Origin of the sequence: Enterobacter cloacae complex sp. IR5402, from assembly GCF_049238125.1 — a bacterium.
GTDB classification, from domain to species: Bacteria; Pseudomonadota; Gammaproteobacteria; order Enterobacterales; family Enterobacteriaceae; genus Enterobacter; species Enterobacter hormaechei_C.
Genome location: NZ_JBMKHO010000006.1, coordinates 1 through 230686 on the forward strand (window position 1 = coordinate 1; position 230686 = coordinate 230686).

At 55.7% G+C, this 230686-nt stretch carries 212 protein-coding genes, 4 tRNA genes, 2 rRNA genes, 1 other RNA gene, 1 pseudogene and 1 riboswitch (1 of these 221 cut by a window edge); of the genes and pseudogenes, 106 read left to right on the forward strand and 114 right to left on the reverse strand.

From position 1 onward, the window contains the following. The 3 genes from rrf (ACOTXL_RS11935) to rrf (ACOTXL_RS11945) form a co-directional block, all read left to right on the forward strand. Positions 1-87 (forward strand): 5S ribosomal RNA (gene rrf, locus ACOTXL_RS11935); the annotation flags it as partial. 14 nt (positions 88-101) lie between these two features. Further along, positions 102-177: transfer RNA gene (locus tag ACOTXL_RS11940), tRNA-Thr, on the forward strand. Between the two features lie 43 nt (positions 178-220). After that, positions 221-336 (forward strand): 5S ribosomal RNA (gene rrf / locus ACOTXL_RS11945). A 340-nt stretch (positions 337-676) separates the two neighbouring features. Here rrf (ACOTXL_RS11945) and ACOTXL_RS11950 read toward each other — a convergent pair. The 3 genes from ACOTXL_RS11950 to ACOTXL_RS11960 all read right to left on the reverse strand — a co-directional run bounded on the left by ACOTXL_RS11950 (position 677) and on the right by ACOTXL_RS11960 (position 5411). After that, positions 677-898 (reverse strand): lipoprotein, encoded by a 222-nt coding sequence (locus tag ACOTXL_RS11950; protein ID WP_003860364.1) that lies wholly within the window; start codon positions 896-898, stop codon positions 677-679. Between the two features lie 248 nt (positions 899-1146). Continuing rightward, positions 1147-4260 (reverse strand): efflux RND transporter permease subunit, encoded by a 3114-nt coding sequence (locus tag ACOTXL_RS11955; protein WP_045350316.1) that lies wholly within the window; start codon positions 4258-4260, stop codon positions 1147-1149. Between the two features lie 11 nt (positions 4261-4271). Continuing rightward, entirely contained in the window at positions 4272-5411 is a 1140-nt protein-coding gene (locus tag ACOTXL_RS11960; protein WP_032660585.1) for an efflux RND transporter periplasmic adaptor subunit, read from the reverse strand. A gap of 398 nt (positions 5412-5809) precedes the next feature. On the opposite strand from ACOTXL_RS11960, the pseudogene envR reads away from it, so the two are divergent. Continuing rightward, positions 5810-6458, forward strand: a pseudogene (gene envR / locus ACOTXL_RS11965) (acrEF/envCD operon transcriptional regulator). Here the strand turns inward: envR and ACOTXL_RS11970 are convergent. The 14 genes from ACOTXL_RS11970 to ACOTXL_RS12035 all read right to left on the reverse strand — a co-directional run bounded on the left by ACOTXL_RS11970 (position 6453) and on the right by ACOTXL_RS12035 (position 19385). Beyond that, positions 6453-8537, reverse strand: a complete 2085-nt coding sequence (locus tag ACOTXL_RS11970; protein ID WP_045337062.1) for a putative bifunctional diguanylate cyclase/phosphodiesterase — start codon at positions 8535-8537, stop codon at positions 6453-6455. The pseudogene envR and the gene ACOTXL_RS11970 overlap by 6 nt on opposite strands. Positions 8538-8677: 140 nt before the next feature. Beyond that, positions 8678-8842 carry a DUF2556 family protein gene (locus tag ACOTXL_RS11975; RefSeq protein ID WP_003860373.1) on the reverse strand — a complete coding sequence of 55 codons (165 nt, stop codon included), beginning with the start codon at positions 8840-8842 and terminating at the stop codon, positions 8678-8680. A gap of 178 nt (positions 8843-9020) precedes the next feature. Continuing rightward, complete coding sequence (gene fis / locus ACOTXL_RS11980; protein WP_000462905.1) at positions 9021-9317, reverse strand: DNA-binding transcriptional regulator Fis; 297 nt, start codon at positions 9315-9317, stop codon at positions 9021-9023. Positions 9318-9340: 23 nt separating this feature from the next. Further along, positions 9341-10306, reverse strand: coding sequence for a tRNA dihydrouridine synthase DusB (gene dusB / locus ACOTXL_RS11985; RefSeq protein ID WP_022651936.1), 966 nt, complete (start codon positions 10304-10306; stop codon positions 9341-9343). 329 nt (positions 10307-10635) lie between these two features. Then, positions 10636-11376 (reverse strand): carbonic anhydrase, encoded by a 741-nt coding sequence (locus ACOTXL_RS11990; RefSeq protein ID WP_045350318.1) that lies wholly within the window; start codon positions 11374-11376, stop codon positions 10636-10638. Positions 11377-11513: 137 nt separating this feature from the next. Beyond that, the gene (gene prmA / locus ACOTXL_RS11995) at positions 11514-12395 is read right to left on the reverse strand and encodes a 50S ribosomal protein L11 methyltransferase (protein WP_003860381.1); all 882 of its coding nucleotides are present in this window, start codon (positions 12393-12395) and stop codon (positions 11514-11516) included. Between the two features lie 11 nt (positions 12396-12406). Further along, entirely contained in the window at positions 12407-13858 is a 1452-nt protein-coding gene (gene panF / locus ACOTXL_RS12000) for a sodium/pantothenate symporter (RefSeq protein ID WP_023323805.1), read from the reverse strand. Then, complete coding sequence (locus ACOTXL_RS12005) at positions 13848-14090, reverse strand: YhdT family protein (RefSeq protein ID WP_022651933.1); 243 nt, start codon at positions 14088-14090, stop codon at positions 13848-13850. Before ACOTXL_RS12005 ends, panF begins: the two co-directional genes overlap by 11 nt. Before the next feature lie 108 nt (positions 14091-14198). Continuing rightward, positions 14199-15548 (reverse strand): acetyl-CoA carboxylase biotin carboxylase subunit, encoded by a 1350-nt coding sequence (gene accC / locus ACOTXL_RS12010; protein ID WP_003860388.1) that lies wholly within the window; start codon positions 15546-15548, stop codon positions 14199-14201. 10 nt (positions 15549-15558) lie between these two features. Next, the gene (gene accB, locus ACOTXL_RS12015; protein WP_003860389.1) at positions 15559-16023 is read right to left on the reverse strand and encodes an acetyl-CoA carboxylase biotin carboxyl carrier protein; all 465 of its coding nucleotides are present in this window, start codon (positions 16021-16023) and stop codon (positions 15559-15561) included. A gap of 21 nt (positions 16024-16044) precedes the next feature. Further along, the gene (aroQ, locus tag ACOTXL_RS12020; RefSeq protein ID WP_003860391.1) at positions 16045-16497 is read right to left on the reverse strand and encodes a type II 3-dehydroquinate dehydratase; all 453 of its coding nucleotides are present in this window, start codon (positions 16495-16497) and stop codon (positions 16045-16047) included. Positions 16498-16731: 234 nt separating this feature from the next. After that, complete coding sequence (msrQ, locus tag ACOTXL_RS12025) at positions 16732-17331, reverse strand: protein-methionine-sulfoxide reductase heme-binding subunit MsrQ (protein WP_003860393.1); 600 nt, start codon at positions 17329-17331, stop codon at positions 16732-16734. Further along, positions 17332-18333: a protein-methionine-sulfoxide reductase catalytic subunit MsrP gene (gene msrP / locus ACOTXL_RS12030; RefSeq protein ID WP_003860395.1), complete on the reverse strand. Its 1002-nt coding sequence runs from the start codon at positions 18331-18333 to the stop codon at positions 17332-17334. 77 nt (positions 18334-18410) lie between these two features. After that, a complete protein-coding gene (locus tag ACOTXL_RS12035) occupies positions 18411-19385 on the reverse strand; it encodes an MDR family oxidoreductase (protein WP_003860398.1) in 975 nt (324 codons plus the stop codon). A gap of 182 nt (positions 19386-19567) precedes the next feature. Between ACOTXL_RS12035 and csrD the strand changes: the two genes are divergently transcribed. The 8 genes from csrD (at position 19568) to tldD (ending at position 31841) form a co-directional block, all read left to right on the forward strand. Further along, positions 19568-21508: an RNase E specificity factor CsrD gene (gene csrD, locus ACOTXL_RS12040; RefSeq protein WP_003860399.1), complete on the forward strand. Its 1941-nt coding sequence runs from the start codon at positions 19568-19570 to the stop codon at positions 21506-21508. 282 nt (positions 21509-21790) lie between these two features. After that, on the forward strand, positions 21791-22834 hold the full coding sequence (gene mreB, locus ACOTXL_RS12045) for a rod shape-determining protein MreB (protein WP_000913396.1): 1044 nt from the start codon (positions 21791-21793) through the stop codon (positions 22832-22834). Between the two features lie 62 nt (positions 22835-22896). Beyond that, positions 22897-23913: a rod shape-determining protein MreC gene (mreC, locus tag ACOTXL_RS12050; protein ID WP_003860400.1), complete on the forward strand. Its 1017-nt coding sequence runs from the start codon at positions 22897-22899 to the stop codon at positions 23911-23913. Beyond that, a complete protein-coding gene (mreD, locus tag ACOTXL_RS12055) occupies positions 23913-24401 on the forward strand; it encodes a rod shape-determining protein MreD (RefSeq protein WP_003860402.1) in 489 nt (162 codons plus the stop codon). The genes mreC and mreD overlap by 1 nt, the downstream gene beginning before the upstream one ends. A 9-nt stretch (positions 24402-24410) precedes the next feature. Next, the gene (locus tag ACOTXL_RS12060) at positions 24411-25004 is read left to right on the forward strand and encodes a Maf family protein (protein ID WP_032608002.1); all 594 of its coding nucleotides are present in this window, start codon (positions 24411-24413) and stop codon (positions 25002-25004) included. Beyond that, the gene (rng, locus tag ACOTXL_RS12065; protein WP_003860405.1) at positions 24994-26463 is read left to right on the forward strand and encodes a ribonuclease G; all 1470 of its coding nucleotides are present in this window, start codon (positions 24994-24996) and stop codon (positions 26461-26463) included. The genes ACOTXL_RS12060 and rng overlap by 11 nt, the downstream gene beginning before the upstream one ends. A 42-nt stretch (positions 26464-26505) precedes the next feature. Beyond that, positions 26506-30312, forward strand: a complete 3807-nt coding sequence (gene yhdP / locus ACOTXL_RS12070) for an AsmA2 domain-containing protein YhdP (protein WP_086531985.1) — start codon at positions 26506-26508, stop codon at positions 30310-30312. A gap of 83 nt (positions 30313-30395) precedes the next feature. Then, positions 30396-31841, forward strand: coding sequence for a metalloprotease TldD (gene tldD / locus ACOTXL_RS12075; protein WP_003860414.1), 1446 nt, complete (start codon positions 30396-30398; stop codon positions 31839-31841). 49 nt (positions 31842-31890) lie between these two features. Here the strand turns inward: tldD and aaeR are convergent, their stop codons facing one another. Continuing rightward, entirely contained in the window at positions 31891-32817 is a 927-nt protein-coding gene (gene aaeR / locus ACOTXL_RS12080) for an HTH-type transcriptional activator AaeR (protein ID WP_003860415.1), read from the reverse strand. A 179-nt stretch (positions 32818-32996) separates the two neighbouring features. Between aaeR and aaeX the strand changes: the two genes are divergently transcribed. The 5 genes from aaeX (at position 32997) to ACOTXL_RS12105 (ending at position 37972) form a co-directional block, all read left to right on the forward strand. Continuing rightward, on the forward strand, positions 32997-33200 hold the full coding sequence (aaeX, locus tag ACOTXL_RS12085; RefSeq protein ID WP_003860416.1) for a p-hydroxybenzoic acid efflux pump operon protein AaeX: 204 nt from the start codon (positions 32997-32999) through the stop codon (positions 33198-33200). Positions 33201-33207: 7 nt separating this feature from the next. Continuing rightward, complete coding sequence (gene aaeA, locus ACOTXL_RS12090) at positions 33208-34140, forward strand: p-hydroxybenzoic acid efflux pump subunit AaeA (RefSeq protein ID WP_003860417.1); 933 nt, start codon at positions 33208-33210, stop codon at positions 34138-34140. Positions 34141-34145: 5 nt separating this feature from the next. Further along, positions 34146-36113: a p-hydroxybenzoic acid efflux pump subunit AaeB gene (gene aaeB, locus ACOTXL_RS12095; protein WP_045346571.1), complete on the forward strand. Its 1968-nt coding sequence runs from the start codon at positions 34146-34148 to the stop codon at positions 36111-36113. An 86-nt stretch (positions 36114-36199) separates the two neighbouring features. Further along, positions 36200-37654 (forward strand): NAD-dependent succinate-semialdehyde dehydrogenase, encoded by a 1455-nt coding sequence (locus ACOTXL_RS12100; protein WP_045332468.1) that lies wholly within the window; start codon positions 36200-36202, stop codon positions 37652-37654. 45 nt (positions 37655-37699) lie between these two features. Beyond that, positions 37700-37972, forward strand: a complete 273-nt coding sequence (locus tag ACOTXL_RS12105) for a barstar family protein (protein ID WP_003860424.1) — start codon at positions 37700-37702, stop codon at positions 37970-37972. 59 nt (positions 37973-38031) lie between these two features. Here ACOTXL_RS12105 and yhcN read toward each other — a convergent pair whose 3' ends face one another. Together yhcN and argR are read right to left on the reverse strand one after the other, a co-directional pair. After that, complete coding sequence (gene yhcN, locus ACOTXL_RS12110) at positions 38032-38295, reverse strand: peroxide/acid stress response protein YhcN (RefSeq protein WP_003860426.1); 264 nt, start codon at positions 38293-38295, stop codon at positions 38032-38034. 378 nt (positions 38296-38673) lie between these two features. Continuing rightward, on the reverse strand, positions 38674-39144 hold the full coding sequence (argR, locus tag ACOTXL_RS12115; RefSeq protein ID WP_003860428.1) for a transcriptional regulator ArgR: 471 nt from the start codon (positions 39142-39144) through the stop codon (positions 38674-38676). 397 nt (positions 39145-39541) lie between these two features. Here argR and mdh point away from each other — a divergent pair, with 397 nt between their 5' ends. Beyond that, entirely contained in the window at positions 39542-40480 is a 939-nt protein-coding gene (gene mdh / locus ACOTXL_RS12120) for a malate dehydrogenase (protein ID WP_003860429.1), read from the forward strand. A 51-nt stretch (positions 40481-40531) separates the two neighbouring features. Here mdh and degS read toward each other — a convergent pair whose 3' ends face one another. From degS to zapG, 3 genes are all read right to left on the reverse strand, one after another. After that, positions 40532-41599, reverse strand: a complete 1068-nt coding sequence (gene degS / locus ACOTXL_RS12125) for an outer membrane-stress sensor serine endopeptidase DegS (protein ID WP_003860430.1) — start codon at positions 41597-41599, stop codon at positions 40532-40534. A gap of 92 nt (positions 41600-41691) precedes the next feature. Further along, positions 41692-43059 (reverse strand): serine endoprotease DegQ, encoded by a 1368-nt coding sequence (gene degQ, locus ACOTXL_RS12130; protein ID WP_003860431.1) that lies wholly within the window; start codon positions 43057-43059, stop codon positions 41692-41694. 170 nt (positions 43060-43229) lie between these two features. Beyond that, positions 43230-43628 (reverse strand): Z-ring associated protein ZapG, encoded by a 399-nt coding sequence (zapG, locus tag ACOTXL_RS12135; protein WP_003860432.1) that lies wholly within the window; start codon positions 43626-43628, stop codon positions 43230-43232. Between the two features lie 189 nt (positions 43629-43817). Here zapG and zapE point away from each other — a divergent pair, with 189 nt between their 5' ends. The 11 genes from zapE to ACOTXL_RS12190 all read left to right on the forward strand — a co-directional run bounded on the left by zapE (position 43818) and on the right by ACOTXL_RS12190 (position 54099). Next, entirely contained in the window at positions 43818-44942 is a 1125-nt protein-coding gene (gene zapE / locus ACOTXL_RS12140; RefSeq protein WP_023314916.1) for a cell division protein ZapE, read from the forward strand. Positions 44943-45234: 292 nt separating this feature from the next. Further along, positions 45235-45663, forward strand: coding sequence for a 50S ribosomal protein L13 (gene rplM, locus ACOTXL_RS12145; RefSeq protein ID WP_003860434.1), 429 nt, complete (start codon positions 45235-45237; stop codon positions 45661-45663). A gap of 15 nt (positions 45664-45678) precedes the next feature. Next, on the forward strand, positions 45679-46071 hold the full coding sequence (gene rpsI / locus ACOTXL_RS12150; RefSeq protein ID WP_003860436.1) for a 30S ribosomal protein S9: 393 nt from the start codon (positions 45679-45681) through the stop codon (positions 46069-46071). 307 nt (positions 46072-46378) lie between these two features. Next, positions 46379-47017, forward strand: coding sequence for a stringent starvation protein SspA (sspA, locus tag ACOTXL_RS12155; protein ID WP_003860438.1), 639 nt, complete (start codon positions 46379-46381; stop codon positions 47015-47017). 5 nt (positions 47018-47022) lie between these two features. Next, a complete protein-coding gene (gene sspB / locus ACOTXL_RS12160) occupies positions 47023-47520 on the forward strand; it encodes a ClpXP protease specificity-enhancing factor (protein WP_003860440.1) in 498 nt (165 codons plus the stop codon). A gap of 369 nt (positions 47521-47889) precedes the next feature. After that, positions 47890-48567: a DUF1120 domain-containing protein gene (locus ACOTXL_RS12165; RefSeq protein WP_023323800.1), complete on the forward strand. Its 678-nt coding sequence runs from the start codon at positions 47890-47892 to the stop codon at positions 48565-48567. 128 nt (positions 48568-48695) lie between these two features. Then, positions 48696-49400, forward strand: a complete 705-nt coding sequence (locus tag ACOTXL_RS12170) for a fimbria/pilus chaperone family protein (RefSeq protein ID WP_023323799.1) — start codon at positions 48696-48698, stop codon at positions 49398-49400. 14 nt (positions 49401-49414) lie between these two features. Beyond that, positions 49415-51832, forward strand: coding sequence for a fimbrial biogenesis outer membrane usher protein (locus tag ACOTXL_RS12175; protein ID WP_023323798.1), 2418 nt, complete (start codon positions 49415-49417; stop codon positions 51830-51832). After that, positions 51829-52395: an outer membrane protein gene (locus ACOTXL_RS12180; RefSeq protein ID WP_023323797.1), complete on the forward strand. Its 567-nt coding sequence runs from the start codon at positions 51829-51831 to the stop codon at positions 52393-52395. Before ACOTXL_RS12175 ends, ACOTXL_RS12180 begins: the two co-directional genes overlap by 4 nt. 168 nt (positions 52396-52563) lie before the next feature. Continuing rightward, positions 52564-53229 carry a DUF1120 domain-containing protein gene (locus tag ACOTXL_RS12185; protein WP_023323796.1) on the forward strand — a complete coding sequence of 222 codons (666 nt, stop codon included), beginning with the start codon at positions 52564-52566 and terminating at the stop codon, positions 53227-53229. A 198-nt stretch (positions 53230-53427) separates the two neighbouring features. Further along, complete coding sequence (locus ACOTXL_RS12190; protein ID WP_045350321.1) at positions 53428-54099, forward strand: DUF1120 domain-containing protein; 672 nt, start codon at positions 53428-53430, stop codon at positions 54097-54099. Between the two features lie 56 nt (positions 54100-54155). On the opposite strand, the gene gltD is transcribed toward ACOTXL_RS12190, so the two are convergent. Together gltD and gltB are read right to left on the reverse strand one after the other, a co-directional pair. Next, positions 54156-55574, reverse strand: a complete 1419-nt coding sequence (gene gltD / locus ACOTXL_RS12195; protein ID WP_017382721.1) for a glutamate synthase subunit GltD — start codon at positions 55572-55574, stop codon at positions 54156-54158. Positions 55575-55583: 9 nt separating this feature from the next. Continuing rightward, complete coding sequence (gene gltB / locus ACOTXL_RS12200; protein WP_003860454.1) at positions 55584-60044, reverse strand: glutamate synthase large subunit; 4461 nt, start codon at positions 60042-60044, stop codon at positions 55584-55586. Between the two features lie 687 nt (positions 60045-60731). Here gltB and ACOTXL_RS12205 point away from each other — a divergent pair. Continuing rightward, positions 60732-61673 (forward strand): TIGR01212 family radical SAM protein, encoded by a 942-nt coding sequence (locus tag ACOTXL_RS12205; RefSeq protein WP_096904993.1) that lies wholly within the window; start codon positions 60732-60734, stop codon positions 61671-61673. Here the strand turns inward: ACOTXL_RS12205 and ACOTXL_RS12210 are convergent. Next, positions 61653-63155, reverse strand: coding sequence for a helicase HerA-like C-terminal domain-containing protein (locus ACOTXL_RS12210; protein WP_022651918.1), 1503 nt, complete (start codon positions 63153-63155; stop codon positions 61653-61655). The genes ACOTXL_RS12205 and ACOTXL_RS12210 overlap by 21 nt on opposite strands. 137 nt (positions 63156-63292) lie before the next feature. Between ACOTXL_RS12210 and ACOTXL_RS12215 the strand changes: the two genes are divergently transcribed. Then, positions 63293-64939: a dihydroxyacetone kinase subunit DhaK gene (locus ACOTXL_RS12215; RefSeq protein WP_022651917.1), complete on the forward strand. Its 1647-nt coding sequence runs from the start codon at positions 63293-63295 to the stop codon at positions 64937-64939. Between the two features lie 147 nt (positions 64940-65086). Here the strand turns inward: ACOTXL_RS12215 and ahr are convergent, their stop codons facing one another. The 5 genes from ahr to pepA form a co-directional block, all read right to left on the reverse strand. Beyond that, the gene (ahr, locus tag ACOTXL_RS12220) at positions 65087-66106 is read right to left on the reverse strand and encodes an NADPH-dependent aldehyde reductase Ahr (protein ID WP_003861889.1); all 1020 of its coding nucleotides are present in this window, start codon (positions 66104-66106) and stop codon (positions 65087-65089) included. An 83-nt stretch (positions 66107-66189) separates the two neighbouring features. Further along, a complete protein-coding gene (locus ACOTXL_RS12225; RefSeq protein ID WP_003861887.1) occupies positions 66190-66693 on the reverse strand; it encodes a GNAT family N-acetyltransferase in 504 nt (167 codons plus the stop codon). A gap of 123 nt (positions 66694-66816) precedes the next feature. Further along, on the reverse strand, positions 66817-69672 hold the full coding sequence (locus ACOTXL_RS12230; protein ID WP_003861885.1) for a valine--tRNA ligase: 2856 nt from the start codon (positions 69670-69672) through the stop codon (positions 66817-66819). Next, the gene (gene holC / locus ACOTXL_RS12235) at positions 69672-70115 is read right to left on the reverse strand and encodes a DNA polymerase III subunit chi (RefSeq protein WP_003861884.1); all 444 of its coding nucleotides are present in this window, start codon (positions 70113-70115) and stop codon (positions 69672-69674) included. The genes ACOTXL_RS12230 and holC overlap by 1 nt, the downstream gene beginning before the upstream one ends. 68 nt (positions 70116-70183) lie before the next feature. Beyond that, positions 70184-71695, reverse strand: a complete 1512-nt coding sequence (gene pepA, locus ACOTXL_RS12240; RefSeq protein ID WP_003861882.1) for a leucyl aminopeptidase — start codon at positions 71693-71695, stop codon at positions 70184-70186. A gap of 265 nt (positions 71696-71960) precedes the next feature. Here pepA and lptF point away from each other — a divergent pair, with 265 nt between their 5' ends. The 5 genes from lptF to mtgA all read left to right on the forward strand — a co-directional run bounded on the left by lptF (position 71961) and on the right by mtgA (position 78222). Beyond that, on the forward strand, positions 71961-73061 hold the full coding sequence (gene lptF, locus ACOTXL_RS12245) for an LPS export ABC transporter permease LptF (RefSeq protein WP_003861881.1): 1101 nt from the start codon (positions 71961-71963) through the stop codon (positions 73059-73061). Continuing rightward, positions 73061-74143, forward strand: a complete 1083-nt coding sequence (lptG, locus tag ACOTXL_RS12250; protein WP_001147540.1) for an LPS export ABC transporter permease LptG — start codon at positions 73061-73063, stop codon at positions 74141-74143. Before lptF ends, lptG begins: the two co-directional genes overlap by 1 nt. A gap of 137 nt (positions 74144-74280) precedes the next feature. Next, a complete protein-coding gene (gene arcB / locus ACOTXL_RS12255; protein ID WP_000809803.1) occupies positions 74281-76614 on the forward strand; it encodes an aerobic respiration two-component sensor histidine kinase ArcB in 2334 nt (777 codons plus the stop codon). Positions 76615-76846: 232 nt separating this feature from the next. Continuing rightward, positions 76847-77500 (forward strand): isoprenoid biosynthesis glyoxalase ElbB, encoded by a 654-nt coding sequence (gene elbB / locus ACOTXL_RS12260; RefSeq protein ID WP_023314910.1) that lies wholly within the window; start codon positions 76847-76849, stop codon positions 77498-77500. Continuing rightward, positions 77497-78222, forward strand: a complete 726-nt coding sequence (mtgA, locus tag ACOTXL_RS12265) for a monofunctional biosynthetic peptidoglycan transglycosylase (RefSeq protein WP_023298721.1) — start codon at positions 77497-77499, stop codon at positions 78220-78222. Before elbB ends, mtgA begins: the two co-directional genes overlap by 4 nt. Positions 78223-78261: 39 nt before the next feature. Here mtgA and npr read toward each other — a convergent pair whose 3' ends face one another. The 11 genes from npr to ACOTXL_RS12320 all read right to left on the reverse strand — a co-directional run bounded on the left by npr (position 78262) and on the right by ACOTXL_RS12320 (position 86181). Then, on the reverse strand, positions 78262-78534 hold the full coding sequence (gene npr, locus ACOTXL_RS12270; protein WP_003861872.1) for a PTS phosphocarrier protein NPr: 273 nt from the start codon (positions 78532-78534) through the stop codon (positions 78262-78264). Continuing rightward, the gene (gene rapZ, locus ACOTXL_RS12275; RefSeq protein ID WP_003861870.1) at positions 78531-79385 is read right to left on the reverse strand and encodes an RNase adapter RapZ; all 855 of its coding nucleotides are present in this window, start codon (positions 79383-79385) and stop codon (positions 78531-78533) included. The genes npr and rapZ overlap by 4 nt, the downstream gene beginning before the upstream one ends. 45 nt (positions 79386-79430) lie before the next feature. Then, on the reverse strand, positions 79431-79922 hold the full coding sequence (gene ptsN / locus ACOTXL_RS12280) for a PTS IIA-like nitrogen regulatory protein PtsN (RefSeq protein ID WP_003861869.1): 492 nt from the start codon (positions 79920-79922) through the stop codon (positions 79431-79433). 82 nt (positions 79923-80004) lie between these two features. After that, positions 80005-80292, reverse strand: coding sequence for a ribosome hibernation promoting factor (gene hpf, locus ACOTXL_RS12285; protein ID WP_003861866.1), 288 nt, complete (start codon positions 80290-80292; stop codon positions 80005-80007). A 22-nt stretch (positions 80293-80314) separates the two neighbouring features. Next, positions 80315-81748, reverse strand: a complete 1434-nt coding sequence (gene rpoN, locus ACOTXL_RS12290; protein WP_003861864.1) for an RNA polymerase factor sigma-54 — start codon at positions 81746-81748, stop codon at positions 80315-80317. Between the two features lie 47 nt (positions 81749-81795). Next, positions 81796-82521 (reverse strand): LPS export ABC transporter ATP-binding protein, encoded by a 726-nt coding sequence (gene lptB, locus ACOTXL_RS12295; RefSeq protein WP_003861862.1) that lies wholly within the window; start codon positions 82519-82521, stop codon positions 81796-81798. Positions 82522-82527: 6 nt separating this feature from the next. Then, positions 82528-83082, reverse strand: coding sequence for a lipopolysaccharide ABC transporter substrate-binding protein LptA (gene lptA / locus ACOTXL_RS12300; RefSeq protein WP_003861860.1), 555 nt, complete (start codon positions 83080-83082; stop codon positions 82528-82530). Next, positions 83051-83626, reverse strand: a complete 576-nt coding sequence (gene lptC, locus ACOTXL_RS12305) for an LPS export ABC transporter periplasmic protein LptC (protein ID WP_003861858.1) — start codon at positions 83624-83626, stop codon at positions 83051-83053. Before lptC ends, lptA begins: the two co-directional genes overlap by 32 nt. Further along, positions 83623-84189, reverse strand: coding sequence for a 3-deoxy-manno-octulosonate-8-phosphatase KdsC (kdsC, locus tag ACOTXL_RS12310; protein ID WP_003861856.1), 567 nt, complete (start codon positions 84187-84189; stop codon positions 83623-83625). Before kdsC ends, lptC begins: the two co-directional genes overlap by 4 nt. Before the next feature lie 14 nt (positions 84190-84203). Beyond that, positions 84204-85190: an arabinose-5-phosphate isomerase KdsD gene (kdsD, locus tag ACOTXL_RS12315; RefSeq protein WP_003861853.1), complete on the reverse strand. Its 987-nt coding sequence runs from the start codon at positions 85188-85190 to the stop codon at positions 84204-84206. 13 nt (positions 85191-85203) lie between these two features. Then, a complete protein-coding gene (locus ACOTXL_RS12320; RefSeq protein ID WP_003861852.1) occupies positions 85204-86181 on the reverse strand; it encodes a calcium/sodium antiporter in 978 nt (325 codons plus the stop codon). A 227-nt stretch (positions 86182-86408) separates the two neighbouring features. Here ACOTXL_RS12320 and mlaF point away from each other — a divergent pair, with 227 nt between their 5' ends. From mlaF to murA, 7 genes are all read left to right on the forward strand, one after another. Beyond that, on the forward strand, positions 86409-87221 hold the full coding sequence (gene mlaF / locus ACOTXL_RS12325; protein WP_003861850.1) for a phospholipid ABC transporter ATP-binding protein MlaF: 813 nt from the start codon (positions 86409-86411) through the stop codon (positions 87219-87221). A gap of 7 nt (positions 87222-87228) precedes the next feature. Further along, complete coding sequence (gene mlaE, locus ACOTXL_RS12330) at positions 87229-88011, forward strand: lipid asymmetry maintenance ABC transporter permease subunit MlaE (RefSeq protein ID WP_003861848.1); 783 nt, start codon at positions 87229-87231, stop codon at positions 88009-88011. A 4-nt stretch (positions 88012-88015) separates the two neighbouring features. Beyond that, a complete protein-coding gene (gene mlaD, locus ACOTXL_RS12335) occupies positions 88016-88564 on the forward strand; it encodes an outer membrane lipid asymmetry maintenance protein MlaD (RefSeq protein WP_003861847.1) in 549 nt (182 codons plus the stop codon). 18 nt (positions 88565-88582) lie between these two features. Next, complete coding sequence (gene mlaC / locus ACOTXL_RS12340; protein WP_003861845.1) at positions 88583-89218, forward strand: phospholipid-binding protein MlaC; 636 nt, start codon at positions 88583-88585, stop codon at positions 89216-89218. Further along, positions 89218-89511: a lipid asymmetry maintenance protein MlaB gene (mlaB, locus tag ACOTXL_RS12345; protein ID WP_003861843.1), complete on the forward strand. Its 294-nt coding sequence runs from the start codon at positions 89218-89220 to the stop codon at positions 89509-89511. The genes mlaC and mlaB overlap by 1 nt, the downstream gene beginning before the upstream one ends. 126 nt (positions 89512-89637) lie before the next feature. Further along, entirely contained in the window at positions 89638-89892 is a 255-nt protein-coding gene (gene ibaG, locus ACOTXL_RS12350; protein WP_003861840.1) for a BolA family iron metabolism protein IbaG, read from the forward strand. Positions 89893-89942: 50 nt separating this feature from the next. Continuing rightward, the gene (murA, locus tag ACOTXL_RS12355) at positions 89943-91202 is read left to right on the forward strand and encodes a UDP-N-acetylglucosamine 1-carboxyvinyltransferase (RefSeq protein ID WP_006812128.1); all 1260 of its coding nucleotides are present in this window, start codon (positions 89943-89945) and stop codon (positions 91200-91202) included. A gap of 63 nt (positions 91203-91265) precedes the next feature. On the opposite strand, the gene sfsB is transcribed toward murA, so the two are convergent. Then, on the reverse strand, positions 91266-91553 hold the full coding sequence (gene sfsB, locus ACOTXL_RS12360; RefSeq protein ID WP_017382732.1) for a DNA-binding transcriptional regulator SfsB: 288 nt from the start codon (positions 91551-91553) through the stop codon (positions 91266-91268). A 228-nt stretch (positions 91554-91781) separates the two neighbouring features. Then, complete coding sequence (ispB, locus tag ACOTXL_RS12365; RefSeq protein ID WP_045350323.1) at positions 91782-92753, reverse strand: octaprenyl diphosphate synthase; 972 nt, start codon at positions 92751-92753, stop codon at positions 91782-91784. Positions 92754-93010: 257 nt separating this feature from the next. On the opposite strand from ispB, the gene rplU reads away from it, so the two are divergent. The 4 genes from rplU (at position 93011) to cgtA (ending at position 95851) form a co-directional block, all read left to right on the forward strand. Continuing rightward, a complete protein-coding gene (gene rplU / locus ACOTXL_RS12370; protein WP_003025032.1) occupies positions 93011-93322 on the forward strand; it encodes a 50S ribosomal protein L21 in 312 nt (103 codons plus the stop codon). A 19-nt stretch (positions 93323-93341) separates the two neighbouring features. Next, entirely contained in the window at positions 93342-93599 is a 258-nt protein-coding gene (gene rpmA, locus ACOTXL_RS12375; RefSeq protein ID WP_003861831.1) for a 50S ribosomal protein L27, read from the forward strand. Positions 93600-93694: 95 nt separating this feature from the next. Further along, positions 93695-94660, forward strand: coding sequence for a DMT family transporter (locus tag ACOTXL_RS12380; RefSeq protein WP_003861826.1), 966 nt, complete (start codon positions 93695-93697; stop codon positions 94658-94660). Positions 94661-94675: 15 nt separating this feature from the next. Beyond that, a complete protein-coding gene (cgtA, locus tag ACOTXL_RS12385; RefSeq protein ID WP_003861823.1) occupies positions 94676-95851 on the forward strand; it encodes an Obg family GTPase CgtA in 1176 nt (391 codons plus the stop codon). Between the two features lie 33 nt (positions 95852-95884). Here cgtA and pmrB read toward each other — a convergent pair whose 3' ends face one another. The 3 genes from pmrB to dacB are packed head-to-tail and all read right to left on the reverse strand — an operon-like array spanning position 95885 to position 99023. Further along, on the reverse strand, positions 95885-96928 hold the full coding sequence (gene pmrB, locus ACOTXL_RS12390; protein WP_003861821.1) for a two-component system sensor histidine kinase PmrB: 1044 nt from the start codon (positions 96926-96928) through the stop codon (positions 95885-95887). Then, a complete protein-coding gene (pmrA, locus tag ACOTXL_RS12395; protein ID WP_003861819.1) occupies positions 96925-97587 on the reverse strand; it encodes a two-component system response regulator PmrA in 663 nt (220 codons plus the stop codon). Before pmrA ends, pmrB begins: the two co-directional genes overlap by 4 nt. A 2-nt stretch (positions 97588-97589) precedes the next feature. Next, positions 97590-99023: a serine-type D-Ala-D-Ala carboxypeptidase gene (gene dacB / locus ACOTXL_RS12400; protein ID WP_003861817.1), complete on the reverse strand. Its 1434-nt coding sequence runs from the start codon at positions 99021-99023 to the stop codon at positions 97590-97592. Between the two features lie 228 nt (positions 99024-99251). Here dacB and greA point away from each other — a divergent pair, with 228 nt between their 5' ends. Next, positions 99252-99728 (forward strand): transcription elongation factor GreA, encoded by a 477-nt coding sequence (greA, locus tag ACOTXL_RS12405; RefSeq protein ID WP_003861815.1) that lies wholly within the window; start codon positions 99252-99254, stop codon positions 99726-99728. Between the two features lie 151 nt (positions 99729-99879). Here the strand turns inward: greA and yhbY are convergent, their stop codons facing one another. Beyond that, positions 99880-100173, reverse strand: coding sequence for a ribosome assembly RNA-binding protein YhbY (gene yhbY / locus ACOTXL_RS12410; RefSeq protein WP_003861814.1), 294 nt, complete (start codon positions 100171-100173; stop codon positions 99880-99882). Positions 100174-100300: 127 nt separating this feature from the next. Here yhbY and rlmE point away from each other — a divergent pair, with 127 nt between their 5' ends. The 6 genes from rlmE (at position 100301) to ACOTXL_RS12440 (ending at position 105892) form a co-directional block, all read left to right on the forward strand. Continuing rightward, complete coding sequence (gene rlmE / locus ACOTXL_RS12415; protein ID WP_003861812.1) at positions 100301-100927, forward strand: 23S rRNA (uridine(2552)-2'-O)-methyltransferase RlmE; 627 nt, start codon at positions 100301-100303, stop codon at positions 100925-100927. A gap of 102 nt (positions 100928-101029) precedes the next feature. After that, positions 101030-102964, forward strand: coding sequence for an ATP-dependent zinc metalloprotease FtsH (gene ftsH, locus ACOTXL_RS12420; protein WP_003861810.1), 1935 nt, complete (start codon positions 101030-101032; stop codon positions 102962-102964). Between the two features lie 98 nt (positions 102965-103062). Continuing rightward, positions 103063-103911 (forward strand): dihydropteroate synthase, encoded by an 849-nt coding sequence (folP, locus tag ACOTXL_RS12425; protein WP_003861807.1) that lies wholly within the window; start codon positions 103063-103065, stop codon positions 103909-103911. Then, on the forward strand, positions 103904-105241 hold the full coding sequence (glmM, locus tag ACOTXL_RS12430; protein WP_003861804.1) for a phosphoglucosamine mutase: 1338 nt from the start codon (positions 103904-103906) through the stop codon (positions 105239-105241). The genes folP and glmM overlap by 8 nt, the downstream gene beginning before the upstream one ends. 222 nt (positions 105242-105463) lie before the next feature. Next, positions 105464-105796 carry a preprotein translocase subunit SecG gene (secG, locus tag ACOTXL_RS12435; RefSeq protein ID WP_003861803.1) on the forward strand — a complete coding sequence of 111 codons (333 nt, stop codon included), beginning with the start codon at positions 105464-105466 and terminating at the stop codon, positions 105794-105796. 9 nt (positions 105797-105805) lie between these two features. Continuing rightward, positions 105806-105892: transfer RNA gene (locus ACOTXL_RS12440), tRNA-Leu, on the forward strand. A gap of 188 nt (positions 105893-106080) precedes the next feature. On the opposite strand, the gene argG is transcribed toward ACOTXL_RS12440, so the two are convergent. After that, positions 106081-107427: an argininosuccinate synthase gene (gene argG, locus ACOTXL_RS12445; protein ID WP_045350324.1), complete on the reverse strand. Its 1347-nt coding sequence runs from the start codon at positions 107425-107427 to the stop codon at positions 106081-106083. Positions 107428-107713: 286 nt separating this feature from the next. Between argG and ACOTXL_RS12450 the strand changes: the two genes are divergently transcribed. The 12 genes from ACOTXL_RS12450 (at position 107714) to mtr (ending at position 121417) form a co-directional block, all read left to right on the forward strand. Continuing rightward, positions 107714-107790, forward strand: a tRNA-Met gene (locus ACOTXL_RS12450). 207 nt (positions 107791-107997) lie between these two features. Further along, positions 107998-108450, forward strand: coding sequence for a ribosome maturation factor RimP (gene rimP / locus ACOTXL_RS12455; protein WP_014833432.1), 453 nt, complete (start codon positions 107998-108000; stop codon positions 108448-108450). 28 nt (positions 108451-108478) lie between these two features. Beyond that, a complete protein-coding gene (nusA, locus tag ACOTXL_RS12460; RefSeq protein WP_045626187.1) occupies positions 108479-109981 on the forward strand; it encodes a transcription termination factor NusA in 1503 nt (500 codons plus the stop codon). A gap of 24 nt (positions 109982-110005) precedes the next feature. Beyond that, positions 110006-112693: a translation initiation factor IF-2 gene (infB, locus tag ACOTXL_RS12465; RefSeq protein ID WP_003861796.1), complete on the forward strand. Its 2688-nt coding sequence runs from the start codon at positions 110006-110008 to the stop codon at positions 112691-112693. A 106-nt stretch (positions 112694-112799) separates the two neighbouring features. Then, positions 112800-113204: a 30S ribosome-binding factor RbfA gene (gene rbfA, locus ACOTXL_RS12470; protein ID WP_003861793.1), complete on the forward strand. Its 405-nt coding sequence runs from the start codon at positions 112800-112802 to the stop codon at positions 113202-113204. Beyond that, positions 113204-114154 carry a tRNA pseudouridine(55) synthase TruB gene (gene truB, locus ACOTXL_RS12475; RefSeq protein WP_003861791.1) on the forward strand — a complete coding sequence of 317 codons (951 nt, stop codon included), beginning with the start codon at positions 113204-113206 and terminating at the stop codon, positions 114152-114154. Before rbfA ends, truB begins: the two co-directional genes overlap by 1 nt. 154 nt (positions 114155-114308) lie before the next feature. Next, a complete protein-coding gene (gene rpsO / locus ACOTXL_RS12480; protein WP_003861789.1) occupies positions 114309-114578 on the forward strand; it encodes a 30S ribosomal protein S15 in 270 nt (89 codons plus the stop codon). A 242-nt stretch (positions 114579-114820) separates the two neighbouring features. Next, positions 114821-116959 (forward strand): polyribonucleotide nucleotidyltransferase, encoded by a 2139-nt coding sequence (gene pnp, locus ACOTXL_RS12485; protein WP_003861786.1) that lies wholly within the window; start codon positions 114821-114823, stop codon positions 116957-116959. A 110-nt stretch (positions 116960-117069) separates the two neighbouring features. Next, positions 117070-117954, forward strand: a complete 885-nt coding sequence (gene nlpI, locus ACOTXL_RS12490) for a lipoprotein NlpI (protein WP_003861782.1) — start codon at positions 117070-117072, stop codon at positions 117952-117954. Between the two features lie 107 nt (positions 117955-118061). Next, complete coding sequence (gene yrbN / locus ACOTXL_RS12495; RefSeq protein WP_097397692.1) at positions 118062-118142, forward strand: protein YrbN; 81 nt, start codon at positions 118062-118064, stop codon at positions 118140-118142. After that, positions 118135-120030 (forward strand): DEAD/DEAH family ATP-dependent RNA helicase, encoded by a 1896-nt coding sequence (locus ACOTXL_RS12500; protein ID WP_003861780.1) that lies wholly within the window; start codon positions 118135-118137, stop codon positions 120028-120030. Before yrbN ends, ACOTXL_RS12500 begins: the two co-directional genes overlap by 8 nt. 142 nt (positions 120031-120172) lie before the next feature. Further along, complete coding sequence (mtr, locus tag ACOTXL_RS12505) at positions 120173-121417, forward strand: tryptophan permease (RefSeq protein ID WP_045347164.1); 1245 nt, start codon at positions 120173-120175, stop codon at positions 121415-121417. A gap of 100 nt (positions 121418-121517) precedes the next feature. Here mtr and ACOTXL_RS12510 read toward each other — a convergent pair whose 3' ends face one another. The 3 genes from ACOTXL_RS12510 to ubiU all read right to left on the reverse strand — a co-directional run bounded on the left by ACOTXL_RS12510 (position 121518) and on the right by ubiU (position 124485). Beyond that, positions 121518-122525, reverse strand: a complete 1008-nt coding sequence (locus ACOTXL_RS12510; RefSeq protein WP_006812112.1) for a luciferase-like monooxygenase — start codon at positions 122523-122525, stop codon at positions 121518-121520. A gap of 78 nt (positions 122526-122603) precedes the next feature. Beyond that, positions 122604-123482, reverse strand: a complete 879-nt coding sequence (locus tag ACOTXL_RS12515; RefSeq protein ID WP_003861775.1) for a U32 family peptidase — start codon at positions 123480-123482, stop codon at positions 122604-122606. A 7-nt stretch (positions 123483-123489) separates the two neighbouring features. Continuing rightward, positions 123490-124485 (reverse strand): ubiquinone anaerobic biosynthesis protein UbiU, encoded by a 996-nt coding sequence (gene ubiU / locus ACOTXL_RS12520; protein ID WP_003861773.1) that lies wholly within the window; start codon positions 124483-124485, stop codon positions 123490-123492. A gap of 221 nt (positions 124486-124706) precedes the next feature. On the opposite strand from ubiU, the gene ubiT reads away from it, so the two are divergent. Both ubiT and ACOTXL_RS12530 read left to right on the forward strand, forming a co-directional pair. Next, positions 124707-125231, forward strand: coding sequence for a ubiquinone anaerobic biosynthesis accessory factor UbiT (ubiT, locus tag ACOTXL_RS12525; RefSeq protein ID WP_045343283.1), 525 nt, complete (start codon positions 124707-124709; stop codon positions 125229-125231). After that, complete coding sequence (locus tag ACOTXL_RS12530; protein WP_003861769.1) at positions 125225-125728, forward strand: GNAT family N-acetyltransferase; 504 nt, start codon at positions 125225-125227, stop codon at positions 125726-125728. The genes ubiT and ACOTXL_RS12530 overlap by 7 nt, the downstream gene beginning before the upstream one ends. On the opposite strand, the gene ACOTXL_RS12535 is transcribed toward ACOTXL_RS12530, so the two are convergent. Beyond that, on the reverse strand, positions 125715-126044 hold the full coding sequence (locus ACOTXL_RS12535; RefSeq protein ID WP_003861768.1) for a GIY-YIG nuclease family protein: 330 nt from the start codon (positions 126042-126044) through the stop codon (positions 125715-125717). The two genes, ACOTXL_RS12530 and ACOTXL_RS12535, sit on opposite strands and share 14 nt — an antisense overlap. Positions 126045-126058: 14 nt before the next feature. Between ACOTXL_RS12535 and ACOTXL_RS12540 the strand changes: the two genes are divergently transcribed. Beyond that, complete coding sequence (locus tag ACOTXL_RS12540; protein ID WP_003861766.1) at positions 126059-126493, forward strand: YhbP family protein; 435 nt, start codon at positions 126059-126061, stop codon at positions 126491-126493. Here ACOTXL_RS12540 and ACOTXL_RS12545 read toward each other — a convergent pair. Further along, complete coding sequence (locus tag ACOTXL_RS12545) at positions 126473-126991, reverse strand: type 1 glutamine amidotransferase domain-containing protein (RefSeq protein WP_015571965.1); 519 nt, start codon at positions 126989-126991, stop codon at positions 126473-126475. The genes ACOTXL_RS12540 and ACOTXL_RS12545 overlap by 21 nt on opposite strands. A 128-nt stretch (positions 126992-127119) precedes the next feature. Between ACOTXL_RS12545 and ACOTXL_RS12550 the strand changes: the two genes are divergently transcribed. Then, positions 127120-127764: an NAD(P)H-binding protein gene (locus ACOTXL_RS12550; RefSeq protein ID WP_023304489.1), complete on the forward strand. Its 645-nt coding sequence runs from the start codon at positions 127120-127122 to the stop codon at positions 127762-127764. 40 nt (positions 127765-127804) lie between these two features. After that, the gene (locus ACOTXL_RS12555; RefSeq protein ID WP_003861758.1) at positions 127805-128842 is read left to right on the forward strand and encodes a permease; all 1038 of its coding nucleotides are present in this window, start codon (positions 127805-127807) and stop codon (positions 128840-128842) included. A 50-nt stretch (positions 128843-128892) separates the two neighbouring features. On the opposite strand, the gene dolP is transcribed toward ACOTXL_RS12555, so the two are convergent. The 4 genes from dolP to ACOTXL_RS12575 are packed head-to-tail and all read right to left on the reverse strand — an operon-like array spanning position 128893 to position 132581. After that, on the reverse strand, positions 128893-129468 hold the full coding sequence (gene dolP, locus ACOTXL_RS12560) for a division/outer membrane stress-associated lipid-binding lipoprotein (RefSeq protein ID WP_003861756.1): 576 nt from the start codon (positions 129466-129468) through the stop codon (positions 128893-128895). Between the two features lie 9 nt (positions 129469-129477). Continuing rightward, positions 129478-130068 carry a DnaA initiator-associating protein DiaA gene (gene diaA, locus ACOTXL_RS12565; protein ID WP_003861754.1) on the reverse strand — a complete coding sequence of 197 codons (591 nt, stop codon included), beginning with the start codon at positions 130066-130068 and terminating at the stop codon, positions 129478-129480. 21 nt (positions 130069-130089) lie between these two features. Beyond that, positions 130090-130485, reverse strand: coding sequence for a YraN family protein (locus ACOTXL_RS12570; RefSeq protein ID WP_003861751.1), 396 nt, complete (start codon positions 130483-130485; stop codon positions 130090-130092). Further along, entirely contained in the window at positions 130443-132581 is a 2139-nt protein-coding gene (locus ACOTXL_RS12575) for a penicillin-binding protein activator (RefSeq protein WP_045350325.1), read from the reverse strand. Before ACOTXL_RS12575 ends, ACOTXL_RS12570 begins: the two co-directional genes overlap by 43 nt. Positions 132582-132642: 61 nt before the next feature. Between ACOTXL_RS12575 and rsmI the strand changes: the two genes are divergently transcribed. Continuing rightward, positions 132643-133506: a 16S rRNA (cytidine(1402)-2'-O)-methyltransferase gene (rsmI, locus tag ACOTXL_RS12580; RefSeq protein WP_000809144.1), complete on the forward strand. Its 864-nt coding sequence runs from the start codon at positions 132643-132645 to the stop codon at positions 133504-133506. A gap of 67 nt (positions 133507-133573) precedes the next feature. On the opposite strand, the gene ACOTXL_RS12585 is transcribed toward rsmI, so the two are convergent. The 11 genes from ACOTXL_RS12585 to kbaZ all read right to left on the reverse strand — a co-directional run bounded on the left by ACOTXL_RS12585 (position 133574) and on the right by kbaZ (position 145668). Then, on the reverse strand, positions 133574-135463 hold the full coding sequence (locus tag ACOTXL_RS12585) for an enterotoxin (protein WP_023314898.1): 1890 nt from the start codon (positions 135461-135463) through the stop codon (positions 133574-133576). A gap of 16 nt (positions 135464-135479) precedes the next feature. After that, a complete protein-coding gene (locus ACOTXL_RS12590; protein WP_045350326.1) occupies positions 135480-136652 on the reverse strand; it encodes a MalY/PatB family protein in 1173 nt (390 codons plus the stop codon). Between the two features lie 12 nt (positions 136653-136664). Further along, positions 136665-138236: a maltose/glucose-specific PTS transporter subunit IIBC gene (gene malX / locus ACOTXL_RS12595; RefSeq protein ID WP_045350327.1), complete on the reverse strand. Its 1572-nt coding sequence runs from the start codon at positions 138234-138236 to the stop codon at positions 136665-136667. Positions 138237-138353: 117 nt separating this feature from the next. Next, entirely contained in the window at positions 138354-139226 is an 873-nt protein-coding gene (gene kbaY, locus ACOTXL_RS12600; RefSeq protein ID WP_003861740.1) for a tagatose-bisphosphate aldolase subunit KbaY, read from the reverse strand. 12 nt (positions 139227-139238) lie between these two features. Beyond that, positions 139239-140381 carry an SIS domain-containing protein gene (locus ACOTXL_RS12605; RefSeq protein WP_003861737.1) on the reverse strand — a complete coding sequence of 381 codons (1143 nt, stop codon included), beginning with the start codon at positions 140379-140381 and terminating at the stop codon, positions 139239-139241. A gap of 246 nt (positions 140382-140627) precedes the next feature. Continuing rightward, positions 140628-141761, reverse strand: a complete 1134-nt coding sequence (gene nagA, locus ACOTXL_RS12610; protein WP_045350328.1) for an N-acetylglucosamine-6-phosphate deacetylase — start codon at positions 141759-141761, stop codon at positions 140628-140630. Beyond that, entirely contained in the window at positions 141758-142192 is a 435-nt protein-coding gene (agaF, locus tag ACOTXL_RS12615) for a PTS galactosamine/N-acetylgalactosamine transporter subunit IIA (RefSeq protein WP_003861734.1), read from the reverse strand. Before agaF ends, nagA begins: the two co-directional genes overlap by 4 nt. 17 nt (positions 142193-142209) lie before the next feature. After that, a complete protein-coding gene (gene agaE / locus ACOTXL_RS12620; RefSeq protein ID WP_045350329.1) occupies positions 142210-143088 on the reverse strand; it encodes a PTS N-acetylgalactosamine transporter subunit IID in 879 nt (292 codons plus the stop codon). Next, on the reverse strand, positions 143078-143857 hold the full coding sequence (gene agaW / locus ACOTXL_RS12625; RefSeq protein WP_003861730.1) for a PTS N-acetylgalactosamine transporter subunit IIC: 780 nt from the start codon (positions 143855-143857) through the stop codon (positions 143078-143080). The genes agaE and agaW overlap by 11 nt, the downstream gene beginning before the upstream one ends. Positions 143858-143867: 10 nt before the next feature. Next, the gene (agaV, locus tag ACOTXL_RS12630; protein ID WP_003861728.1) at positions 143868-144341 is read right to left on the reverse strand and encodes a PTS N-acetylgalactosamine transporter subunit IIB; all 474 of its coding nucleotides are present in this window, start codon (positions 144339-144341) and stop codon (positions 143868-143870) included. A gap of 19 nt (positions 144342-144360) precedes the next feature. Then, positions 144361-145668 carry a tagatose-bisphosphate aldolase subunit KbaZ gene (gene kbaZ / locus ACOTXL_RS12635; protein WP_045350330.1) on the reverse strand — a complete coding sequence of 436 codons (1308 nt, stop codon included), beginning with the start codon at positions 145666-145668 and terminating at the stop codon, positions 144361-144363. Between the two features lie 239 nt (positions 145669-145907). On the opposite strand from kbaZ, the gene ACOTXL_RS12640 reads away from it, so the two are divergent. Beyond that, positions 145908-146711 carry a DeoR family transcriptional regulator gene (locus ACOTXL_RS12640; RefSeq protein WP_032607968.1) on the forward strand — a complete coding sequence of 268 codons (804 nt, stop codon included), beginning with the start codon at positions 145908-145910 and terminating at the stop codon, positions 146709-146711. 541 nt (positions 146712-147252) lie between these two features. Here ACOTXL_RS12640 and garD read toward each other — a convergent pair. Then, complete coding sequence (garD, locus tag ACOTXL_RS12645) at positions 147253-148824, reverse strand: galactarate dehydratase (RefSeq protein WP_023314892.1); 1572 nt, start codon at positions 148822-148824, stop codon at positions 147253-147255. Between the two features lie 367 nt (positions 148825-149191). Between garD and garL the strand changes: the two genes are divergently transcribed. The 11 genes from garL (at position 149192) to ACOTXL_RS12700 (ending at position 162986) form a co-directional block, all read left to right on the forward strand. Next, positions 149192-149962 (forward strand): 2-dehydro-3-deoxyglucarate aldolase, encoded by a 771-nt coding sequence (gene garL, locus ACOTXL_RS12650; RefSeq protein ID WP_003862676.1) that lies wholly within the window; start codon positions 149192-149194, stop codon positions 149960-149962. A gap of 21 nt (positions 149963-149983) precedes the next feature. Next, complete coding sequence (garR, locus tag ACOTXL_RS12655) at positions 149984-150874, forward strand: 2-hydroxy-3-oxopropionate reductase (RefSeq protein WP_032660438.1); 891 nt, start codon at positions 149984-149986, stop codon at positions 150872-150874. A 56-nt stretch (positions 150875-150930) separates the two neighbouring features. After that, on the forward strand, positions 150931-152076 hold the full coding sequence (gene garK / locus ACOTXL_RS12660) for a glycerate 2-kinase (protein ID WP_003862672.1): 1146 nt from the start codon (positions 150931-150933) through the stop codon (positions 152074-152076). Between the two features lie 32 nt (positions 152077-152108). Continuing rightward, an RNA gene (gene rnpB / locus ACOTXL_RS12665) (RNase P RNA component class A) lies at positions 152109-152485 on the forward strand. A 672-nt stretch (positions 152486-153157) separates the two neighbouring features. Then, complete coding sequence (tdcA, locus tag ACOTXL_RS12670; RefSeq protein ID WP_045350490.1) at positions 153158-154078, forward strand: transcriptional regulator TdcA; 921 nt, start codon at positions 153158-153160, stop codon at positions 154076-154078. 96 nt (positions 154079-154174) lie between these two features. Then, on the forward strand, positions 154175-155164 hold the full coding sequence (gene tdcB, locus ACOTXL_RS12675; RefSeq protein ID WP_022651901.1) for a bifunctional threonine ammonia-lyase/L-serine ammonia-lyase TdcB: 990 nt from the start codon (positions 154175-154177) through the stop codon (positions 155162-155164). Positions 155165-155174: 10 nt separating this feature from the next. After that, a complete protein-coding gene (gene tdcC, locus ACOTXL_RS12680; protein ID WP_003862666.1) occupies positions 155175-156506 on the forward strand; it encodes a threonine/serine transporter TdcC in 1332 nt (443 codons plus the stop codon). 30 nt (positions 156507-156536) lie between these two features. After that, the gene (gene tdcD / locus ACOTXL_RS12685; protein ID WP_022651900.1) at positions 156537-157745 is read left to right on the forward strand and encodes a propionate kinase; all 1209 of its coding nucleotides are present in this window, start codon (positions 156537-156539) and stop codon (positions 157743-157745) included. Positions 157746-157760: 15 nt separating this feature from the next. Continuing rightward, positions 157761-160055 carry a formate C-acetyltransferase gene (pflB, locus tag ACOTXL_RS12690; protein WP_045350489.1) on the forward strand — a complete coding sequence of 765 codons (2295 nt, stop codon included), beginning with the start codon at positions 157761-157763 and terminating at the stop codon, positions 160053-160055. A 274-nt stretch (positions 160056-160329) separates the two neighbouring features. Continuing rightward, entirely contained in the window at positions 160330-161661 is a 1332-nt protein-coding gene (locus ACOTXL_RS12695; RefSeq protein ID WP_022649483.1) for an amino acid permease, read from the forward strand. Between the two features lie 20 nt (positions 161662-161681). After that, positions 161682-162986 carry a serine dehydratase subunit alpha family protein gene (locus ACOTXL_RS12700; protein WP_022651889.1) on the forward strand — a complete coding sequence of 435 codons (1305 nt, stop codon included), beginning with the start codon at positions 161682-161684 and terminating at the stop codon, positions 162984-162986. A 79-nt stretch (positions 162987-163065) separates the two neighbouring features. Here the strand turns inward: ACOTXL_RS12700 and ACOTXL_RS12705 are convergent, their stop codons facing one another. Beyond that, the gene (locus ACOTXL_RS12705; protein WP_045350488.1) at positions 163066-163767 is read right to left on the reverse strand and encodes a pirin family protein; all 702 of its coding nucleotides are present in this window, start codon (positions 163765-163767) and stop codon (positions 163066-163068) included. Positions 163768-163871: 104 nt separating this feature from the next. Here ACOTXL_RS12705 and yhaJ point away from each other — a divergent pair, with 104 nt between their 5' ends. Continuing rightward, positions 163872-164774, forward strand: a complete 903-nt coding sequence (yhaJ, locus tag ACOTXL_RS12710; RefSeq protein WP_003862655.1) for a DNA-binding transcriptional regulator YhaJ — start codon at positions 163872-163874, stop codon at positions 164772-164774. Between the two features lie 38 nt (positions 164775-164812). On the opposite strand, the gene ACOTXL_RS12715 is transcribed toward yhaJ, so the two are convergent. From ACOTXL_RS12715 to ACOTXL_RS12765, 11 genes are all read right to left on the reverse strand, one after another. Further along, a complete protein-coding gene (locus ACOTXL_RS12715; protein WP_000384149.1) occupies positions 164813-165178 on the reverse strand; it encodes a DUF805 domain-containing protein in 366 nt (121 codons plus the stop codon). 106 nt (positions 165179-165284) lie between these two features. Beyond that, a complete protein-coding gene (locus ACOTXL_RS12720) occupies positions 165285-166271 on the reverse strand; it encodes a glutathione S-transferase family protein (protein ID WP_003862653.1) in 987 nt (328 codons plus the stop codon). Between the two features lie 72 nt (positions 166272-166343). Continuing rightward, complete coding sequence (locus ACOTXL_RS12725; protein ID WP_003862651.1) at positions 166344-166736, reverse strand: DoxX family protein; 393 nt, start codon at positions 166734-166736, stop codon at positions 166344-166346. A 253-nt stretch (positions 166737-166989) separates the two neighbouring features. Then, positions 166990-167286 carry a YqjK-like family protein gene (locus ACOTXL_RS12730; protein WP_003862649.1) on the reverse strand — a complete coding sequence of 99 codons (297 nt, stop codon included), beginning with the start codon at positions 167284-167286 and terminating at the stop codon, positions 166990-166992. Next, positions 167283-167681, reverse strand: a complete 399-nt coding sequence (locus ACOTXL_RS12735) for a phage holin family protein (protein WP_045350487.1) — start codon at positions 167679-167681, stop codon at positions 167283-167285. Before ACOTXL_RS12735 ends, ACOTXL_RS12730 begins: the two co-directional genes overlap by 4 nt. 2 nt (positions 167682-167683) lie before the next feature. Further along, positions 167684-167989, reverse strand: a complete 306-nt coding sequence (locus tag ACOTXL_RS12740; RefSeq protein WP_003862645.1) for a DUF883 family protein — start codon at positions 167987-167989, stop codon at positions 167684-167686. Between the two features lie 29 nt (positions 167990-168018). Beyond that, positions 168019-168387, reverse strand: coding sequence for a DUF1090 domain-containing protein (locus tag ACOTXL_RS12745; RefSeq protein ID WP_003862642.1), 369 nt, complete (start codon positions 168385-168387; stop codon positions 168019-168021). A gap of 143 nt (positions 168388-168530) precedes the next feature. Continuing rightward, on the reverse strand, positions 168531-168914 hold the full coding sequence (gene mzrA / locus ACOTXL_RS12750) for an EnvZ/OmpR regulon moderator MzrA (RefSeq protein WP_045350486.1): 384 nt from the start codon (positions 168912-168914) through the stop codon (positions 168531-168533). 2 nt (positions 168915-168916) lie between these two features. Further along, complete coding sequence (yqjA, locus tag ACOTXL_RS12755) at positions 168917-169579, reverse strand: DedA family general envelope maintenance protein YqjA (protein WP_003862638.1); 663 nt, start codon at positions 169577-169579, stop codon at positions 168917-168919. A 342-nt stretch (positions 169580-169921) separates the two neighbouring features. Further along, complete coding sequence (gene exuR / locus ACOTXL_RS12760; RefSeq protein WP_003862635.1) at positions 169922-170698, reverse strand: transcriptional regulator ExuR; 777 nt, start codon at positions 170696-170698, stop codon at positions 169922-169924. A gap of 197 nt (positions 170699-170895) precedes the next feature. Next, positions 170896-172194 carry an MFS transporter gene (locus ACOTXL_RS12765; protein WP_003862634.1) on the reverse strand — a complete coding sequence of 433 codons (1299 nt, stop codon included), beginning with the start codon at positions 172192-172194 and terminating at the stop codon, positions 170896-170898. 475 nt (positions 172195-172669) lie between these two features. On the opposite strand from ACOTXL_RS12765, the gene uxaC reads away from it, so the two are divergent. Next, positions 172670-174082: a glucuronate isomerase gene (gene uxaC, locus ACOTXL_RS12770; RefSeq protein WP_023323772.1), complete on the forward strand. Its 1413-nt coding sequence runs from the start codon at positions 172670-172672 to the stop codon at positions 174080-174082. Positions 174083-174099: 17 nt separating this feature from the next. Further along, entirely contained in the window at positions 174100-175587 is a 1488-nt protein-coding gene (locus tag ACOTXL_RS12775; RefSeq protein WP_045332923.1) for a UxaA family hydrolase, read from the forward strand. Positions 175588-175725: 138 nt separating this feature from the next. Here the strand turns inward: ACOTXL_RS12775 and sstT are convergent, their stop codons facing one another. The 4 genes from sstT to ACOTXL_RS12795 form a co-directional block, all read right to left on the reverse strand. Next, a complete protein-coding gene (sstT, locus tag ACOTXL_RS12780) occupies positions 175726-176967 on the reverse strand; it encodes a serine/threonine transporter SstT (RefSeq protein WP_003862628.1) in 1242 nt (413 codons plus the stop codon). 274 nt (positions 176968-177241) lie between these two features. Continuing rightward, a complete protein-coding gene (locus ACOTXL_RS12785; protein ID WP_003862625.1) occupies positions 177242-178207 on the reverse strand; it encodes a TerC family protein in 966 nt (321 codons plus the stop codon). Between the two features lie 251 nt (positions 178208-178458). Then, positions 178459-179457 carry a Gfo/Idh/MocA family protein gene (locus ACOTXL_RS12790; RefSeq protein ID WP_003862623.1) on the reverse strand — a complete coding sequence of 333 codons (999 nt, stop codon included), beginning with the start codon at positions 179455-179457 and terminating at the stop codon, positions 178459-178461. Positions 179458-179527: 70 nt separating this feature from the next. Continuing rightward, the gene (locus ACOTXL_RS12795; protein WP_003862622.1) at positions 179528-180031 is read right to left on the reverse strand and encodes a YgjP-like metallopeptidase domain-containing protein; all 504 of its coding nucleotides are present in this window, start codon (positions 180029-180031) and stop codon (positions 179528-179530) included. Positions 180032-180114: 83 nt separating this feature from the next. Here ACOTXL_RS12795 and rlmG point away from each other — a divergent pair, with 83 nt between their 5' ends. Next, on the forward strand, positions 180115-181251 hold the full coding sequence (gene rlmG / locus ACOTXL_RS12800) for a 23S rRNA (guanine(1835)-N(2))-methyltransferase RlmG (RefSeq protein ID WP_003862620.1): 1137 nt from the start codon (positions 180115-180117) through the stop codon (positions 181249-181251). Here rlmG and ACOTXL_RS12805 read toward each other — a convergent pair. The 3 genes from ACOTXL_RS12805 to lsrR form a co-directional block, all read right to left on the reverse strand. Beyond that, positions 181248-183269, reverse strand: a complete 2022-nt coding sequence (locus ACOTXL_RS12805; protein WP_045350485.1) for an NADPH-dependent 2,4-dienoyl-CoA reductase — start codon at positions 183267-183269, stop codon at positions 181248-181250. The two genes, rlmG and ACOTXL_RS12805, sit on opposite strands and share 4 nt — an antisense overlap. Before the next feature lie 166 nt (positions 183270-183435). Continuing rightward, positions 183436-185031: an autoinducer-2 kinase gene (lsrK, locus tag ACOTXL_RS12810; RefSeq protein WP_045350484.1), complete on the reverse strand. Its 1596-nt coding sequence runs from the start codon at positions 185029-185031 to the stop codon at positions 183436-183438. Between the two features lie 32 nt (positions 185032-185063). Then, a complete protein-coding gene (gene lsrR, locus ACOTXL_RS12815; protein WP_023295481.1) occupies positions 185064-186035 on the reverse strand; it encodes a transcriptional regulator LsrR in 972 nt (323 codons plus the stop codon). A 215-nt stretch (positions 186036-186250) separates the two neighbouring features. Between lsrR and lsrA the strand changes: the two genes are divergently transcribed. The 6 genes from lsrA to lsrG are packed head-to-tail and all read left to right on the forward strand — an operon-like array spanning position 186251 to position 191936. Beyond that, complete coding sequence (gene lsrA, locus ACOTXL_RS12820; protein WP_045350482.1) at positions 186251-187738, forward strand: autoinducer 2 ABC transporter ATP-binding protein LsrA; 1488 nt, start codon at positions 186251-186253, stop codon at positions 187736-187738. Then, the gene (lsrC, locus tag ACOTXL_RS12825) at positions 187735-188766 is read left to right on the forward strand and encodes an autoinducer 2 ABC transporter permease LsrC (RefSeq protein ID WP_045335764.1); all 1032 of its coding nucleotides are present in this window, start codon (positions 187735-187737) and stop codon (positions 188764-188766) included. The genes lsrA and lsrC overlap by 4 nt, the downstream gene beginning before the upstream one ends. Continuing rightward, on the forward strand, positions 188767-189744 hold the full coding sequence (gene lsrD / locus ACOTXL_RS12830) for an autoinducer 2 ABC transporter permease LsrD (RefSeq protein WP_045350481.1): 978 nt from the start codon (positions 188767-188769) through the stop codon (positions 189742-189744). A gap of 1 nt (position 189745) precedes the next feature. Further along, positions 189746-190747, forward strand: coding sequence for an autoinducer 2 ABC transporter substrate-binding protein LsrB (lsrB, locus tag ACOTXL_RS12835; RefSeq protein WP_045335760.1), 1002 nt, complete (start codon positions 189746-189748; stop codon positions 190745-190747). Between the two features lie 11 nt (positions 190748-190758). Then, positions 190759-191646, forward strand: coding sequence for a 3-hydroxy-5-phosphonooxypentane-2,4-dione thiolase (lsrF, locus tag ACOTXL_RS12840; RefSeq protein ID WP_045350480.1), 888 nt, complete (start codon positions 190759-190761; stop codon positions 191644-191646). Beyond that, on the forward strand, positions 191643-191936 hold the full coding sequence (gene lsrG, locus ACOTXL_RS12845) for a (4S)-4-hydroxy-5-phosphonooxypentane-2,3-dione isomerase (RefSeq protein WP_003862606.1): 294 nt from the start codon (positions 191643-191645) through the stop codon (positions 191934-191936). Before lsrF ends, lsrG begins: the two co-directional genes overlap by 4 nt. Before the next feature lie 94 nt (positions 191937-192030). Here lsrG and ACOTXL_RS12850 read toward each other — a convergent pair whose 3' ends face one another. Beyond that, positions 192031-192720 carry a B3/4 domain-containing protein gene (locus ACOTXL_RS12850; protein WP_045350479.1) on the reverse strand — a complete coding sequence of 230 codons (690 nt, stop codon included), beginning with the start codon at positions 192718-192720 and terminating at the stop codon, positions 192031-192033. Between the two features lie 42 nt (positions 192721-192762). On the opposite strand from ACOTXL_RS12850, the gene ACOTXL_RS12855 reads away from it, so the two are divergent. Beyond that, positions 192763-193365: a helix-turn-helix domain-containing protein gene (locus ACOTXL_RS12855; RefSeq protein WP_023314879.1), complete on the forward strand. Its 603-nt coding sequence runs from the start codon at positions 192763-192765 to the stop codon at positions 193363-193365. Between the two features lie 85 nt (positions 193366-193450). Here the strand turns inward: ACOTXL_RS12855 and ygjG are convergent, their stop codons facing one another. Next, a complete protein-coding gene (gene ygjG, locus ACOTXL_RS12860; RefSeq protein ID WP_022651884.1) occupies positions 193451-194830 on the reverse strand; it encodes a putrescine aminotransferase in 1380 nt (459 codons plus the stop codon). 422 nt (positions 194831-195252) lie between these two features. Here ygjG and ACOTXL_RS12865 point away from each other — a divergent pair, with 422 nt between their 5' ends. Then, complete coding sequence (locus ACOTXL_RS12865) at positions 195253-196773, forward strand: methyl-accepting chemotaxis protein (protein ID WP_045350478.1); 1521 nt, start codon at positions 195253-195255, stop codon at positions 196771-196773. A gap of 239 nt (positions 196774-197012) precedes the next feature. Further along, entirely contained in the window at positions 197013-198572 is a 1560-nt protein-coding gene (locus tag ACOTXL_RS12870) for a methyl-accepting chemotaxis protein (protein WP_022651882.1), read from the forward strand. Here the strand turns inward: ACOTXL_RS12870 and ACOTXL_RS12875 are convergent. Then, on the reverse strand, positions 198569-199063 hold the full coding sequence (locus ACOTXL_RS12875; protein WP_003862595.1) for a PadR family transcriptional regulator: 495 nt from the start codon (positions 199061-199063) through the stop codon (positions 198569-198571). The genes ACOTXL_RS12870 and ACOTXL_RS12875 overlap by 4 nt on opposite strands. A 145-nt stretch (positions 199064-199208) precedes the next feature. Here ACOTXL_RS12875 and ACOTXL_RS12880 point away from each other — a divergent pair, with 145 nt between their 5' ends. Beyond that, positions 199209-199973, forward strand: a complete 765-nt coding sequence (locus ACOTXL_RS12880; RefSeq protein WP_023323763.1) for a siderophore-interacting protein — start codon at positions 199209-199211, stop codon at positions 199971-199973. Here the strand turns inward: ACOTXL_RS12880 and ACOTXL_RS12885 are convergent, their stop codons facing one another. Both ACOTXL_RS12885 and ACOTXL_RS12890 read right to left on the reverse strand, forming a co-directional pair. Next, positions 199974-201143, reverse strand: a complete 1170-nt coding sequence (locus ACOTXL_RS12885; RefSeq protein ID WP_003862593.1) for a DNA repair ATPase — start codon at positions 201141-201143, stop codon at positions 199974-199976. A gap of 218 nt (positions 201144-201361) precedes the next feature. Beyond that, positions 201362-201437: transfer RNA gene (locus ACOTXL_RS12890), tRNA-Ile, on the reverse strand. 124 nt (positions 201438-201561) lie between these two features. On the opposite strand from ACOTXL_RS12890, the gene mug reads away from it, so the two are divergent. After that, the gene (gene mug / locus ACOTXL_RS12895) at positions 201562-202068 is read left to right on the forward strand and encodes a G/U mismatch-specific DNA glycosylase (protein WP_003862577.1); all 507 of its coding nucleotides are present in this window, start codon (positions 201562-201564) and stop codon (positions 202066-202068) included. Between the two features lie 101 nt (positions 202069-202169). On the opposite strand, the gene rpoD is transcribed toward mug, so the two are convergent. The 3 genes from rpoD to rpsU all read right to left on the reverse strand — a co-directional run bounded on the left by rpoD (position 202170) and on the right by rpsU (position 206243). Then, a complete protein-coding gene (gene rpoD / locus ACOTXL_RS12900) occupies positions 202170-204014 on the reverse strand; it encodes an RNA polymerase sigma factor RpoD (RefSeq protein ID WP_006812010.1) in 1845 nt (614 codons plus the stop codon). Between the two features lie 152 nt (positions 204015-204166). Continuing rightward, positions 204167-205912 (reverse strand): DNA primase, encoded by a 1746-nt coding sequence (dnaG, locus tag ACOTXL_RS12905; RefSeq protein WP_045350477.1) that lies wholly within the window; start codon positions 205910-205912, stop codon positions 204167-204169. A gap of 115 nt (positions 205913-206027) precedes the next feature. Next, positions 206028-206243 (reverse strand): 30S ribosomal protein S21, encoded by a 216-nt coding sequence (gene rpsU, locus ACOTXL_RS12910; protein ID WP_001144069.1) that lies wholly within the window; start codon positions 206241-206243, stop codon positions 206028-206030. 236 nt (positions 206244-206479) lie between these two features. On the opposite strand from rpsU, the gene tsaD reads away from it, so the two are divergent. After that, positions 206480-207493, forward strand: a complete 1014-nt coding sequence (tsaD, locus tag ACOTXL_RS12915; RefSeq protein WP_410031828.1) for a tRNA (adenosine(37)-N6)-threonylcarbamoyltransferase complex transferase subunit TsaD — start codon at positions 206480-206482, stop codon at positions 207491-207493. Positions 207494-207580: 87 nt separating this feature from the next. On the opposite strand, the gene ureG is transcribed toward tsaD, so the two are convergent. The 10 genes from ureG to plsY form a co-directional block, all read right to left on the reverse strand. Further along, a complete protein-coding gene (gene ureG / locus ACOTXL_RS12920) occupies positions 207581-208198 on the reverse strand; it encodes an urease accessory protein UreG (protein WP_022651876.1) in 618 nt (205 codons plus the stop codon). Between the two features lie 9 nt (positions 208199-208207). Further along, positions 208208-208882 (reverse strand): urease accessory protein UreF, encoded by a 675-nt coding sequence (locus ACOTXL_RS12925; protein WP_023314875.1) that lies wholly within the window; start codon positions 208880-208882, stop codon positions 208208-208210. Continuing rightward, positions 208882-209421 (reverse strand): HupE/UreJ family protein, encoded by a 540-nt coding sequence (locus ACOTXL_RS12930; protein ID WP_045350476.1) that lies wholly within the window; start codon positions 209419-209421, stop codon positions 208882-208884. Before ACOTXL_RS12930 ends, ACOTXL_RS12925 begins: the two co-directional genes overlap by 1 nt. A 9-nt stretch (positions 209422-209430) precedes the next feature. Beyond that, complete coding sequence (ureE, locus tag ACOTXL_RS12935; protein ID WP_003862559.1) at positions 209431-209895, reverse strand: urease accessory protein UreE; 465 nt, start codon at positions 209893-209895, stop codon at positions 209431-209433. A gap of 9 nt (positions 209896-209904) precedes the next feature. After that, entirely contained in the window at positions 209905-211608 is a 1704-nt protein-coding gene (ureC, locus tag ACOTXL_RS12940; protein ID WP_045350475.1) for an urease subunit alpha, read from the reverse strand. After that, on the reverse strand, positions 211601-211915 hold the full coding sequence (locus ACOTXL_RS12945; protein ID WP_003862557.1) for an urease subunit beta: 315 nt from the start codon (positions 211913-211915) through the stop codon (positions 211601-211603). Before ACOTXL_RS12945 ends, ureC begins: the two co-directional genes overlap by 8 nt. 10 nt (positions 211916-211925) lie before the next feature. Continuing rightward, positions 211926-212228, reverse strand: a complete 303-nt coding sequence (locus tag ACOTXL_RS12950; protein ID WP_003862556.1) for an urease subunit gamma — start codon at positions 212226-212228, stop codon at positions 211926-211928. Between the two features lie 11 nt (positions 212229-212239). Beyond that, positions 212240-213067, reverse strand: a complete 828-nt coding sequence (locus ACOTXL_RS12955) for an urease accessory protein UreD (protein ID WP_045343349.1) — start codon at positions 213065-213067, stop codon at positions 212240-212242. A 156-nt stretch (positions 213068-213223) separates the two neighbouring features. Next, positions 213224-214690 (reverse strand): MFS transporter, encoded by a 1467-nt coding sequence (locus ACOTXL_RS12960; protein ID WP_045350474.1) that lies wholly within the window; start codon positions 214688-214690, stop codon positions 213224-213226. A 92-nt stretch (positions 214691-214782) separates the two neighbouring features. Next, positions 214783-215397 (reverse strand): glycerol-3-phosphate 1-O-acyltransferase PlsY, encoded by a 615-nt coding sequence (gene plsY / locus ACOTXL_RS12965; RefSeq protein ID WP_003862548.1) that lies wholly within the window; start codon positions 215395-215397, stop codon positions 214783-214785. Positions 215398-215504: 107 nt separating this feature from the next. On the opposite strand from plsY, the gene folB reads away from it, so the two are divergent. Both folB and bacA read left to right on the forward strand, forming a co-directional pair. Beyond that, complete coding sequence (folB, locus tag ACOTXL_RS12970; RefSeq protein ID WP_003862547.1) at positions 215505-215873, forward strand: bifunctional dihydroneopterin aldolase/7,8-dihydroneopterin epimerase; 369 nt, start codon at positions 215505-215507, stop codon at positions 215871-215873. A 105-nt stretch (positions 215874-215978) separates the two neighbouring features. After that, complete coding sequence (gene bacA, locus ACOTXL_RS12975; RefSeq protein WP_003862545.1) at positions 215979-216800, forward strand: undecaprenyl-diphosphate phosphatase; 822 nt, start codon at positions 215979-215981, stop codon at positions 216798-216800. A 13-nt stretch (positions 216801-216813) separates the two neighbouring features. Here the strand turns inward: bacA and ACOTXL_RS12980 are convergent, their stop codons facing one another. Continuing rightward, positions 216814-218055 (reverse strand): multifunctional CCA addition/repair protein, encoded by a 1242-nt coding sequence (locus tag ACOTXL_RS12980; RefSeq protein ID WP_003862543.1) that lies wholly within the window; start codon positions 218053-218055, stop codon positions 216814-216816. Positions 218056-218115: 60 nt separating this feature from the next. Then, on the reverse strand, positions 218116-218736 hold the full coding sequence (locus tag ACOTXL_RS12985; protein ID WP_001303390.1) for a TIGR04211 family SH3 domain-containing protein: 621 nt from the start codon (positions 218734-218736) through the stop codon (positions 218116-218118). A 237-nt stretch (positions 218737-218973) separates the two neighbouring features. Here ACOTXL_RS12985 and ACOTXL_RS12990 point away from each other — a divergent pair, with 237 nt between their 5' ends. The 3 genes from ACOTXL_RS12990 to hldE are packed head-to-tail and all read left to right on the forward strand — an operon-like array spanning position 218974 to position 224623. Beyond that, entirely contained in the window at positions 218974-220275 is a 1302-nt protein-coding gene (locus ACOTXL_RS12990; protein WP_045345585.1) for an inorganic triphosphatase, read from the forward strand. A 21-nt stretch (positions 220276-220296) separates the two neighbouring features. Then, positions 220297-223152: a bifunctional [glutamate--ammonia ligase]-adenylyl-L-tyrosine phosphorylase/[glutamate--ammonia-ligase] adenylyltransferase gene (gene glnE / locus ACOTXL_RS12995; protein WP_003862541.1), complete on the forward strand. Its 2856-nt coding sequence runs from the start codon at positions 220297-220299 to the stop codon at positions 223150-223152. A 40-nt stretch (positions 223153-223192) separates the two neighbouring features. Then, positions 223193-224623 carry a bifunctional D-glycero-beta-D-manno-heptose-7-phosphate kinase/D-glycero-beta-D-manno-heptose 1-phosphate adenylyltransferase HldE gene (gene hldE / locus ACOTXL_RS13000; RefSeq protein ID WP_045335739.1) on the forward strand — a complete coding sequence of 477 codons (1431 nt, stop codon included), beginning with the start codon at positions 223193-223195 and terminating at the stop codon, positions 224621-224623. Positions 224624-224700: 77 nt separating this feature from the next. Here the strand turns inward: hldE and ubiK are convergent, their stop codons facing one another. Continuing rightward, positions 224701-224997 (reverse strand): ubiquinone biosynthesis accessory factor UbiK, encoded by a 297-nt coding sequence (gene ubiK, locus ACOTXL_RS13005; RefSeq protein ID WP_003862539.1) that lies wholly within the window; start codon positions 224995-224997, stop codon positions 224701-224703. Positions 224998-225117: 120 nt separating this feature from the next. Then, positions 225118-225268: riboswitch (FMN riboswitch) on the forward strand. Between the two features lie 105 nt (positions 225269-225373). On the opposite strand from ubiK, the gene ribB reads away from it, so the two are divergent. Next, on the forward strand, positions 225374-226027 hold the full coding sequence (gene ribB, locus ACOTXL_RS13010) for a 3,4-dihydroxy-2-butanone-4-phosphate synthase (RefSeq protein WP_045335738.1): 654 nt from the start codon (positions 225374-225376) through the stop codon (positions 226025-226027). A 44-nt stretch (positions 226028-226071) separates the two neighbouring features. On the opposite strand, the gene ACOTXL_RS13015 is transcribed toward ribB, so the two are convergent. From ACOTXL_RS13015 to ACOTXL_RS13030, 4 genes are all read right to left on the reverse strand, one after another. Further along, positions 226072-227133 carry a fimbrial protein gene (locus ACOTXL_RS13015; RefSeq protein WP_045335737.1) on the reverse strand — a complete coding sequence of 354 codons (1062 nt, stop codon included), beginning with the start codon at positions 227131-227133 and terminating at the stop codon, positions 226072-226074. Continuing rightward, on the reverse strand, positions 227117-227878 hold the full coding sequence (locus tag ACOTXL_RS13020) for a fimbrial biogenesis chaperone (RefSeq protein ID WP_022651871.1): 762 nt from the start codon (positions 227876-227878) through the stop codon (positions 227117-227119). Before ACOTXL_RS13020 ends, ACOTXL_RS13015 begins: the two co-directional genes overlap by 17 nt. A gap of 9 nt (positions 227879-227887) precedes the next feature. Then, positions 227888-230332 carry a fimbria/pilus outer membrane usher protein gene (locus ACOTXL_RS13025; protein WP_045335736.1) on the reverse strand — a complete coding sequence of 815 codons (2445 nt, stop codon included), beginning with the start codon at positions 230330-230332 and terminating at the stop codon, positions 227888-227890. Positions 230333-230408: 76 nt separating this feature from the next. Next, positions 230409-230686 carry the end of a fimbrial protein gene (locus ACOTXL_RS13030; protein ID WP_003862529.1) on the reverse strand. The gene runs 283 nt beyond the window's last position, so the window shows 278 of its 561 coding nt (coding positions 284-561); its start codon lies beyond the right edge, outside the window; its stop codon occupies positions 230409-230411.

Sequence of the window (230686 nt, forward strand, 5' to 3'; positions counted from 1 at the left end):
TGACCCCATGCCGAACTCAGAAGTGAAACGCCGTAGCGCCGATGGTAGTGTGGGGTCTCCCCATGTGAGAGTAGGGAACTGCCAGGCATCAAATTTAGCGTGCTGATATGGCTCAGTTGGTAGAGCGCACCCTTGGTAAGGGTGAGGTCCCCAGTTCGACTCTGGGTATCAGCACCACTTTATACTTAGGTTAAAGTTCGGCAAGAAGTAAAAGAATTTGTCTGGCGGCTTTAGCGCGGTGGTCCCACCTGACCCCATGCCGAACTCAGAAGTGAAACGCCGTAGCGCCGATGGTAGTGTGGGGTCTCCCCATGTGAGAGTAGGGAACTGCCAGACATCAAACAAGTAGAAAGGCCATCCGAAAGGATGGCCTTTTTGCGTTATATCTCTAGCTAAACCAATTCCCTCATTCGATGTTCTCACTGGTGCCGTTAATACCCTACGGACGTAGCGCTTTACCGTACTGAAACTGTAGTTGTGAAATGCATTCTGCTGGCTCGCAGTAGTGTTAAATGAATTAAATGTTATGCCAAATGCTGTACAGGTAAGGGATATAGCGAGGAGTAAGGTAGCGTATTGAATTTAATTAATATCTGATGTTATTTGCGATGGGGAATATACGTTTCTTATATCAGGCAAAAATAAAAGCGCGGCCATCGCCGCGCTTTTAGAAGCCTTATTTAGTGAGGGCGACAATACCGAGTGTCAGGCCAGCGATTGCCGCGGCGCCACCAGCAATCGCACCTGCTGTTTCCCAGTTATCCTGGGTAGTGCCCTTCATACAGGTATTGGTGTGAACCAGTCGCCCCTGATCGTCGTATACCGGTACACATGGAGAATCGTGCGCGCAACCAGCAAGCAGCGCAGCGAGAAGTGCAACGGAAAGGAATCTTTTCATGATGTTACCTCAATATGATCGCCTATTCGCTAAAGAGCCGATGTGGCAATTAACGAATCGATGATTATTTTACCACCGCACTAATACCATGCAGCACGTGGAATAATCTCAATTTGTGTGGATTGTAAAAATTATGAAGAAAAAAGCGCGGGCAGTAATTATTAATGGAGGAAATGTGAAGAGGGGATGTATTTTTACATTTTTTTCAGGAAATAAAAAAGGCACCAGAGGTGCCTTTATGATTTTCATTAATCCTTGTGCTTTGTAAATCGTCTCCGGACAACCACAAAGAAAACAGGAACAAAGAATATGGCCAACAGTGTGGCTGAGAGCATCCCGCCCATCACGCCCGTCCCGACCGCATTTTGTGCACCACTACCTGCACCGCTGCTGATGACCAGAGGCATAACACCAAGGATGAATGCCAGGGAAGTCATCAGGATAGGACGCAGACGCATACGCGAGGCTTCAAGCGTGGCTTCGATAATCCCTTTGCCTTCTTTATCCATGAGATCTTTGGCGAACTCAACGATCAGTATGGCGTTCTTGGCTGATAAACCAATTGTTGTAAGCAGACCAACCTGGAAGTAAACGTCATTGTTCAGCCCTCGCATTGATGCAGCCAGAAGCGCACCGATCACCCCCAGAGGCACAACCAGCATGACCGAGAATGGAATTGACCAGCTTTCATAGAGAGCCGCCAGACACAGGAACACCACAATAAGTGAAATGGCGTACAGCGCCGGAGCCTGATTCCCGGAAAGTCGTTCCTGATAAGACATCCCCGTCCAGTCATAGCCGATGCCGGACGGCAGTTTTGACGCAAGGTTTTCCATCAGCGCCATTGCCTCACCGGTACTTTTGCCTGGTGCAGACTCACCGAGGATCTCCATTGATGGCATCCCATTGTAACGTTCCAGACGCGGTGAACCGTACACCCAGTGAGAGCTGCTAAAGGCAGAGAAAGGCACCATTTCGCCGTTAGCGCTACGCACATACAGGCCGTTAATGTCTCCGGGTAGCATACGGAAGCGAGCATCAGCCTGGACATAAACTTTTTTCACCCGTCCGTGATCGATAAAGTCGTTCACATAGGTGCCACCCAGGGCTGTTGAAATAGTCTGATTGACGTCAGACACGCTCACACCCAGCGCCTGTGCCTTCTCCTGATCGACGTCCAGCTTGAACTGTGGCGTATCTTCCAGTCCGTTAGGACGCACGCGGACCAGTAAGTCAGGATGTTCTCTCACCATGCCCAGCAGCTGGTTACGCGCCTGCGTTAACTGCGTATGTCCCAGGTTTGCCTGGTCTATCAGTTCAAAGTCAAAGCCTGTTGCGGTACCCAGTTCAATAATGGCAGGCAGGTTAAACGGAAATACAAGGCCGTCTTTGATCTGGCTGAACGCTTTCGTCGCGCGGCTGACAATCGCCTCAACGCCGTTTTCCTTGCCCGGACGCTCTTCCCATGGCTTCAGGCTGACGAAAGCGATACCGGAGTTCTGACCCTGTCCGCTAAAACTAAACCCGTTTACGGTAAAGACCGATTCAACGTTCGCTTTCTCTTTTGTCAGGTAATAATCCTGAACCTGATCGAGTACCTGCTGGGTACGCATCTGCGTCGCCCCTGCCGGCAACTGAACCATCGTCATAAACACACCCTGATCCTCTTCCGGCAGGAAGGAGGAAGGCAGGCGCAGGAACAGAACTGCCATGCCGCCGACGATGATGACGTAAACCAGCAGATAGCGGCCGGTCTTACGTAAAATGCCGCTCACGCTGTTGCTGTAGTGCTCCACACTCTTATCAAAGAACGCGTTAAACCAGCCGAAGAAACCACCTTTCTTTTCATGATGTTCGCTGGAAACCGGTTTGAGCAGCGTTGCACAAAGAGCAGGCGTTAATATCAACGCCACCAGTACCGACAAGGCCATCGCGGAGACAATGGTCAGCGAGAACTGGCGATAGATAGCCCCGGTTGAACCACCAAAGAATGCCATCGGAATAAATACCGCCGAAAGCACCATGGCAATGCCCACCAGAGCGCCCTGGATTTGCTCCATTGACTTCTGCGTCGCCTCTTTTGGCGGCAGCTTGTCCTCAACCATGACGCGTTCTACGTTCTCGACTACCACGATGGCGTCATCGACGAGAAGACCTATCGCCAATACCATCCCGAACATCGTCAGGGTGTTAATGGAGAACCCGAACGCAGCCAGTACCGCAAAGGTGCCCAGTAACACCACGGGAACGGCGATAGTGGGAATAAGCGTTGCCCGCAGGTTTTGCAGGAACAGGTACATCACCAGGAACACGAGAACAATCGCTTCAAACAGCGTCTTCACCACTTCATGGATGGAGATCTTCACGAAAGGTGTGGTGTCGTACGGATACACGACTTTCAGACCCTGAGGGAAGAAGGGCTGCAACTGCGCCAGTTTACTCTTGATGGCGGCAGCGGTATCCAGCGCGTTTGCGCCAGTCGCCAGCTTGATCCCCAGCCCCGTTGCTGCCTGGCCATTGATTTTGGTGACCATGTTGTAGTTTTCGCCACCCAGCTCAATGCGTGCCACACCTTTCAGGTGGACCATTGAACCGTCCTGGTTCACCTTCAGCGTCACACGACCAAACTCCTCCGGCGATTTCAAGCGTGTTTGAGCAATAATTGAGGCGTTCAGTTGCTGCCCTGGTACGGACGGCGTTCCTCCCAACTGGCCCGCAGCAATCTGGTCGTTCTGTGTTTTCAGCTGGTTAATGATATCCAGCGGCGTGAGCTGATATTTGTTCATCGCGTTGCTGTCCAGCCAGATGCGCATTGCATACTGGGCACCGAACAGTTGCACGTCACCGACGCCGGAAGTACGGCTGATCGCATCTTTTACGTTAGAAGCGACATAGTCGGAGATATCATCCTGCGTGAGATTTTTATTGTCCGACACAAAGCCTGCAACCAGCAGGAAGCTGCTGCTGGATTTCTCCACGCCAATCCCCTGCTGCTGCACTTCTTGCGGCAGCAGCGGCATGGCGAGCTGGAGTTTGTTCTGAACCTGCACCTGCGCGATATCAGGATCCGTACCCGACTCGAACGTCAGCGTAATGGTGACGTTACCGGCGGAATCACTGGTGGACGACATGTACATCAAATTATCGATACCGTTCATGTTCTGTTCGATAACCTGAGTTACGGTGTCCTGTACCGTCTGGGCATCAGCGCCAGGGTAGGTTGCTGTCACCGCCACCGCTGGCGGCGCAATGGTCGGATATTGCGCCACCGGCAGTTTTAAAATGGCCAGCCCGCCTGCAATCATCAGAATGATGGCGAGTACCCAGGCGAAAACAGGCCGTTGAATAAAGAAATTAGCCATGTCGTTATTCCTTAACTGGCTGGAGTCGCGGCGGTATCAGGAATAGCCACGACGGTAACGCCAGGGCGAACTTTTTGCAGGCCGCTGATAATGACGCGGTCGCCGTTTTTCAGGCCTTCCGTGATCAGCCAGCGATCGCCAATCGCCTGCGGTGCAACGACAGTGCGCGATTCCACCTGGTTTTTATCGTTTACCACAAGCACAGTGGCATCCCCGCGCGGTGTACGGGTTACCCCCTGCTGGGGAACAAGAATGGCATCAGGTTGTGTACCTTCGTCAATGCGTGCACGGACAAACATACCCGGTAACAGCATATGCTGAGGGTTAGGGAAGAGGGCGCGAAGGGTGATTGAGCCGGTACTTTCATCTACCGTGACATCAGAGAACTGGAGCGTTCCTTTCAGTGGATAAGGCTGGCCATTTTCCATCAGCAACTCGACGCTGCTGGTGTCTCCCTTTTGCAGGCTCGTCTGCTGCTTCAGACGCATAAAATCGCTGCTGGATTGCGTCACATCGACATAAATGGGATCGAGCTGCTGAACCGTCGCCAGTGCAGTCGACTGACCATTAGTAACCAACGCCCCTTCGGTGACGCTGGATTTACCTATACGCCCGTTGATTGGGGATGTGACTTTGGTATAAGCCAGGTTGATCCGCGCGCTTTCAACGCCAGCCTTCGCGGCAACGACGCTCGCATCCGCCTGCTGGGCGGTTGCCACCGCCTGATCGTACTCCTGCTTGCTCACATATTGCGTACCGACCAGCGGAACGTAACGTTTCACCGTCAGATGAGCGATATTGGCCGCCGCCTGTGCTTTTACCAGTTCACCTTTCGCATTGTCGTAGGCTGCCTGATACGTGGCCGGATCGATCTGATAAAGGGATTCACCCGCTTTGACGTCGCTGCCTTCGGTAAAATTACGGTGCAGAATGATACCACTTACCTGGGGACGAACCTCCGCAACACGATACGCGTCAGTTCTGCCAGGCAATTCTGTCTTTACGGCCAGTGGCGCGCTTTTAACAATATGAACACTGACCTGAGGAGCTTGCGCATGCTGCTGTGGGTTTTCTTGCCCATCGCACCCGGTAAGCAGCGCGGCACAGACAATGAAACCGGATAAGGGTAAGCATCTGAAGTGATTCGTCATTACTGTTCCTTAAACTACCCCTGAACCGATATTTGTCATGAATCGGTGAAAGGGTGTGAGGCAAAAAAAGAAATGTAGCTTCGTATAATAATGAGGGTATTTAATGTTTTTTAATTTATAAGTGCTGATGGAGCTTTTAAAAAGTAAAAATCGGAATCTGACCCAGTGCATTCGACACTCTATTTCTGTCAGGATAATCAACGAAATGCTTTTTGGTGAAAGCTATACATATGTTTTATGTATTTAATATATTCAATTTATTCACGAGGTTTATAAATTAAACGAATTGACTTTTTTTGTGCAAAACTAACAAGGATTTTGGTTAATACTTTGTCTGACACGACCACGGCAATATCCTTTGATAACGTATCAATCTTGTAAGTAACGAGTAGCAGGTAATGGCGCGCAAAAAGAAAGAAGAGGCTCAAAAGACCCGCCAGCAGCTGATTGAAGCCGCTATCAGGCTATTCGCGACGCGTGGCGTGGCCAGCACCACGCTTACCGACATTGCCGATGCAGCTCAACTCACTCGCGGGGCGGTTTACTGGCATTTCTCGAGTAAAGCGGAAATATTTAACGCAATATGGGAACAGCAATTGCCGCTGCGTGAAATCATTCGTGACAGGCTAATGCTTTCCGAAAATGACGACCCATTTGTTAATGCTTCGTGAACAATTTATTGTTGCGCTGCAATATATTGCGAGCGAACCCCGACAGTATGCGCTTTTACAAATTCTGTATCATAAGTGTGAATTTCATGACGATGTGATTTCAGAATGTGAAATACGCAAGCGGATCGGTTTAAACGATGATTATCTTCGCAAGACGCTTAAGCGATGCATTGCTCATAACATTATCTCTTCGCAAACTAATATTGAACTGGCGCTGATTGTTTTCCATGCCTTTTTTAGCGGAGTCATTAAAAACTGGTTAATGGATAACACCAGTTTTAATCTGTACAAACAAGCGCCGGCGCTGGTGGATAATATTCTGGCGACACTAAATATCACCCGAGTGGCGCCAGTGGTTTACGATACAGCCTTATGACTGCGCCCGGGGTGGCGACATCTCCCCGTGCTGGCACTGTTCCATAATAGCTTGCGCGGTAATTGGTTTGCCCAGCAGATAACCCTGTAGCGTATTGCATCCCAGTTCTGTCAGGAAGGTCTGCTGCGCTGCGGTTTCGACCCCTTCCGCCACGACCTTCAGATTCAGCGTTTTTGCCAGGGCGACAATCGCCGAGACAATTGTCGCATCTTCGCTCTCTCCACTTAACTCTTTCACAAAAGCGCGATCGATTTTCAACTCGCAGGCGGGAAGCCGCTTAAGATAGAGAAGGCTTGAGTAACCTGTACCAAAATCGTCTATTGAGGCTTTTACTCCCGCATCCGTCAGCGCTGTCAGGACGCGTACGCTTTCGTCCGGATTGCTCATTGCCGTGGTTTCAGTCACCTCCAGAATCAACATGCCGGGCGGCACGCTATGGCGCGTCAGACAATCGAGAACCGTTTTAACCAGCGACGGCTGTTCGAACTGCAACGTAGAAAGATTCACCGCCATTGACCAGTCCGTGTGGCCCTGAAGATGCCATTCACGCAGCTGGCGGCAGGCCTCGTCGATTACCCAGTTTCCAATCGGAATAATCAGCCCTGTTTTCTCTGCCAGCGGTAGAAACAGGTCGGGGGAGAGTAATCCCTGTTTGGGATGCTGCCAGCGTAACAGCGCTTCGAACCCGATGACCGGCCCGGCAGGGGCGTGGAATTTAGGTTGATAAAGCAGGCGTAACTCATCACGGTCGATGGCCTGCCACAGATCATTCATCAGCTGTAGATGCGTCTGCGCCAGCGTATTCATTGACGGCTGGAAGAAGTGATAGCCGTTGCGACCCATATGTTTCGTGTGGTACATCGCAGCATCAGCGTTAAACATTAGTTCACGATCGGTTTTGCCATCGTGTGGATAGAGCGCAATGCCAATGCTCAGGGTGACCATCAGTTCGTAAGGATCGAGATGGAACGGGCTATCAATGACGCGCACCAGTGAATTTGCCAGTGAGGCAGCATCATCCGGGGTGGCGGTTTCGGCCAGCAGCACGAATTCATCCCCACCGATACGCGCCAGCGTGTACTGACCTTTCAACTGCAACAGCAAACGCTGAGTCACCGCTACCAGAAGCTTGTCACCGACATCATGACCATAGGCATCGTTGACGGTTTTAAAGCCGTCAAGATCCATAAACATCAGCGCGAAAGGGCTTCCTTCGCGATCGGCCTTGCTAATGGCCTGATCGAGGCGATCCTCAAGCAGAATACGATTGGGTAATCGCGTCAGCGTATCATGCAACGCCAGCTGTGCGAGTTCACGATTAGCTTCTGCCAGTGATGAGGCCAGCAGCGAGGTACGAGCCTGAAGGCGGGCATCGAACATCGACACCAGCAGCGTAATCCCCAGAATAGCGAGCGCGACCACGCTAACCAATATCGCCAGCCAGCTCCCGTTAATGCCATGATGGTGGACCATCGTCGACATCGGAAATTGTGCTGCTTCCATGCCAGCGTAATGCATGCCAGCGATAGCGATGCCCATGGTGATCGCCGCCCCCAGCCGCATCAACGCCATTCGTGCGGCTTCCTGACGTAAACGGAACGTCAGCCAAAGAGCGGCCAGTGAAGCGGCAAGGGCTATGACCACAGAGATAGCCACCCACGTTTTATCCCAGACAATACCCGGTGTGACCTCCAGGGCAGCCATACCGGTGTAGTGCATGGCAACAATGCCCGTTCCCATCACGACGGCGCCAGGCAGCAGCCGGCGCAAACGTAGCTGCTCGCCGCTAACGAGCCACAGGGCAAACATTGACGAGCTAATGGCGATAACCATCGAAAGCAAGGTCAGGGCCGCGTTGTAACTCATGCTCATGGAAAGATCCATCGCCAGCATACCGATGAAATGCATCGCCCACACGCCAATCCCCATCGAAACACCGCCACCTGCCAGCCAGACGCGTGCAGCGACGCCCTGGCTTCCGGCAACGCGCGCAGCCATATTCAGTGCGGTATAGGCGGCAAGAATGGCAACAACAAAGGAGATGACTACGAGGATTTGGTTGTATTGGCTAACCAGCATGGTCTGTTCACTCGTGTGAGACGTTAAGCAAGAGCGGTTGGAAAGGGGACAGACATTATCATCGTCAGGAAATGACGAAAAGTGATTTAAGCCCCTGTTTTTATTGGGTGTTAACAGGGTTTTATACAGGATGGAAGCGGTTAGTCCAGCTCTGAGCAGTTGACCAGTTTAAGCGGGTTCACGGAATTCATATTGCGACATTTATCGGTTTCAGTGCTCATCAGTTCAATCCACTGCATCAGCAGCGCATCGAAAATGAAAACAGAGACAGCAAAAACGACCAGCCACCAGTATTTACGAATCATGTGTCATTCCGCGAAAAGAGAGCCTGTAAGTTGGTGGAAATATACACGAAAAGCGGGCGTTGAAAAGTGGGGAAAGGGAAGGTTTACAAAGCGTTGACGGTTGCCCGCCCGAACGATAAAAAAGGCGCTTCCCCATGCCGAAGAGCGCCTTTTTAAACAAGCAGTTAGCTAATCGAAATTAGTTCATGCCGTATTTTTTCAGTTTCTTACGCAGGGTACCACGGTTGATGCCCATCATCAGGGCAGCGCGGGTTTGATTACCACGGGTGTATTGCATCACCATGTCCAACAGTGGCTGTTCAACTTCAGCCAGTACCAGCTCATACAGGTCATTAACATCCTGACCGTTCAGTTGAGCAAAATAGTTCTTCAGTGCCTGTTTAACCGAGTCACGCAGGGGCTTTTGAGTCACCTGATCCTGAGAGTTAACGGTAGAAACGGTCAGTACGTCAGAATTTACGCGTTGTTCGAACATAGTTCTGTCAGCTCTTTATTTCATTACGCAAGATTTTCGAAGTATGCCTCCAACGCCTCCAGCTGTTCGCTGGCATCCTCAATGGCGTTGAATGTGCGCCGAAACTGGTCATTTGGAGCGTGCTCCTGGAGATACCAGGAGACGTGTTTACGCGCAATTCGGTACCCTTTTGCCTGGCCGTAGTGGTCATGCAATTCCCGAACATGCGAACAAAGCAAGCGCTTGACCTCTGCCAGAGGCAGCGGGGCAAGCAGCTCCCCAGTGTCCAGATAATGCTGGATTTCCCGAAAGATCCAGGGTCTTCCCTGAGCGGCACGTCCTATCATCAGAGCATCAGCTCCCGTATAGTCGAGCACAGCTCTGGCTTTAAGCGGGTCAGTAATGTCGCCATTCGCGATAACCGGAATGGAAACTTTCTGCTTAACTGCCCGAATGCTGTCGTATTCAGCTTCACCGTTGAACAAACAGGCGCGAGTGCGTCCATGAATGGTCAGGGCCTGAATGCCACAGTCTTCGGCCAGTTGGGCAATCTCTACGCAGTTACGGTGTTCCGGCGACCAACCCGTGCGAATCTTCAACGTAACAGGAACGTCCACTGCGCTGACAACCGCCGTCAGGATTGACTTCACCTGGTCGGGGTATTGCAGAAGGGCTGAACCTGCAAGCTTGCGATTCACCTTTTTGGCCGGGCAACCCATATTGATATCAATAATCTGGGCGCCACTTTCCACGTTAATACGCGCGGCATCTGCCATTTCTTCAGGCACGCTTCCGGCAATTTGCACGGTGCGGATACCTGGTTCATCCACGTGCACCATCCGAAGGCGGGACTTGTCGCTTTCCCAAACCTGCGGGTTAGACGACATCATCTCGGAAACGGTTAATCCTGCTCCCATCTCGTAGCACAGCGTCCTGAACGGCCGGTCGGTAATACCTGCCATTGGGGCTGCGATCAGGCGATTTCTGAGCTGGTGGTGTCCGATGCGCATGAGTTAAGAAATGACCATACTGTGACTGCAAGGCGGCGTATATTACGCATTTTTTGCACGAGATGAAAGGCCAAACTTTGAACAATCCTCTGTTGTAGATCAAGGAATCGCCAGTCATTCTTTTGGGATAAGATTATTCGCTATTTAAATCATTGTGTTATGAATAAATGAACATTTTGTGGGCGCTTACAATTTCCCGTAACTTCTCATCATTTCTGAATAAATGGATCAATTGTTCGGGATAATCTGCTGCTATAAGCAGCAGATTATGGCGCTTCTTTGCGATCTGCGTCGCATTTCAGCACAGGATATCAACGTAAAAAATCGACTTATTCAACAACCAGACGGCCATGAAGCGGCTGAACCGGGCGGCTGTTTTCGTGGTGCAGAGTGTGAGTAAATTTTTGCAGCTGTTCAGCAGAGACGGTCAGCGGATGCTTGAGGACCAGCCACGTTACCCCTTCTGAACACGGTGGGGTGGTCAGAGAGCCGCTAAAACGCCAGTAAGTTTTATCCGCGGGCAGTAATTTATTCATATGAAGGGTTGGCTTAATCGTGACGTTCTGGTCAACCTGTCCCGGCATCACGCCCCAGAGTTTATCCAGTTCAGTGTTTGCAGCGCCCTGATCGAACATAACGGCAACGACCGTCAGTTCGCCGTCAGCGTTTTTATGGACCAGATGCATTTCCATTGCGTATTTTTTACCGTGCACCGTGTTTTCGGATGGTGCATGGAAATGGAACTGCTGTAACGTCCAGCGCTGTTTATCAAGCGTGATGCTGTCGCGTGTATCGGCATTTTCACTCGCCTGGATAGTATGGCCGTTATTTGTCAGAATGACCGGGCCGTCGATATAGTGCGTTTCCAGCGGAGAGATGTGGGCTTTGACCGTGTTATCTATGTTGACCGGCGACTGATACATTCCGCTTTTACACGTCTTGTACGCCTCGTCCAGTTCGCCCCAGTGTTCCGGTGCGCCTTCTCCTTGATAGCTCCAGTGTGATGCGTAAGCCGTAGCCGAAATCATGCTCAGCGCCAGCAGCGCTGCCTTGCCTGAAATGTGTTTCATCATATTCTTCCTGTGAATTTTATTATCCAAATCAATAATTAACATTGCGATTTGTGGGGTTATTTTATCGAAGAAAGGAAGAAGGCGGGAGAAAAAACCGAAGGAAAAAGGCGTGGTCAGACGACCACGCCAAACGCTTATTTTTTATGACCGGTGATGCGACACCACTCTTCTTTCTCGACCACCGGGTCGAGCGCAAAGAGATCGGCGTAGGCTTCACAGACGCTGTCTGCCTGGCTGGCAAGGATACCGGACAGGCCCAGCAGACCGCCTTCAACCGGCAGCACGCTGATTAACGGCGCCAGCTCGCGTAATGGGCCAGCCAGGATATTCGCGACCACCACATCGGCTTTCATCGCCTCTGGCTGTGCATCGGGCAGATACAGTTCAAGGCGATCGGAAACGCCATTACGCTCGGCGTTATCACGGCTGGCCTGAATCGCCTGCGGATCGATGTCGATCCCGATGGCTTTTGCCGCGCCCAGTTTCAGTGCTGCGATAGCAAGGATCCCGGATCCGCAACCGAAGTCGATCACGGTTTTGCCTTCCAGATCCAGGCCATCCAGCCATTGCAGGCACAGGGAGGTTGTCGGGTGGGTACCGGTGCCGAACGCCAGACCCGGATCCAGCATCACGTTGACGGCGTTTTCATCGGGCACTTCACGCCAGCTTGGGCAGATCCACAGACGCTGACCAAACTGCATCGGATGGAAGTTGTCCATCCACTCGCGTTCCCAGTCTTTGTCTTCCAGCTGTTCAATTTTATGCGCGAAACCCGCGCCAAGCAGCGGATGGTTTTCCAGAATCGCCACGACCTCTTTCATATCGGTTTCTGCATCGAACAGGCCGATAACGTCCGTATCACCCCACAGGCGCGTTTCGCCTGGCAGCGGCTCAAAGACCGGCGTGTCATGCGTGTCCTGGAAGGTGATAGAGACCGAACCGGCCTCCATCAGCGCATCACTCAGTTCTTCGGCGTTCGCGCCGGTTGTGTTCAGTTTTAATTGGATCCACGGCATGGCAAAACTCTTTATTTGTCAGTAGAAATCAGGGCAGTTTGTGGCACCGGTCGACCAAAACGGTTTCCCACCACAAACGCCAGTAAACTTAACAGTAACGAAGGCACGATCGGATGGAAGCCCAGATACTGAATTTTAAACGTGGCGAGAACGGCATACAGGACGCCCCCGACAATCATGCCGCTTAATGCACCCGCGGCATTCGCGCGTTCCCAGTACAGCCCCAGCACCAGCGGCCACAGGAAAACGGCCTCCAGCCCGCCAAAGGCGAGCAGGTTTAGCCAGATGATCATCTCCGGTGGACGCCACGCGGCCAGCAACAGTAACGCCCCCAGCACCAGGGTAATCACCGCCGACATACGCTTGAGGCGTCGCTCATTTTCGACCTGTTCAGGGCGCAAATTCAGATAGAGATCTTTAATGATCGTAGCGGAACTTTGCAGCAACTGAGCGTTGATGGTCGACATAATGGCCGCCATGGGTGCGGCGAGGAAAATCCCGGCGGCAAACGGCGGAAGCACTTTCACCATCAGGGTCGGAATGACCAGATCCGGTACGGTAAGGTCAGGGATCACCGCGCGGCCCAGCGCGCCCGCCAGGTGCATACCAAACATCAGGATCGCCACCACAATTGTCCCGATAATGATCCCGCGGTGCACCGCTTTGCTGTCTTTATATGAGATGCAGCGCACGGCAGTATGCGGCAGGCCAATCACGCCAAAGCACACCAGCACCCAGAACGAGGTCATAAAGGTTGGAGAGAGGATGTCATCCGCCCCCTGCGGCGAGACCAGTTTCGGATCGATCGCTTCCAGGGTTTCAACCGCATGGCTCAGGCCCCCTGCGGCATGCACGATACCCACCAGCAGAACGAGAGTGCCAATGAGCATCACCATCCCCTGCATCGTGTCGTTGAGTACGCTGGCGCGGAACCCGCCAAACGCGGTATACAGCGCGATACTCACACCGAAAATGACCAGGCCCGTCTCATAGGGGATACCGGCTGCCGTCTCCAGCAGACGTGCGCCGCCGATAAACTGCACCGTCATTGCGCCAATAAACGCCACCAGCAGACTCAGGCTTGCCAGCCATACCAGCAAGCGACTCTGATAGCGAGCAAACAGCATATCGTTCAGCGTTACGGCATTGTAGCGACGGGCCAGAATGGCAAACTTTTTACCCAATATGCCCAGAGAGAGCCAAATGGCAGGCAGCTGGATCATGGCCAGCAGTACCCAGCCCAGCCCGTACTTATAAGCGGCGCCCGGGCCACCGATAAACGAGCTGGCGCTGATGTAAGTAGCGGTCAGCGTCATGGCCAGCACGACGCCACCCATTGAGCGGCTCCCGAGGAAATACTCGTTCAGAAAGGTGCCGGTCGAACGTTTACGCATCGCATAAACCGACAGGCCAAACACCAGGAACAGGTAAGCGATAAGGGGCAGAATGACTTCAAGCTGCATCATCGTCCTCCAGTGAAATATCGCGATAGATGAATTTCACCATCGCCCAGCACAGCAGGATAAACATCAGCGGCAGCAGCAGGCAGGCCATTTCAAACCAGTGCGGGAGGCCGGTAATGCCAATCGCCGAATCAGGTAAGTAAGCAGTTACTAACCATGCGGCGAGATAGAGAAGGGTCAGCCACAGCGCCCAGCGCGCTTCTTTATGGGCCTGAACAAAACGTTTGTCCATTTTTTGTCCCTTGTGGATGAAGAAAGCGGGGATTGTACATGATGGGGCTTAGCGATCCCCAGAAATAAAAAAGGCCGGATAATCCGGCCTTTTAGCAACACTGATCTCTTACTTCTCGTTCAGACCGAGTTTTTTCTCCAGGTAGTGGATGTTAGTCCCACCATTCTGGAAGTGCTCGTCGCTCATAATGCGCATCTGGAGATCAACGTTGGTTTTGATCCCGTCGATGATCAGCTCCTGAAGGGCGTTCTTCATGCGGGCAATGGCCACGTCACGGTTTTCGCCGTAGCAGATCAGCTTACCGATCATTGAGTCATAGTACGGCGGTACGGTGTAACCGGCGTAGATATGGGACTCCCAGCGCACACCAAAGCCACCCGGCGCGTGGAAACGCGTGATTTTACCCGGGCTTGGCAGGAAGGTGTTCGGGTCTTCGGCGTTGATACGGCACTCTACCGCATGGCCTTTAACCACAACTTCTTCCTGTTTGATGGAAAGCGGCTGACCGGCTGCGATACGCAGCTGTTCTTTGATCAGGTCAACGCCGGTGATCATTTCGGTAACCGGGTGTTCAACCTGAATACGGGTGTTCATCTCAATGAAGTAGAACTCGCCGTTTTCGAACAGGAACTCAAAGGTACCCGCCCCGCGATAGCCGATATCGACACACGCTTTGGCGCAACGCTCACCGATGTAGCGACGCAGTTCCGGCGTAATGCCCGGCGCTGGCGCTTCTTCGACGACTTTCTGGTGACGACGCTGCATGGAGCAGTCACGTTCTGCCAGATAGATCGCGTTACCCTGACCGTCAGCCAGCACCTGAATTTCGATGTGGCGTGGGTTTTCCAGGTATTTTTCCATGTACACCATGTCATTGCTGAAAGCGGCTTTCGCTTCTGCTTTGGTCATGGAGATGGACTGTGCCAGTTCAGCATCGCTGCGCACAACGCGCATACCGCGACCGCCGCCGCCGCCGGACGCTTTGATGATCACCGGATAGCCAATGCGTTTAGCATGGGCGCGGTTAGCATCCATATCGTCGGTCAGCGGGCCGTCAGAGCCCGGTACGGTTGGCACGCCAGCTTTTTTCATCGCGGTGATGGCAGACACTTTGTCACCCATCAGGCGAATGGTGTCAGCTTTCGGGCCAATGAAGATAAAGCCAGAGCGTTCAACCTGCTCAGCAAAGTTGGCGTTCTCAGAGAGGAAACCATAACCCGGGTGAATCGCGACCGCGCCAGTGATTTCGGCGGCGCTGATGATCGCCGGGATGTTCAGATAGCTTTTTACGGACGGAGCCGGACCGATACAGACCGTCTCATCCGCCAGCAATACGTGTTTTAAATCGCGATCCGCGCTTGAATGCACGGCCACGGTCTTGATGCCCAGTTCTTTACAGGCACGAAGAATACGCAGTGCAATCTCGCCACGGTTGGCGATAACAATTTTATCCAGCATGTTCGCCTCGTTACTCGATGACGACCAGCGGCTCGTCAAATTCTACCGGCTGACCACTTTCGACCAGGATCGCTTTCACAGTACCTGATTTGTCTGCTTCGATCTGGTTCATCATTTTCATGGCTTCAACGATGCACAGGGTATCGCCTACGTTGACTTTCTGACCCACTTCGATGAACGCCTTCGCGTCCGGGCTCGGGGTGCGGTAGAAAGTACCAACCATTGGGGAACGTACGATGTGACCACTGATTTCTGTTGCAGCCGCAGGTGCCGCTTCTGCTGCCGCTGGCGCAACGGCTGCGGAGAGCGCAGGCTGCTGCACTGGCGCAGCATAAGCTTGCTGCATTACCGGGAAGCTAGCGGCTGGGGCTGCACGGCTGATGCGTACAGACTCTTCGCCTTCAGAAATTTCCAGTTCGGAGATGCCTGATTCTTCAACCAGCTCGATCAGTTTTTTAATCTTACGAATATCCATGAGTGGGTTCCGTACTCTTGTTTAGTGTGATTGTGACAAGCGTTTTACCGCTGTCTGTAAAGCGTATGAATAGCCGTCTGCACCCAGCCCACAAATCACGCCAGCGGCGATATCTGACAGGTAGGAGTGGTGGCGGAACGGCTCTCGGGCGTGCACGTTACTCAGGTGGATCTCGATAAACGGGATACTCACCGCGAGCAGTGCGTCGCGTATAGCAACACTGGTGTGCGTAAACGCGGCCGGATTGATCAGGATATAGTCCACAGTGTCTTTAGCCTGATGAATACGGTCGATGATTGCGTACTCCGCGTTAGACTGAAAATGGTCCAAATCCACATTCAGCGACGCTGCTTCCGTACTCAGACGGTTAACAATTTCGCTCAATGTTAGCGTGCCGTACTTCTCTGGCTCACGGGTGCCGAGCATGTTCAGGTTCGGTCCGTTTAAAACTAAAATTTGGAATTTATCAGCCATTATGCCGCTATCTCCTGCGATTTTCGGGTAAAAAACAACATATACCCTCAAAGCGCAATTGTCACCCTTTCAGAGGCCTAAAACCCCTGTCCGGAAAACCGAAGTCGCACATTATAACGATTTCGTAGCATTTGGCAGCTAAATACTGGTCTTATCAGGGAAGATTATCAACCGCTATCCGAAAAAGATTCGCGGTTGATAAATAATCTGCGGGAAAACGCACAGTTTCGTGAACTATCGCAACCACTGGCGGAACTTCTTGTAACGCCACGCTAAAAGGGCCAGGGCCAGCAGGGCGTAGATGACCGGCTGAGGGGATAAAATCTTCACCGACCACAGGTAATGAATAGGGGCGAGGATCGCGACAAGATAGACGAAGTTATGCAGTAGTTGCCAGCGTCGACCCAGTTTTCGCTGCGCATACTGCGTGGATGTCAGCGTCAGCGCCAGTAAAACCAGCCAGCTTACGATACCCAGCGTCAGATAGGGACGCGTCACCAGTTCGCTGCCAAGGAGTGCCAGGTTGTTAATGCCCAGTTCCAGCAGGGCGTAGCTGGTGAGATGCAGCGTTGCCCAGGCGAAACACCATAGCCCTAAAAGCCGACGGGTGCGTATCAATAATGGCTGTTTAGCGTAGCGCGCCAGCGGTGAGACGAGCAAGGTCGCCAGCAAAAATTTCAGAGCCATCCGACCCGTAAAATGCTGAATATCTTTCGCCGGATCGGCACTGAACTGTCCCTGGCTGGCTGCCCAGAAGAGCCAGATAAAGGGGAGCAATCCGGCTAAATGCAGGAGTACCTTCAGCCAGGTTATCTGCTTTGCCGTTAAACGCACTTAGAAGTTCTCCCGTAAGTTCAGACCACGGTAGAGGGATGCCACCTCGTCCGCATAGCCGTTAAACAGCAGCGTTGGCTGGCGTTTAACATCCAGCGCGCCGCCGGAACCGATAAAACGTTCTGTTGCCTGCGACCAGCGCGGATGGTCAACGTGCGGGTTAACGTTGGCAAAAAAACCATACTCGTCAGGCGCTGCCAGGTTCCAGGTGGTGGGGGGGCGTTCACGGGTGAGCTTAATGCTGACGATCGATTTGATGCCCTTGAAACCATATTTCCACGGTACGGTCAGGCGAATGGGCGCCCCGTTTTGCGGCGGCAGCGCTTTGCCATAAACCCCGACGGTGAGCAGCGTAAGCGGATGCATGGCTTCGTCGAGACGTAAACCTTCAACGTAGGGATACTCCAGCCCGCCGCCGATAAACCGATCCTTCTGGCCTGGCATCTCGTCCGGGGCATAGCGCGTCTGGAAAGAAACATACTTCGCGTTGCTGGTGGGCTCAACCAGCGCCAGCAGTTTATGCAAAGGGAAACCTACCCACGGCACCACCATCGACCAGGCTTCCACACAGCGCATACGGTAAATGCGTTCTTCAAGGGGGAAGCGGGTGGTGAGGTCATGATGATCCAGCGTCAGCGGTTTTGCCACCTCGCCATCTATCTTCAGCGTCCAGGGATCGGTTTTCATGCTCCCGGCGTTGGCGGCAGGATCGGCCTTATCAAGACCAAACTCATAGAAGTTGTTATAGCCGGTGACTTTATCTTCCGGCGTCAGCGTCAGTTTATTCTGCCACTGTGCCGGTTTGGTGAAGTCAAGCGGTGCGCCGGAGGGGGCTTTCGGGCGATCGTTGCCCTTAAACCAGTCGAGTAGATCGGCATGGGCCGCAGGGGTGAGCGTCAGGGCAGTGGCGCTGATGCCAAGCATTTTCAGGATCTGGCGGCGCTGTAGCATAAAGACAGATTCAGACGTTACGTCGGCTTCCGTCAGTTTTCGGGTTTTCATGGCATCCTCCGTCAGGCGTTTTTCTAAGCATGACGGAGGAGGAGGGTTAGCGCGAATATGTCACGAAAATTTGAAGATTAGGCGATTTTAACCAGCGCACGACCGTGGAACTGGTTGTCCATGATTTTATTGGCGAACTCTGGCGCCTGGCTCAGGGTAATCTCAGTGGCGCTCTGCTCATAGAATGAGGCTGGCAGATCCTGCACCAGACGTTCCCAGGCCTCAGCCCGCCGCTCGGCTGGGCTCATGACCGAATCGACACCCTGAAGACGCACGTTACGCAGAATAAATGGCATCACCGTCGTCGGCAGGGCAAAACCACCCGCCAGACCACAGGCTGCCACGCAGCCGCCGTAATTCATTTGCGCCAGCACCTTCGCCAGCACGTTGTCGCCGACGGTATCTACTGCGCCAGCCCAGACCTGTTTTTCCAGCGGACGGGTCTCGGCGAATTCGTCGCGGCTCAGAATACGGCTTGCGCCCAGCTGACGTAGATAATCATGCGTACTTTCGCGGCCAGAGACGGCGGCGACCTGATACCCCAGCTTGTGCAGCAGCGTGACGGCCGTGCTGCCCACGCCGCCGCTGGCGCCGGTGACGACAATTTCGCCCGAGTCAGGACGAATCCCGGCCTCTTCCAGCGCCATCACGCACAGCATGGCGGTGAAGCCTGCCGTGCCGATGATCATCGCCTTACGACCGTCCAGGCCTTTCGGCATCGGGACCAGCCAGTCACCTTTGACGCGCGCCTGTGCTGCCAGTCCGCCCCAGTGGTTTTCACCTACGCCCCAGCCGGTGAGCAGCACCTGCTGTCCGGCGTGAAAACGCGGATCTTCACTGGTATGCACGCGGCCTGCAAAGTCGATTCCTGGCACCATCGGGAAATTTCGGATGATTTTACCTTTTCCCGTAATCGCCAGTGCATCCTTATAGTTCAGGCTGGACCAGTCGATATCTACGGTCACGTCGCCCTCCGGCAGGCGGTTCTCCTCAATGGCTTGCACCGAGGCAACGGTTTTGCCGTCCTGCTGTTCTAAGATCAAAGCCTGCATACAGGGTCCTCACTAGGTTTGATGATGGGAAAATATGTCCTGATGACTATACTCGCTCAATGAAACGCAGTGCCGATTTAACGCAATAAATTGCCAGATACACCAGGTTTGGTAGTATGTCGCATTTAAAATGCAAGTTAGTGCTCACTTGCCCCCCTTCAACCCACGGAGTAATCTCAAGGATGCGATTAACGACGAAGTTCTCAGCTTTTATTACCTTGCTGACGGGGCTGACCATATTTGTCACGCTAATCGGCTGCTCGCTGAGCTTTTACAATGCCATCCAGGATAAGCTGGTTAACCGGGTTGAATCGGTTGCATCGGTTATCGACACTCGCCTGATAACGTCCTCCTTCCCGGCGCTTTCGCGTGAGCTGGATGAGTTAATGGTGCCTGTGGATATAGTGCAGATCGACATTAAACAGGGGAAGCAGACCGTTTTCAGCCATACCCGCCAGGGCAGCTATCGTCCTGCCGGCACGGTAGATCAGTATCGGGACGTCACGGTTAATTCACTTAAACATCCGGGTATGACAATTCATCTGATGTACCAGGATCCGATGAGCAACTATTTACGCTCGCTTATGACCACCGCGCCCTTAACCATCGCCGTTGCCTTTATCGTACTGCTGATTTTCCTCGCCGTTCGCTGGCAGCGTCGTCAACTTTCCGGCCAGGAACTGCTGGAAACACGCTCCGTGCGGATACTGAATGGCGAGCGGGGTCCGCAGGTGCGGGGATCGGTTTATGAATGGCCATCACGCACCAGTAGCGCCCTGGACGTGCTGCTCTCCGAAATCCAGTTTGCCAGCGATCAGCGTAGCCGTATGGACACGTTGATTCGCTCTTACGCCGCGCAGGATAACAAAACGGGCCTCAACAACCGTCTCTTCTTTGATAATCAGCTGGCTACGCTTCTTGATGACCCCGAAAAGGTGGGTACGCATGGCGTGGTAATGATGATTCGCCTGCCCGACTTTGATCTGCTCCGTGATACCTGGGGTCAGCGCGTGGCGGAAGAGAACCTCTTTACGCTGATTAACCTGCTGTCCACCTTTATTATGCGCTACCCCGGCGCGTTACTGGCACGCTACCACCGCAGCGACTTTGCCGTCTTGCTGCCGCATCGCACCTTAAAGGAATCCGAGAGTATCGCCAGTCAGCTGCTGAAAGCCGTCGATGCGCTGCCCCAGAGCAAAATGCTCGACAGAGACGACATGGTGCATATAGGCATCTGTGCCTGGCGCGGCGGTCAGTCGACGGAGCAGGTGATGGAACATGCGGAAGCGGCAACGCGTAACGCCGTATTGCAGGGGGCGAACGGCTGGGCGGTCTATGATGATACGCTGCCGGAGAAAGGGCGCGGCAACGTGCGCTGGCGAACCCTGATTGAACAGATGCTGAGCCGGGGCGGACCGCGCATCTATCAAAAACCGGCGGTCATGAAGAGTGGTCATGTCCATCATCGTGAGCTGATGTGCCGTATTTTTGATGGCACCGAAGAGGTTATCTCCGCGGAATATCTGCCCATGGTGTTGCAATTCGGATTGTCCGAAGAGTATGACCGTCAGCAAATCACCCGCCTCATTCCGTTTTTATCGTACTGGCCTGAAGAAAATCTGGCTTTACAGGTGACCGTCGAATCGCTGATCCGTCCGCGCTTCCAGCGCTGGTTACGTGACACGTTAATGCAATGCGAAAAATCGCAACGCAAACGCATTATTTTTGAACTTGCAGAGGCAGATGTAGGTCAACACATCAGCCGGTTGCGCCCGGTGGTGCGTTTAATCAATGCGCTTGGGGCTCGCGTGGCGGTAACCCAGGCGGGTCTGACGCTGGTGAGCACCAGCTGGATCAAAGAGCTGGATGTTGAATTATTGAAGCTGCATCCGGGTCTGGTAAGGAATATTGAAAAACGCACGGAAAACCAGCTGCTGGTACAAAGCCTGGTGGAAGCGTGCAAAGGAACGCAAACGCAAGTATTTGCCACAGGCGTACGTTCACGAAGTGAATGGCAGATGTTGACAGAGCGCGGCGTGACGGGCGGTCAGGGGGATTTTTTTGCCGCCTCTCAGCCGCTTGACACCAATGTGAAAAAATATTTGCAAAGATACTCTGTTTGACCTGCCGTTTACTTTGTTTTCACGTAGAATATCGCGCCTGTAGCTTTGAGTAAGACGAGCATAAAAGCCAGTGAACGACCTTTAATGGGTTACAAGTGAAAGTGAGGGACGCTGCTGTTTACTCAGCCCTGAGGGATTCAGGGGATGAATTTGTAACAAAGGAAACGTGCTGCACTAATTTTCACCGTAGCAGACGATTTTTGCGCCTTGTCGCTGCTGCGTGTGGTTGGTAAAGTAAGCGGATTTTGTTTTCCGCCCCAGCTTTCAGGATTATCCCTTAGTATGTTGAAAAAATTTCGTGGCATGTTTTCCAATGACCTGTCCATTGACCTGGGTACCGCGAATACCCTTATTTATGTAAAAGGACAAGGCATCGTATTGAATGAGCCTTCCGTTGTGGCCATTCGTCAGGATCGTGCCGGCTCGCCAAAAAGCGTGGCCGCAGTAGGTCATGATGCGAAGCAGATGCTGGGCCGTACGCCGGGCAACATCGCCGCGATCCGCCCAATGAAAGACGGCGTTATTGCTGACTTCTTCGTGACCGAAAAAATGCTTCAGCACTTCATCAAGCAGGTTCACAGCAACAGCTTCATGCGCCCAAGCCCGCGCGTGCTGGTGTGTGTGCCGGTTGGCGCGACCCAGGTTGAACGCCGTGCAATCCGTGAATCTGCTCAGGGTGCCGGTGCGCGTGAAGTCTTCCTGATTGAAGAACCGATGGCTGCGGCAATTGGTGCGGGTCTGCCGGTTTCTGAAGCAACCGGTTCTATGGTGGTGGATATCGGTGGCGGTACCACTGAAGTGGCCGTTATCTCCCTGAACGGCGTGGTGTACTCCTCTTCCGTGCGTATCGGCGGCGACCGTTTCGACGAAGCTATCATCAATTACGTTCGCCGTAACTACGGCTCTCTGATCGGTGAAGCGACCGCAGAGCGCATCAAGCACGAAATCGGTTCTGCCTACCCGGGTGATGAAGTGCGCGAGATCGAAGTTCGCGGTCGTAACCTGGCGGAAGGCGTGCCACGCGGATTCACCCTGAACTCCAACGAAATCCTGGAAGCGTTGCAGGAGCCACTGACCGGTATCGTGAGCGCGGTGATGGTTGCGCTGGAACAGTGCCCGCCAGAGCTAGCCTCCGATATTTCCGAGCGCGGTATGGTTCTGACCGGTGGTGGTGCGCTGCTGCGTAACCTCGACCGCCTGTTAATGGAAGAGACAGGTATTCCTGTCGTAGTTGCAGAAGATCCACTGACTTGCGTCGCCCGTGGTGGTGGCAAGGCGTTGGAAATGATCGACATGCACGGCGGCGACTTGTTTAGCGAAGAGTAGTCGGGTGTGAGAGGGTAGCAATTTGCTACCCTTTCTCTCTGACGCGAGAATACGCATAGCCTATGAAGCCAATTTTTAGCCGTGGCCCGTCGCTACAGTTTCGCCTGATCCTGGCGGTTCTGGTTGCGCTCGGGGTCATTATTGCCGATAGCCGCCTCGGTACGTTCAGCCAGATCCGAACGTACATGGATACCGCCGTCAGTCCTTTCTACTTTATTTCAAATGGTCCCCGTGAACTGCTCGACTCCGTGTCGCAAACGCTCTCATCGCGTGACCAGCTCGAACTCGAAAACCGTGCGTTACGCCAGGAACTGCTGCTGAAAAACAGCGAGCTGCTGATGCTGGGGCAATATAAGCAGGAAAACGCACGCCTGCGTGAACTGCTTGGCTCGCCGCTGCGCCAGGATGAACAGAAAATGGTCACCCAGGTGATCTCCACCGTAAACGATCCGTACAGCGATCAGGTGGTGATTGATAAAGGCAGCGTGAACGGCGTATACGAAGGTCAGCCTGTCATCAGCGATAAAGGCGTCGTGGGCCAGGTTGTGGCGGTTGCCAAACTGACCAGCCGCGTGCTGCTGATTTGCGATGCCACCCATGCACTGCCGATTCAGGTGCTGCGTAACGATATTCGCGTGATTGCCGCCGGTAACGGCTGCACGGACGATCTGCAACTGGAACATCTGCCCGCCAACACGGATATCCGCGTGGGCGACGTGCTAGTGACGTCCGGTCTGGGCGGTCGTTTCCCTGAGGGCTACCCGGTTGCGGTTGTCTCTTCCGTGAAGCTCGACACTCAGCGTGCCTACACCGTGATTCAGGCGCGTCCAACGGCCGGCTTGCAGCGTTTGCGCTACCTGCTGCTGCTATGGGGCGCCGATCGTAACGGAGCTAACCCGATGACCCCGGAAGATGTGCATCGCGTGGCGAATGAACGCCTGATGCAGATGATGCCGCAGGTACTGCCTGCGCCGGATGCGATGGGACCACCTGCACCCGTACCGGCTCCGGCGACGGGGTTAACGCAGCCGCTGCCGGATGCGCCGCCACCGCCGCAAGTCTCGGGTGGAGGGCAGTAGTGGCCAGTTATCGTAGCCAGGGGCGCTGGGTAATCTGGCTCTCATTCCTCGTTGCACTGTTGCTGCAAATTATGCCCTGGCCGGACGACATTCTTGTTTTCCGGCCAAACTGGGTATTGCTCATTTTGCTCTACTGGATCCTTGCCCTGCCGCACCGCGTAAATGTCGGCACAGGTTTTGTGATGGGTGCCATACTGGATCTTATCAGTGGCTCTACGCTTGGCGTCCGCGCCTTATCCATGAGCATTATTGCGTATCTCGTCGCACTCAAATTCCAGCTCTTTCGTAACCTTGCGCTCTGGCAACAGGCGCTGGTGGTGATGTTGTTGTCGCTCGCTGCGGATATCGTTGTTTTCTGGGCAGAGTTTTTAGTGATCAACGTCTCTTTCCGACCGGAAGTGTTCTGGAGTAGTGTAGTAAACGGTGTGCTCTGGCCGTGGCTGTTCCTGCTGATGCGTAAAATTCGCCAGCAGTTTGCCGTGCAATAAAAGGTTTCTATGACGTCTTTGTATCTTGCCTCCGGTTCTCCGCGTCGCCAGGAACTGCTCGCGCAGTTGGGTGTCTCCTTCGAACGCATCGTTACCGGTATTGAAGAAAAACGTGCTGAGGGTGAAAGCGCTCAGCAGTATGTCTCTCGTCTGGCGCGTGAAAAAGCGCAGGCGGGCGTGGCATGCGTGCCGCGTGACTTACCGGTGCTGGGTGCGGATACCATTGTCATTCTCAATGGTGAGGTGCTTGAGAAACCCCGCGACGCAGACCATGCGGCGCGGATGCTGCGTAACATGTCCGGACAAACCCATCAGGTGATGACGGCGGTAGCGCTGGCAGACAGCCAGTACGCTCTGGATTGCCTTGTGGTAACGGAAGTGACGTTCAGAGTCCTCACCGACGAGGAGATCGCCGGCTATATCGCCAGCGGTGAACCTATGGATAAAGCAGGTGCATACGGTATTCAAGGGTTGGGTGGCTGTTTTGTCAGGAAGATAAATGGCAGCTATCACGCCGTAGTCGGCTTACCGCTGGTGGAAACGTATGAGTTGCTGAGCAATTTTAACTCACTGCGTGAGGGAAGGGATAATTATGACGGCTGAATTGTTGGTAAACGTAACGCCATCGGAAACCCGTGTGGCCTACATTGATGGTGGCATTCTTCAGGAAATTCATATTGAGCGTGAAGCGCGACGCGGAATCGTAGGCAATATCTACAAAGGTCGTGTCAGTCGTGTCCTGCCGGGTATGCAGGCGGCTTTTGTAGATATTGGGCTCGATAAGGCGGCGTTTTTACATGCCTCCGATATCATGCCGCACACCGAATGTGTGGCAGGCGAAGAGCAAAAGCAGTTTGCCGTGCGCGACATCTCTGAGCTGGTGCGTCAGGGCCAGGATCTGATGGTGCAGGTGGTAAAAGATCCGCTGGGCACTAAAGGCGCGCGTCTGACCACCGACATCACCCTGCCTTCACGCTACCTGGTGTTTATGCCGGGGGCGTCGCACGTCGGCGTGTCACAGCGTATTGAGAGCGAAAGCGAGCGTGAGCGCCTGAAAAAGGTGGTCAGCGCCTACTGCGACGAGCAGGGCGGGTTTATTATCCGTACCGCGGCGGAAGGGATCAGCGAAGAAGATCTCGCCTCGGATGCGGCCTACCTGAAGCGCGTCTGGACCAAAGTGATGGAGCGTAAAAAACGCAACCAGACCCGCTACCGGCTGTACGGTGAGCTGGCGCTCGCTCAGCGCGTATTACGTGATTTCGCCGACGCCCAGCTTGACCGCATCCGCGTGGACTCCCGTCTGACGTACGAAGCCTTACTGGAGTTCACCGCCGAGTACATCCCGGAAATGCCGGGTCTGCTGGAGCATTACACCGGACGCCAGCCGATATTTGACCTCTATGACGTTGAAAACGAAATCCAGCGTGCGCTGGAGCGTAAGGTTGAGCTGAAATCGGGTGGCTATCTGATCATCGATCAAACCGAAGCGATGACCACCGTCGATATCAACACCGGCGCGTTTGTCGGCCATCGCAACCTCGATGACACCATCTTCAACACCAACATCGAAGCGACGCAGGCCATCGCGCGTCAGCTTCGCCTGCGTAATCTGGGCGGCATTATCATCATCGACTTTATCGATATGAATAATGAAGATCACCGCCGTCGCGTGTTGCACTCTTTGGAGCAGGCGCTGAGTAAGGACCGCGTGAAAACCAGCATCAATGGCTTCTCGCAGCTCGGTCTTGTGGAAATGACCCGGAAACGGACCCGCGAAAGCGTGGAACATGTCCTGTGTAATGAGTGTCCAACCTGCCATGGACGCGGAACGGTAAAGACGGTGGAGACGGTCTGCTACGAGATCATGCGTGAAATTGTCCGTGTCCATCATGCCTACGACTCAGACCGTTTTCTGGTCTATGCTTCCCCTGCGGTGGCGGAGGCCCTGAAAGGGGAAGAGTCGCACGCGCTGGCGGAAGTGGAAATCTTTGTCGGCAAACAGGTAAAAGTGCAAATTGAGCCGCTCTATAACCAGGAGCAGTTTGACGTCGTCATGATGTAAACGCAGTTCGCTGCGAGATTTAAGGCTGACAAGGAGAGACGCGTGAGGCGATTGCCGGGGATTTTACTGCTTACAGGGGCAACGCTGGTCGTGATTGTCGCGTTGCTCGTGAGCGGGCTGCGTCTCGCCTTGCCGCATCTGGACAGCTGGCGTCCGCAGATACTGGCAAAAATCGAATCCGCCACCGGCCTGCCGGTGGACGTGAGTCATATCGAGGCAAGCTGGCAGAACTTTGGCCCGACGCTAGATGCGCGGGATATCCGCGCCAGCCTGAAAGATGGCGGCCACCTCAAAATCAAACGCGTCACCCTGGCGCTGGATGTCTGGCAAAGCCTGCTGCATCTGCGCTGGCAGTTTCGCGATCTCACCTTCTGGCAACTTCAGCTGATGACTAACACGCCGCTGCAAAGCGGCGACAGCGATCGAGGGCTGGAAACCAGCCGTATCAGCGATCTGTTCCTGCGGCAGTTCGATCATTTCGATCTGCGCGACAGCGAAGTGAGCTTTATTACTCTTTCCGGTCAGCGCGCTGAGCTGGCGATCCCTCAGCTGACCTGGTTAAACGGGAAAGATCGCCACCGCGCCGAGGGGCAGGTGAATCTCTCCAGCCTGAACGGGCAGCACGGGGTTATGCAGGTGCGGATGGATCTGCGTGACGACAATGGCCTGCTGAACAACGGCAGGGTCTGGCTACAGGCGGACGACGTGGACGTGAAGCCGTGGCTCGGTGAGTTGCTACAGCAGAACATGCAGCTGGAGACCGCGCGCTTCAGCCTGGAAGGCTGGATGACGCTGACGAACGGGGCGTTCGCCAGCGGCGATATCTGGCTTAAGCAGGGGGGCGCGAGCTGGAAAGGGGAAAACCATCAGCATCAACTTTCCGTCGATAACCTCACCGCACACGTGACGCAGGATAAAGGCGGCTGGCAGTTCGCTATTCCGGATACGCGCATCTCCATGGATAACAAACCCTGGCCGCGCGGCGCGCTGACGCTGACGTGGATGCCGGAACAGGACGTCGGCGGGATAAACGGTAAACGCAGCGACGAGCTGCGTATCCGCGCCAGTAACCTGGATCTGACGGCGATCGAAGGGCTGCGTTCAATGGCCGCAAAACTTTCACCGGAGCTGGGCGAAATCTGGCTGGCGACGCAGCCGAGCGGGCAGATAAACCGGCTGGCGCTGGATATTCCGCTCCAGGCTACGGAAAAGACGCGTTTTCAGGCGGCATGGAAAAATCTCGCATGGAAACAGTGGAAATTGCTGCCGGGTGCCGAGCACTTCAGCGGTAAACTGGAAGGAAGCGTGGAAAACGGCAGGCTGACGGCAGAAATGCAGGACGCGAAAATGCCGTACGAAACGGTCTTCCGTGCGCCACTGGAGATCGAAAAGGGAAATGCCACTCTCAACTGGCTGAAGAATGACAAAGGTTTTCAGCTCGATGGCCGCGATATTGATGTAAAAGCCAAAGCGGTACATGCCCGCGGTAATTTCCGTTATCTACAGCCTGAAGGCGATGAGCCGTGGCTGGGTATTCTGGCGGGCATCAGCACAGATGACGGTTCGCAGGCGTGGCGCTACTTCCCGGAAAACCTGATGGGGAAAGCGCTGGTGGACTATCTCAGCGGCGCTATTCAGGGCGGCCAGGCGGATAACGCCACGCTGGTCTACGGCGGCAACCCGCACCTGTTCCCGTATAAGCACAACGAAGGCCAGTTCCAGGTTCTGGTGCCGCTACGCAACGCCACCTATGCCTTCCAGCCAGACTGGCCGGCGCTGAAGAATCTGGATATTGAACTCAACTTCCTGAATGACGGCTTGTGGATGAAGACGGACAGCGTCGCGCTGGGCGGCGTAACGGCAAGCAACCTGACGGCAAACATCCCGGATTATTCCAAAGAGAAGCTGCTGATTGATGCGGATATTAAGGGGCCGGGTAAAGCGGTTGGCCCGTACTTTGAAGATACGCCGCTGAATGACTCCCTGGCAGCCACCCTTCAGCAGTTGCAGTTAGATGGCGATGTGAATGCTCGCTTACATCTGGATATCCCGCTGGACGGTGAATTGACCACCGCCAAAGGCGACGTTCGCCTTAATAACAACAGCCTCTATATCAAGCCGCTGGACAGCACCCTGAAAAACCTCAGCGGTCAGTTCAGCTTTGTTAACGGCACGCTGAAAAGTGAGCCGCTGAAAGCGACCTGGTTCAATCAACCCGTTAATATCGATTTCTCCACCACCGAGGGCGATAAAGCCTACCAGGTGGCGGTCAATATGGACGCGAACTGGCAGCCGTCACGCATGGATGTTCTGCCGAAGCCGATTGAGAATGCGGTGGACGGTGCGGTGTCATGGAATGGCAAGGTCGCCATCGACCTGCCTTATCATGCCGGTGCGCGCTATAACGTCGACATTACGGGCGATCTAAAAAACCTCAGCAGCCAGCTTCCCGCGCCGCTGAATAAAAAAAGCGGTGAAGCATTGCCCGTCAACGTTAAGGTTGCGGGTAACCTTAACAGCTTCGATTTAACCGGAAACGCGGGCGGAACAAACCACTTCAACAGCCGCTGGCTGCTTAACCGCAAGCTGACGCTGGACAGGGCGATCTGGACGACGGACAGCCGTACCACGCCGCCGCTGCCGGAGCAGGCGGGCGTTGAACTGAATCTCCCGCCGATGGATGGCGCAGAGTGGCTGGCACTGTTCCAGAAAGGTGTCGGGCAAAACGTCGACCAAACGGCGCAGTTCCCGCAGTCCATTACCTTGCGCACGCCTGCGCTGACGCTGGGCGGGCAGCAGTGGAACAACCTGAGTATTGTCTCCCGGCCGACGGTAAACGGCTCAAAGGTCGAGGCGCAGGGGCGTGAGATCAACGGTTCGTTGATCATGCGCGATCACGCGCCATGGCAGGCGGCTATCCGTTATCTCTATTACAATCCGACCTTTACGGCGTCTAAAGCAGAGTCGACAAGCACTTCTCCTGTCAGTGGCAGTGGGACGTCGCGCGTGGATTTCAGCGGCTGGCCCGATCTCCAGCTGCGCTGCGCGGAGTGCTGGCTGTGGGGACAGAAATATGGCCGTATCGACGGTGATTTTGCCATTCAGGGAAATACGCTGAGCCTCTCTGGTGGGCTGGTGGATACCGGCTTTGGCCGCATGACTGCCGCGGGCGAATGGGTGAACAAACCGGGTGAACAACGCACCTCGCTGAAAGGCGATATTAAAGGCAATAAGCTGGACGCCGCGGCTAACTTCTTCGGCATTAGCACGCCGCTTCGCGGATCGTCCTTCGATGTGAATTACGATCTGCACTGGCGCGCTGCGCCGTGGACACCCGATGAAGCTTCGCTTAACGGCATCCTGAAAACCAACTTCGGTAAGGGTGAGATTGCCGACGTGAGCACGGGGCGCGCCGGGCAGATCCTGCGCCTGCTGAGTTTTGATGCGCTGCTGCGCAAGCTGCGCTTCGATTTCAGCGACACCTTCAGCGAAGGTTTCTACTACGATTCCATTCGCAGTACGGCGTGGATCAAAGACGGCGTTCTGCATACGGACGATACGCTGGTGGATGGCCTGGAAGCGGATATCGCCATGAAAGGCTCGGTCAACCTCGTGCGTCGCGAACTGGATATGGAAGCCGTGGTGGCGCCGGAAATATCCGCAAGCGTGGGCGTTGCGGCGGCCTTTGTGGTGAACCCGATTGTCGGTGCGGCGGTGTTTGCCGCCAGTAAAGTGCTGGGGCCGCTGTGGAGCAAGGTCTCTATTCTGCGCTATCGCATTACCGGTCCGGTCGATAAACCGCAGATTAACGAGGTGCTGCGCCAGCCGCGCAAAGAAGCACCGCAATGATTTGACGTGGGCAGGTAATTGCCTCACTCTCAATAAATACGATCTTTATACCGCCACGGGCGGCAACGAACGAGTAGCAATAGATGAGTCTGAACCTGGTAAGTGAACATTTGCTCGCAGCGAACGGCCTGAGCCATCAGGACCTGTTCTCCATTCTTGGTCAACTGACCGAACGCCGCCTCGACTACGGCGATCTCTATTTCCAGTCGAGCTATCACGAATCCTGGGTTTTAGAAGACAGCATCATTAAAGATGGCTCTTACAACATCGACCAGGGCGTCGGCGTGCGCGCCGTCAGCGGGGAGAAAACCGGTTTTGCTTATGCCGATCAGATTAGCCTCGCCGCACTTGAGCAGAGCGCGCAGGCCGCGCGCACCATTGTGCGTGATACCGGAGATGGTCGCGTGAAAACGCTGGGTGAAGTGCAGCACGCTGCGCTCTATACCAGCATCGACCCGCTGCAAAGCATGAGCCGCGAAGAGAAGCTCGACATCCTGCGTCGCGTGGACAAAGTGGCTCGCGCGGCGGATAAACGCGTGCAGGAAGTCTCTGCCAGCCTGACCGGTGTTTATGAACTGATCCTGGTGGCGGCGACGGACGGTACCCTGGCGGCGGATGTTCGCCCGCTGGTGCGTCTCTCTATCAGCGTGCAGGTTGAAGACGACGGCAAGCGCGAGCGCGGCTCAAGCGGTGGCGGCGGTCGTTTTGGCTACGACTGGTTCCTCGGCGACGTTGACGGCGAAGCGCGCGCGGATGCGTGGGCAAAAGAAGCCGTGCGCATGGCGCTGGTCAACCTGTCTGCCGTGGCGGCTCCTGCCGGTACGCTGCCGGTGGTTTTGGGCGCAGGCTGGCCTGGCGTGCTGCTGCACGAAGCGGTCGGTCACGGCCTTGAGGGTGATTTCAACCGTCGCGGGACGTCCGTATTCAGCGGTCAGATGGGGCAGCTTGTCTCCTCCGAACTGTGTACCGTGGTGGATGATGGCACCATGCTCGACCGTCGCGGCTCGATTTCTATCGACGATGAAGGCACGCCGGGCCAGTACAATGTGCTGATCGAAAACGGCGTACTGAAAGGCTACATGCAGGACAAGCTTAACGCGCGCCTGATGGGCGTAGCGCCAACGGGTAACGGCCGTCGTGAATCCTACGCGCACCTGCCGATGCCGCGCATGACCAACACCTACATGTTGCCGGGCAAATCCACGCCGCAGGAGATTATCGAATCCGTTGATTACGGGATCTTCGCGCCAAACTTTGGCGGCGGTCAGGTGGATATCACCTCCGGCAAATTTGTCTTCTCTACCTCAGAGGCGTATCTGATTGAGAAGGGCAAAGTGACCAAAGCGGTGAAGGGTGCAACCCTGATTGGCTCCGGCATTGAGGCCATGCAGCAGATTTCCATGGTCGGTAACGATCTGAAGCTGGATAACGGCGTGGGCGTTTGCGGCAAAGAGGGCCAGAGCCTGCCTGTGGGCGTCGGTCAGCCTACGCTGAAAGTAGATAATCTGACGGTGGGCGGCACGGCGTAAATTTTCCCCCGCACCCTAACCCTCTCCCCAACGGGGAGAGGGGAAAAGCCTACTCTTTCCTTCTGCCCCGCATGCCCTGAAACAGCTCCGCCACTTCCACAAAATAGTCCGTCAGATAGTTAATACAGACCTGCACCTTCAGCGGCAGCTTGTCCTTTTCCGTATAGAGCGCGTACACCGGACGCGGATCGGACTGGTAGCGCGGGAAGAGGATCTCCAGCACGCCGCTGTTGATCTCGTTGATCACCCACATCAGCGGTACGTAGGCGATCCCGGCCCCGGCCACCAGCCAGCGTGAGATGGTCATCGGATCGTTGGTGACGAAGCGGCCTTCAGGCAGCAGTTTAGTGGAAAGCCCTTCCGGCGCGATCAGTTCAAATTCGTTATCTGGCCGAACGCTGTATTCCAGCCACGAGTGGTTGCTCAGATCGGCAGGTTTCTCCGGCACGCCATACTGTGCCAGGTAGCTTTTCGAAGCGCAGACCACCATCGGCATGCTGCCCAGTCGACGCGAGAACAGGCTAGAGTCCTGCAACGCGCCAACGCGGATCACCACGTCTAACCCATCGGCAATCAGGTCCGGTGCCGGAATGCCCGTAACCAGATTAACGGTTAAACCGGGATACTCTTTCAGCATTTCCGCCGTCATGGCAGCGAGAACATTTTGTGCCATAGTTGAAGAACACCCGATACGCAGCGTGCCGATAGGCGTGTTGTTAAAGGCATAGAGCTGCTCGTGAACGTCCTGCACTTCATGCAGCATTCGACGGCAGCCCTGATAGTAAATTTTACCCGCTTCCGTCAGCCCGATGCTGCGGGTGCTGCGGTTGAGCAGCTTCACCTGAAGCTCATCTTCCAGTTTTGACACTGTCTGGCTAATGGATGAGACGCTCATTTGTAGCTGACGTGCTGCGGCGGTAAAAGAGCCTTGCTCAACCACTTTCGCAAAGACGGACATGCGTTTTAGACGTTCCATTATTCACTCTGACTTAAAAGTGATTTAGATCACATATGATAGATAACAGCATAACAGTTACGTTAATATATTATTAATTACATAACGGCTGCGCCACTCTCGCCCGGCAATTCTTGCTCTCCTGCGGCGGCGCGAGCTTAAAAATCCAGTAACCTGCACTCTCTTTAATCAAGGTCAACATGAGTCTGTTTCCCGTTATCGTGGTGTTCGGTTTGTCGTTCCCACCGATATTTTTCGAGCTTCTTTTATCACTGGCGATCTTCTGGCTGGTGCGCAAGGTGCTGGTCCCTACCGGGATTTATGATTTCGTCTGGCATCCTGCATTGTTCAATACCGCGCTGTATTGCTGCCTGTTCTATTTAATATCGCGCATGTTTGTCTGAGGTTGATGTGAAAACGCTAACAAGAAAAATCTCCCGCACTGCCATCACTATGGCGCTGGTCATCCTGGCGTTCATCGCTATTTTTCGCGCCTGGGTTTATTACACCGAATCCCCGTGGACGCGCGATGCGCGTTTCAGCGCGGAGGTGGTCGCGATAGCGCCCGATGTCGCCGGTCTCATTACGGCAGTCAACGTCCACGATAACCAACTGGTGAAAAAAGATCAGGTGCTGTTCACCATCGACCAGCCGCGCTATCAAAAAGCGCTGGAAGAAGCGGAAGCAGACGTGGCGTATTACAACGCGCTGGCCTCTGAAAAACGCCGTGAAGCAGGACGCCGTAACAAGCTGGGCATCCAGGCCATGTCCCGGGAAGAGATTGACCAGTCCAATAACGTGCTGCAAACCGTGCTGCATCAGCTGGCAAAAGCGCAGGCGACGCGCGATCTGGCGAAGCTCGATCTGGAACGTACCGTTATCCGCGCCCCGTCCGATGGCTGGGTGACCAACCTCAATGTCTATGCGGGCGAGTTTATCACGCGCGGCTCTACGGCCGTGGCGCTGGTGAAACAGAACTCTTTCTACGTCCTCGCCTATATGGAAGAGACCAAGCTGGAAGGCGTGCGTCCGGGCTATCGCGCCGAAATCACGCCGCTCGGCAGCAACCGGGTCCTGAAGGGAACCGTGGACAGCGTGGCCGCGGGGGTGACCAACTCCAGCAGTACCAATGATTCAAAAGGGATGGCGACCGTCGATTCTAACCTCGAGTGGGTTCGTCTGGCGCAGCGCGTACCGGTACGCATTCGTCTGGATGAGCAGCAGAGCAACCTCTGGCCCGCAGGCACCACGGCGACGGTGGTGATCACGGGTGAAAAAGACCGTGATGCCAGCCAGGATTCGATCTTCCGTCAAATCGCCCATCGCCTGCGCGAGTTTGGTTGATCGCTATGGGCATTTTCTCCATCGCCAGCCAGCACATCCGCTTCGCCGTGAAGCTGGCATGCGCCATTGTGCTGGCGCTGTTTGTTGGCTTCCATTTCCAGCTTGAAACGCCGCGCTGGGCCGTTCTGACCGCCGCGATCGTCGCCGCCGGTCCTGCCTTCGCGGCGGGTGGCGAACCTTACTCCGGGGCAATTCGCTATCGCGGGATGCTGCGTATTATCGGCACCTTTATCGGCTGTATCGCCGCCCTGACCATTATCATCCTGATGATCCGCACGCCGCTGCTGATGCTGATTGTATGCTGTATCTGGGCGGGTTTTTGCACCTGGGTCTCTTCGCTGGTGAAGGTGGAGAACTCGTACGCCTGGGGTCTGGCGGGATATACCGCGCTGATTATTATCATCACCATTCAGAGTGAACCGCTGCTTGCTCCGCAGTTCGCCGTGGAACGTTGCAGCGAGATTGTCATTGGTATCGTCTGCGCGATTGTCGCAGACCTGCTCTTCTCTCCGCGATCCATCAAGCAGGAAGTCGATCGTGAGCTGGACGCGCTGATTGTTGCTCAGTACCAGCTCATGCAGCTGTGCATTAAGCACGGCGACAGCGAAGAGGTCGACAAGGCCTGGAGTGCGCTGGTGCGCCGCACGCAGGCGCTGGAAGGGATGCGCAGTAACCTCAATATGGAGTCTTCCCGCTGGGAGCGGGCCAACCGTCGTCTGAAAGCGATCAATACCGTCTCGTTAACGCTGATCACCCAGGCGTGTGAAACCTACCTGATTCAGAACACCCGCCCCGAAGTGGTAACGGATACTTTCCGCGAACTGTTTGATGAGCCTGTGGAGACGGTGCAGGACGTGCATCGACAGCTTAAACGCATGCGTCGTGTGATTGCGTGGACAGGAGAACGGGATACGCCAGTCACCATTTATACCTGGGTAGGCGCCGCAACGCGCTACCTGCTCCTGAAACGCGGCGTGATTAGCAACACCAAAATCAGTGCGGCGGAAGAAGAGGTGTTACAGGGCGAAGTGGTGATCAAACCGGAATCCGCCGAGCGCCATCATGCGATGGTTAACTTCTGGCGTACCACCCTGGCCTGTATACTCGGCACGCTGTTCTGGCTGTGGACCGGCTGGACGTCTGGCAGCGGCGCGATGGTGATGATTGCCGTCGTCACCGCGCTGGCGATGCGTCTGCCCAACCCGCGCATGGTCGCGATCGATTTTCTGTACGGCACCATTGCGGCGTTACCCATTGGCGCGCTCTACTTCCTGGTGATTATTCCCTCGACGCAGCAAAGCATGCTTTTGCTCTGCATCAGCCTGGCGGTGATGGCGTTCTTTATCGGGATTGAGGTACAAAAACGCCGTCTGGGATCGTTAGGCGCACTGGCGAGTACGATTAACATCATCGTGCTGGATAACCCGATGACCTTCCATTTCAGTCAGTTCCTGGATAGCGCACTAGGTCAGCTGGTGGGCTGTTTCCTGGCAATGATGGTGATCCTGCTGGTGCGGGATAACTCTCAGGCGCGGACAGGGCGCGTGCTACTGAATCAGTTTGTATCGGCCGCCGTATCGTCCTTGACCACCAACACCGCGCGGCGCAAGGAGAACCACCTGCCGGCGCTCTATCAGCAGCTGTTCCTGTTGCTGAATAAATTCCCGGGCGATGTCGCCCGCTTCCGCCTGGCGTTAACCATGATTATCGCGCACCAGCGTCTGCGGAACGCGCCAGTGCCGATCAACGACGATTTGTCCGCCTTCCACCGCCAGCTACGGCGCACGGCGGACCATGTGATATCGGCATCCAGTGATGACAAACGTCGCCGCTACTTTAAGCAACTGCTGGAGGAGCTGGATATCTACCAGGAGAAACTGCGGAGCTGGGAAGCGCCGCCGCAGGTTACCGAGCCGGTAGAGCGGCTGGTGTTTATGCTGCACCGCTACCAGAATGCGCTGACAGACAGCTAACGAAGAGAAAACCGACGCCAAAAGCGTCGGTTTTTTTGTGGCTATACTTATTTTTGCAGGTTCAAACATTCAGGAAGGGAGGACACATGACAACCCAGGCTCTTCAGGACAGTATTCTTTTTCAGACCGGGTATCTGGTCAACGGTATCTGGAAAACACTCGACACCACGTTTGATGTGCTAAACCCGGCCACGGGCGAGGTCATTGCGAAAGTGGCGAAAGCAGGAAAAGCCGAAACCGAAGAGGCCATTGTGGCCGCGACGAAGGCCTTTCCCGCATGGCGCTCAAAAACGGCAAAAGAGCGTTCCGCGATCCTCTATCGCTGGTATGAACTGATTATCGAGAACAAAAGCTGGCTCGGGCGGCTGATGACTACCGAGCAGGGCAAGCCGCTGAAAGAGGCTGAAGGTGAGGTGGACTACGCTGCCAGTTTCATTCAGTGGTTTGCCGAGCAGGCCAAGCGCGCCAACGGTGAAATCATTCCTCCGGTTAAACCTGGCTCCCGTATTCTGGCCACTCGTGAACCTGTCGGGGTGGTTGCTGCTATCACGCCATGGAATTTCCCGATGGCTATGCTCACCCGTAAGCTCGGCCCGGCGCTGGCAGCAGGATGTACCGGCGTGATCAAACCTGCAAACAACACGCCGCTGAGCGCCTTTGCGCTGCTGACGCTGGCGAAGCAGGCCGGTGTGCCGGATGGTGTGCTGAATGCGGTCGCGGGGAGCACCTCAGAAATTAGCGACGCCATTATGGCCAGCCATGACGTGCGCAAAATCTCGTTTACGGGTTCAACCGCCGTCGGGAAAACGCTGGTTCGCAATTCCGCAGAGACCATGAAAAAGGTATCGATGGAGCTGGGCGGTAATGCGCCGTATATCGTTTTCGAGGACGCGGATATTGATGCCGCCGTCAAAGGCGCGATCGCCAATAAGTTCCGTAACGCCGGGCAGGTCTGCGTCAGCGTAAACCGTTTCTATATTCAGGAGACGGTCTATGACAAGTTCGTCAATCAACTTGCCGATGCGGTGAAGGCGCTGAAGGTGGGTAACGGTCTGGACGAGGGCGTCGTTGTCGGCCCGCTGATTGAGCCTTCGGCTGTCGAGAAAGTGCGTGAGCACGTCGAAGATGCGGTAGCGAAGGGCGCCACGGTGCTGGCTGGGGGTAAACCGCACGAACTTGGCGGCAACTTCTGGATGCCAACCGTACTCGGTGACTGCCATGAAGGCATGAAGCTGGCAGAAGAGGAGACCTTTGGTCCCGTTGCCGCCTGCTTCCGCTTCACGTCGGAAGACGAAGTGGTTATGCGCGCTAACAATACGCCTTACGGGCTGGCGGCCTACTTTTATACCCAGAATCTTTCGCGCGTGTTCCGCGTCTCACAGGCCATTGAGAGCGGCATGATCGGAATTAATGAATGTGCGGTCTCGACCGAACTGGGTCCGTTTGGGGGCGTAAAAGAGTCCGGGCTGGGCCGCGAGGGGTCCGTGCTGGGGCTGGAGGAGTTTCTGGAAGTTAAAACCCTGCATATCGGGGGATTATAATAGACAGGGCGGCATTTGCCGCCCGCCTGTACCGGGTGGCTGGCAATGAAAATTTATACCTTTGATTTTGACGAAATTGAGAGTCAGGAAGACTTCTATCGCGAGTTTATTCGGGCGTTCGACCTGGAGCGGGGCAGCGTAAGCAATCTTGATATGCTGTGGGATGTGGTTACCGGCGACAGGCTGCCGTTACCGCTGGAAATCGAATTTACCCATCTGCCTGAAAAACTGCGCAGACGCTTTGGCGCATTGATTTTATTGTTTGATGAAGCGGAGGAGGAGCTGGAAGGGCAACTGCGTTTCAACGTGCGCCAGTGATAAAAAAGCCCCTGACCGGGAGGTCAGGGGCAAGTCGTATGATGAGATACGACGAGGGTTTATTTGTACAGTTCTGCGGTAGCGTGCCAGTGGTCGCCACTGCGCGCTTCGATGATGCGATAAGATGACGCACCCTGTTCTTCCGCTTTTTTGTTCAGCATTTCGTGCATGTCCATCGGAGACGTACCGATGGCACCAACAGAAACAGTCCCGATAGCCTGACGGGATTGTGCCTGTTCGGCATTAATGGTGTCGGCTGCAAACGCACCGAATGACAGGACTGACAGTACGCTCAGGGTAGCTACAGTGGTTTTAATTTTCATGATTATTTACCTCGTCAATTATTTTACTGGGGTCTTTGTTCTGTGACCCTCATCACAAAATCAAGTATACACTAATCACGCTAAAAATTAATACCAGGCTAATGGTTTCCTCTGTTATTACGTGTTAAAAAAATCATTTTTTATAACGCGAATGCATAAAAAAGGACGCCACAATGCAAGGTTTATGGTTTTTTCTTTCCTAAATCAAAGGGATAGATCAATTTGATTTTTTGTGCGGTTTTGCGGCAGATCATTCACTGAATGAATGTTAACAGGCGGTAAAAAGCACTATTTGCAAAAACAGCAGGCAGAGAAAAGCAGGGTAAAACGCGGAAGCAGCAGAATGATCCCCGCAGTCAGGCGCTACGGGGCAGACAATTACAACTCCTGTTCGAACAGGACCAGAATCGCTTCGTAGAGGTCTTTCACCGAGAAACCATTTGCCGGGGTGGTAAAAATGGTGTCATCACCGGCGATGGTCCCGAGGATCCCCTCTGCTTTACCCAGCGAGTCCAGCAGGCGGGCAATCAGCTGGGCTGCGCCCGGGCTGGTGTGGATCACGACCACGGCATCGTTATAGTCGATGTCCAGAACCAGGTTTTTCAGCGGGCTGGAGGTCGTTGGCACGCCAAGTTCAGCAGGCAGGCAATAAACCATTTCCATTTTGGCGTTGCGCGTACGCACCGCTCCAAACTTGGTTAACATGCGAGAGACCTTCGACTGGTTGATGTTGTCGAAGCCTTGTTCCTGCAACGCCTGAACAATTTCTCCCTGAGAACTGAATTTCTCTTCTTTGAGTAGCGCTTTAAACGCCTTCACTAATTCTTCTTGCTTAGACGAGCTTCGCATAAGTCACCCGGAATATGACGATAGAAACAACATTATTATGCATGTGGATGAATTTTTATGCAAATTATCTACCTGATGCCAGGCTGAAATAATGTTATGAAAGGGAGAGATTTTATCAGATTTCGTTATCGGAAAACATGCCTGGGTCACGCCGCGCAAATAACCTTAAAAGTAAATTAAATGTTATCAAAATGATGTTGTTTTGGTGGCGTGGCAGGGTGTATTGTAACCCCCTCTTAATTCGTTGTTGCCTACAGCCCGATAGTATTCAGGTGAAGGTGAAAGACGTGCGACCTCAAATTCTTTAGCGATGAAAATTGTAATTAATGACGTGCTGAATTATGGTCGCCGCAACGGAGTTACAGATACTTAAGTTAACCATAATAAGGAGTTTAGGATGAAAGTCGCAGTCCTCGGCGCTGCTGGTGGTATCGGCCAGGCGCTTGCCCTACTACTGAAAACCCAACTGCCTTCAGGCTCAGAACTCTCCCTGTACGATATTGCTCCGGTAACCCCAGGTGTGGCGGTTGACCTGAGCCACATCCCGACAGCTGTGAAAATCAAAGGCTTCTCCGGTGAAGATGCGCGTCCTGCGTTGCAGGGTGCCGACGTGGTGCTGATCTCCGCGGGTGTTGCACGTAAACCGGGTATGGATCGTTCAGACCTGTTCAACGTCAACGCGGGCATCGTGAAAAACCTGGTTCAGCAGATCGCTGAAACCTGCCCGAAAGCGTGCATCGGTATCATCACCAACCCGGTGAACACCACCGTTGCCATCGCAGCAGAAGTACTGAAGAAAGCAGGCGTTTACGACAAGAACAAACTGTTCGGCGTAACTACGCTGGATATCATCCGCTCCAACACCTTCGTGGCTGAGCTGAAAGGCAAGCAGCCAACGGAAGTGGAAGTGCCGGTTATCGGCGGTCACTCTGGCGTGACCATCCTGCCTCTGCTGTCGCAGATCCCGGGCGTGAGCTTCACCGAGCAGGAAGTGGCTGACCTGACTAAACGCATTCAGAACGCAGGCACCGAAGTGGTGGAAGCGAAGGCGGGTGGCGGTTCTGCAACCCTGTCTATGGGTCAGGCGGCGGCACGTTTCGGCCTGTCTCTGGTTCGCGCGTTGCAGGGCGAAAAAGGCGTTGTTGAATGCGCCTATGTTGAAGGCGACGGTGAACACGCGCGCTTCTTCTCTCAGCCGCTGCTGCTGGGTAAAAACGGTGTTGAAGAGCGTAAGTCTATCGGCACGCTGAGCGCGTTTGAGCAAAACGCGATGGAAGGCATGCTGGATACGCTGAAGAAAGACATCACGCTGGGCGAAGAGTTCGTTAACAAGTGATCTTGTCCCGGTAAAAAAAACGGAGCGCTAAGCTCCGTTTTTTTATGCCCGTCAGTTAGTGGCCGGGTATTCCTGGATGGTGACCTGGATCGTCAGCTTCTTGTCATTACGCATGACTTCAACAGGGATGATGGAGCCCGGGCGAATCTCAGCCACCTGGTCCATGGTTTCCAGCGCAGAGACCGCTGGCGTACCGTTGACGGAAAGGATAACGTCGTTCACCTGGATACCTGCATTGGCCGCCGGGCCGCCAGGCGCCACTTCGTTGACCACAATCCCCTGGATCTGATCGATACCACCGCCCTGCGTATGCATCGGTGCGATTTCACGCCCACCAATACCGATGTAGCCACGGATCACGCGGCCATCGCGGATCAGCTTGTCCATGATCTTGGTCGCCAGCTGGAATGGAATGGCAAAGCCAATCCCTTCCGGTGTTTCGCCGTCGTTGCTCTTGTCGAAGGAGAGGGTGTTAATGCCCATCAGTTCGCCCAGAGAGTTCACCAGCGCACCGCCGGAGTTACCGTGGTTGATAGAGGCATCGGTTTGCAGGAAGTTCTGCCGCCCTGACGGGTTCAGGCCGATTCGACCGGTCGCGCTGATGATCCCCTGAGTGATGGTCTGGCCCAGGTTGTACGGGTTACCGATCGCCAGTACCACATCGCCGATATGCGGCGTTCGTTTGCGATTAATCGGGATAGTCGGCAGACCGCCGGTGGCGTTGATCTTCAGCACCGCCAGATCGGTCAGGCTGTCCGACCCCACCAGCAGGGCTTCAAACACGCGGCCATCCTGCAAGGCGACGATAATCTGGTCGGCATCGTTAATGACGTGTTTATTGGTGATGATGTAGCCCCGGTCATCCATGATCACACCGGAACCGAGCGTGCGGATCTCCAGCTGGTTATGAGCAGAACTGTTAAGCCCGCGGTTATAGACGTTAACCACGGCGGGGGCGGCACGGCGTACCGCCTGATTGTACGTCGCAGGCGTTTCATCCGTGCTGTCGAACTGAGGAGCCGACAGTTTGTTGAACTGGCGTAAAGATGGCATAGCCACCAGCAGCAGACCGGCAACGATCAAACCAATGACAATTGAACGAAAGAGCTTTAAAAGCATGATGCGTGTGTCGTTAAAGAAGGAACGGTTTGCAGCATAACATGAGTTATCCGGACATCACACGCAGCGGCGATGCCCGGAGTCGCAAATGGTTAACGCAGTAAAATGTAGAGGGTATCGTTGCCACGGATAATTTGCAGGGCAATGACCGCCGGTTTACTCTCCAGCACCTTACGCATTTCGGCAATAGACTGCACGCGAGTACGGTTCACGCCCACGATCACGTCGTCCTGATGCAAACCTGCCTGCGCGGCCGGGCTGCTCTTCTCAACGGTAGTGACAGAAATGCCTTTCGTGCCGTTTTTAAGCTGACCGTCGCTCAGCGTAGCGCCCTGTAGAGCCGGGGAGATCTGTTCTGCGCTGGCGGAAGAGGAGGTGCTCTTGTCCAGCGTCACTTCCACGGTCAGCGGTTTGCCCTCGCGGATCAGGCCCAGCTTCACTTTAGCGCCAGGCTCCGTGGTGGCAATACGCGAACGTAATTCAGCGAAGCTGCTCAGCGGTTTATCGTTCAGGCTGACAATAACGTCACCGGATTTCACGCCCGCTTTCGCAGAGCCTGAGTTGGGCAGCACTTCGCTGACAAACGCCCCGCGCTGGACGTTGAGCTTAAAGGCTTTGGCGATATCGGCGCTCATCTCCATGCCTTTGATGCCCAGCAGACCGCGCTTAACCTCGCCAAACTGAATCAGCTGTTGAGACAGAGTTTTCGCCATGTTGCTCGGAATGGCAAAACCAATCCCGATGCTGCCGCCGCCTGGCGCGAGGATAGCGGTGTTGATGCCGATCAGCTCACCGTTCAGATTAAGCAGCGCACCGCCGGAGTTGCCCCGGTTGATGGAGGCATCGGTCTGGATGAAATTTTCCAGCCCTTCGAGATTCAGGCCGCTGCGCCCCAGGGCGGAGACAATTCCGGAGGTGGCGGTCTGGCCTAAGCCGAACGGGTTACCGACCGCGACAGCAAAATCACCGACGCGCAGCTTATCGGAATCAGCAATGGCGATCTGGGTCAGGTTGCTGGGGTTTTGTACCTGTAGCAGGGCGATATCACTCTGATCGTCACCGCCGATCAGTTTGGCGTCAAACTCCCGGCCATCATTCAGCTGAACGCTGATTTTATCGGCCTGGCTGATCACGTGGTTATTGGTCAGGATATAGCCCTTAGCCGCGTCGATAATTACCCCTGAGCCCAGACCTTCAAACGGCTGAGCCTGCTGATCCGGCGCGTCTTCGCCAAAATATTTCTTCAGCTCTTCGGGAATACGCTGGCTTTGGCGTGCCGTCCCTTCCACCTGAACGCTGACTACCGCAGGCAGGACTTTTTCAAGCATCGGCGCAAGGCTGGGAATGGCTTCTTGTCCAGGCACCTGCGAAGGCAGTGCCGCACTGACGGGGAAGGACGCCGAGAGAGATAACCCGACACTTAACGCTAAGGCGCTCAACAGCTGGTTTTTTTTCTTCATCGATGCTGACTCTCGTATCCTGGAATGAAAAAGAACGGCCCCAAAAACATCTTGATGTTATTGAATTTTCAACCGCTGAACAATGAGGTGTTTGACTAAATAATAGCTGGGGACGGGAAGAAAGGACGGGCGCATAAGGTGCGCCCGTAAAATTTATTCAGGTTGTGCGATTAATCGCGTTTTACGCCACCGCGCAGCAGGCCGGACGCGCCGTCTGAATAGTCGCGTGGCATCTGAACCGGTGCCTGATCGTTACCGGCTTCAGAATCAGCCAGACGATTGCGGAAGGGGTTGGTCTCCGCGGTCATTTCCGGCAGCAGGCTGCTGGAGCTTTTCGCCATGTGCTGGTAGAGCTGGCGATAATCTGTCGCCATGTTGTCCAGCAGCTCAGCGCTACGGGCAAAGTGGCTGACCAGCTCTTCGCGATATTCTTCCAGTTCGGCTTTGTTCTTTTCCAGTTCGTATTGCAGTGACTGCTGCTGACGCAATTTGCGGTTACCGAAACGCATGGCCACAGCACCAATGATGATGCCGACGACTAAACCGATTAGCGCATATTCCCAGGTCATGAACTTCTCCCGTTGTCTTGTTGTTCCGTAGGGTGTTGGCTCGGCTCCTGCCTGTGCCTGATTATGCCACTATAACCGCTATTTCCGCAGAAGTGGAATCCTGACGTATCATCGCGTAGTGTAGAACGGCCTTTTTTTCATCAGCCACGCGCGCTGGTGAGGTTTAACTAAAGGAATAACAACAACATCATGCAAAACCTGTCCCCTTCATCGCGTTACCAACTGGCCCTGAGCGAGGGCACACACCAGCCGGATGATGTCCAGCGTGAAGCGGTTAACCGCCTGGACACGATTTATCAGGAAATTCTGGCGAAACCCGCCGATGCGGTGCAGAGCAGTGGGCTGAAGGCGGCATTCGGCCGTTTACTGGGCAAAAAAGAGCCCACGGTAAACGCACCGGTTCGTGGATTATATATGTGGGGTGGCGTTGGGCGGGGTAAGACCTGGCTGATGGACATGTTCTACCAGAGCCTGCCCGGCACGCGTAAGCAGCGTCTGCACTTTCACCGTTTTATGCTGCGGGTCCATGAAGAGCTGACGGCGCTCCAGGGCGAAACCGACCCGCTGGAGATTGTGGCCGATCGTTTCAAGGCGGAAACGGACGTGCTCTGCTTCGACGAGTTCTTTGTTTCCGATATTACGGATGCCATGCTGCTGGGGGGCCTCATGAAAGCGCTGTTTGCGCGTGGGATCACCCTGGTGGCGACCTCAAATATCCCGCCGGATGAGCTTTATCGCAATGGTCTTCAGCGGGCGCGTTTCCTGCCAGCCATAGATGCCATTAAGCAGCACTGCGACATCATGAATGTCGATGCCGGCGTCGATTATCGTCTGCGCACATTAACGCAGGCGCACCTGTGGCTTTCACCGCTGAACGCCGACACAGCCAGCGAGATGGATAAACTCTGGCTGGCGCTGGCAGGGGCACCGCGGGATAACGCGCCAGCGCTGGAGATTAATCATCGCCCGTTGTCGACGCTTGGCGTAGAGAACCAGACGCTGGCCGTCTCGTTTGCAACGCTCTGCGTGGACGCCCGCAGCCAGCATGACTACATTGCGCTTTCACGTCTGTTCCATACCGTTATGTTGTGGGATGTGCCCGTTATGACCCCACTCATGGAGAGCGAAGCGCGCCGCTTCATCGCGCTGGTAGATGAGTTTTACGAGCGCCACGTTAAGCTGGTGGTCAGCGCCGAGGTGCCTTTATATGAGATCTATCAGGGCGAGCGCCTGAAGTTTGAGTTCCAGCGCTGCCTGTCGCGCCTGCAAGAGATGCAGAGCGAAGAGTACCTCAAGCGTGAGCATATGCCGTAATAAATGCGCCCCTCTCCCCGTGGGAGAGGGGCTGGGGGTGAGGGCACCAGACCGCACAGTACGCAACCCCGAAAAACCCATTCCAAATCACATTTAAGGGTCGATCTTTGACCTCAACTTCTCTATAATCTTGCGACCCCACGTTACGAGAAGGTTTTTTTCCCGAAACTTTCTATGTGTCGGCATGTGCTATTCGAAGGGGTAGGTTTGCCGGACTTTGTCGTGTGAACCTCAACTGACTAAACGTTTGGGTGTTCACCAACGTGTAACTTATTATTTGGGTAAGCTTTTAATGAAAACTTTTACAGCTAAACCAGAAACCGTACAGCGCGACTGGTATGTTGTTGACGCGACCGGTAAAACTCTGGGCCGTCTGGCTACTGAACTGGCTCGTCGCCTGCGCGGTAAGCATAAAGCGGAATACACTCCGCACGTTGATACCGGTGATTACATCATCGTTCTGAACGCTGACAAAGTTGCTGTTACCGGCAACAAGCGTACTGACAAAATGTACTACCACCACACCGGCCACATCGGTGGTATCAAAGAAGCGACCTTTGAAGAGATGATTGCCCGCCGTCCTGAGCGTGTGATTGAAATCGCGGTTAAAGGCATGCTGCCAAAAGGCCCGCTGGGTCGTGCTATGTTCCGTAAACTGAAAGTTTACGCAGGCAACGAGCACAACCACGCGGCACAGCAACCGCAAGTTCTTGACATCTAATCGGGATTATAGGCAATGGCTGAAAATCAATACTACGGCACTGGTCGCCGCAAAAGTTCCGCAGCTCGCGTTTTCATCAAACCGGGCAGTGGTAAAATCGTAATCAACCAGCGTTCTCTGGAACAATACTTCGGTCGCGAAACTGCCCGCATGGTAGTTCGCCAGCCGCTGGAACTGGTTGATATGGTAGAAAAACTGGATCTGTACATCACCGTTAAAGGTGGTGGTATCTCCGGTCAGGCAGGTGCGATCCGTCACGGTATCACCCGCGCTCTGATGGAGTACGACGAATCCCTGCGTTCTGAACTGCGTAAAGCTGGCTTCGTTACTCGTGACGCGCGTCAGGTTGAACGTAAGAAAGTGGGTCTGCGTAAAGCACGTCGTCGTCCACAGTTCTCCAAACGTTAATCCATTCTGCTTACGCAGAACGATTGGCGAAAAACCCGCTTCGGCGGGTTTTTTTATGGATAATACGCAGGTTATCCACAGTAACATTTCATATATCTTCTCTTTTTCCACATTTCCGGAATCCCCTCACCACAAAGCCATCAAAATCTGGTAAACTATCATCCAATTTTCTGCCCAAATATCGGTGAATACTCGATTTTTGTTCGATTCTTGAACAATGTGTCTTCTCTGGGATGGGCGATACATCATCTGGCTGGCCCCGTTGGGCTGGTAGCAGTAAAAATTCTGAATATACCTGGAGGTTTTCATGGCTGTCGCTGCCAACAAACGTTCGGTAATGACGCTGTTTTCTGGTCCTACTGACATTTATAGCCATCAGGTTCGTATCGTGCTGGCCGAGAAGGGTGTCAGTTTTGAGATCGAGCATGTGGAAAAGGATAACCCGCCTCAGGATCTGATCGATCTCAACCCGAGCCAAAGCGTACCGACGCTGGTGGATCGCGAGCTGACCCTGTGGGAATCCCGTATCATTATGGAATACCTGGATGAGCGTTTCCCGCATCCGCCGCTGATGCCTGTTTATCCTGTTGCGCGTGGTGAAAGCCGCCTGTACATGCAGCGTATCGAGAAAGACTGGTACTCGCTGATGAACGTTATTGTCAACGGTTCCTCTTCTGAAGCGGATGCTGCACGTAAACAGCTGCGTGAAGAGCTGCTGGCGATTGCGCCGGTATTTGGTCAAAAGCCTTTCTTCCTGAGCGACGAATTCAGCCTGGTAGATTGCTACCTGGCTCCGCTGCTGTGGCGTCTGCCAACCCTGGGCGTAGAGTTCAGCGGTCCTGGCGCGAAAGAGCTGAAAGGCTACATGACTCGCGTCTTTGAACGCGACTCTTTCCTGGCATCCTTAACTGAACCGGAACGTGAAATGCGTCTCGGCCGAGGCTAATGACTGTGGAAATGTCACAACTTTCACCACGCCGTCCGTATCTGCTGCGCGCCTTCTATGAATGGCTGCTGGATAACCAGCTCACGCCGCACCTGGTTGTGGATGTGACGTTGCCGGGCGTGCTGGTTCCAATGGAATACGCGCGCGACGGACAGATTGTACTGAATATTGCGCCACGCGCAGTGGGTAACCTGGAGCTGGCGAACGACGAAGTGCGCTTTAATGCGCGCTTCGGCGGCGTGCCGCGTCAGGTTTCCGTGCCGCTGGCAGCTGTGCTGGCTATCTACGCCCGTGAAAACGGTGCGGGCACCATGTTTGAGCCGGAAGCAGCTTATGATGAAGAGGTTGCCAGCCTGAATGATGAAGAGGGCGGCGTTGGGACCGAGAGCGAAACGGTGATGTCTGTGATTGATGGTGATAAGCCCGATCGCGAAGATGATAACGATCCTGATGACGATCCGCCGCCGCGCGGAGGACGTCCGGCATTACGCGTTGTAAAATAACGCTAACTCAATTTTAATCTTAACGGTCAGGTTTATGCCTGGCCGTTTTTTTTGGAGAAAATTATATATTTTTTAAATTGATCGAAAAATAAGAATATGGGACTGCATTTTTCGTTTTTTTTATCTCGAGAAGAATGGTTACAATAATAAACGCAATGAATAATTTAAGCGGGTAGCCTTGCGTAATACCCGATTTAATAATTCATGATTATTATATCAGAGAAACTAAAAGTATAAATTAAATTTGCTAAATTGCATATATTTATAAAAATAATATTATAAAGTTCCCCAGTGACAGCTCATATTGCAAAAATAGTTTTGTACCTGATGGAAACCTATTTTTAATTATCATATGTTAAGGATTAACGAATGAAAAAAGTTCTTATTGCCACCGCACTGTCTCTTTGCGTCGCTTCCGCATTTGCTGCTGATACCGCAGTATTGCAGGTAAAAGGTAAGCTGACAAATGCTGCCTGTACTCCAGAATTAAGTAAAGGTGGCGTAGTAGATTACGGTACTATTCACCTTGGTTCATTGTCTGCCAGCGCAGTAAACCAGTTAGGTCAGAATAATATCGATCTAACCATCACTTGTTCTGCTGCGACGAAAGTTTCGTGGACTATGGTTGACGATCGTGCAGAGACGAATGCGGGTTTAACCGTTAATAACGCAATGTTTACCGGTGCAAGCCTATCCAATTCTAGTCAGACCTACGGTGTAGGTAAAACAACGGGCGGCGTGAACATCGGCAGCTATGCAATGTTTGTTAAGGTTGATAGCGTAACCGCTGACGGGGCGACAGTTGATCCTATTTACACTCAGAATGGGGATACCTCCAAGTGGACCACGAGCACGAATGGTTCTAGTCAGGCTCAAAACATCCGTGAGTTTACTGTTGCAAAATCTGGCGAAAAAGTTCCATTGGCATTCCTGAGTGCAACATTCCCGCTGGTGACATCACTGGCTATTCAGGATACTACCACGCTGGCCATTACCGACGATACCACACTTGATGGTCAGCTGACTATCAGCCTGAAATATTTATAATATTTTAAAAGTTATAATATTTTAAAATCGGTATATTAATTAAAAAGGGAATAAACATATCTTGTTTATTCCTTTCTAACTACACGTGAACATGGAATGTTGTGTTGTGGATTAAAGGAGTGATAATTATGTCTTGTTTAAAGAAAACCTTACTGAAGTCCGTTATTGCTGCCGCTCTGTTTTCAGCTCAATTCTCGACGTATGCAGCAGGAATGGTTCCTGAAACCAGTTTACTGGTAATTGATGAGGCAACGCACAGCGGTACGATCAACGTTAAAAATACGGACAGCTTTCCGGCTCTGTTATATACCAATGTCCTTGATTTACCGGACGATCAGGGTTTAAAACTGATTTCCACCCAACCGGTGGTACGTCTGGAGCCTGGCCAGACCCAGCAGCTTCGTTTTATTTTACAAAATAAAGAACCGCTGGAGGCTGAGCACTATAAACGTGTGACGTTCGAGGGTATTCCGCCGAAAAGCGATAACAAGAACATTAAGATCGGATTTAATCTTCGTCAGGATTTGCCTGTGCTTATCCGTCCGGCGAAACTGGCGGTTGTTACCGATGCATGGAAGTACCTGGAATGGAACGCAACGGGTACAACGCTTACGGTGAAAAACCCCAGCAAATACGTTGTGCGTCTGGCACAAAACGTTATGACTCAGCCATCTGGCACCGCAGGCACGCTACCTAAAACGTATATTTTACCAGGCCAAAGTATGACCGCAACGCTGAAGAAAACGGTGAGCGGCGATAATAAAGTGAAATTTTTCCCGGCCAGTCGCTACGGTGTGGAAGTACCGAGCTTTGTTTCAGAATTAAATAAATAACACTCAATAGGGATATGACGGTGTGTAAAAAAAGCCGCCTTGCACTTTGTGTCCGCGCTATTCTTTGCGGCACATTACCTCTGGTAGTCCTCGCGTCACCCTCTTTGTATGCGAGGGAAGTGACGTTTGATACGGGCATTATTCAGTCACGTGGATTAAGCCCCGATTTAAACCATTACTTTGCACAAGCGCCACGATTCTTACCCGGCACACACTCTGTACAGGTTAAAGTGAATGGGAAAGATCGTGGTACGGCCGCTGCACGTTTTAATGAAGACGGCGAGCTCTGTATTGATAAAGATTTTCTGGATTTTGCCGGGATTATGCCTGTCCCGCTCAAGGCTGGCGAAGCGTGCCATGATATCCGCAGCGATTATGCGCAGGCGGTTGTCAACGCATTACCAAACCAGGACGCGGTAGAGCTTTATTTACCCCAGGAGGCAATTAACAGTTTAACCTCCAATATTAAACACTTTCAGCAAGGTGGCACGGCGGGGTTACTGAACTACTCATTATTCAGTACCCGTAACGAATATGGCGACAGCGATAACAGCCGCTATTCGCAGGCTAGCCTGGAGGCTGGCTTTAATACGATGGACTGGTCTGTGCGCAGCCGCTATATCCTGACGGATGATGATGGCGATAAAAATGCGGAAAGCATTTACACCTACGCGGAGCATGTATTTGTTCCCCAGCGCCTGACCATGCAGGTGGGTGAAATTAACGCCATGTCCGGTGTATTAAGCGGCGTGCCGATTACGGGGGTGCAGCTCATGCCCACCAACGGCCTGGAAAGGGACGGGACTGGCGTAAGCGTATCGGGTATCGCCCGTTCCTCGCAGGCGCGCGTTGAGGTGCGCCAGAGTGGTCGTCTCGTCTACAGTACGTTAGTGCCGGCGGGTCCGTTTACCCTGGACGATGTGCCAGTTGTCAGAAATAACGTCGATCTCGACGTGACTGTCGTGGAATCAGATGGCTCTTCAAGCCACTTCATTGTGCCTGCTTCCGCAGTCAGAACCCGCAAGCTGGGGCGTCCGCAGGGATTGACCATGTCTGTGGGCCAGGTACGGAGTATTGACAGCGATTATAGCGATCCGCTGGTCGTGAACGTCTCTGACGGCTGGCGTATCACACCATGGATGAACGTACTGGCATCCGGCGCAGTGGCAGAAAAGTATCAGGCTGCGGGCGGCAGCGCGGAGTTTATGCTCTCTGATATATGGGGCATCACGACTACCGCTGCGGCAAGTAAAGAGCAGTTTGGCGACAGTAATAGCGGGCTCAAAACCGAGCTGCAAAGCGATTTAACGCTGGGTGAACACGTGAGCCTTTCCGCCAGCGCAACGCATTTTAGCAGCGGTTACCGCGAGCTTGCCGATGCGCTGGATGATGAATTTCAGCCTAATGATAATACTTACAGCGGCAACGTAAGTTTTGCGACAGGGATTGCGGGTACGTTTAGCGCAGGGTTTAACTACAACCAGAGCGCAAACTACGAGGACAGCCGCTACCTGCTGCTGTCGTGGGGTAAAACCTTTAAATATGCCAGCATCACCGTGAACTGGCAGAGCGCCGTCGGAAATACTGATGACGAGCAGGATGACGATATGCTCTACGTCAACCTGAGCATTCCACTCGGTGGCTCGCAAAGCCTGAGCAGCTATATGCGCAAGCAGGGTGACAGAACCACCTATGGTGTCGCGAACAGCGGCGCCATTGGCGATAACACCAATTATTATATCTCTGCGGATCGTGATAACGATGACAATGAGAATAGCTTTAACGGCAATATCAACACTAACCTGCACTATACCCAGTTGAGCGTTGGTGGGGGCAGCAGCGGTAGTAACCAGCGCAACTATAGCGCAACGCTGACGGGCGGTATTGCAATGCATAAAGATGGTGTGACCTTCTCGCCGTACGCTATTAAAGATACGTTCGCCATCGCTAAGCTGAACGAGCCGAAGAGTGGTGTAGAGATTTCAACGCCGCAGGGCACCATCTGGACCGACCATTGGGGACAGGCTGTGGTACCGGGGCTGAATGAGTGGCGTAACTCCCGTATTGAAATTGATGCCAATAAGCTTCCGCCAAGCATGACGCTGGCGAACGGCATTAAATACGTTGCGGCAGGGCATGCTTCCGTCAGTGAAGTCAGCTTTAAAATTCTGAATAGCCGTCGCGTGATGCTGCGGGTGAAGAGAGCGGATGGTACACCACTGGCGAAGGGGTTATCCATTGTTGATGAGAAGGGCAATTATATCGTCACCAGCGTGGATGACGGCCATGTGTTTATCAATGATGCCGATCAGCTGAAAGGGCTGTATGCCATGGATGACAATAACAATCGGCTTTGTCAGATTCACTATACCTTAAGTGATAAAAAAGATGACGAAGCGTTCTATGAGGAAGTAAACGGAGTATGCCAATGAAGACTCAGCGCGTAATCAAAGTAGCGACGTTTCTGGCGTTTTGTTTACCCGGTTTGACGCTTGCCGAAGATTGTCAGATCACGCTTTCTCAGCCCATTGTAGATTATAAACAGCTCAAGCGTGACGATATTGTTACGTCTCAGCAAAGCTGGCATAAATTGCCGGAACGGGAAGTTACCGTGAATGTGTTTTGTCCAGACAAACAGAAGCTGGCAGTGCTTTTACAGGGTAATGCTGGAGAGAAAGGTCGCTTCCGTTTTGGTCAGAATGGCGGTGTCGCAGTTAAAATTGATGATATGAATGTTGATGGCAAAAGCTATACCGTGGGTAAAACGGTTGATCAGCTTAACTTTACGCCGGAAAGCGGGTCGCCTTCGCCATTCTATTTAAGAAATAATGAAGCCGTCGTCGCGGTTGAAAATAACCAGGCCGTTACGGGCCAGCAGATGACATTTACAGCTACGATATTCCCTGTGCTTAATGAAAGTGCATTCAGTAATAATGCCGATCAAACAACGCTGGAAAGCGATTTAAGCTGGAAAATATTGCAAAATAATCCATAGGCAATGTGGTGATGATATCGTAATAACGTTATCTTTAAGCGTTGCAGGATTGTTTTATCACGAATGGTACGCCATTCAATTAGTAAGTGCGGAATATACAACCCATTCTTTACATGAATAAAAGATTGGGTTGGGTTTCCGTGAATCAATAATGTTAAGGATTAACAAATGAAAAAAGTTCTTCTCGCTACCGCGTTGTCTCTTTGTGTCGCTTCCGCATTTGCTGCTGATACCGCAGTATTGCAGGTAAAAGGTAAGCTGACAAATGCCGCCTGTACTCCTCAGTTAAGTAACGGCGGTGTCGTAGATTATGGCACTATCCATTTGGGTGAGCTCTCTGCAACAGCTGTTAACCAGTTAGGTGACAAAGATATTAACCTGACGATTACATGCGGTGCGCCTACTCAGGTTGGTTGGGTTGTGAATGACGATCGCGAGTCAAGTAAGGCTGGTATTAATGTCGATTTCAACGGCACAATGCAAAACATTTCTTACTATCAGTATGGCGTAGGTAAAACCACAGGTGGTGTGAATATTGGTAACTATATGCTTTTCATCAAAAATAAGAAAGTCACCATTGATGGGCAAGAGGGCGACGAAATTTTTTCAAACGTCGACTGGAATGGCTCTAAATGGGAATCAGGCGGTGCGGTTCGCAGCGACGGTATCTCCATTATCAGTGCCGCAACCACAGGCACAACGACCCCTGTTGCATTTACCACTGCGGTTTTCCCACTGGTTACCTCTCTGGCTATTCAGGGGACCGATACGCTGGCGATTACTGACGATACATCTTTAGATGGTCAGGCAACAATTACCCTGAAATACCTTTAAGTTATTTAGGTATTAATATCCCGCTCTGTCGTTGTGTAAGGCTATATTAGCATTTACGCTTACAGCGGATTATTTAGGTTTGAATATGTAGAGGGAGTAACTTCCCTCTTTGTTTAGAAAATTCTGTTTTTAATAGCGAGAGTAGCCCACTTTATTAAAAGCAGAAAGAACATTTACATTAACGTTAAGAATTAACAAATGAAAAATGTTGTATTGGCTTCTATGCTTGTCATGTTTGTATCTTCTGCCTTTGCCGCAGACACCGCCGTACTGAAAGTCACAGGCGTTCTGACAAATAGCAGTTGCATCCCTGAAATCAGCGGCGGTGGCGTGGTAGATTACGGTACGATCCACCTGTCAGCCCTGAACACCACTGCTATTAACCAGCTAGGCCAGAAAGATTTCTCTCTTTCTATTACCTGCCCTGCGCTGACCAAAGCGGGCTTTAGCGTTTCTGACGACCGTACTGGTACTGCGCCAAACATTATGGTTAAAGATGGTGCGGGTAACGGTAACGATATTATTCAGCCGCTCAATATGTTTGGTCTGAATAAGACCGCAGGAAACGTTAACATCGGTAACTACACCATTTTCGTGAAAAACGACACGATTACTGCTGATGGTGCCACTGTTGGGGCGATCTACAGCGCAGACAACGGCACCAGCTGGTCTGATAACGGCACACTGATGGTTAATGACGGTAGCCAGATTGTATCCGTTGCTACAGTTGGCAGCACCGCGCCAGTTGCGTTTAAAAACCTGGTCATTCCGATGGCGGTTTCTGCTGCGATTCAGGATACCAATACGCTGGCTATTACTGATGATACCAACATGGATGGTCAGGCAACGTTTACCATCAAGTATCTGTAATATTCAGAAACTGGCAGAATATAAAAATAATGCCCGGCATTGCCGGGCATTATTATTTACACTTCGAGGAAGTTCATGATCCCATCAGCCGCTTTACGACCTTCGGCAATCGCCGTGACCACCAGGTCAGAGCCACGAACGATGTCGCCACCGGCGAAGATTTTCGGGTTGCTGGTCTGGAACGCGTTGTCGCTGCCTTCTGGCGCAATGATGCGGCCCTGAGAGTCCAGCTCTACGCTGTGCTTCGCCAGCCACTCCATGCTGTGAGGACGGAAACCAAACGCCATCACCACGGCGTCAGCCGGGATCACGTGTTCAGAACCGGCCACGATCTCCGCGCGACGACGGCCTTTCGCATCTGGCGCACCCATCTCCGTGCGCGCCATCTTCACGCCGCTCACTTTACCATTGGCATTCACTTCAATACCCAGAGGCTGAATGTTGAACTGGAACTCGACGCCCTCTTCACGCGCGTTTTTCACTTCGCGTTTAGAACCCGGCATGTTCTCTTCGTCACGACGGTAGGCACAGATGACATGCGCCGCATTCTGACGAATGGAGGTACGCACGCAGTCCATCGCGGTATCACCGCCGCCCAGCACCACCACGCGTTTGCCTTCCATACTGACGAACGGCTCATCGGCGGTCTCGCCGTAGCCCATTAGCTGTTTGGTATTCGCAATCAGGAACGGCAGCGCGTCGTACACGCCTGGCGCATCTTCGTTCTCCAGACCACCGCGCATGGACTGATAGGTTCCCACGCCCAGGAACACGGCGTCGTAATCTTTCAGCAGGTCGTCGAGCTGTACGTCGCGGCCCACTTCGGTGTTGAGTTTGAACTCAATGCCCATGCCGGTGAAGATTTCGCGGCGGCGGGTCATGACCTCTTTCTCCAGCTTGAAGGCCGGGATACCGAAGGTCAGCAGGCCGCCAATCTCTGGGTGGCGATCGAAGACCACCGCCTTCACGCCGTTACGGGTCAGCACGTCCGCACAGGCCAGGCCTGCCGGGCCCGCGCCGATAATCGCCACGCGCTTGTCGGTTTGACGCACACCGGTCATATCCGGACGCCAGCCCATCTCGAACGCTTTATCGTTGATATAGCGTTCGATGTTGCCGATGGTCACCGCGCCAAACTCGTCGTTCAGCGTACAGGAGCCTTCACACAGACGATCCTGAGGGCACACGCGGCCGCACACTTCCGGCAGGGTGTTGGTCTGATGAGACAGCTCGGCGGCTTCAAAAATACGCCCTTCGTTGGCCAGCTTCAGCCAGTTCGGGATGTAGTTATGGACCGGACACTTCCATTCGCAGTAAGGGTTACCGCAGGACAGGCAGCGGTCTGCCTGTGCTTTGGCCTGGCCTTCTGAAAACGGCTCGTAGATTTCAACAAATTCAATTTTACGGATCTTCAGCGGTTTCTTTGGCGGATCAACACGCTGAAGGTCGATAAACTGGTAAACGTTCTGGCTCATCTGAATTCCTTACTGCGCCTGCACGCGCAGCTCTGCTGCGCTACGACTACGGTGACCCAACAGGGCTTTAACATCGCTGGACTTCGGCTTAACCAGCGCGAATTTCGCAGAGAACGCCGGCCAGTTGGCCAGGATCTCTTCGCCGCGCGAAGAACCGGTATGCTGCACGTGTTCGGTAATTAAGCCGCGCAGGTGTTCTTCGTGGATGGCCAGAGTATCAACGTCCAGCACTTCCACCAGCTCAGGGTTCACGCGTTTGCGGAACTCACCGTCTTCATCCAGGACGTAGGCAAAACCGCCCGTCATGCCCGCGCCAAAGTTCACGCCGGTTTTACCCAGGACGCACACAATTCCGCCCGTCATGTATTCACAGCCGTTATCGCCGATGCCTTCCACCACGGTGATGGCGCCGGAGTTACGCACCGCAAAACGCTCGCCCGCACGGCCCGCGGCAAACAGACGACCGCCGGTTGCACCGTACAGACAGGTATTGCCGATGATGCTTGCTTCATGGCTGCGGAAGGCTGAACCAACCGGAGGACGCACCGCCAGCAGACCGCCCGCCATGCCCTTTCCGACGTAGTCGTTGGCATCACCGGTCAGGTATAACTCAACGCCACCCGCGTTCCACACGCCGAAGCTCTGACCCGCGGTACCGCTGAAATGCGCGGTAATGGGATCCGACGCCAGACCCTGATCACCGTGCGTTTGCGCGATGTAACCGGAGAGAGACGCACCCACGGAACGGTCGGTGTTGCGGATATCAAACCAGAACGTTTTGCTCTGCTTCTCGTCCACGTACGGCTTCGCCTGTTGCAGCAGCTGCGCGTTCAGCACGCCGTTGTCGAACGGCGGGTTGTTCTCGGTACAGTAAACCGCTTTGCCAGGATGCGGCTGAGCGGTTTCCAGCAGCTTGGACAGCTCCAGCTTCTGCTGCTTGGCCGTGAAGCCCTCAAGCTCTTTCAGCAGGTCGGTACGGCCAATCAGATCCACCAGACGCTTCACGCCCAGCTGCGCCATCAGCTCGCGGGTTTCACGGGCGATGAAGTCAAAGTAGTTAGTCACTTTGAACGGCAGGCCGTGATAGTGGTTCTTACGCAGCTTTTCGTCCTGGGTAGCAACGCCCGTTGCACAGTTGTTCAGGTGGCAAATACGCAGGTATTTACAGCCGAGCGCAACCATTGGGCCGGTACCAAAGCCGAAGCTTTCCGCTCCCAGAATCGCCGCTTTGATGATGTCGAGTCCGGTTTTCAGCCCACCGTCCACCTGCAAACGGATCTTGTGACGCAGGCCGTTAGCGACCAGCGCCTGCTGGGTTTCCACCAGGCCGAGCTCCCACGGACAGCCCGCATATTTCACGGAGGAGAGCGGGCTTGCGCCGGTGCCGCCGTCGTAACCGGCGATGGTGATCAGATCCGCATAGGCTTTCGCCACGCCGGTGGCAATGGTGCCAACGCCCGGTTCGGAAACCAGCTTCACGGAGATCATCGCTTTCGGGTTGACCTGTTTCAGGTCGAAAATCAGCTGCGCCAGATCCTCGATAGAGTAAATATCGTGGTGCGGCGGCGGGGAGATCAGCGTCACGCCTGGCACCGAGTAGCGAAGCTTAGCGATGTACGGGGTGACTTTATCACCCGGCAGTTGACCGCCTTCACCCGGTTTTGCCCCCTGAGCGACCTTAATCTGGATCACGTCGGCGTTAACCAGGTACGCAGGCGTTACGCCAAAGCGACCGGACGCCACCTGCTTGATACGGGACACTTTGTTGGTGCCGTAGCGGGCCGGATCTTCACCGCCTTCGCCGGAGTTGGAGTTGCCGCCGATGCTGTTCATGGCTTCCGCCAGCGCTTCGTGGGCTTCCGGGCTCAGCGCGCCGATGGACATCGCCGCAGTATCGAAGCGTTTGAACAGCTCAGACGCGGGTTCAACCTCGTCAATGCTGACCGCTTCCTCACCCGGATTGAGGGCAATGAGATCGCGCAGCGTCGCCGCGGGACGGTTGTTCACCAGCTCAGCATACTGCTGATAATCGCTGTACTCGCCGCTCTGCACCGCCTGTTGCAGCGTGCGCACTACGTCCGGGTTATAAGCGTGATACTCACCCCCGTGGACATATTTCAGCAGGCCGCCCTGTTCCAGCGGCTTACGTGCCAGCCAGGCGCGTTTCGACAGGTTCACCAGATCCTGCTGGAAGTCAGCAAAACCGGCGCCACCGATACGGCTGACCACGCCCTGGAAGCAGAGGTTGGCGACCTCGTTATGCAGGCCGACCGCTTCAAATAGCTTCGAGCAGCGGTAAGAGGCGATGGTCGAGATGCCCATTTTGGACATGATCTTGTACAGACCTTTGTTGATGCCGTTACGGTAGTTCAGCATCACAGCACGGTAGTCTTTGTCGATCGCGCGGGTATCTACCAGGCGTGCCAGCGTTTCGTAGGCCAGGTACGGATAAATCGCCGTAGCGCCAAAGCCTAACAGCACCGCAAAGTGGTGCGGGTCGCGCGCGCTCGCGGTTTCAACGATGATGTTGGCATCGCAGCGCAGGCTCTTGTCCACCAGACGCGTCTGGATAGCCCCCACCGCCATGGGGGCAGGCACCGGCAGACGGTTTTTCGCGATGTTGCGGTCAGACAGCACCAGCAGAACGGTGCCGTTACGTACCATCTGCTCGGCTTTGTCGCACAGCGCGTTCACCGTCTCTTCGAGGCTCGTTTCGGTCACGTCGAAGGTGATATCGAGCGTGTCGGCGCGATAGTGCTCCTCGGTCATGGTGGTGAGCTGTTTGAAATCGGAGTACAACAGGATCGGTGATTTAAAGGTCAGACGGTGCGCCTGGCCTTCGGCTTCACAGAATACGTTCATCTCACGGCCGATGCTGGTGGCCAGCGACATGACGTGGGCTTCGCGCAGCGGGTCTATTGGCGGGTTAGTGACCTGCGCAAACTGCTGACGGAAATAGTCGTAAATAATGCGTGGCTGGCTGGAAAGCACGGCAAACGGGGTATCGTCACCCATTGAGCCGACCGCTTCCTGGCCGTTTTCGCCGAGCACGCGAATAACCGAGTCCAGTTCTTCCGCGCTGTAGTTAAACTGCTTCTGGAAGCTCGCGAGGGTGTCATCGTCCAGCTCGCGGCTGCCCACTTCTTCGTCCGACAGATCTTCAAACGGCACCAGACGACGCACGTTTTTCTCCATCCACTCTTTGTACGGATGGCGGCTCTTCAGATCGTTGTCGGTTTCGGCGGAATGCAGAATACGCCCACCGCGGGTGTCGATCACCATCAGCTCGCCCGGACCGACGCGGCCTTTTTCGACCACTTCGTCAGGCTGGTAATCCCAGATCCCGACTTCAGAGGCGCAGGTGATGAGCTTGTCTTTAGTAATAACGTAGCGCGCCGGACGCAGACCGTTACGGTCCAGGTTACAGGCGGCAAAACGACCGTCGGACATCACGATGCCCGCCGGGCCGTCCCACGGCTCCATGTGCATGGAGTTAAAGTCGAAGAACGCGCGCAGCTCAGGGTCCATATCCGGGTTGTTCTGCCAGGCCGGTGGCACGAGCAGACGCATGGCGCGCACGATATCCATCCCGCCCGCCAGCAGCAGCTCTAGCATGTTATCCATGGAGCTGGAGTCCGAGCCGGTTTCGTTGACGAACGGTGCGGCATCGTGCAGGTCCGGGATCAGCGGGGTCTGGAACTTATAGGTACGGGCGCGGGCCCACTGGCGGTTGCCGGTAATGGTGTTGATCTCACCGTTGTGCGCCAGGTAGCGGAACGGCTGAGCCAGCGGCCAGCGTGGAACGGTGTTGGTGGAGAAGCGCTGGTGGAACAGGCAAATGGCCGATTCCAGACGCAGATCCGCCAGGTCCAGATAGAAGCGCGGCAGGTCAGCCGGCATACACAGACCTTTATAGATGTTCACCAGGTTAGAGAGGCTACAGACGTAGAACTCTTTATCGTCCTGGAGACGTTTTTCAATGCGGCGGCGTGCGATAAACAGACGGCGTTCCATATCACGCGGACGCCAGCCCGCAGGCGCGTTGACGAAAATCTGTTCAATACGAGGCAGCGAGGAGAGGGCGATTTCACCGAGCACCCCTTCGTTGGTTGGCACATCGCGCCAGCCGACAATCGACAGGGTTTCACGCTGAAGTTCTTCTTCAACGATGCGGCGTGACGCGGCAGCTTTTTCTGGATCCTGATTCAGGAACAGCATACCGACAGCGTAGTTTTTGGCTAAACGCCAGCCGCGCTCTTCCGCCACGATGCGGAAGAAACGATCCGGTTTTTGCAGCAGCAGGCCGCAACCGTCGCCGGTTTTACCATCGGCAAGGATGGCGCCACGGTGCTGCATACGGGCCAGTGCGTGAATAGCAGTACGCACTACCTTGTGGCTAGGTTCGCCTTCTATGTGGGCGATCAGGCCGAAACCACAGTTATCCTTCTCAAGGGATTTATCGTACAACATATCAGTGAACCTCCCCAGGCTCGTCGGGCTTCCCACTGAACTTTACCGTGGCGCACAGGCGCAGAAAGAGCATGGCGACGGGGTTAGCGTTTCATACGCGGACCTCGCATTCGCCCTCTTTTTCATCCTTTTGCGCAGGTAAACAAGTTTGAGGACTTGCTTCAGAGGGAATCTCAATTACTGCATAAATATGATGAGCAGGCCGCTCATCCAGAAAGCTTCCAGCGGATTTCCAACTTATCGGGAATTGGTACACAGGTCAAATGGCAATCTTATTTATACAAAAATGTGCTAAAGCGTGATTATCTAATTGTTTTTATTGTGTATTTAACTATTTTTACAACCGCTTAAAGCACCGGGCAGGTGCAGGGGAGTGTGATCTGACTCACTATATGAAAGCGGTATTATCGATGCAGCGTGCTGAAATGCAGATTTATAGCAGAATATTAATCTGGTGTTGCATTCAATGCCGCATAAAATCACTGTTTTTCAGTCCTGGCGCTATAAATGAAAAAAACCATCAGAACATAAGGAAAAGTAATTACGTTCAGGGTGAATGAAATGTCGGTAATCGTGATTATTTATTCAAATAGATAAAAGCCGTCCAGGGCGATTGATCCAGGTCATCGCCGACAGAGGCTAAAAATGGCAGGCTTGTCCCCTTTCTTCGGGACGGTCTATCAGATTATGCAGTTACAGAAATTAGTCAATATGTTTGGTGGGGATCTTTTGCAGCGCTACGGACAAAAGGTTCACAAACTGACGCTGCACGGCGGCTTTAGCTGCCCGAACCGCGATGGCACCATCGGGCGTGGTGGCTGCACCTTCTGTAACGTGGCCTCGTTTGCTGACGAGGCCCAGCAGCATAAATCTATCGCTGAACAGCTCGCCCATCAGGCGAGTCTGGTGAACCGCGCGAAGCAGTATCTGGCCTATTTCCAGGCCTATACCAGCACGTGGGCGGAGGTGCAGGTGCTGCGCTCGATGTATCAGCAGGCGGTTGCTCAAGCGAACATTGTCGGGCTGTGCGTGGGGACGCGTCCGGACTGCGTGCCGGACGCCGTGCTGGATTTACTTAGCGAGTACAAAGAGAAGGGCTACGAGATCTGGCTGGAGCTGGGCTTGCAGACCGCGCATGACAAAACCCTGCACCGTATCAATCGCGGGCATGATTTCGCCTGCTATCAGCGCACCACGCGTCTCGCCCGCCAGCGTGGATTAAAAGTCTGCTCGCATCTGATTGTCGGCTTGCCGGGAGAAGGGCGGCAGCACGGGCTGGAAACGCTGGAAAAAGTCGTTGAGACCGGCGTGGATGGCATTAAGCTGCATCCGCTGCATATCGTGAAGGGCAGCATAATGGCGAAAGCCTGGGAAGCGGGGCGGTTATGTGGTATCGAACTCGACGACTATACGGTGACTGCGGGGGAAATGATTCGCCATACGCCGCCGGAGATTGTTTACCACCGCATCTCGGCAAGCGCCCGCCGTCCAACGCTTCTGGCACCGCTATGGTGTGAGAACCGCTGGACGGGGATGCTGGAAATCAACCGCTATCTACAGGAGAACGGCGTACAGGGGTCGGCGCTTGGCCGCCCGTGGGTTCCCCCGCTACCGGCGACGGCCGCCTAGCAGACTTCCCAGCATGCCGCGTACTATCTGGTTGGTAATCTGACGCGTCGCGCTTTTTGCCATGGTCTGAACCACGCCATCGCGTTTGCCGCCGCGTGGCCCGGTGCTGCCGAACAGAATATCTTTCAGCCCGCCGAGAATGCCGTCGTCCACGGCAACAGATTGCCCTTTTGCGGCAGGCGCATCCTGCGATTCGGCAGTCGCCTGCACCCCTTTTTGCAACATCTCGAACGCCGATTCGCGATCCACCTCGTCTTCATACTTTCCGTACACCGGGGAGTGGTTAATCAGGCCGTTGCGTTCATCGTCCGTTACCGGACCCATGCGCGAGCAGGGCGCAATCACCATCGCGCGCTCGACAACTGTCGGGCTGCCTTTTGCATCGAGGAACGAAATCAGCGCTTCACCGGTGCCCAGCGCCTGAATGGCGGTTTCGGTATCAAAGGCCGGATTGACACGCATGGTTTGCGCCGCGGCTTTCACCGCTTTCTGATCTTTCGGCGTAAAGGCGCGCAGGGCGTGCTGCACGCGGTTACCCAACTGCCCCAGTACGTTGTCCGGAATATCCGACGGGTTTTGCGACACAAACCAGACCCCGACGCCTTTGGAGCGGATCAGGCGGATAACCTGTTCAATTTTATCCAGCAGCACCTGCGGCGCGTCGTTAAACAACAGGTGCGCTTCGTCAAAGAAGAACACCAGTTTGGGTTTTTCCAGATCGCCTGCTTCCGGCAGTTGTTCGTACAGTTCAGAGAGCATCCACAGCAGGCTGGCGGCGTAAAGCTTCGGCATCTGGTAGAGCTTCTCTGCGCTCAGAATGTTGATGATGCCTTTGCCGCTGCTGTCGGTACGCATCCAGTCTTTGATATCCAGCATTGGCTCGCCGAAGAAGTGTTCGGCGCCCTGTTGCTCCAGCGTCAGGAGCCCGCGCTGAATGGCGCCCACTGAGGCGCTGCTAATATTGCCGTACTGGTTCTGGAAGGATTTGGCGTTATCGCCAATGTACTGGGTGATGGCGCGCAGATCTTTGAAGTCGAGCAGCAGTAGCCCCTGATCGTCGGCGATACGGAAGATAATGTTCAGTACCCCGGACTGCACGTCGTTGAGGTTAAGCAGACGAGCCAGCAGCAGCGGGCCGAGGTCGGAGACGGTGGCACGCACCGGATGCCCTTTTTCGCCGAAGATATCCCAGACCACCACCGGATTACCGTGCGGCGTCCAGTCCGTGATACCGATATTTTTCAGGCGCTCAAGCAGTTTTTCTGACGCTGCACCTTCCTGAGCCACCCCAGTTAAATCGCCCTTCACGTCAGCCATAAAAACCGGCACGCCAGTCTCTGACAACGACTCAGCCAGCTTTTGCAGGGTAACGGTTTTTCCCGTCCCGGTCGCGCCGGTGATCAGGCCATGACGGTTCGCCATCGCGGGCAGTAAAAACAGCTCTTTTTCCAGCGTCCTGGCGATTAACAATGGTGTACTCATGATGCACGTCCTCTCGTAGTCCTGGGTGGAGTATAGGCAACCTGACGGCAAAATGTCTGCGTAAATTCCTCACTTTGCGGCGCATTATCCAGTGCGGACTATGCTTTTGCATACGGTAAACAAAATTTTGGGAAACTATGTCCAGATTCTTTTTTAACGACCGCAAACAGCTTGTCAACGATGCCATTGAAGGCATACTTCTCTCCGCGCCGCACGGTAATCTCGTCAAACTGGATATCGATCCGGCCATCCGCGTGGTGGCTCGCGGCGACTGGGATAAAAGCCGCGTGGCGGTGATCTCCGGTGGCGGCTCCGGCCATGAACCGGCACATGCCGGGTTCGTCGGCAAAGGAATGCTTACCGCAGCGGTGTGTGGCGATCTGTTCGCCTCCCCAAGCGTGGATGCGGTCCTCAATGCCATTGTGGCGGTGACGGGCGACCGTGGCTGCCTGCTGATTGTGAAAAACTACACCGGCGACCGGCTTAACTTTGGCCTGGCGGCGGAAAAAGCCAAACGCTACGGCCTGAAGGTCGAGATGGTTATCGTGGCGGATGATATCGCCCTGCCGGATAACAAGCAGCCGCGTGGTATCGCGGGAACGGCGCTGGTGCATAAAATTGCGGGATATGCGGCAGAGCAGGGGAAATCGCTAAACGACGTGCGGGATATTGCGCAACAGGCCTGCGATAACCTCTGGAGCCTGGGCGTGGCGATGCAAACGTGCAACCTGCCGGGCAGCGATGATGAAGGGGGGCGCATTAAACAAGGCCATGTCGAGCTGGGTTTGGGCATTCACGGCGAGCCGGGAGCTTCCGTCGTGGATACGCAAAACAGCAAAGCCATTATCGACACGCTGGTGACGCCGTTACGCGCGCAGGCGGGGGAAGGGCGTTTTGCGGTGCTGATTAACAATCTTGGTGGCGTATCGGCGTTGGAGATGGCGCTGCTGACCAAAGAGCTGGCGCACTCGGCGCTGAAAGAGAACATTGCGTATCTGATTGGCCCGGCGCCGCTGGTGAGTGCGCTGGATATGAAAGGCTTTTCGTTAACGCTGCTAAAGCTCAACGATTTCTTCGAGAAGGCGATTCACGCCGAGGTCGAGACGCTGGGCTGGCAGAAGCCCGTGGCGTTCGCGCCCCTGCGTACCGTCCCACATAGCGCCCTTCATGATCGCGTGGAATATGCCCCGTCGGACAATACGGAGGTGAGCGAGGCCGTCGCCTCGGTAACGAAAACATTGATTCAGCTGGAAAACCGCCTTAACGCGCTGGATGCCAAAGTAGGCGATGGCGACACGGGCTCCACTTTTGCGCAAGGGGCGCGGGATATTGCGCAGCGACTTGAGGAGAACAACCTGCCCCTTAACGACGTGCCGACATTACTCCTGCTGGTAGGCGAGCGGCTGGCAACGGTGATGGGCGGATCGAGTGGGGTGTTGATGTCGATCTTCTTCACGGCGGCAGGACAAAAGCTTCACGATGGACAGCCGCTACCTGAAGCCTTGCTGAGCGGACTTGCGCAGATGAAGCAGTATGGCGGCGCGGATCTCGGCGATCGTACGCTGATCGATGCGCTGCAACCGGCGCTGGAGGCGTTACAGAAAGGCAATATTCAGGCGGCAGCGCAGGCCGCGCAGCAGGGCGCCGAAGCAACGGCAAAAATGGCGAAAGCCGGCGCGGGACGCTCGTCGTATGTGAATAAAGAGAATCTGGACGGGGTGATGGATCCGGGGGCAGTCGCGGTGGCGGAAGTGTTTAAGACCATGGTAGATGCAAAACGGTAACAACCGTTACCGTTTTTAGTGTTTGCGCCCTCTCCCTGTGAGCTGAGGGATCCCCACAAAATAATGCCTGCACAGACGGCCCCCTCTCCCTTGAGGGAGAGGGTTGGGGTGAGGGCATCAGGCCGCACATTCCCCGGCAATGTCACATCAAAAATCCGCTTTCAACACCACGCGGTAGCGGGCTTTGCCGTCGCGCACGTGCTGGATTGCTTCGTTGATTTTTGACATCGGATACAGCTCGGTGGTGGGTGCCACTTTTGTGCGTCCGGCAAACTTCATCAGCTTGCGCAGCTCGTACGGTGTACCGGTCGCGGAGCCTGACACGCTGCGATCCCCGCCGATCAGGGTAAACGCCGGAACCGGCAGCGGCTTCATCACCGCACCCACGGTGTGGAAGTTACCGCCGTAGGCCAGGGCTTCAAAGTACGGCTGCCAGTCGAGATCGACGTTTACCGTGTTGATGATCAGGTCAAACTGGCCTGCCAGGGCGGTGAGTGCCTGAGGATCGCGGCTGTTCACCACTTTATCCGCACCCATCGCCAGCACTTCCTGCTCTTTCGCCGGGTTAGAGCTGAACGCCGTCACTTCACAGCCCATCGCATGCAGCAGTTTGATGGCAATATGCCCCAGACCGCCAATACCGATCACGCCGACGCGGCTGGTGGCGGTGATGTGATGCATCAGCAGCGGTTTAAATACTGTGATACCGCCACACAGCAGCGGACCTGCGGATTCAATATCAATGCTGTCCGGCAGTGGGATAACCCATTGCCAGTCGGCGCGCAGCTTATCGGCGAAACCGCCCTTGTTAAGGATGGTCGGCGTTGCGCCCTCAAGGCAGTTGATCTGGTTGCCGCTGATACAGGCATCGCAGTGACCGCAGCTGCGTGCCGTCCAGCCGATACCCACGCGCTGGCCCACTTTCAGCCCTTTGTCCTGCGCGGCGCTGCCGAGCGCCACGACGCGGCCAATGACTTCGTGCCCGGCAACCAGCGGATAGCTGGAAAAGCCCCATTCATTGTCGATCATCGAGAGATCCGAGTGGCAGATCCCGCAGTAATCAACCTGTACTTCGACGTCTTCCGCTTTTAGTTCGCCCGCATCGTACTCGTACAGCTCAAGTTCTGCACCCGCCTGCGGTGCGGCGTAGCTTTTTATCTTCGACATCGCGTTTCCCCTGTTTTGGTGTGAACTGTGAGTGTAGAGCATTCAGTTTACAGACGCTTAACAGAAGACGGCAGGAAAGAAACTTACAGACTTTTCAGCATCCTGACTTCGCAGTCCACGTGGCCCGTGCAGCCCAGTGGCGCATCGATATGCTCAAAGCCCAGATGCTCATACAGGCCAATGGCCTCTTTAAGGAAAGCGGTGGTTTCGAGGTAGCAACGTTTAAAGCCCTGTGAGCGTGCATGTTCCAGGGCGACCAGCGCCAGCTTTTTCGCCAGGCCTTGTCCGCGTATCGTTGGCAGGAAATACATTTTCTGAAGTTCACAGATATCCGGCTCGCTGCAAAGCAGTGGGGCAATGCCGCCGCCGCCCACGACCTGGCCGTCCTGTTCAATGACCCAGTAGGCATGACCCGGCTGGCTGTACAGCTGAAAAAGTTCGTCCAGATTGGGGTCGGCCACGGTGTAGCCTTTGTCGGCGGTCAGGCCATATTCGGCAGAAACCGTGCGGATAACTGCGGCGATAGCCGGGTTGTCCTGCTCAGTGATCCGACGCATTGTCGTCGCGACGGGGGTAATCACGCTCATAGCTTTACTCATGACAAAAATTGACACACAACTGCTGTTAATAGCACCGCAGAAAGGGGAGTGCAAGCGAGGAGTTTTCAGGAAGGATACCCCTTACGCCCTGAAGCGTAAGGGGTAAAAGCATTACAGGGCTGCGATAACCGCCTGCTGCTCGATCAGTTTGGTCTTCGCATCGGCGAAGGCAACCAGACGCTCACGCTCTTTGGCGATGACCGCTTCCGGCGCGCGGGCCACAAAGCCCTCGTTCGCCAGTTTGCTTTCGATTTTGCCAATTTCCACGTCGACTTTCGCCACTTCTTTCGCCAGACGCGCCAGCTCCGCGTCTTTGTCGATCAGGCCCGCCATCGGGATCAGCAGCTCCGCGCCGTCGATGATTTTGGTCACGGAAACCGGACCTTTGTCATCGGCAGGCAGCACGGTGATGCTTTCCAGACGCGCCATGGTTTTCAGGAATGTGTTGTTCTCGGTGACGCGACGAACGGCAGCTTCGCTGCAACCGCGCAGCAGCAGCTCCAGTGGTTTACCCGGAGAGATGTTCATTTCCGCGCGGATGTTACGTACCGCAACGATCGCCTGTTTCAGCCACTCGGTATCCGCAGACGCGGCTTCATCCACTTTCGCGGCATCGAATGCCGGGAACGGCTGGAGCATGATGGTATCGGCATTAATACCGGCAATCACCTTCACGCGCTGCCAGATGGTTTCGGTGATGAATGGAATGATCGGGTGCGCAAGGCGCAGCAGACCTTCCAGAACGGTAATCAGCGTATTACGCGTGCCGCGCAGTTCCGCTTCAGAACCACCGTTCATGACCGGCTTCGCCAGCTCCAGGTACCAGTCGCAGAACTGGTTCCAGGTGAATTCGTACAGGATGCCTGCCGCGATGTCGAAGCGGTAGCTGTCCAGCGCGTCGCGGAACGCTTTCACCGTCTGGTTAAATTCAGCCAGGATCCAGCGGTCTGCCAGGGAGAGGGTCATCTCGCCGCCATTGAAGCCGCAATCCTGATCTTCGGTGTTCATCAGCACGAAGCGGCTGGCGTTCCACAGCTTGTTACAGAAGTTACGGTAACCTTCCAGACGCTTCATATCCCAGTTGATGTCACGGCCGGTGGAGGCCAGCGCCGCCAGGGTGAAGCGCAGGGCGTCGGTACCGTGAGATTCGATCCCGTTCGGGAACTGCTTCTCGGTACGCTTGCGGATTTTCTCCGCCAGCTGCGGCTGCATCATATTGCCGGTACGTTTTTCCAGCAGCTCTTCCAGAGAGATACCGTCCACCATATCCAGCGGGTCGATAACGTTACCCTTGGATTTAGACATCTTCTGGCCTTCGTCGTCGCGGATCAGGCCGGTCATGTAAACGGTATGGAACGGAACCTGCGGCTTGCCGTCTTCGTCTTTGATGAAATGCATGGTCATCATGATCATGCGGGCGATCCAGAAGAAGATGATGTCGAAGCCGGAGACCATCACGCTGGTTGGGTGGAACTGACGCAGCGCGTCGGTGTTTTCCGGCCAGCCGAGGGTAGAGAAGGTCCACAGCGCGGAGGAGAACCAGGTATCCAGCACGTCTTCGTCCTGGCGCAGGGCAACGTCAGCGCCCAGGTTGTTTTCCTGACGCACTTCCTCTTCGGTGCGGCCAACGTAGACATTGCCTTCGTTGTCGTACCACGCCGGGATACGGTGACCCCACCACAGCTGACGGGAAATACACCAGTCCTGAATATCGCGCATCCAGGAGAAGTACATGTTTTCGTACTGCTTCGGCACGAACTGAATGCTGCCGTTCTCAACCGCTTCCACAGCCGGTTTCGCCAGCACGTCGGCACGCACGTACCACTGGTCGGTCAGCATTGGCTCGATAACTACGCCGCCACGGTCGCCGTACGGCACGGTCAGATCGTGAGGCTTAATCTCTTCCAGCAGGCCGAGCGCGTCAACGGCGGCTACGATGGCTTTACGCGCGGCAAAGCGCTCCAGCTTCTGGAACTCAGCCGGGATGTCGCTGGAATAAACGTCGGACTCGTTGCCTTTGGTGTCATATACTTCTGCGCTTTCGCGGATATCGCCGTCGAAGGTCAGAATGTTGATCATCGGAAGTTGATGACGACGACCGACTTCATAGTCGTTGAAGTCATGCGCCGGAGTGATTTTCACGCAGCCGGTGCCTTTTTCCATGTCGGCGTGTTCGTCGCCCACAATCGGAATACGGCGGTTCACCAGCGGCAGCACCACGAATTTGCCGATCAAATCTTTATAACGCGGATCTTCCGGGTTAACGGCCACGCCGGTATCGCCCAGCAGGGTTTCCGGACGGGTGGTCGCCACCACCAGGTAATCTTTACCGTCGGCGGTTTTCGCACCGTCTGCCAGCGGATAGCGGATGTGCCACATGGAGCCTTTAGACTCGCGGTTTTCCACTTCCAGGTCAGAGATGGCGGTACGCAGTTTCGGGTCCCAGTTGACCAGGCGTTTGCCGCGGTAAATCAGGTCTTCTTTGTACAGACGGACGAAAACTTCTTTCACGGCGTTGGACAGGCCTTCGTCCATGGTGAAGCGCTCGCGCTCCCAGTCCACGGAGTTGCCGAGGCGGCGCATCTGACGGGTAATGGTGCCGCCGGATTCTGCCTTCCACTGCCAGATTTTGTCGATGAACGCGTCGCGACCGTAGTCGTGGCGGGTTTTACCCTCTTCAGCGGCAATTTTACGCTCAACCACCATCTGGGTCGCGATACCCGCGTGGTCAGTCCCCGCCTGCCACAGGGTGTTTTTACCCTGCATGCGCTGGTAGCGGATCATGGTGTCCATGATGGTCTGCTGGAAAGCATGCCCCATATGCAAACTGCCGGTGACGTTCGGCGGCGGGATCATGATACAGAAGGACTCTTTGCTTTCGTCGCCGTTAGGCTTGAAATAGCCCTGCTGTTCCCAGTGCTCGTAAAGCGGCTGTTCGATATCGCGTGGGTTATATGTCTTTTCCATTATTTCCAGGTTGCCGTATTCAGGTTAAAACCGGCCAGGCGGTACGCTTTGTAGCGTTCGCGCGCCAGTTGTTTCAAAGATTCTTCGTAAGGGACAAAGTCTACCACTTCTGTGAAAGCGGTGGCAAAATCTGCAAAGTCTGTCCGCAGGCTAATGAGAATATCGCGCGCGCTACTGTTGCGTTTTTGCGGCCAGGCAATCTCCACCGGTGCCCCGCCGCGTGGACCTTCGCCCGACAGGTTATGCGGAACAAAACTCTCCGGCGGGCGCGCCCATAGCGCTTCATCCAGGCGAATTGCTTGCTGCTCATCTTCACAGGCAATCAGGACGCGTTTACCTGCGCGCCAACGTTCTGCGGCAATTTCACACACCAGCTGTTCAACGGCGCTGAGGCCATCCTGATGGGTGTCATTGTCCAGAAGGTAGAACGTTGCATTCTTCATATATGGGGTTTCTTGTCGTGGATTTAAATGCAAAGCCGGGTAAGCGTAGCGCCACCCGGCGTTTATCATTACTCGTCGCCGTTAAAACCCGCACGATTGAGCAGGAACTGCGACAGCAGCGCCACCGGACGTCCGGTCGCGCCTTTGGCTTTACCGGAGCGCCATGCGGTCCCCGCGATGTCCAGGTGCGCCCAGTTGTACTTGCGGGTAAAGCGCGCCAGGAAGCAGCCCGCGGTAATCGCCCCGCCAGGACGACCGCCGATGTTTGCCATGTCTGCGAAGTTAGACTCCAGTTGTTCCTGGAACTCGTCCCCCAGCGGCAGACGCCACGCGCGGTCGCCGGCCTGTTCGGACGCGCCGATCAGTTCATGCGCCAGCGGGTTGTGGTTCGACATCAGGCCGGTGATGTGATGCCCCAGCGCAATCACGCAGGCGCCGGTCAGTGTAGCCACGTCAATCACCGCTTCAGGTTCGAAACGCTCAACGTAGGTCAGCACGTCGCACAGTACCAGACGGCCTTCGGCGTCGGTGTTCAGCACCTCAACGGTCTGGCCGGACATGGTGGTCAGCACATCACCAGGACGATAAGCGCGGCCGCCAGGCATGTTTTCGCAGCCCGCCAGCACGCCGATCACGTTGATGGGCAACTGAAGTTCCGCGACCATGCGCATAACGCCGTAAACCGCCGCCGCGCCGCACATGTCGTACTTCATCTCATCCATGCCTTCTGAAGGCTTGATGGAGATACCGCCTGAGTCGAAGGTCAGCCCTTTACCGACGAGCACGATCGGACGCGCATCTTCAGACGGATTGCCCTTGTACTCAATGACTGACATCAGGGATTCGTTCTGGGAGCCGTTACCGACCGCCAGATAAGAGTGCATCCCCAGCTCTTTCATCTGCTGTTCGCCGATAACGCGGGTGATAACGTTCTTGCTGTAGGCGTCAGCCAGCTGGCGCGCCTGAGACGCCAGGTACGCGGCGTTACAGATGTTTGGCGGCATATTGCCAAGATCTTTTGCCGCTTTGATACCGGCGGCAATGGCCAGACCGTGCTGAATGGCGCGCTCGCCGCTGGTCAGCTCGCGACGGGTTGGCACGTTAAAGACCATTTTACGCAGCGGGCGACGCGGCTCGCTTTTGGTGGTCTTCAGCTGATCAAAGCTGTAGAGGCTCTCTTTTGCGGTTTCGACGGCCTGGCGCACCTTCCAGTACGTGTTGCGGCCCTTAACGTGCAGCTCCGTCAGGAAGCAGACGGCTTCCATCGAACCAGTATCATTCAGTGTATTAATGGTTTTCTGAATAACCTGCTTGTACTGGCGCTCATCAAGCTCACGTTCTTTACCACAGCCAATCAGCAGAATACGCTCGGACAGGACGTTCGGAACATGGTGCAGCAACAAGGTCTGCCCTGGTTTGCCTTCCAGTTCGCCACGGCGCAGCAGGGCGCTGATATAGCCGTCGCTGATTTTATCGAGTTGCTCGGCGATCGGGGAGAGTCGGCGTGGTTCAAAGACGCCCACAACGATGCAGGCACTCCGCTGTTTCTCCGGGCTACCGCTTTTTACACTGAACTCCATGCACTACGCTCCTGAATCTTAAAGACAACGGCGGCGGCTACGGATAGAATTGAAACCTTTCGTAACTCATGTCCGCCGTTGTGGTGACTTCGTGTTAATCTTACGTTACTACGGTTTCGACACGTCAATAAATGTCATGAAGCGCGAATCCGCCGGGTTTTTTAATCTTAGCGATGATTTCGACGACTCAAGAGAATAAATGACGTTTAAGCCATGAAACAAGCTAAATTCCTGCATAAGACGAGTTTTAACGGGCGTATTTAAAGTGATAATCATAAGATATCTGGTTCGGGAGACGCTGAAGAGCCAACTGGCGATCCTCTTTATCCTCCTTCTGATCTTTTTCTGTCAGAAGCTGGTCAGGATCCTCGGCGCGGCGGTTGATGGCGAAATCCCAACGAATCTGGTGCTTTCCCTGCTCGGGCTTGGCGTGCCGGAAATGGCGCAGCTTATCCTGCCGTTAAGCCTGTTCCTTGGTCTGCTGATGACCCTGGGTAAGCTCTATACCGAAAGTGAAATCACCGTGATGCATGCCTGCGGCCTCAGTAAAGCCGTACTGGTAAAAGCAGCCATGGTGCTGGCACTGTTTACGGGCATTGTTGCCGCGGTTAACGTCATGTGGGCGGGGCCGACCTCCTCTCGTCATCAGGATGAGGTGCTGGCGGAAGCAAAAGCTAACCCGGGGCTGGCGGCGCTGGCGCAGGGGCAGTTCCAGCAGGCGACCGACGGTAACTCCGTGCTGTTTATCGAAAGCGTCGATGGCAACCGCTTCAATGACGTGTTTCTTGCTCAACTGCGCCCGAAAGGTAACGCTCGGCCTTCTGTGGTGGTGGCGGACTCCGGTCAGCTGTCTCAGCGTAAAGACGGCTCTCAGGTTGTCACGCTGAACAAAGGAACGCGTTTCGAAGGCACGGCTATGCTTCGCGACTTCCGTATTACCGATTTCCAGAACTACCAGGCCATCATTGGTCATCAGGCCGTCGCGCTCGATCCAACGGATACTGAGCAGATGGATATGCGCACCTTAATGAATACCGATACCGATCGTGCGCGTGCTGAACTGCACTGGCGTATCACGCTGGTATTCACCGTATTTATGATGGCGCTGATGGTGGTTCCGCTGAGTGTGGTGAACCCGCGCCAGGGCCGCGTGCTGTCGATGCTGCCAGCGATGCTGCTGTATCTGGTGTTCTTCCTGCTGCAAACCTCAATCAAGTCTAACGGCGGGAAAGGAAAAATTGACCCGATGATCTGGACCTGGGTCGTGAATGGTTTGTATCTGCTGCTGGCAGTCGGACTCAACTTGTGGGACACGGTGCCTGTGCGTCGTCTTCGTGCCCGGTTTACGCGTAAAGGAGCCATCTAATGCAGGCGTTTGGCGTACTTGACCGCTATATCGGTAAAACGATTTTCACCACCATCATGATGACCCTGTTCATGCTGGTGTCGCTCTCGGGCATTATCAAATTTGTCGACCAGCTGAAAAAAGCCGGGCAGGGGAGTTACGATGCGTTGGGTGCCGGGATGTACACCCTGCTCAGCGTACCAAAAGATGTGCAGATCTTCTTCCCGATGGCGGCCCTGCTGGGGGCGTTGCTGGGCCTGGGGATGCTGGCTCAGCGTAGCGAGCTGGTGGTGATGCAGGCATCTGGCTTTACCCGTATGCAGGTTGCGCTGTCGGTAATGAAAACCGCGATCCCGCTGGTGCTGTTGACCATGGCGATTGGCGAATGGGTCGCGCCGCAGGGCGAACAGATGGCGCGTAACTACCGTGCTCAGGCTATGTACGGTGGTTCGCTGCTCTCCACGCAGCAGGGGTTATGGGCGAAAGATGGTCAGAACTTCGTCTATATCGAACGCGTGAAAGGGGACGATGAACTGGGCGGCGTGAGCATCTACGCCTTCAACAACGATCGTCGTTTGCAGTCGGTGCGTTATGCCGCCTCCGCTAAATTTGATGCGAACAACAAGCTGTGGCGGTTATCCCAGGTTGATGAATCTGACCTGACGAACCCGAAACAGATCACCGGTTCGCAGACCGTAAGCGGTACCTGGAAAACCAACCTGACGCCGGACAAGCTTGGCGTGGTAGCGCTCGATCCCGATGCGCTCTCCATCAGCGGTCTGCATAACTACGTGAAGTATCTGAAATCGAGCGGACAGGATGCGGGGCGTTACCAGCTCAACATGTGGAGCAAAATCTTCCAGCCACTGTCCGTGGCGGTGATGATGCTAATGGCGCTGTCGTTCATCTTTGGACCGCTACGTAGCGTGCCGATGGGGGTCCGCGTGGTAACTGGTATCAGCTTTGGTTTCGTGTTCTACGTCCTCGATCAGATTTTCGGTCCGCTGACACTGGTGTATGGCATTCCGCCAATTATCGGCGCGCTGTTGCCGAGCGCCAGTTTCTTCCTGATCAGCCTCTGGATGCTGCTAAAACGCTCCTGATAAAACGTCTTCCTCGCTCCCGCTAGCCCGGGGGCGAGGCTAATCTCCTGTTTCACCCCGCACTTTTTCTCACAACCTTCAACGCCTCGCCGTGAATTTGAGTATTATTGAGCGATAAAGTCGTGAAGGGATCCTCTATGAAGCAAATTCGAATGCTGGCCCAGTACTACGTCGACCTGATGATGAAGCTCGGGCTGGTGCGTTTTTCCATGCTGCTGGCGCTGGCGCTGGTCGTTCTGGCCATTGTCGTGCAAATGGCCGTGACCATGGTTCTGCATGGTCAGGTCGAGAGCATCGACGTGATCCGCTCTATTTTCTTTGGCCTGCTGATCACCCCATGGGCGGTCTATTTCCTCTCCGTGGTGGTTGAGCAGCTGGAAGAGTCCCGACAGCGTTTATCGAAACTGGTGGATAAGCTGGAAGAGATGCGCGAGCGCGATCTTAAACTCAACGTTCAGCTCAAGGACAACATTGCCCAGCTGAATCAGGAAATTTCAGACCGTGAGAAGGCGGAAGCCGAGCGTCAGACCACGCTTGAGCAGCTGAAAATTGAGATGAAAGAGCGCGAAGTCACGCAGATCCAGCTTGAACAGCAATCCTCTTTCCTGCGCTCGTTCCTCGATGCGTCGCCGGATCTGGTGTTCTACCGTAATGAAGATAAAGAGTTCTCCGGCTGTAACCGGGCCATGGAACTGTTGACCGGGAAAAGCGAAAAACAGCTGATACACCTGAAACCTCAGGATGTCTATTCCGAAGAGGCGGCAGCAAAAGTGATGGAGACGGATGAAAAGGTCTTCCGCCATAACGTTTCGCTGACCTATGAGCAGTGGCTGGACTACCCCGACGGGCGCAAAGCCTGCTTTGAGATCCGCAAAGTACCTTATTACGACCGGGTGGGTAAACGTCATGGTCTGATGGGCTTTGGCCGTGATATCACTGAGCGTAAGCGCTATCAGGATGCGCTGGAGCGCGCCAGCCGGGATAAAACAACCTTCATCTCCACCATCAGCCATGAACTGCGCACCCCGCTGAATGGCATTGTGGGGCTGAGCCGCATTCTGCTGGATACCGAGCTGACCAGCGAGCAGGAAAAATACCTCAAAACGATCCACGTCTCGGCGGTCACGCTGGGCAATATCTTCAATGATATTATCGACATGGATAAGATGGAGCGCCGTAAAGTTCAGCTCGACAACCAGCCGGTTGATTTTACCGGCTTCCTCGCAGACCTGGAGAACCTGTCAGGTTTGCAGGCCCAGCAAAAAGGGTTGAGCTTTGTGATGGAGCCGACGCTGCCGCTGCCGCATAAAGTGGTGACGGACGGCACGCGGCTGAGGCAGATCCTGTGGAACCTCATCAGCAATGCCGTGAAGTTTACCCAGAAGGGGCAGGTTGCGGTGCGCATTCGCTATGACGAAGGCGACATGCTGCACTTTGAAGTTGAGGACTCGGGTATCGGCATTCCTCAGGAAGAGCAGGATAAGATCTTCGCCATGTATTATCAGGTTAAAGACAGCCACGGCGGTAAACCGGCGACCGGTACGGGCATTGGCCTGGCGGTGTCGAAACGTCTGGCGAAAAGTATGGGCGGGGATATCACCGTTGCCAGCCAGCCGGGTAAAGGCTCCACCTTTACGCTTACCGTCCATGCGCCTGCCGTAGCGGAAGAGGTGGAAGATACGTTTGAGAACGATGATATGCCGCTGCCAGCCCTGCACGTCCTGCTGGTGGAAGATATTGAGCTGAACGTCATTGTCGCCCGGTCGGTACTGGAAAAACTCGGTAACAGCGTGGATGTGGCGATGACCGGCAAAGCCGCGCTGGAGATGTTCACGCCGGGCGAGTACGACCTGGTGCTGCTCGATATTCAGCTACCGGACATGACCGGACTGGATATCTCCCGCGAGCTGACGCGCAAATATGCTCCTGACGAGCTGCCGCCGCTGGTGGCGTTGACCGCAAACGTGCTGAAAGATAAAAAAGAGTACCTCGAGGCCGGAATGGACGATGTGCTCAGCAAGCCGCTGGCGGTACCTGCCCTGACGGCGATGATCAAGAAGTTCTGGGATACCTGTGATGAAGAGGAGAGCACCATGACGTCTGTTGATAGCGCCAAAGCCCAAACGATACTGGATACCGCCATGCTGGAGCAGTATATCGATCTGGTAGGACCAAAACTGATCACCGATGGCCTGGCCGTGTTCGAAAAAATGATGCCGGGCTATCTGAACGTGCTCGAATCCAACCTGACGGCGCGTGACCAGAAGGGCATCGTCGAAGAGGGACATAAAATCAAAGGCGCGGCAGGATCGGTCGGGTTACGTCATCTCCAGCAACTGGGCCAACAGATTCAGTCGCCTGATTTACCTGCCTGGGAAGATAATGTAGGTGATTGGGTCGAAGAGATGAAACAGGAGTGGCAAAACGATGTGGCAGTGCTGAAAGCCTGGGTAGATGCCAGAAAAAAATGACCCCGGCTATACCGGGGTGCGCGAATACTGCGCCAACACCAGGGAAATCGTGGCTGCGCCTGATTTTTGTGGGTTGTTTTCGCATGGACGCCGCCTGAAAATTGAGGCCGCACGCAGATAAGATAGCAAATCTTAAACAGTTTGTTACATGAATCAGTGAAATGTGTGAAGCATAGCGTTTTAATCAGAATTTTTAATGTGCTTCAGCGAGTTGCTTAGAAGGATCGTCAGAATGAAGAAAGTGGGTGTCGTGCTGAGCGGATGTGGCGTTTACGATGGTTCAGAGATACACGAAACCGTATTAACGCTGCTGGCATTATCGCGGCAGGGGGCAGACGTTATCTGCTTCGCGCCGGATAAAACTCAAGCAGACGTAATGAATCATCTTACCGGCGAGCCAATGGCGGAAAGCCGTAACGTGCTGATTGAAGCGGCGCGTATTGTGCGTGGAGATATTCATCCGCTGGCACAGGCCGATGCCGCTGAACTTGATGCGCTCATCGTGCCGGGCGGCTTTGGCGCGGCAAAAAACCTGAGCACGTTTGCAACAGAAGGCGCGGCGTGCCATGTCGATCCCGATTTGAAAGCGCTATCGCTGGCGATGCATGCAGCAGGTAAGCCGCAGGGCTTTATCTGCATTGCGCCAGCCATGCTGCCGAAAATTTTTGATTTCCCGCTGCGGCTCACGATCGGAACCGACATTGATACCGCTGAAATTATCGAGGATATGGGCGGCGAGCACGTGCCATGCCCGGTCGACGACATTGTGGTGGATGAGGACAACAAAATCATCACCACGCCGGCGTATATGCTGGCGCAGAATATCGCTGAGGCTGCCGCAGGCATTGAAAAGCTGGTGGACAGAGTGCTGGTTCTTACCGAATGAGTCGTAAATTATCCCCTGGCGGGTGGTTAAAACGGATCCTGCTGCGTATTGTGCTGGTCCTGGCCGTTTTTTGGGGCGGAGGCATTGCGCTGTTCAGCATCCTGCCCGTCCCGTTCTCCGCCGTGATGGCAGAGCGGCAGATTAGCGCCTGGCTCTCGGGTGATTTTGGCTATGTTGCCCACTCAGACTGGGTCGGCATGGATGAAATCTCCCCGTGGATGGGGCTGGCGGTCATTGCGGCAGAAGATCAGAAATTCCCGGAGCACTGGGGTTTTGACGTGGCGGCTATTGAGAAGGCGCTGGATCATAATGAACGTCATGAAAACCGCGTCCGCGGCGCGTCAACGCTTTCTCAGCAGACGGTAAAAAATCTGTTCTTATGGGACGGTCGCAGCTGGGTAAGAAAAGGGCTGGAGGCCGGGCTGACGCTGGGGGTCGAGACGGTGTGGAGCAAAAAACGCATTTTAACCGTCTACCTGAATATCGCGGAATTTGGTGACGGCGTATTTGGTGTCGAAGCGGCATCGCAGCGCTATTTTGGCAAGCCCGCCAGCAGGCTGACTATGTCCGAAGCGGCACTGCTTGCCGCCGTGCTGCCGAACCCGCTGCGTTTTAAGGCCAGCGCCCCGTCAGGCTACGTGCGAAGCCGCCAGGCGTGGATTATGCGCCAGATGCGTCAGTTGGGTGGGGAAGGGTTTATGGAGCGAAATAATCTTATGTAGGGCGGGTAAGCGCAGCGCTACCCGCCGACATGGCGAACGTTAGTCTTCGTCAAACCCGGCGTTAAACAGGGCAATCACTGCCGCAAGCGCTTCTTCTTCCTGCGGGCCGGTGGCTTCAACTTCAATCTGGCGGCCTTTGGCAGAATCCAGCATCAGCAGGGCGATCACGCTATTGGCTTCTGCCTCGGTTCCCTCGTCGTTGCGCAGCAGCACCTCAGCATCAAAACCCTGCATCAGCTCAAACAGCTTCATCGCCGGGCGCGCATGCATACCCAGCTTATTGGTGATTTCGACGGTCTGTTTTACGGTCATGTTTTGCGTTTTTCCAGCGTGCGATGACGGGACTGAACGTTCTTTCCGCGTGAGCGGAAGTAATCGGCCAGCTGTTCGGCAATGTAGACCGAACGATGTTTACCGCCGGTACAGCCAATCGCCACCGTCAGGTAGCTGCGATTGTTTGTTTCCAGCATAGGTAACCATAGCTCAAGGTAGCTTCGCGTCTGGTAAATAAAATTGTGCACTTCTGTGTGTCGGTCGAGGAACGCCGCCACCGGCTTATCCAGACCGGTCATCGGACGCAGTTTCGGATCCCAGTGCGGGTTCGGCAGGAAACGCACATCAAAAACGTAATCCGCATCGATAGGTATGCCATGCTTAAAGCCGAAGGATTCAAACACCATCGTCAGTTCACGCTCGCGCTTGCCGAGTAAGCGCGTACGCAGCATTTCCGCCAGCTCGTGGACGGACATTTCAGAGGTGTCGACAATCAGGTCGGCCCGCGAACGCAGCGGCTCAAGCAGATCGCTCTCTTTATCGATGGCGCTTTCCAGCGAAAGATTTTTACTGGAGAGCGGATGCAAACGACGTGTATCGCTGTAACGGCGGATCAGCGTGTTGCGGTCAGCGTCCAGGAACAAGAGCTGAGGCGAGAAGCATTCCGGCAGGCTGTTCATTGCCTGCTCGAAGATTTCCGGCGATTCCGGCATGTTACGCACGTCAATACTGACGGCGGCAGAGATTTGCCTGTCCGCCAGCGTCCGCGCCAGATCGGGTAACAACACTACCGGCAGGTTATCTACACAGTAAAATCCCATGTCTTCCAGCGCGCGCAGGGCCACGGACTTCCCGGACCCCGAACGACCACTGACGATCATCAGCACCATGTTCCGTTTCTCCTCAGGGCAGCCGTTCTGAAGGCCCTTTCCCGATTATGCCTCATCCTGATTGCCTTCTGCTTCAGTGATAATTTGATAAAGCTCTTCATCACTTTGGGCTGAGCGCAGTCGACGACAAATGGTTTTATCCGCCAGACGTTTGGCAACCAGCGACAGCGTGTGCAGGTGGGTCTTGGTCTGATCGGCAGGAACCAGCAGCGCGAAGAGCAGATCCACAGGCTGGTTATCAATGGCGTCAAAAGCGATAGGCGTTTCCAGTTGCACAAACACCCCCACGGCACGCAGCGTATCTTCTTCCAGCTTGCCATGCGGGATCGCAATGCCATTGCCGATGCCGGTACTGCCCATTTTTTCACGAGTCAGAATGGCTTCAAACACGATCTGCGGCGGCAGACCCAGCTGTTTTGCGGCCAGCTCACTGATGATTTCCAGCGCACGTTTTTTGCTCTGGCAGTGAACGCCACTGCGGGTACAATCCTGGTTAAGGACATTGCTCAGTTGAAGAGCGGAATCGTTGTTTATCATAATTTCACCTAAGCGCTAACTGTACAAATGGCCTGTTGTGTTTCACAACAGGCCGTCCTGCACCCGTTAACTGCCCGGACAATTAGTGTTGTTTCAGTTTATCTTTATGTTTATTGAGCTGTCTCGCAAGCTTATCAATCAAGCCGTCGATAGCCGCGTACATGTCTTGCCCTTCCGCACTGGCATGGAGTTCCCCTCCGTTGACGTGCAGGGTCGCATCCGAGATATGCGTCACTTTCTCCACTTTCAACACAACATAGACCTGGTTGATCCTCTCGAAATACTGCTCGAGTTTCGCAAACTTAGTGTTTACAAAATCGCGTAAAGCCTCAGTAATCTCGACGTTATGTCCGGTGATATTGAGCTGCATAGTGTCTTCCTTATCGGTTGTGTCAAACCAGTTGTTTACGCTGGTTAGACGGCGGAATGGATAAAGACTCTCGATACTTCGCGACAGTACGACGTGCCACCATAATACCCTGATCGGACAGCATGGTGGTTAACTTACTGTCACTGAGTGGCTTCGCGGGGTTCTCCGCGGCGATCAACTTCTTCACCAGTGCGCGAATGGCCGTCGACGAGGCTTCGCCGCCGCCTTCGGTGTTCACGTGGCTGGAGAAGAAATACTTAAGCTCAAAAATACCGCGTGGGCTGTGCAGATACTTCTGCGTGGTCACGCGGGAAATGGTTGATTCATGCATCTCGACGGCCTGGGCTATGTCCGCCAGCACCATCGGTTTCATAAACTCTTCGCCCTGCTCAAAGAATGCCTGCTGCTGTTCGACAATACAGCGGCTGACGCGCAGCAGCGTGTCATTACGGCTCTCCAGACTCTTAATCAACCAGCGTGCTTCCTGAAGGTTGCTGCGAATGTATTGATTATCAGCGTCGTTACGGGCGCTGGTGCACATGGAGGCGTATTGCTGGTTGATTTGCAGGCGAGGAATGCTGTCGGCGTTCAGTTCAACGACCCAGCGGCCATTGTGTTTTCTCACCAGCACATCGGGAATGACATATTCCGGTTCGCTGGTCTGAATCGACTGCCCCGGACGCGGATCGAGCGACTGGATCAGATTCACCGCTTCCTTCAGCACCTCTTCTTTCAGGCGCGTGACGCGCATCAGGGTGCGGAAGTCGTGGTTCGCCAGCAGATCCAGATGATCGCTGATGATGAGCCGGGCTTCGTCAATCCACGGTGTCTCTTTAGCAAACTGCGAAAGCTGGATCAGAAGGCAGTCACGCAGATCTTTCGCGGCGACGCCAATCGGGTCGAAACGCTGAACGCGTTTCAGGACGGCTTCGATCTCTTCCAGTTCAATCTCGTCATCGCCGATGCTTTCAAGAATCTCGTCCAGCGTCACGGTCAAATAGCCCGTGTCGTCAACGGCATCGACAATCGAGGTGGCAATGGCGCGATCGGTATCGGAGAAAGGCGTCAGCTCCACCTGCCACATCAGGTAGTCCTGAAGCGATTGGGTAGTTTCGCCCTGGTAGACCGGGAGTTCATCGTCCTGGTAGTCTGCACGCGTCCCGGAAGGGGTACCCGCGGTGTAGATTTCATCCCAGCTGGCATCCAGCGGCAGTTCGTCCGGCATCTCTTTCTGTTCGAGTGCATCTACGGAGTCGAGCGTTTCTGTGTCCTGCGTCTGCTGGGCGTCTACCTCGTCATGAAGATCGGTCTGCTCCAGCAGCGGATTGCTGTCCAGCGCCTGCTGGAGCTCCTGCTGGAGTTCTAACGTGGACAGCTGCAACAGACGGATTGCCTGCTGGAGCTGCGGCGTCATGGCCAGTTGCTGGCTGAGCCGTAATTGCAAACCTTGCTTCATGTTCAGAGCGTTTTTCTCCGGTTCGGCGTGACTTAACCTCTACCCTATCAGAGTCTGAAGTCTTCCCCAAGGTACACGCGCTTAACATGCTCATCTTCGAGGATTTGCTGCGGCGTACCGTGGGCAATCAGATGGCCCTGGCTCACTATGTAGGCGCGCTCACACACCGCCAGCGTTTCACGAACGTTGTGGTCCGTGATCAGTACGCCAAGCCCGCTGTCGCGCAGGTGTTCAATGATACGTTTGATATCGATAACGGAGATGGGGTCAACGCCCGCAAACGGTTCATCCAGCAGGATAAATTTCGGGTTTGCTGCCAGCGCGCGCGCAATCTCAACGCGGCGGCGTTCACCACCGGACAGCGCCTGACCGAGGCTGTCGCGAAGGTGTTCAATATGAAACTCTTCCATCAGCTCGTTCGCACGGTCAGTGCGCTGCTCGCTGGTCAGATCGTCACGGATCTGGAGCACGGCCATCAGGTTGTCGAACACGCTTAAGCGGCGGAAGATAGACGCTTCCTGCGGCAGATAGCCGATGCCACGACGCGCGCGGGCATGCAGCGGCAGCAGGCTGATATCTTCATCATCGATAATGATGTTGCCGGCGTCACGCGGGACGATGCCCACTACCATGTAGAAGGTCGTAGTTTTACCCGCGCCGTTAGGGCCAAGCAAACCCACGATTTCGCCGGAGTTGACGGTCAGACTGACATCTTCGACGACGCGGCGGCCCTTATACGCTTTCGCGAGGTTTTTTGCAGTTAAAGTTGCCATAACGAATTAGTTACTCTTTTTCTTTGCCGGAGCCTGACCGTTGTTCTTGTCCTGCAACTGCGAAGGCACAAGCACGGTCGTGACGCGTTTGCCTTTTTCGCTGGAGGCCTGCATTTTCTGCTCTTTCACCAGATAAGTGATCTTGTCGCCTTTGATATTGCTGTCCAGCTGTTCCAGGTAAGCATTACCGGTCAGGATGACCAGATCCTTCGCCAGTTCATAGTGCATATGCGAGGCATGGCCTTTCACCGGCTTGCCGTTGTCCTGCATCTGGTAGAAGGTGGCCGGGTTGCCATAACCATCGATAATCTCTTTCCCCTGCTCGCCGCCCGGACGGGTAACGACCACTTTGTCGGCGTTGATTTTGATGGTGCCCTGGGTCACAACGACGTTGCCGGTAAAGGTGACGACGTTACCCTGCATATCCAGAGACTGGGTATCGGATTCAATATGAATCGGCTGTTCGGTGTCGCCAGTCACAGCAAGCGCGGGAAGACTGGCCGCCAGCAGCGCGCTGGCGATAACAACTTTAAGGCTGAGTTTGTTTGTTTTGAATTTCATAGGAGGTTCTAACCTTTTCAATCAGCTCGGCGTTTTTGCTGCGTAAGTTCCCGCGCATTCTTAAACCGCTGGAATTAAATGTTGTGCCATACAGGGTGACTAAATCCTGCGACGTGACATCCTGGGTGACCAGGTTGATCTGGGCGTTATCCGTCGTAATTTTTCGCAGTTGCGCGTCAGCGGTCAGGGCGTTGACTTCAACGTGACCATACAGGTAAAGCATACGGTCATTTGTCAGTTTTGCCCGGTCAGACTTGATTGACCACGTCGGCACTTTGTCCGTATCAAAGGTGGTCAGGACCGGCTGGGTAAACCACGAGGTGCCGTCATCTGAAAAATATTCTACATGCTGAGCAACGAGGCGATAGTTCAGCGCACCTTCCGGGCTATAGACCACGGTGTCGCTGTGATCGCTTTTATAGGTCGGGTCGCTCGTGTTAACCACTTCCGCTTGCGTATCATCGCGGTCAGCGAGATTTACGCCAATCAGTATCAGGGCGACAAGCGCAAGCAGAATGATAACCCAACGTCTGGTTTTACTCATATCGATTGCCCTTTCGCCTCATCAAGCTTGCCCTGCGCCAGCAGAAGCAGATCGCAGACTTCACGGACGGCGCCACGGCCACCGTGAATATGGGTAACGTAATCAGCACGCGGGATCAGCAGCGGGTGCGCGTCAGCCACGGCGATGCTCAGACCCACCTCCGCCATGACTGGCCAGTCGATCAAATCATCCCCGACGTATGCCACATTCTCTGGCGCAATGGCCAGTTTTCCCAGCAAATCCCGGAAGGCTACCATCTTATCAGACTGTCCCTGATAGAGATGCGTAATGCCCAGCGTTTCACACCGATCTTCTACCAGTTTAGCTTTCCGCCCGGTGATGATTGCAACTTCAATACCGGACGTGAGCGCACAGCGGATACCGTAACCGTCGCGAACGTTAAAGGCTTTCAGCTCTTCGCCGTTATTGCCCATATAAATCAGACCGTCGGAGAGCACACCATCCACATCGAGGATCAGCAGGCGGATATTTTCCGCCTTTGACATCATGTGGGCGCTCACCGGGCCATAACAGGTTGCAAGGGATGCACCCGCATTACTCATTGTCTTATCCTTCATTACACTACGCCAGCGCGCAGCAGATCATGCATATGTACCACACCCAGCAGTTGGTCGCCATCGGCAACCATCACTGAGGTAATATGACGGGACTGCATCAGGTTCAGCACATCTACCGCCAGCGTGCCGGGACGGACGCGGATCCCTCCTGGTGTCATTACATCAGCGATGCCCAGCGTTCGGACATCCACACCCATATCGAATACCCGGCGCAGGTCGCCGTCGGTGAAAATGCCCTGAATCTTCATCAGATCGTCGCAGATAACCGTCATGCCCAGGTTTTTACGGGTGATCTCCAGTAACGCGTCGCGCAAAGAGGCCTCTTTGCTGACGTGCGGGATCTCATCCCCGGTGTGCATAATATCGTTAACCCGCAGCAGCAGTTTGCGCCCGAGCGCGCCGCCGGGGTGAGACAGGGCGAAATCTTCTGGCGTAAAACCGCGGGCTTCCAGCAGCGCAACGGCAAGGGCATCGCCCATCACCAGCGCGGCGGTTGTGCTGGAGGTCGGCGCCAGCCCCAGCGGGCAGGCTTCTTTAGGCACCTTCACGCACAGGTGAATATCCGCCGCGCGCGCCATGCTGCTTTCCGGGCGGCTGGTCATGCAAATCAGCGGTACGTGCAGACGCTTCAGCACCGGGATCAACGCCAGGATTTCATTCGATTCCCCGGAGTTGGACAGCGCAATAACCACGTCCTGCGGCGTAACCATGCCGAGGTCACCGTGCGCGGCTTCACCGGGATGAACGAAGAATGACGACGTGCCGGTACTGGCAAAGGTCGCCGCCATTTTGCGCCCGATATGGCCGGATTTGCCCATCCCCATCACCACGACTTTACCGGCGCAGTAGAACATCTTCTCACAGGCCAGACTAAAATCCTGATTAATGTACTGATCTAACTGCGCCAGACCTTCACGTTCAATCTCCAGAACGTCTTTGCCTGCTTTCTGAAAGTCAAAACCCGGCTGCAATTCTATTTGCGACATAATGCGTTTCCGTTTACCCAGAGAGAAGTGGCGAAAGCCAGTACAGCATCGCCAGCCATACGATAAATCCACCCGTCAGCAGCGCGCCTGCGCCTTTGCCGATCTGCTCTTTTCGCCGCCAGCAGAGCAGGGCGAAAATTACGCTGACCAGCAGCATTACACCGTAATCGCGCGTGAAGACCATAGGGTTAAACGGCCCCGGTGAGATTAATGCCGGCAGCCCCGTCACGATCGCGATATTGAAAATATTCGAGCCAATGATATTGCCGATGGCGATATCATCTTCCCCTTTACGCGCCCCGGCGATGGCGGTAGCCAGCTCTGGCAGGCTGGTGCCGATAGCGATGACCGTCAGACCGATTGTCAGTTCGCTCATCGCAAACGCGTTCGCCAGCACCGTCGCGTTATCGACCACCATCCGCGTGGCCATTGGCATGATAATCAGCGCGACGCCCAGCCACAGCAGGGCGACGGGTAAGGTCCCTTCCCGGGGCAGCTCGGCGAGGTGCTCACGCGTGAGGCTATCGTTACCCTGTTTTTCCGCCAGACGTGCGATCTTCACGCTGTAAAGCAACCAGATCACGGCCAGGGCGAGCAGGAATATACCGTCACCGACGCTCAGCACCCCGTCATAAAGCACATAGCCCGCCAGCAGACTGACGACTAACATTAGCGGCAATTCACGACGCAAAACATCGGAATGTACGCGAAATGGATGCAGTAATGCGGCTAAGCCTAAAATCAGCAAGATATTGACGATGTTAGAGCCAATCGCGGTGCCGATAGCGAGGTCAACCTGGCCATGCAACGAGGCTGAAACAGAAACGATGATTTCAGGAAGCGATGTGCCTACACTGACCACCGTCATGCCGATAATGATGGGCGGCATGCCAATGAGTCGACAGAGAATGGATGCGGCAAAGACCAAACGGTCAGCACTGTAGACCACCAACAGTAAACCAATTATTAACAGTGCTGTTGCTAAAAGCATCAAAAGTCCTTTCTTCAGGTATACTCGCTGGTCCACTGCGCACGAATTTTAGCGCCAGATGAAGTCTGAGACGTGACGAATTCCTAATTTTGACTTTATGCGCCGGAAAAGTAAAACAAATGCCAGCTTTCGCTAACCCCAATAGTGAATATTCTGTAAAAATGCGGGGTTTAGGGCTGATTTACGCTTCATGCCAGCCGTGAAGCAAGGTAAGTAAGGAACCATAAATGAGCCAAACGATGGCGAATATAGTCGATGTCCGGGGCGTCAGTTTTTCTCGCGGCAACCGGTTAATATTTGATGATATTTCGCTGACCGTGCCGCGCGGTAAAATCACCGCCATCATGGGGCCGTCAGGGATCGGTAAAACCACGTTGCTGCGTCTTATCGGCGGGCAAATCCCCCCTGACAGCGGCGAAATTCTCTTCGACGGCGAAAACGTCCCGGCGATGTCTCGCTCGCGCCTCTACACGGTTCGCAAACGGATGAGCATGCTCTTTCAGTCGGGTGCGCTGTTCACCGATATGAACGTTTTTGACAACGTGGCCTATCCGCTGCGTGAGCACACCCATCTTCCTCCTGCGCTGTTGCACAGCACGGTGATGATGAAGCTTGAAGCCGTGGGGCTGCGGGGGGCTGCGAAACTCATGCCGTCCGAACTCTCGGGTGGGATGGCGCGCCGCGCCGCGCTGGCGCGTGCTATTGCCCTGGAACCCGATTTAATCATGTTCGATGAACCGTTCGTCGGGCAGGACCCCATCACCATGGGCGTGCTGGTGAAGTTAATTTCGGAGCTGAACAGCGCCCTTGGCGTCACCTGCGTGGTGGTTTCCCACGACGTGCCGGAAGTGCTGAGTATCGCTGATTACGCCTATATTGTGGCTGACAAAAAGATCGTCGCCCACGGCAGCGCGCAGGCGTTGCAGGAGAATGGCGATCCGCGCGTGCGGCAGTTCCTGGACGGTATCGCAGATGGGCCGGTGCCTTTCCGCTATCCGGCGGGCGACTATCATGACGATTTACTGGGAATAGGGAGTTAAGCCACTCATGCTGTTAAATGCGTTGGCGGGTCTTGGACACCGTGGCCTAAAAACCATCAGTACGTTCGGGCGTGCCGGATTAATGTTGTTCAACGCGCTGGTCGGCAAACCGGAGTTCCGCAAGCATGCGCCGTTACTGGTGCGGCAGCTCTATAACGTCGGCGTGCTGTCGATGCTTATCATCATCGTGTCGGGTCTGTTTATTGGCATGGTGCTGGGGTTGCAGGGGTATCTGGTACTGACAACCTACAGCGCGGAAACCAGCCTTGGCATGCTGGTGGCGCTCTCGCTGCTGCGTGAACTCGGGCCGGTGGTTGCCGCGCTGCTGTTCGCCGGGCGTGCCGGGTCAGCGTTGACGGCGGAAATTGGCCTGATGCGCGCCACCGAGCAGCTCTCCAGTATGGAGATGATGGCAGTCGATCCGCTGCGCCGGGTGATCTCGCCGCGCTTCTGGGCCGGGGTTATCTCCTTGCCGTTACTGACTATCCTCTTTGTGGCGGTAGGTATCTGGGGAGGCGCGCTGGTTGGCGTTAACTGGAAAGGCATTGATGCCGGATTCTTCTGGTCTGCCATGCAGGACGCCATCGATCTGCGGATGGATCTGGTGAACTGTCTGATCAAGAGCGTGGTTTTCGCTGTGACGGTTACCTGGATTGCGTTGTTTAATGGTTACGATGCCATTCCGACGTCGGCGGGCATTAGCCGTGCAACGACGCGTACTGTCGTACATTCGTCGCTGGCCGTTTTAGGTCTGGATTTTGTGCTCACCGCACTGATGTTTGGGAATTGAGTTCATGCAAACGAGAAAAAATGAAATTTGGGTTGGCGTGTTTCTGCTTCTGGCGCTGCTGGCCGCGCTGTTCATCTGCCTGCGAGCGGCGGACATCACCTCTGTTCGCGCCGAGCCGACGTACCGTATCTACGCGACTTTCGATAACATCGGCGGCCTGAAAGCGCGCTCACCGGTGCGTATTGGTGGCGTCGTTATCGGACGTGTCGCCGACATTACGCTTGATGAGAAAACCTATCTGCCGCGCGTCGCGATGGATATCGAAGAGCGCTATAACCACATTCCGGACACCAGCTCGCTTTCTATCCGCACCTCTGGCCTGCTGGGGGAGCAATATCTGGCCCTTAACGTTGGTTTTGAAGATCCTGAGCTGGGAACGACTATCCTTAAAGACGGTAGCGTAATCCAGGATACCAAGTCAGCGATGGTGCTGGAAGATATGATTGGTCAGTTCCTTTACAACAGTAAAGGGGATGATAAAAAGTCTGACGATGCCCCTGCGCAGAGTGAAGACCACACCAACGTCGAACCGACGCCAGGCGCGACGAATTAATTTCAGGAGAAGTTATTCATGTTTAAACGACTGTTAATGGTTGCCATGCTGGTCATTGCCCCTCTTACCGCGGCGCACGCTGCGGATCAGAGTAACCCGTACAAACTGATGAATGAGGCCGCGAAGAAAACCTTCGACCGTCTTAAAAACGAACAGCCAAAAATCCGTTCTAACCCTGATTATCTGCGTGATGTGGTGGATCAGGAGCTGCTGCCGTATGTGCAGATCAAGTACGCGGGCGCACTGGTGCTGGGCCGTTACTACAAAGACGCGACCCCGGCGCAGCGCGAGGCTTACTTTGCGGCGTTCCGTGAATACCTGAAACAGGCTTACGGCCAGGCGCTGGCGATGTATCACGGGCAGACCTATCAGATTGCCCCTGAACAACCGCTGGGCGATGCCACTATCATTCCTATTCGCGTGACGATTATCGATCCAAACGGTCGTCCACCGGTTCGTCTGGACTTCCAGTGGCGTAAAAACAGTCAGACCGGAAACTGGCAGGCGTACGACATGATCGCTGAAGGCGTCAGCATGATCACCACTAAACAGAACGAGTGGAGCGATCTGCTGCGCACTAAAGGCATTGATGGCCTGACGGCTCAGCTTCAGTCCATCTCTCGTCAGAAAATTACCCTGGACGAGAAGAAGTAATGTCACAGCAGCTTAGCTGGGCGCGTGACGGCGAGACGTTGACGCTGACGGGAGAGCTGGATCAGGATCTGCTTAACCCGCTGTGGGACGCTCGCCATAACGCGATGCAGGGCGTGACGCTGATTGATCTCCATGGCGTCACGCGGGTAGATACCGCCGGTATCGCCCTGCTGGCGCACCTGGTGGCCACGGGCAAAAAGCAGGGGAGTAGCGTCACCCTGACGGGGGTAAGCGATAACGTGATTACCCTTGCACAGCTTTACAATTTGCCCGAAGACGTATTACCTCGCTAATTTTTTCAGTACGTTACTTCTGAAAGCCCCGACAGTTTACGCGTCGGGGCTTTTTGCTTGTTTAAGACCGCGCCACTTTGCTCTAAGATGTTGAGCTTGTTTTCACTATCAGATGATGTAGACCCCATGGAAAATAATGAAATCCAGACTGTGCTGATGAATGCACTCTCCCTTCAGGAAGCCCACGTCTCTGGCGATGGCAGTCACTTCCAGGTTATTGCTGTGGGTGAGATGTTCGACGGAATGAGTCGCGTGAAGAAACAGCAGGCTGTGTACGCGCCGCTGATGGAATACATTGCGGATAACCGCATCCACGCCCTGTCGATTAAAGCGTTCACCCCACAGGAGTGGGCACGCGATCGCAAACTAAACGGTTTTTGAGCTGAGGGCGAAACGCCCGCAGCACGGTTGAATTTATAAGAGAGCAAACGATGGATAAATTTCGTGTACAGGGACCCACGCGTCTCCAGGGCGAAGTCACAATTTCTGGCGCTAAAAACGCCGCGCTGCCCATTCTTTTCGCTGCGCTGCTCGCAGAAGAGCCGGTAGAGATCCAGAACGTACCGAAGCTGAAAGATATCGACACGACCATGAAGTTGCTCGGCCAGTTGGGCACCAAAGTGGAGCGTAACGGTTCCGTCTGGATCGATGCCAGCAACGTGAACAACTTCTCAGCGCCGTATGAGCTGGTGAAAACCATGCGTGCGTCCATCTGGGCGCTTGGCCCGCTGGTTGCGCGTTTCGGTCAGGGACAGGTTTCACTGCCGGGCGGATGCGCTATCGGCGCGCGTCCCGTTGACCTGCATATCTTCGGCCTGGAAAAACTCGGCGCGGAGATCAAGCTGGAAGAGGGTTACGTTAAAGCATCCGTCAATGGTCGTCTGAAAGGCGCGCACATTGTCATGGACAAAGTGAGCGTGGGCGCAACGGTCACCATCATGTCGGCTGCTACGCTGGCAGAAGGGACCACGATCATCGAAAACGCCGCGCGTGAACCGGAGATTGTGGATACTGCAAACTTCCTGGTCGCGCTGGGAGCGAAGATCAGCGGGCAGGGCACAGACCGTATCACCATCGAAGGCGTTGAACGTCTGGGTGGCGGTGTGTATCGCGTACTGCCAGACCGTATCGAAACCGGCACTTTCCTGGTGGCCGCGGCCATTTCTGGCGGTAAGATTGTCTGCCGTAACGCCCAGCCGGATACCCTGGATGCGGTGCTGGCGAAGCTGCGCGATGCGGGTGCGGACATTGAAATCGGTGAAGACTGGATCAGCCTGGATATGCACGGGCAGCGTCCTAAAGCCGTTAACGTGCGTACTGCGCCACATCCGGCATTCCCGACGGATATGCAGGCACAGTTCACGCTGTTGAACCTGGTGGCCGAAGGCACGGGCTTCATCACGGAAACCATCTTCGAAAACCGTTTCATGCACGTACCGGAACTGATCCGTATGGGTGCGCATGCTGAGATTGAAAGCAACACGGTAATTTGCCACGGCGTTGAAAAACTGTCCGGTGCGCAGGTGATGGCGACCGATCTGCGCGCATCTGCGAGCCTCGTACTGGCAGGTTGTATTGCGGAAGGGACTACCGTTGTCGATCGTATCTACCACATCGATCGTGGTTACGAGCGTATTGAGGATAAACTGCGCGCGCTGGGTGCAAATATCGAGCGTGTGAAGGGCGAGTAATCATTCCGGCACCCCCCTGCCAGAACAGGCCGGGGGATTGCTGTTCTTGTCAATTCTGGTGCATCAGTCCTGATGCGCTTTCTTCGTTTTGCTCTGGCGCATCATGCGCGTTCTGTCGATAAATTCATGGGTGATGGGATCGTGGTAGCGTGACGGCCATATCACCCACGGATGCGTATCCAGCGCCGTCGCGATAATCAGTTCCCCCTTCGGCCATGGGCGGGTCAGGGCGTTTGCCAGCGTCGACGAGCTCAGCCCATGACGACGTGATTCGGCAGCCAGCGAAGTTCCTTTTTTACGCAGTGCCGCAATAATGTCAGCAGAATGCCAGTCGATGAATTTTGTATCCATAATGCTGTCCTTGTGTTCGTTATCGTCCACGTCGTTTCGTGTGAAAAGACAGCATTACTATACTCACTTCGAACATCTGTTCTAAAAAGTTCATGTTACGAGAAGCAATATTCAGAATAAGGCACGGCTTTATACATACGGCCTGTAACCCGATGGGCTTACGCGTAAATGTAATTTACTGGAGCGTACTGGAGTCTCCCTGCGTAGGGGCAGGGAGATGATGAGGGATTAACGGTCGCGCTGGACGGCGATGTGCGCGAGGCCGATTAGCGCATCACGCCATAGGCTGTCGGGAATGACCTGAATAGCGGCGATGGCTTTGTCCGCTTCTTCTTCAGCGCGCTGACGCGTCCATTCCAGGGAGCCGCAGATTGCCATTGTTTCCAGTACCGGTTCCAGAAGATGGCGTCCATTTCCCTGCTCGATAGCCTCCCGGATCATTTTCGCCTGCTCTGGTGTACCATTGCGCATCGCGTGGAGCAGCGGCAGCGTTGGCTTGCCTTCGTTCAGGTCATCGCCGACGTTTTTACCGAGCGTTTCGCCATCCGCGCTGTAGTCCAGCAAATCATCAATCAACTGGAACGCGGTGCCGAGGTAACGGCCATAGTCCTGAAGGCCTTTTTCCTCCGCTTCGCTACAGCCAGCCAGAATGCCAGAGCACTGCGCGGCGGCTTCGAACAGACGTGCGGTCTTGCTGTAAATCACCCGCATATAGTTTTCTTCGGTGATGTCCGGGTCGTTGACGTTCATCAGCTGTAGGACTTCACCTTCAGCGATAACGTTCACGGCTTCTGACATCACTTCCAGCACCTTCAGCGAGCCAAGGCTTGTCATCATCTGGAAGGCTCGGGTATAGATAAAATCGCCTACCAGAACGCTTGCCGCATTACCAAACGCGGCGTTGGCGGTGGCTTTGCCACGACGCATGTCTGATTCATCCACAACATCGTCGTGAAGAAGGGTGGCGGTGTGGATAAATTCGATCAGCGCCGCGATCGTGACATGGGCATTTCCCTGATAGCCAACCGCGCGTGCGGCCAGAATGGCAATCATCGGACGAATACGTTTACCGCCGCCGCTGACGATGTAATAGCCCAACTGATTGATCAGCTGAACGTCAGAGTTGAGTTGCTCCAGGATTGCTGCATTCACACCCGCCATATCTTGCGCGGTTAACTCATTGATTTTTTCTAAATTCATCGCAAAAGCCGGGCTTTTTATCCTGTTTATCCCACACGAGATGGGTACACAAAGGGTTTCGGTTTATAAATAGTATTGCTGATTGTACTGAAAAAACGGCTCAGATAAACGTTACCGTACGTGTTGTGTTTTTTTTCTTCATGTATTGATGGTAGCACTTGTCAAAGGCTCGCGTTTTGCGTAATATTCGCGCCCTATTGTGAATATTTATAGCGCACTCTGAATCATACGAGGATGTGCGCGGAAGCGGAGTTTATATGTACGCGGTTTTCCAAAGTGGTGGTAAACAACACCGAGTAAGCGAAGGTCAGACCGTTCGCCTGGAAAAGCTGGACATCGCAACTGGCGAATCTGTTGAGTTCGCTGAAGTTCTGATGATCGCAAACGGTGAAGAAGTCAAAATCGGCGTTCCTTTCGTTGATGGCGGCGTTATCAAAGCTGAAGTTGTTGCTCACGGTCGTGGCGAGAAAGTTAAAATCGTTAAGTTTCGTCGTCGTAAACACTATCGTAAGCAGCAGGGCCACCGTCAGTGGTTCACTGATGTGAAAATTACTGGCATCAGCGCCTAAGACCTGAGGAGAGATTTAAATGGCACATAAAAAGGCTGGCGGCTCCACACGTAACGGTCGCGATTCAGAAGCTAAACGCCTGGGCGTTAAGCGTTTCGGTGGCGAATCCGTTCTGGCGGGTAGCATCATCGTTCGTCAGCGTGGCACCAAGTTCCACGCGGGTACCAACGTAGGTTGCGGTCGTGACCACACTCTGTTTGCTAAAGCAGACGGTAAAGTGAAATTTGAAGTTAAAGGCCCGAACAACCGTAAATACATCAGCATCGTTGCTGAGTAAGGTTTTCTCGGTCCGGTAACGGATTAAAGCCCCGCAACGTGTTGCGGGGCTTTTTACATTGGAAACCCGGAAAATTTTCTGTAGGGAAAACGGGCATGAAGCAGCAGGCCGGCATTGGTATTCTTTTGGCGCTCACTACCGCAATGTGCTGGGGTGCGCTGCCAATTGCAATGAAGCAGGTACTGGAAGTCATGGAGCCACCGACGGTGGTGTTTTATCGCTTCCTGATGGCAAGCATAGGCCTGGGCGCCATTCTGGCCGTCAAAGGTAAGCTGCCACCGCTGCGCATCTTTCGAAAACCGCGTTGGCTGGTGTTACTGGCTATCGCGACGGGCGGTCTGTTCGGTAACTTCATTCTGTTCAGCTCTTCCCTGCAATATCTTAGCCCTACAGCGTCGCAGGTGATTGGTCAGCTTTCACCGGTCGGCATGATGGTCGCCAGCGTATTCATCCTCAAGGAGAAGATGCGCGGCACGCAGATCATCGGGGCAAGTATGCTGCTTTGCGGGCTGGTGATGTTCTTTAACACCAGCCTGATTGAGATTTTTACCCGCCTGACGGATTACACCTGGGGTGTCATTTTTGGGGTGGGCGCAGCAACGGTCTGGGTGAGTTATGGCGTCGCGCAAAAGGTGTTATTGCGCCGTCTTGCCTCACAGCAGATCCTCTTTTTGCTGTACACTTTGTGTACACTGGCATTATTGCCTTTAGCGAAGCCGGGTGTAATTACCCAGCTCAGCGACTGGCAACTGGCGTGCCTCATTTTTTGTGGGCTGAATACGCTGGTCGGTTATGGCGCGCTGGCTGAAGCCATGGCGCGCTGGCAGGCAGCACAGGTGAGCGCCTTAATCACGCTTACCCCGCTGTTTACGCTGTTATTTTCAGATTTGTTATCAATGGCCTGGCCCGATGTCTTCGTCAAGCCGATGCTCAACCTGTTGGGTTATCTCGGTGCGTTTGTCGTGGTTGCGGGCGCGATGTATTCCGCCATTGGTCATCGTCTCTGGGGGCGTTGGCGCAAAAATGAAGCGGTTGTAATAGTCCCCCGCTCAGGCGAATGAGTTACGGAGAGTAAAATGAAGTTTGTTGATGAAGCGACGATCCTGGTCGTGGCAGGTGATGGCGGTAACGGTTGTGTAAGCTTCCGCCGTGAAAAATATATTCCTCGTGGCGGTCCTGACGGCGGTGACGGTGGGGACGGTGGCGACGTGTGGCTGGAGGCGGATGAAAACCTCAACACGCTGATCGACTACCGTTTCGAAAAATCTTTCCGCGCCGAGCGTGGCCAGAACGGCCAGAGCCGCGACTGTACCGGTAAACGCGGTAAAGACGTGACGATCAAAGTGCCGGTGGGTACGCGTGTCATCGATCAGGGTACGGGCGAAACCATGGGTGATATGACCAAACACGGTCAGCGCCTGATGGTGGCGAAAGGCGGCTGGCACGGTCTGGGTAACAGCCGTTTCAAATCTTCCGTTAACCGTACCCCGCGTCAGAAAACCATGGGTACCCCGGGTGATAAGCGCGACCTGCAACTGGAACTGATGCTGCTGGCGGATGTGGGGATGCTGGGCATGCCAAACGCCGGTAAATCGACGTTTATCCGTGCGGTCTCTGCGGCGAAACCAAAAGTGGCAGATTATCCGTTTACGACGCTGGTACCGAGCCTGGGCGTTGTCCGTATGGATAACGAGAAGAGCTTCGTGGTCGCTGACATCCCGGGTCTGATTGAAGGGGCTGCAGAAGGCGCCGGTCTGGGTATTCGCTTCCTGAAGCACCTTGAGCGTTGCCGCGTACTGTTGCACCTCATCGACATCGATCCAATCGATGGTTCCGATCCGGTTGAAAACGCTCGTATCATTATCGGCGAGCTGGAGAAATACAGTGAAAAACTGGCGCAAAAACCGCGCTGGCTGGTATTCAACAAGATCGACCTGATGGACAAAGCGGAAGCTGAAGCGAAAGCTAAAGCGATTGCCGAAGCGATGGGTTGGGAAGATAAGTACTATCTGATCTCTGCCGCCAGCCAGGTTGGCGTGAAAGATCTCTGCTGGGATGTGATGACCTTTATCATCGAGAATCCGGTTGTTCAGGCAGAAGAGGCGAAACAGCCTGAAAAAGTCGAATTCATGTGGGATGACTACCACCGCCAGCAGCTCGAAGAGCTGGAAGCGGAAGAAGATGATGAAGACTGGGACGATGACTGGGATGAAGACGACGAAGAAGGCGTCGAGTTCATCTACAAGCACTAACCCCTGTATAAAGCCCCTTAACGGGGCTTTTTTTTATCCTATTTTCGTCGGTAACCAACAGCTGGCGATGAGGCCGCCCTCAGCGCCGTTCTCCAGCGTTAAATGACCATGATGGAGCTGTACGATACGCTGTACGATGCTCAGCCCAAGGCCGCTGCCGCCGTAGCGCTGGTCGAGACGTCGGAAAGGTTCGGTGATCGACTGGCGGTGCGCCTCATCAATACCCGGCCCCTGATCGGTAACGCTCACCCGGGTACCCCCCTCCGTCGCTGTTAATGCCACTTCAATGGTTGTGCCTGCCGGGCTGTAACGGGCGGCATTCTCCAGAAGGTTCCTTAGCATCAGACGTAACAGGACGGCGTCCCCCTGTACCGTCAGCGTGCTGTGGGCCGGCCATAATACCGTATGCTCTTTGGCTTCATGCTCCAGGCTAAGCGGAGCAATGATCGACTCAGTCCAGTTCACGGTATCGTAATGGCCGCTGGCCATCGCCTGTCCGGCACGCGCCAGCATCAGCAGCTGTTCCACCGTGTGCATCAGCTGATCGATCCGGTTTATCAGTGGCGTGGCCTGCGGGGAACCGGACTGAGCCATCAGTTCCAGATGGAGCCTAATCCCCGCCAGCGGCGTACGTAACTCGTGTGCCGCATCGGCGGTAAACAGGCGTTCCTGTTGAATAGTGTGGTCCAGCCGGGCGAGGAGTTGGTTGAGGGACGTGGTTACTGCGCCTATCTCTTCCATATCAGAATACATCGGCAGGGGAGTCAGATTATCCGCCGAACGGTTCGCAAGGCTGGCGCGAAGTTTGTTGAGTGGTCGGGTGATCCATGTGACTGCCCAGAATGAGAAGAGCAGGGTAAAACCGACCATCACCAGTGAAGGGACCAGCAGGGAGGCAATGGCTTCGCGGATCTCTTTTTCGACATGGTTGTTGCGTGCTTTAGCGGACAACGTTTCGTTCACCAGAAAACCGATCTGCTCGCGGCTCTCATGCCACAGCCAGACTACGCTAATGAGTTGAAAAAATAGCAGAATAACCGCCAGCAACACCATTAATCGCCGGCGCATACTGTTCATTTCTGGCTCTCCAGACGGTAACCCACGCCGCGTACGGTTTTGATGCGATCTTTACCGAGCTTGCGGCGCAGATTATGAATATGAACTTCAAGCGTGTTTGATCCTGGATCGTCCTGCCAGGAGTAGATGTCCTGTTGCAGCGTTTCACGGTGCACGGTCTGCCCGCTGCGCATGATCAGGCGCGTCAGCAGAGCGAACTCTTTTGGGGTCACTTCCACAGGCTGAGACTGGCGCAGCACCTGCTGAGTTTGCAGATTGAGGGTAATATCCCCGTCCGTCAGTAGGTTGTCGCTGTGGCCCTGATAGCGGCGGATCAACGCCCGTACGCGAGCCTGTAGCTCGGCAAGGGCGAAGGGTTTTACCAGATAATCGTCAGCGCCAGAATCAAGCCCGTTAATTCTGTCTTCAATGGCATCGCGGGCGGTGAGAATCAATACGGGATTCTCCACTCCGCGACGACGCCACTGGCAGAGCAGCGTCGCGCCGTCTTTATCCGGCAGTCCCAAATCCAGGATCACCAGGCTGTATTCACCGCTCTGGATCAGGGCATCTGCTTCAGCGGCCGTGGCGGCACAATCCAGGGCGTAGCCCTCATTGCCCAGCGCCAGCGCTAACCCTTCCTGCAATAACAGATCGTCTTCAACTATCAGTAGTTTCATCGCTAGTTATTCTGGTAGATGTCCTTATAGAGCCTGCTTTCGAAACGTACCAGTGGAATACGGCGATTGCGCTGGTCAGCCGGTTCGACGGCATAGCCGGAAAGATACTGCACAAATGCCATGCGTTGTCCGCTGGCGGTCGTGATGAAACCGGCAAGGTTGTAAACGCCTTGCAGGGAACCCGTTTTGGCTGAAACTTTGCCATCCACGCCCGCAGCGTGAAGGCCCGCGCGGTACTGAAGAGAACCGTCGTGTCCGGCAAGCGGCAGCATCGTAATAAAGTTTAGCTCAGCGTCATGCTGAGCAATGTACTGCAACACCTGCATCATGGTGGCCGGCGAGATCAGGTTATGACGCGATAAACCGGAACCATCAACGGCGATCGTATTGCCCAGATCGATACCCGCCTGCTGGCGCAGGATCTGACGTACGGCATCAGAACCGGCCCGCCAGGTGCCCGGCACACCAAAGCGCGCGTGCCCGATCATGCGGAATACCGTGTCGGCAATCATGTTATCCGACTTTTTCAGCATAATCTTAAGCAAATCATGCAGTGGCGCGGACTGTTTGCTGGCAATCACCGTGCCTGGCTCATTCACCTGCGTCTGGCGCAGCAGCGTTCCGGTGTAGGTTATGCCCGCCTGCTTCAGTTCATCTTTAAAAATGGCACCGGCATAACCTGCGCCATCCTGAATGGCAAAGGCCAGCGGGAGTGGATCGGCCCGCTGGGTCAGGCAGCCGGTGAGCGTATAGCGGTTGAGATCGCCCGGTACCACGTCCAGCTCGCAATACTGTGCCTCCGGGGAGCCTTTCGCCAGCGTCCGCACCTGGCTGAACATCGTGACCGGGTAGTAAGACGCCACGCGGATAAACGCTAAGTCATTTGGTTTTGGCGCGCTGTAAAGCGATACGGAGAAGCAGTTACGGTCAACGATGGCGGCGGCTGGCGGGGCGCTAAAACACTGCGTCATGTCGTTCCATGGCCAGCCAGGCGCTTTATCGTGGCTGGCGAAAATGGAGGTGTCGATCAGCACGTTGCCATCAATTTTTGTTACGCCGGATTTTTTCAGTACCGCCACCATGTTGCGGACATCCTGGCGCTTAAAGGTGGGATCGCCACCAAAACGGGCGATAAGATCGCCTTTCAGTTCGCCACCCTCAACGTTACCTCTGGTTTCAAGGGTGGTAGTAAAACGGAAGTCAGGCCCGAGCTGGAGCAGGGCGGCGAGGGCGGTGATCACTTTCTGGGTACTGGCAGGCAGCGCCATCTGTTGACTGTGATAGTCAATCTCGGGAGCCTGCGCGCCAACCTTCTGCACCATCAGGGCAAGGTTCGCGCCGGCGGGCAGTTGATTAATGTACTCATCAACATTCGCGGCCTGAACGGTGAACGTTATACTGGTAGTCAATCCGATGATAAAACTGGAAAATCGCATAATCTCGCGCTAACAACCCGAAAACAAACCGTCATACTACGGTGCATGGCACTGTAAAGTAAACGATGACCCATAGTGAACTTCGCGGTAAAATGCGTATCAAATTGAAAAATTGCTGCTGACCTGGGGCGTTGCTCCCGGGTTGGTTTTCTTTTTGCTTCTGGCCTGTTCAGGTGGGCTGGAGCAGGGAACACTGCTCCCAACAGGAATGTTTAAGAGGTATAACAAATGCAAGCTATTCCGATGACCTTACGTGGTGCCGAAAAACTGCGCGAAGAGCTGGATTTTCTGAAATCCGTGCGTCGCCCTGAAATCATCGCCGCTATCGCGGAAGCGCGTGAGCATGGCGACCTGAAAGAGAATGCTGAATACCACGCGGCGCGTGAGCAGCAGGGTTTCTGTGAAGGGCGTATTAAAGATATCGAAGCAAAATTGTCCAATGCACAGGTTATCGATATCACCAAAATGCCGAATAATGGCCGTGTGATTTTTGGTTCAACCGTTACCGTGCTGAACCTGGACAACGACGAAGAGCAGACCTATCGCATCGTGGGTGATGATGAAGCGGACTTCAAACAGAACCTGATTTCGGTGAACTCGCCAATTGCTCGTGGCCTGATTGGCAAAGAGCAGGACGATGTGGTCACCATCCGCACCCCTGGTGGTGAAGTGGAATACGAAATTATTAAGGTTGAATATCTGTAATTCGCTTCTCTACTAAGATGTTGATACATTGTAAAGAAAAGAAAAAGGCCGCTTAGCGGCCTTTTATCAACTCAAGGAGCATGGCATTTTGCTCGCCTGCTGAAAGAAATCCCTCGTTTCACACAGAAAATGTGTTCGATTCAGGATATCCTTAACGTGGCAGCGAGATTTTGCGCTCTTTAGATGGGCGATAGAGCACCAGCGTTTTACCGATGACCTGTACATTACAGGCGCCGGTTTCGCGCACGATGGCTTCCACGATCAGGTTTTTTGTGTCTCTGTCTTCAGAGGCGATTTTCACCTTGATCAGCTCGTGGTGTTCCAGCGCTTGTTCAATCTCGGCAAGCACCCCTTCGGTCAAACCATTGTTGCCAAGCATCACTACAGGCTTGAGCGGATGTGCCAGACCTTTAAGGTGCTGTTTTTGTTTAGTACTCAGATTCATCGTATATTTTTGCTTACGTTGGGATTGAAAACGGTTCATTCTACCGCCATCTCCCTAATATCGCCAAATAGCTGCGTAGAAATTTACGTCACAGGCAAGCAACGATGAACCAGGACGGAAATGTTAAATGACAGGTAAAAAGCGTTCTGCCAGCTCCAGCCGCTGGCTTCAGGAACACTTTAGCGATAAATATGTTCAACAGGCGCAGAAAAAGGGGTTGCGTTCCCGCGCCTGGTTTAAACTTGATGAAATACAGCAAAGTGACAAACTTTTTAAACCGGGAATGACGGTGGTCGACCTCGGTGCGGCACCTGGCGGATGGTCCCAGTATGCGGTTACGCAGATCGGCGGAACGGGCCGAATCATCGCATGCGATCTTTTACCAATGGATCCCATCGTCGGTGTCGACTTCCTTCAGGGCGACTTTCGTGATGAATTAGTGCTGAAAGCATTACTTGATCGTGTAGGTGACAGTAAGGTCCAGGTTGTCATGTCGGATATGGCGCCAAATATGTGTGGAACACCGGCGGTGGATATCCCCCGCGCCATGTATCTGGTGGAACTAGCGTTAGAAATGTGTCGTGATGTACTAGCGCCTGGTGGTAGTTTTGTTGTGAAGGTGTTTCAGGGCGAAGGTTTCGAGGAGTATCTTAAGGAAATTCGCTCCCTGTTTGCGAAGGTCAAAGTTCGTAAGCCGGACTCTTCCCGGGCCCGTTCCCGTGAAGTGTATATTGTAGCGACCGGGCGAAAATGATAACCGGGAGATTTCAGACGAAAGTTTGAATGAAACTGGATATAGAGTATCCTGACGCTGTTTTTAACACAGTTGTAATATGAGGTTAATCCCTTGAGTGACATGGCGAAAAACCTAATACTCTGGCTGGTCATTGCCGTTGTGCTGATGTCAGTATTCCAGAGCTTTGGGCCCAGCGAGTCGAATGGCCGCAAGGTGGATTATTCTACCTTCCTGCAAGAGGTCAATCAGGACCAGGTTCGCGAAGCGCGTATCAACGGACGTGAGATCAACGTTACCAAGAAAGATAGTAACCGTTACACGACTTACATCCCGGTGAACGATCCTAAGCTGCTTGATAACCTTCTGACCAAAAACGTCAAAGTGGTAGGCGAGCCGCCGGAAGAACCAAGCCTGCTGGCTTCTATCTTCATTTCCTGGTTCCCGATGCTGCTTCTTATCGGCGTCTGGATCTTCTTTATGCGCCAGATGCAGGGCGGTGGTGGCAAAGGTGCCATGTCGTTCGGTAAGAGCAAGGCGCGTATGCTGACGGAAGACCAGATCAAGACCACGTTTGCTGACGTAGCAGGTTGTGACGAAGCAAAAGAAGAGGTGGGTGAACTGGTTGAATACCTACGCGAGCCGAGCCGTTTCCAGAAACTGGGCGGTAAGATCCCGAAAGGCGTCCTGATGGTCGGCCCTCCGGGTACGGGTAAAACCCTGCTGGCAAAAGCCATCGCGGGTGAAGCGAAGGTGCCGTTCTTTACTATTTCAGGTTCTGACTTCGTTGAAATGTTCGTGGGTGTCGGTGCATCTCGTGTGCGTGACATGTTCGAGCAGGCTAAGAAGGCAGCACCGTGCATCATCTTCATCGATGAAATCGATGCCGTAGGCCGCCAGCGTGGCGCAGGCCTGGGTGGTGGTCACGATGAACGTGAGCAGACGCTGAACCAGATGCTGGTTGAGATGGACGGCTTCGAAGGTAACGAAGGTATCATCGTTATCGCGGCAACTAACCGTCCGGACGTACTTGACCCTGCGCTGCTGCGTCCAGGCCGTTTCGACCGCCAGGTTGTGGTCGGTCTGCCGGATGTTCGCGGTCGTGAACAGATTCTGAAAGTGCATATGCGTCGCGTACCGCTGGCGCCAGATATCGACGCGGCAATCATCGCGCGTGGTACTCCAGGCTTCTCCGGTGCGGATCTGGCTAACCTGGTCAACGAGGCAGCCCTGTTTGCCGCTCGCGGTAACAAGCGCGTGGTGTCCATGGTGGAGTTCGAGAAAGCGAAAGACAAAATCATGATGGGTGCGGAACGTCGCTCCATGGTGATGACGGAAGCGCAGAAAGAGTCCACGGCATATCACGAAGCGGGCCACGCGATTATCGGTCGTCTGGTGCCGGAACACGATCCGGTACACAAGGTGACGATCATTCCACGCGGTCGTGCTCTGGGTGTGACCTTCTTCCTGCCTGAAGGCGACGCGATCAGCGCCAGCCGTCAGAAGCTGGAAAGTCAGATCTCAACCCTGTACGGCGGTCGTCTGGCAGAAGAGATCATCTACGGTGCGGAACATGTTTCCACCGGTGCGTCGAACGATATTAAAGTGGCGACAAACCTGGCGCGTAACATGGTGACCCAGTGGGGCTTCTCCGACAAACTCGGTCCGCTGCTGTATGCAGAGGAAGAGGGCGAGGTGTTCCTGGGCCGCTCCGTGGCAAAAGCGAAACATATGTCCGATGAAACGGCACGTATCATCGATCAGGAAGTGAAAGCGCTGATTGAACGTAACTACGCTCGCGCCCGTCAGATCCTGAACGACAATATGGACATCCTGCATTCGATGAAAGATGCGCTCATGAAATATGAGACCATCGATGCACCGCAGATTGACGACCTGATGGCGCGCCGCGAAGTGCGTCCGCCGGCAGGCTGGGAAGACCCAGGCGCGTCTAACAATTCTGACAACAATGGCACCCCGCGTGCGCCGCGTCCGGTCGATGAACCGCGTACGCCAAACCCGGGCAACACCATGTCAGAGCAGTTAGGCGACAAGTAAGTCACTGCTGTTGAAGCGTTTGTCTGTATCTCAAACCCTGGAGCTTGCTCCGGGGTTTTTCTTATCTGTTTAACCACATTAATCCCAGGGACTTCACCATGAAACTATTCGCCCAGGACTCGCATCTCGACCTTTCACATCCCCATGTGATGGGGATCCTGAATGTCACGCCTGATTCCTTCTCTGACGGCGGCACGCATAATTCGCTTATCGACGCGGTTAAACACGCGAATTTAATGATTAACGCAGGTGCCACCATCATTGACGTTGGAGGGGAGTCAACGCGGCCTGGCGCGGCGGAGGTTTCGGTGGAAGAAGAGCTGGCGCGCGTGGTGCCGGTGGTGGAGGCTATCGCCCGGCGCTTTGAAGTGTGGATCTCTGTTGATACCTCCAAACCCGAAGTGATCCGTGAAGTGGCGAGAGTGGGCGCTCACATTATCAATGATATCCGCTCGCTGACCGAGCCGGGCGCGATTGAAGCCGCCGCAGAAACCGGGCTACCGGTGTGTCTGATGCATATGCAGGGCCAGCCTAAGACAATGCAGGAGGCGCCAAAATATGAAGACGTGTTTGCCGACGTCACCCGCTTCTTTATTGAGCATATCGAACGCTGTGAACGTGCGGGTATCGCAAAAGAGAAATTGCTGCTCGACCCGGGCTTCGGTTTCGGTAAAAATCTCTCACACAATTACGCGTTGCTTGCGCGCTTATCAGAGTTTCATCAGTTCGGCCTGCCACTGCTGGTGGGAATGTCGAGAAAATCGATGATTGGTCAGTTGTTGAATGTCGGGCCGAGCGAACGTCTGAGCGGCAGTCTGGCCTGCGCGGTGATTGCCGCGATGCAAGGTGCACACATCATTCGCGTCCATGACGTAAAAGAAACAGTAGAAGCCATGCGTGTGGTGGAAGCCACACTGGCAGCGAAGGAAAACAAACGCTATGAGTAATCGTAAATATTTTGGTACCGATGGCATCCGTGGGCGCGTAGGCGATGCGCCAATTACCCCTGACTTTGTCCTGAAGCTGGGCTGGGCAGCGGGGAAAGTGCTGGCGCGTCATGGCTCCCGTAAGATCATTATTGGTAAAGATACCCGTATTTCGGGTTATATGCTGGAATCCGCGCTGGAAGCCGGGCTGGCGGCGGCGGGGCTTTCAGCTTCCTTTACGGGGCCAATGCCGACTCCTGCTGTTGCCTATCTGACCCGCACCTTCCGTGCGGAAGCGGGCATCGTCATTTCCGCTTCCCATAACCCGTTCTATGACAACGGTATCAAATTCTTCTCCATCGACGGCACTAAACTGCCGGATGACGTGGAAGAGGCGATTGAAGCGGAAATGGAAAAAGAGATCACCTGTGTTGACTCCGCTGAGCTGGGTAAAGCCAACCGTATTGTCGATGCCGCAGGCCGCTACATTGAATTCTGCAAAGGCACTTTCCCGAATGAACTGAGCCTGGCACACCTCAAAATTGTGGTGGACTGTGCAAACGGTGCGACTTACCACATTGCGCCGAATGTGTTCCGCGAGCTGGGTGCGAAAGTGATCACTATCGGCTGCGAGCCGGACGGTCTGAACATCAACGAAGAAGTTGGCGCGACAGACGTGCGTGCCTTGCAAGCGCGTGTCCTGGCTGAAAAGGCCGATCTGGGTATTGCCCTGGATGGCGATGGTGACCGTGTGATCATGGTTGATCACGAAGGTAACAAGGTCGATGGCGATCAGATCCTCTACATCATTGCGCGTGAAGGCCTGCGTCAGGGGCAACTGCGCGGTGGCGCGGTGGGCACTTTGATGAGCAATATGGGTCTGGAGCTGGCGCTGAAACAGCTGGGCATCCCGTTTGTTCGTGCGAAAGTGGGTGACCGCTACGTGCTGGAAAAACTCCAGGAGAAAGGCTGGCGTATTGGCGCGGAAAACTCCGGCCATGTGATCCTGCTCGATAAAACCACCACCGGTGACGGCATTGTGGCGGCGCTTCAGGTTGTTGCCGCGATGGCGCGTAACCATATGAGCCTGCACGATCTGTGCAGCGGCATGAAAATGTTCCCGCAGATCCTGGTCAACGTGCGTTTCACCGCGGGTAAAGGTGACCCGCTGGAAAATGATAACGTGAAAGCGGTGATGGCAGAGGTGGAAGCGACGCTTGGTAGCCGTGGGCGCGTCCTGCTGCGTAAGTCGGGTACCGAGCCGCTGATCCGTGTGATGGTGGAAGGCGAAGACGAAGCGCAGGTGACTGAATTTGCGCACCGCATTGCGGATGCAGTCAAAGCTGCATAATCTTTCAGAATAAGTGTTTAAAAAGGCGGCGTTTGCCGCCTTTGTTTTAAACAATTAATGGCTTTTTGCTGTTTTTTTCCGCAGTTGATACAATGCCTCGAAAATGCCCTTGCGAAGGTGATTCGCTTTGGTTAGTATTCACACCCGCTTCAGTGGGAAACAAAATCCTGCTAATTGGTCGAAGCATTGGTATGCGGCAAATCCGCAAGGAACAGGTTGATTATGTACGAAGCTCTTTTAGTTATTTTCCTTATTGTAGCCATCGCTCTCGTAGCGCTGATTATGCTACAGCAAGGTAAAGGCGCTGATATGGGAGCCTCCTTCGGAGCAGGCGCTTCTGGTACGCTGTTCGGTTCAAGTGGTTCTGCGAACTTCATGACCCGCACGACGGCGATTCTGGCTACGCTGTTCTTCATTATCAGTCTGGTGCTGGGCAATATCAACAGCAACAAGACCAGTAAAGGAAGCGAGTGGGAAAATCTGAGCGCGCCAGCAAAAACTGAGCAAACTCAGCCAGCTGCACCGGCTAAGCCAACCAGCGATATCCCGCAGTAAGTATTCCGTACCGAGGTGGTGGAATTGGTAGACACGCTACCTTGAGGTGGTAGTGCCCTAACGGGCTTGTGGGTTCGAGTCCCATCCTCGGTACCAATATTCCAGAAGAAAGACGTCGCAAGACGTCTTTTTTTTTCGTCTCTATATTCTGTGTTTCCGATCTATTGTAGGGCGGGTAAGCGCAGCGCCACCCGCCGTTTTGCCCGGTGGCGCTGCGCTTACCGGGCCTACGAAGACCACAAAAAAGGCGCCCATTGGGCGCCTTTTGCATGTCTTGCTGTCGATTACTTCTTATCGCTGTGTTCCAGGTTCTCAACCTGCGGCAGACCATTACCGGAATTCGCGGAGAGCAGGCCATTCTCAACATAGTTGAACAGCTTCTCACGGGTATCGGTGATGTCCAGGTTACGCATGGTCAGCTGGCCAATACGATCGTCCGGAGAGAATACTGACTCACCTTTCTCCATGGTCAGACGCTCTGCTTTATAGGTCAGGTTGTCAGACACGGTGTTCAGGATGGAGTAGTCGTTACCGCGACGCAGTTCCAGGGTCACTTCGCCGGTGATGGCGCTTGCCACCCAACGTTGCAGGGCGTCACGCAGCATCAGCGCCTGTGGATCAAACCAGCGACCCTGATACAGCAGTTTGCCCAGCTGACGGCCATGAGCGTGATACTGCTCAATGGTGTCTTCGTTGTGAATACCGGTCAGCAGACGCTCATAAGCGATGTGCAGCAGCGCCATCCCTGGAGCTTCGTAAATGCCGCGGCTTTTTGCTTCGATGATACGGTTTTCGATCTGATCGCTCATACCCAGCCCGTGACGACCGCCGATGCGGTTTGCTTCCAGCATCAGTTCAACATCGTCGGAGAACGTTTTACCGTTCAGGGCAACCGGATGACCACGTTCGAAACGCACGGCCACTTCTTCCGCCGGGATCTTAACGTTCTCATCCCAGAACTTCACGCCCATGATCGGGTTAACAATTTTTACGCTGGAATTCAGGAATTCCAGGTCTTTCGCTTCATGCGTCGCACCCAGCATGTTGGAGTCGGTTGAGTAGGCTTTCTCAACCGACATCTTGTAGTCAAAGCCGCAGGCAATCATAAACTCAGACATTTCATGACGGCCACCCAGCTCGTCGATGAAGTCGGTATCCAGCCACGGTTTGTAGATCTGCAACTCGGCGTTGGTCAGCAGGCCATAACGATAGAAACGTTCAATATCGTTGCCTTTATAGGTGCTACCGTCCCCCCAGATGTTCACGCCATCTTCTTTCATGGCGGCGACCAGCATAGTGCCGGTGACGGCACGACCCAGCGGGGTGGTATTGAAATAGGTCAGGCCGCCGGTAGTGTTATGGAAAGCACCGCACTGGATCGCGGCAATCCCTTCGGCGACCAGCTGCTTACGGCAGTCGATCAGACGTGCGTTCTCTGCGCCATATTCCATGGCACGACGAGGGATCGCGTCATAATCTTCCTCGTCCGGCTGACCCAGGTTCGCAGTATATGCATAAGGAACCGCTCCCTTCTGGCGCATCCACAGCAGTGCAGCGCTGGTATCCAGGCCGCCAGAAAAAGCGATGCCAATACGTTGTCCTATCGGGAGATGCTTGAGAATCGTCGTCATATAATAAAACCCTGCTTGATTGACTGATTAGAGACCGCTTTCGCTCTCGATGCATGTTTATGCAAAATAAGTGAGTATTCATTTAATCATCTTTTATCGACGACCGAAAGAGACGTGTGCGTTTTTTGTAAAAATTTCCCTTTTATTGCCCTGGCCGAAGTTGGGTTGACAGGTGGGGTCAACTATCAATATACTGAATGCCGATTTTATGTCCCGTCTTCGGTACCAAATCCCAGCATTATTTGCAAATTCTGTCCAAAACGCGTAGAATTTGCCACGTTTCAGGCGCGGGGTGGAGCAGCCTGGTAGCTCGTCGGGCTCATAACCCGAAGGTCGTCGGTTCAAATCCGGCCCCCGCAACCACTTTCCCATAAAGTTCTTTTTCAAATATACTGTGAAGACTTAGAGCCTTCGTAGCTGGATTTGAAAAAATGCTTTCGGAGAGTGCTCCAGGCCACAGTTGTGGCTATAGGGTTCAGTTATCTAAAGCCCCGATTTATCGGGGTTTTTTGTTATCTGACTACAGAATAACTGGGCTTTACGCCCTTTTTTTATGTCTTGGGGGTGGGCTTGTCCACATTAGAGCAAAAATTAACAGAGATGATTACTGCGCCGGTCGAAGCACTGGGCTACGAACTGGTCGGCATCGAATTCGTTCGCGGCCGTACATCCACACTGCGCATCTATATTGATAGTGAAGATGGCATCAATGTTGATGATTGTGCTGATGTCAGCCACCAGGTGAGTGCGGTTCTTGATGTTGAAGATCCGATTACCGTTGCGTACAACCTGGAAGTTTCCTCACCTGGCCTCGATCGTCCGATGTTCACGGCCGAGCACTACGTGCGCTTTACCGGTGAAGAAGTGGCTCTCGTTCTGCGTATGGCCGTACAGAACCGCCGTAAATGGCAGGGAATTATCAAAGCCGTTGATGGTGAAATGATCACGGTGACAGTCGAAGGCAAAGATGAAGTGTTCGCGCTGAGTAATATCCAGAAGGCGAACCTGGTTCCCCACTTTTAACAGTCTGGATTGAGGTGAAAAGCCCGCGATGAACAAAGAAATTTTGGCTGTTGTTGAAGCCGTCTCCAACGAGAAATCACTGCCGCGTGAGAAGATTTTCGAAGCGCTGGAAAGTGCACTGGCTACAGCAACCAAGAAAAAATACGAACAAGAGATCGATGTTCGCGTAGAAATCGATCGTAAAAGCGGTGACTTCGATACATTCCGTCGTTGGGTAATTGTTGAAGAAGTGACCCAACCGACCAAAGAGATCACCCTGGAAGCGGCACGTTTTGAAGACGAAAGTCTGAACGTGGGTGACTACGTTGAAGATCAGATTGAATCTGTTACCTTCGACCGTATCACCACCCAGACCGCGAAGCAGGTTATCGTGCAGAAAGTTCGCGAAGCCGAGCGCGCGCTGGTTGTCGATCAGTTCCGCGATCAGGAAGGCGAAATCATCACTGGCGTGGTGAAGAAAGTGAACCGCGACAACATCTCTCTGGAGATCAAATCCGAAGGACTGCCGGGTAACGCTGAAGCCGTCATCCTGCGCGAAGACATGCTGCCGCGTGAAAACTTCCGCCCAGGCGACCGTATTCGTGGTGTGCTGTATGCCGTACGTCCTGAAGCGCGTGGTGCACAGCTGTTCGTGACGCGTTCTAAACCAGAAATGCTGGTTGAACTGTTCCGTATCGAAGTGCCGGAAATCGGCGAAGAAGTTATCGAAATCAAAGCGGTGGCCCGCGATCCGGGTTCCCGTGCGAAAATTGCGGTGAAAACCAACGACAAGCGTATCGACCCGGTCGGTGCTTGCGTCGGTATGCGTGGCGCACGTGTTCAGGCGGTTTCTACCGAACTGGGCGGCGAGCGCATTGATATCGTTCTGTGGGACGACAACCCGGCGCAGTTCGTGATCAACGCAATGGCACCGGCTGATGTGGCGTCTATCGTTGTTGACGAAGACAAACACACCATGGATATCGCTGTAGAAGCGGGCAATCTGGCGCAGGCGATTGGCCGTAACGGTCAGAACGTACGTCTGGCGTCACAGCTGAGCGGCTGGGAACTCAACGTGATGACCGTTGATGACCTTCAGGCCAAGCATCAGGCTGAAGCCCACGCGGCGATCGATACCTTCACCAAATACCTGGACATTGACGAAGACTTCGCCACTGTGCTGGTTGAAGAAGGTTTCTCTACGCTGGAAGAACTGGCCTACGTGCCAATGAAAGAGCTGCTGGAAATTGACGGTCTGGATGAACCAACCGTTGAAGCCCTGCGTGAACGCGCTAAAAACGCACTGACCACCCTGGCGCTGGCTCAGGAAGAAAGCCTTGGCGATAAGAAGCCGGCTGATGACCTGCTGAATCTGGAAGGTCTTGATCGTGCGATTGCGTTCAAGCTGGCTGCCCGTGGTGTTTGTACGCTGGAAGATCTCGCTGAGCAAGGCGTTGATGACCTGGCCGATATCGAAGGTTTAACCGACGAGAAAGCCGGCGAACTCATCATGGCCGCACGTAATATTTGCTGGTTCGGCGACGAAGCGTAATAAACTGTAGCAGGAAGGAACAGCATGACTGATGTAACTGTAAAATCGCTGGCTGCTGAGATTCAGACCTCCGTGGACCGCCTGGTACAGCAATTTGCTGATGCAGGGATCCCGAAGTCCGCTGATGACTCGGTGACCGCGCAAGAAAAACAAACCTTGTTAGCGCACCTGAACCGTGAACACGGCTCTACGCCTGACAAGTTAACGCTACAGCGTAAAACGCGTAGCACGTTGAACATCCCTGGTACCGGTGGCAAAAGCAAGTCGGTACAAATTGAAGTCCGCAAGACGCGCACCTTTGTAAAACGTGATCCGCAAGAGGCAGAACGCCTTGCCGCGGAAGAGCAGGCACAGCGTGAAGCGGAAGAACAAGCTCAGCGTGAGGCAGAAGCCACTGCCAAACGTGAAGCAGAATTAAAAGCTGAACGTGAGGCCGCAGAAAAAGCGAAACGCGACGCCGGTGAAAAAGCGAAGCGTGACGCTGCGGAAAAAGACAAAGTGAGCAATCAACAGACCGACGAAATGACCAAAACTGCCCAGGCTGAAAAAGCCCGCCGTGAAAATGAAGCTGCCGAGCTGAAGCGTAAAGCGGAAGAAGAAGCCCGCCGCAAGCTTGAAGAAGAAGCTCGCCGCGTCGCCGAAGAAGCGCGTCGCATGGCAGAAGAAAACGAGAAGAATGGTGTGAATACTGCTGAACCAACTGAAGATACCAGCGATTATCACGTCACCACGTCTCAGCATGCGCGTCAGGCAGAAGACGACAACGACCGCGAAGTAGAAGGTGGTCGTGGTCGTACTCGCAGTGCAAAAGCTGCGCGTCCTGCGAAAAAAGGTAACAAACACGCTGAATCAAAAGCTGACCGTGAAGAAGCGCGTGCAGCGGTTCGCGGCGGTAAAGGCGGCAAGCGTAAAGGTTCCGCTCTCCAGCAGGGCTTCCAGAAGCCTGCTCAGGCCGTTAACCGTGACGTTGTGATCGGCGAAACTATCACCGTTGGCGAACTGGCTAACAAAATGGCGGTGAAAGGCTCTCAGGTCATCAAAGCGATGATGAAACTGGGCGCAATGGCCACCATTAACCAGGTCATCGACCAGGAAACCGCACAGCTGGTTGCCGAAGAGATGGGCCACAAAGTTATCCTGCGTCGTGAAAACGAGCTGGAAGAAGCAGTAATGAGCGACCGTGATACGGGCGCAGCGGCTGAACCGCGCGCACCGGTTGTGACCATCATGGGTCACGTTGACCACGGTAAAACCTCTCTGCTTGACTACATTCGTTCTACTAAGGTTGCCTCCGGCGAAGCGGGTGGTATTACCCAGCACATCGGTGCTTACCACGTAGAAACCGAAAACGGCATGATCACCTTCCTGGATACCCCAGGCCACGCAGCGTTTACCTCAATGCGTGCTCGTGGTGCTCAGGCAACGGATATCGTTGTTCTGGTTGTTGCTGCCGACGATGGCGTGATGCCGCAGACCATTGAAGCTATCCAGCACGCGAAAGCGGCGCAGGTGCCTCTGGTTGTTGCAGTCAACAAAATCGATAAGCCAGAAGCCGATATGGATCGCGTGAAGAACGAACTGTCCCAGTACGGCGTTATGCCGGAAGAGTGGGGCGGTGAAGCACAGTTCATCCCTGTATCTGCAAAAGCGGGTACCGGTATCGACGACCTGCTGAACGCCATCCTGCTTCAGGCTGAAGTTCTGGAGCTGAAAGCGGTTCGTAAAGGTATGGCGAGCGGCGCGGTAATCGAATCCTTCCTGGATAAAGGTCGTGGTCCGGTTGCAACCGTTCTGGTTCGCGAAGGTACTCTGCACAAGGGCGACATCGTTCTGTGTGGTTTCGAATACGGTCGCGTTCGCGCGATGCGTAACGAACTGGGTCAGGAAGTGCTGGAAGCGGGTCCGTCCATTCCAGTGGAAATCCTGGGGCTGTCCGGTGTTCCGGCTGCCGGTGACGAAGTAACCGTCGTACGTGACGAGAAGAAAGCGCGTGAAGTCGCTCTGTATCGTCAGGGTAAATTCCGTGAAGTGAAGCTGGCTCGTCAGCAGAAATCTAAACTCGAGAATATGTTCGCCAACATGACCGAAGGCGAAGTTCACGAAGTGAACGTTGTTCTGAAAGCGGACGTTCAGGGTTCTGTGGAAGCGATCTCCGACTCCTTGCTGAAACTGTCTACCGACGAAGTGAAAGTGAAGATCATCGGTTCTGGCGTAGGTGGTATCACCGAAACCGACGCAACTCTGGCAGCAGCGTCCAACGCGATCCTGGTTGGCTTCAACGTTCGTGCTGACGCATCTGCGCGTAAAGTGATTGATGCTGAAAGCCTGGATCTGCGTTACTACTCCGTCATCTATAACCTGATTGACGAAGTGAAAGCAGCGATGAGCGGCATGCTGTCTCCTGAGCTGAAACAGCAGATCATCGGTCTGGCTGAAGTACGTGACGTGTTCAAATCACCGAAATTCGGTGCGATCGCGGGCTGTATGGTTACCGAAGGGACCATCAAGCGTCACAACCCAATCCGCGTACTGCGTGACAACGTGGTTATCTACGAAGGCGAGCTGGAATCCCTGCGCCGCTTTAAAGATGACGTTAACGAAGTCCGTAACGGCATGGAATGTGGTATCGGCGTGAAGAACTACAACGACGTTCGCGTTGGCGATATGATCGAAGTGTTCGAGATCATCGAAATTCAGCGTACCATCGCGTAATCTTCTTCAACAGAAGATTAATGAGCGTAGGCCGGGTAAGCGAAGCGCCACCCGGCAGTAATTTTAAAAAGGGGCTTAAGCCCCTTTTTTGTCTGGAGAATTTATTATGGCGAAAGAATTTGGTCGCCCACAGCGCGTCGCGCAGGAGATGCAGAAAGAGATCGCTCTCATTCTGCAACGTGAAATCAAAGATCCACGCGTGGGTATGATGACCACCGTGTCTGGCGTGGAAATGTCCCGCGACCTGGCGTACGCCAAAGTGTTTGTAACTTTCCTGAATGACCAGGATGAAGACGCTGTGAAGAACGGCATTAAAGCGTTGCAGGAAGCCTCTGGTTTCATTCGCTCTCTGCTTGGCAAAGCGATGCGCCTGCGTATCGTGCCAGAGCTGACCTTCTTCTACGACAACTCGCTGGTTGAAGGTATGCGTATGTCCAACCTGGTGACCAGCGTGGTGAAACATGACGATGAGCGTCGTGTTAACCCGGCGGACGACAGCAAGGAGGACTGATGAGTCGTCCTCGTCGTCGCGGTCGTGACGTGCATGGCGTGCTCTTGCTGGATAAACCACAGGGCGCATCCAGCAACGACGTGCTGCAAAAAGTGAAGCGTATTTATAACGCCAACCGAGCAGGGCACACCGGCGCGCTGGATCCGCTGGCAACCGGCATGCTGCCGATCTGCCTGGGGGAAGCGACAAAGTTTTCCCAGTACCTGCTGGATTCCGATAAGCGCTACCGCGTGATTGCCAAACTGGGCCAGCGTACGGATACCTCCGATGCAGATGGCCAGGTGGTGGAAGAGCGCCCGGTGACCTTCAGCGCAGAGCAACTTGATGCGGCGCTGGACAGCTTCCGTGGTGATACGCTACAGGTGCCGTCGATGTATTCGGCGCTGAAATATCAGGGCAAAAAGCTCTACGAATATGCACGTCAGGGCATTGAGGTTCCGCGCGAAGCTCGTCCGATTACCGTGTATGAGCTGCTGTTCATTCGTCACGAAGGTGATGAACTCGAGCTGGAAGTACACTGTTCGAAAGGGACCTATATCCGCACCATCATTGATGACCTCGGTGAAAAGCTGGGCTGCGGCGCGCATGTGATTTATCTGCGTCGTCTGGCGGTCAGCAAATATCCGGTCGAACGCATGGTGACGCTTGAGCATCTGCACGCCCTGATTGAGCAGGCGCAAGCGCAGGGCGTTGCGCCGGCCGATCTGCTGGACCCGCTGCTGATGCCAATGGACAGTCCGGCAGTGGACTTCCCGGTTGTTAATCTTCCTTTAACATCGTCCGTTTACTTTAAGAACGGAAACCCGGTTCGCACAACGGGGGCACCGCTTGAGGGCCTGGTACGCGTGACGGAAGGTGACGAAGGGAAATTCATCGGTATGGGCGAAATGGACGGCGAAGGGCGTGTGGCGCCGCGTCGTCTGGTCGTCGAATATCCGGTCGAAGCGTGACGGTGATAACGCCTTACCTTGCGATAAGCAGGGGAGACGAGTAGAATATCGCCGCTTAACGCCTGGTAAATTGTTTAACAATCTGCGGGGCGTACATGGGATAGCTGAATTAGAGATCGGCATCCTTACATTCTTTATACTTTGGAGTTTGAAAATGTCTCTAAGCGTTGAAGCTAAAGCTAAAATCGTTTCTGAGTTTGGTCGTGGTACTAACGACAGCGGTTCTACCGAAGTTCAGGTTGCACTGCTGACTGCACAGATTAACCACCTGCAAGGTCACTTTGCAGAGCACAAAAAAGATCACCACAGCCGTCGTGGTCTGCTGCGTATGGTTTCTCAGCGTCGTAAACTGCTCGACTACCTGAAGCGTAAAGATGTTGCACGCTACACCGCGCTGATCGAGCGTCTGGGTCTGCGTCGCTAATTCTTGCGAGTTTCAGAAAAGGGGGCCTGATGGCCCCTTTTTTCAACCAGACGGCAGCAATTCAATGGAAACTATTGTATTGTTGCTATAAATGATCTTCATTGCAGAGGTTCGCGCGGCTAATGAGAGGCTTCACCCAGGGGGGTGTCGGTTGTCATTAGTCGCGAGGATGCGAAGAAGGTCGGGTTAAATCGTCAGCACACCTGAGGTGTGCTTTCAAACATTTAAGAAAGGACAGAACTTTGCTGAATCCGATCGTTCGTAAATTCCAGTATGGTCAGCATACCGTCACGCTGGAAACCGGCATGATGGCGCGTCAGGCTACTGCTGCCGTTATGGTAAGCATGGATGACACTGCTGTATTCGTTACCGTAGTTGGCCAGAAAAAAGCTAAACCAGGTCAGGACTTCTTCCCGCTGACCGTTAACTACCAGGAGCGTACCTACGCTGCCGGTAAAATCCCAGGTGGCTTCTTCCGTCGTGAAGGCCGTCCAAGCGAAGGCGAAACCCTGATCGCGCGTCTGATTGACCGCCCGGTTCGTCCGCTGTTCCCGGAAGGCTTCGTGAACGAAGTGCAGGTTATCGCAACCGTTGTTTCCGTTAACCCGCAGGTTAACCCGGACATCGTTGCGATGATCGGTGCGTCTGCTGCCCTGTCACTGTCTGGTATTCCATTCAATGGTCCAATCGGTGCTGCGCGCGTGGGTTACATCAATGATCAGTACGTGCTGAACCCAACTCAGGAAGAGCTGAAAGAGAGTAAGCTGGACCTGGTTGTCGCCGGTACTGAAGCCGCGGTGCTGATGGTTGAATCCGAAGCTGAACTGCTGAGCGAAGACCAGATGCTGGGCGCTGTGGTCTTCGGCCACGACCAGCAGCAGGTTGTTATCCAGAACATCAACGACCTGGTGAAAGAAGCCGGTAAACCACGCTGGGACTGGCAGCCAGAAGCGGCAAACGACGCGCTGAACGCACGCGTTGCTGCACTGGCAGAATCTCGTCTGAGCGACGCATACCGCATCACCGACAAACAGGAGCGCTATGCTCAGGTTGATGTGATCAAATCTGAAGTGACCGCGACCCTGGTTGCCGAAGACGAAACGCTGGACGCTAACGAAATTGGCGAAATCCTGCATGCCATTGAGAAAAACGTTGTTCGTAGCCGCGTACTGGCAGGCGAGCCGCGTATTGATGGCCGTGAAAAAGACATGATCCGTGGTCTGGACGTGCGTACTGGCGTACTGCCACGTACTCACGGTTCTGCGCTGTTCACCCGTGGTGAAACGCAGGCGCTGGTAACCGCGACTCTGGGTACTGCACGTGACGCACAGATCATCGACGAACTGATGGGCGAGCGCACTGACAGCTTCCTGTTCCACTACAACTTCCCTCCGTACTCTGTGGGCGAAACCGGTATGGTTGGCTCACCGAAGCGTCGTGAAATTGGTCACGGTCGTCTGGCGAAGCGCGGCGTGCTGGCAGTGATGCCAGAAGCAGACAAATTCCCGTACACCGTACGTGTGGTGTCTGAAATCACTGAATCCAACGGTTCTTCTTCCATGGCTTCCGTGTGTGGTGCTTCTCTGGCGCTGATGGATGCAGGCGTGCCAATTAAAGCCGCCGTTGCGGGTATCGCAATGGGTCTGGTGAAAGAAGGCGACAACTACGTTGTTCTGTCTGACATTCTGGGTGATGAAGACCACCTGGGTGATATGGACTTCAAAGTGGCGGGTTCCCGCGACGGTATCTCTGCTTTGCAGATGGATATCAAAATTGAAGGTATCACCAAAGAGATCATGCAGGTTGCTCTGAACCAGGCTAAAGGTGCGCGTCTGCACATCCTGGGCGTGATGGAACAGGCTATCAACGCGCCACGCGGTGATATCTCTGAATTCGCTCCGCGTATTCACACCATCAAGATCAATCCAGACAAGATCAAAGATGTTATCGGTAAGGGCGGTTCCGTTATCCGTGCACTGACCGAAGAAACGGGCACCACCATCGAAATCGAAGATGACGGTACTGTGAAGATCGCAGCAACCGACGGCGAGAAAGCGAAATACGCTATCCGTCGTATCGAAGAGATCACGGCAGAAATCGAAGTGGGCCGTATCTACAATGGTAAAGTGACCCGTATCGTTGACTTTGGCGCATTCGTTGCCATCGGTGGCGGTAAAGAAGGTCTGGTACACATCTCTCAGATCGCTGACAAGCGCGTTGAGAAAGTGACCGATTACCTGCAAATGGGTCAGGAAGTACCGGTGAAAGTTCTGGAAGTTGACCGCCAGGGCCGTATCCGTCTGAGCATTAAAGAAGCAACCGAGCAGTCTCAGCCTGCTGCGGCGCCGGAAGCTCCGGCTGCTGAACAGCAAGGCGAGTAAGGTTGCCATTTGCCCTCCGCGCAGGCGGAGGGCTTATTATCAGGCAGGACGCCTTGTTAAGCCGCCGGGGGACAGGACGTTCATCCAATAGTTGTCTTCGGGAGTGGGAAATGAAGCCTTTTTTGCGCTGGTGTTTCGTTGCGACAGCTTTAACGCTGGCAGGATGCAGCAACTCTGCCTGGCGTAAGAGCGAAGTCCTCGCAGTGCCATTGCAACCGACTTTGCAGCAGGAAGTCATTCTGGCACGCATGGAACAAATACTTGCCAGTCGGGCTTTAACCGATGACGAACGCGCACAGCTTTTATATGAGCGCGGAGTGTTGTATGATAGTCTCGGTCTGAGGGCACTGGCGCGAAATGATTTTTCACAAGCGCTGGCGATTCGACCTGATATGCCTGAAGTATTCAATTACTTAGGCATTTATTTAACGCAGGCAGGCAATTTTGATGCTGCCTATGAAGCGTTTGATTCTGTACTTGAGCTTGATCCAACTTACAACTACGCGCACTTGAATCGCGGTATCGCATTGTATTACGGCGGACGTGATAAGTTAGCGCAAGATGATCTGCTGGCGTTTTATCAAGACGATCCTAATGATCCTTTCCGCAGCCTGTGGCTTTACATCGTTGAGCAGAAGCTTGATGAGAAGCAGGCCAAAGAAGCACTGAAACAGCGCTTCGAGAAATCGGACAAGGAACAGTGGGGATGGAACATTGTCGAGTTCTACCTGGGCAACATTAGCGAAGCAACGCTGATGGAACGCCTCAAGGCGGACGCAACGGATAACACCTCGCTCGCTGAGCATCTCAGTGAAACCAACTTCTATTTAGGTAAGTACTACCTAAGTCTGGGGGATATGGACAGCGCTACGGCACTGTTCAAATTAGCGGTTGCTAACAACGTACATAACTTCGTTGAGCACCGTTATGCATTGTTGGAATTATCGCTCTTGGGCCAGGAGCAAGACGACCTGGCAGAATCGGACCAGCAATAGCTGACGACATAAACATCAGCCCGTAATCTTTTGATTGCCATCACCTTCACTGGTGAGGGCGTTGTTGTTCGTCAATACACCTAATTTGAGCCGGTTCACACTTTTCAATGAAAATTGCTAATCATTTTCACGATGAGCTAAGTAGACTGGCCGCCATTAATATCGAGGCACTTGTACTACATGGCTGAATTCGAAACCACTTTTGCAGATCTGGGCCTGAAGGCTCCTATCCTTGAAGCCCTTAACGATCTGGGTTACGAAAAACCATCTCCGATCCAGGCTGAGTGTATCCCACACCTGCTTTCTGGTCGTGACGTGCTGGGCATGGCCCAGACTGGTAGCGGTAAAACCGCAGCATTCTCGCTGCCGCTGCTGAACAACATTGATCCGGACCTGCGCGCGCCGCAGATCCTCGTCCTGGCTCCAACCCGTGAACTGGCTGTTCAGGTTGCTGAAGCCATGACGGAATTCTCTAAACATATGCGCGGCGTAAACGTGGTAGCCCTGTACGGCGGCCAGCGTTATGACGTGCAGTTACGCGCCCTGCGCCAGGGCCCACAAATTGTTGTCGGTACGCCGGGCCGTCTGCTGGATCACCTGAAGCGCGGTACCCTGGACCTCTCTAAACTGAGCGGCCTGGTACTGGACGAAGCCGATGAAATGCTGCGTATGGGCTTCATCGAAGACGTAGAAACCATCATGGCGCAGATCCCGGAAGGTCATCAGACCGCTCTGTTCTCTGCAACTATGCCAGAAGCGATCCGTCGCATTACCCGCCGCTTCATGAAAGAGCCGCAGGAAGTGCGCATTCAGTCCAGCGTGACCACTCGCCCGGACATCAGCCAGAGCTACTGGTCTGTATACGGCATGCGCAAAAACGAAGCGCTGGTCCGTTTCCTGGAAGCGGAAGATTTTGATGCGGCGATTATCTTCGTACGTACCAAAAACGCGACCCTGGAAGTGGCTGAAGCCCTGGAGCGTAGCGGCTACAACAGCGCAGCGCTGAACGGCGACATGAACCAGGCCCTGCGCGAGCAGACCCTGGAGCGTCTGAAAGACGGTCGTCTGGATATTCTGATTGCAACCGACGTGGCAGCACGTGGTCTGGACGTTGAGCGTATCAGCCTGGTTGTAAACTACGATATCCCAATGGACTCCGAGTCTTACGTTCACCGTATCGGCCGTACCGGTCGTGCGGGTCGTGCGGGCCGTGCGCTGCTGTTCGTTGAGAACCGCGAGCGTCGTCTGCTGCGTAACATTGAACGCACCATGAAGCTGACCATTCCAGAAGCTGAGCTGCCAAACGCAGAACTGCTGGGCAAACGCCGTCTGGAAAAATTCGCCGCGAAAGTACAGCAGCAGCTGGAAAGCAGCGATCTGGATCAGTACCGTGCGCTGCTGTCCCAGATCCAGCCTGTCGCTGAAGGCGAAGAGCTGGACATGGAAACCCTGGCCGCAGCACTGCTGAAAATGGCGCAGGGCGAACGTAGCCTGATCGTGCCACCTGATGCGCCGATGCGTCCTAAGCGTGAGTTCCGTGACCGTGACGATCGTTTCGAACGTCGTGGCGACCGTAACGACCGTGGTCCACGCGGTGACCGTCCAGAGCGTGGTGGTGAAGACCGTCCACGTCGCGAGCGTCGTGACGCTGGCGAAATGGAACTGTATCGCATTGAAGTGGGCCGTGATGATGGTGTTGAAGTTCGTCACATCGTTGGCGCGATCGCTAACGAAGGCGACATCAGCAGCCGTTACATTGGTAACATCAAGCTGTTCGGTTCCCACTCCACCATCGAGCTGCCAAAAGGCATGCCGGGCGAAGTACTGCAACACTTTACTCGCACCCGCATCCTGAACAAGCCGATGAACATGCAGCTGCTGGGCGATGCACAGCCACGTCCTGACCGTGGCGGCGAACGTCGTGGCGGTGGTCGCGGTTTCGGTGGCGAGCGTCGTGAAGGCGGTCGCAGCGAAGGTCGCGGTGGTGAAGGCCGTCGTTTCTCCGGTGAGCGCCGCGAAAACCGTGGTCCACGCCGTGAAGAAGGTGCCAGCCGTCGTCGTTTCGGTGACGCGTAAGCCTTTCGCTTCTGACGTAAAGTAAAATATACAGCCCCGATAGTCGCTATCGGGGCTTTTTTTATTCCTTTTGTACTCTTGTACTGGTACAGTGCAGCACATTAAAATGCAGAACCACATTTTTCACTGGAGATAAGGCCGCATGGCAACACTAACCACCACCCAAACGTCACCTTCGCTGCTTGGCGGCGTGGTGATCATCGGCGGAACCATCATTGGTGCCGGGATGTTTTCCCTGCCTGTGGTCATGTCCGGTGCGTGGTTCTTCTGGTCGCTGGCGGCGCTGGTTTTCACCTGGTTCTGCATGCTTCATTCCGGGCTGATGATCCTTGAAGCAAACCTGAACTATCGCATTGGCTCCAGCTTCGACACCCTCACCCGGGATCTGTTGGGCAAAGGCTGGAACCTGGTGAACGGGCTGTCCATCGCGTTTGTACTCTATATCCTGACCTACGCGTACATTTCAGCGAGCGGGTCGATTCTGCATCACACCTTCTCAGAGATGTCGCTGAACGTTCCGGCGCGTCTGGCGGGTCTCTGCTTCGCGCTGGGCGTGGCGTTTATCGTCTGGATGAGCACCAAAGCGGTCAGCCGCATGACGGCAATCGTGCTGGGCGCAAAGGTCATCACCTTCTTTCTTACCTTCGGCAGCCTGCTGGGGCACGTCACGCCGGCCACGCTGTTTAACGTTGCCGAAACGAACACCTCTTATACGCCGTACCTGCTGATGACCCTGCCGTTCTGTCTGGCGTCGTTTGGCTACCACGGTAACGTACCGAGCCTGATGAAGTACTACGGCAAGGATCCGCGCACCATCGTGAAATGCCTGGTTTACGGCACGCTGCTGGCGCTGGCGCTGTATGTGATCTGGCTGCTGGGGACGATGGGTAACATCCCGCGTCCGGAATTTATCGGCATTGCGCAGAAGGGCGGTAACATTGATGTGCTGGTACAGGCGCTGAGCGGCGTGCTGAACAGCCGCAGCCTGGATCTGCTTCTGGTGGTCTTCTCGAACTTTGCGGTGGCGAGTTCATTCCTCGGCGTGACGCTGGGCCTGTTTGACTACCTGGCGGATCTGTTTGGTTTTGATGACTCTGCGACGGGGCGCTTCAAAACGGCGCTGTTGACCTTCCTGCCGCCGATTGTGGGCGGCCTGCTGTGGCCGAACGGTTTCCTCTACGCCATCGGCTATGCAGGACTGGCGGCCACCATCTGGGCGGCGATTGTACCGGCGCTGCTGGCGCGCAAATCACGTAAGCGCTTCGGCAGCCCGAAATTCCGCGTCTGGGGCGGAAAACCGATGATTGCGCTGATCCTGGTATTTGGTATCGGTAACGCGGTGGTGCACGTGCTGTCGAGTTTTAATCTGTTGCCTGTGTATCAGTAAAACATGCGGTCTGAACCCCTCACCCCGGCCCTCTGCCGCAGGGAGAGGGAGAAAAGAATGTAGGCCCGGTAAGCGAAGCGCCACCGGGCAAAGCAAAAAACTACCCCACCAACTCCTCTTTCACCTGCATTGCCAAATCAAACGAATGCAGACGCGCCTGGTGATCGAAAATCTGGCCGTTAACCATAATCTCATCCGCCTGGGTTTCACGCAGCACCGCCTCCAGCCCGTGACGCACTTTCGCCTTATCACCTACCAGCGACATACTCAGAGCCTGCTGCACGCCATACTGCTCGGAGGCCGACCACAGCTGATGCATATTCTCTACCGGCGGCGGCAGCTGGCCCGTCTCACCGCGACGCAGCTTCACAAACGCCTGCTGCATGGAGGTGAACAGGAATTCCGCGTCGCGATTGCTGTCGGCGGCAATGATATTGATACACACCATCGCGTACGGTTTCTCCAGACGCTCGGACGGTTTGAAGTGCGTGCGGTAGAGATGCAGCGCCTGATGCAGCATATCCGGTGCGAAATGCGAGGCAAACGCAAACGGCAGCCCCAGCTGGGCGGCGAGCTGCGCGCTGTACAGACTTGAGCCTAACAGCCATACCGGGATCTTTTCCCCGTACCCCGGCACAGGACGCACGTGCGGGTTCGGATCCCGCGCGTCAAACCAGTCCACCAGCTCCGCCACATCGCGCGGGAAGTTATCGATATCGCCGCTCATATGGCGACGCAGGGCGCGCATGGTCGGCTGGTCGCTGCCCGGCGCGCGGCCAAGCCCTAAATCAATACGGCCCGGATAGAGGGTATTCAGCGTCCCGAACTGCTCAGCAATCACCAGCGGGGCGTGGTTTGGCAGCATCACGCCGCCGGAGCCCAGGTGCAGTGTGGTGGTATTCGCCGCCAGATAGCCAATCAGCACCGAGGTGGCGGCGCTGGCGATGCCCACCATATTGTGGTGCTCCGCCAGCCAGTAGCGGTGATAGCCGCGCTTTTCGGCAAGCTGAGCAAGATCGAGAGAGTGCGTGAAGGCTTCTCTGGCCGAGGAGCCTTGTGGGATCGGCGCCAGATCCAGCACCGAAAACGGAATGGTTTTGTCAGTCATAACAGCTCACTTTGTCGACGGTCAATCTTTAATACTGCATTAAAAAATGATAACCGTTGTTAACAAAGTGAGCCTTTTTTATGCCTGCAATTCCAGCCCGGCGAGACGTCGCCAGTAACCGTTGCAGTCGCTGTTTGCCGTCAGAGGCAGTGGAGCAGCGCCATTTTCGTTGGCGCGGAAGGCGTCCAGCATGGCGAATACGCCGGTATCCAGCGGCGAAAGACGCACCATATCCACCAGCCCGTGCATTGACGCCAGCTCGTTGCCGAGGTTATAGACGTAACCGCTCATGGTCTGAATGCCGTTAAGAACAAACACCTGCTGATTCTCCTGCGACAGCATGCTGCGTCCGTTCGGGTACTTAATGCAGCAGGTTTCGCACTCGTCTTTCGGACGATCTTCGGAACGTGCGGTGAAGCAGCGGGCAGAGTAGGCCAGCGGCAGATGCCCATAGCTCAGAACTTCCACTTCAAACTTGTTGCGAATGCCCAGCTCTTCACACTGTGTAAGCAGGTTGGCCAGCCAGTCGCGGGAGAGCTCAACCGGCATGCACCAGCGTGTCATCCCCTGTTTGAGCAGCAGGCGCAGGGTCACCGCGTTATAGCAGTTCAGCGCATGTCCGGCGACAAACGGCAGCTTACGCTCGGCGCACATGTTCACCACGCCCAGGTCGCTCGCCTCCAGCAGGAACTCACCGTTTTCGACATAGCGCTTCAGCTCGCCCAGTTCAGAGGACGCCTGCACCAGCGCCAGCGTCGAGAGCACCACCTGCTTGCCGCTGCCGGCCAGGCTTTTCGCCATATCCAGCCAGTCGCCCACTTTGGTGGCGCGGCGCTTGCTGCACACCGCTTCGCCGAGGTAAATCACATCGGCGCTGCTGTTAGCCGCCTGCTGGTAAAAATCTTCCAGCGTCTCTTTTGGCCAGTAGTAAAGCACCGGCCCTAATGAATATTTCATGATTATCTCACTGCCATTTACGGTGATACGCGCCGAGCGTGGTTTGGGTGCCTTCGGACATCGCGCCGAGCGTCTCCATCCATGCCGCCTGCGGGGCGTAGTTTTGCGGGTCCGCCATGCAGCGGTCGATGGCCTGACGCCACACCTTTGCCACCTGGCTCACGTAGGCCGGGCTGCGCTGGCGGCCTTCGATTTTCACCGAGGCAATATTGGCGGCCAGCAGCTCTGGCAGCAGTTCCAGCGTGTTGAGGCTGGTGGGCTCCTCCAGCGCGTGGTAGCGCTCGCCGTCCACCAGATATCGGCCTTTGCACAGCGTCGGGTAGCCCGCGTTTTCACCGTCCTGATAGCGGTCAATTAACACATCATTCAGGCGTGACTCCAGTCCCTGCGGCGTTTGCTGCCAGCGAACGAAGCGGGCAGGCGAGCAGGCGCCGACGGTATTTGGCGATTCGCCGGTCAAATACGAGGAAAGATAGCAGCGGCCTTCGGCCATGATGCACAGGCTGCCGAAGGCAAAAACCTCCAGCGGCACTGGCGTGACGCGCGCCAGTTGCTTAACCTGATGAATAGAGAGTACGCGCGGCAGCACCACGCGAGCCACGTCAAAGTGTCGATGATAAAAACGGACGGCCTCTTCATTGGTGGCCGATGCCTGAACAGAGACATGGCGCTCAATATGCGGATAACGTTCTGCCGCATACTCAAGCATGGCGAGGTCGGCCAGGATCAGCGCATCGGCGCCCAGCTGGGCCGCCATATCCACGGCGCGCTGCCAGCGGGCATAGCCATCAGGATGGGCAAAGGTATTGATGGCGATGTGCAGTTTGCGCCGGTGCTGGTGGACGAAGTTAACGGCTTCCTGAAGCTTTTTCTCCGTAAAGTTAAGACCCGCAAAATGGCGGGCGTTGGTATCATCTTTCAGCCCGATATAGACCGCATCGGCCCCATTTTCGATGGCCGCCTTAAGCGCCGGAAGGTTTCCGGCAGGGCAGAGCAGCTCCATAATTTATCCCGATGTTGTCGATCGCAGGGATCGTAAAAAATGTTAACGAGCTGGGATTTTAATTAACCCATACGCGACAATTTTTGATTTAAGGCAGCTAATGGCGTATTGATGGCACCAATAATGAGGTACACCGGACAACGGTTTGTTGATTTACGCCGCTATCTTCTTGTCGGGATATGGCAAAATAGCAGGACTATAGCTATCAGGGAGTAAAGCTCGTGCTGGATAAACTGCGTTCACGTCTCGTACAATTTGGTCCATCAATGCTGAGCGTGCCGGTAAAACTGGCGCCGTTCGCGCTTAAACGCCAGGTGCTGGAACAGGTACTGAGCTGGCAGTTCCGCCAGGCGCTACAGGACGGTGAGCTGGAGTTTCTGGAAGGCCGCTGGTTAAAGATTGAAGTGCGCGATTTCGGGTTGCGCTGGTTTACTTCCGTTGAGAACGATCGGCTTATCGTCCGTGAAACCGCCGAGGCGGATGTCAGCTTTAGCGCGGATGCCAGCGATCTGCTGATGATCGCCGCGCGCAAACAGGATCCGGACACCCTCTTCTTCCAGCGTCGTCTGGTGATTGAAGGCGACACGGAGCTCGGTCTGTACGTCAAAAATTTAATGGATGCCATTGAACTGGAGCAGATGCCGAAAGCGCTGCGTATGATGTTGATGCAAATGGCAGATTTCGTTGAGGCCGGGCTAAAAACCCCGCCGGACAGTAAACACACTTCAGTAGGTGAACCATGCTGATTCGAGTCGAAATTGGGATTGATGCGCCGGGTATCGATGCGTTGTTACGCCGCTCTTTTGCAGGCGACGCCGAAGCCCAACTGGTTCACGATCTTCGCGAAGATGGCCTGATTACGCTGGGCCTGGTTGCCACTGACGATGAAGGGCAGGTGGTCGGCTACGTGGCCTTCAGCCCGGTGATTGTGCAGGGTGAAGAGTTACAGTGGGTCGGCATGGCGCCGCTGGCGGTGGATGAAAACTACCGTGGCCAGGGCCTGGCGCGCCAGCTGGTCTATGAAGGGCTGGATTCCCTGAATGAATTTGGCTATGCCGCTGTCGTCGTTCTGGGCGATCCGGCGTTCTACGAACGTTTAGGTTTTGAGCCAGCGTCCAGATACGATCTGCGCTGCCACTGGCCGGGCACGGAAACATCTTTCCAGGTGCATCCTCTGGCGGATGATGCGCTCGACGGCGTTACCGGTCTGGTGGAGTACCACGATCATTTCAATCGTTTTTAAGCAGGCTTTCGCGTAGCGCCTCGAAAGAGCCGTCCCCGTTGACGAGACGCTCTTTCTGGCGCTTTGTCAGCTGCTTGATGCGGTATTCCAGCCTGAGCGCCAGGGATCTGTCGCCCACGGCGGCTGAAAACGCTAACTGAAGTTCACCTTTCCCCCGTAGTGCTTTCGCCCCTTTCCCCGTTTGATGTTGTAAAAAACGCCGTGCCACATCGGTAGTGATCCCGGTGTAGAGTGCGTTATCAGCGGTTCGGACAAGATAGAGAAACCAGCACACAGTAAACAGATTCAGTATGTTAAGGTGAACGCACCATAGCATGAGAGAGAGCGAAAATGGAAACACTGGCCGCCATTAACCGCTGGCTGGCAAAGCAGCATGTCGTGACCTGGTGCGTCTGTAAAGACGAGGAGATGTGGTGCGCAAATGCCTTTTATTACTACGATCCCGAGCGCGTGGCCTTTTACGTAATGAGCGAAGACAAAACGCGGCATGCGCAGATGACGGGCCAGCAGGCAAAAGTGGCAGGTACGGTAAACGGTCAGCCTAAAACTGTTGCGCTGATCCGCGGGGTCCAGTTCAAAGGTGAAATTCGTCGCCTGGAAGGGGAGGAGAGCGACGCGCAACGTAAACGCTATACGCGCCGCTTCCCGGTGGCTGCGGCGCTAAAAGCCCCGGTGTGGGAAATCCGCCTTGATGAGCTGAAATTTACCGACAACACCCTGGGCTTTGGTAAAAAGCTGCACTGGTTACGCGCCGAGCAGGCGTAGCGCTTCACGGTTAAACGCCGGCAGATCGTCCGGTGTACGGCTGGTGATCAGCTGATCGTTATCGTTCACCACTTCCTGATCGTAGAACTCGGCTCCCGCGTTTTTCAGATCGATAACGATCGGCTTCACCGCGGTGAGCTTACGCCCGCGTACCACCTCGGCGCTGATCAGCAGCTGCGGACCGTGGCAAATGGCAAATACCGGTTTACCGGTGCCGACGAAGTCACGGGTAAAGGTGACGAAACGCTCGTCTCCGCGCAGGGAATCTGGTGAATGGCCGCCCGGTAACAGCAGGGCGTCGAAATCCGACGGGCTGACGTTATCAATGGATTCGTCAATGGTCACGCTGGCTTCGCCCTTATGGCCCTTCACGGTTTTACCCGCTTCTTTCTCGATGGTGACCACTTCGTGGCCCGCCTTGCGGAATGCCTCTGCTGGCGACGTAAATTCTGAATCTTCAAACTCGTCGGTAATCAAGACTGCGATTTTTTTACCCATGCTTCCTCCGTTGTTTTCGCTTCAGACTGTTTTTTTCCCGTTTGTGGTAAATACTTACCGGTAACAGACTTTTAAGTGTGGTAGAGCAGGCCCAGAACGCAAACGGACAATTCTGTAAAGGGGATAAGATGAGTCAGGTACTGATTACCGGCGCAACCGGGCTGGTGGGTGGACATCTGCTGCGGCTGCTGATCCAGGATCGGCATATCAACTATATCGCCGCCCCGACGCGTCGCCCGCTGTTGGATATCACCGGCGTCTATAACCCGCACGATCCACAGCTCACCGACGCGCTGGCGCAGGTGCAGGATCCCATTGATATCGCCTTTTGCTGCCTTGGCACCACCCGACGGGAAGCGGGCAGTAAAGAAGCTTTTGTCCATGCGGATTACACGCTGGTGGTGGATACCGCCCTGACGGCGAAAAAGCTGGGCGCAAAACATTTCCTGGTGGTCAGCGCGCACGGCGCGAACGCAGGCTCGCCGTTTTTTTACAACCAGGTGAAGGGCAAAATGGAAGAGGCGTTAATCGCGCAGAAATGGGAGCGCCTGACCATCGCGCGGCCTTCCATGCTGATGGGGCACCGTGACGAACGTCGTTTTAACGAGTCTTTTTTCGCTCCGCTGTTTCGCATTCTGCCGGGTAACTGGAAGTCCATCGAGGCGCGGGATGTCGCGCTGGCGATGCTAAAAGAGGCGCTGGCTCCGTCGCAGGAGGGGGTTAATATTATCCCTTCGGCAAAACTGCGTGAAATCGCGCAGGGCGAGGCGTAAACTTCCCCGGCTTATTAAATAACACCTTCCGGGGAATGGTATGACTGGTCAGTCTTCATCTCAGGCGGCAACACCTGTTCAGTGGTGGAAGCCCGCACTCTTCTTTCTCGTGGTCATCATTGGCCTCTGGTATGTGAAATGGCAGCCGTACTACGGTAAAGCCTTCACCGCCGCCGACACCCACAGCATCGGTAAATCGATTCTCGCGCAGGCCGATTCCAGCCCGCTACGCGCGGCGTGGGATTACGCAATGGTCTATTTTCTTGCCGTCTGGAAAGCGGCGGTATTGGGCGTATTGCTGGGCTCGCTGATTCAGGTACTTATCCCGCGTAACTGGCTGGTGAAAACCCTGGGACAGCCGCGCTTGCAGGGCACGCTGCTGGGGACGATTTTCTCCCTGCCGGGCATGATGTGTTCCTGCTGCGCCGCACCGGTGGCGGCGGGTATGCGCCGACAGCGCGTGTCGATGGGCGGCGCGCTTGCCTTCTGGATGGGTAACCCACTGCTGAATCCGGCAACGCTGGTGTTTATGGGCTTCGTTCTCGGCTGGCATTTCGCGTTTATCCGTCTGGCGGCTGGCCTGCTGACGGTGGTGCTTGTCGCTACGCTGGTGCAGCACCTGGTGAAAGACAACGAGGCCGGGTCTGCTTCCGTTGAGCTGGACGTCAGCGAGCCGCAGGGCAGTTTCTTTGCTCGCTGGGGCAAAGCGCTGTGGCAGCTTTTCTGGAGCACCATTCCGGTCTATATCCTGGCCGTACTGGTGCTGGGGGCCGCGCGCGTCTGGCTGTTCCCGCATGCGGATGGCGCTATCGACAACACGCTGATGTGGGTGATTGCGATGGCGGTGGCCGGTTGCCTGTTCGTGATCCCAACCGCGGCGGAGATCCCGATTATTCAGACCATGATGATGGCCGGTATGGGGACCGCACCAGCGCTGGCGCTGCTCATCACGCTGCCGGCGGTGAGTCTGCCGTCGCTTATCATGCTGCGTAAATCATTCCCGGCGAAAGCGCTGTGGCTGACTGCGGGGCTGGTGGCGTTGAGTGGAGTGATTGTGGGGAGTATGGCGCTTGTGTGAAAAAAAGCCCGGTGGCGCTAGCGCTTACCGGGCCTGTAGCCAGGTGGGAATTACTTAATGTAAGTAAAGGCGGTGGTGACGTGTTTCACGCCGCTCACCCGGCTGGCGATATCCGCTGCCGCTTTCCCTTCACGTTCCGTCACCAGACCCAGCAGGAACACTTCGCCGTTCTCCGTGGTCACTTTCACGTTTGAGGATTTCACCTGGTCGGTACCCAGCAGCTGGGAACGCACTTTGGTGGTGATCCAGGTATCAGATGACGCGGTGCCGAGACCAATCGGCTGGCCCTGGCGGATCTCGTTATACACTTCCGCCGTGCCTTCCACACCCATCGCGATCTGTTTGGCGCGCGAGGCGAGTTCAGGATTTGGCGCCTGGCCTGCCAGCAGCACTTTGCCCTGATAAGCCGTCACGTTGATGCGTGCTTCCTTCTTGATCTGCTCGTCTTTCGACAGCGCACTGTTTACGCGCAGCTCAAGCGTACCGTCATCCACCTGCGTCCCAACGGTACGCGGATCGGTCGCTGCTTTGGTGCCGACCGCTGCGGTACCGACTACAGCGGCAGCGATGCATCCCTGAAGCAGTAATGCAGACATCACGACTGCAAGGGCCGATAAAACCTTCATGAGAACTCCTTAATCATCCTGGTGAGGGAAAAGCGTGTTATCGATCAGATCGCATAAGCAGTTCACCGTGAGCATATGCATCTCCTGGATGCGGGCGCTACGGTGCGAAGGAATGCGGATCTCCACATCCTGCGGCCCCAGCAGGCCAGCCAGCTCACCGCCGTCGTAACCGGTCAGGGCGACAATCGTCATATCACGGGTCACTGCCGCTTCAACCGCTTTAACGATATCCCGGCTGTTACCGCGCGTGGAGATCGCCAGCAGCACGTCTCCGGCATGGCCTAAGGCGCGCACCTGCTTGGCGTAGATTTCGTCATGCAGACGATCGTTGGCAATCGCAGTTAAGACCACGTTATCGGTGTTTAGTGCAATGGCAGGTAAACTCGGGCGCTCGGTTTCAAAGCGATTAATCATGCTGGCAGCAAAATGCTGTGCGTTGGCGGCGGACGTGCCATTGCCACAACAGAGGATTTTGTTGCCGTTGAGCAGCGACTGAACCAGTGTCATCGCTGCACGCGAGATCGCGTCCGGAAGGGCTTCCGCCGCGGCAATCTGCGTTTGAATGCTTTCTGTGAAGCACACTTTAATTCGTTCGAGCACGGTATCCCTTTAAAATCTTATTTATGCGTCTTCGCCAAACGCGTTTTTAAGCCAGTCGATCGCATTTCCGGTGAAGGCTACCACATCGAAACGGCAATCCACAGTATCAAAACTCCCATTATGGCGGGCAAGCCACAAGTGGGCAGTCTGTAATAATTTTTGTTGTTTGGCGAGCGTCACGCTGGCGGCAGCACCGCCAAAACGGGACGACTGTCGGTAGCGAACTTCAACAAACACGATGGTCTGACCGTCTTTCATGATCAGGTCAATCTCGCCGCCGCGCCCGCGAACGTTGGCGGCGACAAAGCGCAGTCCTTTGCCTTCAAGCCAGCGACGCGCCTTTAACTCCCACGCGTCGCCGGTCTGTTTACGGCTTAACTGGCCGGGACAATCTGCCCCTGCTGGTATTTGAGCCATGATAACTTCCTGTTAATCACACAATCCTGATCGGCGGTCAGATCGCCGGTATTCCCGTTAAGCTCGAAGCCCGGTACCTGGCGCATCTGGGTGAAGTGGTTTGCCAGCGCCCAGGCATCGACGCCCATCGCGTACAGACGCGCCAGGGAATAGTCATTGCGCACCGCGCCCAGCGCCTGCTGCATCAACTGCGGGTTGCTGCCTGCCAGCATCGGGATCTCGCTGTATTGCAGTCCTTCCATTTCCAGACGGAAATCCGGGCCTGCGGTACCCTGTGCGCTGCGTGAGCTGGCGTAGAGCGTTGCACCGCTCTGGCTGCCGTTACGCATGGCGATCATTGGTTTGATAAAGGCGATCTCTTCCGGCGTAGCGACGATGTACGCCGAATCCACTTTACCGCCGCCGCTGATTTGCGCGTCGGTAGGGGGCGCTGGGATCGTCAGACCGCCGATGGTGACGCTCTGCTGCTGCGGAAGGCTGGCGGATACCGGGCTACCGTTGAGGGCAATACCTGCCCCGCCGTTCACGCCCGCTCTCAGTTCGGAAGCTGAGCCAAATTTCTGCTGCAACACCACGCCACCGCCAAGGGTCTGCCACTCTTGCGCAAACGCGTTGGCAACGCGATCGCCCAGCGTGCTGCGTGGGATCAACAGCAGCGGCGCCTGCTTGCCCTGCTCGTGAATATGACGGGCCGCATCGCGGGCTTCATCCTCCGGAGAGAGGGCGAAGTAACAGATATTGACGCGGTTCTGAACCTGCTCAGGCTGGTTAAGCGCCAGCACGTTCAGCGTGGTGTTGCTCTTCATCAGCGCTTCCACGTTGTTTTTCAACAGCGGGCCGACAACGATGCTGGCCCCGTCCTGCTGAACCTGCGCCAGCACCTGGTCAAGCGGCTGGGCGCTGGTGTCGTAGATTTTCAACTCTGCACCAGGGTTAGCGCTGGTGGTGGCCACAGCCTGCGGCTGGGTTGCTGGCTGCTGTTCCGGCTGCTCGGTTTGCGGCTGAGGTTGTTCTGCCGTCGCGGGCGCCGGTGTTTCAGCCGGGGCCTGTGTTGCCGCAGGCGCAGGGGGAGCGGGCTGCGTCGTTGGGGCGGTAACCGGATTCTGCATGGTGCCCTGCGCAGGGGTTTGCGCGGTGGTCAGGTCGCTGGTTTCGGCGGCGGACGGGCTGACAACGTCATTCACATTCGCCGCTTGTGCTGCCTGGGTCGGAACCGCGCTACCGCTGACGGCGGTAGTGCCGTTTTTCGCGGCTTCGAAACCTTGCTGAATGGCGCGACCAAACACCGCTGCCTGACCGTTTAACGGCAGCAGTAGGGCGATTTTGCTGGTGGAGGCGGGCTTAAAGTTTTGCACGTTCACCAGCTGCGTTGGCAGCATTTTCGCTCCCGGGTTTTGCGGGTAACGCTTTTGCCAGTCGGTAATGCCAGCTTTCAGCATGTTCGGATCGCTGCGGTTGTTGAACCACATCTGTTGCAGATCCAGCCAGCCTTGCAGAACATTTTCATCGGCGTTGATTACCAGCGCTTTGGCCTGATCCTGGGTCATGGAGGCGAGCGCCTGCCAGGTTGCATCAATATTTTTCTGCTTGTCCGCACCCGCGAGCAGAGGCTCCTGGGCTATCAGCGCGCGGAGTAGCGTCAGGGAAGGGCGGCCCTGCTCAGAGGTGATACCGGCCTGCCAGAAACGGGCCTGCTGGTTTTTATCCAGCGTGCTGAGATCGATGGTGCCGAGGATCTTCTTCGCGCCGTCGTAATCTTTTTGCGCGACCTTCAGTTCTGCTGACAGCAGCGTCTGCTCATGGCGCTGAGTGTCGTTAAGATCCTGCGGCAGCTGGCTGAACAGCTCGGCGGCCTGCTTGGTTTTCCCTTCTTTCAGCAGTGCACGAATGGCGAGTAATTGCCAGTTGATCCTGGTATCATTTGTACTCTGCGACATTTGTTGCAGATAAAAGCCAGAATCAGCCTGAGCGGATCCCTGCATATGAGCAGTGCTCTGGTCAGGTGCCTGGGTGCCGCAGCCGCTAAAGATCAGGGCTGCCAGCAGGAGGGGCACGCTGTGCGCGGCTTTTTTTCGAAGAAACGTTAACGGTACCATACTGTATCCAGTGATTTTTTTACGCAATGCTCAATATTAAATCGGCAATACGGACGAAACAATGAAACAACACGAAACGGCAGATAATTCTCAAGGCCAGCTTTATATTGTACCTACTCCTATCGGGAATTTGTCTGATATTACCCAACGTGCGCTCACCGTATTGCAAGCTGTTGATTTAATTGCTGCTGAAGACACCCGTCATACCGGTTTACTGCTACAACACTTTGCCATTAACGCCCGTTTGTTTGCCCTGCACGATCACAATGAGCAACAAAAAGCCGAAACGCTGGTGGCGAAGCTTAAAGAAGGGCAGAACATCGCGCTGGTCTCCGATGCGGGAACGCCGCTGATCAACGATCCGGGCTACCATCTGGTACGCACCTGCCGTGAAGCAGGCATCCGCGTTGTGCCGCTGCCCGGGCCGTGCGCGGCGATTGCGGCGTTAAGCGCTGCGGGTCTGCCATCCGATCGTTTCTGCTACGAAGGCTTCCTGCCTGCTAAATCCAAAGGCCGTCGCGATGTGTTAAAGGATCTGGAAGCTGAACCGCGTACGTTGATCTTCTACGAATCAACTCACCGTCTGCTGGAAAGCCTGGAAGATATGGTGACCGTCTGGGGCGAAGGGCGCTACGTGGTGCTGGCGCGCGAGTTGACCAAAACGTGGGAAACCATTCACGGTGCGCCGGTTGGCGAACTGCTGGCGTGGGTGAAAGAGGATGAAAACCGCCGCAAGGGCGAAATGGTGCTGATTGTTGAAGGGCACAAAGCGCAGGAAGACGCTCTGCCTGCCGATGCGCTGCGTACGCTGGCTCTGCTACAGGCTGAACTCCCCCTGAAAAAAGCGGCGGCGCTGGCGGCGGAGATCCACGGCGTGAAGAAAAATGCGCTGTATAAATATGCGCTGGAGCAGCAGGGGGAGTAAGACCCTGCCGCCTGTTTTGCCGGGTGGCGGCTTCGCCTTACCCGGCCTACACCGTGTCAGAGCCTCACTATTTCCCCGGCATCGCCTCAAATACCAGCGTTTCCAGCGGTTGCAGCGTAATTACCACAGCGTTTTTATACTCCTCTGGTACGGTCGAATTACTGCCGTACACGGCTTTCAGGGTAAACTGCGAACGCTCTCCTGCCGGGATCTCAAAATCTTTGGTTAAATCCAGGTAGTAACGTTGCGGCTTATCCGACGGGTTGCGTAGGCCAAAAATCGCTTTGTCTTTACTCCATGAGGCCCAGCCGTAAACCTGAAGCGAAGTTGGGTCACCGCCAATCCAGTGAGTATCCACCAGCACGCTGGCATTCTCACGCGACCATTTCGCCGCCTGCGCCAGGGTATCCCACTTCGCCTTATTCAGCATGGACGGCGTGATGTACAGCTCCTGAAGCTGAGTTCCGGTTGCGAAGTAGCTCCAGACCTGATCGGCAAAATCGCTGTCTGTTTGCACTTTCTCGAGTCCATAGTAAGCGTTCTCTGCGCTGACGATCCCGTGGTACATCAGTGAGTTCAGCGGGAACAGAGGACCTTTGCGCACGATGGATCGCCAGGTTTCGGCATCGCGGTAGGTCATCCACTGCTGCACTGGCGTGCCGGGGCCGTACAGGTTGATATCATCGCCCTGACGCCAGATTGAATCAGCATAGAACAGCCAGGACGGGCTGGCGTCGGTGCCGGTGGTCAGGTTGATAAACAGGTTCGGGTTTGCGCTGCGCATGTTGTGCAGCAGGGCAATGGATGCGTCAAAATCCGATGCAAATGGGCTGCCCTTGATATGCGAATTGGCGTTACCCATTCCGTCGAGCTTGAACGAGGTAATGTGCTCGTTTTTGATCAGCTTAATGATCTGATCGTTAAAGTTTTTAAAATAGTTCGGCCCCGACAGCGCCAGCTTGCCGTCTACGGTTTCAAAACCATACTCTTTTGCATGCGAGACGCGAATATCGCGCGGCTTGTTGTATCCGCCCCACGGAGAAAGCCACAGCCCAACCGAGCTGTGCAGGCTGTCGGCTTTTTCCCTGACTTTGCCAAAACCGTTGCTGAACGCCGGGCCAAAAAGCCAGCGTCCGGTGCGATCGTCCCAGCCATCGTCCAGCAGGAACGCGTCCAGCGCCACCCCGCGTCCGGCAATAAATTCTTTATTCCATTCGTCCATCCGCCCAATGACATCCTGCTCGGAGTAAGGGGTAAAGAAACCGATGTCCATCCAGCTGTTGTAGTGCAGATAAGGCTTATAAGGCCGCGGACGCACGGCATCGATAAACTGGTTTACGCTGCGGCGCAGCTGATTAGTTTCCGGGAAAGTGCCGAACCAGGTGGTAAAACTAACCGGTGTCTCAGGCAGAATTGGCGTTTTCAGCTCCACGTTGAGGTTCGTGGTGGCTTCATAAGCGTAAGTATTCACAATCGGTTTGTCTGGCAGGATGAAGAACGAGTCGGCCACGATTGGCGAGCTGTTAATCGCCCCGTCAACGTAAGGTGCCTGAGACTGCTTCTTCGTCGGGAAGAAGGTAATTTTCGCTACGTCCCGCGGCTGCCCGACGGCGGCGATGGTGTAGCCGATGCTGGCGTATTTTCCCTTCACCAGGTTCAGTTTCACCGTTACGTTAAAATCCGGATGCGTAAAGTCGATGACTATCGCATTGTCCTGCTTTTCGACGTGCTTGATTTTGAAATCAGCGGTGTGGATTTTTGTTTCATCCGGCAGCGTCAGAAAGAACAGCTCCTGGGGCGTGAGCGGATGGTTAGCTTTGCTGTCCGTTACTACTACCGTTGCATTTGCATCATCAAACGAAAGGGCAATATTGTCGTTACTGAGCGCGTAGTTTGCTGCCGCCGCGCCGTGAGAAACGCAGAGAGCCAGCAGCGAGAGAGTGAGCATTTTTTTCATCGGGGTAAGATCCTTATCAGTAATGCTTCAGCATTCGGTTGATGGACTGTTCCAGCCAGTAGCGCTGGGTGCCGAAGTTAATACGCAGGTAGTTTTCGCCGTTTTGTACGTAGTGGCTGCCATCTTCGATGACCACGCCAGCCTGTTTGGCGAAATGTTGGGTTAGCGCCGTCGCACTGCGATCGTCCGCACTGACGTCTATCCAGGCGAGATACGACGACTCCGGGTTCATCATCTTCCATGCAGGGAAGTGGGTCTGGATGGCATCCGCAAGGTAGCGGGCATTGCCGCGCAGATAACCATTCAGCGCGTCGAGCCATGACAGAGCCTGCTGATAGGCCAGAATAATTCCCCACACGCCGAAGATATTGGGCGAGGTAATGGAGTTCTTCTCCAGCTGCTGGCGGAAACGCTGGCGCAGCGAATCGTCTGGAATTATCGAGTAGGATGTTTTTAGCCCGCCAAGGTTGAACGCTTTATTGGGGGAGGTCAGCACAATCAGGTTGTCCTGGGCGGCACAGCCCGAAGTCAGACAGCTGACGAATGTACCGTCCAGAATGTGCTCGGCGTGAACCTCATCAACCACCAGAATCGTGCCGTAGCGCTTACAGAGATCGGACACCTGGCGTATCTCATCCGCGCGCCAGATTCGGCCTGAAGGGTTATGCGGCGAGCAGAAGAACCACAGTTTTGGACGGTGAGTTTTGAGCTGAACTTCAATCAGATTAAAATCCAGGTGATAGCGGTTTTCCTTCACGCTCAGCGGATTTGCAAGCACCCGCACGCCCTGTCGCTGTGACGCCATCGCAAACGGGTCATACACCGGGGTGTTCATCATCACGCAGTCGCCGGGTTTGCAGAACGCCTGAACCGTATAGTGCAGCGTGGAAACGGTGCCGTAGGTCAGGGTGATCCATGACTTATGCACCTCAACCTGATGACGGGTGCGCTGGAAGGCGATGACCGCATCGTAGAATTCGTCGAAGCACCAGGTGTAACCGAAGGTGCCATGCTCCACGATGCGCTGGAAGCCTTCAATCACGGCGGGTGGCGAGGTGAAATCCATGTCTGCTATCCACAGCGGGATAAATCCCTCCGGGACATCACCGAAACGCGAGCACACAAACGCATGATCCCATTTACGGCATTTATCGCTTTTACGCTCAATGATTCTGTCGAAATCAAACACAACGTCCCCCTGTTAAATTAAGGCTTCAATGCCGGATTTGACGCTCTGCACCTGCGGGCCGATGATCACCTGAACGCTGTGGGCATCAAGCACCACGACTGACAAGGCGCCCGCGGCCTTCAGCGCCTGCTGGTCGATAAGCCCCATATCTTTCACCACCAGACGTAAGCGGGTGATGCAGTTGTCGAGCGACTCAATATTCTCTTTACCGCCAAGCGCGCGAAGAATAAGCCCATGATCGTATTTTGATTTTCCACGTGCCCGGGTATTGGCTTCCACCGCCTGGAGCGCACCCTGCGCGTCAACCTCACGGCCCGGCGTTTTAATATCGTGCCTGAGGATGTACCAGCGGAAGACGAAGAAGTAGATAGCAAACCAGGCCATACCCACCGGGAACAGCAGATACCATTTGGTCGACATCCCCTGCATGACGCCGAAGATCAGCAGATCCAGAATACCGCCGTCGGTGTTGCCGATAGTGACGCCGAGAAGCGCCATCACCATCAGCGCCAGGCCAGACATAACGATATGAAACGCGTAAAGCACAGGGGCAATAAACAGGAACAGGAACTCAATCGGCTCTGAAATACCCGTGACAACTGAAACCAGCACGCCAGAAAGCAGCAGCCCTTTAATCACCGGACGGTTTTCCGGACGCGCGGTGCGGTAGATAGCGTAAGCCACGGCAGGCAGGCCGAAGATAAAGGTCGGCATAAACCCTTGCGATAAAAATGCCGTAACGTGCGGGCTAAACGGCAGGCCGGCTTTCAGCTCGGCGTAGAAAATGTTCAGCGCACCGGCCACTTCCTGGCCGTTAACCATCTCAATGCCGCCCGCCGGGGTGAAGCGCACCATCGCCAGCAGGATGTGGTGCAGGCCAAAAGGTTTGAGTAGCAGCACGCCCACGCCATACAGGAACGGCCCAATGACGCTGGTGCTCTGGATGATATGACCAATCCCGGCAATGCCCATTGCCACATATTCCCACAGCAGGGGGATAAACAAGCCGACCAGCGACAGGGTGAGGGCGGTAACAATCGGTACAAAACGAATGCCGCTAAAGAAGGCAAACGCGTCGTGCAGCACCGTGTCCTGGAAGCGTTCGTGCAGGAAGTAGGTGATCACCCCTACCACAATGCCGCCGAGCACGCCCATCTCCAGCGTTTGAATACCAAGCACGATGGATTGTCCCACCTGTCTCATGGTGGCGGCATCCGCAAGCTGGTGGGTGGCGGTCAGGTAGTAGTTGATGCTCATGTTCATCAGCATGTAGCCAACGAATCCGGCAAAAGCGCCCACCGCTTTATTACGTCTGGCAAGGCCCATCGGGATCGCCATGGCAAACATCAGCGGCAGATAGGTAAAAGCAAAGCCGCCGACCATGGCGATAAAACCAAAGGTGAGCTGCGTTAACTCGCCGCCCAGAAAGGGAAAACTTTTGATGGTGGAAGGGCTGGTGACAGAACTACCGATACCTAACAACAACCCCATAAAGGCCAACAGCGAGACCGGGAACATAAACGTCTTTCCCAGGCTCTGGAAAAACTCCCACGCTTTCGATTTAAACGACTTTTCCTGTGTCATGTAGGGACTCCTCGTATTTTTAGGATAATGGAAGGCGCTGTCCGGCTTAAGGACGCGCCTTCATATTTGCGAGGCTTATAGTTATTTTTTTAGGTACTAACGTTATGCGCGATGGGTTCAGGCTTCAGCCGGAAGCAGCAGCCGGTTCGCCGAGCCGCAAACGGTGATTTTGCTTCTGACCACCTCTTTCATGGCATCCATGCCGACGCGCATGTAGAAGCGCGGATCGTTGCCCTGTGGGTTCTCGGCAAACCAGGCTTTGACTGCGTCAGAGAAGGCGATTTTCAGCTCTGTTGCGACGTTAACTTTGCAGACGCCCAGCTCAATGGTGCGGCGCACATCCTCATCCGGCACATCGCTTGCACCATGCAGCACCAGCGGCACTGTCACTACCTCGCGGATCTCGGCCAGCCGCTGGAAGTCGATTTTTGGGCGTTTGGTATAGAGACCGTGCGCGGTACCGATGGCGACGGCGAGGCTGTCCACGCCTGTCAGTTCGACAAAGCGTTTTGCTTCCTGCGGGTCGGTCAGGAACGCGCTTTCGGCGTCGACGCTCATGTCATCTTCCACCCCACCCAGTCGGCCCAGTTCGGCCTCGACGCTACAGTCGTTGAGGTGGCAGAAATCGACGACCGATTTCACCAGCTTGACGTTTTGTTCGAAGGGGTAATGGCTACCGTCGATCATTGCGCTACGTACGCCGGCATGGACTTTGCGGCGAATGTCGTCCAGCGATTCGTGGTGATCGAGGTGTAGCGCCAGCGGCATGTCATAAGTAAGGGAATACGCGCTGCACAAGGCGTAAATCTCTTCCAGCGCAATATGTTTAAACGTCCCCGGCGTACCCGCGAGGATCACCGGCGATCGCATTTCGCTACAGACTTCGAGGATCGCCTGGATCGTCTCGGCGTTATGGATGTTAAAGGCCGGAACGGCATAGCCCTTCGCCTGTGCGTCCTGCAAAAGATATTTGGTAGAAATAATACTCATGAGCCTGTCCTCTTAAGCCTGCCACGGATGAATAACGACGCCCTGGACCACACGGTTAACCGTACCGCTGGCGGATGGCGTATCCGGCGTATTGCCAACGTGCAGAGACTGGGTCAGTGCGAAGACCTGGGCGTACATCAGGAAGCAGAACGCCTGCTCCATATCGTTAAATGAACGGGAAGGCGGCAGCAGGATATGCGGGCCAGCTTCAATGACCGGATCCGTTTCGGCTGCAATGGCTACCACGCGCATAGCCTGACGATCGCGTCGCAGCTCGGCGAGCAGATCCAGATCGTACTGACGCGTGTACGGATGGCTGGAGACAAACACGACGACCAGCGTTTCGTTGTCCACCAGCGACTTAGGCCCGTGACGGAAACCCGTTGGCGAATCGTAGAATGCCGCCAGCTTGCCGGCGGTCAGCTCCAGCACCTTCAACGCTGACTCCCGTGCGGCGCCCTGTAATCCACCGCTGCCCAGATAAACAATGCGTTTCCACGGTTCGTTACCAAAGACGCCGGGGCTGAAATCGCCAAGCGACGTGAGGATCGCCTGACAGCGATCGGACACGTCGCGGAACGTTTTGCTGTTGATCGTTTCCGGTGCGAATACTGCCAGGCAGCTCGCCATCATGGTGGTGATGCTGCTTGTCATCGCGAACCCGCGATCGTGCGTTTCGGCTGGCATGAGCAGAGCGCAGGCGTTATCGCTGTCGACGGCATTCTGATACAGGCTGCCCGCTTCATTACAGGTGATCGACAGGTGGTAGCACTCCGGAACAAACTGATTCGCCAGCTCAACGGCAGCGACGCTCTCCGGGCTATTGCCAGAACGGGCGAAAGAGACCAGCAGCAGCGGGTGCGCAGGGCTGAAGTAATCCATCGGGTTGGTGACCAGATCGGTCGTAGGTATCGCGGTGATATTTTTTCTCGTGTGGCTGGCAAGCCATGGCGCAATGATGTCGCCGATAAAAGCAGACGTACCCGCGCCGGTCAGAACGATCCGCAGATCGGGCTTGCGCAACAGTGGCGTCAGAAAACTGTCGATCGACGCGCGCAGATTATCAATATTGTTGAGCGAGCGAAGCCAGCTGGCTGGCTGCTGGCGGATCTCTTTTTCGGTCCAGGTGCCGGTGGTGGTAGTGGTTTGTGGCATAACTCAGTCCTTAGTCGTGTGAATTCCACATCAGACGCTGGCAAATGTGTCGCTATCTTTCGTTTCGTTTCACTTGTTTACTCTAGCAGTTAAAGAAAATCTATAGAAAAGAAATCGAAAGTTCAATGGCGAAAAAGAAATAAAACGAAAAGTGTGATCGTGAAAGGAAAGGCGAAGATCAAGGAAAGGAAAAGAAAGGCCTTACGATCGTCTTCCGTAAGGCCAACAGAGCACACTGTGAAGGGGCTACAGGGAAAGAGCCTGACCCTGGATCCAGATCTGCCGGAGGTGTAAACCCGCATCGAGCGCAATAATATTGGCGCGTTTGCCTGGTGCTAACGATCCCAGCAGGTGATCCATACCGAGCAGACGGGCGGGATGCAGCGAGGCCATATGGATAGCGTTTTCTGGGGCGACCCCCGTATGCTCCACCATATTTCGCACGGCGGCATCCAGCGCGAGCGTGCTGCCCGCCAGCCCGCCCGAGGCCGTGCGAACAACGCCGCCCTGCATCTCGACATTTTCACCACACAACGTATAGCGCCCATCAGGCATACCCGCCGCCTGCATGGCATCGGTAATCAGCACCGTACGATCCTTCGCGCAGCAACAACATAGCCGCATGGCTCCAGGATGAACGTGATGCCCGTCGGCAATAAGCTCCAGCCACGCGCGTGGGTCCGTAAGCCCGGCGCCAACCATGCCCGGCTCCCGGTGGTGTAATCCCGTCATGCCGTTGTAGCAGTGCACCAGCCCGTCTGCGCCTGCATCAAATGCGGCCAGGGTTTGCGCGTATGTAGCGGCGCTGTGGCCCAGCATGACGCGTATCCCTTTTTGCTTGAGGTGATGGATCGCCTTCAGGGCATCCACTTTTTCCGGAGCAAGCGCCACCACCCGCAGCGTGTTCTGCGAAACCGCAATCAGCTCATCAAGTTCCGCGAGATCCAGCTCGCGAAACAGTTCTGGCGGGTGCGCCCCTTTGTTCTGCGGTGTAAAGTACGGGCCTTCCAGATAGCTGCCCAGGAGCTGCGCGCCGGGGCCACCGGCATGACAGCGCCGGGCAATGCGCCGTAACGCGCCATGGATCGCCTCCAGCGAAGCGGTGACGGTGGTAGGCAGAAACGCCCCTACGCCTTCACGCGCTTTATGTATGGCTAACCGGTCCAGCACGTCGGGGGCATCATCCATCACATCCACACCCGCGCCGCCGTGGACGTGGATATCAATGTATGCCGGGCAAAGCAGGTCTGCCTCGCGGGTGTTAACCCCTGCCGGAATCGGCTCGATGGCGGTGATGACGCCTCTATCCATACGCAGCTGATGGTCATCCAGCCAGCCTTGCCCGGTAAGCAGACGACGCGCGCGCAGCAGCTGGCTCATATCCCTTCCTCGGCGGGCGCTTCCTCGCGACAGCGTGCAAGTTCATCCACCAGGCTGGTCAGGCCGCGATGGCCGCACTCCAGCGCCTGCAAACGAAAGGCTTCACTGCTTAATCCGTCGCGCTCCAGAACCATCTCCAGCAAAAGCTGGAGATTGGTGCCGGTGATCACTTCGCTGCCGGGGCGCTGCATCGCGAGAGTAGAGGCCACACGAAACGGCGTACCGCCGAGAAGATCGGTGAGAAACACGATATCGTGCTCTGCATCCAGTTCATTCACTGCCTGCTCAAGCTGCGCGGTCAGCCGCGCAGTGGTGGAGCTTTCCGGAAAATCGATGGCGATAAACTGCGGCTGTTCGCCGAGGATTTGCTTCATTGCCTGTTGCAGCCCGCTGGCAAAACCGCCGTGACCCGTCAAAATAATGCCTAACATCGCAACCTCTTTGCTTTTTACAGGAAGTGACAGAATTTACCGACAACGCCCAGCACCACGGTGATACCAATCAGGCGCAGTGGGCTCCAGCCACGGCGTACCAGCCAGAACATGGTCAGGGTGTAGACCAGCGGCAGAAAGGCGGGCATCAGTTTGTCGATCACATCGGTTTGCAGTTTGACGACCGCATCCCCGGCTTTAATCTCGAGTGTGGTATTCAGGCGCACATAGGTTGCCACCAGCGCGCCAATCACTGTCATTCCGACAATGGACGCAGCATGACCAACCTTTTTGGTGTTGGCCTTGATCAGCGGGATCGCGGCGACACCCATTCGGTAGGCATAGTGCGCCAGACCAAAACGCAGGCCGAGATGCACCACGTTAAACAGAACGATAAAGACCACGGCGCCAAGAATGGATCCCTGTAGCGCCAGGCTGGCGCCAATCCCCCCGCAAATGGGCAGCAGGGTCAGCCAGAACATGGCGTCACCAATGCCACCGAGCGGTGCGCCAACGGCAATTTTAGTGCTCTGGATGCTGTTCACATCCTGCTTGGAACGCTCCATTGCCAGAATAATGCCGATGACGAAGGTCACCAGAAACGGGTGGGTGTTAAAGAAGCCCATATGGCCTTTCATGGCGCGCGCCAGGTCCCGCTTATTGGTGTGGATCTTTTTCAGCGCGGGCAGTAGCCCATACAGCCAGCCGGAGGCCTGCATACGCTCGTAGTTAAACGAGGCCTGTAGCAGCATGGAACGCCAGGCGATACGGTTAATATCCTTTTTCGTTAGCTCAGCGCCAATACTCTGATCTTCGTAGACGTTTTCATTCACGCCGGTCAGCAGTGCCTCTTCACTTTCAGACACGCCCGGCAGGGTGGTGTGATTAGATGCCATCTTCAAATTCCTCTTTCTGGGCCGCAGGCGCCGTGGGTTCAGGCGATTTGCGCAGCAGGTCGATCAGCGCCATCGCCAGTGCAGCCGCGGCAATCGCCAGCACCGGGAGTTTCAGCCAGGCCGCGGCGACAAAGCCGATAATGAAGTAAGGGATGTAAACGTTTTTCATCATGATCTTCAGTAGCACGGCGAAGCCGATCGCTGGCATGATGCCGCCCGCGACGCCGAGACCGTCGATCAGACGTTCCGGCAGCACGTCAATGGCGGTTTTCGCATGTTCAGCCCCGAAGTAGATGGGCAGAAATGCGCACAGGAAGTAGAAGACGCCGAGCGCCAGCAGTGCCAGATAGTTGACCCGTTCAATACCACGGGTGTCTGCGTTAGCCGCCATGCGATCGCAGCGGGACATCACGCCGGACATCACCGAGAAGAGGAAGGTGATCCCCATCTGAACCGCCACGGCAAACGGCACGGCGACCCCAACGGCGACATCCGGCTTCACGCCTGTAGTAATGGCAAATGTGGTGCCAACGATGGTGCCGATAATCACGTTTGGCGGCTGCGCGCCCGCCAGCGGTGCGAGTCCCATCCAGACCAGTTCTAACGTACCGCCGGTCAGAATTCCGGTGTGCAAATCGCCCAGAATCAGGCCAACCAGTGGCCCGAGCACCACTGGACGGTGCATGTGTGTTAAGCCATTAAACATATCCAGGCCCGCTATAAAGGCGAGAAGCCCCAGCGCGAAAGCCTGCAACAGACTGATTTCCATTGTGAATCCCTCAGAGCAGTTTAAAGAGATCCAAAGCAGTCTCTGTTGGAACGCCCTGAACGAAGCATTCCACTCCGGCCGCCTTCAGGCCGTTAAACGCGGCGATATCGTTCGCGTCTACAGATACCGTTTTGGCAATTTGCTGTTTGCCACTGGCGTAATGCATATTTCCGACGTTAATACGGGTGATGGGCACGCCGCCCTCGACCAGCGTTAAAAAATCAGCCGGTGTTTTACAGACCAGCAGAATTTTCTGCCGGTCGGCGGCGCGATGAATGTTGTCGATCACTTTTTGCAGAGACCAGAAACGCACGGCGATGCCTTCCGCAAGCACCATCTCCATTAGGTTTTGCTGAACCGGATCGTCTGCAACCTCGTCATTTGCCACCAGCACCAGGTTCGCCCCCGCAAACCCCACCCACTGTACGCCCACCTGACCGTGGATCAGGCGTTCATCAATGCGGCATAAGACAATGTTTGGCATAGCGTTTTCCTCTTTTTAATTATGCGTGTTGAGTCGTTACGCCTTCGCAGGCGGCATGGTACTGCTGGAGTATGTCCTGAATGTGGTCGAGGATGAGTTCCCGTGGTGTGGAGCTGAGAGCGCCATCGCGAACTTTGCTGTACTGCAACGGCAGATACTGGCTGATCAGCGGCAGCGGGATCGGTTCATCCGCCAGGTTGCGTACCAGCCGCTCAAAGGCGTCGTCAATCTGGCTGTCTGGCCAGTAATAGCGCACGCGGTCGGAATAGCTGTAACCGCGGGCCAGGCGACGGGCATTGCCGTCGCCGTGATAGTGGCTTTGCCAGTATTCCGGGCGATCGAGCATCACGTTTTCCAGGACGTGACGCAGCCCTGAGCAGGCTTTTGCCGGCAGCAGCTCTTCTTCAATTGCTGCCAATGAGAACAGCGCTTCGCGCAGCGCGAAGGTTAGCGCAGGGCCGACTTTCAGAATGGCGAAGTGATCTTTCACCAACTGGCGCAGCGCCTGCGGCGTCTGGTAATCGGTAGAGTGTGCTTCAAATACCAGCGTGTCGTAGGCTTCAACCATCTTGCTCAGCGCGATGGCTTTATGCGGTTGATAGTCACAAACGTGCGCATGGTCGAACTCAACGCCAGGCTGAACGACCAGGCCAATAATGCGCGGCCAGATGTCGCTTAACCCTTCCTTCTCGAATGCGTGGCGGTGTGCCTCAAGCGTGGCGCGTGCCGCCTCTGGCGTGGTGACCTCAAGCTCGGTCAGCGTCTCGTGTGCCCCACCGGGAACCGGAACTTCCGTGCCGATAACGTAGACCAGATCGGCTACGCCAAATTGCTCGAGACAGGTGGTTTCGGCAATTTTAGCCAGCCGAGCGGCACGCCCGGCAACGATTGCATCGGTTAAAGGAACCGGGTCGTCTTCGCAGGACATGCTGCAATCGAGGTGAATTTTTTTAAATCCGGCCGCCACGTAGCTTCTGATCAGATCGTCGGCGTTCGCCATCGCCTGCAAAGCTGGCAGGTTTTGCCAGCGGTTTGGACCTAAATGATCGCCGCCAAGGATCAGCTGTGAGGTGGGGAAGCCGAGGGATCCCGCCAGCTTGCAGACAAACCCATAAAAATCGGCGGGCGTCATACCGGTATAGCCGCCAAACTGATCCACCTGGTTTGAGGTGGCTTCAATCAGCAGAGGCGTCTGTTGTGAATGGGCGTAACGTATTGCAGCTTCAAGTACCAGTGGATGTGCGGAACAGACGGCATAAATCCCGTTTGTATTCCCCCGTTTATGTTGTTCCACCATTTCTGTCAGATGTTTCACTTTCCTCTCCATTTCGGATGGTGTTGGCATTCATCTTTCGTTTTGTTTCATTTGATACTGCATTATGGTGATGTAAAAATAAAACGAAAGATAATAGTTTTCCGATCTGTTTCACAAAAGAAACATAATGAAAGGTTTCAGCGGCGATTAAGCTTGCGTCCACCTACCATACAGGGCTTGCATTCCCTCAAAAGAAAGGCGTTAATAAGAAAAACGAAATGAAACGAAAGTTTATTTACTAAGGAGCTCGTATGAGCAGCACCGATTCATCCGCAGAGAAGCGCATCACCGGCACCAGTGAAAGGCGAGAGCAGATCATTCAGCGGTTGCGGGCGCAGGGAAGCGTGCAGGTTAACGATCTTTCTCTTTTATTCGGCGTGTCGACGGTGACGATCCGTAACGATCTGGCCTTTCTGGAAAAGCAGGGGATTGCCGTTCGCGCTTACGGCGGCGCGCTGATTTGCGAAGGCAATGCCCCCGGCGTGGAGCCATCCGTTGAGGACAAAAGTTCCCTTAATACGGCAGTGAAGCGCAGCATCGCGCAGGCGGCGGTTGAACTGGTGAAGCCGGGTCACCGCATTATTCTGGACTCCGGCACCACGACCTTTGAAATTGCCCGCATGCTGCGCCAGCACACCGATGTCATTGCCATGACCAACGGGATGAACGTGGCAAACGCGCTGCTGGAAGCGGAAGGCGTAGAGCTGCTGATGACCGGCGGGCATTTGCGCCGTCAGTCACAGTCCTTCTACGGCGACCAGGCGGAGCAGTCCTTACAGAATTACCATTTTGACCTGCTGTTTCTGGGCGTCGATGCCATCGATCTCGACCGGGGGGTGAGTACGCATAACGAGGATGAAGCCCGTCTGAACCGCAAAATGTGCGAGGTGGCGGAGCGTATTATCGTTGTCACGGACTCCAGCAAGTTTAATCGTTCAAGCCTGCATAAAATTATTGATACCCATCGAATCGACATGATTATCGTTGATGAAGGCATTCCTGCGGAAAGCCTGGAAGGGTTACGCAAAAGCGGGATCGATGTGGTGCTGGTCTAAAGAGGCTTTTCCCCTCACCCTAACCCTCTCCCCATAGGGGAGAGGGTTCCCCAGTAATTTGAAAGCAAAAACTATAACGTTGCCTCAGAATAACTGAGGGCTTTCAGCGATGCCTCGGTCCGGCTGTAAATCGCTGAGGCGTTTCCTGTAGGCCGGGGCGAGGCGCAGGGATGCGCCGAGAGGGCGGGCTTTACAGGGATGTTACCTCCGCCCGTCCCCGATAAGCCGGAAGGAATAAGCCGAAGGCACCGCGAAGCGGCGATTTTCCGCCGGAAGCCCGGGTCGCCAGGGTGGTGGCGACTGAGCCACCCTGGCACGTTCACCGGTCATGTCGTGACAGAGTAGCAAGGAACATAAAGTGAACGGAATGACCACCAGAGCCGTATGTTTCCCCTCACCCCAGCCCTCTCCCTCAAGGGAGAGGGGGCCGTCTGTGCAGGCATTATTTTGTGGGGAACCCTCAGCCCCATAGGGGAGAGGGGACTGCTCGGTGCGGTTTTTTACCCTCTCCCCGGTGGGGAGAGGGCAGGGTGAGGGACAATCACGTCACCGGCGCCGGGTTAAACACCGCCAGCGAGTTATGCAATCCCCATTGATCGGAGAAGGTTTTCTTCCGCCCGCTTGCCACATCCAGAATGAAGTGGAACAGCTTCCAGCCCACCTCTTCAATACTCTCTTCCCCGGTGGCGATGGTGCCCGCGTTGATATCCATTAAGTCATACCAGCGGTTTGCCAGCTCGGTGCGGGTCGCCATTTTGATCACCGGTACCGCCATCAGGCCGTACGGCGTGCCGCGCCCGGTGGTAAAGACCTGTACCGTAATGCCGGAAGCCACCTGCTGGGTGCCGCAAACGAAATCACTGGCAGGCGTTGCCGCGTAAATCAGGCCGCGTTTGGTTGGTCGCTGGCCAGGGGAGAGCACTTCCACAATCGCGCTCTGGCCGGATTTGGCAATCGACCCGAGGGCCTTTTCCACCACGTTCGCGAGGCCGCCTTTCTTGTTACCCGGAGACGGGTTGGCGCTGCGATCAGTTTTGCCCATGTCGAGATAGTTATCGTACCAGGCCATTTCCTCCAGCAGGCGTTTGCCCACCTCTTCGTTGACGGCGCGCGGCGTGAGCAGGTGGATAGCATCACGTACTTCGGTGACTTCGGAGAACATCACCGTGGCGCCGCAGCGCACGAACAGATCGGAGGCATAACCTACCGCCGGGTTAGCGGTGACGCCGGAAAACGCATCGCTGCCGCCACACTGTGTCCCAACGACCAGTTCAGAGGCCGGGCAGGTTTCACGCTGGCGTTTGTTCAACTTCTCCAGATGGCGCTCTGCCACCTGTAAAATGTCGTCGACCATCGATCTGAAGCCGACATGGTGTTCATCCTGAAGACGCACAACACTGGCATCGTCAACCGGAATGGCTTTCACATCCTCAGTACCCTGCAACAGGCGTTCTGGCTGCAATTTTTCACAGCCGAGACCAATCACCATTACCTCACCGCCAAAGTTTGGGTTAAGGGCGATATTGTGAATCGTACGGATCGGCACGACCGCTGCCGGCGCGTTGATCGCCACGCCGCAGCCGTACAGGTGGTTAAGACCCACCACGCCGTCAACGTTGGGGTATTTCGGCAACAGATCGCGCTCAATAATTTTCACAACGTAATCCACTACGCCCGCCACGCAATGCACGCTGGTGGTGATGCCAAGCAGGTTTTTGGTTCCCACGCTGCCATCCGCATTGCGGTAACCTTCGAAGGTATAACCCTCCAGCGGAGGCAACGGCTCAGGGACGCGGGTAGCCAGCGGCAACGTCTCCAGCGGCGGGGCGGTGGGCAGCTCAACCAGCGACTCCTCAATCCAGCTACCCTGCGGGATAGCGCGCACCGCATAGCCGATGACTTCGCCGTAGCGCACGATTTCGCCCTGCGCCGGAATATCGACCAGTGCGACTTTATGCCCCTGCGGAATGTGCTCAATCAGCTCCAGGCCATCCGGAAAGCGGGTGCCAGCTTTTAAGCCATTGTCGTTGACAATAATCGCCACGTTATCGGTATCGTGCACTTTTATATAGAACGCCGTCGGCGACGCCTGTCGAATTTCAATATCGGCCATTGTTCACTCTTCTCCAGCAAAATATCTGATACTAAATATAGCCAGATGGTTAATTGTTTCTTATTGAGGAAATAAAGAATGTCAGGAGAGGAAAGGTGAGAATGTGATCGCGATCGCTCCCGAACCACTAATCGTTGATTCTGTGCATCAGCGCCCACTGCATTGGGCATATGCTCAAAATAGCGTGCTACTCCCGTTGGATAATTGAGCATTGAAACAATGTATTGCCGGGTGGTGACGATTATACTGAATGACGATTTTATAACGCCAAAATTCAGTCAGGAAAATAAATATAACGCTGACGCTGAGTCGGAATAAATAAGAAAAGCTACTGGCTAAAACTGCGGAATTAAAAAAGGTATAAGTAATGAGTAACGACATCTTCCCGAATAAGTTTAAAGCGGCCCTCGCGGCGCACCAGATTCAGATTGGCTGCTGGTCTGCGCTGGCCAACCCCATCAGCACCGAAGTGCTGGGCCTGGCCGGGTTCGACTGGCTGGTGCTGGACGGCGAACATGCGCCAAACGATATCAACACGTTTATTCCGCAGCTGATGGCGCTGAAAGGCAGCCACAGCGCGCCGGTGGTGCGTGTACCCACCAACGAGCCGGTGATCATCAAGCGTCTGCTGGATATCGGCTTCTACAACTTCCTGATCCCGTTTGTTGAAACGGAAGAAGAAGCGGTGCTGGCCGTGGCGGCGACCCGCTATCCACCGGAAGGGATCCGCGGCGTGTCCGTCTCGCACCGCGCCAACATGTTTGGCACCGTGCCGGACTATTTCGCCCAGTCCAACAAGAACATCACCATTCTGGTTCAGATCGAGAGCCAGCAGGGGGTCGATAACGTCGACGCTATTGCCGCGACGGAGGGGGTAGACGGCATTTTCGTCGGCCCGAGCGATCTGGCGGCCGCCTTTGGTCATCTGGGCAACGCCAGCCATCCGGACGTGCAGCGCGCAATTCAGCACATTTTTGCCCGTGCCAAAGCGCACGGTAAACCGTGCGGCATTCTGGCGCCAGTGGAAGCCGATGCCCGCCGCTACCTGGAGTGGGGCGCAACGTTTGTCGCCGTGGGCAGCGATCTCGGCGTATTCCGCGCCGCCACGCAGAAATTAGCGGACGCTTTTAAAAAATAACCATCATTGAGGAAACAGATTATGACGCTGAAAGTGGGTTTTATTGGCCTGGGTATCATGGGCAAACCAATGAGCAAAAACCTCATCAAAGCAGGTTACTCACTGGTGGTTTTAGATCGTAATTCAGACGCGGTGGCAGAGGTGATTGCGGCTGGCGCAGAAACGGCGACAACCGCAAAAGCGATTGCTGAGCAGTGCGACGTGATTATCACCATGCTGCCAAACTCCCCGCACGTGAAAGAGGTGGCGCTGGGTGAGAACGGCATTATCGATGGCGCGAAGCCGGGTCTGGTGGTGATCGACATGAGTTCTATCGCACCGCTGGCAAGCCGCGAAATCAGCGAGGAGCTGAAAGCGAAGGGCGTGGAGATGCTGGATGCGCCGGTCAGCGGCGGCGAACCGAAAGCCATCGACGGCACCCTGTCGGTGATGGTAGGGGGCGATAAAGCCGTGTTCGACAAATACTACGACCTGATGAAAGCCATGGCTGGCTCCGTGGTGCACACCGGTGAAATTGGCGCAGGCAACGTCACCAAGCTGGCAAACCAGGTGATTGTGGCGTTGAACATCGCGGCTATGTCGGAGGCGCTAACGCTGGCCACCAAAGCGGGCGTTAATCCGGATCTGGTCTATCAGGCTATTCGCGGTGGTCTTGCGGGCAGCACCGTGCTGGATGCCAAGGCGCCGATGGTGATGGATCGTAACTTCAGGCCGGGCTTCCGCATCGATCTGCACATTAAGGATCTGGCGAATGCGCTGGATACCTCCCACGGCGTGGGGGCGCAGCTGCCGCTGACTGCCGCCGTCATGGAGATGATGCAGGCGCTGCGTGCGGATGGTCTGGGCACCGCCGATCATAGCGCGTTAGCGTGCTATTACGAAAAGCTGGCGAAGGTTGAAATTGCTCGCTAATGACGTCCCGCCCGGTGGCGTTACGCTTACCGGGCCTACGGCTCAGGCATACAACTATGAAAATCGTAATCGCGCCAGACTCTTATAAAGAAAGCCTGTCTGCCACTGAGGTGGCGCAGGCGATAGAAAAAGGATTTCGGGAAATTTTCCCCGACGCTCATTACGTGTCTGTTCCCGTTGCTGACGGCGGAGAAGGTACGGTTGAAGCGATGATCGCCGCGACGCAGGGCACCTGGCAGCAGGCTGTCGTCACCGGCCCGTTAGGGGAAAAGGTGAAGGCCAGCTGGGGGATCTCGGGCGACGGTACCACCGCGTTTATCGAGATGGCCGCCGCCAGCGGCCTGGTGCTTGTTCCTCCCGCGCAGCGTAACCCGCTGGTCACGACGTCGCGCGGGACGGGGGAGCTGATCCTCCGCGCGCTGGATAAAGGCGCGCGCAACATCATTATCGGTATCGGCGGGAGCGCAACCAACGATGGGGGCGCAGGCATGATGCAGGCGCTGGGCGCGAAGTTTACGGATGCGAACGGGACGGAGATCGGCTACGGCGGCGGCAGCCTGATGGCGCTTAACCGGATTGATATTTCGGATCTCGATCCGCGTCTTCAGGGGTGCGCAATCCGTGTCGCCTGTGACGTGACGAATCCGCTGGTCGGTGAAAGCGGCGCGTCGCGTATCTTTGGACCGCAAAAAGGCGCCACGGAGGAGATGATCCTCGAACTCGACGCCAGTCTTAGCCACTATGCCGAAGTGATCAAAAAAACGCTGCGCATTGACGTCAACCGGGTTCCGGGGGCAGGAGCGGCGGGCGGCATGGGCGCGGCGCTGATGGCCTTCCTGGGCGCAGAGCTGAAAAGCGGCATTGAGATTGTCACTCAGGCGCTCAATCTTGAAGAACATATTCACGACTGCACGTGGGTGCTGACGGGGGAAGGGCGCATCGACAGCCAGAGCATAAATGGCAAAGTGCCCGTCGGCGTGGCGAGCGTCGCCAAAAAATACCATAAGCCAGTGATAGGGATTGCCGGAAGTCTGACGCAGGATGTGGGTGTGGTGCATCAGTACGGCATCGATGCGGTGTTCAGCGTACTGACCCGCATCGGCTCACTGGAAGAGGCGTTCCAGGGAGCGTATGACAACATTTACCGCGCCTCGCGGAATATCGCGGCCACATTACAGGTAGGCATGCGTAGCCAGGGGTGACAGCGGCGCGCAAACCCTCTATACTGCGCGCCGAAGCTGACCAGACAGTCGCCGCTTCGTCGTCGTCCCTTTCGGGGGAGACGGGCGGAGGGGAGGAAAGTCCGGGCTCCACAGGGCAGGGTGCCAGGTAACGCCTGGGGGGGAAACCCACGACCAGTGCAACAGAGAGCAAACCGCCGATGGCCCGCGCAAGCGGGATCAGGTAAGGGTGAAAGGGTGCGGTAAGAGCGCACCGCGCGGCTGGTAACAGTCCGTGGCACGGTAAACTCCACCCGGAGCAAGGCCAAATAGGGGTTCACATGGTACGGCCCGTACTGAACCCGGGTAGGCTGCTTGAGCCAGTGAGCGATTGCTGGCCTAGATGAATGACTGTCCACGACAGAACCCGGCTTATCGGTCAGCTTCAACTTCTTACGAAACCCCGCTTCGGCGGGGTTTTTGCTTTCTGAAGGTTGCAGGTCGGGTAAGCGAAGCGCCAAACGACATCAATTCTCAATTTTGCGACGCTAAGCACGTTTCACTATTTGTTCGGCTGCGTGTTCCTCTCATCTGCTGCGCATGATCGTAATCACAAAATTTAACGCTATAAAATTAGAAAAATTTAGTGTTGAGCAGATGTTGTAAATGTTTAGTCAGTGATGCCGAATGTTATTCATTTGATAATTTAATATTGAATCTAAAAACATTCTTCTGGTGAATGTGTGATATATCCCACTCTTTAACCGGAAAGTGAATAAATACTCCTGGTAAAGTTGATAAACCACAAAAATGTTTTAAAGGAATAATGGTGTTTTATTAACCTTAAATTGCCTGAAAGATAGCCTTTATTAATATTTTTAAGGCAAAAAAATTCACGCTGGTTATTGCCATAAAATAAATTTATTACCGCGTTTTTTATTGATCAATGTCAGCGTAAATGCGTATTTTTATTGTGATAAAGCTTTGATTTATAAACATATAAATAGTTTTCTGGTGCGACTGAAAACAGAGCGTCCTGGCAAATTGTGAGTAACAGCACATACCCCCTAAAACAATATTGGGTAGAATCCGCTGCGTCATAGGGAAATAAGCGCAGAATATTATGAATACTATTATTCTACCGAAAACTCAGCACCTCGTGGTATTTCAGGAAGTCATCAAAAGTGGCTCCATAGGTTCTGCTGCAAGACAACTGGGGCTGACGCAACCTGCCGTCAGCAAAATCATCAGCGACATCGAATCTTACTTTGGGGTGGAAGTGATGGTGCGTAAAAACACCGGCGTAAAACTCACTGCTGCCGGTCAGGTGCTGCTGTCCTACGCTGAGTCGATCACCCGCGAAATGAAAAACATGGTAAGCGAGATCAACAGCCTCAGTTTCAGTACCGTCATGGACGTCTCCTTCGGCTATCCGTCGCTGATTGGCTTCACCTTCCTGTCCGGGATGATCAAAAAATTCAAGGAAGTGTTCCCGAAGGCACGCGTCTCAATGTATGAAGCGCAGCTCTCTTCATTCCTGCCCGCCATTCGCGATGGCCGGCTGGATTTCGCCATCGGTACGCTGAGCGACGGGATGCAGCTTCAGGATCTTCACGTTGAGCCACTGTTTGAATCCGAGTTTGTGCTGGTGGCGAGTAAATCACGAACGTGCACCGGCCCGACCAGACTGGCATCGCTTACGCACGAGCAGTGGGTGATGCCGCAAACCGATATGGGCTACTACAACGAACTTCTGACCACCCTGCAAGACAACCACATCAGCATTGAAAACATCGTCCAGACCGATTCCGTCGTCACCATCTATAACCTTGTACTCAATGCCGATTACCTGACGGTGATCCCCCGTGACATGATTGCGCCATTCGGCTCGGACCAGTTCATTGTCCTGCCGCTGGAAGATGAATTACCCGTGGCGCGTTATGCCGCCGTGTGGTCAAAAAATTACAGTATTAAAAAATCGGCGTCAGTATTAGTTGAACTGGCAAAACAATATTCGTCGATGAATACCGAAAAACGACGATAGAAATAATGATGATTTAAAACACCCGGAGCGACGCTTTTTAACGCTCTGTTACCCTGACTTTGCCTGAAAACAATGAATTATTATAACGAGGATATTATGCACATTACTTACGATCTCCCGGTGACCATTGAAGATATTCAGGACGCCAGAAAAAGACTGGCGGGAAAGATCTATAAAACCGGTATGCCGCGCTCAAATTATCTGAGCGAACGGTGTAAGGGTGAGATATTCCTGAAATTTGAAAATATGCAGCGTACCGGTTCGTTTAAAATACGTGGGGCGTTTAATAAATTAAGCTCGCTGACCGATGCGGAAAAACGCAAGGGCGTGGTGGCCTGTTCCGCAGGGAACCACGCGCAGGGGGTCTCTCTCTCCTGCGCCATGCTCGGCATCGACGGCAAAGTAGTGATGCCGATGGGCGCGCCGAAATCCAAGGTTGCCGCCACGCGCGACTACTCTGCCGAAGTGGTGCTACACGGCGAGAACTTTAACGACACCATCGCCAAAGTGAGCGAAATCGTCGAGATGGAAGGGCGCATTTTTATCCCGCCTTACGACGATCCGAAAGTGATCGCCGGTCAGGGCACCATCGGCCTGGAGATCCTCGAAGATTTATATGACGTGGATAACGTGATTGTCCCCATCGGCGGCGGCGGTTTAATTGCCGGTATTGCGACAGCAATTAAATCCATCAACCCAACTATCAATATTATCGGCGTGCAGTCTGAAAACGTGCACGGAATGGCGGCATCGTATCAGGCCGGTGAAATAACGAACCACCGCATTACCGGCACATTAGCAGACGGTTGCGACGTGTCTCGCCCGGGTAATTTAACCTTCGAAATCGTTCGTGAATTAGTCGATGACATTGTGCTGGTCAGCGAAGACGAGATTCGCAACAGCATGATCGCGCTTATCCAGCGAAATAAAGTGGTCACGGAAGGTGCTGGCGCACTGGCGTGCGCGGCGTTATTAAGCGGCAAGCTGGACCACTATATCCAGGGCCGTAAAACCGTCTGCATTATTTCCGGCGGCAATATCGATCTCTCCCGTGTTTCCCAAATTACCGGCTTCGTTGACGCATAAAGGATGACTTATGAGCAACACAGAAAGCATTATCGTTGGCCAGACAAAAACGTCCTCCTGGCGTAAATCTGATACCACCTGGACGCTCGGCCTGTTTGGTACCGCCATTGGCGCAGGCGTGCTGTTCTTCCCTATCCGTGCAGGCTTTGGCGGCTTGATCCCCATCCTGCTGATGCTGGTACTCGCGTTCCCGATTGCCTTTTACTGCCACCGCGCGCTGGCGCGTCTGTGTTTGTCCGGCAGTAACGTCTCCGGCAACATCACCGAAACGGTGGAGGAGCATTTTGGTAAGACCGGCGGGGTGGTAATCACCTTCCTCTACTTCTTTGCCATTTGCCCGCTGCTGTGGATTTACGGCGTCACCATTACCAACACCTTTATGACCTTCTGGGAAAACCAGCTCCAGATGCCCGCCCTGAACCGCGGCGTGGTGGCGCTGTTCCTGCTGCTGCTGATGGCCTTTGTTATCTGGTTCGGTAAAGACCTGATGGTGAAAGTGATGAGCTACCTGGTGTTCCCGTTCATCGCCAGCCTGGTGTTGATTTCTCTCTCGCTGATCCCGTACTGGAACTCGGCGGTGATCGACCAGGTTAACCTGAGCGATATCGCCTTCACCGGTCATGACGGCATTCTGGTCACGGTGTGGCTGGGGATCTCCATCATGGTCTTCTCCTTCAACTTCTCGCCTATCGTCTCCTCGTTTGTGGTCTCCAAGCGCGAAGAGTACGAACCGGAGTTCGGGAAAGAGTTTACCGAGCAGAAATGTTCCAAAATCATCGGTCGCGCCAGCCTGCTGATGGTGGCGGTGGTGATGTTCTTCGCCTTTAGCTGCCTGTTTACACTCTCTCCGCAGAACATGGCGGACGCCAAAGCGCAGAACATTCCGGTGCTCTCTTACCTGGCGAACCACTTTGCGTCGATGTCAGGCAGTAAATCCACGTTCGCCACCGTGCTGGAGTACGGCGCGTCCATCATCGCGCTGGTCGCTATCTTTAAATCCTTCTTCGGCCACTATCTGGGCACGCTGGAGGGGCTGAACGGCCTGATCATCAAGTTCGGCTACAAGGGCGACAAGAAGAACGTCTCCGTCGGCAAGCTGAACACCATCAGCATGGTCTTCATCATGGGCTCCACCTGGATTGTGGCCTACGCCAACCCGAACATTCTGGACCTCATTGAAGCCATGGGCGCGCCAATTATCGCCTCTCTGCTGTGCCTGCTGCCGATGTACGCCATCCGCAAGGCACCGGCGCTGGCGAAATACAAAGGCCGGACCGAGAACATCTTCGTAACCGTGGTCGGTCTGCTGACCATTCTGAACATCGTGTACAAACTGTTTTAAACCAAAGCTCAGGAAGAGCGGAGCCATACCATGATTGAGTTTCCGGTAGTACTGGTCATTAACTGCGGATCGTCCTCTGTTAAGTTCTCGGTGCTGGACGCCGCAAGCTGCGATGCCCTGATGACGGGCATTGCGGACGGCATCAACACAGAAAAAGCCTTTATTTCCGTGAATGGGGGTGAGCCGGTCAGACTGGCTCACCAGGACTACGAAGGGGCGCTGGCCGCCATTGCCCTGGAGCTGGAGAAACGCAACCTGATGGGCAGCGTGGCTTTGATTGGCCATCGCATTGCCCACGGCGGTGACCTCTTCAGCGAGTCGACCCTGATCACGGAAGAGGTGATGGCGCAGATCCGCCAGGTCTCCCCGCTGGCGCCGCTGCATAACTACGCCAACCTGAGCGGCGTGGAAGCCGCCGAGCGCCTGTTCCCCGGCGTGCAGCAGGTGGCGGTATTTGATACCAGCTTCCACCAGACCATGCCGCCGCAGGCGTATCTGTACGGCTTGCCGTACCGCTATTTTGAAGAGCTGGGCGTGCGCCGCTACGGTTTCCATGGCACCTCTCACCGCTATGTGTCGGCGCAGGCGCACGCGCTTTTCGGGCTCTCTCCCGATGACAGCGGCCTGGTGATTGCCCATCTCGGCAACGGGGCGTCCATCTGCGCGGTGCGTAACGGCGTAAGCGTGGACACGTCCATGGGGATGACGCCGCTTGAAGGACTGGTGATGGGCACGCGCTGCGGAGACGTGGATTTTGGCGCGATGGCGTGGATTGCCCGGCAGACGGGCCAGTCGTTCGAGGATCTGGAGCGCGTGGTCAACAAAGAGTCCGGGCTGCTGGGGATCTCCGGTATCTCCTCCGATTTGCGCGCGCTGGAGAAAGCCTGGCATGACGGCAACGAGCGGGCGCGGCTGGCAATAAAGACCTTTGTCCACCGGATTGCGCGGCATATCGCCGGTCATGCCGCGTCCCTGCACCGTCTGGATGGCGTGGTGTTTACCGGCGGGATCGGTGAGAACTCCGTGCTTATCCGCGCGCTGGTGGCGGAGCATCTGAAGGTGTTTGGCATCATCCTCGACGAGTCCAAAAATGCCCTGCCGGGCAGCGCGGGCGAGCGCGTGATCTCCACCGAGTCGTCCCGCGCGGCCTGCGCGGTGATCCCTACCAATGAAGAAAAAATGATCGCGCTGGACGCCCTCCGTCTTGGGAAGGTTACTCCGGCTGCGGCTTACGCCTGATAAAGCGAGAATCTGATGAAAGTAACAATCGATACGGGCGTCGCGCCCTACAGCGACGCATGGGCCGGGTTTCGTGGTGAAGAATGGAAAAACGCCATCAACGTGCGCGATTTTATTCAGCATAACTACACCCCTTATGAAGGCGATGAAGCTTTCCTCGCGCAGGCGACGCCAGCAACGACGGCGCTGTGGCAGAAGGTGATGGTCGGCATTCGTCAGGAGAATGCCACCCACGCTCCGGTGGATTTCGACACCAACATCGCCACTACCATTACCGCGCACGGGCCGGGCTATATTGATCAGGAGCTGGAGACGATCGTCGGCCTGCAAACCGACAAGCCGCTCAAGCGCGCCCTGCATCCGTACGGCGGGATCAACATGATCCGCAGCTCGTTCGAAGCCTACGGTCGCGAGATGGATCCGCAGTTTGAATATCTCTTCACAGACCTGCGCAAAACCCACAACCAGGGCGTGTTTGACGTTTACTCCCCGGAGATGATGCGCTGCCGCAAATCGGGGGTACTGACCGGTCTGCCGGACGGCTACGGGCGCGGACGCATCATCGGCGACTACCGCCGCGTGGCGCTGTACGGCATCAGCTATCTGGTGCGCGAGCGTGAACTTCAGTTCGCCGATCTCCAGGGGAAACTGGAGCGCGGAGAAGAACTGGAGGCCACGATCCGCCTGCGCGAGGAGCTGGCGGAGCATAAACGTGCGCTGCTGCAGATCCAGCAGATGGCGACGAACTATGGCTTTGATATTTCACGTCCGGCGATGAATGCGCAGGAAGCGGTGCAGTGGGTCTACTTTGCCTACCTTGCCGCAGTGAAATCCCAGAACGGCGGGGCGATGTCGCTGGGGCGCACGGCCTCGTTCCTCGATATCTACATTGAACGCGACATGCAGGCAGGAAGGCTGAATGAGGTGCAGGCCCAGGAGCTGATCGACCACTTCATCATGAAGATCCGCATGGTGCGCTTCCTGCGCACGCCGGAGTTCGACACGCTCTTCTCCGGCGATCCGATCTGGGCCACGGAAGTGATTGGCGGCATGGGGCTGGACGGGCGCACGCTGGTGACTAAAAACAGCTTCCGCTACCTGCATACCCTGCACACCATGGGGCCTGCGCCGGAGCCAAACCTGACGATCCTCTGGTCCGAAAAACTGCCGATCGCGTTCAAGAAATACGCCGCACAGGTGTCGATCGTCACCTCCTCGCTGCAATACGAGAACGACGATCTGATGCGCACCGACTTCAACAGCGACGACTACGCCATTGCCTGCTGCGTCAGCCCGATGGTGATCGGCAAGCAGATGCAGTTCTTCGGCGCACGCGCCAACCTTGCGAAAACGCTGCTGTACGCAATCAACGGCGGGGTGGATGAGAAGCTGAAGATCCAGGTCGGTCCGAAAACCGAGCCGCTGCTGGATGAGGTACTGGATTACGACACCGTAATGGCGAGCCTCGATCACTTCATGGACTGGCTGGCGGTGCAGTACATCAGCGCGCTGAATCTCATTCACTACATGCATGATAAGTACAGCTACGAAGCGTCGCTGATGGCGCTGCACGATCGTGACGTCTATCGCACCATGGCCTGCGGCATTGCCGGGCTGTCGGTGGCGGCGGATTCCCTGTCGGCGATTAAATACGCCACGGTGAAACCAGTGCGCGACCACACCGGCCTGGCGGTGGACTTCGTCATAGAAGGGGACTATCCGCAGTACGGCAATAATGACGATCGCGTGGACAGCATCGCCTGCGACCTGGTGGAGCGATTTATGAAGAAGATCCAGGCGCTGCCGACGTATCGCAACGCGGTGCCGACTCAGTCGATCCTGACTATTACCTCCAACGTGGTTTACGGCCAGAAGACCGGCAACACGCCGGACGGACGTCGCGGCGGCACGCCGTTTGCGCCTGGCGCCAACCCGATGCACGGGCGCGACAGAAAAGGGGCGGTGGCGTCGTTAACCTCGGTCGCCAAGCTGCCGTTCACCTATGCCAAAGACGGGATTTCCTACACCTTCTCCATCGTGCCGCAGGCACTGGGCAAGGACGAGCCGGTGCGCAAAACCAACCTTGTCGGGCTGCTGGACGGATACTTCCACCACGAAGCGACCATTGAGGGCGGTCAGCACCTGAACGTCAACGTGATGAACAGGGAGATGCTGCTGGATGCCATCGCCCATCCGGAGAACTATCCGAACCTGACGATCCGCGTTTCAGGCTATGCGGTGCGGTTTAATGCTCTGACGCGCGAGCAGCAGCAGGATGTGATTTCGAGGACGTTTACGCAGGCGATGTAATGCAGGCTCCATCTTAAGCCTCCTCTAATGAGGAGGCTTTTAATTTTGTGAACTCGGTCGATTTTAGAAAACTCACTCTCTTTTCTGCTGTTCAGAAGTAATATTTTCCTCGCGCCTTATGAAATCCCTATAAAAATTGTGACTTTTTTCTCCCGCTCTCCGGATATGATCTCCCCATATCAATAACTCACACCTGCACCCTCTGACTCGCAATCGCTGGCGATCGGAACCTTATAAAAACAACCAGTTACCCTACAAAATAAGCGAGTGCCCAATGAATATGGCAACAAACAGCAGTGTGATTGTGAGTGATTCCCCTGCGGCAAGGCGGGCGGGAATGAGCGAAAGCGAATGGCGAGAGGCGATCAAATTTGACAGCACCGATACGGGCTGGGTCATCATGAGTATCGGGATGGCTATCGGCGCGGGCATCGTTTTTCTTCCGGTGCAGGTCGGGTTAATGGGGCTGTGGGTGTTTTTACTCTCGTCGATAATTGGTTATCCGGCTATGTACCTGTTCCAGCGCCTGTTTATTAATACGCTGGCGGAATCACCGGAATGCAAAGATTACCCGAGCGTCATTAGCGGTTATTTAGGTAAAAACTGGGGCATCTTATTGGGTGCGCTTTATTTCGTGATGCTGGTGATCTGGATGTTTGTCTATTCCACGGCTATCACCAACGACAGCGCCTCCTATTTGCACACCTTCGGCGTAACCGACGGTTTGCTGTCGGAAAATCCGTTCTACGGCTTATTCCTGATCTGCATTCTGGTCGCTATCTCGTCGCGCGGTGAAAAACTGCTGTTTAAAGTCTCCAGCCTGATGGTGCTGACCAAATTATTTGTAGTGGCGGCGCTGGGTCTTTCGATGATTGGGCTCTGGCATTTAGCCAACGTCGGTATGCTGCCGCCGATGGGGCTGCTGATTAAAAACGCCATTATTACGCTGCCTTTCACCTTAACCTCCATTCTGTTTATTCAGACTTTAAGCCCGATGGTGATTTCCTATCGTTCACGGGAAAAATCCGTAGAGGTGGCGCGTCATAAAGCGCTGCGGGCAATGAATATCGCCTTTGGCGTGCTGTTTGTGACGGTCTTTTTCTACGCGGTCTCCTTTACGCTGGCGATGGGGCACGACGAGGCGGTAAAAGCCTACGAGCAGAATATTTCCGCCCTGGCAATCGCAGCACAGTTCATCAGCGGTGACGGTGCGGGCTGGGTCAAAATCGTCAGCGTGATCCTCAACATTTTCGCCGTGATGACCGCGTTCTTTGGCGTCTATCTCGGCTTTCGTGAGGCGACGCAGGGCATCGTAATGAACATCCTGCGCCGCAAAATGCCGGCGGAAAAAATCAATGAAAATGCCGTCCAGCGCGGGATTATGCTGTTCGCCATCCTGCTGGCCTGGAGCGCGATTGTATTAAACGCGCCGGTGCTGAGCTTCACCTCCATCTGTAGCCCTATTTTCGGGATGGTGGGCTGCTTAATTCCGGCGTGGCTGGTCTACAAAGTGCCCGCACTTCATAAATATAAAGGCGTATCGCTGGTAATTATCGTAATTACCGGGCTGCTGCTTTGTGTTTCTCCTTTCCTCGCCTTCTCATGAGGTTAAATAAGGTCGTAACGATGTCTGAGCAAATTAATCCTTTATGGAACCATTTTATTCGCGCCGTGCAGGAAGAGGTAAAGCCTGCGCTGGGCTGTACCGAACCCGTCTCGCTGGCGCTGGCGTGTGCGATGGCTGCCGGACAGCTTTCCGGTGAGGTAACGCGTATCGAGGCGTGGGTATCGCCGAACCTGATGAAAAACGGGCTTGGCGTAACGGTGCCCGGCACCGGTATGGTCGGTTTACCCATCGCGGCCGCGCTGGGGGCGACAGGCGGTAATGCACACGCCGGGCTGGAGGTGTTGAAAGACGCGTCGGCCGAGGCGCTAACGCGCGCCAAAGCATTGCTGAACGCGGGTCTGGTGCAGGTAAAATTGCAGGAGCCGTGCGATGAGATCCTTTATTCACGCGCCTGCGTTTACGCCGGTGAATCCTCGGCGATGGTGACCATCGCTGGCGGGCACACTCGCGTGGTGGAGGTAGTTTGTCAGGGCGAAACGTGCTTCAGGCTTGACGATCGTCAGAGCCAGAACAACGACGATCCGCTGGCGGTACTCTCGACCACCACGCTGTCACAGATCCTTGAGTTTGTGGAGCAGGTGCCGTTCGACGCGATCCGCTTTATCCTCGATGCGGGGCGGCTGAACGATGCGCTCTCCCGCGAAGGTTTGCGTGGCAACTGGGGGCTGCATATTGGCGCGACGCTCAATAAACAGCGCGCACGCGGCTGGATGGCGCAGGATCTGGGTTCAGACATTATTATCCGCACCAGCGCAGCCTCGGATGCCCGCATGGGAGGCGCGACGCTGCCAGCGATGAGCAACTCGGGTTCCGGGAATCAGGGCATCACCGCCACCATGCCGGTAGTGGTGGTGGCTGAGCACGTTCAGGCTGATGACGAACGGCTGGCGCGGGCGCTGATGCTCTCGCATCTGTCGGCTATCTATATCCATTACCAGCTTCCGCGCTTGTCCGCGTTGTGCGCGGCGACAACCGCCGGAATGGGGGCAGCGGCGGGGATGGCGTGGCTGATGGGCGGATCTTACCAGACCATTGCCATGGCGATCGGCAGTATGATCGGCGACGTGAGCGGGATGATCTGCGATGGGGCTTCTAACAGCTGTGCAATGAAGGTCTCGACCAGCGTCACCAGCGCCTGGAAAGCCGTGATGATGGCGCTGGATGATACTGCGGTGACGGGTAACGAGGGGATTGTGGCGCACGACGTGGAACAGTCGATCTCTAACCTGTGCGCTCTGGCGTGCCGCTCAATGCAGGCGACGGACCGGCAGATCATTGAGATTATGGCGAGTAAGGTGTTGTGATCTAATCCAATCCGTTACCCCTCACCCTAACCCTCTCCCATAGGGAGAGGGAACCGATCGAGCGAGGGGCGTGTTGATCTTAAACCGGCAAATCAATCAACAGCGCGCGCAGCGGCGTATCGGCAACCAGAGTGATATTCGCTTCGTCACGAATAAACGCCCCGTCACCGCAGGTGAGCGCTTCTTTCTCTTCCGTATGCGTGACCGCATGCACCGTTCCGTGAATGGACTGCAAATAGGCTCGCGGGCCATGAAGCTGGAAGCTCGCCTGTTCATCTTTTTTCAGTTCGATATGGTGCAGCCACACCTGCTGGCGTAACTGCAAGCTGCCTTTGCTGCCGTCTGGCGAGGCAATCAGCTGCTGTTGATCGCCCTTCAGATCGATCTTTTGCACCAGCGGATTTTCCCGCTCCGGACAGGCATCCAGCCACAGCTGCATGCGGGTCAGCGTTTTATCTTTGCTGAGGTTATGCTCGCTGTAGCTAATACCTGGCTGCGTGGAAATTAACAGCGCCTCGCCAGCCTTCGCCTGTACATGATTGCCCTCGCTATCGCGGTATTCTGCCTCGCCTTCCAGGATCAGGTTCAGGATATCGACTTTCGGGTACGTGCGCGGCTGGAAGGACGCGCCCGGGGCGAGCACTTCCTGATTCAATACACGCAGTGAAGCGTAACCGAGGAGTTTAGGGTCAAAGTAGTGTCCAAAGGAAAAGGTGTAGCGGGCCTGCAACCAACCGAAATCGGCTTGTCCGCACTGTTTCGCTGTTCTTGTCGTAATCATAAACTTGACCTCTCTTTACACTAAATCAATGGTAAAGGTATGGACGCTGCATTGTTAGCCAGATATTCTGCCTGGTATGTTCAAATTTCCTGAATGAGAACGAGATGGCTAAAGAGAGAGCATTGACGCTTGAGGCGCTTCGCGTCATGGACGCGATTGACAGGCGCGGCAGTTTTGCCGCGGCGGCAGATGAACTGGGGCGCGTTCCGTCTGCGCTGAGCTACACCATGCAAAAGCTGGAAGAGGAGCTGGATGTTGTGCTCTTCGATCGCTCCGGTCATCGAACAAAATTCACCAACGTTGGGCGGATGCTGCTGGAGCGCGGCCGCGTATTGCTGGAAGCGGCGGATAAGCTGACGACCGATGCCGAAGCGCTGGCCCGCGGCTGGGAAACCCATCTGACGTTAGTGACCGAAGCGCTGGTGCCCACCGAAGCGCTGTTTCCGCTGGTGGACAGACTGGCCGCGAAAGCCAATACCCAGCTGTCGATCATCACCGAGGTGCTGGCCGGGGCATGGGAGCGTCTTGAGACGGGCAGGGCGGATATCGTGATTGCGCCAGACATGCATTTCCGCTCATCGTCAGAAATCAATTCGCGCAAGCTCTACAGCGTGATGAACGTCTACGTCGCCGCGCCGGATCACCCTATCCATCAGGAGCCGGAGCCGCTCTCTGAGGTCACGCGCGTGAAATACCGCGGCGTGGCGGTCGCGGATACCGCCCGAGAGCGCCCGGTGTTAACGGTACAGTTGCTGGATAAACAGCCGCGACTGACGGTAACGTCGCTGGAAGATAAGCGTCAGGCGCTCCTGGCGGGGCTGGGCGTGGCGACTATGCCGTACCCGTTTGTCGAAAAGGACATTGCAGAAGGGCGGCTGCGCGTCGTCAGCCCGGAATACACCAGCGAAGTGGATATTATTATGGCGTGGCGTCGCGATAGCATGGGCGAAGCCAAATCGTGGTGTTTGCGTGAAATTCCCAAGCTCTTTGCCCACCACAACAAATAAGCGTAGGCCCGGTAAGCGTAAGCGCCACCGGGCAGAATTTACGCGCTTGCCTTAGGATCCGGACCAAAGCGGTTTTCGCCCGGCGTTCCGCTCTGACAGTTGAAAATCAAAATCACGATCCAGCCGATAAGCGGGATCAACAGCAACAGCAGCCACCACGCCGAACGATCGGTGTCGTGGAGACGACGAAACAGTACGGCCCATGAAGGCAGCAGAACTAACACACCATAAATGGTGGTGAGAATGCCTTCACCCCCCTCGCGTTCCCAGCCGAGGATCTTGTCCACAATGCCCAGCACCATAATCAGGACGAAGTTCACCAGAACGAACATCCAGTACTCTTTACGGCGGGCACGGCCACCAAAACCAAAATAGTTGCGCAGTACCTTTAAATACCAGTCCATTTTTCCTTGCCTCTTAATCAGTCAATCACTTGTTTTCTAAGCGATCGAGGTAAGGATAGATGTATGCTGTGAATTAAAAAAGGGAATCAATTGATTCCCTAAATAATTATCCGAAACGCACGTCGCGCCCGTGCGGTTCATCCAGGTCCTGCCACGGGCCAATGGAGATAATGCCCGTTGGGTTGATGGTCTTATGACTGCGGAAATAATGGGTGCGAATATGGTCAAAATTGACCGTCTCCGCAATCCCCGGCATCTGATAGATGTCGCGCAGGAAACCGTGCAGGTTCAGATAATCGCTGATGCGATGCTTGTCGCACTTGAAGTGGGTGACATACACCGGATCGAAGCGGATCAGCGTCGTCCACAGGCGGATGTCTGCTTCGGTGAGGCGATCGCCCGTTAAATAACGATGCTGGCCGAGGATCTGCTCCAGGCGCTCCAGGGATCCAAACACGTTGCCGACCGCTTCGTCGTACGCTTCCTGACTGGTGGCAAAGCCCGCTTTATAGACGCCGTTGTTGACGTTGTCGTAGATCCAGCCGTTCAGCTCGTCAATTTTCTCGCGCAGCTCAACCGGGTAGTAATCCCCGGCGCGGGCGCCGTGCGCGTCAAACGCGGTATTGAACATGCGAATGATTTCAGCGGATTCATTGCTGACGATCGTCTGGTTTTTCTTGTCCCACAGCACCGGCACCGTTACGCGTCCGGTGTAGTGCGGATCGGCGCGCAGATAGAGCTGATACAGGAAATCGTGATGATAAAGCTCATCACCCGTCGCGGCAGGGAAGTCACTGTCGAACGTCCAGCCGTTTTCCAGCATCAGCGGGTTGACCACCGAAACCGGAATTAACGATTCGAGGCCTTTAAGCTTGCGCACAATCAGCGTGCGGTGCGCCCACGGACAGGCGAGAGAAACGTACAGATGATAACGATCTTTCTCCGCCGCGAAGCCGCCTTCGCCGCTCGGGCCGGGTGCGCCGTCGGCGGTCAGCCAGTTACGGAAGGCCGAAACAGAGCGCTTAAAGCGTCCACCGGTGGATTTGGTGTCATACCAGACATCCTGCCAGACGCCGTCTACGAGTTGTCCCATTTTTTTCTCCTCCGTCAGATAGCAAAAGCGAGGAGATGTCTCCTCGCTTTGAATGTAATCAGTATAGCGTGCTTACCACTTCTTATTCAGAAGACGGTCGATGCTGTAGGCGCCCGGGCCCGTGATAGCCAGCAGCAGGAAGCCACCCGCGATGGTCAGGTTTTTCATGAACATTAGGGAGTTCACGCCTTCCGCAAAGTTGCTGTGGAAGATGAACGCGGTCAGCAGGGTAAAGCCTGCGGTGAACAGCGCCGTGGTGCGTGTCAGGAAACCGAACAGCACTGCCAGGCCGCCGCCGAACTCAAGCAGAATGGTCAGTGGCAGCAGGAACCCCGGCACGCCCATCGCTTCCATATACTGCTGAGTGCCCGCATAGCCGGTAATTTTGCCCCAGCCTGCGGTGATGAACAGAATTGGCATCAGAATACGCGCTACCAGTACACCAACATCTTCTAATTTTTTCATTTTACTCTCCAGGAAACCACATCAGCGGCTAAACGTTATTTGCGTGCAAATTCGGGTAGATACCGCGTCTTTGCTGTCGATGGAGAGGAGTGTAAACGGGGCGGATGGCAATTGTTAGCAAGGAAAACTGTTAATCTTCTTCAAAGATATTGAGTAAGGGAGCGTGAGGGCTGGTGCCCTCACCCCATCCCTCTCCCACAGGGAGAGGGGGCAAAAACAAAAAACGGTAACCAGGGTTACCGTTTTGCTTTTTTCACCGCAACTGCTGCTGTCGCAGCGTGGTTTTCACCAGACGCCAGGCGCTCCAGGCGCCAAAGCCGCGACGTGCCCAGCGGATCAGCATGTTAGGATGCCGAACCGACCAGATCGCCATCACGCTGCTGCCGACCAGCGCCCATGAACGCAGGCTCAGGACCGTGTTCCAGCCGCGGTCAAACCGATGCGTGGCTTCAACCCAGTCGCGACGGCTGGCAGACAGATCCAGTCGCTGCTGCTGGATTTGGCTCAACAGATACGCTTTCCGCTTTTGACGTTCGGCTTTGTCGCTCACGACTTATCATCCTCCAGCAGGGCGCGGTCGTTGGCCAGCTCCTGGCGCGTATGACGCAGGAAGGTCGACGTGCGCGCTTTATGCAGGGTCCAGATACCGCCTATCAGCGCCGCCACCAGCAGAACCACGGTAGTCGCAATCATCGCGTTCAGACGATACTGTGGATCGATAGCCCAGATGATTAACACCATCAGGCTCATCAGACCAAACGCGGCAAAGAGCATCGTAAGCCCAAGCATGAGCAGCATCTGGAAGAGGTTGGCTTTCTCCTCTTCCAGCTCCACTACCGCAAGCCGGACGCGCGTTTCGGCAATCCCGACCAGCGTCGTAAGAATACGCTGGCCAATGCCGAGGACCTTTTTAGCAGGCCCTTGTGCGTGACGTGGATCTTCCATAATCAACGACGCGTCAGCAGGACACCCAGCACCACACCCACTGCGGCGCCAATACCCACACCCGTCCATGGATTATCACGTACATATTCGTCTGCGCGCGCAGCCGCTTCGCGGGTCTGTTTCGCCAGCGCATCACCGGTTTCACCCAGACGGTAACGGCTCTCTTTCAGTGCCTGCTCCGCTTTGCTGCGCAGTTTGCTGACTTCTTCTTTCGATTTATCGGCAGAAGAGTTCAGCACCTCTTCCAGGGTGTCCGCCAGGGATTTCAGTTCAGCGCGCAGATTTTCTGAAGTTGTATCTTTTGACATGATTCTCTCCTGTTGAGATTTCCGTTAACTCAATAATCGCGAGCTTCCAGCGCTTTCAGTTCGTCCTGCGCCTCTTGCAACTTCCTCTCGCGCTTGGCAATTTTTTCCGCATCACCTTTCTCTTTCGCTTCTTGCAGGTCTTGACGGCGCTCGGCTATCTCGTCCTTCTGTTCAGCGATTTTTTCCTGATGATCGGCACGCAGCTTGCTGTCCGTACAGTTGTCTTTCACTTCGCGCAACGCTTTTTTCAGTCCGTCGATCCGGTGCTGATTGTTATGCTTTTCGGCATAACTGATTTCGCGTTGGATATCCTGTTCTTTCTCCTGACAAAGAGACATAGCGAAGGAAGCTGTGCTTAAAGAAAAAAGGGCCAGAGCCAGGGTGATGCGGTATTTCATTATAGAAACCTTCCATTGTGTTACGGCGTAAGCCGTGTTCCAGAACTAAGCGGAGAACATCTGAGGGGTGCTCCGCGTACTTAAGCATAGTAAGTAAACGGGAGTTTCACCAAAGTAGGTGAAAATATTCGGAATATTAGTCGTTAACCAAATCGATGCGACGTGTCGCGTAACCGTGACATCCAGGAGGCGACGTGGCTGTCATCATCCTGTTGCGCAATGATGTAACCCTGCGGCAGCGTGCGGTCCAGCACGGCTTTCGCCGCGGCGCTTTGCGCACTGGAGTCAAATTTTATCAGTAGTACATCGTTTTGCGGCGTGATGCTCTTAAAGCGGATCCCGTTTGCGTCGAGATGATGCCAGATGGAAAAACCATCCGGCACGCTGGTTCCCTGGCTCACAGGACGGATAGCCAGCGTCGACTCCTGATGCTGTAGCGCAGACCACAGCAGGATAAGAGCGCTGAACATCATCAGCGCGACGATGGCGTAAGAGAAGCGGCGCAGCGCGAGCGGGGAGATAACCATCGTTAACCCCTGGCCCCGTATTTCTTCTTCCACAGTACGACCAGGGACCCGACCAGGCCAAACACCAGCAGAACGACGGGCAGCAGCATCAGGCAAGACATCAGTTGGTCTTCGTATTTCATAAAGACCGGCGTTTTACCCAGCGCGTAGCCGAGCGTGGTCAGGATCAGCACCCACAGCAAGCCGCTCATCCAGTTAAAGAACTGGAAGCGCGTGCTGCTCAGGCCGGACAGGCCCGCAATGGTGGGCAGTAGGGTGCGTACGAATGCGATAAAGCGGCCGATCAGCAAGGCGGAAAGCCCATGCTTATGGAAAAGGTGGTGCGCTCGCTGGTGGTAATGGGCCGGAAGGTGCGAAAGCCAGTTCTGAACGATTCGCGTGTTACCCAGCCATCGCCCCTGAATGTAACTCACCCAGCAGCCCAGGCTGGCGGCAATGGTTAAAAGCAGGACCGTTTGCGGGAAAGCCATCGCCCCTTTTGCACAAAGCACCCCGACCAGTACCAGCAGGCTGTCGCCCGGTAAAAAGGCAGCAGGCAGCAGACCGTTCTCAAGGAACAGGATCATAAATAATACAAAGTAGAGCATGCCAATCATGGACGGGTTGGCCAGCGTTTCGAAATCCTGAGCCCAGAGGGCGTTCAGTAGTTGGGTCAAAAGTTCCATTCAGTGTTCCTGGAAATCGGTTAACGTCACGCCTGTAATTCGGGAAATACAGCACGGCGACATTGTTATGATTTCATTATGGTCGCTCGCGGACACATTGATGTGTGGCCAACACTGTTCCCTGTTAATTGGCTGGTTAGCAAGCACTAACTTACAAAATAACGAAGTGAATCCAATTGTAACAAAGCCCGACGTTCTGCGTCACAGAATTTGAGGGGAAACACGATTTTGGCGTAAGCCACGGAGGGGAGCGAGAAATTTTACAAAGGCTGACACTATAGAGGTTTTCTTACCCTGTCTGGCCGGAAGGCGCGGCGGTGCGCCTGCCAGCAGTTCGGGGCGTTATTTTGCGAGATTGGTCGCGGTATCGAGGTGAACGACCGGATTATCGGCAAAAAGATAGCGGTCAGCGTTAAATTCAAAGTCATCACTTGTTTCATTAAACAGCATCTGTTTGGTGTTCTCCAGATGCTGCCACATTGCCAGTTTCGCCGCATGCGGATCTTTACGAATCAGGGCCTTAAGAATCTGGTCGTGATCGTCACACCAGTTATCTACCGTGCGGGAATCAATGTGATCGTGCAATTTCTTCCAGTACGGGTTGTGAACGCGCTGAGTCCACATTTTTTCAACGATTGCCGCCAGCGCCGTGTTCTGAGTCGCAAGGGCGACCTGGACGTGGAATTGCAGGTCCCATTCAGAATCGCGGAAACATTTTTCTTTACGCGCGTGATCCTGGATTTCCATCAGCTTCATGATGTCCTGCTTGGTCACCTGCGTCGCAGCAAATTCCGCAATGTTGCTTTCAATCAGCTGGCGAGCCTGGAGAAGCTCAAACGGACCGTAGCTGGCAAACTCCAGACTTTCGTCCGGGGTGGGGGAGTGTTTCGCCTGGCTGGAAATCACATGAATGCCGGAACCTTTGCGTACCTCAACATACCCTTCCACTTCCAGCATGATGATGGCTTCGCGGACCACCGTGCGGCTGACGCTTTTTTCATCCGCAATGAAACGCTCAGCGGGAAGTTTATCACCGACAAGATAGACCCCTTGCTCGATGCGATCTTTCAGCTCGGCGGCAAGTTGTTGATATAAACGACGTGATTCGGTGATTTCCATATGCGCTCCAGGCAGGGTACGGCGAATGATTTGTTATACCACTTTTGCGTGCCAGTCTCCAGATTTCGCCATCAAAAAAGCCGCCCGGAGGCGGCTTTTGCGTCGTTCTTGCCGGGTGGCGCTACGCTTACCCGACCTACTATTTTATTGGATTTTGTAGGCCGGGTAAGGCGGAGCCGCCACCCGGCACAACAACGCTAACTCTGCGTCGCCGGTCCCCCGAGGGACTCTTTCGCAAGTTCATCTGCGGATTTGCTTTTCAGCACCGTCCAGATAACCACCGCACCCAACAGGTCGAAGACAGCCAGTACCGCGAACAGTGGGCTGAAACCAATCGTATCCGCCAGCGCGCCGACCACCAGCGCAAACAGGGTACTTGCGGTCCAGGCGGCCATCCCGGTCAGGCCGTTGGCGGTGGCGACTTCGTTACGACCAAACACGTCGGACGAGAGCGTAATCAGCGCACCGGACAGAGACTGGTGAGCAAAGCCCCCGATACACAGCAGGGCGATAGCCACGTAAGGGCTGGTGAACAGGCCGATCATACCCGGGCCGATCATCAGCAGGGCGCCCATGGTGACCACCATCTTACGGGACACAATCAGGTTCACGCCAAACCAGCGCTGGAACAGCGGTGGCAGGTAGCCGCCGACGATACAGCCCAGGTCTGCAAACAGCATTGGCATCCAGGCGAACATCGCGATCTCTTTCAGGTTAAAGCCGTACACTTTAAACATGAACAGTGGGATCCAGGCGTTAAACGTACCCCAGGCCGGTTCTGCCAGGAAGCGTGGCAGGGCGATACCCCAGAACTGACGGGTGCCCAGGATCTGCCAGACGGACATCTTTTTGCCGTTGTCGGTCTGATGCTGGGATTCCTGACCATTAATAATGTAGTCACGTTCTTCGTCAGACAGCTTTTTCTGGTCGCGCGGGTGTTTATAGAAAATCAGCCACGCCATGGCCCAGGCAAAGCTCAGCACACCGGAGATGATGAACGCCATCTGCCAGCTGTGCATCACAATCGCCCACACCACCAGTGGCGGAGCAATCATCGCCCCGATGGAGGAGCCCACGTTGAAGTAACCGACAGCGATAGAACGCTCTTTTGCCGGGAACCATTCAGAGCTGGCTTTCAGACCCGCGGGGATCATCGCCGCTTCGGCAGCACCTACCGCACCACGCGCCAGCGCCAGTCCGCCCCAGCTGCCGGCCAGCGCGGTCGCCCCACAGAAGACGGCCCAGGCTACAGCAAAGAAGGCATAACCAATTTTTGTACCCAGAATATCAAGAACATAACCTGCAACAGGCTGCATTACGGTGTAAGCGGCAGAGTAAGCCGCAATGATGTAAGAGTATTGCTGCGTGGAGATATGTAACTCTTCCATCAACGTTGGCGCCGCTGCTGCCACGGTGTTACGTGTCAGGTAGCCCAGCACGGTGCCGAGCGTCACCAGTGCGATCATGTACCAACGTAACCCTTTAATTTTACGCATGTAAAACCTCATCGTTATGTTATTTCCGTGTCGGGACACGGCAACAACTCAACCGTTGCCGGGAGCTGTTCTGTAACGGGAGGGGCGTAACCGGGAACCTGTCCCGGAACGGCCCGAACCTTGCCATAAGTAATCGTGCTAAGTCGGCTTCCGTACCGTTAAATCCGATGTATCAAACACCGGTAATGCATTCCGTCGGCTTATAGTTTGCGACGGCGAAAAGATAACTTGTCATACAACTTTAAAAGGTGAGTGACATCACAAAAGTGTGAATCTTTGTAGGGACATTATGCGGCACGCGCAAAGCCAGAACTGACGCGGCCTGGGAGAGGGTTTACCCCTTTGAGGGTAATTTATTTGTAGACGTTTATTGATCTAACTCACGAAAAAAACGTCGGACTCTGGAAATTGGTGTGATAACTTTGCAGCATCTGAACATAAGCTTTCTGACGCTCCCGTAATGAGGAAGACGATAATGACACCGTTTATGACCGACGATTTTCTGTTAGATACCGAATTTGCTCGCCGCCTGTACCACGACTACGCAAAAGACCAGCCGATTTTCGACTACCACTGCCATTTACCGCCGCAGCAGGTTGCCGAAAATTACCGTTTCAAAAACCTGTATGATATCTGGCTGAAGGGTGACCACTATAAGTGGCGCGCAATGCGCACCAACGGCGTGGCCGAGCGCCTGTGTACCGGCGACGCGACCGATCGCGAGAAGTTTGACGCCTGGGCCGCTACTGTTCCCCACACCATCGGTAACCCGTTATACCACTGGACGCACCTCGAACTGCGTCGTCCGTTTGGTATCACCGGCAAGCTGCTCTCTCCCGCCACGGCGGATGAAATCTGGGATCAGTGCAACGACCTGCTGGCGCAGGATAGCTTCTCGGCGCGCGGCATCATGAAGCAGATGAACGTGAAGATGGTGGGCACCACCGACGATCCTGTCGACTCTCTGGAGCACCACGCGGTTGTCGCGAAGGACAGCACGTTTGACATCAAAGTGCTGCCAAGCTGGCGCCCGGATAAAGCCTTCAACATCGAGCTGCCGACCTTTAACGACTATATGGCGAAGCTGGCGGAAGTGTCTGACACCGATATCCGTCGCTTTGGCGATCTGCAAACCGCGCTGACCAAACGTCTGGATCACTTTGCCGCACACGGCTGTAAAGTGTCTGACCACGCGCTGGACGTAGTGCTGTTCGCGGAATCCAGCGAAGCTGAGCTGGACAGCATTCTGGCGCGTCGTCTCTCCGGCGAAGCCCTGAGTGAGCACGAAGTGGCGCAGTTCAAAACGGCGGTACTGGTGTTCCTCGGTGCGGAATATGCCCGCCGCGGCTGGGTTCAGCAGTATCACATCGGCGCGCTGCGTAATAACAACCAGCGTCAGTTCAAACTGCTGGGCGCGGACGTGGGCTTTGACTCCATCAACGACCGTCCGATGGCGGAAGAGCTGTCAAAACTGCTGAGCAAACAGAACGAGCAAAATCTGCTGCCAAAAACCATCCTTTACTGCCTGAACCCACGCGATAACGAAGTGCTGGGCACCATGATCGGCAACTTCCAGGGCGAAGGGATGCCGGGCAAGATGCAGTTCGGTTCCGGCTGGTGGTTTAACGATCAGAAAGACGGCATGGAGCGTCAGATGACGCAGCTGGCGCAGCTCGGCCTGTTGAGCCGCTTCGTTGGCATGCTGACCGACAGCCGCAGTTTCCTCTCCTATACCCGCCATGAATATTTCCGCCGCATTCTGTGCCAGATGATTGGCCGCTGGGTGCACGCGGGCGAAGCGCCAGCAGATATCCAGCTGCTGGGCGAAATGGTGAGAAACATCTGCTTTAACAATGCGCGTGACTACTTCGCCATTGAACTGAACTAAGGCCGTTTGAGGTTGATATGCAATACATCAAAATCCATTCGCTGGATAACGTTGCCGTCGCGCTGGCCGATTTAGCCGAAGGGACGGAAGTGACCTTCGACAACCAGTCGGTGACGTTACGCCAGGCCATTGGACGTGGACATAAGTTTGCCCTGATCCCCATCGCGAAAGGGGAGAACGTGGTGAAGTACGGTTTGCCCATCGGTCATGCGCTGGCGGATATTGCGCCGGGTGAATACATTCATTCCCACAATACCCGCACCAATCTCAGCGATCTGGACGAGTACAGCTATCAACCTGACTTCCAGGCAGAAGAAGGACAGGCGGCCGATCGTGAGGTGCAGATCTACCGCCGCGCCAGCGGCGAGGTGGGGATCCGCAATGAACTGTGGATCCTCCCGACCGTCGGCTGCGTGAACGGGATCGCGCGTCAAATTCAGACGCGTTTCCTGAAAGAGACTAACAATGCTGAAGGCACCGACGGCGTGCATCTGTTCAGCCACACCTACGGTTGTTCCCAGCTGGGCGACGACCACATCAATACCCGCACCATGCTGCAAAATATGGTGCGCCACCCGAACGCGGGGGCGGTGCTGGTGATTGGCCTCGGCTGTGAAAACAATCAGGTTGACGCCTTCCGCGATACGCTGGGCGAGTTCGATCCTGAGCGCGTGCACTTTATGGTGTGTCAGCACCAGGACGACGAAGTGGAAGCGGGCGTCGAACAACTGCACCAGCTGTACGAGGTGATGCGTCACGACAAGCGCGAGCCGGGCAAGCTGAGCGAACTGAAGTTTGGCCTGGAGTGCGGCGGGTCTGACGGGCTTTCTGGCATTACCGCTAACCCGATGCTGGGCCGCTTCTCGGATTATGTGATTGCCAACGGCGGCACCACGGTGCTGACCGAAGTGCCGGAGATGTTCGGCGCAGAGCGCATTCTGATGAGCCACTGTCGCGACGAAGAGACGTTTGAGAAGACCGTCACCATGGTGAACGACTTCAAACAGTACTTCATTGCCCACAATCAGCCGATTTACGAGAACCCGTCGCCGGGGAACAAGGCGGGCGGAATCACCACGCTGGAGGAGAAATCCCTCGGCTGCACCCAGAAAGCGGGGGCCAGCCAGGTGGTGGACGTTCTGCGCTACGGCGAACGCCTGAAAACCCACGGCCTGAACCTGCTGAGCGCACCGGGTAACGATGCGGTCGCCACCAGCGCGCTGGCGGGGGCGGGTTGTCACATGGTGTTGTTCAGCACCGGTCGCGGTACGCCGTACGGCGGATTTGTGCCAACGGTGAAAATCGCCACCAACAGCGAACTGGCGGCGAAGAAAAAGCACTGGATCGATTTCGACGCAGGCCAGCTGATCCACGGCAAAGCGATGCCACAGCTGCTGACGGAGTTCGTGGATACTATCGTGGAGTTTGCTAACGGCAGGCAGACCTGTAACGAGAAGAACGACTTCCGCGAGCTGGCGATCTTTAAGAGTGGTGTGACGCTTTAAGTCGGGTGCGGGCTGGTGCCCTCACCCCGGCCCTCTCCCACAGGGAGAGGGTGCAACACTAAAAACGGCAACACATGTTGCCGTTTTGCATTTACCTTGTAGGCCCGGTAAGGCGTAGCCGCCACCGGGCTTTTCTTTTTAACTGCGCAGGGCGTTCTTCGCTAACCGCGCGTCTTCCGCCTGACAGGCTGCGGCGGTAAACAGCACGTCGGTAGAGGAGTTCAGCGCAGTCTCGCAGGAATCCTGCAATACGCCGATAATGAAGCCGACCGCGACAACCTGCATGGCAATCTCGTTCGGGATACCGAACATGTTACAGGCCAGCGGGATCAGCAGCAGCGATCCGCCCGCCACGCCGGATGCGCCACAGGCACACAGTGATGCAACGACGCTCAGCAGCAGCGCGGTTGGCAGATCCACCGGAATACCCAGCGTATGCACCGCCGCCAGCGTCAGCACGGTGATGGTGATCGCCGCACCCGCCATGTTCACGGTCGCACCCAGCGGGATCGACACGGAATAGGTATCGCGATCCAGGTTCAGCTTCTCCGCCAGCGCCATGTTGACCGGAATGTTCGCCGCCGAGCTGCGGGTAAAGAAGGCATACACGCCGCTCTCGCGCAGGCAAGTCAGCACCAGCGGATACGGGTTGCGGCGGATCTGCCAGAACACCAGCAGCGGGTTGATCACCAGCGCCACCAGCAGCATACAGCCGACCAGGACGACCAGCAGCTGCGCGTAGCCCCACAGTGCGTCGAAACCGGTAGTGGCCAGCGTCGAAGAAACCAGACCAAAGATACCGACTGGTGCAAAGCGAATCACCAGCTTCACCATGAAAGTCACGGCATTGGACAAATCGTTGACCAGGTTTTTCGTGGTCTCGTTGCCATGACGCAGCGCGAAGCCCAGACCAATCGCCCAGACCAGGATGCCAATGTAGTTTCCGCTCATCAGTGCGGTGATGGGGTTAGAGACCATGCTCATCAGCAGGCCGCGAAGGACTTCCACAATCCCGGACGGCGGGGTGATATCACCGGCCGCGCTGGTCAGGTGCAGCGTAGACGGGAACAGGAAGCTAAACACAACGGCCGTTAAGGCAGCAGAGAAGGTTCCCAGCAGATACAGGAACAGAATAGGGCGAATGTTGGTTTTTTGTCCGTGCTGGTGGTTGGCAATCGACGCCATCACCAGCATCAGCACCAGTACCGGGGCGACGGCCTTCAGGGCGCCCACAAACAGCGTCCCGAGCAGTCCCGTGGCCTCCGCGGCAGGTTTCGACACCATGGCCAGCAGAATACCCAGTACCAACCCGACCAGAATTTGTTTTACAAGACTGCCCTGCGCCAGGCGCGCGAACAGACCGCGTGATTGTGTGCTCATACGTTATTCCTGAGTGAAATTGCGTTCCATCCTGGATGTGCTCTAAGTCACATTTATTTCCGGATGTAAGTAAATGTTTGCCTGGTCGAGTATAGGGAATACGTGAAAGGAGGGAAGCGTAAAATGCTGGATTTTACGTGTTGCGTCATGTTTTTTAACTATTGGTTAACGAAAGCGCCGGGTAGCGCTACGCTTACCCGGCCTGCATTGCATTTCCCCCTCTCCCTGTGGGAGAGGGTTGGGGTGAGGGCATCAGCCCGCACCGAACGTTGCACTAAACCTGCTGCTTCTTATCGTGCTGGCGGTTAACCCAGGTATTGATAATCAGCGTCACCAGCAGAATGCCAAACACCACGCCGAGCGAAATGGCGATCGGGATATGGTAGAAATCGACGATCAGCATCTTGATACCGATAAACACCAGAATCACCGACAGGCCGTACTTCAGCATTGAGAAGCGCTCTGCCGCGCCTGCCAGCAGGAAGTACATCGCACGCAGGCCGAGGATGGCGAACAGATTCGAGGTCAGAACGATGAACGGGTCGGTGGTAACTGCGAAGATAGCCGGGATACTGTCCACCGCGAAAATCACGTCGCTCAGCTCGACCAGAATCAGCACCAGCAGCAGCGGGGTGGCGAACAGCAGGCCGTTCTTACGCACGAAGAAATGCTCGCTCTCGATCTTGTCCGTCATGCGCAGATGACCCCGGAACCACTTCACCAACGGCTTATCACCGATACCGGTATCGTCTTCTTTCGCCAGCGCCATTTTGACCCCGGTGAACAGCAGGAACGCACCAAATACATACAACAGCCATTCGAACTGGGTAATCAGCCAGCTACCGGCGAAGATCATGATGGTACGCAGGACAATAGCGCCCAGAACGCCGTACACCAGCACGCGGCGTTGCAGAGCCGCAGGCACGGCGAAGTAACTGAACAGCATCAGCCAGACGAAGACGTTATCAACCGCCAGTGCTTTTTCAATCAGATAGCCGGTGAGGAAGGCGAGTGCCTGAGGATCGGCCACCGCGCGGCCTTCGGTTGAGGCCAGATACCACCAGAAGGCGGCGCAGAAAAGAAGTGAGAGGGTAACCCATACCAGCGACCAGACGGCGGCTTGCTTGACGCTCATGCCGTGTTCGCCGCGACGACCCTGCAAAAAGAGGTCGATCGCCAGCATGATGAGCACGACAACCGCGAATCCGCCCCACAGCATTGGAGTGCCGACAGAATGCATACTATTTTCCTTACACATAAAAAACAAAAACGGCTATGGTCAGAAGACGATAGCCGTTAGCTTTTTATGCATAGACCTCGCCTTCCGGCAAGGTCTCACTTACAACCTCGAAGGTTGCCCGGCGACCGGATGCGGTTTTGCACGCATCGTAATGACGATCCACCGGCGAAGAAGTTACTCCCCTTTGCAGGTAACAAATTATGTCAGACCATCGGTTTCGTCAATGGTCTGCACGATTTCATTACACAGCTTTACGCGACGGCTTCCACATTCACGCCGTCTGCGGGGAAAATCACGCCAGTCTGTCGGCGGATCTCCGTTTGCAGCTTCGCCGTGGTGCGGCTGATTGCCAGCCCCGGGTGGTTCACTTCGTTGTCTTCTACCAGACGGGCGAAGACCTCTGCCTCATAGAGCATAGTGTTAATATGCTGAGGCTGCGTCAGCTCCTGCGCTTTGCCGCCGCGGGGAACGATGCTTAGCTTCTGGCATTCGGAGATTTTTTCGATCACCAGCGAGCCGTCTTCGCCCTGAATTTCGCTTGGCAGTACGGAGTCACTGACCTTCGAGTGCTGCAACGTCACGCTGAAATCACCGTAGTCCAGCACCACAACGCCATGTGCATCCACGCCGCTCTCCAGCAGGCTGGCGGTGGCCGTTACGCCGTGCGGTTCACCCCACAGGGCGACCGCAGAGGCCAGGCAGTAAAAACCGATATCCATAATCGAGCCATTCGAGAAGGCCGGGTTAAAGGTGTTCGGGTTTTCGCCGTCCAGGTAGCGCTGGTAGCGCGAGGAATACTGGCAGTAGTTGATAAAGGCTTTACGCACTTTGCCAATTTTCGGCAGGGACTGCTGCAACAGCAGGAAGTTCGGCAGGCTGGCGGTTTTGAACGCTTCAAACAGCACCACCTGGTTTTCCCGGGCAAGCGCAATGGCGGCTTCCACTTCCTCAATATTCGAGGCCAGCGGCTTCTCGCAAATCACGTGTTTTTTGTGGCTGAGGAACAGCTTCGTTTGCGGGAAATGCAGAGAATTCGGGCTGGCAATATAGACCGCGTCAATGGCGTCGCTTTGCGCCATCTCATCGAGCGAGGTGAACAGATGTTCAACCAGGTAGTCATTCGCAAAACTCTGCGCCTGCTCAAGGCTGCGGGAATAGACTGCGGTGAGCTTATATTTGCCGGTTTCGTGGGCGGCGTCGACGAACTGGCGCGTGATCCAGTTCGTACCGATGACTGCGAAACGTATCATAAACGTTTACGTACTCCGTAGCAGGGAACTTAAAACCACTGTAGCACGTCATCATGACATTTCGCGTGCGCTACTGCGCATTACTCTTTAACGATAAATGCGTCAGCCACAAACGGGTATCAAACTCCAGCTGGTGGTACTGTGGCTCCATGTGGCAGCACAGGGAATAGAAGGCTTTGTCGTGCTCTTTCTCTTTCAGGTGCGCCAGCTCGTGCACCACGATCATCCGCAGAAAGGCTTCCGGCGCATTGCGAAAGACGGTCGCGACGCGGATCTCCGCTTTAGCCTTCAGCTTGCCGCCCTGCACGCGGGAGATGGCGGTATGCAGGCCGAGCGCGTTTTTCAGCACATGGATCTTATTGTCGTACATCACCTTGTTGATCGGCGGGGCGCTCTTAAGATACTGGTTTTTCAGATCCTGCGTATACTGCCAGAGGGCTTTGTCAGTCGCGAAATCATGCGTGCCCGGGTAGCGTTTTTCCAGCACCGCACCGAGCTTTCCCGCGGCAATCAGGTCACGAACCTGGGAAAGTAAATGCTCCGGATAGCCCTGGAGATAAGTCAGCTGGTTCATCAAAACCCCAAAATAGTGTGAAAACGGGTATACTCACGCACCCTTTTCAGGGATACGCCAAATTTTACCATTCAGGAGGGCCGATGAGCCACTTAGACAACGGTTTCCGTTCACTCAACCTTAAACGTTTCCCGGAAACGGACGACGTGAACCCGCTTCAGGCGTGGGAAGCGGCGGATGAATATCTGCTGCAACAGTTGGATGAGACTGAAATCAGCGGCCCGGTTCTGATCCTGAATGACGCGTTTGGCGCGCTGGCCTGCGCGCTGGCGGAACATGCGCCTTACAGTATCGGCGATTCTTACTTAAGCGAACTGGCGACGCGTGAAAACCTGCGCCATAACGACATCGAAGAGTCCAGCGTGAAGTTCCTCGACAGCACCGCGGACTACCCGCAGGCGCCGGGCGTGGTGCTGATTAAGGTGCCAAAAACCATGGCGCTGCTGGAGCAGCAACTGCGCGCGCTGCGTAAAGTCGTCACGCCAGAAACCCGCATTATCGCGGGTGCCAAAGCGCGTGATATTCACACCTCGACGCTGGAGCTGTTCGAGAAGGTCCTCGGCCCGACCACCACGACGCTTGCCTGGAAAAAAGCACGCCTGATCAACTGCACCTTCAGCGCACCGGCGCTGGCCGACGCGCCAGAAACGCTGAGCTGGAAACTGGAAGGTACCGACTGGACCATCCACAACCACGCGAACGTCTTTTCCCGTACCGGTCTGGATATCGGGGCGCGTTTCTTTATGGAACATCTGCCGGAAAATCTTGAGGGTGAGATTGTCGACCTGGGCTGCGGCAATGGCGTGATTGGCCTGACGCTGCTGGCGAAGAACCCGGAGGCCAGCGTGGTGTTCAGCGACGAATCGCCAATGGCGGTGGCCTCCAGCCGTCTGAACGTGGAAACTAACCTGCCTGAAGCGCTGGATCGCTGCGAGTTTATGATCAATAACGCGCTGTCGGGCGTAGAGCCTTTCCGCTTCAACGCGGTATTCTGTAACCCGCCGTTCCACCAGAAGCACGCCCTGACGGATAACGTCGCGTGGGAGATGTTCCACCACGCGCGCCGCTGCCTGAAAATCAACGGCGAGCTGTATATCGTGGCGAACCGCCACCTGGACTACTTCCACAAGCTGAAGAAGATTTTCGGCAACTGCGTCACCATTGCCACCAATAACAAATTCGTGGTGCTGAAATCGGTGAAGCTGGGGCGTCGTCGCTAAATAACCAGTGCAAGCTGGGTGCCCTGCGCAATCGCCCGCCGCGCATCCAGCTCCATCGCCACGTCGCACCCGCCGATCAAATGCACCGTTTTACCCGCTTCGCGCAGCGGATCGGCCAGATCGCGCTTTGGCTCCTGTCCGGCGCACAAAATCACATGATCCACGCGCAGCAGCTGCGGTTCACCACCGATCAGCACATGCAGCCCGTCGTCGTCGATCTTCTGGTAGCTCACCGCCGGGATCATCTTCACCCCGCGCGAGAGGAGGGTGGCGCGGTGGATCCAGCCAGTAGTTTTGCCCAGCCCTTCACCCGGCTTGCTGGCCTTACGCTGGAGCATCACGATCTGGCGCGGGCTTTTTGGCAGCTGCGGCCCTTCCGGGCGTAAACCGCCGGACTGACTGAGACTGGTATCAATGCCCCATTCCACGCAGAACTCAGCGATGTTCTGGCTGGTGGCTTCGCCCGGCTGGCTTAAATACATCGCGGTATCAAAACCGATCCCGCCGCAGCCGATAATCGCCACCTTCTCGCCAACCGGCGCTTTGTCGCGCAGCACGTCCAGATAGCTCAATACCTTCGGATGATCGATACCCTCGATCGCAGGGGTGCGCGGGGCGATCCCACTCGCGAGGATCACCTCGTCGAAACCGATCAGATCCGCCGCGCTGACAAACTGGTTAAGCCGCAGACCGACACCCGTCACCTCGATCATCCGGCGGTAGTAGCGCAGCGTTTCGTAGAACTCCTCTTTGCCGGGGATCTGTTTGGCGATATTAAACTGCCCGCCAATCTCCCCCTGCGCATCAAACAGCGTCACGCCGTGCCCGCGCGAGGCGGCATTCACCGCAAACGCCAGGCCCGCCGGGCCAGCGCCCACCACGGCCAGGCGTTTTTTATTGACCGTCGTAACCACCGGCATTTTGGTTTCATGGCAGGCGCGGGGGTTAACGAGGCAGGAGGTGACTTTGCCAGCGAAGATTTGATCCAGACAGGCCTGGTTACAGCCGATGCAGGTGTTGATCTCATCCGCACGGCCGCTTTGCGCTTTGGAGAGCAGTTCGGCATCCGCGAGGAACGGACGCGCCATCGAGACCATATCGGCGTCGCCGCGTGAGATCACATCGTCCGCCACCTGCGGGTCGTTAATGCGGTTAGTGGTCACCAGCGGAACGGAGACTTTGCCTTTCAGCTTGCGCGTTACCCAGCTGAACGCCGCACGCGGCACCGGCGTGGCGATGGTGGGGATGCGCGCTTCGTGCCAGCCAATCCCGGTGTTGATAATGGTGGCACCGGCGGCTTCAATTGCCTGCGCCAGCTGCACGGTTTCGTCGAAGGTGCCGCCGCCTTCCACCAGGTCGAGCATCGACAGGCGGAAGATGATAATAAAATCCGCACCCGCACGTTCACGCACCGCGCGCACCACCTCCACGGCAAAACGCATCCGGCGGGCATAGTCGCCACCCCATTCGTCGTCGCGCTGGTTGGTGCGTGCGGCGAGAAATTCGTTAATCAGATAGCCTTCAGAGCCCATCACCTCCACGCCGTCGTAGCCTGCTTCCCTTGCCAGCGCGGCGCAGCGGGCAAAATCGTCGATCAGCGCCAGGATCTCGTCGTGGCTAAGGGCGTGAGGAGTAAAGCGGTTAATCGGCGCCTGAATAGCCGAGGGGGCAACCAGGTTCGGTTGATAGCTGTAGCGCCCGGTATGCAGAATTTGCAGGGCGATTTTGCCGCCCTCGCGGTGGACCGCGTCGGTCACAATGCGGTGGTGCGACAGTTGTGACGCATCATTCAACACCGCGCCGCCCTCCATCGTCACCCCGGAAGGGGAAGGGGCTACGCCGCCGGTGACAATCAGCGCCACCCCGTGGCGCGCGCGTTCGGCATAGAAGGCTGCCAGACGTTCAGCCCCGTCCGGACGCTCCTCCAGCCCGGTGTGCATTGAGCCCATCAGCACGCGGTTTTTGAGGGTGATGAACCCCAGATCGAGAGGGGCGAATAACGACGGGTAGCGGCTCATAGTCTCTTCCAGTGTAAAATTATTGTTATGTGGTCGGATGAGTTACTAATTTAGCCAGCGGGGAGTAAAAGGGAAAAGGGGAATGCGGTGAATGTGATGGGATTCAAATATTGGTGTGGCCTGATGCCCTCTCCCTAAGGGAGAGGGGACTTAATCTCCCTCTCCCTTAGGGAGAGGGCCGGGGTGAGGGGGATGCCCGCACCAGCCCCGGTGCCTGCCACATCGACGTGGTCAGCCCGCTGTCCACCAGCCCGAGCTGGTCGGCGTACACCGCCTGCCATTTCTGCATCATGCCGTCGTACAGTTCCCGGTGCTGCGGGTTTGGCGTGAACTCGCGGCTCCACTTCACCAGCCGCTCGCCCGTCGAAGCCATATCCGCAAACAGCCCCGCGCCAGCTCCTGCGGCAATGGCACAGCCGAGCGCCGTTGCCTCTTTAACTTCCGGCACGCGCACCGGCAGGCCGGTAACGTCGCTTAAAATCTGACTCCACAGGGCGCCTTTGGCCCCGCCGCCCGCAAACACCAGACTCTCAAACGTCACGCCGGAGAAGCGCGAAATCTGCGCCAGGTTGCAGGCCGAGACGATCGCCGCGTTCTCCTCCAGAGCGCGGAACAGCGTCGCTTTGTTGCACTTTTCCGGGTCGATGGAGAGGTTAATAAACGACGGCGCGGCGTGGTACCACTGCTTAAAATGCATCGCGTCGGAGAAGATTGGCATTATGCCGTGGGAGCCCGCCGGGACGCGGCTCGCCATCTCTTCCAGCAGGGAATAGGTGTCCATCCCCATCCGCTCGGCAATCAGCTTCTCTTCGGCGCAGAAGGCGTCACGGAACCAGCGCATGGTCAGCCCGGTAAAGAAGCTGATCGACTCCGCCTGTGCCATGCCGGGGATGACGTGCGGGTTTACGCGGATGTTCATCTCAGGATCGGTGCGCACCTGCGGCAGGTTAACCACCTGCTGCCAGAAGGTGCCGCCCAGCACCGCCGTTTGTCCGGCGCGGACCACGCCCAGCCCCAGACAGCCCAGCTGCACGTCGCCGCCGCCCATCACCACCGGCGTGCCTTCACGCAGGCCGCACTGCTGCGCGGCCTGTCTGGTAATCGCGCCCAGCACGGTGCCGGTCTCTTTCACCGGGGAAAGGATATCGGCGCGCAGCCCGGCCATGTCGAGCAGCGCCGGACGCCAGTCGCGGGAGAAGAGATCCAGCATACCGGTGGTGCCCGCATTGGACGGGTCGACCGCCAGCTCGCCGGAGAGCTTCGCCGCCAGCCAGTCGCTGATCATGGTGATAGTCGCGGCCTTGCGGTAAATATCCGGACGGTGGTGCGCCAGCCACAGCAGGCGCGGCATGGCGCTCAGCGCCAGCGTCTGGCCGGAGACCTCATACACTTCGGATTCAAAACGGTAATCGTGGATCTCTTTGAGTTCAGCCACCTCGCGGCTGGCGCGGGCGTCGACGTTGGCGCAGGCCCAGATAGCCTCGCCGTTGCGGTCGTACAGCACAATCCCTTCGCGCATCGAACAGCAGGCGACGGACTGAATATCCGCCGCGCTAAGCCGTGCGCGCTCCAGCGCCTGCTGAATACACTGACAGGCCAGCCGCCAGTTGGTGTCGAGGTCGAACTCCATCGAGCCCGGCACGTTCTCCACGCTCAGGTGCTTCCACTCGGCCTGGCCAACGGCAATCTGGTTGCCCTGTAAATCGAAAATCACGGCGCGAACGCTGCCTGTCCCTGCATCTAACGCTAAAAGGTAACTCATGAGCTTGCCTCGCTGTTAGCGCAGGGCTGCTCTTATCCGGCCAGAGCCAGCACCGCGCGGGCTGTCGTCTCTTCCGTCACCAGGCCATTAATACGGCGACCTTTCAGTGCGGCATAAATCGCATCGGCTTTCTCTTCCCCTCCGGCCACGCCGACAATGGTGGGCAGCTGCGCCAGTTCATCGAGCGTGACGCCCAGTAATTCTTTGTGGATCTCCAGCTCCTCGACGCATTCACCTTCGGCATTGAGGAAATAGCCGAGGATATCGCCCACCGCGCCTTTACGGGCGTACATCAACTGTTCACCTTCGCTGATATAGCCGGAGCGCAGGATGGTGGCGTCACGGCGCTGGTTCACGGAACCAATGCCGACCACCGCCACGTCAGCGGCGGTCGCGGCGAGGATCACGTCCCGCACGCTGGTTTCGCGCTTTAAGATCCCGGCGACTTCAGCGGATGACACGCGAAGCGGGGCGGGGATCATGCTGACGCTACAGGCCGCATCCAGCTGGCCGATACCGGTCATATACGGCCCGACGCCGCCGGAGAGCGTCACCAGGCGGATCTGCTGCGAGCTGATAAAGCCGCTTAAGTGTTGCAGACTGCTCATGGTGGTTTCACCGAACCCCACCGCTAACAGCTGGCCGGGCTCCAGCACGCCCATCAGCGACTGCGCCGCGCCAATGCCCAGCCGCACGTTCATCGGCGGGGTATTCAGGGCAGGCATCACGCGCACCAGCTTCAGGCCAAAGCGCTGCTGTAGCTCGGTTTCCAGCGCCAGGCAGCCCTCGTAGCGGGAGTTGATCTGCACGCGGATCACCCCGGACTGACGGCCCTTCTCCAGCAGGCGGGAGATCTTCAGGCGCGGCAGCCCGAGCCGTTCGCCGATGTCGTTCTGGGTCAGCCCGTCGTGGTAGTAGCACCAGGCCACGCGCGCCACCAGCTCCTCTTCCGCCAGTGCCAGCCCGGCAAACCGTCCTTCTTCCGCAGTGCGTTTATCGCTCATAATTGAACTCTTATAAAAATTTAGATCATATGTTCGTGATGGCGCGACGTGAAAATGTGAGCCACGCGACAAAACGGATCATTTCGATCGATTCCGGTTTATCTAAATCTCAATCGATAAAATTGTGATCCCTGCACGGTTGTAAATATAGTTCACCGTCTACGCTTTTGAACATTATTAAATCTAAAAATCATTTGTTCAATAGCGGAGCGATGATGACACCACTTCTCGACGCGCGTGATATCAGCAAGCAGTTTTCAGGCGTGCCGGTCTTAAAAGGCATTGATTTCACGCTGCTTGCGGGGCAGGTGCATGCGCTGATGGGCGGTAACGGCGCGGGAAAATCGACGCTGATGAAGATCATCGCCGGGGTAGAAACCCCGGATAGCGGTGAACTTTTGGTGGCGGGTGAGTCTTTTACACGGCTTACCCCGGCTCAGGCGCACAGGTTAGGCATTTATCTGGTGCCGCAGGAGCCGCTGCTGTTTCCCAACCTGACGGTGCGGGAAAACATCCTGTTTCGTCTGCCGCGAGAGCGCGATCGGGAAAATCGTCTGGCGGAAAAACTCCGGCAATTGCAGTGCCAGCTTAACCTCGACGCCACCGCCAGCACCCTCGAGGTGGCTGACCAGCAGATGGTGGAGATCCTGCGCGGGCTGATGCGCAACGCCAGAATTCTGATCCTCGATGAACCCACGGCCTCGCTGACGCCCGGTGAAACCGAACGGCTGTTTCGCCAGATCCGCGCCTTGCAGGATCTTGGCGTCGGGATTGTTTTTATCTCGCATAAGCTGCCGGAGATTCGGCAACTGGCGAGTCACGTCTCGGTGATGCGCGACGGCGCCGTGGTGCTCAGCGGCGAAACCGCGCAGTTTGACGATAACGCCCTGATCGCCGCCATGACGCCGGTAAGCCGGGAGACCTCCCTGAGCGATACGCAAAAGCTGTGGCTGGCGCTGCCGGGCAACCGCCGCACCCAGGCGCAGGATTTTCCCGTGCTGCGGGTGGAGGATCTTACCGGGGAAGGGTTTATCGATCTCAGCCTTGAGATCTACGCCGGGGAGATCGTCGGCCTGGCCGGGTTGGTAGGCTCCGGGCGCACCGAGTTTGCCGAAACGCTCTACGGCCTGCGTCCGGTTCGCGGGGGGCGCGTCTGGCTGGAGAACCAGGAGATCACCACCGATCCGGTCAGTTCACGCCTGCAAAAAGGGCTGGTTTATCTGCCGGAAGACAGGCAGGTGTCCGGCCTGTTTCTCGACGCGCCGATCCGCTGGAACACCGTGGCGCTGAACGAGCCGTCGCTCTGGCAGCAGCGAAAGCGGGAGTCTGCGGTAGTGGAACGCTATCACCGGGCGCTGGGGATCAAGCTCAACCATGCGGATCAAACCGTGCGCACGCTCTCCGGTGGTAATCAGCAGAAGGTGCTGCTGGCGCGCTGTCTGGAGGCCAACCCGCTGCTGCTGATCGTCGATGAACCGACGCGCGGCGTGGACGTCTCGGCGCGCGCCGATATTTATCAGCTGCTGAAAAGCGTGGCGGCGCAGAACGTGGCGGTGCTGATGATCTCAAGCGATCTCGATGAGTTTCCCGGCCTCGCGGATCGGGTGCTGGTAATGCATCAGGGCGTGCTCAGCGGCGAGCTGCCGCGCCACGCCGTCAGCCTCGACCGGATGATGGCGCTGGCGTTTGGAGGGCAATCATGAAGATCTTACTGAAAAACCGCGAGCTGAGCGCGTTTCTCGCCATTCTGGCGCTGTTCGCCGTGCTGGTGGCGCTGAACCCGTCGTACCTGAGCTTACAGACGCTGGGGATGATCTTCGCCAGCTCGCAGATCCTGATCCTGCTGGCTATCGGCGCGGCGCTGGTGATGCTGACCCGCAATATTGACGTCTCCGTCGGCTCCACGGTCGGGTTGTCCGCCATTGCCGTCGGCGTGGCGCTTAACAGCGGCTACAGCCTGCCCGTTTCCATTCTCTTCGCGCTGTCGATCGGCGCGCTGGCCGGGGCGTTCAACGGTTTTCTGGTGGTGGGCCTGCGCATTCCGGCGATTGTCGCCACCCTCGGCACGCTGGGGCTTTATCGCGGGGCGATGCTGCTCTGGACCGGCGGGAAGTGGATTGAAGGGCTGCCGCCGGGGCTGAAATCCCTCTCTGAGCCTGCCGCCGTCGGTATTTCGCCGCTCGGCATGCTGGTGTTGATTATCGCGGCCACAGGCGCGTGGACGCTGTCGCGCACCGCCTTTGGACGTAATTTTTACGCCGTGGGGGATAACCTCACCGCCGCGCGCCAGCTGGGCGTGGCGGTGAACCGCACCCGCATGATCGCCTTTACCCTGAACGGCCTGCTGGCGGCCTGCGCCGGGATCGTCTTTGCCGCGCAGATAGGCTTCGTGCCCAACCAGACCGGCAGCGGGCTGGAGATGAAAGCCATCGCTGCCTGCGTGCTGGGGGGCATCTCGCTGCTGGGCGGCACCGGCACGCTGGTCGGTGCGTTCCTCGGCGCGTTCTTCCTCACCCAAATCGATACCGTGCTGGTGCTGTTCAGGCTCCCGGCGTGGTGGAACGACTTTATCGCCGGGCTGGTGCTGCTGGGCGTGCTGGTGCTCGACGGGCGTCTGCGTCAGGCACTGGCGCGGCATCAGCGGGCGCTGAAATACAGCCGTTTCCAGCCCGGTAACAAAGGGGGAAAGCACGTTACCCCGTTTCCCAAACGCAAAAAAGAGGTGGCGTAAATGAGGCTTAACTGGGAAAGCGCGCTGCTGATTTTACTGGTGCTGGAGATCCTGCTCTTCGGCGCCATCAACCCGCGCATGCTTGATATCAACATGCTGCTGTTCAGCACCAGCGACTTTATCTGCATTGGCATCGTGGCGCTGCCGCTTACGCTTGTAATTATCAGCGGCGGGATCGACATCTCCCTCGGCTCAACCATCGGCCTGTGCGCCATCGCGCTGGGGGTGATGATGCAGGCGGGGTGGCCCATGACGATCGCCGTTCCGCTGACGCTGCTGCTTGGCCTGCTGTGTGGGCTGGTGAATGCGGCGCTGATCCACTACACCGGCATTAGCCCTTTAGTCATTACCCTCGGCACGCTCTACCTCTACGGCGGCGGCGCGCTGCTGCTCTCCGGCATGGCGGGGGCGACGGGCTACGAGGGCATCGGCGGCTTCCCGGACAGCTTTACCGCCTTCGCTAACCTCACGGTACTGGGGCTGCCGATCCCGCTGGTGCTGTTCGCGGTGATTACCGCCTTCTTCTGGCTGATTACCCATCGCGGGCGCTTTGGCCGCCATCTGTTTTTAATCGGCCAGAATCCGCGCGCGGCGCGCTATGCGGCGCTGTCGGTGAACGGCATGCCCTACGCGCTGTACGGTCTGGTCGGCGTGGCGTCGGCGGTGGCCGCGCTGGTGATGGTCTCCTATTTCGGCTCTGCGCGTTCGGATCTGGGGCGCGATTTGCTGATGCCCGCGCTCACCGCCGCCGTACTCGGCGGGGCAAATATCTACGGCGGGTCAGGTTCTGTTGTCGGTACGGCGCTGGCGGCGCTGCTGGTGGGGTATCTCCAGCAGGGATTACAGATGGTCGGCATCCCCAACCAGGTGTCGAGCGCGCTGTCGGGGGCGCTACTGGTTGTGGTGGTAATGGGGCGTTCGCTGAGTCTGCACCGCGAATGGGTGCGATCTCTCTTCAGAAAACTATCCGGAGCGTAAGATGAAAACAAAACTGCTCGTCCTGGCAATGGCCCTCAGCTTCGCTTCGGCGCAGGCGGCGGACCGCATTGCCTTTATCCCGAAACTGGTAGGCGTGGGATTCTTCACCAGCGGCGGCAACGGTGCGAAAGAGGCGGGGAAAGATCTTGGCGTGGACGTGACCTACGACGGCCCGACCGAGCCGAGCGTCTCCGGTCAGGTGCAGCTCATCAATAACTTCGTTAATCAGGGCTATAACGCCATCATCGTCTCTGCCGTGTCACCGGACGGTCTCTGCCCGGCGCTGAAGCGCGCGATGCAGCGCGGCGTCAAGGTCCTGACCTGGGATTCCGACACCAAACCGGAGTGCCGCAGCATCTACATCAATCAGGGGACGCCGGAACAGCTGGGCGGCCTGCTGGTGGAGATGGCGGGCAAGCAGGTCACCAAACCGAACGCGAAAGTGGCGTTCTTCTACTCCAGCCCGACCGTCACCGACCAGAACCAGTGGGTGAAAGAGGCGAAGGCCAAAATCGAGAAAGATCATCCTCAGTGGCAGGTCGTCACCACCCAGTTTGGCTATAACGACGCCACCAAATCGTTGCAAACCGCCGAAGGGATCTTAAAGGCCTATCCGGATCTGGATGCGATCATCGCCCCGGACGCCAACGCCCTGCCGGCCGCGGCACAGGCGGCGGAAAACCTGAAACGGCAAGGGGTGGCGATTGTCGGCTTCAGCACGCCGAATGTGATGCGCCCGTACGTTGAGCGCGGCACGGTGAAAGCCTTCGGCCTGTGGGATGTGGTGCAACAGGGCAAAATTGCGGTCAATGTCGCCGATCGTTTGCTGAAAAAAGGCGATCTTAACGTCGGCGACAGCGTAGACGTGAAAAATATCGGGACGCTGAAGGTCGAGCCGAACAGCGTGCAGGGCTACCAGTATGAGGCGAAGGGCAACGGCATCGTGCTGCTGCCGGAGCGCGTGGTGTTCACCAAAGAGAACATCAGCAAATACGATTTCTGACGGGGGAGCAAATGGCTGATTTAGACGACATCAAAGACGGCAAGGATTTTGGCATCGGTACGCCGCAGCAGAATGTGCCGTACACCCTGAAGGGCTGCGGCTCGCTGGAGTGGGGTATGCAGTCGAGGCTTTCGCGCATTTTCAACCCGCAGAGCAACCGCACGGTGATGCTGGCCTTTGACCACGGTTACTTTCAGGGACCGACCACCGGCCTTGAGCGTATCGATCTCTCCATCGCGCCGCTGTTTGGCGAAACCGACGTGCTGATGTGTACCCGCGGCATCCTCAGGAGCCAGGTACCTGCCGCGACGAACAAACCGGTGGTGCTGCGCGCCTCCGGCGGTAACTCGATTCTGGGCGAACTGTCGAACGAGTGCGTGGCGGTGGCGATGGAAGACGCGCTGCGCCTGAACGTCTGCGCGGTGGCGGCGCAGGTGTACATCGGAAGCGAGTTTGAGCATCAGTCGATCAACAATATCATCAAGCTGGTCGATGCAGGGGCGCGCTACGGCATGCCGACGCTGGCGGTGACGGGCGTGGGGAAAGAGATGGCGCGTGACGCTCGGTATTTTTCGCTGGCAAGCCGCATCGCCGCCGAAATGGGGGCGCAGTTCGTCAAAACCTACTATGTGGACGAGGGCTTTGAAAAAGTGACCGCCAGCTGCCCGGTGCCGATCGTTATCGCGGGGGGCAAAAAGCTGCCGGAGCACGAGGCGCTGGAGATGTGCTGGCGGGCGATTGACCAGGGCGCGTCCGGCGTGGACATGGGGCGCAACATCTTCCAGTCCAGCGCGCCGCTCGCCATGCTGAAGGCGGTGAAGAAAGTGGTTCACGAGAACTGGAATGCCCGCGATGCGTTCCAGTTCTGGCAGGAAGAGAAACAGGGAGAAGCAAAATGAACGTGACGCTGGTGGAGATCAACATTAAGCCCGAGCGGGTGGACGAGTTTCTGGAGGTATTTCGCGCCAACCACGAGGGGGCGATCAAGGAGCCGGGCAACCTGCGCTTCGACGTATTGCAGGACCCGCGGGTGAAAACCCGGTTCTTTATCTACGAAGCCTATAAAGACGAAGAGGCGGTGCTGGCGCATAAGCAAACCCCGCACTATCTCGCGTGCGTGGATAAGCTGGAGGAGCTGATGTCGGAGCCGCGCAAAAAACGCAGCTTTGTCGGATTGTTGCCGGAGTAGCGGATTTGCCTGGTGGCGCTGCGCTTACCGGGCCTACGGGTACGGGGGGTGTTGATTTTGTAGGCCGGGTAAGCGCAGCGCCACCAGGCGTTGTTCACGCCAGCTCCAGCAACTGAATACGCGCCGTCGCGCCCGGCATCAGCTTTTGCAGATTGCTCACCAGCTCATCGCCAGCTTCCTGTAATGCCGCCAGCGGCATCGACGGCAGGCTTTCGAGAATAAACCACATGGACTGCGCCTGGCTGTCCAGACGCGTGCGTATCCCCTGTCGCCAGTTCCAGCGGCGGCAGGTGATGCCAAGATCGTCACGCCAGATAACTTCGCCTGGCTCCGGATTTTCGACTACCGGCTCACCCTCTTTGAGGGTATCAAACGGCTCGCTGCCGTCGGCCAGCGTCAGGCGCGGCGCTCCCGAGTAAGCCGCCAGATTTTCTCCCCCTACCGGAATAGCGTAGCGGATACTGATGGCATTATAGATATCCACCACCGGGTCGAGCGGCGGCAGCGAACCGTCTCTCATCACGCGCTTGCGCAGGGCCGAGGCCGAGCAGGGCGTACGTTTGGGTTTTGCACCAAAGGCTTTAAACACCTCATCCCAGGCGGCGAGATGATTTTCTGCCCAGGGCACATCATCATTGAGCATCTGCTGGCAGGCCTGCGCCAGCGCAGCGGGCGCAACCTCCGGTTGGGTAATCGGGGCAGCTTCAACCAGAATGCTCAGCGCCCGAAAGCCGGGCGCGATCCCGACAAGTCGCGAATCTATTGACGGTGTTACAAGAGACATAAATAATCCTGTATTGACTGTTTTATACCATGGTAGTGACCAATGACTGATAAAGTCAATATAATGACCGATGCGGGTGCCGATGTTGCCCAGGTAAGCCTGGCCGTCGCGAACCGTATCCGCAGCTGGCGGAAAGAGAAAAAACTGTCGCTGGACGAGCTTTCTCGCCGCGCCAGCGTCAGCAAAGGCATGCTGGTAGAGATCGAAAAAGGGGCTGCCAACCCCAGCATTGCCATTCTGTGTAAACTGGCCGCCGCGCTTGGCGTCTCGGTGGCAGATATCGTTAACGTCTCCAGCGAGCCGCAGATACACATTATTCAGGAAGAGGCGATCCCGGTTCTGTGGCAGGGCGCACAGGGCGGTTACGCCAGATTGCTGGCAGGCACCGCAGGCCCGGATATGATTGAGCTGTGGCAGTGGGAGATGCATCCGGGAGAAACGTTCACCTCTCCGGGACATCCGGCGGGAACGTTTGAGCTGCTGCACGTGAACGAAGGCATGTTAACCCTGACGGTGGACGAGACGGTAACGCAGGTAGCTGCCGGGGCGTCGGCGGTGGCGAAAACGGAAGCGGCGCACGGCTATGCCAATGAAAGCGATACCGTGCTTCGCTTCACCATGACGGTGGCAGAGTTTCACCGATAAAAAGCAGCCCGGTGGCGCTACGCTTACCGGGCTTGCATATGCAGTATGTTGTAGGCCGGGAAAGCGTAGCGCCACCCGGCTTTTTTTACGCCTCTTCCACACTCACCCGCAGCGCCGCCAGCGCCTTACGCGCCGCCTTCAGCACCTGCTCACACTGCTCAATGGTGAGCGTCAACGGTGGTTCAATGCGGATAGTTTTCGAGTTGTTAAGCGTTCCCGCCACCAGTACCCGCTGGCGGAACATCTCGCTTGCGAAGCTATAACCGGTTTCGTTATCAACGAACTCAATCGCCATCAGCATCCCTTTCCCGCGCGCATCCTGTACCAGATCCGGGTATTCCCGGCCCAGCTGGCGGAAGCCGTCCAGCAGCATGTCGCCTTTCTGCTCCGCCTGCGCAGGCAGGTTTTGCTCCAGCAGCACGTTGATGGTCGCCAGCGCGGCCGCGCAGGCCAGCGGGTTACCGCCAAAGGTGGTGGTATGCAGGAATGGATTGTCGAACAGCACCGAGAACACCTCTTCAGTGGCGACCGTTGCGCCAATCGGCATCACGCCGCCGCCGAGCGCTTTTGCCAGGCACAGAATATCCGGCTGAACGTTCTCATGCTCACAGGCGAACATCTTGCCGGTGCGCCCCATCCCGGTCTGCACTTCGTCGAGGATCAGCAGCGCGCCAAACTCATCGCACAGCTGACGCACGGCGGGCAGATAGCCCTGCGGCGGGAGGATCACGCCGCCTTCACCCTGAATCGGCTCCAGGATCACCGCCGCCACGTCGTCGCCGGTTTTACGGCATTCGCCGAGCATGGTGCGCATGGCGTTGATGTCGCCGAACGGTACGTGGCGGAAGCCCGGCAGCAGCGGCATAAACGGTTTGCGGAAAGTGGATTTAGCGGTCGCCGACAGCGCGCCCAGGGATTTCCCGTGGAACGCGCCGCTGGTGGCGATAAAGGTAAATTTCCCGCGTGGCGACTGGTACGCTTTGGCGAGTTTAATCGCCGCTTCGACCGATTCGGTGCCGCTGTTGCTGAAGAAGCTGTATTTCAGTTTGCCGGGCGTTAAGGCTGCCAGCGTTTTCGCGAGCATGGCGCGAAGCGGATCGAGCAGTTCCTGGCTATGGAGAGGTTGTTTCGCAAGTTGATTCTGTACGGCGGAAACCACAACTGGATTACGGTGCCCCACGTTGAAAATACCAAAACCACCCAGGCAATCGATAAACTCCTGTCCCTGGGTGTCGACAAGCGTATTCAGACTGCCCGCTTGCCACTCTACGGCTCCGTAATCCCCGCCGGCGGTAACAGATTTGCGATACTCCAGAAAACCAGGATTCACATGCTCTTTAAAGTAATCAATGACCTCACGGTTAAGTTGTTTCATCTCCTCATGATCAAGCGTTCGCTTTTCAATGAGATTCAGTGCGTGCGCGGTACAGGCAAGAGCCGAGGCGCTGGAAGGTAACCTGTTCAAAATATGCTCCCGGGGATCGCGTATCACATGATACTGAGTTAATTATTGCAGGGATTACGCCACCTCAGATGCCTTAACAAAAATCGGGATAAACGCCAGGTGAAATCAAATTTGCACAATATTTAATCATGCCATTGCGCGCCGCACGGGATAAGGGATAACGAGCCGGGGATGGGGTGTCGTCAATTGCACTACTTCAGGGCAGGAAATGCGCCTTAAGTGTGCGCCGGGGGATCATGCTTTGTAGGTAGTTTCGTCTCGAAAGTATTTTAAATCAATTAATTAGAAAAACGCACGAAAAGTGCGGTTTAACCGAGATTTGCGATCTCAATCATATTTAACAACTAAAGATAAATTTTTTATCGCCGAAAAAACATAAGCCACAAAATTAACATTCAAATAACCTGCAAGGGATGCTCACTATGTCCTCTCCTGACTATGTCACCCAGAATGAATATCCGCTGGACGATGACACCACGCTTATGTCGACCACCGACCTCCACAGCTACATGACCCACACTAACGACACCTTTGTGCAAGTGAGCGGCTTTACGCTCCAGGAGCTGCTCGGGCAACCGCACAACATTGTGCGCCATCCGGATATGCCGAAAGCGGCTTTTGCCGACATGTGGTACACGCTGCAAAAGGGCGAACCCTGGAGCGGGATTGTCAAAAACCGACGTAAAAATGGCGATCACTATTGGGTACGCGCCAATGCGGTACCGATGGTGCGTAACGGCCAGATGACGGGCTATATGTCCATTCGTACCCGCGCCACCGAGGACGAGGTCGCCGCAGTGGAGCCGCTTTATAAGGCGCTCAACGAAGGACGTAGCAAAAAACGCATTCATAAAGGGCTGGTGGTGCGCAAAGGCTGGCTCGGCAAATTACCGGCGATGCCGCTGCGCTGGCGCGTGCGCAGCGTAATGGCGGTACTTTTTGCGGTGATGGCCGCAACGCTGGTTGCCAGTGCCGCGGGCTGGGCTTCGCTGGTGGCGGCAGCCGTGGTGATGCTGCTTGGCACCCTGGTGTTTGAGCAACAGATTGTCCGCCCGGTGGAAAACGTCGCACGGCAGGCGCTCAGGGTCGCTACCGGAGAGCGTAACAGCGTGCAGCATCTTGACCGCAGCGATGAACTGGGGCTAACGCTGCGGGCCGTCGGACAGCTGGGGCTGATGTGCCGCTGGTTGATCAACGACGTCTCCAGCCAGGTGATGAGCGTGCGCGACGGTAGCGACAGGCTGGCGCAGGGCAATGAAGATCTCAACGACCGCACGCGCCAGACCGTGGCTAACGTTCAGCAGACCGTGGCAACAATGAACCAGATGGCGGCGTCGGTGCAGAGTAACTCTGAGACCGCAGCCGAAGTCGACAAGCTGTCGATGGCCGCCAGCAGCGCGGCCACGCAGGGGGGCACCGCGATGCAGACCGTGGTGAAAACCATGGATGACATTGCCGACAGTACCCAGCGCATTGGCTCTATTACCTCGCTTATCAATGACATTGCCTTCCAGACCAATATTCTGGCGCTGAACGCCGCGGTTGAGGCGGCACGCGCGGGCGAGCAGGGGAAAGGCTTTGCGGTGGTGGCGGGCGAAGTGCGTCATCTTGCCAGCCGCAGCGCGAATGCAGCTAACGATATTCGTAAGCTGATCGACGCCAGCGCCAGCAAAGTGCAGTCGGGCGCCGATCAGGTCCACGCCGCGGGACGTACCATGGATGATATTGTCGAGCAGGTGAAAAACGTCACGCAGCTTATCGCGCAGATCAGCCACGCCACCTCAGAGCAGGCGACAGGCCTGACAGAGCTGACCCGTGCCGTGGCAGAGCTGGACAGCATTACGCAGAAAAATGCTGACCTGGTCGAAGAGAGCGCGCAGATTTCCGCGATGGTTAAGCACCGGGCCGGACGTCTTGAAGATGCGGTTACCGTGCTGCATTAAGAAATGCATGCTTCGATAAAGCCGTTTATTCCTCCGGGGTAAACGGCTTTTTTGTTTTTCAGAATAAGTTATGTTGTTAATGAAATATTAAGTAACTAAAAAAAGCACCCGTTTTTTAATTGCTACGCCCCGGATTTATTGAAAGTGGGAAATAAAAAAACGATCAAAGTCATAAAGTTAGAGAGTTTCCTGTCGATAACAGCGATCGTCTGAGAAATAATCACATCGATGGGGTAAATATGTTCATACATGACGTAAAGATCGGCACGAAATTATTTCTGGCGTTTGGATTATTTATTGTCCTGATGGTCGTCAGCGCAAGCTTGTCTCTGATGAGCCTGAATCGGGCAAACAATGGAATGCAAACCATCCTTACCAGCGATTATCCAACGACGGTAAAAGCGAACCAGTTAATCGACAACTTCCAGGAATTTATCAGCACGCAGCAGCTCATGCTGCTGGACGAACAGGGGACGTACACGGCGCAATCAGAGCAGCGTCTGAAGGCGATCAGCGAGCGCATCGCCGCAATCCTGAGCGAGCTGGACAACGCTCTCAAGGATAAAAAATCCCAACAGGTGCTGGCCGATATCCACGGCGTGCGCCAGCAATATCTTGACTCGCGCTACCGCATTTTGCAGGCCGTGCAGAATAACGACCGTGCGGGCGCGATAAACGAAATGATGACCAACACCCTGAACCTGCAACAGTCCTATAAAGCGAAAGTGCAGGCGTTGATTGCGATCCAGGACCATGAAATGCAGAGTGCGGGCGAGCAGGTGGAAGGTGATTTCCGCACCAATCGTCTCCTGCTGATCCTGATTACGCTTTTCAGCGTCGCGGCAGCCAGCCTGACTGGCTGGTTCATTGTGCGATCCATTACCCGCCCGCTGAACGACGCGGTGAATTTTGCGGAGGCCATTGCCGATGGCGATCTCACCGGCAGCATTACCTCGCACGGTAAAGATGAAACCGGACTGCTACTCACCGCACTGATGGAGATGAAAACGCGCCTGCTGGAGATTGTGCAGCAGGTGCAAACCGGATCGGAAAACATCTCCAGCGCCGCCGCGCAGATTGTCGCGGGCAACCAGGATCTGGCTGCCCGCACGGAGGAGCAGGCCAGTTCCGTTGAACAGACGGCCGCGTCGATGGAGCAGATCACCGCTACGGTGAAGAATACCGCGTCCCACACCGGAGAAGCGACGAACCTGTCTGCCGATGCGGCTGCTGTGGTCAAAAACAACGGCGAGATGATGAAGCAGGTCACCAGCAAGATGCGCCTGATCAACGAAACATCGAACAGGATGTCCGACATTATCGACCTGATCGACGCCATTGCCTTCCAGACTAATATTCTGGCGCTGAACGCGGCGGTCGAAGCGGCGCGCGCGGGTGAGCATGGTCGTGGCTTTGCGGTGGTGGCGGGCGAGGTACGTCAGCTCGCGCAGAAAAGTGCAACATCCGCAAGTGAGATCCGCCAGCTGATTGAAAGCTCCACAAGCCAGACGCAGGACGGCATGAACCTTGTGGAGAAGGCCAGCGGGCTTATCAACGGCATGGTCGGCAACGTGGAAGAGATGGACGTCATCCTGCGTGAGATTCGCCAGGCCAGCCACGAACAGACGGAAGGCATCTCGCAGATCAACAGCGCGATTGGCCTGATAGACGCCACCACCCAACAGAACTCCGCGCTGGTGGAGGAGTCCGTTGCGGCGGCGGCATCCCTTAACGAACAGGCCATGCACCTGAAAGAGCTGGTCCGCGTGTTCCGCGTGAGCGACGGCGTGCTGGCTTAATCCAGCTGGGAGATCTCCAGTGCCGCGCGGTCAATCACGCCGATAATCTGTTTTAACTGCGCGTCGCTGAGCTCTCCCTGATTAACCTTCAGATCCAGAACCGCTTTGAAGTTATCCAGCGCCCGCTTCATCTGCGGGTTTTTGCGCAGCTGGAAACCGACGGAGCGCGCCTTGATACGCGTCTGGATCTGCTCCAGCTGTTCCCGGTTATCTTCCAGCCACTGTTCTCCGGCGGCGTTAATCGCAATCCGCTTACGGCCGTTCTCTTCTTCGGTAATGGTGATAAGCGCCTGATCCTGCAAGTAATCCAGCGTCGGATAGATCACGCCAGGGCTTGGCGTGTAATGTCCCTGCGTCAGGTTCTCGATCTCTTTGATCAGCTCATAACCATGGCTCGCGTTGCGGGTCAGGATATCCAGGATCACCAGCCGCAGATCGCCATGACCAAAAAATCGTGGCCGGCGTCCGCCGCCGTCGTGTTCGTGTCGCATGTTTCTTCCTCAATTTGATATATCTAAACTATATCTAAGATATATTCAGATGCAATCTAAAAAATCTTGATTTCTGAGTTAATAGCAATCATTATCATTAAAAATTCATTCCGATATATCGTATTCACCTGAGAAGGGCATCAACATGGCATCTACCCGTTACCCTCAACGTGTCCGCAATGACCTGCGTTTTCGTGAGCTGAACGTGATGCGCACTGAGCGAGTCAGTGCAGGATTTCAGCGCATTGTGCTAGGCGGCGAGGCGCTGGAGGGCTTTAGCTCTCGCGGCTTTGACGACCATACCAAAGTCTTTTTCCCGGCACCGGGCACCACTTTCGTGCCGCCTGTGGTGACTGATGAAGGCATCGACTGGGGCGACGGCGTGCGTCCGCAAGCGCGTGACTATACCCCGCTGTACGATGACGAAAAACATGAGCTGGCGCTCGATTTCTTCGTTCATGATGGTGGCATTGCCAGCAACTGGGCGGTAGAGGCGAAGGTGGGCGACAAGCTGACCATCGGCGGTCCGCGTGGTTCGCTGGTGGTGCCGGAAGATTACGCCTGGCAGCTGTACGTGTGCGACGAGTCGGGCATGCCCGCGCTGCGCCGCCGTTTAGAAAGCATCGCAAAACTGCCTGTTCGCCCGGCGATCCACGCCATCGTCACCGTGGGCGATGCGACGTACCAGGACTATCTGGCGCACCTGAGCGGGTTCAACATCACCTGGGTTATTGGCCACAACGAGCAGGCGGTAGCCGACCATCTTGCAGCGCTGGCCGTGCCGGAAGAGGATTACTTTATCTGGCTGACCGGGGAGGGGAAGGGGGTGAAACGCCTGAGCCGTCAGTTTGAAACCGACGCAATTGACCCACAGCTGGTGCGTGCCAGCGCGTACTGGCACGCCAAATAATCAGGCAGCGGGATCCAGCTGCGCTTCGCTCACCTGATGTTCGAGCGAGGCGCATACCTCTTTCAGCGCTTTCTCCTGCTGGGCAAAGTAGGCTTCCATATTGCTGAGCGACGAGACGAGCAGCCAGGACTCTTCTTTCTCCAGCTCTGCCAGCTCGTTCACCAGGGTGTCGATTTGCTCACGCACCTGCGCCATCTTTTTACGAATACGTTCCAGGTCGTTCAGCCTGTCGCTCGCCATCATCGGTTCAAACCCTTGTTGCAGACGGGCGACCAGCAAGCGAATGGCCTTCACGTCGCCGCGCTGTTTGGCCTGGTTGAGTTGCACCATCATCCTGTTGGCTTCTTCTTTTAAATCATCGGCAACCAGATCCGGGTGGCATAACTTGCTCGCCTGACGCCAGAGCCGCTTCAGCTCGTTCCGATCCTCTTCAGAGAGATCCTTGCCTTTACGCAGGCGCACTTCGGCATCATGATGCTGTTCGCGATACTTCTTGTACTCTTCGTTGGCCTCATCGCGCGCCTGACGTGCTGGCTCTTCTTCACGCGTTAAACCGGTCTCCAGCTCCATCGCTTCGGCCAGCAGGTTGGCAATCAGATTACTTTGCTGCTGAAGATGCTTGCGCGCCTCTGCCGCCTGAACGGAATCCGCAGGCAGATCTCGCCAGCGCCGGGTGAGCGTTGTCAGAACCTCTACGGCCTGCGCCATATAGCTCTGGCAGCGGCGGTAATCCTCTTCCCGGCGACGCGTCTCCGCCTGCTGACGACGCAGGTTAAGCTCCGCCAGCGTTTTACGCAGGGCGAGGATCTGCTGCATCAACGGCCCGAGGCGGGAGAAATAGAGATCGTTGAATTCGTCAAGCTGCTGTACCCGGGCGTTACGACGATCAATCAGATCGCGCAGACGCTCTTCCAGGGCTTTTAGCTCCAGCTTGCTGGCCGCCAGTTGCGGGTCACGCCACGGGGTAACGGCGCGCTGGCTTTGCAGCCAGGTGGTGATAGCGCGAAGGGCTGCGGTGTAGTTTTTCTGCTCAAGCGCCGCGACGATGGACAGGAGTTCATCGTCAAAGGCTTCCTCTTTGAGACGTTTCAACTGGCTCCGGATGATGTCGTCATCTTCCAGCTCAATGGCATTTTTAATGATTTCTAGCCGTTTGATCGGTGTGCTCATGATGCCTTTCGCTCTGGCGCTTAAGTATTTGAGTTAAGGTTAGTTGTTGTAAAAGCTACAGGAAATAATACACACGGATGATGATCGGCGCGATGGGGGATTTCTTTAGTTTTTAGGGTTTGTGAGGGGAAGCGGCAGGCCGGGCTACGTGTGGTGGATTACTTACAAAAAAGCCACTCAATCGAGTGGCTTAACTGGATGATTCTAAAGCTAAAATTTGGTGGCCCCTGCTGGACTTGAACCAGCGACCAAGCGATTATGAGTCGCCTGCTCTAACCACTGAGCTAAGGGGCCGTGGCGGTGAATTATAAAGTAACTCCCCTCAGCAATCCAGCCATTCACACCTGCCTGCTGTTTTTATAAACAACGCATAATCAATCCTTTATACTTATCTTAAGATGCATAGACAGGAGTAGAGATGATCAACGATATTCTGGCCCCTGGCCTGCGGGTGGTGTTCTGCGGTATTAATCCGGGCAAGTCATCGGCGCACACCGGTTTTCACTTTGCTCATCCGGGAAATCGCTTCTGGAAGGTGATCCACCAGGCCGGATTTACCGACAAACAGCTTAAGCCGGAAGAAGAGCAGCAGCTGCTGGATACGCGCTGTGGCATCACCATGCTGGTCGAGCGACCCACGGTGCAGGCGAGCGAAGTGAATCTGCATGAGCTGCGCGCTGGCGGGCGTGAGCTGATCGCGAAAATTGAAGACTATCAGCCCGCGGCGCTGGCGATCCTCGGCAAGCAGGCCTACGAGCAGGCGTTCAGCCAGCGCGGTGTGAAGTGGGGTAAGCAGGACATTACCATTGGCGTAACGCAGGTTTGGGTGTTGCCGAACCCCAGCGGGCTGAACAGGGCGACGCTGGACAAGCTGGTGGAGGCGTATCGGGAACTTGATGAGGCGCTTGTGGTGAGGGGGCTTTAGCTCCTCTGCGGCCTGATGCCCTCACCCTGACCCTCTCCCACAGGGAGAGGGAATAAACAAAAAAAAGCTCCCGATTGGGAGCTTTTTCATTTCAGGACCGATTAATCGTCCAGGAAGCTACGCAGCACTTCAGAGCGGCTCGGATGGCGCAGTTTACGCAGCGCCTTCGCTTCGATCTGACGGATACGTTCGCGGGTCACGTCAAACTGTTTACCCACTTCTTCCAGCGTGTGGTCGGTGTTCATGTCGATACCGAAACGCATACGCAGCACTTTGGCTTCACGGGCGGTCAGGCCAGCCAGCACGTCGTGCGTAGCGGCACGCAGGCTCTCAGTGGTGGCAGAGTCCAGCGGCAGCTCGAGGGTGGTATCCTCGATGAAATCACCCAGATGCGAATCTTCATCATCACCGATTGGCGTTTCCATGGAGATTGGCTCTTTAGCGATTTTCAGCACTTTACGGATCTTGTCTTCCGGCATCAGCATGCGTTCAGCCAGCTCTTCCGGCGTCGGCTCGCGGCCCATCTCCTGCAACATCTGGCGAGAGATACGGTTGAGTTTGTTGATGGTCTCAATCATATGCACCGGAATACGGATGGTGCGCGCCTGGTCTGCGATAGAGCGGGTGATCGCCTGACGGATCCACCAGGTAGCATAGGTGGAGAACTTGTAACCACGACGGTATTCAAACTTATCTACCGCTTTCATCAGACCGATGTTGCCTTCCTGAATCAGATCCAGGAATTGCAGGCCACGGTTGGTGTATTTCTTGGCGATAGAGATAACCAGACGTAAGTTCGCTTCAACCATCTCTTTCTTCGCACGGCGGGCTTTCGCTTCACCGATGGACATACGACGGTTGATGTCTTTCACCTGCTCGATGGTCAGGCCGGTCTCTTCTTCAATCTGATGCAGTTTTTGCAGGCCGCGCTGTACGTCTTCTTTCACGTCGTGCAGCTTTTCAGACCACGGCTTGTTCATCGCGATAGCGGCGTTGAACCAGGTTTCGCTGGTTTCGTTGCCGGTGAAGAGGGTGATGAAGTTCTTCTTCGGCATTTTGCACTGTTCAACGCACAGCTTCATGATGATACGTTCCTGGGTACGTACGCGATCCATCATCACGCGCATGCTGTTCACCAGGTAGTCGAACTGTTTTGGCACCAGGCGGAACTGTTTGAACACTTCAGACAGCTTCAGGATCTCTTCCTGAGCGGCGGCATGGCTGCGGCCTTTCGCTTTGATGGTGTCACGCGTCACTTCGTACTGGGTACGCAGCTCGGCAAATTTCTCACGCGCCAGTTCAGGGTCGATGCTGTTGTCGTCATCGCTGCTGTCGTCGTCTTCTTCTTCATCTTCGTCTTCGTCGTCATCCATCTCTTCCTGAGACAGCTCAGAACCGACGTGAGTGGCGGTTGGCGCCATATCTTCTTCAGCGTTCGGGTCGACAAAGCCAGTGATCAGATCGGACAGACGCGCTTCTTCTGCTTCAACGCGATCGTACTGCTCCAGCAGATAGGTGATCGCTTCCGGGTATTCGGCAACAGAGCACTGAACCTGGTTGATCCCGTCTTCGATGCGTTTTGCGATGTCAATTTCGCCTTCGCGGGTCAACAGTTCAACGGTACCCATTTCGCGCATGTACATGCGGACCGGGTCAGTGGTACGCCCGATTTCAGATTCCACGCTGGACAGTACCTGTGCAGCAGCTTCTTCCGCATCTTCGTCAGTGTTGTTGGAGGTTTCAGCCAGCAACAGATCATCGGCATCCGGTGCTTCTTCCATCACCTGAATGCCCATGTCATTGATCATTTGGATGATATCTTCGATCTGATCTGAATCGACGATATCTTCCGGCAGATGGTCATTGACCTCGGCATAGGTCAGATAGCCTTGCTCCTTACCGCGTTGGACAAGAAGTTTCAGCTGTGACTGCGGGTTTTGCTCCATAAGACGGTATCCACACTTAATTCGTTTGATTGGTGTCGGCGATGGGCTGCCAACCTTTAAAGCGAGGGCGTACTTATATTTTTGCCGCTGCCTCTCAGTGCGGCTGCCGGGGGCTTCCCGATCGATATTCGGCACTTAAGCCGTTAAATTTTTTATTTCTTCGCCAGTTCCTGGTTAATCATCCAGAGCTCCCGGCGTTCTTCGCTGCTTAGGCCATGGGTGCGCTCGCGAGCTATCAACTCTTCCTGGCGCAACTCAAGCATCGAATCAAACATATGGTTGAGTGAGTCGGTGAACGTTTTTTCTGCGATATCCTTATCTGCTATATCGTCCCACATCGACAGTTTTTCAAGGGTAGCGGCCTCTTTTGTGCCGCGATAATGCTCTAAAAGTTGTCCGGTGGTCAGACCTGGCTGAGACAAACAAGTGTTGACCAATTCTGAAAATAAGCCAAGCCCGGGCAATTTTTCGTGGTTCAAACCCGCCAGCGACGGCACTTGCGGAGCAAGTTCGGGGTTTTGCACCAGCAACCCTATCAGTATACGCATGGTTGTGCGTTTTAGCTGAGGCGCGGGGCGTACCGTGCCGTTTTCAGCCTGTTTCGGCATTAAACGTTCAAGCTGGCTGTCATCCAGAATGCCGAGCTTGTTGCCTAACTCCTGACGCAGATAGATGCGCAGCGTTTCGCCGGGCACCTGGCTGATTAACGGCAGCGCCAGCGTGCTGAGCTGCGCGCGCCCGTCAAGGGTACTCAAATCAACCTGTGGCATCAGGCTGTTAAACAGAAACGTGGAGAGCGGCTGAGCCTGCTCCATCCGCGCTTCAAACGCCGCTTTGCCCTCTTTACGCACCAGCGTATCCGGGTCTTCACCGTCGGGCAGGAACATAAAGCGTAGCTGACGCCCGTCGGTCATATACGGCAACGCGGTTTCCAGCGCTCGCCAGGCGGCGTCGCGTCCTGCGCGGTCACCGTCGTAACAGCAAATCACGTTGTTGGTGACGCGGAACAGCAGCTGGATATGGTCCGCCGTGGTGGACGTTCCCAGCGACGCAACGGCATAGTTAATGTCGTACTGCGCCAGCGCAACAACATCCATATAGCCTTCGACGACCAGAAGACGCGGAGGTTCCGCATTATCCTGCTGTGCCTCATAAAGACCGTAAAGCTGGCGGCCCTTATGGAAAATATCGGTTTCCGGGGAGTTAAGGTATTTCGGCAGGGCATCACCCAGCACGCGACCACCAAAACCTATCACCCGGCCACGCTTGTCGCGGATCGGGAACATCACCCGTTCACGGAAGCGGTCGTAGCTTCGTCCCTGGTCGTTGGTGACCAGCATGCCTGCGTCGATGAGGGATTTACGATCTTCGCTATTGCCGCCAAAACGCTTTAACACGTTGTCCCAGCCGGGCGGGGCGTAACCAATAGCGAAACGCGCAATCACATCGTCACTCAGTCCGCGCTTGTTCAGATACTGACGCGCAGGCTCAGCCGCAGAGTGCTTAAGAGACTGTTGGTAAAACGAATTCAGGCCATCCATCAGTTGGTACAGCGTTTGCCGCTGATGGCGCTCGATCTGACTTGGCCCACTGCCCGCTTCATACGGCACTTCAAGGTTATGCATCGCCGCCAGCTCTTCGACGGTTTCAACGAACTCGAGCTTGTCGTAGTTCATCAAAAAATCGACGGCATTACCGTGTGCGCCACAGCCGAAGCAATGGTAGAACTGCTTTTCACCGTTTACGGTAAAAGAGGGGGTTTTTTCGTTATGGAACGGACAGCACGCATGGTAGTTCTTGCCCTGCTTTTTTAGCTTCACCCGCGCGTCGATGAGATCGACGATGTCGGTTCTGGCAAGCAGGTCATTGATGAAAACGCGTGGGATTCTTCCGGCCATATGCCCCAAAAATTTAAGCGACTTATAAACGAAAACAAGCCGCGCATTCCTTCCGGAAGCACGGCCTTACGACTACAACTCTGTCTGTCAATTGAGGGCTGTGGCCCTCAACAGATTAGTACAGACGAGTACGGCGTGCGTTTTCGCGAGCCAGTTTCTTCGCGTGACGTTTCACAGCGGAAGCTTTAGCGCGCTTACGTTCGGTCGTTGGTTTTTCATAAAACTCACGACGACGAACTTCAGCCAGAACACCTGCTTTCTCGCATGAACGTTTGAAGCGACGCAGTGCTACGTCGAACGGCTCGTTTTCACGTACTTTAATTACCGGCATGTAACTCTCACCTTTAATAAATTCGGTTTGCCGCTGGCATCAACGCCAGCTTATTTCAAAATGGTGCGGAATTTTACTGCAAATGCTGCTGCTTTGTAAAGCACCGATGCGATTTTGAAAGGGACTTTAATAAGGGTGAGGAGTATACACGAGGCTTCTTCCTGGGGCGAACAAAGTTTTACAACAATCCGCCCAGGCTCTACACTGCGCGGTATTGAAACGAGGTAAAACAAGTCATGCGTGTACTGGGTATTGAAACATCCTGCGATGAAACCGGCATCGCGATTTACGACGACGAAAAAGGGCTTCTGGCCAACCAACTGTATAGTCAGGTGAAATTGCACGCTGACTACGGCGGCGTCGTGCCTGAACTGGCCTCTCGTGACCACGTGCGTAAAACGGTTCCCCTGATCCAGGCGGCGCTGAAAGAGGCCGGGTTGAGTGCAAAAGATATTGATGCCGTGGCCTATACCGCAGGACCGGGCCTGGTCGGCGCGCTGCTGGTCGGCGCAACGGTAGGGCGTTCACTGGCCTTCGCGTGGGATGTTACGGCCATTCCGGTTCACCATATGGAAGGGCACCTTCTGGCGCCGATGCTGGAAGACAATCCGCCAGCGTTCCCGTTTGTGGCGCTGCTGGTTTCCGGTGGTCATACCCAACTGATCAGCGTAACGGGTATTGGCAAGTATGAGCTGCTGGGCGAGTCAATCGACGACGCTGCCGGTGAAGCGTTCGACAAAACCGCCAAGCTGCTGGGGCTGGATTACCCAGGCGGCCCGATGCTGTCCAAAATGGCGGCGCAGGGAACGGAAGGGCGCTTTGTCTTCCCGCGTCCGATGACTGATCGTCCGGGGCTGGATTTCAGCTTCTCCGGTTTGAAAACCTTCGCGGCGAACACCATCCGCAATAACGACGACAGCGAGCAGACGCGTGCCGACATCGCTCGTGCGTTCGAAGATGCGGTGGTGGATACGCTGATGATCAAGTGCAAACGCGCGCTGGATCAGACCGGCTTTAAGCGCCTGGTGATGGCAGGCGGCGTGAGCGCCAACCGTACGCTGCGCGCGAAGCTTGCAGAGATGATGCAAAAGCGTCGTGGGGAAGTGTTCTACGCGCGTCCTGAATTTTGTACCGATAACGGGGCGATGATCGCCTACGCCGGGATGGTGCGCCTGAACGCTGGCGCAACGGCTGACCTGAGCGTGTCCGTGCGTCCGCGCTGGCCGCTGGCGGAGCTGCCGGAGGCGTGAGTTTTTTTGCCCGGTGGCGCTGCGCTTACCGGGCCTACAAAACCGTAGGCCGGGTCAGGCGAAGCCGCCACCCGGCAATAACCCGCACTACACCCGCAGCATCCCTTTCTCTTCCAGAAACGCAATGATCGTTCCCAGACCGTCTCCCGCTTTCAGGTTAGTAAAGGTCCACGGACGCTCGCCGCGCATGCGGTTGGTGTCGCGCTCCATCACCTCCAGCGAGGCGCCGACGTACGGCGCGAGATCGGTTTTGTTAATCACCAGAAAATCGGATTTGGTGATCCCCGGCCCGCCCTTGCGCGGGATTTTTTCCCCTTCGGCCACGTCGATGACGTAGATGGTGAGGTCCGCCAGCTCCGGGCTAAAGGTCGCGCTCAGGTTATCCCCGCCGCTTTCGACGAAGATCAGATCCAGATTGCCGAACTTCTCGCTGAGTGCTTCCACCGCCGCCAGGTTCATTGAAGCATCTTCGCGGATGGCGGTGTGCGGACAGCCGCCCGTTTCCACGCCCACGATGCGCTCTGGCTCCAGCGCACCCGCCTCGGTCAGGATGCGCTGATCCTCTTTGGTGTAGATATCGTTAGTCACCACCGCCAGGTGATAGGTATCGCGCATCGCCTTGCAGAGCGCTTCCAGCAGGGCGGTTTTGCCCGACCCTACCGGGCCGCCCACGCCAACGCGCAGGGGATGTTTGTAATCAGCCATATTGACTCCTCAGGAACGGAATAGTCGTGAATATTGGGTTTCGTGGCGCGCGGAGGCGATGGCGGACAGCGGCGTAGCGGCCCCCAGCGCGTCGTCGCCACGTAAAAATGCCTGTTCAAACCCGGCGGCAAAATGGTCGCTCAGGTCGATGATCAGCTGTTGTGCGGCCTGCTGCCCAAACGGCACCAGCTTGACGCCCGCCATCACCGCGCTCTCAATCCAGCTGTAGCCCAGGCTCAGCGCCAGCTCGCGCGCGCTAATGCCCCAGCGCACGCCGAGCCACGCCATACCGCAGAGCTGGCTCTGCGTCAACAGCGGCAACCATTCTGGCGGGCAGGCGGGTTCCCAGCTTTTAATCAGGCGCGTAAAGGCCGCGCCACGGTTGCGTTCTTCATCGCGCAGCTCGCGCGTTTCCCGGCAGGCGAGCAGGTATGCCGTCCAGCGTTTTGCTGTCGCGACGTCCTGCTTCTCGCAGGCACGATAAAGGCGGATAAACAGCGGCAGGTCGACGCAGAAAAAGCTCTGCTCCATCTGCTGGATCTGCCAGCGCCTGAAGGCCTCAGCGTCCGTGACCCACCCGGCCTCAACGGCCCACTCCAGCCCCTGCGACCAGGTAAACGATCCGACCGGCAGGCTACTGCTGGAGAGCTGCATCAGGCGCAGCCGCTGGCGGGCGTGCTCCATCAGCTCATCAGCGCCAGCAGGGCAGAGACGATCAGCCCGCCGCCGAAGGTTTTACGCAGGCCGTCGTGACGGCGCAGCAGCAGCCCTGCCGCGAAGCTGGCGCACAGCACCGTGGCGCTGGCTAACATAAACCCGCTGGTGAAGAGCCAGAAGCTGTGGCCGGACATCTCCACGCCGTGCACCCAGCCGTGGAACATCGCCAGGGCTGGCACCGCCAGCAGCAGGCGATTTTCAGTCTTGAACATCATTACGCCGCAGACCGCCAGCGAGGCGATAATCAGCATTTCCATGCCGCTAAAACCGCCGAGCAGGCTGCCCGCAACGGCGCCAGCAAGCATCATGCCGAGCGTTGCTAACGGCAGCAGCAGCTTGCGGCCGCTCAGGGCGGACAGCACGCCAGCCCCCGTCAGCATCAGCAGGTGATCCAGCCCGGTCAGCGGATGGAGAAATCCGGCCTGGAAGCTGTCGGTCCCGTGGCCCGGATGGGCAAGCGCCGGAACGGAAAAGGCCAGCAGAAACAGCGGTAAATACTTGCGCATGATGAGTCCTTAATGTGAATGAGCGTGGGAGTGGCCATGGCTGTGGGCATCGCTGGTGTAAGCCCCCGCTTCCGGTTCAAACGGCAGGCTGGCGAAGGTCACCTCCAGCCCGAACTGACGCAGCATATCGTCAAGAACGTGGTCGTGGTGGTAGCGCAGCTCGCCGGGCATAATTTGCAGCGGCACGTGACGGTTGCCCAGGTGGTAACAGGCGCGGGCGAGCAGGAACGGATCGGCGCAGCGCACCACGGAAACCGACTCCGGGGCCGCGATCACTTCGATCACCTCGCTGCCGTCGTCGGTGGTCAGCAGATCGCCGCCGCGCAGCAGCAAACCGCGCGGCAGCATCAGCCCGGCTTCGCGACCGTCGTTCAGGGCCACGCGGGCGCGGCTTTTCACCCGCACGTCAATCGGCAGCGTGACGCTGGCGGTAGTCGGGTGTGCGTGGTCCAGGCGTTGGGTCAGATAAATCATCATCACTCCTCAAAACAGGAAATAGCGTTGTGCCATCGGCAGAACGTCAGCCGGTTCGCTGGTAATCAGTTCGCCGTCGACGCACACCTCGTAGGTTTGCGAGTCGACGGTGATGTTCGGTTGCAGAGCGTTGTGGATCATGTCCGCCTTTTTCACTGTCCGGCAGCCTTTCACCACCGCCGTGGCGCTCTGCAAGTTGAGCTGCTGCGGGATGCCGTTCGCACTGGCGGCCTGCGAGATAAACGTCAGCCGCGTGGCGTGGCGCGCGGCGCCCAGCGATCCAAACATCGGCCGGTAATGCACCGGCTGCGGCGTGGGGATCGAGGCGTTGATATCGCCCATCGGTGCGCAGGCGATCATCCCACCTTTGACGATGGTGGCGGGCTTGACGCCGAAGAACGCCGGGGACCAGACCACCAGGTCCGCCAGCTTGCCCGCCTCAATCGAGCCCACTTCATGGGCGATGCCGTGGGTCAGCGCCGGGTTAATGGTGTATTTGGCGACATAGCGCTTCACCCGGAAGTTGTCGTTATCGCCGGTCTCTTCCGGCAGCGCGCCGCGCTGAACCTTCATGCGGTGCGCGACCTGCCAGGTGCGGATAATCACTTCCCCCACGCGGCCCATTGCCTGTGAATCTGACGAGGTGAGTGAGAACGCGCCGATATCGTGCAGCACGTCTTCGGCGGCGATGGTCTCCCGGCGAATGCGGGATTCGGCAAACGCCACGTCCTCGGCGATATCCGGGTCGAGGTGATGGCAAACCATCAGCATGTCCAGGTGCTCGTCGATGGTGTTGACCGTGTAGGGCAGCGTCGGGTTGGTGGAGGAGGGCAGAATATTCGGGTGCGCACAGGCGGTGATGATATCTGGCGCATGGCCGCCGCCCGCCCCTTCGGTGTGGAAGGTGTGGATGGTGCGCCCGGCGATGGCGGCCAGCGTATCTTCGACAAAACCGGACTCGTTCAGCGTGTCGCTGTGCAGCGCCACCTGGATATCCATCTCTTCAGCGACTTCCAGCGAGCAGTTGATGGCCGCAGGCGTCGCACCCCAGTCTTCGTGGATCTTAAGCCCGATGGCACCTGCCGCGATCTGCTCGCGCAGCGCGTCTGGGTTGGAGCCGTTCCCTTTGCCCAGCAGGCCAATATTCACCGGCAGCGTATCGGCAGCCTGCAACATGCGGGCGATATACCATGGCCCCGGCGTGCAGGTGGTGGCGTTTGTACCTGCCGCGGGCCCGGTGCCGCCGCCGATCATGGTGGTGACGCCAGAGACCAGCGCCTCTTCCGCTTGCTGCGGACAGATCCAGTGGATATGGGTGTCGATCCCGCCAGCGGTGACAATCTTGCCTTCGGCGGCGATCACTTCCGTTGCTGCGCCAATCGGGATCGTCACGCCGGGCTGAATGTCCGGGTTTCCGGCTTTGCCGACGGCGAAGATCCGCCCATTTTTTACGCCGATATCCGCTTTCACGATCCCCCAGTGATCGACGATCAGCGCGTTGGTGAGCACCAGATCCACGCAGTCGTCGGCGGTCATCTGCCCCTGTCCCATGCCGTCGCGGATCACTTTTCCGCCGCCGAATTTAACCTCTTCTCCGTAGATCGTGAGATCGTCTTCTACTTCGATCCACAGTTCGCTGTCGGCCAGCCGCACTTTATCCCCGGTCGTGGGGCCAAACATATCGGCATACGCCTGGCGTGAAATCTCAGCCATGTTTCACCTCGCCCATGATCTCGCCGCGAAAACCGAAAATGCGCTGTGCGCCCGTCACCTGCACCAGCGTCACTTCCCGCTTCTGGCCGGGCTCGAAGCGCACAGCGGTGCCCGCCGGGATGTTCAGCCGGTAGCCTCGGGTGGCCTCGCGATCGAACTTCAGCGCCGGGTTGACCTCGTAAAAGTGATAGTGCGATCCCACCTGGATCGGCCTGTCGCCGTGGTTTTCCACTATCACACTTCGGGTTTCGCGCCCGACGTTGAGAGCAATGTTGCCGGACTGGATCCGGTATTCACCTGGGATCATCACGCGCTCCTTACACGATCGGGTTGTGGACGGTGACGAGCTTGGATCCGTCCGGGAAGGTGGCTTCCACCTGAATATCCGGGATCATCTCCGGTACGCCCTCCATCACCTGATCGCGCGTCAGGACGTGGCGGCCGGCTTCCATCAGCGAGGCGACGGTTTCGCCATCGCGCGCGCCTTCCATAATAAAGGCGCTGATCAGCGCGACCGATTCCGGATAGTTGAGCTTTACCCCGCGCGCGAGGCGGCGTTCGGCAACCAGCGCGGCGGTGAACAGCAACAGCTTGTCTTTTTCTCTGGGAGTCAGTTCCATAGCGTTTCTCTTTATGTCTGCCAGATGCGCGGCGAACAGGCGGTTTTGGGGGTTAAAAGCGGGCGAAGCGACTGCCAGATATCGCGCATCACCCGCTGACAAATCAGGTTGTCGTGCGAGAGAAAACGCACCGACAGCAGATCGTCGGTGAGCGTCGCCCCGCCAAAGTTTTCCAGCGGGGCGAGCCGCTCGCGCACCGTGTCGAGATGTGCTTCCCGGGCCGGATAGAACAGCAGCGTGCCGACCCACGGATGGTCCGCGACGGGCGTCAGATCGCCACCGCTGAGATGCAGTCGCTCAATCAGACGCGGCTCGCCATCCACCCACACCTCAAGGCGGCTCTCCAGCGTGCCTTGGCTGAAGGTTTCGTTTATCACCGGACGGCCCAGACAGTACAGCTCCCACGCCAGCAGCGTGCTGGTGGCGTGCAGGTGAAAGACGGAACGCAGCGCGGCGTTAGCGCCGGGGAAAATAATGGTGTCCTGCGGCAGCCACTCCAGCGTGGCCTCTTCGTCGAGGTGAAAATGCTGACTGAGGCAGGCCAGCGGGCCGCTGCTGCGATAGAACTTGCTGGCGCCGGGCATGGTGATGAGGGCATGGCTTTTGGCGTCGAGCCGCACGGAAATATCCAGCGTATCCCCGCCCACAATTCCGCCTGGCGGGTGCAGCAGGTAAAGGTGGCAGGTTTCCCCTTCGGGATAAAACGGACGCTGAACGGTAAGTGGCCCGGTGTGACGCGCGGAATGGAGGAGGGTTTTCTCAGGGGTATGACAAAACTGGAGGGCAAGCGAGGCCTGCCAGCCTTTGTATGAATTATCAGTGACCTGAGTTGCTAACATGGTGCTTCCACTTCCGCACTATCGGGATACGTTTCAGTATGCCCTGGCGGAAATGAAGGCTGTCATATGAGTCGCTTATGGATAAAAAAACCGGCTCATGTGAGCCGGTTTCAGTAATGTAGGCCGGGCAAGCGCAGCGCCACCCGGCAAGAAAGGCTAGCGATAATCCTCTGCATCCACATCATACCCCGACGGCTCCCAGCGGATCGCCAGCAGCGAGGCCAGGCCGATAAACGGCGCCAGCGCAATCACCCAGAACACGGCGGTATCCAGCGAGGCGACCAGCAGCGGGAACAGAAACAGTGATAGCGTTGAACTGCTGCGCATCAGCGTCTGGTTAAGCCCCACACCCACACCGCGCAGCGAGGTCGGGTAGCTCAGAGAGGCAAACGTCATGGTGTGCGCACCCGGACCAAAACCCTGGCCAAACAGGAACAGCGCCAGCATCGCGATGGCGACCACGCCTTCCGTGGACCCGTCAGGGCGGCCAATCAGCGCCAGGCCGAGCAGCGCCGCCAGCTGGCACGCATAACCCGCCAGTGACATCCGCCATGCGCCGAAGCGCGGAACATAGCGCACCGCCAGCAGCCCGCCGACAAACGCGAACAGCAGATTAAGCGCCAGCGAGATCAGAATGGTGGTCAGCATCGACTGCACAAAGAAGCTGGAGATGATCACCGGCAGGCCAAAGGCTACGGCGTTATAGGCGAACGAGGAGACGACTGACAGCAGCGTGGCGAGCGTGGTACGCCGCAGATAGATACCGCGGAACAGGTTCAGGTAGTTCGACCATTTTGCCTTGTTCACAACAGGCGCGGGCTGGTCGAGCGCATCCTGCGGTACGTGGGCATTAATGTTGTAAGACTGCCGCAGGATAGACGCCGCCTCCTTCAGATTGCCCTGATTCGCCGCCCAGACCGGGGATTCGCTCATATAGCGGCTACGGATGGCGATAATCACCAGCGCGGGCACCGCGCCAAAGCCAAGGATCAGACGCCAGAGCCAGTCGCTGTGGCTTTCCGGCAGTACGGCGTAAAAGAAGAGCACCAGAAGATAAGAGATGCTGATGGCAGCATACCAGGTGGGACACCACATCGCGACGCTGGAGGCTTTATTCCCCGGGCCTTTCAGTCTGGCGAACTCGCTGAGAAACGCCATCGCGACGGGAAGGTCGATCCCAACGCCAAGACCCATCACAAAGCGCGCGCCCGCCAGCACATATTCGTTCGGGGCCAGCGCACAGGCGATAGCGGCAACGACAAAGAATACCATATCGGCCATAAAGACGCGGTAGCGCCCGATTTTATCCGTAAGATAGCCGCCGAGCAGCGCCCCGACAATCGCGCCAAACGTAATGGCTGAAGCCACCATGCCGGTACCGGCGGGCGTCAGGTTAAATTCGCGGGTGATGTCTTTGATGCCGAATGCCAGCGCGCCGAGATCGTAGGCATCGAGAAAAATTCCCCCGAGCGCGATACCGACCACGATGCGGGCATTGGCCCGGCCCTGAGAGCCGTCATTAACGAGACGTGAAACGTCCGATGCGCTGCGTACCCACTTGATATCGCCATCCGGGGTGTTTGCTGCCGCTGGAAGGGGAGTTGAATCTGTGATTTCTGCCATTTTCTTTTTGTGTGGTTGTGTTGTGTCTCTAACAGTTACCACAGGCAGAAGGTGACAAAAATCACATTTGGTTATAAGGCATAACGAACGGTTTACTGAGCGTCTTTCTTTTTACGTCTGAGCTTCGTCCAGATCTTCGTTTCCTGACGACGCCACAGGCGTTGAATGTTGTCGTGATGGCGCAACAGGATCAGACACGAGAGCATTGACACCGGGAAGGTAAACTGCGGTTTAAACCACCAGACATAGAACGGGGCGATCAGTGCGCTGACGATGGCGCCCAGCGACGAATAACCGCTCAGCAGGATGGTCAGCAGCCAGGTGCCCGCCATCACGCCGGTGAGATCCCAGCCGATCGGCGCAATCGCGCCAAACGCAGTGGCCACGCCTTTACCGCCTTTAAAACCAAAGAAAACAGGCCAGATGTGGCCGACGCAGGCGGCGATGGCTATCAGCCCCAGCCAGAAGGGTGTGACGCCGAGCGCATACGCGCCCCAGACGGGAAGCATTCCTTTCAGAACGTCAAAAATCAAAACCGCTACGGCTGCTCCCTTGCCGCCAATTCGTAGTACATTGGTCGCCCCCGGATTCCCGGAACCACTTTCACGCGGGTCAGGCAACCCGGCGATGCGGCAGACCAGAATGGCGCTGGAGATTGAGCCGCAAAGGTAGGCGAGGATAATCATTCCAGGCGCGATTGCACTCATAACGCTGTTCCGTTTTGAAAATGTATCTGTATTCTCAGCATCTGTGGATAATACGCATAATTCGCCGGAAGTGGTATCCGGTTTAGCCAAAAAGCAGGCAGGTCGTGATGGATATTGTATTTATAGAGCAACTTTCGGTAATCACCACAATTGGTGTTTACGACTGGGAACAGACCATCGAGCAGAAACTGGTGTTCGATATCGAAATGGGCTGGGATAACCGCAAGTCAGCGAAAAGCGATGATGTGAATGATTGTCTGAGCTACGCCGACATCAGTGAAACGGTCATCGGCCATGTGGAAGGGCAACGATTTGCGCTGGTAGAACGCGTGGCGGAAGAGGTGGCAGACCTGCTGCTGAGCAAATTTAACTCCCCGTGGGTGCGCATTAAGCTAAGCAAGCCGGGCGCGGTGGCGCGCGCCGCCAACGTGGGCGTGATTATCGAGCGTGGCACAAATCTGAAAGGAAAGATTTAACGTCATAATAGCTAAACCATTTTAGGTTATATCGGTCTTAGAGCTGTATGTTTCACGGTAGCCGTTGTGGCAACCGTTTTTTTATATCTTTTTAGGGGTTTATAGATGAGCGATATGCACTCGCTGCTGGTGGCGGCAATACTGGGTGTGGTCGAAGGATTGACGGAGTTTTTGCCGGTGTCCAGTACGGGCCATATGATTATCGTTGGCCATCTGTTGGGCTTTGAAGGCGATACCGCAAAGACGTTTGAGGTGGTGATCCAGCTGGGCTCTATCCTGGCGGTGGTTGTGATGTTCTGGCGTCGTCTGTTTGGTCTGATCGGCATCCACTTCGGGCGTTTGCCGCAGCGTGAAGGAGAGGGCAAGGGGCGTCTGACGCTGATTCATATTCTGCTCGGGATGATCCCGGCAGTGGTGCTGGGGCTGGTGTTCCACGACACCATTAAATCGCTCTTCAACCCGATTAACGTGATGTACGCGCTGGTTGTCGGCGGCTTCCTGCTGATTGCCGCCGAAGTGCTGAAGCCAAAAACCCCGCGTGCGGAAGGTCTGGACGATATGACGTATCGTCAGGCGTTTATGATTGGCTGCTTCCAGTGTCTGGCGCTGTGGCCGGGCTTCTCCCGTTCAGGGGCAACCATTTCCGGCGGGATGCTGATGGGCGTGAGCCGTTACGCGGCGTCTGAGTTCTCGTTCCTGCTGGCGGTGCCGATGATGATGGGCGCCACCGCGCTGGATCTCTACAAAAGCATCGGCTTCCTGACCGTGGGTGACATTCCGATGTTCGCCGTGGGCTTTATCACCGCCTTCATTGTGGCGCTGATCGCCATCAAAACCTTCCTGCAACTGATTAAGCGTATTTCGTTTATTCCGTTCGCGATCTACCGCTTTATCGTCGCGGCTGCCGTGTACGTGGTCTTCTTCTGATGACCGACCGCCCTCAGTCTTTCGGCTGAGGGCAACGTTTTTCCTTCCACGCCGCAACCGCATCAATCCGCCGCTTCGTCAGCTCTTCGCGGATCTCCGGGCCTTTAAACCCTGCCTCCACCACCTCTTTCGTTGGCACCGCTTTCGCTACGTCCCACGCCTCACGCAGCAAACGGCCCTGCGGATAATCGGACGCTTCAAACCCGGTGCGGCCGCGCACGTCGGCTTCGCTGGTCAGCGCAATTTGCTCCACGCGCTGCGGCTTGCGCCAGGCGTCGATGTTATCAAACAGCCTGACGATGGTGGCGGGTTTCAGGATCGGGAAGGTGTGGATCAGGTCGTGGAACTCGGCGACCAGCTTTGCCAGATCGCGAATGTCATTCGGCACGCGCAGGCGCTGGCAAAGCCCTTCAACCAGCTTTACGCCAGCCGGACCGTGCCCGTGATGGCGTGGCCACAATTCCTTTGGCGTTAACCCTTTGCCGAGGTCATGGCAGAGAGTGGAAAAGCGCACGTCCACTTCAGGACTGAGCATAGCGGCCATGCTCAGCGTCATCAGGGTGTGAATGCCGGTATCAATTTCAGGGTGCCATTTCGCCGGGGCGGGCACGCCAAACAGCGCATCTATTTCCGGGAACAGCACTTTCAGCGCCCCGCAGTCGCGCAGAACCTGGAAAAAGATCTGCGGATTACGGGTAGTCAGGGCGTTTTCGGTCTCTTTCCAGACGCGTTCTGGCGTCAGGTGTTCCAGCTCGCCCGCGTCGGTCATGGCCGTCATCAGCGCCATCGTCTCGTCGGCGATGCGGAAGCTGAGATGGGCATAACGGGCGGCAAAACGCGCCACGCGCAGTACGCGTAACGGATCTTCAGAAAAGGCGGGGGAAATATGGCGTAAAAGACGGTCGCGCAGATCGTTCTGGCCGCCGTAGACGTCGATAATATGGCCGTTTTCGTCCTGCGCCAGGGCATTAATGGTGAGATCGCGGCGCAGTAAGTCCTGCTCCAGCGTCACATCCGGCGCGGCATAGCAGGTGAAGCCGGTATAACCGGAACCGGATTTCCGTTCGGTTCGCGCCAGGGCGTACTCTTCCCGGCTTTTCGGATGGAGGAACACAGGAAAATCGCGGCCGACCTGCTGGTAGCCCGCGTCAATCATCGCTTCGGGCGTGGCACCGACCACGACCCAGTCTTTATCTTTGACCGGCAGACCTAATAACGCATCACGTACCGCACCACCGACCAGATAACTCTTCACGCCAACACTCCCGTTTTCTCTTTTCGCAAGATGATACGTAAGTGTGGCAGAGAAGACGAGTTAGTTCATCCAGCGGTCTTTACGTTTACGGCTTGGGATAAGGTGAGGAAGCACCAGACCCAGCACCAGACCGACGCCCAGCACTCCGCCGCCATACATAAACCACTGCATGATGATGGTGCGTTGTTTGTCATCCAGCTGTAGATTCGCGGCGTTCACTTTCTTCTGCGCGACGATCAGCTCATTTTTCAGCTTCTGATTTTCATCTTTCAGACCGGCGATCACGCTGTCGCTTTGCGCCACTTTCTGCTGCATCTCTGCGGTGCGCTGGTTCCAGGTGCCGTCGATGTTGTTCAGCTTGTCAGTCAGGGTTTTCACCTGATTTTCCAGATCCGGCACGCGGGTGCGCAGGCTTGGCACCGTGCTCAGCTCTTTCAGCGGGATCCATGAGGTGCGGCCAGAGCTGTCACGAACCTGACCGTAATTGGTGTCTGCATTGGTTTGCAGCAGAGTCACTTCCTCGCCGGCATTTACCGTACCCACGAGGCGATAATTGTCTCCAGGGCCGCTGCGTACCCAGGTATTCAGTTCATCAGAAACGTAACGTTTCTCTTCAGCGTGGACCGCGGTTGCGGCGCTAAAAGCGAGTAAAGTAAGTCCAATCAGGCGTAATTTAAGCATATCAGTCGTTATTTTCATAAAAAGTGGAACGATAGTAGTGGTATCAGTGTCGCTACGCAAAGGATTCATCATCAATCGGAATCATCTGTGTCATGATTTCCACCGCTTTAAACTTTTACGCCCGTCAAATTGCTCATTGCGTGGCAATTTGGCGCAAAATACTATGTACTGACAAACAAATGGCGAGGAAGTTCGCCTTCATCGACGCGTCTGTGACGCACGCAAAAGTACAAGGCTATGGCACAAGAGATCGAATTAAAGTTTATCGTCGAAAAAGACAGCGCTGACGCGCTCCGCCAGCATCTGAATACGCTGTCCGGCGAGCACCATGAACCCGTACAGCTGCTCAACATCTATTACGAAACGCCGGACAACTGGCTGCGCAACCATGATATGGGCCTGCGCATCCGGGGTGCGAACGGGCGCTACGAGATGACGATGAAAATCGCCGGTCGCGTGGTGGGCGGTTTACACCAGCGTCCGGAATACAATATCGACATCAGTAAGCCAGAACTTGAGCTGGATCGTTTTCCGGCGGAAGTGTGGCCGGAAGGAACGCTGCCCGCAACGCTGTCGGCAGAGGCGCAACCGCTGTTCAGCACCGATTTCTGGCGCGAGAAATGGCTGGTGACGGAAGGCAAGAGCCGCATTGAGATCGCGTTTGATCGGGGTGAAATTAAGGCTGGTGAAGAGCAGGAGCCGATCTGCGAATTGGAACTCGAACTGCTTGATGGCGACGCGAGCGATGTGCTGAAGCTGGCGCGCAAGCTGGTGAACCAGCCTGGACTGCGTCAGGGCAGCCTGAGTAAAGCGGCACGCGGCTATCACCTGGCCGCCGGGAATGCGCCGCGCGTGCTGCGAGAAACCCCGATTCTGCGCGTTGTGCCGAAAGCCTCCGTTGAGCAGGGGATGGAAGCGGCGCTGGAGCTGGCACTCTCTCAGTGGCAGTACCACGAGGAGCTGTGGGCGCGTAACGTGAAAAATGCCAAAAAACAGGTGCTGGCCGCTATGGGGCTGGTACGTCATACCCTGACGCTCTTTGGCGGCATTGTACCGCGTAAAGCCAGCACTCACTTACGTGATTTGCTCACTCAAACCGAAACGCTGATGCTTTCCGACGTGTCGGCACAAACGGCGATCTACAGCCCGCAAAACGCCAGCGCGAAACTGGCGCTGACCGAATTTCTGGTGACGCGCGGCTGGCGCACCTTCCTCGATGCGAAAGGGCAGACCAAAATTGCGGAAAACTTCAAACGTTTTGCGGATATCCACCTCTCCCGTCACGCGGCCGAACTGAGAACCACCTTTGCGCATCCGCTGGGCGACCAGTATGGCGATCAGCTTCCCCGCCTGGCGCGTAACATCGACAGCATGTTGCTGCTGTCGGGTGCGTATGAGGGCGTGAAGGCGCAGGCCTGGCTGGAGAACTGGCAGGGGCTTAAGCATGCCATCGAGACCCGTCAGCAGATTGAGATCGAGCATTTCCGCAACGAGGCCATTTCGCAGGATCCGTACTGGCTGCACAGCGGAAAACGTTAATTCTGGCAAGGAACCCCTGATATGCCGCTTTCTTCGCAGTTACAGCAGCACTGGCAGACCGTTTGCGAACGCCTGCCTGAGTCGTTACCCGCGTCATCGTTAAGCGAGCAGGCGAAAAGCGTGCTCACGTTCAGTGATTTTGTGCAGGAGAGCGTCAGCGCTAACCCGGACTGGCTGGCAGAGCTGGAAAGCGCGCCGCCGCAGGCTGACGAGTGGCGGCATTATGCTGGCTGGCTGCAAACCGCGCTGGCAGAGGTGGCAGACGAAGCCACGCTGATGCGCGTTCTGCGTCAGTTCCGCCGCCGGGTGATGGTACGCATTGCCTGGGCGCAGGCGCTGGAGCTGGTGAGTGAAGAGAGCACCTTGCAGCAGTTGAGCGAGCTGGCGCAGACGCTGATTGTCGCCGCGCGGGACTGGCTCTACGCCGCCTGCTGTAAAGAGTGGGGCACGCCGTGCAGCGAGGAAGGGGTTCCTCAGCCACTGTTGATCCTGGGGATGGGCAAGCTGGGCGGCTGCGAGCTGAACTTCTCCTCAGACATCGATCTGATTTTTGCCTGGCCCGAGAACGGCTCCACGCGCGGCGGCCGTCGCGAGCTGGACAATGCCCAGTTCTTTACTCGTCTGGGGCAGCGGCTGATTAAGGCGCTGGATCAGCCCACGCAGGATGGTTTTGTTTACCGCGTGGACATGCGCCTGCGTCCGTTTGGCGACAGCGGGCCACTGGTGCTGAGCTTTGCCGCGCTGGAAGATTACTACCAGGAGCAGGGTCGCGACTGGGAGCGTTACGCGATGGTCAAAGCGCGGATCATGGGCGACAGCGACGATGCCTACGCCAACGAGCTGCGCGCCATGCTGCGCCCGTTCGTGTTCCGCCGCTACATCGACTTCAGCGTTATCCAGTCCCTGCGAAATATGAAAGGGATGATTGCCCGCGAGGTGCGTCGCCGTGGCCTGAAAGACAACATCAAGCTCGGTGCTGGCGGTATTCGTGAGATCGAATTTATCGTCCAGGTCTTCCAGCTGATACGCGGCGGGCGTGAACCTTCTCTGCAATCCCGCTCGCTGCTGCCGACGCTAAGCGCTATCGATCAGCTGCATCTGCTGCCGGAAGGCGACGCGCAAACGCTGCGTGACTCTTATCTCTTCCTGCGTCGTCTGGAAAATTTGCTGCAAAGTATCAACGACGAACAGACCCAGACGTTGCCGGGCGATGAGCTGAACCGGGCGCGTCTGGCCTGGGGGATGCGGGTGGATGACTGGGCGGCGCTGACGCAACGGCTGGAAGCGCATATGGCGGGCGTGCGCCGCATCTTTAACGATCTGATCGGCGACGACGAAACTGAATCGCAGGACGATGCGCTCTCCGAGCACTGGCGCGAACTGTGGCAGGACGCGCTTCAGGAAGATGACACCACGCCGGTGCTGGCGCACTTAAGCGACGATGCCCGCCATCGCGTGGTGGCGTTGATTGCCGATTTCCGCCTCGAACTGAACAAACGCGCTATCGGCCCACGCGGTCGTCAGGTGCTGGATCATCTGATGCCGCATCTGCTGAGCGATGTCTGCTCCCGCGACGATGCGCCGGTGCCGCTGTCGCGCATGATGCCGCTGCTGAGTGGGATCGTCACGCGTACCACTTACCTTGAGCTGTTAAGCGAGTTTCCCGGTGCGCTGAAGCACCTGATTTCCCTCTGCGCCGCCTCGCCGATGGTGGCGAACAAGCTGGCGCGTTATCCGCTTCTGCTGGACGAACTGCTCGACCCGAATACCCTCTATCAGCCGACGGCGACGGATGCCTACCGCGACGAGCTGCGTCAGTATCTGCTGCGCGTGCCGGAAGAGGACGAAGAGCAACAGCTTGAGGCGCTGCGTCAGTTTAAGCAGGCACAGATGCTGCGCGTGGCGGCGGCAGATATCGCCGGTACCCTGCCGGTAATGAAAGTGAGCGATCACTTAACCTGGCTGGCGGAAGCGATCATCGACGCGGTTGTCCACCAGGCGTGGGTGCAAATGGTAGCCCGCTACGGCCAGCCGAAGCACCTTGCTGACCGTGAAGGCCGCGGTTTTGCGGTGGTGGGGTACGGCAAGCTGGGCGGCTGGGAACTGGGCTACAGCTCCGATCTGGATCTGATTTTCCTCCACGACTGTCCGGCAGACGTCATGACCGACGGCGAACGTGAGATTGACGGACGGCAGTTCTACCTGCGCCTGGCCCAGCGCATCATGCACCTGTTCAGCACCCGCACCTCATCCGGCATTCTGTATGAAGTGGATGCGCGTCTGCGCCCGTCCGGCGCGGCAGGCATGCTGGTCACCTCGACGGAGGCTTTCGCCGACTATCAGAAGAACGAAGCCTGGACGTGGGAGCATCAGGCGCTGGTGCGCGCCCGCGTGGTGTATGGCGATCCGCAGCTCAAAACGCAGTTCGATGCGATCCGCAAGGCGGTCATGACGACCCCGCGCGAGGGCAGTACGCTGCAAACCGAAGTGCGGGAAATGCGGGAGAAGATGCGCGCGCACCTTGGCAACAAACATCGCGATCGCTTTGATATCAAAGCCGATGAAGGCGGGATTACCGATATTGAGTTTATCACTCAGTACCTGGTGCTGCTGCACGCGCACGATAAGCCGAAGCTGACCCGCTGGTCGGATAACGTGCGCATACTGGAACTGCTGGCGCAGAACGACATTATGGATGAGCAGGAGGCGCAGGCCTTAACCCGCGCCTACACCACACTGCGTGATGAGTTGCACCATCTGGCATTACAGGAACAGCCGGGCCATGTGGCGCTGGACTGTTTCGCCGACGAACGCGCGCAGGTGACTACAAGCTGGCAGAAGTGGCTAGTGGAACCGTGCGTAACAAAACAAGTGTGATATTATCGCGCGCAAATTGTGAATCTTTCTGGAGTCAGGAATGAAAGTAACACTGCCAGAGTTTGAACGTGCTGGAGTTATGGTTGTCGGTGATGTGATGCTGGATCGCTACTGGTATGGGCCGACCAGCCGCATCTCTCCGGAAGCACCGGTACCGGTGGTAAAGGTCGACACCATTGAAGAGCGTCCCGGTGGCGCGGCAAACGTGGCGATGAACATAGCCTCTCTGGGCGCACATTCGCGTCTGGTTGGCCTGACCGGCATTGACGATGCGGCGCGTGCGCTGAGCAAGTCGCTGGCGGACGTGAATGTGAAGTGTGACTTCGTTTCTGTTCCGACCCACCCAACCATCACCAAGCTTCGCGTGCTGTCGCGTAACCAGCAGCTAATCCGCCTCGACTTTGAAGAAGGGTTCGAAGGCGTTGATCCCGAGCCGCTGCACGAGCGCATTAACCAGGCGTTGGGCAATATTGGCGCGCTGGTGCTGTCTGATTATGCCAAAGGCGCGCTGGCGAGCGTGCAGACCATGATCCAGCTGGCGCGCAAAGCCAGCGTTCCGGTGCTGATCGACCCGAAAGGCACCGATTTCGAGCGCTATCGCGGCGCAACCCTGCTGACGCCCAACCTCTCTGAGTTCGAAGCGGTGGCGGGCAAGTGCAAAACTGAAGAAGAGCTGGTTGAGCGCGGCATGAAAATCATCGCTGATTTCGAGCTGTCTGCGCTGCTGGTGACCCGTTCCGAGCAGGGCATGACGCTGCTGCAACCGGGCAAGGCGCCGCTGCATATGCCAACCCAGGCGCAGGAAGTGTACGACGTGACCGGTGCCGGTGATACGGTGATTGGCGTGCTGGCGGCGACGCTGGCGGCGGGTAACTCCCTGGAAGAAGCATGCTACTTCGCGAACGCCGCGGCGGGCGTGGTCGTCGGTAAACTCGGGACCTCCACCGTTTCGCCAATTGAGCTGGAAAACGCGGTGCGTGGGCGTGCGGATACCGGCTTTGGCGTCATGACCGAAGACGAGCTGAAAGTGGCCGTTGCCGCCGCGCGCAAACGCGGTGAAAAAGTGGTGATGACGAACGGCGTGTTCGACATCCTGCATGCGGGCCACGTGTCGTATCTGGCGAATGCGCGCAAGCTGGGCGACCGCCTGATTGTGGCGGTCAACAGCGATGCCTCAACCAAACGTCTGAAGGGTGAAACGCGTCCGGTTAACCCGCTGGAGCAGCGCATGATAGTGCTCGGCGCGCTGGAAGCGGTGGACTGGGTGGTCTCATTTGAAGAAGACACCCCGCAGCGCCTGATTGCCGGAATTTTGCCTGACCTGCTGGTGAAGGGCGGTGATTACAAACCAGAGCAAATCGCAGGTAGCGAAGAGGTCTGGGCGAATGGTGGTGAAGTAATGGTGCTCAACTTTGAGGACGGGTGTTCAACCACCAACATCATTAAGAAGATCCAGAAAGGCAGTCAGTAAAAAACGGGCCTGTTGGCCCGTTCGTTTTTCACCCTCTCCCTGTGGGAGAGGGCTGGGGTGAGGGCATCAGGCCGCACTTATGCCTGGTCATCCACCGGTGGAATAGCTGGCGCTGGCTTCACTTCTTCCGGCGCATTGCGGTTTTCCAGCTCGGTCAAACGTTGTTCCAGCAGCGCCAGCTTCTCGCGGGTGCGCAGCAGCACCTGCGTCTGCACGTCAAACTCTTCGCGGCTGACTAAATCAAGGCGAACCAACTGTGCCTGCAACGTCTGGCGGATTTTCTTCTCAACGTCATCACCAAACTCACGAATACCTTTCGGCATGGACTCATGAACCTGACGCGCGATCTGCTCAATTTTCTTTGGGTCAATCATTGTCGTTTCCCTTGATGAAAAGGTGTTAGTGCCTATTGTAGCGTGTCATGCCGCGGGTTAAACAAAATTGTTTGAAGCTTATGCATTGCCCAGGGTAATCAATAGCGTTATAGTTATCTCGCTTATTCTCAGGGCGGGGCGAAATTCCCCACCGGCGGTAAATCAGCTTAACGCTGAAAGCCCGCGAGCGCTTTGGGTGAATTCTCAAAGGTCAGCAGATCCGGTGTAATTCCGGGGCCGACGGTTAGAGTCCGGATGGGAGAGAGTAACGATCCAGTCGGGCAAAGCCCGCTCACGTTATTTTTTTGCCGCTTGTACGGCGCTCCTAAGACTGCCCTGATTCTGGTAACCATAAAGTTAATGAGGTTTTTTTACCATGAATCAGACGCTACTTTCCTCTTTTGGCACTTCAATTCAACGTGTTGAACATGCACTGGATGCCCTGCGCGAAGGCCGCGGTGTGATGGTGCTTGACGATGAAAACCGTGAAAACGAAGGCGACATGATTTTTGCCGCCGAGAACATGACCGTTGAGCAGATGGCGCTGACCATCCGTCACGGTAGCGGCATCGTATGCCTGTGCATCACCGAAGACCGTCGCCAGCAGCTTGATCTGCCGATGATGGTTGAAAACAACACCAGCGCCTTTGGTACCGGCTTCACTGTGACCATTGAAGCGGCGCATGGCGTAACCACCGGAGTGTCGGCGGCTGACCGTCTGACCACCGTGCGTGCAGCGATTGCTGATGGTGCGAAACCTTCCGATCTGCACCGCCCTGGTCACGTCTTCCCGCTGCGCGCGCAGCCGGGCGGCGTGCTGACCCGTGGTGGTCATACCGAAGCGACCATCGATCTGGTGACGCTGGCTGGCTTCAAACCCGCAGGCGTGCTGTGCGAACTGACCAACGATGATGGCACCATGGCGCGTGCGCCGGAGTGCATCACCTTTGCGCGTCTGCACAATATGCCAGTGGTGACGATTGAAGATCTGGTTGAGTACCGCCGCGCGCACGAGCGCAAAGCCAGCTGAACATGCTGATGTAAAAAAGCCGGGGAAACCCGGTTTTTTTGTTTCTAGTGGTAGTTAATTTTGAACAGTACCACGGTTTCGAACGGCCCGGACTGAATCGCTTTCCCTTCTTCCCGTGAAAGTTCAGCTGTGTAGTTTTGCTCAACATTCATCTTATCGCCCGTAAAATCGGCGTACTCCTTGTACTGGTTGAAGGTGTAAGGGGCCGTTCCGTTAAGAATACGCAGTTTCAACCCATTCCCTATCAGTACCGCAGTGTCGTCTGCGCTGAGCGTTTCGGTTGTGTAAAACGACGAGTCCATCTTAAATCCATCCGAGCACTGGGCATCCTGCACTTTGGTGGTTCGTATTGAAAACGTGCGCAAACGCGTCTGCTGATTCACGATGTCGCGCGCGCTGAAGGTGCCAAAGTCGATCTCCTGATTCTCAGGGTAAATGGTAAACGTCGCCCCGCAATCAAGCACCGTAATGTTTTGCAGTCCGTTGATGTGATACTTAAGGTTCTTCGCATCGGCCATCTGATTAACGCCGCCCTTACCGTCAAACTGCACAACGATGTAATCGCTGAGCGAGCTGACATAGCCATGTGGCGGCATAGCCTTAATTCTCACGAAAAGTCGTAAACGGGCGACGAACGTGCGCGTAATGTGGATATCATCCGGATTGCCAGAGCAGATGCGATTCTCCCAACCCATCTGGCGGATTTGATCCGGGGTGTAAATGGTGATGTTATCGTTGTCCAGGCACTGGCGGGTATCCACGCCGTTGGGCTGGCCTGTGGCATCGTAATCTATGCCTTCATAGGTGACGCCCAGTTCATAATAGGGATCGGTTGCGGCAGGATAAGGGTTTACCCAGGCAAAAACATCTTCCGGCTTGAAACCGCTTGTGACGTTATTGTCACACGTCACCGGAATTTTAATGTCATCAGACTCCCATATTTTTTGGCCAACCTGAGCGTTGCTGGGTATGGCAAAAGGGGAGATCGTTTTTGTCTCCTCGACGGGGCCGCCAGATCCACCCAGATAGCAGTTGAGCGCCAGCGCTTCTTTCAAAGGCAGCGCTGTAAGCAGCAATGTAAGCAGGAAACTAGTGAGCTTTCGCATCTTTATCGATTTTCCGTTCGTTAAGCTTACATAGAACCGTTCCGGTGCACTGTACGTCGACTTTTTTCAGTGCGCCGTAATCGTCGATGTAGCCGATGCTGTAATAACTACCGTGGTAATCGCCGGTAGAGGCGGTTGCCGTGGCGAAAGGCGCAATCATCAGACTGTCAAAACCCGGCAGCATGGTTTTGGCATTTTTGCTCAGCCACGCCAGCGTGATGTAGTACGGCGTAGGGTTGTGGACCGTGAGCCCTTTCGCGTTGGCGGTAATTTCCATACGCATTTCAGTCAGTTCGCCAGATTTTTTGCGAATCGCTTCCGGACGCCAGAAGAGCTTAATTCGGCTCTGCATGGCAACCTGCATCACGCTGCGCTCCTCGCTGGCGCTGGTGCTTTTAGGCGGTACTTCACGCAGGTTGAAATAAAACAGCGATTCCCTGTCTTTTGGCAACTGGCGGGTAGCGGCTTGTTTAACAATTCTTACCTGCGACGAGGCGCCCGCTTCGATACGTTGAATGGGGGGAAGCGCCATAAAGTGCACATCTTCTTTTTGCCCCTTTTCATCTTCAATCCAGGAGAGCGCCAGATAAGGCAGCGCCTTGCTCTGGTTGTCCACTTTCAGGCTGCTGGCCTTGTCGCTTTCTGGAAAAACAATGCGCGTGCGGTCCAGGTTAATGGCCGCGTGGGCGGTAAATGTTGTGCTGATCAGCATCAGGCACAGGCTTTTAATCGGCGTTAATTTCATGATGATTTCTTACTGGCACGGCAGTATCAACTGCATACTTTTTTCTAAGTGAGAAGGTAACGAGAAGCGACACTGTTGGTTGTCGCCCCATGTCACGCGAAACTGCTGTTCTGGCTCAACGGCGCCGAGCCAGACGCGGCCTTCATCGGCCACCATCCCAACCTGTAAATTGCTTTCATCCAGGCGAACAATCGCCCCGAGTGGTGGTGTTCCTGACGACATCCGCAAAACGCCTGTTACGTCCTGACCTGCGCGCGTGGCAATCTGACGATAACCAATGGCCCCCTCAGTCCAGGTTGAGGTCACGACGCGGTTGTCCACGTCCACGCCATCCGGAAGGTTGTTCATATTGACCTGCACGCTGGAGGGGGAATAGCTGGAGAATGACGGTAAAACGCCGATGCCAAAACGGTTAGTTTCATCGCGCGACATGTTCAGCGGGACATGGCCTACCCCGTCGGTGCTGACCATTACGCGGGGTTCATTACCGTAACTGCGCCGGTGCAGCGCGGCGCCTTTCGCCGTTGAGGTGAAGGAACCGCTCCAGCTCGCGCTGAGGGAGTTATATTCGTCAGCTTTATAGCTGCCGGAGAGATTGAGATCGCCGTACGCAGAATAATGCTGATAATTCCCGCTGACCTGCGCGCCGGAATCTGGCTTCCCGCTCTCCGTACCTGCGGAAACGCCCCAGGTATTATTGCGATCCGACGTGTCATACCACGACACGTTATGGCTCAGCGTGTCGCTGTTACGCAGGTCATAGTTAAGTCGATGATCGGGATCGAGCGGTACGCTGAGCGAGAGATAAAACTGAGTATCGTCATTTTCGTCTTCCTCCTCGTAATGCGTTTTACTCCAGGACAGGGTTACGCCAAGGTTCTTCCAGCGACCTATATCAAAGTTGTAGCCCGCCGTGATGCTGCCGGTCGTGGAGGGTGAATCATTCCACCATGTCTGACGCAGCATATTGACGTACAGGTTCAGGGATAACGCTGAAATGTACTGGCTTGCCGTCACGCTCAGGGTTTGTTTTTCCGACTGGCGGTCACCGTTGTCATAATCCAGGTAGCGGGCGTAGCTCAAAAACTGTGGGTCTGAGTAGCGGTAGCTGGCGAGCGTAAGCTGACTGCCGGTGGTATCGAAACGCTTGCTGTAGTTAATGCGATAGCTGTAACCCGTCTGGCTGCGCTGGTGTGGCAGCTGGCTGGTAGCCTGCGTGACGTCAAAAGAGAGCGCCCCCAGCCAGGCCATATTCTGGCCGATCCCGGCAGCGACGGAACGATAACGGTCGCCATCGGCCAGCGTGCCGCCATACAGAGAGGTGTGCGACAGCATGCCCCAGGAAAATTCGCCGCTCATGAAGGTATTATCTTCAACATCATGGGAGGCGCCCTGGCGCGCTTTACCCGCCGCGAGCTTATAGCGCACCTGGCCCTTGCGCGTTAAAAACGGCACGGATTCAGCCGAGACCTGGAAGGTGTTGACGCGTCCGTCTTCTTCCGTGACTTTGACGTCCAGCGTGCCCTGAACCGACTGGTTAAGATCCTGAATAACAAAGGGTCCTGGTGGCACTTTACTCTGGTAAATCACGCGATCGGCAAGGCTTACGGCCACGGTGGCGTTGGTTTGTGCTATTCCGGTAATCTGTGGGGCATAGCCGCGCAGCGACCATGGCAGCATACGTTCATCGCTGATTAGCGATGCGCCGGTGTAGGTGAAGGCGTCAAAAATGGAGGACTGGAAATCCGTTTCACCCAGCGTCAGTTTCGCACCGATCGAGGGCAGAGGGCGGAACATATACACGCGTGAAAAACGGCCATCCTGCTCTGAGCCTGCTTCAGTATCGCTTCGCGTGTACTGGTAATCGCTTCGCAGACGCCACGCGGCCATGTTCGCACCGGCGGTACCATAGGTATTGGCGTTGTCATTGCTGCCGCTGCTATTGGGCTGATAATGGCTGGCAAAAAGATTGTAATCCAGCAGTACGCCTGGCACGCCGTTGTCCCAGGTGGATGGCGGCATCCAGTCAACCGCACGGTATTGCAGCCACGCCTGGGGGATCGTTACTTTCAGGGTCTGGCTGCCTTGCTCAAAAATAAATTTGATGTCTGGTCTGGTGGCGAAATCAACGCATCCCTCTTTTTCCGGCAAAGCGTGACGAACGTCATCCTGCAATGCGAATGTATCGGCCAGCGCGGGGGGAATACAGACCTGAACTGCGTTATTTATTTCTCGCCAGCGAAGCTGCCAGCCATTTGCCAGCGGAATATCATTAACTGAAACCGTAACGAAATAGCTTCCCGGCGTAACCGATATTTGATCTTTAAAACGTGATAAATCGACGCTGCCGCGCTGATCTTTATCGATGGCGTTTATATTAAATTCAGTGGCAGAGGCAACTATCGTCATTAACAGGGACGCAATGATGATTATCCATTGTACTTTGTATGTCATCATCCTGTTACTCGAATAAATAAAGAGTGCCGACCGGCATGGATTGCCAGTCGGCTGATACCGTGACGTAACGGAATTATTTGTACATCAGGACGTAGTTAGCCGTGGCTTCAACCTGGCCTGCCGTCGCAGTTTTACCTGTTGGGACTTCCATAACCGCTTTGAAATGCAGCGTCTGGGTGGTTGAACCCGCCAGCAGATCAAGCACGTTTGGCTGACCAAGCGTGATGTTGCCTTCCGCGTTATCCAGCAGACGGACGCCCACGTTCTGCGCACCGTTTGCAAAGGTGTTGCTCATCAGGCTGGTATCCGTCGCATCTGTCGCTGCGCTGGTAAAGGTCACTTCCACTTTAG

Excerpts from the sequence above, each read along its gene's own strand:
- ACOTXL_RS12530 (WP_003861769.1), top strand. The coding sequence starts at position 125,225 with ATGCTGATTCGAGTCGAAATTGGGATTGATGCGCCGGGTATCGATGCG.
- mlaF (WP_003861850.1), top strand. The coding sequence starts at position 86,409 with ATGAGCCAAACGATGGCGAATATAGTCGATGTCCGGGGCGTCAGTTTT.
- kbaY (WP_003861740.1), bottom strand. The coding sequence starts at position 139,226 with ATGAGTATTATTTCTACCAAATATCTTTTGCAGGACGCACAGGCGAAG.
- npr (WP_003861872.1), bottom strand. The coding sequence starts at position 78,534 with ATGACCGTAAAACAGACCGTCGAAATCACCAATAAGCTGGGTATGCAT.
- garR (WP_032660438.1), top strand. The coding sequence starts at position 149,984 with ATGACGCTGAAAGTGGGTTTTATTGGCCTGGGTATCATGGGCAAACCA.
- ACOTXL_RS11990 (WP_045350318.1), bottom strand. The coding sequence starts at position 11,376 with ATGAAACACATTTCAGGCAAGGCAGCGCTGCTGGCGCTGAGCATGATT.
- yrbN (WP_097397692.1), top strand. The coding sequence starts at position 118,062 with ATGAAAATTGCTAATCATTTTCACGATGAGCTAAGTAGACTGGCCGCC.
- pmrB (WP_003861821.1), bottom strand. The coding sequence starts at position 96,928 with ATGAACAGTATGCGCCGGCGATTAATGGTGTTGCTGGCGGTTATTCTG.
- uxaC (WP_023323772.1), top strand. The coding sequence starts at position 172,670 with ATGACACCGTTTATGACCGACGATTTTCTGTTAGATACCGAATTTGCT.
- dolP (WP_003861756.1), bottom strand. The coding sequence starts at position 129,468 with ATGAAGGTTTTATCGGCCCTTGCAGTCGTGATGTCTGCATTACTGCTT.
- ACOTXL_RS12225 (WP_003861887.1), bottom strand. The coding sequence starts at position 66,693 with ATGAGCGTGATTACCCCCGTCGCGACGACAATGCGTCGGATCACTGAG.
- ACOTXL_RS12100 (WP_045332468.1), top strand. The coding sequence starts at position 36,200 with ATGACAACCCAGGCTCTTCAGGACAGTATTCTTTTTCAGACCGGGTAT.
- ureC (WP_045350475.1), bottom strand. The coding sequence starts at position 211,608 with ATGGCTGAGATTTCACGCCAGGCGTATGCCGATATGTTTGGCCCCACG.
- agaW (WP_003861730.1), bottom strand. The coding sequence starts at position 143,857 with ATGGAAATCAGTCTGTTGCAGGCTTTCGCGCTGGGGCTTCTCGCCTTT.
- mlaD (WP_003861847.1), top strand. The coding sequence starts at position 88,016 with ATGCAAACGAGAAAAAATGAAATTTGGGTTGGCGTGTTTCTGCTTCTG.
- msrP (WP_003860395.1), bottom strand. The coding sequence starts at position 18,333 with ATGAAAACCCGAAAACTGACGGAAGCCGACGTAACGTCTGAATCTGTC.
- ACOTXL_RS12870 (WP_022651882.1), top strand. The coding sequence starts at position 197,013 with ATGTTCATACATGACGTAAAGATCGGCACGAAATTATTTCTGGCGTTT.
- ACOTXL_RS12540 (WP_003861766.1), top strand. The coding sequence starts at position 126,059 with ATGGAAACACTGGCCGCCATTAACCGCTGGCTGGCAAAGCAGCATGTC.
- nusA (WP_045626187.1), top strand. The coding sequence starts at position 108,479 with ATGAACAAAGAAATTTTGGCTGTTGTTGAAGCCGTCTCCAACGAGAAA.
- dnaG (WP_045350477.1), bottom strand. The coding sequence starts at position 205,912 with ATGGCCGGAAGAATCCCACGCGTTTTCATCAATGACCTGCTTGCCAGA.
- cgtA (WP_003861823.1), top strand. The coding sequence starts at position 94,676 with ATGAAGTTTGTTGATGAAGCGACGATCCTGGTCGTGGCAGGTGATGGC.
- ACOTXL_RS12795 (WP_003862622.1), bottom strand. The coding sequence starts at position 180,031 with ATGAACCAGCTGACTTATCTCCAGGGCTATCCGGAGCATTTACTTTCC.
- ibaG (WP_003861840.1), top strand. The coding sequence starts at position 89,638 with ATGGAAAATAATGAAATCCAGACTGTGCTGATGAATGCACTCTCCCTT.
- exuR (WP_003862635.1), bottom strand. The coding sequence starts at position 170,698 with ATGGAAATCACCGAATCACGTCGTTTATATCAACAACTTGCCGCCGAG.
- mtgA (WP_023298721.1), top strand. The coding sequence starts at position 77,497 with ATGAGTCGTAAATTATCCCCTGGCGGGTGGTTAAAACGGATCCTGCTG.
- mlaB (WP_003861843.1), top strand. The coding sequence starts at position 89,218 with ATGTCACAGCAGCTTAGCTGGGCGCGTGACGGCGAGACGTTGACGCTG.
- ACOTXL_RS12790 (WP_003862623.1), bottom strand. The coding sequence starts at position 179,457 with ATGATACGTTTCGCAGTCATCGGTACGAACTGGATCACGCGCCAGTTC.
- ureG (WP_022651876.1), bottom strand. The coding sequence starts at position 208,198 with ATGGCTGATTACAAACATCCCCTGCGCGTTGGCGTGGGCGGCCCGGTA.
- hpf (WP_003861866.1), bottom strand. The coding sequence starts at position 80,292 with ATGCAGCTCAATATCACCGGACATAACGTCGAGATTACTGAGGCTTTA.
- ACOTXL_RS12175 (WP_023323798.1), top strand. The coding sequence starts at position 49,415 with ATGACGGTGTGTAAAAAAAGCCGCCTTGCACTTTGTGTCCGCGCTATT.
- agaF (WP_003861734.1), bottom strand. The coding sequence starts at position 142,192 with ATGTTAGGCATTATTTTGACGGGTCACGGCGGTTTTGCCAGCGGGCTG.
- ubiK (WP_003862539.1), bottom strand. The coding sequence starts at position 224,997 with ATGATTGACCCAAAGAAAATTGAGCAGATCGCGCGTCAGGTTCATGAG.
- ACOTXL_RS12715 (WP_000384149.1), bottom strand. The coding sequence starts at position 165,178 with ATGGACTGGTATTTAAAGGTACTGCGCAACTATTTTGGTTTTGGTGGC.
- ACOTXL_RS12775 (WP_045332923.1), top strand. The coding sequence starts at position 174,100 with ATGCAATACATCAAAATCCATTCGCTGGATAACGTTGCCGTCGCGCTG.
- ureE (WP_003862559.1), bottom strand. The coding sequence starts at position 209,895 with ATGATTTATCTGACCCAACGCCTGGACCACGCACACCCGACTACCGCC.
- tdcB (WP_022651901.1), top strand. The coding sequence starts at position 154,175 with ATGCACATTACTTACGATCTCCCGGTGACCATTGAAGATATTCAGGAC.
- agaE (WP_045350329.1), bottom strand. The coding sequence starts at position 143,088 with ATGGCATCTAATCACACCACCCTGCCGGGCGTGTCTGAAAGTGAAGAG.
- malX (WP_045350327.1), bottom strand. The coding sequence starts at position 138,236 with ATGACACAGGAAAAGTCGTTTAAATCGAAAGCGTGGGAGTTTTTCCAG.
- ACOTXL_RS11975 (WP_003860373.1), bottom strand. The coding sequence starts at position 8,842 with ATGATTCGTAAATACTGGTGGCTGGTCGTTTTTGCTGTCTCTGTTTTC.
- ACOTXL_RS11960 (WP_032660585.1), bottom strand. The coding sequence starts at position 5,411 with ATGACGAATCACTTCAGATGCTTACCCTTATCCGGTTTCATTGTCTGT.
- sstT (WP_003862628.1), bottom strand. The coding sequence starts at position 176,967 with ATGAGCACACAATCACGCGGTCTGTTCGCGCGCCTGGCGCAGGGCAGT.
- rpmA (WP_003861831.1), top strand. The coding sequence starts at position 93,342 with ATGGCACATAAAAAGGCTGGCGGCTCCACACGTAACGGTCGCGATTCA.
- ACOTXL_RS12960 (WP_045350474.1), bottom strand. The coding sequence starts at position 214,690 with ATGGCAGAAATCACAGATTCAACTCCCCTTCCAGCGGCAGCAAACACC.
- elbB (WP_023314910.1), top strand. The coding sequence starts at position 76,847 with ATGAAGAAAGTGGGTGTCGTGCTGAGCGGATGTGGCGTTTACGATGGT.
- sfsB (WP_017382732.1), bottom strand. The coding sequence starts at position 91,553 with ATGGATACAAAATTCATCGACTGGCATTCTGCTGACATTATTGCGGCA.
- argG (WP_045350324.1), bottom strand. The coding sequence starts at position 107,427 with ATGACGACGATTCTCAAGCATCTCCCGATAGGACAACGTATTGGCATC.
- ACOTXL_RS12230 (WP_003861885.1), bottom strand. The coding sequence starts at position 69,672 with ATGGAAAAGACATATAACCCACGCGATATCGAACAGCCGCTTTACGAG.
- mtr (WP_045347164.1), top strand. The coding sequence starts at position 120,173 with ATGGCAACACTAACCACCACCCAAACGTCACCTTCGCTGCTTGGCGGC.
- pepA (WP_003861882.1), bottom strand. The coding sequence starts at position 71,695 with ATGGAGTTCAGTGTAAAAAGCGGTAGCCCGGAGAAACAGCGGAGTGCC.
- hldE (WP_045335739.1), top strand. The coding sequence starts at position 223,193 with ATGAAAGTAACACTGCCAGAGTTTGAACGTGCTGGAGTTATGGTTGTC.
- gltD (WP_017382721.1), bottom strand. The coding sequence starts at position 55,574 with ATGAGCCAGAACGTTTACCAGTTTATCGACCTTCAGCGTGTTGATCCG.
- ACOTXL_RS12165 (WP_023323800.1), top strand. The coding sequence starts at position 47,890 with ATGAAAAAAGTTCTTATTGCCACCGCACTGTCTCTTTGCGTCGCTTCC.
- garK (WP_003862672.1), top strand. The coding sequence starts at position 150,931 with ATGAAAATCGTAATCGCGCCAGACTCTTATAAAGAAAGCCTGTCTGCC.
- ACOTXL_RS12170 (WP_023323799.1), top strand. The coding sequence starts at position 48,696 with ATGTCTTGTTTAAAGAAAACCTTACTGAAGTCCGTTATTGCTGCCGCT.
- ACOTXL_RS12700 (WP_022651889.1), top strand. The coding sequence starts at position 161,682 with ATGTCTGAGCAAATTAATCCTTTATGGAACCATTTTATTCGCGCCGTG.
- rbfA (WP_003861793.1), top strand. The coding sequence starts at position 112,800 with ATGGCGAAAGAATTTGGTCGCCCACAGCGCGTCGCGCAGGAGATGCAG.
- kbaZ (WP_045350330.1), bottom strand. The coding sequence starts at position 145,668 with ATGGAGAGGAAAGTGAAACATCTGACAGAAATGGTGGAACAACATAAA.
- ACOTXL_RS12550 (WP_023304489.1), top strand. The coding sequence starts at position 127,120 with ATGAGTCAGGTACTGATTACCGGCGCAACCGGGCTGGTGGGTGGACAT.
- ACOTXL_RS12880 (WP_023323763.1), top strand. The coding sequence starts at position 199,209 with ATGGCATCTACCCGTTACCCTCAACGTGTCCGCAATGACCTGCGTTTT.
- glmM (WP_003861804.1), top strand. The coding sequence starts at position 103,904 with ATGAGTAATCGTAAATATTTTGGTACCGATGGCATCCGTGGGCGCGTA.
- ACOTXL_RS12705 (WP_045350488.1), bottom strand. The coding sequence starts at position 163,767 with ATGATTACGACAAGAACAGCGAAACAGTGCGGACAAGCCGATTTCGGT.
- rsmI (WP_000809144.1), top strand. The coding sequence starts at position 132,643 with ATGAAACAACACGAAACGGCAGATAATTCTCAAGGCCAGCTTTATATT.
- ubiU (WP_003861773.1), bottom strand. The coding sequence starts at position 124,485 with ATGGAGCTGCTCTGCCCTGCCGGAAACCTTCCGGCGCTTAAGGCGGCC.
- ACOTXL_RS12765 (WP_003862634.1), bottom strand. The coding sequence starts at position 172,194 with ATGCGTAAAATTAAAGGGTTACGTTGGTACATGATCGCACTGGTGACG.
- ACOTXL_RS12735 (WP_045350487.1), bottom strand. The coding sequence starts at position 167,681 with ATGGAAGATCCACGTCACGCACAAGGGCCTGCTAAAAAGGTCCTCGGC.
- dusB (WP_022651936.1), bottom strand. The coding sequence starts at position 10,306 with ATGCGCATCGGACACCACCAGCTCAGAAATCGCCTGATCGCAGCCCCA.
- gltB (WP_003860454.1), bottom strand. The coding sequence starts at position 60,044 with ATGTTGTACGATAAATCCCTTGAGAAGGATAACTGTGGTTTCGGCCTG.
- rpoN (WP_003861864.1), bottom strand. The coding sequence starts at position 81,748 with ATGAAGCAAGGTTTGCAATTACGGCTCAGCCAGCAACTGGCCATGACG.
- greA (WP_003861815.1), top strand. The coding sequence starts at position 99,252 with ATGCAAGCTATTCCGATGACCTTACGTGGTGCCGAAAAACTGCGCGAA.
- garL (WP_003862676.1), top strand. The coding sequence starts at position 149,192 with ATGAGTAACGACATCTTCCCGAATAAGTTTAAAGCGGCCCTCGCGGCG.
- mzrA (WP_045350486.1), bottom strand. The coding sequence starts at position 168,914 with ATGGTTATCTCCCCGCTCGCGCTGCGCCGCTTCTCTTACGCCATCGTC.
- mug (WP_003862577.1), top strand. The coding sequence starts at position 201,562 with ATGATCAACGATATTCTGGCCCCTGGCCTGCGGGTGGTGTTCTGCGGT.
- ACOTXL_RS12105 (WP_003860424.1), top strand. The coding sequence starts at position 37,700 with ATGAAAATTTATACCTTTGATTTTGACGAAATTGAGAGTCAGGAAGAC.
- ACOTXL_RS12185 (WP_023323796.1), top strand. The coding sequence starts at position 52,564 with ATGAAAAAAGTTCTTCTCGCTACCGCGTTGTCTCTTTGTGTCGCTTCC.
- ACOTXL_RS12210 (WP_022651918.1), bottom strand. The coding sequence starts at position 63,155 with ATGAGTACACCATTGTTAATCGCCAGGACGCTGGAAAAAGAGCTGTTT.
- bacA (WP_003862545.1), top strand. The coding sequence starts at position 215,979 with ATGAGCGATATGCACTCGCTGCTGGTGGCGGCAATACTGGGTGTGGTC.
- arcB (WP_000809803.1), top strand. The coding sequence starts at position 74,281 with ATGAAGCAAATTCGAATGCTGGCCCAGTACTACGTCGACCTGATGATG.
- ACOTXL_RS12855 (WP_023314879.1), top strand. The coding sequence starts at position 192,763 with ATGACTGATAAAGTCAATATAATGACCGATGCGGGTGCCGATGTTGCC.
- lsrA (WP_045350482.1), top strand. The coding sequence starts at position 186,251 with ATGACACCACTTCTCGACGCGCGTGATATCAGCAAGCAGTTTTCAGGC.
- rlmG (WP_003862620.1), top strand. The coding sequence starts at position 180,115 with ATGAGCCACTTAGACAACGGTTTCCGTTCACTCAACCTTAAACGTTTC.
- ftsH (WP_003861810.1), top strand. The coding sequence starts at position 101,030 with ATGGCGAAAAACCTAATACTCTGGCTGGTCATTGCCGTTGTGCTGATG.
- glnE (WP_003862541.1), top strand. The coding sequence starts at position 220,297 with ATGCCGCTTTCTTCGCAGTTACAGCAGCACTGGCAGACCGTTTGCGAA.
- rpsU (WP_001144069.1), bottom strand. The coding sequence starts at position 206,243 with ATGCCGGTAATTAAAGTACGTGAAAACGAGCCGTTCGACGTAGCACTG.
- ACOTXL_RS12380 (WP_003861826.1), top strand. The coding sequence starts at position 93,695 with ATGAAGCAGCAGGCCGGCATTGGTATTCTTTTGGCGCTCACTACCGCA.
- kdsD (WP_003861853.1), bottom strand. The coding sequence starts at position 85,190 with ATGTCGCAAATAGAATTGCAGCCGGGTTTTGACTTTCAGAAAGCAGGC.
- ACOTXL_RS12875 (WP_003862595.1), bottom strand. The coding sequence starts at position 199,063 with ATGCGACACGAACACGACGGCGGCGGACGCCGGCCACGATTTTTTGGT.
- mreC (WP_003860400.1), top strand. The coding sequence starts at position 22,897 with ATGAAGCCAATTTTTAGCCGTGGCCCGTCGCTACAGTTTCGCCTGATC.
- mreB (WP_000913396.1), top strand. The coding sequence starts at position 21,791 with ATGTTGAAAAAATTTCGTGGCATGTTTTCCAATGACCTGTCCATTGAC.
- lsrD (WP_045350481.1), top strand. The coding sequence starts at position 188,767 with ATGAGGCTTAACTGGGAAAGCGCGCTGCTGATTTTACTGGTGCTGGAG.
- ACOTXL_RS12190 (WP_045350321.1), top strand. The coding sequence starts at position 53,428 with ATGAAAAATGTTGTATTGGCTTCTATGCTTGTCATGTTTGTATCTTCT.
- ACOTXL_RS12205 (WP_096904993.1), top strand. The coding sequence starts at position 60,732 with ATGCAGTTACAGAAATTAGTCAATATGTTTGGTGGGGATCTTTTGCAG.
- lsrC (WP_045335764.1), top strand. The coding sequence starts at position 187,735 with ATGAAGATCTTACTGAAAAACCGCGAGCTGAGCGCGTTTCTCGCCATT.
- truB (WP_003861791.1), top strand. The coding sequence starts at position 113,204 with ATGAGTCGTCCTCGTCGTCGCGGTCGTGACGTGCATGGCGTGCTCTTG.
- mlaE (WP_003861848.1), top strand. The coding sequence starts at position 87,229 with ATGCTGTTAAATGCGTTGGCGGGTCTTGGACACCGTGGCCTAAAAACC.
- ACOTXL_RS12695 (WP_022649483.1), top strand. The coding sequence starts at position 160,330 with ATGAATATGGCAACAAACAGCAGTGTGATTGTGAGTGATTCCCCTGCG.
- lsrF (WP_045350480.1), top strand. The coding sequence starts at position 190,759 with ATGGCTGATTTAGACGACATCAAAGACGGCAAGGATTTTGGCATCGGT.
- ptsN (WP_003861869.1), bottom strand. The coding sequence starts at position 79,922 with ATGATAAACAACGATTCCGCTCTTCAACTGAGCAATGTCCTTAACCAG.
- ACOTXL_RS12005 (WP_022651933.1), bottom strand. The coding sequence starts at position 14,090 with ATGGACAAACGTTTTGTTCAGGCCCATAAAGAAGCGCGCTGGGCGCTG.
- rpsO (WP_003861789.1), top strand. The coding sequence starts at position 114,309 with ATGTCTCTAAGCGTTGAAGCTAAAGCTAAAATCGTTTCTGAGTTTGGT.
- aaeX (WP_003860416.1), top strand. The coding sequence starts at position 32,997 with ATGAGTCTGTTTCCCGTTATCGTGGTGTTCGGTTTGTCGTTCCCACCG.
- ACOTXL_RS12725 (WP_003862651.1), bottom strand. The coding sequence starts at position 166,736 with ATGAAAAAATTAGAAGATGTTGGTGTACTGGTAGCGCGTATTCTGATG.
- ACOTXL_RS13015 (WP_045335737.1), bottom strand. The coding sequence starts at position 227,133 with ATGCGAAAGCTCACTAGTTTCCTGCTTACATTGCTGCTTACAGCGCTG.
- rplU (WP_003025032.1), top strand. The coding sequence starts at position 93,011 with ATGTACGCGGTTTTCCAAAGTGGTGGTAAACAACACCGAGTAAGCGAA.
- murA (WP_006812128.1), top strand. The coding sequence starts at position 89,943 with ATGGATAAATTTCGTGTACAGGGACCCACGCGTCTCCAGGGCGAAGTC.
- ACOTXL_RS12885 (WP_003862593.1), bottom strand. The coding sequence starts at position 201,143 with ATGAGCACACCGATCAAACGGCTAGAAATCATTAAAAATGCCATTGAG.
- ACOTXL_RS12570 (WP_003861751.1), bottom strand. The coding sequence starts at position 130,485 with ATGGCTCAAATACCAGCAGGGGCAGATTGTCCCGGCCAGTTAAGCCGT.
- lptB (WP_003861862.1), bottom strand. The coding sequence starts at position 82,521 with ATGGCAACTTTAACTGCAAAAAACCTCGCGAAAGCGTATAAGGGCCGC.
- rng (WP_003860405.1), top strand. The coding sequence starts at position 24,994 with ATGACGGCTGAATTGTTGGTAAACGTAACGCCATCGGAAACCCGTGTG.
- ACOTXL_RS12785 (WP_003862625.1), bottom strand. The coding sequence starts at position 178,207 with ATGCATTCTGTCGGCACTCCAATGCTGTGGGGCGGATTCGCGGTTGTC.
- ACOTXL_RS12865 (WP_045350478.1), top strand. The coding sequence starts at position 195,253 with ATGTCCTCTCCTGACTATGTCACCCAGAATGAATATCCGCTGGACGAT.
- garD (WP_023314892.1), bottom strand. The coding sequence starts at position 148,824 with ATGGCCGATATTGAAATTCGACAGGCGTCGCCGACGGCGTTCTATATA.
- aaeB (WP_045346571.1), top strand. The coding sequence starts at position 34,146 with ATGGGCATTTTCTCCATCGCCAGCCAGCACATCCGCTTCGCCGTGAAG.
- yqjA (WP_003862638.1), bottom strand. The coding sequence starts at position 169,579 with ATGGAACTTTTGACCCAACTACTGAACGCCCTCTGGGCTCAGGATTTC.
- lptG (WP_001147540.1), top strand. The coding sequence starts at position 73,061 with ATGCAGGCGTTTGGCGTACTTGACCGCTATATCGGTAAAACGATTTTC.
- fis (WP_000462905.1), bottom strand. The coding sequence starts at position 9,317 with ATGTTCGAACAACGCGTAAATTCTGACGTACTGACCGTTTCTACCGTT.
- argR (WP_003860428.1), bottom strand. The coding sequence starts at position 39,144 with ATGCGAAGCTCGTCTAAGCAAGAAGAATTAGTGAAGGCGTTTAAAGCG.
- lptC (WP_003861858.1), bottom strand. The coding sequence starts at position 83,626 with ATGAGTAAAACCAGACGTTGGGTTATCATTCTGCTTGCGCTTGTCGCC.
- ACOTXL_RS12745 (WP_003862642.1), bottom strand. The coding sequence starts at position 168,387 with ATGAAATACCGCATCACCCTGGCTCTGGCCCTTTTTTCTTTAAGCACA.
- zapG (WP_003860432.1), bottom strand. The coding sequence starts at position 43,628 with ATGACCTGGGAATATGCGCTAATCGGTTTAGTCGTCGGCATCATCATT.
- dacB (WP_003861817.1), bottom strand. The coding sequence starts at position 99,023 with ATGCGATTTTCCAGTTTTATCATCGGATTGACTACCAGTATAACGTTC.
- ACOTXL_RS11950 (WP_003860364.1), bottom strand. The coding sequence starts at position 898 with ATGAAAAGATTCCTTTCCGTTGCACTTCTCGCTGCGCTGCTTGCTGGT.
- ACOTXL_RS12990 (WP_045345585.1), top strand. The coding sequence starts at position 218,974 with ATGGCACAAGAGATCGAATTAAAGTTTATCGTCGAAAAAGACAGCGCT.
- ACOTXL_RS12720 (WP_003862653.1), bottom strand. The coding sequence starts at position 166,271 with ATGGGACAACTCGTAGACGGCGTCTGGCAGGATGTCTGGTATGACACC.
- ACOTXL_RS13025 (WP_045335736.1), bottom strand. The coding sequence starts at position 230,332 with ATGACATACAAAGTACAATGGATAATCATCATTGCGTCCCTGTTAATG.
- ACOTXL_RS13020 (WP_022651871.1), bottom strand. The coding sequence starts at position 227,878 with ATGAAATTAACGCCGATTAAAAGCCTGTGCCTGATGCTGATCAGCACA.
- nlpI (WP_003861782.1), top strand. The coding sequence starts at position 117,070 with ATGAAGCCTTTTTTGCGCTGGTGTTTCGTTGCGACAGCTTTAACGCTG.
- infB (WP_003861796.1), top strand. The coding sequence starts at position 110,006 with ATGACTGATGTAACTGTAAAATCGCTGGCTGCTGAGATTCAGACCTCC.
- ACOTXL_RS12500 (WP_003861780.1), top strand. The coding sequence starts at position 118,135 with ATGGCTGAATTCGAAACCACTTTTGCAGATCTGGGCCTGAAGGCTCCT.
- folB (WP_003862547.1), top strand. The coding sequence starts at position 215,505 with ATGGATATTGTATTTATAGAGCAACTTTCGGTAATCACCACAATTGGT.
- plsY (WP_003862548.1), bottom strand. The coding sequence starts at position 215,397 with ATGAGTGCAATCGCGCCTGGAATGATTATCCTCGCCTACCTTTGCGGC.
- lsrK (WP_045350484.1), bottom strand. The coding sequence starts at position 185,031 with ATGAGTTACCTTTTAGCGTTAGATGCAGGGACAGGCAGCGTTCGCGCC.
- csrD (WP_003860399.1), top strand. The coding sequence starts at position 19,568 with ATGCGATTAACGACGAAGTTCTCAGCTTTTATTACCTTGCTGACGGGG.
- ACOTXL_RS12575 (WP_045350325.1), bottom strand. The coding sequence starts at position 132,581 with ATGGTACCGTTAACGTTTCTTCGAAAAAAAGCCGCGCACAGCGTGCCC.
- accC (WP_003860388.1), bottom strand. The coding sequence starts at position 15,548 with ATGCTGGATAAAATTGTTATCGCCAACCGTGGCGAGATTGCACTGCGT.
- ACOTXL_RS12925 (WP_023314875.1), bottom strand. The coding sequence starts at position 208,882 with ATGGAGCACGCCCGCCAGCGGCTGCGCCTGATGCAGCTCTCCAGCAGT.
- tldD (WP_003860414.1), top strand. The coding sequence starts at position 30,396 with ATGAGTCTGAACCTGGTAAGTGAACATTTGCTCGCAGCGAACGGCCTG.
- lptA (WP_003861860.1), bottom strand. The coding sequence starts at position 83,082 with ATGAAATTCAAAACAAACAAACTCAGCCTTAAAGTTGTTATCGCCAGC.
- ACOTXL_RS12510 (WP_006812112.1), bottom strand. The coding sequence starts at position 122,525 with ATGACTGACAAAACCATTCCGTTTTCGGTGCTGGATCTGGCGCCGATC.
- ACOTXL_RS12545 (WP_015571965.1), bottom strand. The coding sequence starts at position 126,991 with ATGGGTAAAAAAATCGCAGTCTTGATTACCGACGAGTTTGAAGATTCA.
- ACOTXL_RS12035 (WP_003860398.1), bottom strand. The coding sequence starts at position 19,385 with ATGCAGGCTTTGATCTTAGAACAGCAGGACGGCAAAACCGTTGCCTCG.
- lsrB (WP_045335760.1), top strand. The coding sequence starts at position 189,746 with ATGAAAACAAAACTGCTCGTCCTGGCAATGGCCCTCAGCTTCGCTTCG.
- kdsC (WP_003861856.1), bottom strand. The coding sequence starts at position 84,189 with ATGAGTAATGCGGGTGCATCCCTTGCAACCTGTTATGGCCCGGTGAGC.
- lsrG (WP_003862606.1), top strand. The coding sequence starts at position 191,643 with ATGAACGTGACGCTGGTGGAGATCAACATTAAGCCCGAGCGGGTGGAC.
- ribB (WP_045335738.1), top strand. The coding sequence starts at position 225,374 with ATGAATCAGACGCTACTTTCCTCTTTTGGCACTTCAATTCAACGTGTT.
- ACOTXL_RS12585 (WP_023314898.1), bottom strand. The coding sequence starts at position 135,463 with ATGAAAAAAATGCTCACTCTCTCGCTGCTGGCTCTCTGCGTTTCTCAC.
- yhbY (WP_003861814.1), bottom strand. The coding sequence starts at position 100,173 with ATGAATCTGAGTACTAAACAAAAACAGCACCTTAAAGGTCTGGCACAT.
- nagA (WP_045350328.1), bottom strand. The coding sequence starts at position 141,761 with ATGAGCCAGCTGCTGCGCGCGCGTCGTCTGCTTACCGGGCAAGGCTGG.
- sspA (WP_003860438.1), top strand. The coding sequence starts at position 46,379 with ATGGCTGTCGCTGCCAACAAACGTTCGGTAATGACGCTGTTTTCTGGT.
- ACOTXL_RS12535 (WP_003861768.1), bottom strand. The coding sequence starts at position 126,044 with ATGCTATGGTGCGTTCACCTTAACATACTGAATCTGTTTACTGTGTGC.
- ACOTXL_RS12605 (WP_003861737.1), bottom strand. The coding sequence starts at position 140,381 with ATGCCACAAACCACTACCACCACCGGCACCTGGACCGAAAAAGAGATC.
- rlmE (WP_003861812.1), top strand. The coding sequence starts at position 100,301 with ATGACAGGTAAAAAGCGTTCTGCCAGCTCCAGCCGCTGGCTTCAGGAA.
- yhaJ (WP_003862655.1), top strand. The coding sequence starts at position 163,872 with ATGGCTAAAGAGAGAGCATTGACGCTTGAGGCGCTTCGCGTCATGGAC.
- ACOTXL_RS12850 (WP_045350479.1), bottom strand. The coding sequence starts at position 192,720 with ATGTCTCTTGTAACACCGTCAATAGATTCGCGACTTGTCGGGATCGCG.
- agaV (WP_003861728.1), bottom strand. The coding sequence starts at position 144,341 with ATGCCAAACATTGTCTTATGCCGCATTGATGAACGCCTGATCCACGGT.
- accB (WP_003860389.1), bottom strand. The coding sequence starts at position 16,023 with ATGGATATTCGTAAGATTAAAAAACTGATCGAGCTGGTTGAAGAATCA.
- ispB (WP_045350323.1), bottom strand. The coding sequence starts at position 92,753 with ATGAATTTAGAAAAAATCAATGAGTTAACCGCGCAAGATATGGCGGGT.
- aaeR (WP_003860415.1), bottom strand. The coding sequence starts at position 32,817 with ATGGAACGTCTAAAACGCATGTCCGTCTTTGCGAAAGTGGTTGAGCAA.
- pmrA (WP_003861819.1), bottom strand. The coding sequence starts at position 97,587 with ATGAAACTACTGATAGTTGAAGACGATCTGTTATTGCAGGAAGGGTTA.
- rplM (WP_003860434.1), top strand. The coding sequence starts at position 45,235 with ATGAAAACTTTTACAGCTAAACCAGAAACCGTACAGCGCGACTGGTAT.
- rapZ (WP_003861870.1), bottom strand. The coding sequence starts at position 79,385 with ATGGTGCTGATGATCGTCAGTGGTCGTTCGGGGTCCGGGAAGTCCGTG.
- mdh (WP_003860429.1), top strand. The coding sequence starts at position 39,542 with ATGAAAGTCGCAGTCCTCGGCGCTGCTGGTGGTATCGGCCAGGCGCTT.
- rpsI (WP_003860436.1), top strand. The coding sequence starts at position 45,679 with ATGGCTGAAAATCAATACTACGGCACTGGTCGCCGCAAAAGTTCCGCA.
- ACOTXL_RS12320 (WP_003861852.1), bottom strand. The coding sequence starts at position 86,181 with ATGCTTTTAGCAACAGCACTGTTAATAATTGGTTTACTGTTGGTGGTC.
- ACOTXL_RS12955 (WP_045343349.1), bottom strand. The coding sequence starts at position 213,067 with ATGTTAGCAACTCAGGTCACTGATAATTCATACAAAGGCTGGCAGGCC.
- ACOTXL_RS12985 (WP_001303390.1), bottom strand. The coding sequence starts at position 218,736 with ATGCTTAAATTACGCCTGATTGGACTTACTTTACTCGCTTTTAGCGCC.
- ACOTXL_RS12215 (WP_022651917.1), top strand. The coding sequence starts at position 63,293 with ATGTCCAGATTCTTTTTTAACGACCGCAAACAGCTTGTCAACGATGCC.
- rpoD (WP_006812010.1), bottom strand. The coding sequence starts at position 204,014 with ATGGAGCAAAACCCGCAGTCACAGCTGAAACTTCTTGTCCAACGCGGT.
- pflB (WP_045350489.1), top strand. The coding sequence starts at position 157,761 with ATGAAAGTAACAATCGATACGGGCGTCGCGCCCTACAGCGACGCATGG.
- ACOTXL_RS12640 (WP_032607968.1), top strand. The coding sequence starts at position 145,908 with ATGAGCAGCACCGATTCATCCGCAGAGAAGCGCATCACCGGCACCAGT.
- tdcC (WP_003862666.1), top strand. The coding sequence starts at position 155,175 with ATGAGCAACACAGAAAGCATTATCGTTGGCCAGACAAAAACGTCCTCC.
- ACOTXL_RS11955 (WP_045350316.1), bottom strand. The coding sequence starts at position 4,260 with ATGGCTAATTTCTTTATTCAACGGCCTGTTTTCGCCTGGGTACTCGCC.
- tdcD (WP_022651900.1), top strand. The coding sequence starts at position 156,537 with ATGATTGAGTTTCCGGTAGTACTGGTCATTAACTGCGGATCGTCCTCT.
- panF (WP_023323805.1), bottom strand. The coding sequence starts at position 13,858 with ATGCAGCTTGAAGTCATTCTGCCCCTTATCGCTTACCTGTTCCTGGTG.
- ACOTXL_RS11970 (WP_045337062.1), bottom strand. The coding sequence starts at position 8,537 with ATGCTGGTTAGCCAATACAACCAAATCCTCGTAGTCATCTCCTTTGTT.
- ACOTXL_RS12740 (WP_003862645.1), bottom strand. The coding sequence starts at position 167,989 with ATGTCAAAAGATACAACTTCAGAAAATCTGCGCGCTGAACTGAAATCC.
- ACOTXL_RS12515 (WP_003861775.1), bottom strand. The coding sequence starts at position 123,482 with ATGAAATATTCATTAGGGCCGGTGCTTTACTACTGGCCAAAAGAGACG.
- lsrR (WP_023295481.1), bottom strand. The coding sequence starts at position 186,035 with ATGAGCGATAAACGCACTGCGGAAGAAGGACGGTTTGCCGGGCTGGCA.
- mlaC (WP_003861845.1), top strand. The coding sequence starts at position 88,583 with ATGTTTAAACGACTGTTAATGGTTGCCATGCTGGTCATTGCCCCTCTT.
- yhcN (WP_003860426.1), bottom strand. The coding sequence starts at position 38,295 with ATGAAAATTAAAACCACTGTAGCTACCCTGAGCGTACTGTCAGTCCTG.
- ahr (WP_003861889.1), bottom strand. The coding sequence starts at position 66,106 with ATGTCGAAGATAAAAAGCTACGCCGCACCGCAGGCGGGTGCAGAACTT.
- degS (WP_003860430.1), bottom strand. The coding sequence starts at position 41,599 with ATGCTTTTAAAGCTCTTTCGTTCAATTGTCATTGGTTTGATCGTTGCC.
- ACOTXL_RS12945 (WP_003862557.1), bottom strand. The coding sequence starts at position 211,915 with ATGATCCCAGGTGAATACCGGATCCAGTCCGGCAACATTGCTCTCAAC.
- tsaD (WP_410031828.1), top strand. The coding sequence starts at position 206,480 with ATGCGTGTACTGGGTATTGAAACATCCTGCGATGAAACCGGCATCGCG.
- folP (WP_003861807.1), top strand. The coding sequence starts at position 103,063 with ATGAAACTATTCGCCCAGGACTCGCATCTCGACCTTTCACATCCCCAT.
- ACOTXL_RS12930 (WP_045350476.1), bottom strand. The coding sequence starts at position 209,421 with ATGCGCAAGTATTTACCGCTGTTTCTGCTGGCCTTTTCCGTTCCGGCG.
- ACOTXL_RS12950 (WP_003862556.1), bottom strand. The coding sequence starts at position 212,228 with ATGGAACTGACTCCCAGAGAAAAAGACAAGCTGTTGCTGTTCACCGCC.
- prmA (WP_003860381.1), bottom strand. The coding sequence starts at position 12,395 with ATGCCGTGGATCCAATTAAAACTGAACACAACCGGCGCGAACGCCGAA.
- zapE (WP_023314916.1), top strand. The coding sequence starts at position 43,818 with ATGCAAAACCTGTCCCCTTCATCGCGTTACCAACTGGCCCTGAGCGAG.
- holC (WP_003861884.1), bottom strand. The coding sequence starts at position 70,115 with ATGAAGAATGCAACGTTCTACCTTCTGGACAATGACACCCATCAGGAT.
- ACOTXL_RS12180 (WP_023323797.1), top strand. The coding sequence starts at position 51,829 with ATGAAGACTCAGCGCGTAATCAAAGTAGCGACGTTTCTGGCGTTTTGT.
- tdcA (WP_045350490.1), top strand. The coding sequence starts at position 153,158 with ATGAATACTATTATTCTACCGAAAACTCAGCACCTCGTGGTATTTCAG.
- degQ (WP_003860431.1), bottom strand. The coding sequence starts at position 43,059 with ATGAAGAAAAAAAACCAGCTGTTGAGCGCCTTAGCGTTAAGTGTCGGG.
- secG (WP_003861803.1), top strand. The coding sequence starts at position 105,464 with ATGTACGAAGCTCTTTTAGTTATTTTCCTTATTGTAGCCATCGCTCTC.
- ACOTXL_RS12060 (WP_032608002.1), top strand. The coding sequence starts at position 24,411 with ATGACGTCTTTGTATCTTGCCTCCGGTTCTCCGCGTCGCCAGGAACTG.
- ACOTXL_RS12805 (WP_045350485.1), bottom strand. The coding sequence starts at position 183,269 with ATGAGCCGCTACCCGTCGTTATTCGCCCCTCTCGATCTGGGGTTCATC.
- aroQ (WP_003860391.1), bottom strand. The coding sequence starts at position 16,497 with ATGGCTGATAAATTCCAAATTTTAGTTTTAAACGGACCGAACCTGAAC.
- ACOTXL_RS12555 (WP_003861758.1), top strand. The coding sequence starts at position 127,805 with ATGACTGGTCAGTCTTCATCTCAGGCGGCAACACCTGTTCAGTGGTGG.